Consider the following 227064-nt stretch of genomic DNA (forward strand, 5'->3'; position numbering starts at 1 on the left):
TGGTTGACCTTGTCGCCCGCGCCGAGGTCGGGCGCCTGCTGGGACGGCATGATCGCCAGCCCATAGACCACGCCCAGCGTCGTCCAGAAGATCTGCACGGCGAAACGGCGGTAGAGCTTCATCGCCCCGCACATCCCCGAAATGAAAATGGCCGGGATATACCCGGCCAAATCCATCGCATCGGCGTGAACGCCAAGCTTATTTCTTGCCGAGCGTGAGCCCGCCGAAACGCTTGTTGAAGCGTGCCACCTGGCCGCCCGCGTCAAGCATCGTGCCGCGGCCGCCGGTCCAGGCCGGGTGCACCGAGGGATCGATGTCGAGCTGGAGGGTGTCGCCCTCGGACCCATAGGTCGAGCGGGTCTTGTAGGTGGTGCCGTCGGTCAGCTGGACGGTGATCCAGTGATAGTCGGGATGGATATCGGCCTTCATAATCATCTAGCTCCAGAAAATGGCTGGTTCCGACCAGCCTGGGAAGCGAAGCGGCGCCTCTACAGCGTGGGGTGGCCCTTGGCAACCCCAAGGTGTTGCCGTGCCGAAGGCAATGGCTGCTCCGGCTTCCACCGGAGCAAGGGGATGCGATCAATCCTTGGGCGGATCGGCGATCATGGCGGTGAAATTGGCCTGAGCGGCGAGCTTCTCGCCGATATAGGCCTTGCCTTCGAACTTGCAGACGCTCGCCCGCTTCTGGACGAAGGATACGTCGAGGCGGAGCAGCACGCCCGGCTCCACCGGCGCACGGAACTTCGCTTCGTCGATCGCCATGAAATAGACCAGCTTGCCCGAGCCCGCGAGGCCGAGCGATTCGACCGCCAGCACGCCGGCGGCCTGCGCCAGCGCCTCGACGATCAGCACGCCGGGCATGATCGGCCTTCCCGGGAAATGCCCCTGGAAGAAACCCTCATTGATCGTCACGGCCTTGATCGCCGAGATGCGCTCATCGACGACCAGTTCCTCGACGCGATCGACGAGGAGCATGGGGTAGCGATGCGGGAGCGCCGCCATGACCCGCTTGATGTCCAGCGGGCCAAGGCTGGCGCCGGTTTCTCCGCTCATCGTGGCCGGATCAACGACCGGCGGGCTGGGCCTGGTCGGCCTGACCCGGCTGCCAGTTCGCCGGCGGTGTGATCGAGGCGCTCGGGATCAGCGCATTGAGCTGGGTGATCATGTCGGTGGTGAGATCGGCGGTCGGCTGGAAGGCAACGGTCGCCTCCGGGCGCAGCACGATCGCGATGCGCTTGGCGGTCATCGCTGCCTTCAGCGCCTGTTCGGCCTTGGCTTCGATCTGCTCGCGGACATAGGCCTGCGGGCGCGCGAACGGCAGCGCCAGGCGCTGAAGCTCGGCCTGGGCAGCCTGGGTCTTCTGCTGGAAGATCGCGACCTTGGCATCGAACTGGGCCTTCTGGGCCGGGTTCTTCTGAAGCGTCTCGAGCTCGGTACGCAGGGCGGCCAGCTCGCCCTGAAGCGCGGTCTGGCGGGTCTGGGCGGCGGTGATCTGCGCTTTGTAGGTGGTCTGGATCTGGGTCGCGGCCGACTGGGCGGCGGCCGAATTGCCGATCGCCGCGTCGAGATCGACCACCGCGATACCGGCGGGAGCGGCGGCGGTTGCCGCGGCGGCCTGGGCATGGGCAGCGGCGGGCAGCATCGCGACGCCGACCGCGATCGCGGCCGTCTTCAGGAAGGATTTCATCAGAACTGTGTCCCTACGTTGAAAGTGATGAGCTTGGTGTTGTCGCCCTTCTCCTTGAGAAGGGCCTTGGCTACGTCGATGCGGAACGGACCGAAAGGCGAGTTCCAGTTGACCCCGAAGCCGACCGACAGGCGCGGCTTGGCGCTGTCGCCGACAAAATCCTCGCGGAAGGCGGAGATGGTGTTCTGGGCCTTGTCGTTCTGGGAATCGCCCATGCACGGGTTATTGGAGGATTCCGAATAGCCGATCGCGCACAGTGTGCTGCGCCCAGCGAAATCGCCGGTCGTGACGAGATAAACCTGGCGGCCCTGGCTATCGAGGATCGGCCGCGAAACCGGCAGGTAATTGCCGTTCTCATCCCTCAGGAAGGGATAGCCCGCCGATTCGGGATTGATGAGGGCCGGTTTCCTGACCCCGAACACGGCACCGATATCCATGAAGATCGACGGACGGAGGCCGAGTTCGCGGGCGCCGTTGCCGAGCGGAATCTCCAGCTCCAGGCGGCCCTTGTAATAGGTATTGCCGCCGAGCGCGTCGTCGGTGGTGAGGTTGTTCTCGGTCGAGAACATCTTGTTCGCGGTATCGTAGAAGGAACGGATCACGCGCGGGCCAACGCCGCGAATGCCGAAACCGCGCATCTCGGGCTCGCCGAGATAGAAGCGATCGGTCAGGCGGATCTGCTGGCCGAGGCCCTTGATATAGCCGCCCTCGACACCCGCCGAGAAGATGAAGCCGCTGCCGATGCCCCAATATTTGGTCGCCTCGAACGCGGTCTTGATATAGCGGACCTTGCCGCCCAGCCCGGCGAAATCCTGGCTGAACACGGCCCGCTGGCCCCGCGACGGCCGGATGCGGTTGTTGAGGTTGTCGAACACCAGCGAATAACCGACCGACGAGGTCAGCCGCTTGCCGATCGCGTCGCACAGATAGCGGCCGGCGACCAGCGGATCGCAGGCGTCGCGGATGCCGTCGCCGTCGGTATCGGTGAAGAAGGTGAACTTGTTGAGCGAAACATCGTCGTAGCTCAGGCCGTAGCGCACGGCCATGGTGATGAACTCGGTCAGCGGGACGCCGGCACGGATCTGGAAGCCGGTCGTCGTCTGCTCATAGGTGGTGTTGCGATCGCTGCCGCCGGTGAAATTGAACGAATTATAGTCGCGGCGGAAGATGTCGAAGCCGACCGCGATGTTCTTGTCGAACACATAAGGCTCGGTGAAGCCCAGCTCGACCGACTTCGAATAGGTCGAATAGCTGACTCCGGCGCGAACTTCCTGGCCCTTGCCCATGAAGTTGCGCTCACGGATCGACAGGTCGACGATGAACTTCTCGAGGCTCGAATAGCCCGCCGAGACTTGAAGCTCGCCGGTCGACTTCTCCTCGACATTGGCCTCCAGCACCGTCCGGTCGGGGGCCGAGCCGGGCTTCTGCTCGACTTCGAACTTCTCCTGGAAGAAGCCCAGCGACTGGATGCGGTCGCGCGAGCGCTTGACCTTGAAGCTGTTGAAGGCGTCGCCCTCGGACAGACGGAACTCGCGGCGGACAACCTTGTCCTTCGTGTGGGTGTTGCCGTTGATGTCGATCCGCTCGACATAGACGCGCGGGCTCTGCATGATCTTGAAGACCACGCCCATCGTGCGATCGTCCTTGTCGCGATTGAAATCGGGGCGGACATCGGGGGTGAAGCCGAACAGGCCCACGGACTCGGTGATCGAATCCACCGTGTCTTCGACGAGCTTGGCGTTGTACCAGTCACCCTTCTTCATCGGCAGGATGCCCTTGAAGGCATCGGCCTTGATGTCGCGGATTTCGCTTTCGAGGTCGACGTCGCCGAATTTGTAGCGCTCGCCCTCCTCGACGACATAGGTGATGATGAAGTCCTTCTTGTCCGGCGTCAGCTCGGCGACGGCGGAGACCACGCGGAAATCGGCATAGCCGTTGGTAAGGTAGAACTGCCGCATCTTCTGCTGGTCGTAGGACATGCGGTCGGGATCATAGCTGGTGCCCGATGAGAAGATCTTGGTGAGGCCGGTCTGCTTGGTCGCCATCTCGCCGCGCAGGCGGCCGTCCGAGAATTTATCGTTCCCGATGATGTTGATCTTGCGGACCTTGGACTTGTCGCCCTCATGAATCTCGAAAATGATGTCGACGCGGTTCTGATCGAGCTGGACCATCTTGGGCTCGACGGTAGCGGCAAAGCGGCCCTGGCGGCGGTAAAGCTCGATGATCCGGTTGACGTCGGCGCGGACCTTCGACCGGGTGAAGATCTGGCGCGGCGCCAGCTTGATCTCCGGATTGATCTTGTCGGATTTCAGCCGCTTGTTGCCTTCCAGCACAATGCGGTTGATCACCGGGTTCTCGCGGATCTGCAGGGTGATATTGCCCTGTCCGTCGTCGCGCACCTGCACATCGGCGAACAATTCGGTCTCGTACAGGTCCTTCAGCGCCTGATCGAGCGCCTCGCGGGTATAGGACTCGCCCGGCGTCAGCTTCACATAGGAACGGACGGTGTCGGGTTCGAGCCGTTCGTTGCCGGTGACGTTGACCGACTTGACCACGCCGGGGACTTCCGGCGCGGGAAGCGCCGCCGGGGCCGGGGCCGGGGTTGGGGGGCGGCGGCTTGTGCCCAAAGGGGCTGGGCCATCCCCCCAAGCATCGTGCCGACGAGAAGCGCCGAGAATATCCGCGCCCGATGATTGTTCGCCGTCGTCGCCGTCACGCGTTCCCCGCCTTCATAGAATCCCTGCGTCCCATTCATGGGAGCGTGCGCATGCACTGCCCCAACAAGCTCAGCCGATCAACCCGGCAAGCCGTTCGAGCGCGCCCAGCGAGAGAATATCGTTCAGCGTAACGAAGATCATGAAGGACAGGAGCACCGCCAGACCCGATCGAAACGCCCATTCCATCGCCCTTTCCGGCACCGGCCGGCGCGCAACCCCCTCGAACAGGTAGAAGACCAGATGGCCGCCATCGAGCATGGGGATTGGCAAGAGGTTGATGAATCCGAGATTAATCGAAATGAGCGCCATCAGCATGACGAAGTTGAGCAGGCCCAGCGACGCCTGCTGGCCCGAGACCTGGGCGATCTTGATGGGGCCGCCCAGTTCCTTGACCGAACGGCGGCCGGTGATGATCTGGCCGAGCGTATCGACCATCATCCGCACGATGCCGATCGTCTGGCGTGTCGCCTCGACCGGAAGCAGGTGGAAAGGCACCGGCTCGATCACCTGCGGGCCCGACATCACGCCGATCGTGCCCTTGCGGAACTCATTGCCGAAGCGATCACGCTCCACATTGGCGGCGGGGACGACAAAGACGCTGCTCTCGGTCGATCCGCGCCGGATATCGATCTGCAGCCGCTCCTCGGGCCGGAAGCGGATCATGTCGGCCATCTCGTCGAAGGTGTCGACCGGCCGGCCGGCGATCGCGACGACCCGGTCGCCGGGCTGCAGACCTGCCCTTGCGGCGGGCGATCCAGCCATCACCGCCGAGAAGACAGCGGGCGTCTTCGGCGCGCCATAAGCCGCGAAGAACGCCATGAAGATGCCGATGGCGACGAGGAAATTGGTGAGCGGCCCGGCCAGGACGATCAGGAAGCGCTGCCAGACCGACTTGGCCTGGAAGGTTTTCGCGCGCTCCTCTGGCGGCAGCGCCAGCCATTCCGGGGTGGGCTGGCTGGCGGGGTTCATGTCTCCCGCGAATTTCACATAGCCGCCCATCGGCACCCAGCCGAGCTTCCAGCGGGTCCCGCGCGAATCGGTATAGCCGGCGATCTCGCGTCCGAAACCGATCGAGAAGACCTCGGCCTTCACCCCGCACCAGCGGCCGACCAGATAATGGCCCAGTTCGTGGACGAATATTAGCGGCCCGATGACAAGCAGAAAAGCGAGTATCGTGAACAGGATGCCGGGATGATCTGTCACGCTGTGATAATCTCCATCGCCGCGCGGGCCGTGCTGCGCGCCTCGGCATCGATCGCGAAAACATCATCGAGCGAGGCCGGAGCCGGCGGATCATAGCGATCCAGGGCTTTGCGCACGATTAACGCGATATCGAGAAAGCCGATACGGCCTTCCAGGAAGGCGGCGACGGCCACCTCGTTGGCGGCGTTGAGGATCGCCGCCCGCGCGCCACCTGCCGCCAGCACGTCGCGGGCCAGGGCTAGTGCGGGGAAACGCTCGGGATCGGGCGCCAGGAAATCGAGCCGGCCGACCGCCGCGAGATCGAGCGGCCGACAAGGCGTCGCCATCCGCGCAGGCCAAGCGAGGCTGTGGGCGATCGGGGTGCGCATATCGGGCGTACCGAGCTGCGCCAACACCGATCCGTCGACATAATCGACCAGCGCATGGACCACCGACTGGGGATGGATAATCGCGTCGAAGCCTTCCGCCGGCAGGGGAAAGAGATGGAAGGCTTCGATCAGTTCCAGCCCCTTGTTCATCAGGGTGGCGGAATCCACCGATATCTTGGCGCCCATCGACCAGTTCGGGTGCTTGACCGCCTGGGCCGGAGTGGCGGCGCGCATCGCCTCCACGCTCCAGCCGCGGAACGGGCCGCCGCTGGCCGTCAGGGTGATCTTGCGGATCGATCCCGGCGCGGCGTGGTCGAAACATTGAAAGACGGCGTTATGTTCGGAATCGACGGGCAACAGCGTGGCGCCATGGGCCTTGGCGGCCCCGGTCATCAGCGCCCCCGCGGAGACCAGCGACTCCTTGTTGGCCAGCGCGATGGTGCCGCCCGCCTCCAGCGCGGCCATGGTCGGCTTCAGTCCGGCAATGCCGACGATCGCCGCCATCGTCCAGTCGGTGCCCAGCGCGGCTGCCTCGATCAGCGCGCCCTCCCCGGCCGCAACTTCGGTGCCGCTGCCCGCGAGCGCCTCCTTGAGCGGGGCGTAGAGCGCGGGATCGCCGATCACGGCCAGTTCGGCGCGGGTCCGCCGGGCGGCATCGGCCAGCCCGGCGACGTCGCGCTGAGCCGAAAGCGCCTTGACCCGGAAGCGATCGGGTTCGCGCTCGATCAGATCGAGTGTCGATGTGCCGATCGAGCCCGTCGCTCCGAAAATGCTGACGCTGCGCGCGGTCATATAACTCCCATCGCCACACAGGCGGAAACCAGCACCGCGACCGGCACCACCCCGTCGAGCCGGTCGAGTACGCCGCCATGGCCGGGCAGCAGCGTCCCGCTATCCTTGACCCCAGACCGGCGCTTGAGCCAGCTTTCGAACAGGTCCCCCATCTGCGCGGCGACCGCAAGCGGCGCGCCTGCCATCCAGCAGAAGGCGGGCAGGCCGCCCTGCCACGCGATCAGCGCCCCGGCGATCGCGGCCGACGCCATGCCGCCGATCAACCCTGCCCAGGTTTTGTTCGGGCTGAGCTTCGGCGCGAGCCTGGGTCCGCCGATCGTCCGGCCGGCAAAATAGGCGCCGATATCGGTCGCCCAGACGATGACCAGGGTCCAGAGGGTGAGCAGCAGCCCCTGCCCCGGCTGCTCGCGCAGGAAGACCAGGGCGACCGCGGGTGGGATCGCATAGAGCAGCCCGGCGCCGAGCCGGGCCCGGAAGCTGATGACCGCCAGCAATATCGCACCCAGCCCGATCAGGTCGACCGACTGCGCAATAAGCCGGTCCTGGAAGGCGACAAGCTTCGCCGGGTCGACGAAGTCGATTGCGCTCAGCATCAGGCCGGCGGCGATCAACACGGCCAGTGCGACCTGCCAGCGGCTCGCCCGGGCCATCTGTGCCCATTCGATGGTCATCAGCACGGCCAGCAGCGCGCAGAGCCCCCAGAAGAAGACCCCGCCTGCCCAGACGGCAGCCAGCGCCACGGCGATCATCGCAATGCCCGAGATGATACGGATCTGAAGTTCGGAGGCCGCAGCCTTGGCCATATTATCGACCGCCGAAGCGGCGCTCCCGGGTGCCATAATCGGAGAGGGCATCGGCCAGCGCCTTGCGGTCGAAATCGGGCCAGAGCGTGTCGACGAACAGCAGTTCGGCATAGGCCGCCTGCCAGAGCAGGAAATTGGACAGCCGGCGCTCCCCCGAGGTCCGGATCAGCAGGTCGAGGGGCGGCAGGTCGCGCGTATCGAGCCGCGTCTCGATCGAGGCATGGTCAATATCGGCGGGAGACAGCGTGCCGGCCGCCACCTGGCTGGCGATGTCACGGACCGCGCGAAGCATCTCATCCTGCGCGCCGTAATTGAGGGCCAGGACGAAATTGAGCCCGGTATTGTTTTTGGTCGCTTCGACGCCTTCCTGGGCCAGGGCGACCAAATCCTTGCCCAGGCCGCTCAGGTCGCCGATCGTGCGAAGCCGGACATTCTCCGAGTTCAGTTCGCGGATCTCGCGGCGCAGATAGAGCTTCAGCAACCCCATCAGGTCCGAAACCTCTTCGGTCGAACGGCGCCAGTTCTCGGACGAGAAGGCGTAGAGCGTGAGCGCCTGGACACCCATGTCGCGCGCTGCCCGCACCACGGTGCGAACCGCCTCGGCGCCGGCGCGGTGGCCGGCGATGCGCGGCAGGAAGCGGCGCTTCGCCCAGCGGCCGTTGCCGTCCATGATGATCGCGACATGGCGCGGGACATTGCCCCCGCCGGTGACGGGGCTGGAGGCAGGGCTGGCCGAAAGGCCGCTCACTTGCCGAGGATTTCCTTTTCCTTGGCCGCGGCGGCCGCATCGATCTCCGCGATCGTGCTGTCGGTCAGCTTCTGCACCTCGGTCTCGCGGCGCTTGCGCTCGTCCTCGCCGATCTCGCCCTTCTTCTCGTCGGTCTTGAGGCTGTCCATGCCGTCACGGCGGACATTGCGCGCGGCGACGCGGGCCTTCTCGGCATATTGGCTGGCGAGCTTGGCGAGTTCCTTGCGGCGCTCCTCGGTCAGGTCGGGGATCGGGATGCGCAGCGTCTGGCCGTCTACGATCGGGTTGAGGCCCAGGCCGGCCGAACGGATCGCCTTGTCGACCGGGCCGACATTCGAGCGGTCCCAGACCTGCACCGACAGCATACGCGGCTCGGGCGCCGTCACGGTGGCGGCCTGATTGAGCGGCATATGGGCGCCATAGATCTCGACCGTCACCGGATCGAGCAGGTTGACCGACGCACGGCCGGTGCGCAGGCCGACCAGGTCGCTCTTCAGCGCCTCGACGGCACCATGCATGCGGCGTTCGAGGTCGGCCTTGTCATAAGCGGGCATATTTCTGTTCTCCCCTCAGTTCTGCACGACCGTGGCGGTACCGGATCCGGCAAGCACATGGGCAAGATTACCCTGCTCGCGGATGTTGAATACCACGATCGGAATGTCGTTGTCGCGGCACAGCGCGACGGCGCTCGCGTCCATCACCTTGAGGTTGTCGGCGAGGACGCGGTTGAAGGTGACCGTCTCGTAGCGGGTCGCGGTCGGGTCCTTCTTCGGATCGGCATTGTAGACGCCGTCGACCGAGGTCCCCTTGAACAGCGCGTCGCAACCCATTTCGGCGGCGCGCAGCGCGGCGGCGCTGTCGGTGGTGAAGTAGGGATTGCCGGTGCCGGCGGCGAAAATGACGATCCGGCCCTTCTGCAGGTGCCGTTCGGCACGCCTGCGGATGAAGGGCTCGCACACCGTGGACATCGGAATGGCCGACTGGACGCGGGTATCGACACCGATCTGTTCGAGCGCGTTCTGGACGGCGAGCGCGTTCATCACGGTCGCCAGCATTCCCATATAGTCGGCGCTGGTGCGATCGAAGCCCTTGGCCGCAGCGGCCAGGCCCCGGAAGATGTTGCCACCCCCGACAACGAGGCACAGTTCATATTGGGCGGCGACGTCCGCGATCTCGCGCGCGACGCGCGCCACCGTCTCGGGATCGATACCGAACTGGCCCTGCCCCATCAGCACCTCGCCCGACAGCTTCAGCAGGATTCGTTTGAAGCGCGGGCGTTCCATGGGTGTCTTAACTCTAAATCAGGCAGGCTGGGCGGGCACCTTAGGGGCAGGTTTCAAGCCTGCCAAGCGCCCAAAAGAAAAGGCCCGCCCCACCGGCACGGAAGCCGGAGGGGCGGGCCCATATCGATCTGGATCAGGCGCCAGCGGCGGCCGCGACCTCGGCCGCGAAGTCGCTGACTTCCTTCTCGATGCCTTCACCGAGCTGGAAGCGAACATAATCCTTCAGCGTGATCGACCCGCCGGCCGCCTTGGCGGCGTTGGCGACGACCTGCGCGATCGGGGTCTTGTTATCGATCACGAAGACCTGGCTGAGCAGCGCGTTTTCCTTGCGGAACTTTGCCACCGCGCCCTGGACCATCTTCTCGATGATCTCGGCCGGCTTGCCCGACTCAGCGGCCTTCTCGGCGGCGATCGCGCGCTCGCGCTCGACGACGACGGGGTCGAGGCCATCCTCGGTCAGCGCCTGCGGGAAAGCGGCCGCGATGTGCATCGCGATCTGCTTGCCGACGGCCTCCATCTCGGCGACCGGGGCGTCGCCCTCAAGCGCGACCAGCACGCCGATCTTGCCCAGACCCGGCGCGGCGGCGTTATGGACATAAGCGACGACGGTGCCCTTCGACACCTCGACCACCTTGGCCCGGCGCAGCGCCTGGTTCTCGCCGATGGTAGCGATGTTCGAGGTCAGCTTTTCGGCAACGGTGCCGCCGCCCGGATAGCCGGCCTCGGCCAGCTTGGCGACGTCGTCACCGGCGGTGAGCGCCAGCGTGGTGACCGAACGGACGAATTCCTGGAACTGCTCGTTCTTGGCGACGAAATCGGTCTCCGAGTTGACCTCGACCGCGGCGCCCCTGGTGCCCTGGACAGCGACACCGACCAGGCCCTCGGCCGCGGTGCGGCTCGACTTCTTTGCGGCGGTGGCGAGGCCCTTGGTGCGCAGCCAGTCGATCGCGGCTTCCATGTCGCCACCATTCTCGGTCAGCGCCTTCTTGCAGTCCATCATGCCGGCGCCCGACTTCTCGCGCAGTTCCTTCACGGCAGCAGCGGTGATCTCCGCCATATTCTCGTTCCTTCTTGCTTACGGGACGGGGGAAGGAGCGTCACCGCCCCTACCCCCGCTCGTGTCACATCATGATGACAGCAGACCGCATGGCGGCCTGCCATCGGATCAGTTGGCCAGGGCTTCCTCGACGGGAGCCTCGACGGCCGCGCCGAGATCCTCGCCGCGAGCCTGGCGGCCGCCCTGCTCGCCACGGGTGGCAGCGGCGGCGACGGACTCGCAGTAAAGGCGGATCGCGCGGGCGGCGTCGTCATTGGCGGGCACCGGGAAGGCGATGCCGTCGGGGCTGACGTTCGAATCGAGGATTGCGACGACCGGGATACCCAGCGTGTTGGCTTCCTTGATCGCCAGCTCTTCCTTGTTGGCGTCGATCACGAACATCACGTCCGGGATGCCGCCCATGTCGCGGATGCCGCCGAGCGAAAGCTCCAGCTTGTCGCGCTCGCGGGTGAGCTGGAGGACTTCCTTCTTGGTCAGGCCGTGGGTGTCGCCCGACAGCTGCTCTTCAAGCGCCTTGAAGCGCTTGATCGAGTTCGAGATGGTCTTCCAGTTGGTGAGCATGCCGCCCAGCCAGCGATGGTTGACGAAATGCTGGCCCGACATGCGCGCGGCCTCGGCGATCGGCTCCTGCGCCTGGCGCTTGGTGCCGACGAACAGGACCTTGCCGCCGTGCTGGACGGTCTGACTGATGAAGTCGAGCGCGCGCGCCATCAGCGGCACGGTCTGCGACAGATCGATGATGTGGATGCCGTTGCGATCCCCGAAGAGATACGGCTTCATCTTCGGATTCCAGCGGTGAGTCTGGTGGCCGAAATGCGCGCCGGCGTCGAGCAACGCCTGCATGGAGACGGTGGGAGCCGCCATAGGATTTTCTCCTTACCCGGTTGAACCTCTGTGGGGCGGGAACCGGGAAACCCGGCACCGGTATGGATGCCCCACATGTGGAATGGGCGCGCATTATGCGAGGGCCCGTGCAAAATCAAGGGTTGACAGCGCAGAACAAATAAGGAACATGCGGAACATAACCAGATTCAAGGCGCTTTTTAAATCATGCCATCGGCGCCCAAGACGGACGACAAGGGAAACAGACGATGCTCCAGCTTCTTTCCTTCGCGCTGTTCGCGACTGTCATGATGATCTCGATCGCGGCGATCGTCGCCACGGTCCGCGCTGAGATGCCTTATATATTGCGCGCGCTCGGCATCGTCCCGCAGCCCCTGCCCCCGCTTCACCCAGCCGGCGAGCGGCGGGTGCGGGTCATTCGCTCGCCGGAATTCCGTCCGTCGCCGCGTTGTCCGATGCGCGCCGCCGCGTGATCCGGTGATAGCTCGCCACGCTGAACGGGATCGTCGCCAGATAGGCGAGCATGGTGATACTCAGCGTATGCCAGGGCGCGCTGAGCAGAGCGGCGCCGAACATGGCGACGAGCAGCAGCGCAGGTAGCCGCCAGGCCCGCGAGATATGGACGGAGGACCAGCTATAGGTCGCCAGGTCCGAGATCATCAAGAAGCCGGTCATCGCGGCCCAGGCGCAGATGAACCAGGGATCGCGGACCGCCCAGAAATCACTCCATAGCCAGATCGCGACCGGCACCAGCATCAGCCCCGCGCCCAGCGGGGCGGGCACGCCGGTCAGGAAGCCTGCTGCCTTGCGGGGATGCTCGGCCGTATCGATCGAGGCATTGAAGCGCGCGAGCCGAAGCGCCGCGCAGACGGCATAGCCAAGCGCGAAGATCCACCCAAAGCGGGGTATCTCGTTCAGCGACCAGAGGAACATGATGATCGCCGGCGAGACGCCGAAGGCGATGACGTCGGACAGCGAATCGAGCTCGGCACCGAAACGGCTTTCGCCCTTGAGCAGCCGGGCTATCCGCCCGTCGAGCCCGTCGAGCACCCCGGCGATCGCGATGGCGATCAACGCCCTTTCCCAGTCCCCGGCGATGGCGAAGCGCACGCCGGTCAGCCCCGAACAGAGTGCCAGGGCGGTAACCGCATTGGGGGCCACGGCGCGCGCGGGGATGCCGCGCCGGATATTCTGGCGTCGCGGCCGGATCATGATCTGGTGCCGATGGTCACTGCGCCGCGCCGATCGTCCGGTCGTTTTCACCAAGCCTGGCGATCACCGTCTCGCCGGCGATGGTCCGCTGGCCGAGCGCCACGCGGTGGCCGGTGCCGGCGGGCAGATAGACATCGACCCGGCTGCCGAAGCGGATCAGCCCGATACGCTGGCCAAGGCCGACGATGTCCCCGGGCTTGATGAAGGGCACGATCCGGCGCGCGACAAGGCCCGCGATCTGGGTGAAACCGATGCGGGTGCCATCCACGCCTTCGACCAGGATATGCTGGCGCTCATTCTCCTCGCTCGCCTTGTCGAGATCGGCATTGAGGAAGCTGCCGGCGATATAGGCGACCCGCTTGATCGTGCCGGCGATCGGAGTGCGGTTGATGTGGACGTCGAACACCGACATGAAGATCGACACACGGGTCATCGGCGCGTCGCCAAGGCCATCCTCTCCAGCCATCTCGCGCGGCGGCGGCACGGTGGTGATCATGGTGACGAGGCCGTCGGCCGGTGCGATGACCAGCCCCTCCCCCGTCGGCGTGCTCCGTATCGGATCGCGGAAGAAGGCAGCCACCCAGATGGTGATGGCAGCCATCGGCCAGGCCAGCGTTTCCCAGGCGAGCAGCGCGAAGACGAGGCAGATGACCGCCGCGAGCAGGACGAATTTACGGCCTTCGGGATGGACGCTGGGCCAGCGCCATTTCACCGAAGTGGTTCCGATTTCAGGCTTATCGAGTGATGTCATCTGCACAGTGTAGGGCCCGGGTTCAGGGCTGACAATCGCCACCGTTCCGATCCGTTCCCCTTCCCGGCCAGAATCTCCTGCTGAAATGCCCAAAAATATCGGTCCCCGATGGTTGATCCCACCCATTTCGTGCCCTAGGGGACCTCCCGATATTCCCTCCCCGGAGAAGAGAAGCATGGCGAAGATCAAGGTGAAGACCCCGGTCGTCGAACTCGACGGCGACGAGATGACCCGGATCATCTGGCAATGGATCCGCGAACGCCTGATTCTTCCCTATCTCGACATCGGCCTCGAATATTACGACCTGTCCGTCGAGAAGCGCGACGAGACCAACGACCAGATCACCATCGACAGCGCCAAGGCGATCCAGAAATACGGCGTTGGCGTGAAGTGCGCCACGATCACGCCGGACGAAGCCCGCGTCGAGGAATTCAAGCTCAAGAAGATGTGGAAGTCGCCCAACGGCACGATCCGCAACATCCTCGGCGGCGTGGTGTTCCGCGAGCCGATCGTGATCAAGAACGTCCCCCGGCTTGTTCCCGGCTGGACCGATCCGATCGTCGTCGGCCGCCATGCCTTCGGCGACCAGTATCGCGCTACTGACACCAGGATCCCCGGCCCCGGCAAGCTGCGCCTCGTCTTCGACGGCGAGAATGGCGAGACGCTGGACCTCGAAGTGTTCGATTTCCCGTCGGCCGGCGTCGCCATGGGCATGTACAATCTCGACGATTCGATCCGCGACTTCGCCCGCGCCAGCATGAACTATGCGCTCGATCGCGGATGGCCGCTCTATCTCTCGACCAAGAACACCATCCTCAAGGCCTATGACGGCCGCTTCAAGGATCTGTTCCAGGAGGTGTTCGACGCCGAGTTCGCCCCGCAGTTCAAGGCGCGCAACATCGTCTATGAGCACCGCCTGATCGACGACATGGTCGCCTCGGCGCTCAAGTGGAGCGGCAAGTTCGTCTGGGCCTGCAAGAATTACGACGGCGACGTGCAGTCGGACACCGTCGCGCAGGGCTTCGGTTCGCTCGGCCTGATGACCTCGGTGCTGATGTCGCCGGACGGCAAGACGATCGAGGCCGAGGCGGCGCACGGTACCGTCACCCGCCACTACCGCATGCACCAGCAGGGCAAGCAGACCTCGACCAACCCGATCGCCTCGATCTTCGCCTGGACGCAGGGCCTGCAGTTCCGCGGCAAGTTTGACGGCACGCCGGACGTGGTCAAGTTCGCCGAGACGCTGGAGCGTGTCTGCATCGAGACCGTCGAGAAGGGCGGCATGACCAAGGATCTCGCGATCCTGATCGGGCCGGACCAGCCCTGGATGACCACCGAGCAGTTCTTCGAGCAGATTCGCGTCAACCTCGAAGCGAAGATGGCGGCCTGGGCATAACTTCAGGCGGCCATGGGCTGATCAGATCAGGGGCGCCGTTCTGCAAGGGACGGCGCCCTTTTTCTTTATCCGTCAGGATCATGGGGAGCCGCCGCTTCCCTGCCCCGCTCCTGCGTCTCACCGCTTCTTCAGCGCGTCGTCGATCATGGTACGGGCGATTTCGCGCTCCCCGATGATCGACAGATCGGCGCCCATCCTGGCAAAATGGTCCACCTCGGCCTCGTCCTGGGCGCGGGCGACGATCCTGATCGCCGGATTGGCCTTGCGCGCCTGCTCGATGATCCTGCCCGCCTCGAAGCCCTCCGGGATCGCCACGCAGATCAGCCGCGCCTCTTCCAGCCCGGCCTTTTCCAACTGCTCCGCCTCGCAGGCGTTGCCGACCAGGACGGTGGCGGATGGGTGAACGGGCAAGCCCGCGGCATCGCGTTCGGTTTCGATGATCGTTACCCGCTCCCCCGCTTCGAGCAGCTTCTCGCCGACCCGCGAGCCGACCCGTCCATAGCCTACCACCACCACATGGCCCTTGCGCTGGTCCAGAACATGCTCGGTAACCGCGTCGGCGGCGGGAAGATATTTCCGGCCGAGCCGGTGGATGATCGAAAAGAGCAGCGGGTTCAGCAGGATCGAGATGATCGCGCCGGCGAGGACGAGATCGCGCCCCATCGCCGGGAACAGCTTCAGCTCATATCCCATCGTCGCGAGGATGAACGAGAACTCGCCAATCTGCGCCAGGCTGGCGGCGATCGTAAGCGCCGTCTTCCCCGAATGGCGGAAGGCGATAACGATCGACCAGGCCGCAACCGATTTGCCCAGCACGATGATAGCGACCGTCGCCAGCACGGGAAGCGGAGCCTCGGTGACGACATGCGGGTTGAACAGCATGCCGACCGACACGAAGAACAGCACCGCGAAGGCGTCCCGCAGCGGCAGCGTCTCATGGGCGGCGCGCTGGCTGAGCGGCGATTCCGCCAGGATCATGCCGGCGAAGAAAGCCCCGAGCGCGAAGGACACGCCGAACAGCATCGCCGCGCCGAAGGCCACGCCCAGCGCGATCGCCAGAACCGACAGGCGGAACAGCTCCCGTGAGCCGGTGTGGACGACGACGTGGAGGAGCCAGGGGATAAACCGCCGCCCGACGATCAGCATGAAGGCGACGAAGGCGACGACCTTGCCTACGGTCAGCGCCAGAACCGTGCCGAGCGCCGGGCCGCCGCCCTCACCCTGCGCCAGGGCCGGCAACAGCACCAGCGCCAGCACCATCGCCAGATCTTCTACGATCAGCCACCCAACCGCGATCTTGCCGCGCTCGGTATCGAGGATCTTGCGCTCCTGCAGCGCCCGCAGCAGCACGACCGTACTGGCCACCGACAGGGCCAGGCCGAAGACGAAGCCGCCGGCCAGGCTCCAGCCCAGCAATGCCGCCAGCCCCATGCCCATCAGCACCGCGACCGCGATCTGGACGATCGCCCCGGGGATGGCGATCCGGCGTACCGCCATCAGATCGCGCACCGAGAAATGCAGGCCGACGCCGAACATCAACAGGATGACGCCCAGTTCCGCCAGCTGATCGGCGAGATGCTGGTCGGCGACATAGCCGGGGGTGAAAGGGCCGACAGCGACGCCGGCCATCAAATAGCCGACCAACGGCGGCAGCCGCAGCCGGTGTGCGAGGGCACCGAAAAGGAAAGCGAGCGTCAGGCCCGCGACGATGGTGGCAATAAGCGGTGTCGCGTGAGGCACGCGGCCTGTTCTCCCGATGCTGTTGCCGTAGATCGGCAGAGATGAGGGCAATCCTCCGGAGAGGAAAGGATTTTTCGTGAAGCGGGTGGTTTTCATGGTTCGCTTCCGCAATGATTGACGGATGGCGCTCCCCATTCATTCCGCGGCCTTTAGCGATTCGCTCGTCATTCTTGGGGCGGCCGGCCTCGTCATCCCGGCCTTCACGCGTTTCAGGATCACCCCCGTCATCGGTTTCATCCTGGTCGGCATGCTCGTCGGCCCGGCCGGGCTGGGCCGGCTGATCGATGACGTCCCCTGGTTATATTATATAACGATCAGCAACCCACATTCGATCGAACCCTTCGCCGAGTTCGGCATAGTGCTGCTGCTCTTCTCGATCGGGCTGGAACTGAGCTTCAGGCGGCTCTGGGGAATGCGGCGGACGGTGTTTGGGCTGGGCACGTCCAAGCTGCTCCTCGCCGCGCTGGCGATCGGCATCGGCCTCTGGCTGTTCGGGGAAACGCCCACCGGCTCGCTGGGCCTCGGCCTCGCACTGGCCCTTTCCTCCACCGCCCTCGTCCTGCCGATGGTGGGCACCAGCGGGGCGATCGGCAAGCGCGCCTTCGGCATCCTGCTGCTGGAGGATCTGGCGTTGGTGCCGATCGTCTTCATGCTGGGCGTGATGGCCCCCTATGGCGACAGCGACGGGTGGGATGGCCTGTTCCAGACGCTGGGCTTCGGCATAGCGATGATCGCGGTGATGATGATCGGCGGACGCTTCGTGCTGCCGCGCCTCTTCGCCCAGGCGGCGCGCGCGAAAAATCCGGAATTGTTCCTCTCCGCCAGTCTGCTCGTCGTCATACTGTCGAGCATCGCCACCACGGCGGTCGGCCTCTCGCCGATCGTCGGTGCGCTGGTCGCGGGCCTGTTGATCGCCGAAACCGATTATCACGCCGAAGTCGATCTTGTGATTGCGCCGTTCAAGGGCCTCGCGCTCGGCATCTTCCTGATCACCGTGGGAATGTCGGTCGATCCCCTGAAGATCCTGGATCATTGGGATGAAGTGGCGCTCGCGGTCGTCGCCGTGGTGCTGGCCAAGGCCCTGATCACCGCAGGGCTGATGCGTTTCTGGGGAGCCAAGCGCGCGGTGGCGGCCGAAACCGGGCTGCTGATGTCGTCGCCCTCGGAGACCACCCTGATCGTGCTGGCCACGGCCGCACAGGCTCGCTTGATCAATCCGGACACGGCGGCCTTCTGGCAGATGGTCACCGCGATCGGCCTCACGATCACGCCGATCCTCGCCAAGATCGGCCACGATATCGCCCGCAAGGTCGATGAGCGGGAAAGCGCATCCGACCCGAACCTGTCGGAAAATGTCAGCCATCGCGCCATCATCGCCGGCTTCGGCCGGGTCGGTCGCCTCGTCGCGCAGATGATGGACGCGCACGACCGGCCCTATATCGCGGTGGATGCCGATATCGATACCGTCCTCCACGCGCGGCGGCGGGGATATCAGATCATGTTCGGTGACATCGCCCGGCCCGGAATGATCGATCACCTCGACCTCAGCAGGGCGAGCGCACTGATCCTGACCATGGACGATCCGGTGCAGGTCGTCCGCATCACCCGCTATGCCCGCGATCGTTATCCCGAACTGACGATCGTCGCCCGCGCCCGCGATCCCAACCACGCCGCCGAGCTCTACCGCGCCGGCGCCACCGATGCGGTCCCCGAGACACTGGAGTCGTCGCTCCAGCTATCGGAAGCGGTGCTGGTCGATCTCGGCGTGGCGATGGGGCCGGTGATCGCCTCGATCCACGAGAAGCGCGCCGAGTTGCGCGCCAAGATCATGGAAATGGGTGAAATCGAGCGCGAGCCCGGATTCGGCCGGTGGCGGCTGCGGGACGCCCGCCCCGAGATTGCCGACGACTGATCCCCGCCGAGCCGCGTCGACCAGGAGGCGATGGGCCGTGCGTCGCCGGTTCCCCACCGCCCCGGCGCCTGCTATCCACCCGCCCCATGTCATCCAAGCATCTCTATCTGGTCGATGGTTCCGGCTATATCTTCCGCGCCTATCATCGCCTGCCGCCGCTCACCAATCGCCACGGAACCCCGGCCGGGGCCGTGTTCGGCTTCACCACCATGTTGTGGAAGCTGATAAACGAGCTGCACCAATCCGATGGACCGACTCACCTCGCGGTGATTCTCGATGCCTCGTCGAAGACGTTCCGCAACGAGATGTACGACCAGTACAAGGCTCACCGTCCGCCGCCGCCCGAGGACCTGGTTCCGCAGTTTCCGCTGATCCGCGACGCGGTCCGCGCCTTTTCCGTTCCCTGCATCGAGGAACTCGGGCTGGAAGCCGACGACATCATCGCCTGCTATTCGGAAGCCGCGCTGGCGGCGGGCTGGCAGGTCACGATCGTCTCGTCGGACAAGGACCTGATGCAGTTGATCCGCCCGGGCCTCGACCTGCTCGATACGATGAACAACCGCCGCCTCGGCCGTGAGCATGTCCTGGAGAAATTCGGGGTAGAACCCGAAGCGCTGGGCGATGTGCTCGCGCTCATGGGCGACAGCGTTGACAATGTGCCGGGCGTTCCCGGGGTCGGCCCCAAGACCGCGAGCGAGCTGATCCGGACCTATGGCAACCTGGAGACCGTGCTCGCCAGTACAGACCAGATCAAGAAGCCCAAGCTCAAGCAGTCGCTGATCGACCATGCCGACAATGCGCGGCTGTCGCGCGAGCTGGTCCGGCTCAAATGCGATTCGCCGCTGCCTGAGCCCCTGGACGGGCTGGAGCTGAAGGGCCTGCCGCCCGAGCCGTTGCGCGCCTTCCTTGAGGATATGGGCTTCAAGTCGCTGCTATCGAAAATCCAGGGCGACGGCCCGGCCACGCTGCCCGGCGGCGGGCCGACCATGCTCGCCCTGGCGCCCGGCGCCGAGGAGAAACCGGCTCCGGTCGTCGAGCAGGTGCCGTTCAACCACAAGGATTACGAGACCGTCGTCGACGAAGCCGCGCTCGACCGCTGGATCGCCGAGGGTTTCGCCTGCGGCCGGATCGCGGTCGACACCGAAACCGATTCGAAGGATCCGGTGCGCGCCCGGCTGGTCGGCGTCAGCCTTGCAACGGCGCCGGGCAAGGCCTGCTATATCCCGCTCGCGCATGTCGGTGACGGGCTGCTGTCGGAAACGCCGACGCAGATTCCGATGGCGGTGGCGATCGCCAAGCTCAAGCCCCTGCTTGAAGCGCCCGACATCCTCAAGATCGGCCAGAACATCAAATATGATATGGTCGTGTTCGAGCGGAACGGCGGCATCAGGGTTGCGCCCTATGACGACACGATGCTGCTCTCCTATGACCTCGATGCCGGCCTCGGCGGACATGGCATGGATGAGCTGGCCAAGCGCCACCTCGATCACGCCTGCATCGAGTTCAAGACGGTGTGCGGCACCGGCAAAAGCCAGATCAGCTTCGACAAGGTGACGCTCGACGTTGCGACCGAATATGCCGCCGAGGATGCCGACGTCACCCTGCGGCTGTGGCAGCGATTGAAGGGCCGGCTCGCCAGCGAAGCGGCGACGCGGGTCTATGAGCTGGTCGACCGGCCGCTGGTGCCAGTGCTGGCCGACATGGAAATGGCCGGAATCAAGGTCGACCGCGAGGAGCTTGCCCGGCTGTCGGCCGAATTCGCAGGCGAAGCGGCGCGCCTCGAAGCGCTGATCCATGCCGAGGCGGGCGGGCCCTTCACCGTCGGCAGCCCCAAGCAACTCGGTGATATCCTGTTCGACAAGATGGGCCTGAAGGGCGGCCGCAAAGGCAAGACAGGCGTCTATTCGACCGACGTGACCGAAATGGAACGACTCGCCGGCGAGGGCGTCGCCATTGCGCGGCTGGTGCTCGACTGGCGCCAGATCACCAAGCTGAAGTCGACCTATACCGACTCGCTTCAGGGCGAGATCAACCCCGCCACCGGCCGCGTCCACACCTGCTTCTCGATGGCGGTGGCGCAGACCGGACGGCTTTCGTCGACCGATCCGAACCTCCAGAATATTCCGATCCGCACCGAGCATGGCCGCCGCATCCGCGATGCCTTCGTCGCCGAGCCGGGCAAGGTGATCCTGTCGGCCGACTATTCGCAGATCGAGCTGCGCCTGGCCGCGCACATGGCCGATGTGCCCGCGCTGAAGGACGCTTTCGCGCGTGGCGACGACATCCACGCGCTGACCGCGCAGGAGGTGTTCGGCGAGGTGACCCGTGATACCCGCGCCCGCGCCAAGACGATCAACTTCTCGATCCTCTACGGCATCTCGGCCTTCGGCCTCTCGGGCCGCCTGGAAGTCTCGCGCGCCGAGGCGCAGGACATGATCAATCGCTATTTCGCGCGCTTTCCCGGCATCAACCACTATATCGCCGCCACCCTCGATCAGGTCCGCAGCACCGGCTTCACCACCACCCTGTTCGGCCGCAAGACCCACCTCCCGTGGATCAAGAGCGCCAAGCAGGGCGAGCGCCAGTCCGCCGAGCGCCAGGCGATCAATGCGCCGATCCAGGGCACCTCGGCCGACATCATCAAGCGCGCCATGGTGCGGATGAACCCGGCGCTGGCGGCCGCGGGCCTGGGCGACGTGCGGATGCTGCTGCAGGTCCATGACGAACTCGTGTTCGAGCTGGATCCCGGGCAGGTCGATGCGGCGTCCGAGGTGATCCGCAGCGTGATGGCCGGGGCCGCCGAGCCGATCGTCGAGCTGTCCGTGCCGCTGGGCGTGGAGATCGGCACCGGGCCTAGCTGGGGCGCGGCGCATTGACCCCAGTTCCCGAAAGCGCTCCTGCCGGCTCGCAGGCACTCAGGGAGGGCGACGACATCAAGGCGCTCGCCAAGGGCGGGCGGACGAGTTTTTTCGGCTTCGTGCTTCGCCTTGCTGCGCGCATTCCCTTCCTGTTCATCGCCGGCCGCATCTACGGGGCCGAGGCGCTGGGGCGCTTTGCCTATGCGGTGATCATCGTCGAGTTCGTGGCGACCCTTGCCACGCTGGGCCTCAAGCGCGGCCTTGCCGAACAGCTTTCGGGTACCGATCGCCCGCATGTTCATGTGGTATGGGATGCCCTTCTGGTAGGCGCGATCGCCTCGGCGGCGGCGGCTGTGATACTGGGCATGTTCCCACAGATCATGTTTCCGAACAGCGGCATCAACGGACTCGAATGGCTGCTGCCTCTGACCATTTTCGCGCTCGTCTGGTCGGATATCGCGCTCGCGGCGCTGGCCTATCGGCTCGATATCGGTGCCACGGTGCGGGCACGCTCGATCATCGAGCCCTGGACGATCAGCATCGCCGCCTTCGCGCTCTCCTTCTACTCGCTGCGTGACGGATTGATCATCTCCTACGTCATCTCGATGGGGGCGGCGCTGGTCGCCTCGGTCTGGCCGCTGATGAAGAGCTTCGGATGGCCGCGCGGCTGGCGGCCCCATCCTGCAGCCCTGTTTCACCTGACCCGGCGCAACGTGCCGCTAGCCGCCGCCGACGCGATCGAATGGGGTTCGCGTCGCCTCGACATCGCGATACTGGGCCTGTTCTTCTCGCCCGCGATCGTGGGCATCTATTATGTCGCCCAGCAGGTCGCGTCCCTGCCCCAGAAGCTGAAGACCAGCTTCGATCCGATTCTGGGCCCGGTCATCACCCGCAATCTCGAGGCGGGAAACCGCGTCGCCGTGGCCAGGCAGGTTCGTCAGGTCGGCTTCTGGATCATCGCCGCGCAGGCTGCGGTTGGCCTCGCTCTGGGCATTCCCGGCGAAGGGGTGATGGGCCTGGTCGGCCCCAATTTCGTCGCTGGCACCGCCGCCCTCGCCTTCCTGCTGGTGGCGGAGGTGGTGGCCGCCACCGCCGCCGTGTCGGAAGCCGCGCTGATCTATGTCGCCCGCCACCTCAACCTCTGGATATCGCTGGCCATGATCGGCATCCAGATCATCCTGAGCTTCACCTTCGTGCTGATCCTGCGCGACGAATTCGGCCTGCCGCCGATCTGGCAGGCGGCGGGTCCGGCGATCGCGCTGGCGACGGCGCTCGGCATCGCGTCGATCATGAAGGCGCGGCTGCTGTCCAGGCTGCTCGGAGCACCGGTGTCCGGCTGGCGCTGGCCGCTGATCTGGGCGGCGGCGGCGGCGGCGGCGATCGGCTATTTCGCGACCAAGCTGCCCGAATGGGCCGAGTTGTCGCTCGGTATCCCCGCAATATTACTGGTCTTCGGCCTGGTCGTGTGGCGCTTCGGCTTCACCAGCGAAGACCGGATGCTGTTCCGCTTCCGCGAAGGCTGATCGATCAGCCGCCCTGTTGCGGCAACGGCATGATGACGCCGCGATCGGGCACATCCTCGCGCCAGCGGACCGAGCCATAGGGCCGTTCGAGCTTGCGCCGCACAGAGATGGGCGCATCGCCGACATGGAAATCGATCGCCTTTTGCCAGGCCTCCAGATCGGCGACGGTCAGGCGGCTGCGCTGGCGCAGATAATCGTGCCAGGTCGGGGTATGATAGCGCTCGGTCCACAGTTCGGGGTCGCCGACATCGCGCGCCAGGGACCAGTTATAGCCCCCGGTCCGATGGCGAATCTGCTCCAGCGGGAGCATCGCGGTGTAGAAGGCACGCGCCTGATCGAGCGGCACGCGATACTCTATCGAAACGGCGATCGGCCCGCTGCGTCCGTTGAGATCGAGGTTGGTCTGCGGCTCGGTCAGCGGCTCGTCGCGATCGCGCTGTTCCTCGATGGCCGGCATCCGCCACCATATCCCCGCCGCGATCGTCAGGATGACGGCAACGCCCGAGGCGACCAGCGCGAAGCCGGTGCCCTGCACTGCGGCGACCTGACCCCATACCCAGCTGCCGATCGCCGTCCCGCCGCAGACGGAGGTCACGCAGGCCGCAAGCGCCCGGCCGGTCACCCAGCGTGGCGAGGACATCTGGATGTTGATGTTGCACAGCGCCATCGCGGTCATCCAGCCGGCCCCGGCGCCGACCAGTAGCAGGCAGGTCAGCAAGGTCGTATGGCTCAGCCCGATACCGACCGTGCATAGCCCGACCAGCACGCAGCTCAGGGCCACGGCCCGTTCGTCCGACGCGCGTTCCTTGATGGCGGACAGCGACAGCGCGCCGATCACCGCGCCACCCCCGAAGCAGCCGAGCAGCAGGCCGTAGAGCGAGGCGTTCCCCCCCAGCATGTCATGCGCCACCAGCGGCATCAGCGCGGACACCGCTACGCCGGCCAGGGCGATCGTGGTGGTCCGTACGAGCACCGCGCGGATCGGCGGCGAATGGATGACGTAGCGCGTGCCGGAGATGATCGCCCGGCCCAGGGCCTCTGGAGGAAGTCGCGAAGTTTCCGGCCGCCGGCGCCAGAAGATCATCACGACGATCAGCGGCACATAGGCGAGCGCGTTGAACATGAACGCGGCCAGCACCCCGGCCGCGGCGACCAGCACGCCGCCGATGGCCGGGCCGAAACTGCGCGCGATATTGTAGCTGATCGAGTTGAGCGCGATGGCCTGCGGCAGTTCGCGTGCCGGCACCTGCTCACCCACCGAACTCTGCCAGGCCGGGCCGAACAGGGCCATGCCGGTTCCGACCACGAAGCAGGAGACCAGAATCCACGCGGGGGTGAGCCAGCCCATCAGCGTGATCAGGCTGATGGCGAGCGCGCCCAGGAAAGCGATCGACAATGCAACGAGCGCGATCTTGCGGCGGTCATAGCTGTCGGCCACCGCCCCCGCGAACAGCGAGAAGAGCATGAGCGGCGCGAAGGTTGCGGTCTGCACCAGCGCCACCATGTCGGCACGTCCGGTAAGCTGGGTCATCGCCCAGGCAGCGCCGACGCCCTGGATCAGCTGCCCGAAATTGGAAAAGAGGCTGGCCGTCCAGATGCGACGGAACAGGCCATTGCGCAGCGGCGTGAATGGCCCGATCCGTTCTTCCACTTCGCCGCCCCCATCGGCCATGTCAGCCTGGTCTCCCATCAAAAACTAGTCGATCAACGCGCGAGAACGCCTGGCGATCAATGCCGGAAATGGCGCATGTTCGTGAAGACCATGGCCAGCCCCGCCTCGTCGGCCGCCGCGATTACCTCTGCGTCGCGGATCGAGCCGCCGGGCTGGATCACCGCGGTCGCGCCCGCCTCGACAGCCGCCAGCAGGCCATCCGCAAAGGGGAAGAAGGCATCCGAAGCGACCGCCGAACCGATGGTACGCGGCTCGGCCCAGCCTGCCTTCCCGGCGGCATCCTTCGCCTTCCAGGCCGCGATCCTGGCGGATTCGAGCCGGTTCATCTGGCCAGCGCCGACACCTGCGGTCGCGCCGCCCTTCGCATAGACGATCGCGTTGGATTTGACATGCTTGGCCACCGTCCAGGCGAACAGGCAGTCCTTCAGCTCCTGATCGGTGGGTGCCCGCTTCGTCACGACCTTGAGGTCGGCCTCCCCGATCCGGCCATTATCGCGCGACTGGACCAACATCCCCCCGGCAATCGTCTTCATCATCAGCCCGCCACGCGCCGGATCCGGCAGTTCGCCGGTCAGCAGCAGGCGGAGATTCTTCTTCCTGGCGAAAACCGCCTTGGCATCGTCATCGGCATCGGGCGCGGCGACGACCTCAGTGAAGATGCCGCTGATCGCTTCCGCGGTCTTCCCGTCCAGCGGTCGGTTGACCGCGATGATCCCGCCGAAGGCCGAAACGCTGTCGCAGGCGAGCGCGGCTTCATAGGCCTCTATCAAGGTGTCGGCGGTCGCGACGCCGCAGGGATTGGCATGCTTGACGATGACAACGGTGGGCGGGCCGTCGCGGAATTCGCTGACCAGTTCCAGCGCCGCATCGGCGTCGTTATAATTGTTGTAGCTCAGCTCCTTACCCTGGATCTGGGTGGCCTGGGCAATGCCGCGCGCCGCCGGCCCGGCCGGCACATAGAGCGCCGCCTGCTGGTGCGGGTTCTCGCCGTAGCGCAGCCCCTCGGCCTTGCGCAGCGGCACCGACAGCGCCTCGGGGAATAATTGCTGCTGATCGCCGAACGCAAACCAGGAGGAGATCATCGCATCATAAGTGGCTGTGGCGGCGAATGCCTTCGCGGCGAAGCGCTTGCGCGTTTCGAGAGAAGTGCTGCCGCCGCTGGCGATGATCTCGGCATAGTCGGCCGGATCGGTTGCGATCGTCACATAGCCATGGTTCTTCGCCGCCGAACGGACCATCGACGGGCCGCCGATATCGATATTCTCGATGATCTCGTCGCGGCCGGCGCCCTTGGCGACCGTCTGGGCGAACGGATAGAGATTGACGACGACGAGGTCGATCGCGCCGATGCCGTGATCAGTCATCGCCTTCGCATGCTCGGGATCGTCGCGCACGCTGAGGAGGCCGCCATGGACCATCGGGTGAAGCGTCTTGACGCGACCGTCCATCATTTCCGGAAAGCCGGTGATGTCGGAAACGTCCTTCACCTCGAGGCCTGCCTCGCGAAGAGCCTTGGCGGTTCCGCCGGTCGACACCAGTTCGACGCCCCAGCCTGCCAGTGCCTGCCCCAGTTCCACCAGCCCGCTCTTGTCGGAGACCGATAGCAGCGCGCGCTTGATCGTCACCTTGTCCGGAGCGGGAGTGGTCGGCGTCTTCATGGGGCTGTCCTGTAGCGGGAGGCGGGAGTCGCCGCCCGGTTAGGCGAAGCCGTCGTGAATTGCCAGCCCATCAGGCTGACAGGACGGGCCTCAGGCGGCGTCCTGACGAAGGGCCGGCGCCCGCAGAGGCAGCGATATCTCGAATGCAGCGCCGGTGAAGTAAGTCTCGTCGAGGTCCAGCTTGCCGCCTAGCTGTTCGACGATGGATCTGGAGATGGCAAGGCCGAGTCCGGTGCCGGGCATGTTGCTCAGTCCCTCGGTGTGGGGAGACTGGCTGAACCGATCGAACAGTCGAGGTCGGAACTCCGCAGGAATCCCGGGCCCCTCATCCACCACGCGGATACGCGCACCCGCGCTGGCGGGAAGAAGTATGACCTGCACCGTCGACCCCGCGGGCGAGAATTTGGCGGCGTTGGAGATCAAATTGGCGACGACCTGAAACAGCCGGTCGCCATCAGTCATCGCCAGTACCGGGCGGCGCGGGGCATCGAGGGTAAGGCGCACGCCGGCCTCCGCCGCAAAAGGAGATGTCTGTTCCACGACATCGAGCAGCAGCGCGCAGAGGTCTGTTTCCTCTATGACATATTTTAGCTTCCCGCCGTCGATCCGGTCGAGATCCAGCAGGTCGTCGACGAGCCGTTTGAGCCTCTTCGCGTTGCGCGCAGCGATTTCGATCAGCGGCGCCGCCGTTTCGGGTAGCTCGACCGCACCGCTGGTCAGGAGCGTCAGTGCGCCCGAGATGGAGGTCAGCGGGGTCCGCAGCTCATGGTTGACCGATGAGACGAACTGCTCCTTGAGCTGGACGATCTTGCGCAGTTCAGCGCTCGCCTTCTGGGCATCGGCTTCGGCGATGCTGCTGAAGCCCACCGCTATCGGGCCGACCAGGAGGTGCGCAACCAGCATGTCCTCATCGGTGAATGCGGCGATCTGCGGCGCGTGATATTTGAGCACGCCCACCGTCTGCCCCTGATGCGGGATCGGCACGACGATCATCGAACGCAGGCCGACCCGGCGGCAGGCGGCACGATTGACGCGCGAGTCGGTTTCCGAATCGTCGCATTGCAAGGGCTGGCCGGTGAGGATGCTCATCCCCGACAGGCTGGCATTGAGCGGCAGCCGCAGCCCGACCATCGGCGCCGAGGAGCCGCTGGCGGCGGCATAATAGAGCTGATCGGCATCGCGCAGCTCGATGACGACCCCATTGGCCTGCGGCATCACCGAGGTTTCGTCGACGATCGCCTGCAACACGTCTTGCAGGGCACCGCTGCCGGCCGCGATCCGCTGCTGAATCGCGATGAGGCCGCGAAATCTGTTCACATCCATCGCGAAACGCTCGCCTCAACCCTCTCCCATGGAGAGATGATGAGGCAAGCTATCCGAACAGAGGTTAAAAAGCAGCCACTTATCGGTTCGCGGGGCGAATTTTCAGCGGAGCGCCTTGATCGCAGCACGGCCGGCATAGGTGGCGACCGGGCCCAGCTCCTCCTCGATGCGGATGAGCTGGTTGTACTTAGCGAGCCGGTCCGATCGGGCCAGGCTGCCGGTCTTGATCTGTCCGCAATTGGTGGCGACGGCGAGGTCCGCGATCGTCGAATCCTCGGTCTCGCCAGAGCGGTGCGACATGACGGCGGTGTAGCCGGCGCGCTGCGCCATGTTCACCGCTTCCAGCGTTTCGGACAGGGTGCCGATCTGGTTGACCTTGACCAGCAGCGAATTGGCCAGGCCATCCTTGATGCCCTGGGCCAGGCGCTTCGGGTTGGTCACGAATAGATCGTCGCCGACGAGCTGGCACGTGCCGCCGATCTTGTCGGTCAGTATCTTCCAGCCCTCGAAATCATCCTCGCCCATGCCGTCTTCGATCGAGACGATCGGATAGCGGGCGCAGAGATCGGCGAGATAATCGGCCATTTCGGCGGGCGAGCGCTTCACGCCCTCGCCATGGAAATCATAGACGCCGTCCTTGAAGAACTCGGTCGCGGCGCAATCGAGTGCGAGCACCACGTCGTCGCCGGGCCTGTAGCCGGCCTTCTCGATCGAGGACATGATGAAGTCGAGCGCGTCGGGCGCGCTAGCGAGGTTGGGCGCGAAGCCGCCCTCGTCGCCGACCGCCGTCGCCAGCCCCTTGTCGTGCAGCGCCTTCTTCAGCGTGTGGAAGATTTCCGAACCGCAGCGGACCGCGTCGAACAGCGTATCCGCGCCGACCGGCATGATCATGAATTCCTGGAAGTCGATCGGATTGTCGGCATGGGCGCCGCCATTGATGATGTTCATCATCGGCACCGGCAGCACCTGCGCCGAAACACCACCGACATAGCGATAGAGCGGCAGTGCGCGGGCATCCGCCGCCGCGCGCGCGACCGCGAGGCTGGCACCGAGGATCGCGTTGGCGCCCAGGCGGCCCTTGTTCGGTGTTCCGTCGAGTTCGATCATGCGCGCGTCGATCTCGCCCTGGTCCTCGGCCTCCATGCCGATAATCGCCTCGGCGATCTCGCCATTGGCGGCGTCGACCGCGTCCTGCACGCCCTTGCCCAGCCAGGCCTTGCCGCCATCCCGCTTCTCGACCGCCTCATAGGCGCCGGTCGAGGCGCCCGAAGGCACCGCCGCGCGGCCGAAGCTGCCGTCCTCCAGCGTGATGTCGACTTCGACCGTGGGGTTGCCGCGGCTGTCGATGATCTGGCGGGCATGGACGTCGACGATGGCGGTCATTGGGCTATGGTTCCCTGCTGGTGGACGCGATGATCCGCGCGCTCTATCCGCCGAGGCGAAGATAGGCAAATATGAAGTCGTTTCGGGTCTGGTAAAGGAACGCTATCCTTCCCACTTGGTTGATTGAACGGCATCTTTCTGGGAGACCATCGACATGGCGACCGACAATCTCAACAATGGCGAGAACGGGTTCGAAAGCGCCCGGAAGGCGTTCGGGGACACCGCCGCAGGTTTCACCAAGCAGGCCGGCGCCAGGGCCCGCGACTATGCGGCACAGGGCAAGGACCGCGCGGTGGAGGCGCTCGACGGCGTCGCCAGCCTGGTGGCGGACGCGGCCACTCAGGTCAGCGAGAAGCTCGGCGATCAATATGGCGGTTATATCCAGCAGGCAGCCGATGCGGTCAGCGGCCTTGCCACCACCCTGCGCGACAAGGACACCGACGAACTGATCGACGATGCCCGCAATGTCGTGCGTAGTTCGCCCGCAATCGCGATCGCGGTGGCGGCGGCGGTCGGCTTTCTGGTCGCGCGGGTCGTCAAATCGGGGCTGACGCCAAAAGCTGTCAACGACGAGCCAGCTGCTACCCCGTCCCCCGCCGCGAAACCGCGAGCCGCGCGAAAGCCCGCCACCCGCAAGGCCGCACCGAAGAAGGCAGCGCCCAAGGCGCCGCTGGCCGACACACCGATCGCGGACGCCCCGGCGCCGGACGCGCCCGCAGCCTGATCCTTGCAAACGGGGCAACCAGAGGAACAGGAGCCGATCGGCGCGCTGCTGGCGCGGCTGGTCGAAGACGGCCGCGCGCTTGCCAAGGCCGAGCTGGCGCTGTTCCGTACCGACTTCTATCGCCGCATCGGCCGGGCCCGGACCGGCGCGCTGTTCCTGCTGATCGGCGCGATGATGGGCCAGGCGGCGGCGGTGACTTTTCTCGTCACCCTCTCCTTCCTGCTGACGCCATGGCTCGGCCGGCTCGGCGCTGCCTCCCTTTCGGTGCTGCTCGGCCTCGGCCTGGCGGCGTTGTTGATCCGGATCGGCGTGCGCAAGCTGCTACTGGTGGTTGAGGACCCCGAAGAAGACGAGGATGGCGACGGCCTGCCGGATTATCCGAGCCCGGTCGACGAGTTGTTCGAGCGGGTAAGGCTGCGTTCCCAGGCAGCCCGCAACCAGCTGGTGGAAACGGTGGGCGAGACCCAGGCACGGCTCCATCCGCAGGCGCTGATAGCCGATCTGGCCGATATGATGGTCGATCAGGCCCAGGCCATGAGCCATCGCGCGGTCGATGCGATCCGGCGGCGGCCGGTTCGCGCTACGGCGGCGGTGATCGCACTGCTGCTGGTTCTGATACGTCCGCCGCTTTATGGGATGATGACGGGTCTGGCGCGTGCAACCCGGCGCCGCACGGCGAGTTTCACCGACAAGCGGGCCGGAAATCCGGCCCAGGATGAGGAGATCAGCGCATGACGACCCAGAAGAACGAGGGCCAGGGCGGCCAGGGTGAAGGCCGCTCCGGCATCAAGCAGCGTGCGGCCCAGGCGAAGGATTATGCGGGCGAGAAGCTCAGGAGCGGCGGCGACGCTGCCCGGGCCGCCGGCCGCAAGGTTGCCGGCGAGGTCGACGCATTTCCCGTGGCCGCGCTGGTTGGCGGTCTCGCCGTCGGGGCGGTGCTGGGAGCGCTGCTGCCACGCACCCGCCAGGAGGAGCAATTGCTCGGATCGATCGGCGGCGCGATCAACGAGCGGGCGAAGGACGCCATGCTCGCCGCGCGCGATGCCGGCCAGGCCAAGCTCGACGAACTCGGCATCAGCAGCGACGCCGCCGGCAAGCAGGTCGGCAGGCTGATTGATTCGCTGGGCCAGGTCGCGGAAAGCGCCGGGAGCGCCGCTATCGACGCCGTGCGGCACTGATCGTTTCGGTTCAAACCGGGTTCATCGCCGGCGGCCTATCCCCTCGGCAAATCGGCGCGCTGTCCGGCGCGCGCATGGAGAAGACACATATAATGAAGAAGATCATCCACCTTGCCGGCGCGGCGATGCTGATGGGCAGCATGCTCGCCGCCCCGATCGCCCCGGCGCAGGCCGCGGTCGTCGCCAACCAGGATGCCGGCGCGTTCATCAACTCGCTGGGCGCCGAGAGCTTCGCAGTGCTCAAGACCGGCAACAAGGCGGCGGTCCGCACCAAATTCCGCGAATTGCTGTCCCAGCATTTCGCGATCGACGCGATCGGGGAGCGGCTGATCCGCCGCTGGCAGAACCAGATCACCCCGGCGCAGAAGGCGGCCTATAAGGCGGCCATCCCCAATTTCATCATCGGCACCTATTCGGACAATCTGTACGATTATGCCAATGCGACGATGAAGGTGATCCGCACTGCTCCGGCCGGCAGCGGTTTCAATGTCGTGACCCAGGTGCAGAAGCCGGGCGCGCAGCCGATCAGCGCCGTGTGGTCCGTGGCCAAGGTCAGCGGCGCTTTCAAGGTGACGAACCTGACCGTGGCGAACATCAACCTTGCCGTAACCCAGGGCCAGGATTTCGATGCGATCATCCAGCGCAAGGGAATCGACGGCCTCATTGCCATGATGAAGGCGCGCGGCTAAACGGACCCGCAACGGTCGCCCCGTTTTTCGCGGGGCGGCCGCAAAACATAAGAGCGATTCCACCCTCCCCAGGATCGCGCGCAGTCAGCAGGAGGCGGAGCCAGTCATCGTCCCATGATCGGGCGATCAACGGAGCATTCGCATGAGCAAGATCCATCTGGTGTTCGGTGGCCGCGTCAAGGATCCGCGCGGTCTCGATTTCGAAGACCTCAACCAGATCGACGTGGTCGGTTTCTTCGAGGATTATAAATCCGCCGAGAAAGCATGGCGCGGCGCGGCCCAGCGCACGGTCGACGATGCCGAAATGAAATATGTGGTGGTCCATCTCCACAAGCTGCTCGAGCCCGAGCTGGAATAGGCTCCGGCGATTTCGTCCCGGCCTCCGCCGGGTGACGTCAGCGGGCAGCCCGCCCCCATCGCAGCAGGGGCCGCGTCAGCAGCAAGCCCGCCAGGAAGCCGCCGACATGCGCGGCGGTAGCGATCGCCATGCCCATGTCGGCGAAGGCCAGGCCCATCAGGAACTGGACGCCGATCCAGGCCGCCGCGAGCCAGAGGGTGTTGACGGCCGCCCCCAATACCGGATGGCTAGCGAACCCGCGCGGCCGGCCGAACAGCAACGCATAGGCCGCGAACACCGCCGAGATCGCGCCGCTGGCGCCGATCATCGGCGTGCCGTCCGCCGGATTGGCGAGGAACTGCGCGCCCGCCGCCGCATAAGCGCCGACCAGATAGAGCAGGCCAAGCCCCAACGGCCCGATCACGGCCTCAACCATCCGGCCGCAGAAGACCAGCATCAGCATGTTGAACATCAGGTGGATAACGCCGCCGTGCAGCAGGGTCGCCGTGACGGGGGTGACCCACATCGGGAGCGCGCCGTCCAGCGTGGCGCCGCTCAGCCGCGCGGGAATGAAGCCACCCGCCAGATCGGCGACCTCGGTCCAGCCCAGCAAGGCGAGCAGCCCGTAGACCGCCACCGTGACGATGGCGATCGCGCTGGTGGCCCGGGCTGGCGGCGGCCGCATCGGCGCGGTGGGCGGGTTCAGATGAACTCGATCTTGGAGACGAGGTAGAAGCGGTCACCCGAGGGCACCGTCACCTCGACCTCGTCGTCGACCTTCTTGCCGATCAACGCACGGCCCAGCGGCGAATTATAGCTGATCCTGCCCGCCTTGGCGTCGGCCTCGGTCTGGCCGACGATCTGGTAGCGCACCGGCTTCTCGTCATCGTCCAGCAGCGTAACCGTGGCGCCGAACACGATCTTGTCGCCCGACAGGTCACGCGGGTCGATGACCTGGGCGCGGCTCAGCCGGTCCTCGATATCTGCGATCGACGCCTCGATCTGGCCTTGGCGCTCCTTGGCGGCGTGATATTCGGCATTTTCCGAAAGATCGCCATGCGCGCGCGCTTCCTCGATCGCATCTACGATCAGCGGCCGTTCGGCTTTGAGACGGGCGAGCTCCTCGGTGAGCATCCTCTGCCCCTCCGCCAGCATCGGCATCTTCTCAACGCTCGCCATCGTGCCCTTTACCTTCCGTCAAAACTGCTGATCCCCGGACGACCCGCGTCGGGCCGCCCGCACCGACTCCTGCGATGTGGGGATCAGGCGTGCGAACCAGAATAATAGGATTGAAGCGCGCGCACTTCAAGCTTGCGCTCCCGGAGCGCCCCGATCGCCTGTGCCGCGGCCACACTCGCCGCCGCCGTGGTGAAATATGGGACACGCCCATAAAGCGCGGACGTCCGGATCGCCTTCGAATCGAGCAGCGACTGCCAGCCTTCGGTGGTATTGAAGATCAGGTCGACATTGCCATCGACGATCCGGTCGACGATGTTGGGCCGCCCCTCGCGCTTCTTGAGCACGCTTTCGACCTCGACCCCCTGTTCGCGCAGATATTGCGCGGTGCCGCTGGTCGCGAGGATGGTGAAACCGAGTTCGACCAGCTTCTTCACAGCCGGCAGGATATGCCCCTTGTCGCTGTCCTTGACCGAGACGAAGGCCGTCCCGCCGAGCGGCAGCTTGTTGCCGGCTCCCGCCTGCGCTTTGGCAAAGGCCGTGGCAAAATCAGTATCAATTCCCATGACTTCGCCAGTTGATTTCATTTCTGGTGAAAGCACCGGATCGACACCCGGGAAGCGTGCGAACGGGAAGACGGCTTCCTTGACGGCGATATAATCGATGTCCAGCTTGATCGGCGGAAGCTGCTTCAGTCGCTCGCCCGCCATAACCCGCGCCGCGATCTTGGCAATTGGCTGGCCGATCGCCTTGGCCACGAACGGCACAGTGCGGCTGGCGCGCGGATTGACCTCGATAAGGTACACCGTGCCATCTTTCACGGCGTACTGCACGTTCATAAGTCCGCGCACCTGGAGCGCGCGCGCCAGCGCGTCGGTCTGGCGCTCGATCTCGCGGATGATCTCCTTCGGCAGGCTGTAGGGCGGCAGGGTGCAGGCACTGTCGCCCGAATGGACGCCCGCTTCCTCGATATGCTGGAGCACGCCCGCAACTACGACATCCTCGCCATCGCATAGCGCGTCGACATCGACCTCGATCGCATCACGCAGATACTGATCGATCAAAACTGGCGAATCACCAGATACTTGGACGGCAGTAGTAATATATTGTTCGAGCTGCGCGGGATCCTCGACGATCTCCATCGCGCGCCCGCCAAGCACGTAGCTTGGCCGCATCAGCACCGGATAGCCGACCCGCTCGGCAACCGCGAGCGCCTCCTCGCGGCTGCGGGCGATGCCGTTGCGCGGCTGGTGCAGGCCCAGGCTCGAAACGAGAGCGGCGAAGCGCTCGCGATCTTCCGCAAGGTCGATCGCGTCGGGCGAGGTTCCGAGGATCGGAATGCCCGCGTCCTCCAGTTCCTGGGCCAGTTTGAGCGGCGTCTGTCCACCGAACTGGACGATCACACCCTTCAGCTTTCCGCGCGATTGCTCGACGTGCAGTATCTCCAGCACGTCCTCCGCCGTCAGCGGCTCGAAATAAAGCCGGTCCGACGTGTCGTAATCCGTGGAGACGGTCTCCGGGTTGCAATTGATCATGATCGTTTCGTAGCCGGCGTCCGCGAGCGCGAAACAGGCATGGCAGCAGCAATAATCGAACTCGATCCCCTGCCCTATCCGGTTCGGGCCACCGCCGAGGATGACGATCTTCTCGCGGTCGGTGGGCTGGCTCTCGCACTCGGGCTCGCCGAAGCTCGGCGCCTCGTAGGTCGAGTACATATATGGCGTCTTCGCCTCGAACTCGGCCGCGCAGGTGTCGATCCGCTTGTAAACCGGACGGACGCCCAGTTTGTGGCGGTGCGCGCGCACCTCCTTCTCGGTGATGCCGCCCGTCATCGCCCTGGCCGCATCATGGACGATGCCCGACCCTCTGGCCTGCTCGCGTTCCATACCCGCCAGATTGGCCGAGCGCAGAGCCAGCCAGGCGAGCCGCTTGTCGGAAAAGCCCATTGCCTTGAGTTTGCGCATTTCGGCGGCGTCACGAGGCAGGCCCTCGCGGCAGACCTTCTCCTCCGCCGCGACGATCTCGGCGAGCCGTTCGAGGAACCAGGGCTCATATTTGGCGATGCGGTGGATATCCTCGACGCTGAAGCCCTCGCGCAGCGCCTGCACCGCGACAAGCAGGCGATCCGGTGTCGGTCGCGCCAGTTCCTCCTCGATCCGCGCGCGCGGCGCACCCTTGAGTTCGTCGACGACGTTGAACCCGGCGAGGCCGGTTTCCAGGCCGCGCAGCGCCTTCTGCATCGATTCCTGGATGTTGCGGCCGATCGCCATCGTCTCGCCCACCGACTTCATCGCGGTCGACAGCAGCGGTTCGGCGCCCTTGAACTTCTCGAAGGCAAAGCGCGGGATCTTGGTGACGACATAGTCGATCGTCGGCTCGAACGAGGCCGGGGTAGCGCCGGTGATGTCGTTGGTGATTTCGTCGAGCGTGTAGCCGACCGCAAGCTTCGCGGCGACCTTGGCGATCGGGAAGCCGGTGGCCTTCGACGCGAGCGCCGAGGAGCGCGACACGCGCGGATTCATCTCGATCACGACCAGGCGGCCGTCGGCCGGATTGACCGCGAACTGCACGTTCGATCCGCCGGTCTCCACCCCGATCTCGCGGAGAACCGCGATCGAGGCGTTGCGCATGATCTGATATTCCTTGTCGGTCAGCGTCAGCGCCGGCGCGACGGTGATGGAATCGCCGGTGTGGACGCCCATCGGATCGACATTCTCGATCGAGCAGATGATGATGCAGTTGTCGTTGCGATCCCGCACGACTTCCATCTCATATTCCTTCCAGCCGAGCACCGATTCCTCGATCAGCACCTCGGTGGTCGGCGACGCGTCCAGGCCGCCGGTGACGATCTTGACGAACTCGTCCTTGTTATAGGCGATGCCGCCGCCGGTGCCGCCCATGGTGAAGCTGGGCCGGATGATCGCGGGCAGGCCGACATAATCAAGCGCGCGCAGCGCTTCGTCGAGGGTGTGGGCGACGTCCGAACGGGGGCTTTCCAGGCCGATCTTGTCCATCGCCCGGCGGAATTTCATCCGGTCCTCGGCCTTGTCGATCGCCTCGGCGTCGGCACCGATCATCTGGCAGCCATATTTCTCCAGCGTGCCGTCGTTGAACAGCGCCAGCGCGGTATTGAGGGCGGTCTGGCCGCCCATCGTCGGCAGAACGGCGTCGGGCCGCTCCTTCTCGATGATCTTGGCGACGATCTCGGGCGTGATCGGCTCGACATAGGTCGCATCGGCCATGTCGGGATCGGTCATGATCGTCGCGGGGTTCGAATTGACGAGGATGATGCGATAGCCCTCCTCGCGCAGCGCCTTGCACGCCTGCGTCCCCGAATAATCGAACTCGCACGCCTGGCCGATGACGATCGGGCCGGCGCCGATGATCAGGATGGATTTAATGTCGGTGCGCTTTGGCATTATTCGGTTTTTCCATCCTGTAGCTCACAACCCCAACCGTCATATTCGACGCCGAATATCTGCTCGATCCGAAGGCAGGTCGTGGTCAGTTCTTTTATTGAAGCGGCATCGGCCGCCTGGTCACGGGTGAGGAACAGGCAGGGCTCGCCCTCCTCATCCTCTTCGATCTCGATGAACTCGAAGCCGAATTCCTCGGCCCGGTCGGTCAGTTGCACCAGCGCCTCGGTGGTGCCACGAAAGCTCACATCGACCGGGCGGACGAGCTCGGGCCGGTCGCCATTCTCCTTGAGATTGGCGAGAACTTCCGCATCGGCGAGGCATTCCTCCTCGAGGCGAGCTGGATCGATCGCGGGAAGCGTCACGCCGGTTTCCTCAGCTGGTCCACGAACTGCTCGAACAGATAATGGCTGTCCTGCGGGCCGGGGCTGGCTTCGGGGTGGTACTGGACGCTGAACGCCGGCTTGTCGGTCAGCCGCAGGCCGGCCAGCGATCCGTCGAACAGCGAGACGTGGGTCGGCTCGGCATTGGCGGGCAGGCTGTCGGCATCGACCGCGAAGCCATGGTTCATGCTGGTGATCTCGACGCAGCCGTCCGAGGCGCGCTTGACCGGATGGTTGGCGCCGCGATGGCCCTGGTGCATCTTGTAGGTCCTGGCGCCCACCGCGAGGCCGAGCATCTGGTGGCCCAGGCAGATGCCGAACAGCGGCTTGCCAATCTCCAGCAGCTTCCGGATGACGGGCACGGCATATTCGCCGGTCGCGGCCGGATCGCCCGGGCCGTTCGACAGGAACACGCCGTCGGGGTTGTGCGCCATCACCTCCTCGAAAGTGGCGGTGGCGGGAACCACCGTCACCCGCGCGCCGGCAGCGACGAGGTTGCGCAGGATGTTGCGCTTGAGGCCATAGTCGATCGCGACGACATGCGGCGCGTCGGCCGCGGCGGCGTCGACGTCATAGCCTTCGCCCAGCGTCCACAGCCCGTCGCCCCATTTGTAGGTCTGGGTGGCGCTCACCTGCTTGGCGAGGTCCATCCCTTCCAGCCCGGGCCATGCGCGCGCCTTCTGGCGCAGCGCCTCGACGTCGAACTCTCCCTTGGCATTATGGGCGATGACGCCGTTGGGAGCGCCGTTGATCCGGATCGCGCGGGTCAGCGCGCGGGTGTCGACCCCCGACAGGCCGATCCGGCCATTCTGCTTCAGCCAGGCGTCGAGATGCTGGGTGGCGCGGAAATTGGCCTGCTCGGTCACATCCTCGCGCACCACCATCCCCAGCGCATGCGGGTTGGATGCCTCGACATCCTCGGGGTTGGTGCCGACATTTCCGATATGCGGGAAGGTGAAATTGATGATCTGCCCGGCATAGGAGGGATCGGTCATCACCTCCTGATAGCCGGTCATCGCGGTGTTGAAGCAGACCTCGCCCACCGCCTCACCCTCGGCGCCGAAGCCGCGGCCCCATATCAGCGTCCCGTCGCCCAGCACCAATACGCCCGTCGCGCCCGCAGGAGGATTATGACGCGCGTGTTCGGTTTCGGCCACTAGGGGCTCCTCGGGCTTGGGTCGGCGGGCAAACGGCGGCGTAACTAGGCAGCACTCCCGGCAGGGTCAATTCTATTAAAAGAAGAATCTCTGTGCTAGGGCTCCGCCTTTCCCGATCCAGCTCTGGCAGGCATCCCATGATTCGAGACGATATCAAGACGGCGCTGGTCGCCGCTATGAAGGCGCGCGACACGACGACAACCGCGGCAATCCGCCTGATCCAGTCGTCGATCAAGAACCGCGACATCGAACTGCGCACCGCTTCCGCGCAGCCCGACGACGATCTGCTGGTCACCGAGGTGATGCAGAAGATGATCAAGCAGCGCCGCGAATCGATCGAGATGTACCAGAAGGGCAACCGCCCCGAACTGGCCGAGGCGGAGGCGGCCGAAGTGGCGGTGATCGAGCGGTTCCTGCCGAAGCAGATGGACGAGGCCGAGGCCAAGGCCGCGATCGACGCGCTGGCGACCGAACTGGGCGCTGCATCGGTCAAAGACATGGGCCGGGTGATGGCGGCGCTGAAGGAGCGTTATGCCGGGCAGATGGACATGGCCAAGGCGAGCGGGCTGGTGAAGGCGCGGTTGGGGTAAGTGGCCGAAGAGGAGGACGTTCTTTCTCCCCTCCCGCTTGCGGGAGGTTTCCTCCTTCCGTTCGTCCCGAGCGAAGTCGAGGGACGCTGCGCTCGACAGTAGGGATGCGCTATAGCAAGTTCGCGCCATGGCGTTCTGGGTCTATATCCTTCAATGCGCGGATGGCCGTTACTACACAGGCCAGACCGACGATCTGGAACGGCGCGTGGCTGAGCATCAGACGGGTGAATTTTGCGACTTCACCGCCAGGCGCCGGCCCTTGTGCTTGGCCTGGACCGAAAGCTTTCAGACTCGAATCGAGGCGTTGGAGGCTGAACACCGGATCAAGTCCTGGTCCCGCGCCAAGAAGCAGGCTTTGATCCGAGGCGACTGGGCCAGTCTTTCCTACTTCGCGCGTCCTCCTAGTGAACGTCCCTCGACTTCGCTCGGGACGAACGGAGAAAAGGAGATTGGTACGGGGAAGTCTCGAAAATGAGCCTCTCCCCCCAATTCCTCGACGAACTGCGCGCGCGCGTCACCTTGTCGACGCTGATCGGCAAATCGGTGAAGCTCACCAAGGCCGGGCGCGAGTACAAGGCCTGCTGCCCGTTCCATAACGAGAAGTCGCCCAGTTTCTACGTCAACGACGACAAGGCCTTCTACCATTGTTTCGGCTGCGGCGCGCATGGCGATGCCATCCGTTTCCTCACCGAAGCGAAGGGCCTGTCCTTCATTGATGCGGTCAAGGAGCTGGCCGACGGCGCCGGCATGGAGGTCCCCGCCCCTGATCCCCGCGCGGCGCAGCGCAATGAACAGCAGGCGGGGCTCCATGACGTCATGACCGCGGCGGCCGCCTGGTTCGAGGAGCAGCTCGCCGGCATCGACGGTACCCAGGCGCGGGCCTATCTGGAGCGGCGCGGCATATCGGCCCAGCTCGCCAAGGCGTTCGGCATCGGCTTCGCCCCTGATTCGCGCGGGCGGCTGAAGGCGGCTCTGAAGAGCTATGGCGAGGGCAAGCTGATCGAGACGGGCCTTCTCATCCTCGTCGAGGACAAGGAGCCCTATGACCGGTTCCGCGGCCGGGTAATGATTCCGATCCGCGACCAGCGCGGGCGGACGATCGCGTTCGGCGGCCGCATCCTCGACAGCGGCGAGCCCAAATATCTGAACTCGCCCGAGACACCGCTATTCGACAAGGGCCGCACCCTGTTCAACATCGACCGCGCCGGCCCTGCCGCGCGCAAGGCGAACCGGGTGATCGCGGTCGAGGGGTATATGGACGTGATCGCGCTCACCAAGGCGGGCATCGACGAGGCGGTCGCCCCGCTCGGCACTGCCTTGACCGAACAGCAGCTGGAACGGCTGTGGTGGATGGCCGAGGTGCCGATCCTCTGCTTCGATGGCGACAAGGCCGGCCAGAAAGCCGCGGTCCGCGCCGCACAGCGCGCGCTACCGATGATCGCACCTGGCCGCACGTTGCGCTTCGCCCTGCTTCCCGGCGGCCAGGACCCCGACGACCTCGTCAAGTCGGGCGGGAGTTCCGCGGTCGAGAAGGTGCTGGGCGAGGCGATCAGCCTCGACGAATTGCTCTGGCGCGCCGAGCATGAGGCTCAGCCGCTCGGCACGCCCGAGGCGCGCGCCGGCTTGCGCAAGCGATTGGGCGATCTCGCCGCGACGATCCAGGATGGCGACGTCCGCTATCAGTACCAGATGGAGTTCCGCCGCCGCTTCGACGAGCAGTTCGGCCAGGCGCGGCGCCAGCCCTATGAGCGCCGGCCCTTCCAGCCCCGCCAGCAGCGCCGCCCCGGCCAGCCCTGGAAACCCGAGCCCGAACCGCCGCTGCGCGCCACCCATGCGGTCAACCAGTCGGGCATCGAGCCGCGGATGATGCGTGCTGCGATGGCCGGGCTGCTGCGCTACCCTGCCCTGCTCGCCGAAAAGAATGAGCTTATCGGCAGCCTCAGGATCGATGACGAGGCCCTTGTCAGCCTGCGCACCATAGCGTTCGACGCCAGCTTTTCCGGTGTCCCGCTTGAAAAGGAAAGCCTCGAAACCATATTGCGGGAGGCGGGGCTTGGATCGCTGGTCGAGGAGCTCAAGGCTACGAACACTCTTGCCTTTTCGTTTTTACGCGGCAATGCCGAGTATAATCGTGCTGTGCATGACCTGTCGGCAACGATCGACGCTTTGGCAGCCATCCCTTCGCTGGATGCGGCGCTGCGCGAAGCCACCGACAGGCTGGGCATGGAAACGAGCGAGGCACAGTGGTCGGAGCAGCAAAGGCTGCGCGAGGCACTCGCCGACGCTAGACGCGCGCTCACCGATCTCGCCCAGGGCGGGGACGGCGGGGGCGTTTGAACTGTTTCGGCCGGTTGGTCCCGGCTGCATGTGATTGAGGGCTGGTCGTACATGGCGAAAACGAACGGGAGCGAGAGTGGCGAGCGCATTGATGGCGACGCCCCGCTCATCGATCTCAATGAAGGATCGCTCAAGAAGCTGATCGCCCGTGCCAAGCGCAAGGGCTACATCACCTATGAGCAGCTCAACGAGGCGCTGCCGCAGGACCAGATGACCTCCGACCAGCTCGAGGACGTGATGTCCGCGCTCAACGAGATGGGCGTGAACATCGTCGAGAACGAGGATGCCGGCGAGGACGAGCAGCCCGAGGAGGAGAATCTCGACGAGGCCGCCTCCGCCGATGAGGGCGATTCCGGCCCGACGCTGACGACCACCGCCAAGAAGGAAACCGTCGATCGCACCGACGATCCGGTGCGCATGTACCTGCGCGAGATGGGCGCGGTCGAACTGCTCAGCCGCGAGGGTGAGATCGCGATCGCCAAGCGCATCGAGGCGGGCCGCGACACGATGATCCTGGGCCTCTGCGAGAGCCCGATCACCTTCAACGCGATCATCGACTGGTCGAACGCCCTCAACGAAGGCACGATGCAGCTGCGCGAGATACTCGATCTCGACGCCATGCTGTCCAAGGGACCGACCGCCGAGCAGGTGGAGAATGAGGACGGCGACGGCGAGATTTCCGCCGAAACCGCGGGGCCGACCTTCAAGGAGGAGGAAGAGCCCGAGGAAGAGGAAGCCCAGTCGGACGACGACGAGGAGTCGATGACCGAGCGGCGCGCGCCGCGCCCGCAAGAGGAGGAGGACGAGGACAACACCCTTAGTCTCGCCCAGATGGAGGAGCAGCTCAAGCCGATGGCGCTGGAGCGGTTCGCGGCGATCACCGATCTCTACAAGACCTTCTCGCAGGTCCAGAGCGCGCGCGTCGCCGCACTGGGCGTCGGCGACGACTTCCCGGCCGCCGAGGAGGAGCGCTACCAGGGCCTGCGCGAGCAGCTCACCGCCGAGGTGGAGAGCGTCCAGTTCCACGGCGCGAAGATCGAATATCTCGTCGACCAGCTCTATTCGTTCAACCGGCGCCTGACCACGCTGGGCAGACAGATGCTGCGCTTGGCCGAACGCCACAAGGTGCCGCGCAAGGATTTCCTGGAAGCCTATATCAACCGCGAAATGGAAGATGGCTGGCTCGAACGGGTCGGCAAGCTCGACAAGAAATGGGCAAATTTCGCGGCGAACGAGGCCGATGCCGTCGATCGCATCCGCAACGAGATCGGTGAGATCGCCCAGGCGACCGGCATGGCGCTCGGCGAATTCCGCCGCATCGTCAACATGGTGCAGAAGGGCGAGCGCGAGGCGCGCATCGCCAAGAAGGAGATGGTCGAGGCCAATCTGCGCCTCGTCATCTCGATCGCCAAGAAATACACCAATCGCGGCCTGCAGTTCCTGGACCTGATCCAGGAGGGCAATATCGGCCTGATGAAGGCGGTCGATAAGTTCGAATATCGCCGCGGCTATAAGTTCAGCACCTATGCGACCTGGTGGATCCGGCAGGCGATCACCCGCTCGATTGCAGATCAGGCGCGGACCATCCGTATCCCGGTCCACATGATCGAGACGATCAACAAGCTGGTCCGCACGAGCCGCCAGATCCTCCACGAGATTGGCCGTGAACCGACCCCCGAGGAACTGGCCGAACGCCTGTCGATGCCGCTCGAGAAGGTTCGCAAGGTGATGAAGATCGCCAAGGAGCCGATCAGCCTCGAAACGCCGATCGGCGACGAGGAGGACAGCCATCTTGGCGACTTCATCGAGGACAAGAACGCGATCATCCCGGTCGACGCCGCGATCCAGGCGAACCTGAAGGAAACGGTAACCCGCGTCCTCGCCAGCCTGACCCCGCGCGAGGAACGCGTGCTGCGCATGCGCTTCGGCATCGGCATGAACACCGATCACACGCTGGAGGAAGTCGGCCAGCAATTCTCCGTGACCCGCGAGCGCATCCGCCAGATCGAGGCGAAGGCGCTGCGCAAGCTCAAGCATCCGAGCCGCAGCCGCAAGATGCGGAGCTTCCTGGACCAATAGGGTCCTCGACTGTCACAGGGTATGCCGCCCCGGCCTCCCAGGAGGTTCGGGGCGGTTTTGTTTCGCCGGTCTCTTCAGCCATATTTTTCAGAACTGAAATTATTGCGAGTAGTTCGCATTAGCTATTGCCGCGTCCAGCCCTTCACGCTACGCGACGGACTGTGAACCAGTCGCCCAACCCTTCCAGTTTCGCCGCCAGGCGCAAGCCGGCGTCAAAGCCCTGGTATCGCTCGCGGGGCTGGTGGCTTAAGCAGCTCCATGGGTGGCACTGGATGAGCGCCGCGCTGTCCCTGATCGGGATGCTGCTGTTCGCGGCGACGGGTATCACCCTGAACCATGCCTCGACGATCGCCGCTTCACCGACCACCCAGGCCTTGTCGGCGCAGCTCCCTGCGCCGCTGCTCGCGCAGCTTGCCAAGCCCCAATCCGAAGCCGCCCCCCTGCCCGCCCCGATCGTGCGGGAACTGGAGGGCAAGCTGGGCCTCGACGCGTCGGGGAAACCCGGCGAATGGTCTGATGACGAAGTCTATGTCGCGCTGCCCCGCCCTGGCGGCGACGCGTGGATCAGCATCGACAGGGCCAGCGGCGCGGTCAGCGCGGAGATCACCGACCGGGGCTGGATCAGCTTCGCAAACGATCTTCACAAGGGCCGCAACAGCGGCATGGCGTGGAGCTGGTTCATCGACATCTTCGCCGGCGCCTGCATCCTCTTCACGCTGACCGGCCTCTTCCTGCTCTACATGCATGCGAAGCCGCGCCCGCTCACCTGGCCGCTGGTCGGACTTGGCCTGGTCATCCCGCTGCTGCTCGTCCTTTTCTTCCTCCATTGAGAGTATCGTCCATGCGTAACAGCACGCCCTTTTTGCTCGCCGGCGGCCTGATCGCGGCGCCGGCCGCCGCGGCCGGCACGATCAACGTCACCATCCCGCAGCTCAAGGTCGCCGAATATCACCGGCCCTATGTCGCAGTGTGGCTGGAGCCGGCCGGCGGCGGCGCGATCCGGACGCTAGCGACCTGGTATGAGGTGAAGAAGGGCGGCAACGAACCGGGTACGAAATGGCTGTCCGACCTGCGCGCCTGGTGGCGCAAGGGCGGCAAGAGCATGAAGATGCCTGCCGACGGGATCAGCGGTGCGACCCGCGCGCCCGGCACACACGCCATCCCGCTCCCCGCCGACCTGAAGCCCGGCAATTATGTCCTCAACGTCGAGGCCGCACGCGAGACCGGCGGCCGCGAACTCGTCACCGTGCCGATCAGCGTTCCTGCCAAGGCCGCCAAGGCGGCCGGCAAGACCGAGCTTGGCGCGATCACCCTCTCCGCCCGCTGAAAGGACCGCCCATGACGCGCCTGCCCCTCCGCCTGCTTGCCGCCACCGCGCTGCTCTCCCTGCCCGTTGCGGCCTCCGCCCATCGCCAGTGGCTGGTTCCCAGCGCCACCGTCTTTTCCGGCACCGACAGCTATGTGACGGTCGACGCCGCCAGCTCGAACGACCTGTTCTTTGCCGACCATCGCCCGTCGTCGCTCAATGCGATCAAGGTCTGGGCGCCCGACGGCAGCGAGGGGAAGATCGAGAATGGCGCGTCCGGCGCCGTCCGCTCCACCTTCGACGTCAAGCTCGACAAGCCCGGCACCTGGAAGATCGGCACCCTCAACTCCATGGTCACCGGCAGCTTCAAGCTGAACGGAGAGGAGCGCCGGGTCGGCGGCCGGATGGGCGGTGGCGCTGGCGGTCCCGGCGGCGGCACCCGCACGCCGCCGGTCGCGGTGGCGGATATTCCGGCCGAGGCGACCGACATCAAGCTGACCGAGATCATCAGCCGCAACGAGATCTACATCACCGCCGACGCATCGAGCGCCACCGTGTTCAAGCCGAGCGGCAAGGGGCTGGAGTTCGAGCCCGTCACCCATCCCGACGCGCTGGTCGCGGGGGAGACGGCCAGCTTCCGCTTCCTGATCGACGGCAAGCCCGCCAGCGGCCTGAAGGTCACCGTCGTCCCTGGCGGCAAGCGCTACCGCAATGACGATGGCGCCCGAGATTTCACCACCGGCGCCGACGGCATCGCCAGGATCGACTGGCCCGCCGCCGGGCTCTACTGGATCAATGCGACCGCCACCGACAACAAGCCGTCCGAGCCCAAGGCCAGCCAGCGCCGGATGGGCTACACCACCACGGTAGAGGTGCTGCTGCCCTGATCGAAGTCCGCATCGCCCTGCCCCGCGACATCGCGGCCCCGGCCTTCGGTGATCCGGGCCGGCCGATCGTGGATCTGGGCGGGGAGACGATGGGCACCGGCTGGTCGATGCGGTTCGCTGCGCCGGTGGGCTGCGACATGGCGGCGATCGAGGCGGCCATCCTCGCCCGGCTGGACGTGATCATCACCGAGATGAGCCACTGGCGGGCGGATTCGCTGATCTCCGCCTATAACCGCGCCGCGCCGGGGAGCTGGCACGCGCTGCCCGCCGACTTCGCCCGCGTCATGCAGGCGGCGATCGGGATCGCGCACCGCAGCGGCGGCGCCTTCGATCCCACAATAGGCCATCTCGTTGACCTCGCCGGTTTCGGCCCCGATCCCGCGCGACTTGACGAAGACCCCGGCCGGATCGAAGCCGCGCGGACCGCCGCGGGCTGGCAGCGGCTGCGCTATCATGAGGGGCGGCTGCTCCAGCCGGGCGGCGTGGCGCTCGATCTCTCGGGCATCGCCAAGGGCCACGCCGTCGATGCCGTCGCAAACCTCCTCAATGAGCAGGGCATTTCCGACGTGCTGGTCGAAATCGGCGGGGAACTGGCGGGGCGCGGCATTCGGCCCGATGGGGATCCCTGGTGGGTCGATCTGGAGGATCCACCCGGTATCTCCCTGCCCCGCCTGCGTATCGCTCTGCACCGGCTCGCGGTCGCCACCTCGGGCGATTACCGTCGCGGTGGCCACACCCTCGATCCGCGAAGCGGGAGGTCGATCGCCAACGGGTTGCACTCGGTCAGCGTGATCCATCCCAGCGCCATGCTGGCCGACGCCTGGGCCACCGCGCTGACCGTGCTGGGGCCGGAGGACGGTTTGGCGACGGCAAAGCGGGAAGGCCTGGCGGCACGCCTGGTGGCGGATCGCGAACTGCTCAGCCCCGCGCTTCTCGCGATGCTCGAATATTGACGGTTTTTTGTCGTCGCGATTTCTGGGCCGTCAGATGTCCCATCTGACCTGAAATCGCTCAGGCCCCTTGCCCCATCGTCCCTTCGTCGCCATAGGGGCGGCACATTCCCAGCTATGAGGCCGCGATGAAGACCCGCGTCTATGTCACCCTGAAGGGCGGCGTTCTCGATCCCCAAGGCAAGGCGATCCACCACGCGCTCGGCTCGCTCGGCTTCACCGGCGTCAACGACGTCCGCGCCGGCAAGCTGATCGAACTCGATCATGAGGACGACGTCAGCGATGCCGACCTAGAGGCGATGTGCAAGAAGCTGCTCGCCAACACGGTGATCGAGAATTTCCGGATCGAACGCGGCAACTGAAGGACCTTCCGTCATGAAGAGCGCGGTCATCGTCTTCCCCGGATCAAACTGCGACCGCGATCTCGCCGTCGCGATCCGCGACGTCACCGGCCAGGCGCCGGCGATGCTGTGGCACCAGGAAACCGAACTGCCCGACGGCATCGGCCTTATCGCGGTGCCGGGCGGCTTCTCCTATGGCGATTATCTGCGGTCCGGCGCGATGGCGGCCCGGTCGCCGATCATGCGCGCGATCGTCGAGGCGGCCGGGCGCGGCATTCCGGTGCTCGGCATCTGCAACGGCTTCCAGATTCTTACCGAGGCAGGGCTGCTGCCGGGCGCGCTGATGCGCAACGCGGGCCTCAACTTCGTCTGCCGCGACGTCGCGCTGACCGTGGAGAACAGCCAGTCGACCTTCACCGCGCGCTACGACAAGGGCGAGACCGTGCATTTTCCGGTCGCGCACCATGACGGAAACTTTTCCGCCGATGCCGAGACGCTCGACCGGATCGAGGGCGAGGGCCGCGTCGCCTTCCGCTATGCGGAGGCGGTCAACGGCTCGGCGCGCAACATCGCCGGTATCCTCAACGACGCCGGCAATGTCCTGGGCATGATGCCGCATCCCGAGCGCGTGATCGAGGCCGCGCATGGCAATAGCGACGGCCGTCGCCTGTTCGAGGGTCTGCTCGAGGCGGTGGCCTGACGTGCATGGTGCCGGCTGCCTGTGCGGTGCCGTGCGCTTCACGATCGATGCCGATCCGCTCGCGGCTCGCACCTGCTGGTGCCGGCTCTGCCAGTATCTGGGCGGCGGCACGGCGACGGCGAACATCTGCTTCCCCAGTGACAAGGTCAGCTGGACCGGCGAGATCGCCTATCATGAGAATGTAGCAGACAGCGGTAACGCGATGCGCCGCGGCTTCTGTCCGGCCTGCGGAACCCCGCTGACCAGCGAGGCGCTGAGCCGCCCGCACCTGATCTTCCTGCGGATCGGCGCGCTCGACGATCCGAACCTGATGGGCCCGCAAGCGACGATCTGGACCAGCCAGGCCCCCGACTGGGCCTGCATCTCGACCGAGATACCGAGCATCGATACCCAGCCTCCGCCTGTCGCCTGATGCCGGGTAGCGGGCTCGCCCTCTTCGTCGCCGCGGCGCTGTGCGAGATCGCTGGCTGCTTCGCCTTCTGGGCCTGGCTCAAACTGGGCAAGTCGCCCCTCTGGGCAGTGGGCGGAACGATCCTGCTGGTGCTGTTCGCCTGGACGCTGACCCGCGTGGACAGCGCCGCCGCCGGGCGGGCCTTCGCCGCCTATGGCGGCATCTACATCGCGGCATCGCTTTGCTGGATGTGGGCGGTCGAAGGCGCCCGGCCCGATCGCTGGGATTATGCCGGGGCTTTCCTGTGCATATTGGGGAGCGCCGTCATCCTGCTCGTCCCGCGTTCCGCCTGACTGTTTTGCCCTCGGCTCTATCGGCATAGGATGCGCCATAGTTCGAACGCCTTGGGTCCCGAACAAGTTTTCGAGCTTTGCGCACTGGAGATTCCCGATCAGACGCGCGTCCTGAAAGGCGTGAAGTCGGTACCGCTGTCGAACACGTCGACGCCTTCCCTGCCCTTCAGGAAATCGACGACGAAGTAGGTGACGGGCGTCAGCAGCACCTCCCAGCTCACCTTGAGCGCCCATTGGGTGATGAGCACCTGGAGCACCAAGGCGTGGGTCCAGCCTTCCGCGCCCCAGAAGGCGAGCGGGTAGAAGATCAGGCTGTCGACCGCCTGCCCCGCCACGGTCGAGCCGATGGTCCGGCTCCAGAGATGCCGGCCCTTGGTCATCAGCTTCATCTTCGCAAGGACATAGCTGTTGACGAATTCGCCTGCCCAGAAGGCGGTGATCGAGGCGAAGACGATGCGCGGCACCTGTCCGAACACCTGCTCATAGGCCTGCTGGCCGGTCCAGTCGGGCGCGGGCGGCAATGCCACCACGACCCAGCTCATGAACGCCATGAACAGCAGCGCCACCGTTCCCGCCCAGATGCAGCGGCGGGCGCGGCCATAGCCGTAGACCTCTGTCAATATGTCGCCGATGACATAGCCGATGGGGAAGAACAGGATACCGGCGCCGAACGGCCAGTACCCGACCCCCGGCAATTCGATCTCGGCCACCTTTCCGGCACCGAGCACGTTCGACAGCAGCAGGATCACGACGAACGCCGCCATCACGAAATCGAAATAGCGAAAATGGCGGCCACGTATGGCGGCTCCATCGGATGCGACGGGCGCGCTGGTCGTTTCGCTCATGCCCCCACACTAACCGCGTTCCATCCGAGTGCAATCCACGCTATCTGCACCCCCGCCGCGCGCCCGTAGCTCAGTTGGATAGAGCACGAGCCTTCTAAGCTTGGGGTCGCAGGTTCGAATCCTGCCGGGCGCGCCATCTTTTCCCAAGCCGCGAATCCAGCTCTACGCTCAACGCCAGACAGTGCATTGTCGAGCGCTCAATAGGAAACTAGTAGCTGGAACCGACCGGCAGCCAGCGCCGCAGCTGCCGTTGCTGCGGGGGCATCGTGCAATATCGGAACGAAATCGACGGGTTGCGCGCGGTCGCGGTGCTTCCGGTCATCCTCTTCCATGCCGGCTTCAGCATGTTCAGCGGCGGCTATGTCGGCGTGGACGTGTTCTTCGTCATCTCCGGCTACCTGATAACCAACATCCTTATCGCCGATCTCGAAGCAGGGCGTTTCTCCCTCTGGCGCTTCTACGAGCGGCGCGCACGACGCATCCTGCCGGCGCTATTTCTGGTTACGCTGTGCTGCATTCCCTTCGCCTGGCTGTGGATGCTGCCGTCTCAGCTTGTCGATTTTTCTCAATCGCTGGTTGCCGTCAACACCTTCACGTCGAACATCCTCTTCTGGCGGGAGAGCGGATATTTCGATGCCGCAACCGAGCTGAAGCCGCTGCTCCATACCTGGAGCCTCGCGGTTGAGGAGCAATTCTACATATTCTTCCCGCCGCTGCTTGCAGTCCTGTGGCGATATGGAAGAAACGCGACGCTTGGCATCCTGATCGCCGTCGCCGCCATCAGTCTGGCCCTTGCCCAATGGGGATCGACCGCCGCACCCAGCGCGACCTTCTATCTGATCCACACGCGCATATGGGAACTGGGGACCGGGTCGGCCTGCGCGCTCCTCCTGAAAGGAAGAGCGCCTTATCGGAGCGACCTTCTGGCGGGATCAGGCATCGCCCTGATCCTGTGTGCGGTGTTCCTTTTCGATGAAGCCACGCCTTTCCCCTCGGCTTGGGCGCTCGCTCCTGTATGGGGTACGGCCTTGATCATATTGTTCGGGGACAGAGCTACGGCGACGGCCCGGCTGCTGTCGCGAGGCGCGTTCGTCCAGATCGGGCTCATAAGCTACAGCGCATATTTGTGGCATCAGCCATTGTTCGCATTCGCCCGGATCCACAGCCTGCAAACGCCCGGCAAATGGATGATGGCGCTTCTTGCCCTTGCCTCGCTCATCCTTGCCTATCTCAGCTGGCGGTTCGTGGAGAGGCCGTTCCGGCGCCCCGACGGCGTGTTCAAATCCCGCCGGGCGCTGTTCGGGACGAGCGCGGCAATTGCCGCCTCTATGTGCGCGGCGGGCATCATCGGCCATGCCTCGCTTGGCTTTCCGAACCGGCTTTCTTCCGAAGCGAGAGCCGTACTCGCCACAAACATGGATTCGTTCGAACGCGGCGTGGCTCCCTGCTGGGACCTTGCCGGCCGCCACGATGCCGGGCGGCCCTGCATGATAGGCGATGTCCGCCGCCGCCCTTCATTCGCACTTGTCGGGGATAGCCATGCCGGTGCCCTGCTCACCACCCTGAATGCAGCGGCAGCGCATCGGCATATCGCCGGACGCGGATACACGTTCCGCAGCTGCCCGCCGCTTCAGGAACTGGTCTCCGCGACGGCCGAGGATGGACTGCGCGCCTGCGAAAATCTTCGGAGACGGTTCTTCAACGACATCAGCCATGATCCGCAGATGCCCGGCACCATCATAGTCAATGCCCGCTGGACATTGCTCATGAAGCGGCGCGGTTTCGACAATGGCGAGGGCGGTGTTGAATCGGTCAAGGAGTGGATCTGGAAGCTCGACCTTGCCGACCAGACCTATGAGCAGCGCATGGCGCAGGCATTTGCCCGCTCAATTCTCGCGATGGTGCGATCGGGAAAGACCGTCATACTGATCTATCCGGTTCCCGAGATGGGGTGGAATGTTCCGCAACAATTGGCCAGGGAAATCAGCCGATCAGGCAAAATCGGTCCCGCTTCGGCCTCGATCAGCCATCAGGCCTTCCTGGAACGCTCCGCCACGGCGATCCGCGCCCTTGATGCGATTGGGGAATATCCCAACCTGATCCGGATCAGGCCAAGCAGCCTTCTCTGTCACCGGGTGGAAGGCCGATGCGTCGCCCATATGGACGGGCGCCCTCTTTATCTGGACAGCAATCATCTGTCGGATGCAGGCGCTGCCTTGATCCTCGGTCAGATCATGGGAAATCTGACTCGGCGTGACCACCCGCATCGCTCGACAAACCACCATCAACCTTGATGATCTGGCGCGATCCTCGCTGGTCAATATAGCAGCAGTCCCGCGCCCGAGGCGGCCAATGCGGCGATCAGCGGCCAGGCGGCACGCCATCCTCCATGGCCCCAGGCGATGACGATCGCCATGCCGGCCTTGATCGCCGTGTTGGCCAGCACCGGCACCGCCAGCACCAGACCCGCGGTCCAGGCGTCCAGAGCCTCGGGCGGAAGGCCGGCCAGGGTCATCACCGCGGCGTCGACGTCGCTCATGCCGGTCAATCCCAGCACCAGCGCCAACCCCTTGTCGCCGAACTGTTCGAGCGACCATCGCGCGACGAGCGACAGGATCGCCACCAGCCCGGCGAGCAGCAGCGCCGGGCCGAAGGCCAGCGGATTGGCGACCGATACCGCGCCGTCGCGCGCGCCCTGCCCCCGCCAGGCGACAAGAGCGCAGAGGCCCGCGACGATCGTGGCGGGGGCCATCGCCAGCGCCAGTGCCGGAAGCGCGCGCGGCGCCAGCGCCAGGGTAAGCAGCTGGACGCGGAGGAACATCACCATCGAGGCGACCGCGATCCCCGCGATGAGCGCCCCCCGCGCCTCGGGCTGGGACCGCATCCGGCGCGCGAAATCGGCGGTGACGGCGGTCGACGAGACCAGCGCGCCGGTCAAGGCGACGATCAGCAGCCCCCGGTCGGATCCCAACCGGCGCACCGCCGCATAGCCGACGAAGGACAGGCCGGTGACGAACACCACCACCATCCAGATATTGCGGGGGTTCCAGGCATCGTAAGGGCCCATAGCCCTGTCGGGCAGCAGCGGCAGGATCACCAGCGCCACCAGGACGAAGCGGGCAATCCCCTCGATCTCCGATTCGTCCACTCCCTTGAGCAGCGCGTGAAGCGACTGCCGCGCGCTCAGCATGACGAACATCGCCGCCGCCACGCTCAGGCCGACGGTCGGTGAGTCACGCACCGCCAGGAACCCCGCCGTAAAGGTCAGCAGCCCCGCGATGCTGTTGGTGGCGGACACATGACTGGCATCGGCCTCCCGCAGAAACCCGATGGCGAGCATGACGACGACGCCCAGCAGCAGCGCCGCCGCGATGATATCGGGGGCCAGGCCGGCCACGCCCCCGCCCAGCCCGAACAGGCCGAACGTCCGGAAACCGGCTACTCGCCTTCCCTCGCCGAGCCCGCGCTGCGACCAGCCTCTTTCAAGACCGACGAGCAGACCAGCAGCGAGCGCCGCGAGCAGATTCGGGAGGGGCGGAATGACAGAATCCATGACGTTCGCGCAATAACCTGCGATGAGGCCGAGGAAAATCCCGGTGTGTCGCGTCGGTGACTGCCGGGGCCCAGACAACAGACCACAGGAGAGCCTTGGCGTGTCCTCATCACCCGGTGAACTGACGATCCGATTCCATGGTGCGGCCGGCACGGTCACCGGCTCCTGCATGGAACTCGCGCTGGGTGGGCGGACGATCCTGGTGGATTGTGGCATGTTCCAGGGCTCGCGCAGCCTGGAAACGCTCAACCATGGCGCCTTCGCCTTCGATCCGCATCGGATCGATGCGGTGATCCTCACCCACGCGCACATCGACCATTGCGGCCTGCTGCCCAAGCTGGCGGCACAGGGCTATGACCGGGCGATCTGGTGTACCGGCGGTACGGCCGACCTGCTCGAATATATGCTCGCCGATGCAGGGCGCATCCAGGAAGGCGACGCGATGCGGCGCAACCGCCGCCGCGACCGCGCCGGGGAAGGCGAATTCCTGCCGCTCTACACCGAACAGGACGGATTGCGGGCCTGGCGCCTCGCCCGGCCCGTCGCGCTCGGCGAATGGTTCGAGCCCGCGCCCGGCTTCCGCGCGCGGCTGTGGAATGCCGGGCATATATTGGGCTCGGCATCGGTAGAAATCGAAGCCGGCGGCACGACGCTGCTGCTGTCGGGCGATCTCGGCCCCGACAACAAGGCCTTCCACCCCGATCCTCATGCGCCCAAGGGCATGGATCACGTCATCTGCGAATCGACCTATGGCAATCGGGCGCGCGAGCGTCAGACGATCGATCAGCGCCGCGATGCGCTGGAAGCCGAGGTGAAGGCGGCGCTGTCCCGCGGCGGCAATCTGATCGTCCCGACCTTCGCGCTGGAGCGCACCCAGGAACTTCTCCTCGATCTCGCGCGGCTGGCCGACGCCAATCGCATCCCCAATGTCCCGATCTTCGTCGATTCACCGCTCGCCAACCGGGCGACCAAGGTGTTCGCGGCGCATGGCGACGAACTGGAGGATATCGACGGCAGCGACCTGTTCCGTCACCCCTCGATCCATTATGTCGAGGAAACCGCGAGTTCGATGCGGCTCAACACCATGTCCGGGGCGATCATCCTGGCCGCATCCGGGATGTGCGAGGCCGGCCGCATCCGCCACCATCTCAAGCATAATCTGTTCCGCCGGGAGTCGACGATCCTGTTCGTCGGTTTCCAGGCCCGCGGCACGCTGGGTCGGGTGATCCTCGATGGCGCGAAGCGGGTCCGCATTTCCGGCGAGGACGTCAACGTCCGCGCCCAGATCCGCCGGATCGACAGCTATTCGGCCCATGCCGACCGTGACGAACTGCACCGCTGGATCGCCGACCGCCGCCCGATCGGCGGCAGCCTGTTCCTCAGCCATGGCGAAGGCGATGCGGTGGAGGGGCTGCGCGCGCTCGTCGCCTCGGACGATCCCGGGGGATCGATCGTCATGCCTCGCATCGGCGAGCGCTACGCGCTCCCGCCCGGTGCACCGGCACGCCGATTGGAGACCGGACGGGTCGACCTGGCCGACCTCACCGGCGAGGACTGGCAGAACGACTATGCGGACTTCATCACCAATCTGAAGCACAATATCGCGAAGATCGGCAACGAACGGGCGCGGCGCGATGCGCTGGCCGAGATGCGCCGGGTGCTGGACGCCTATGAAGCGGCGCGCGACGATCGCAAGCGGCGAAACGGAGCCGATCGTTCCTGATCAGCCCGGCATTATAAGCCAGCGAAGCAACATCGCGACCAGACCCAGCAGGGCGACGCTGGCCACCCATATCCCGACGAACCAGGCAAGCCTCAGCCAGAGCGGGCGGCGCGGCTCAATGATATCCGGCTTCATCGACCTTGCCGCGGAACACCCAATAGGCCCAGATGGTGTAGCCCAGGATCACCGGGACCAGCACCGCCGCGCCGACCAGCATGAATATCTGGCTGCGCTCGGGCGCCGCCGCTTCCCAGATCGACACCCGGCCCGGTATCACATCGGGATAGATCGAGATGGCGAGCCCCATCATCGACAGGCCGAACAACGCCAGCGTCAGCCAGAAGGGCCGGTGATCGCGCGGATCGTCGATCGAACGCCAGAGCAGCAGGCCGGTCGCGGCGACCAGCAGCGGGACGGGCGCGGTGAGCACGAGGCCGGGCCATTCGATCCAGCGCTGATAATATTTGTTCTCGAGGAACGGCGTATAGGCGCTGACCAGACCGATCGCGACGATCAGCGCGATCAACAGCGGCCGGGCGAAACGGCGTGCGTCCGTCTGGATCGCGCCGTGCGTCTTCCAGATCAGCCAGCCGGCACCCAGCAGCGCATAGCCGATCATCAGGCTGACGCCGGTCAGCAGCGAAAAAGGCGTCAGCCAGTCCCACCATCCGCCGGCATAGGCGCGGCCGCTGACCTCGATCCCCTGTAGCAGTGCGCCCAGCGTGATACCCTGCGCGAAGGTGGCGAGCGCCGATCCGCCACAGAAGGCCGCGTCCCAGAAGGCGCGATGGCCCGGATCGCGCCAGCGGAACTCGAAGGCGACGCCCCTGAAAACAAGCCCCAGCAGCATCGCCGTCAGCGGCGCGTAGAGCGCCGGCAGCACGATCGCATAGGCCAGCGGAAAGGCCGCGAGCAGCCCGCCGCCGCCTAGAACCAGCCAGGTCTCGTTGCCGTCCCACACCGGCGCGATGCTGTTCATCGCCATGTCGCGCTCGCCACCGACCCTGAAGGCCGGGAAGAGGATGCCGATGCCCAGGTCGAACCCGTCCATCACGACATAGGCGCCGACCGCGAAGGCGATGATGCCCGCCCAGATCAAGGTGAGATCGATCATGGCCGTTCTCCTTCGCCCCTGTCGGCCTCGACGGCGGGAGCCGGCGTGATGCCAGCGCTGCGGATCGGCCCATGGTCGACGGCCTGCGGGCTCTCGCCGCGCTGCGGCGTCTTCCCCATCAGTTTCAATATGTACCAGACGCCGACGCCGAACACCGCGAAATAGACGATGATGAAGGCGATCAGCGACCCTGCGACCGCCGGCGCGGCCAGCGGTGAGGCCGATTCGGATGTGCGCAGCAGCCGATAGATCGTGTAGGGCTGGCGGCCGACCTCGGTCGTCACCCATCCGGCGATCACCGTGACGAAACCCGACGGCCCCAGCACGATGGCAAGGCGGTGAAGGAGTGGCCAATCGTACATTTTGCGACAAGCGCGCGCGACAAGGCTGAACAGCCCTAACCCGAAGATCGCGAAACCTAGCCCCACCATGATCCGGAAAGACCAGAAGACGATGCCGACGGGAGGCTCCTCGTCGTCCGGGATGGTGTCGAGCCCTGCGAGCGGCGCGTTGGGATCGTGTTTCAGGATTAGCGACGACAGTTTCGGAACCTCCACCGCATAATCCACGCGTTTCTCCGCGCTGTTGGGGATGCCGAACAGGATCAGCGGCGCGCCGTCCGGATGGCTCTGATAATGCCCCTCCATCGCCATCACCTTGGCCGGCTGATGTTCCAGCGTGTTCAGGCCATGGGCGTCGCCGACGAGGATCTGGACCGGGGCGACCAGAGCCGCCATCCACATCGCCATCGAGAACATGGTCCGGGCGCCACGGTTGTTGCGGTCGCGCAGCAGATGCCAGGCGCCGACCGCGCCGACCACCAGCGACGTCGTCAGATAGGCCGCGATCACCGTGTGCAGCAGGCGATAGGGAAAGCTCGGATTGAAGATGATCGCCAGCCAGCTGGGGCCGGGCACGAACTGTCCGTTCGCGGCGATCTCATAGCCGACCGGGGTCTGCATCCAGCTGTTCACGGACAATATCCAGAAGGCTGAGATGAAGGTGCCAACCGCCACTGCGCAGGTCGCGGCGAAGTGGAGCCCGCGCCCGACCTTGTTGATCCCGAACAGCATCACGCCCAGGAATCCGGCTTCCAGGAAGAAGGCGGTCAGCACCTCATAGGCCATCAGCGGGCCGATGATCGGCCCGGCCCTGTCGGAGAAGACCGACCAGTTGGTGCCGAACTGGTAGGACATCACGATCCCCGAGACGACGCCCATCGCGAAGGCGATGGCGAAAATCTTCAGCCAATAGCGATAGAGGTTCTCGTAGACTGATCGTCCCGTCTTGAGGAACAGCGCCTCCAGCACCATCAGATAGCTGGCCAGCCCGATGGAAAAGGAAGGGAAGATGAAGTGAAAGCTGACGGTGAAGGCGAACTGTATCCTGGCCAGGGTCACAGCGTCGAAGGCGTCCAGCATCGCGGCATCCTCCTTGCGAAGGTGCGGCGGACGGGGCTGCCCGCGCTCCCCCAAAGGCGGCGCTACCGTAACGATCGGGCGCCGCGCGCTGTCTAGCACCTTTCCCAGTCGCCGCCGACCCGAGATTTTCCTTAAATGGCATCGAGGGAGCATTGGTCAATATTGAACGACTGTACAACTTGCGCTCCATGTGCCATCCTTTTACGAAGCCTTTGGGAGAGACATCGTTGCGCGAAACACTTCTGACCGCTCCGGCTGACGAGCTCATGGTCCAGGCGGCGCGGCTGCGCGACGCGGGACATGGCCGTGTCCAGAGCTGGTCGCCCAAGGTGTTCATCCCGCTCACCCAGCTGTGCCGGAACCTGTGTCATTACTGCACCTTCTCGCAGCCGCCGAAGAAGGGTGAGGCAGCCTATCTGACGCGCGGGCAGGTGCTGGACATCGCCCGCGCCGGCCGGGCTGCGGGCTGCACCGAGGCGCTGTTCACCCTGGGCGACAAGCCTGAGCTGCGCTTCTCGGCCGCGCGCGAGGAACTGGCCCGGCTCGGCCATGCGAGCACCATCTCCTATCTTGTCGAGATGGCGACGGCGGTTCGCGACGAGACCGGCCTGCTGCCGCACGTCAACGCCGGGGTGATGACGCGCGATGAGATGATCACGCTGCGCCCCGTCTCCGCCAGCATGGGGCTGATGCTCGAATCACTCTCGGACCGGCTATGCGAGAAGGGCGGCGCCCATTACCGCTCGCCCGACAAGCGGCCCTCGGTGCGGCTGGAGATGCTGCGCATCGCGGGCGAACTGGCTATCCCCTTCACCACGGGGATATTGATCGGGATCGGCGAGACCCGCGTGGAACGGATCGACGCACTGATCGCCATCCGCGACCTGCACGCCCGCTACGGCCATATCCAGGAAATCATCGTCCAGAATTTCCGAGCCAAGCCGCGCACCGTGATGGCGAATGCGCCGGAGCCCGATATGGACGAACTGCTCTGGACCATCGCCGCCGCGCGCATGATCATGGGGCGGGAGATGAACATCCAGGCGCCGCCCAACCTGTCGGCGGAGGATTTTCCTCGCCTGCTCGATGCCGGGATCAACGACTGGGGCGGCGTCTCCCCAGTCACCCCCGACCATGTGAACCCGGAAGCTCCCTGGCCCGAAGTGGCGCGACTGCGGGCCGCAACCGGCAACAGGGGCCGCATCCTGGTCGCCCGCCTGCCCGCCTATCCCGCCTGGGGCGCCCATGGGCTGGACCGCTGGCAGGACAAGGCGATGCACCGCCATATCCTCGCCGCCGCCGACACGTCCGGCTTCGGCCGCGCCGATCGCTGGTCACCCGGCCTCGCGCTGCCGGAGCGCACGCCCGAACCGATCAGCGTCGCCAGCATCGATCCGATGATCGAAGCGGTGGTTGGCAAGGCAATGGCCGGCGAAGCGCTGGACGAGGACGAGATCGTCGCGCTGTTCGACGCCCGCGATGCCGATCTGGAGCATGTCTGCCGCTCGGCCGACGAACTGCGCCAAACCGTCAATGGCGACACCGTCACCTACGTCGTCAACCGCAACATCAACTATACCAATATCTGCAGCTACAAGTGCAGCTTCTGCGCCTTCTCCAAGGGAAGCACCGCCGAGGACCTGCGCGGAAAGCCCTATGATCTCGACATCGCCGAGGTCGTGCGGCGCGCCGGGGAAGCCTGGGCACGCGGCGGCACCGAGGTCTGCCTGCAGGGCGGCATCCATCCGCATTATACGGGCGACACCTATCTGGGTCTCGCCCGTGCCGTGCGCGCGGCCGTGCCCGCAATGCACATCCACGCCTTCTCTCCGCTGGAGGTGGCGCAGGGGGCGGCGACGCTGGGCCTGCCGCTCGAGGATTATCTGCGCCGCCTGAAGGCCGCCGGGCTGGACACCCTGCCCGGCACCGCCGCCGAGATACTGGATGACGAGGTGCGGACGGTCATCTGCCCCGACAAGCTCGACACCGCCCAGTGGCTGGAGGTGATCGAGACCGCACACAGGATCGGCTTTCGCACCACCGCGACGATCATGTTCGGCCATGTCGAGACGAGCCGGCACTGGGCCCGCCACCTGATCCGCATCCGCGACCTCCAGGCGCGCACCGGCGGCTTCACCGAGTTCGTCCCCCTGCCCTTCGTCCATATGGAGGCACCGATGGGCGTGCGCGGACAGTCGCGCCACGGCCCCACCTTCCGCGAGGTGCGCCTGATGCATGCCGTCGCCCGGCTCGCGCTCCATCCGCTGATCACCAACATCCAGACGAGCTGGGTCAAGCTCGGCCCGGTCGGCGTCGCGGCCTGCCTGAACGGCGGCGCCAACGATTTGGGCGGCACGCTCATGAACGAGAGCATCTCGCGCGCCGCCGGCACCCAGCACGGCCAGGAAATGCCGCCTTCCGCCATGGAGGCCCTGATCCGTTCGATCGGCCGCAATCCCCGCCAGCGCTCCACCCTCTACGGGCGCATCGACCAGGAAACCCATCTGCGCGGCCTCAACGCCGCCGAACTCACCCCCATGGTCCTCACCCCGCCCCGCAAACTGCGCGCCCGCTGATTGCACGCCCCGACAAGCCCGGCTAAGCGCCAGCCCATGACCGATCAGCCCGCCGCCCTGACCCTGCTTGCCCTGAGCGGCGTGCCCATGATCGAACAGGGCTCCGATCTCGCCTCGGTAATACTTGATGCGGTCGTCGGCTCGGGCCAGATGCTCGCCGATGGCGACGTGGTCGTGCTCGCGCAGAAGATCGTTTCCAAGGCCGAGGGGCGGTTGATCGATCTCGCCACCGTCGCGGCGTCGGCCCAGGCCGCTGACATAGCCAAGAAGGTCGACAAGGATCCGCGCCTCGTGGAACTGATCCTGTCCGAAGCCAAGGAGGTGATGCGGGTACGCCCCGGTGTGCTGATCGTGCGCCATCGCCTGGGCCTCGTCCTGGCCAATGCCGGTATCGACCAGTCCAATATCGAGCATGACGGGCGCACCATGGCGCTGATGCTGCCGATCGATCCGGATGCCAGTGCGCAGGCCATCCGGGCCGCGCTGAAGGAGCGGACCGGCGCCGACGTGGCCGTGCTGATCATTGACAGCCTGGGCCGCGCCTGGCGCACCGGCACCACCGGCACCGCGATCGGCGTCGCGGGCATGCCCGGCCTGCTCGACCTGCGCGGGCGCGAAGATCTGCACGGCCGCCGGCTGGAGACCAGCGAGTTGGGGCTAGCCGACGAAGTCGCCGCTGCCGCCTCGCTGGTGATGGGCCAGGCAGACGAGGGGCGCCCGATCGTCCTTGTCCGGGGCATCGGCTATGCGCGCCGCGACGGCAGCGCCGCTGAACTGATCCGGCCGCGTCACATGGACCTGTTCGCGTGATCCTGGCATTGGCCGGCGGGGTCGGCGGCGCCCGGCTTGCGCGCGGGCTGGCGGCGGTGCTGCCGCCTGAAAAGCTCAGCATCATCGTCAATACCGGAGACGATTTCGAACATCTCGGCTTCCTGGTCTGCCCCGATCTAGACACGGTCTGCTACACGCTGGCGGGCGTGAACAATCTCGCCCAGGGCTGGGGCCTCGCGGGCGAGAGCTGGGCGTTTATGGACGCGATCGGCAAGCTCGGCGGGGAGACCTGGTTCAACCTGGGGGACCGCGATCTCGCCACCCATGCCACCCGCCGCGCGATGCTGGGCAGCAACAGCCTGTCCGCAATCACCGCCCATATCGCCGGAAAACTGGGCATAGCCCATCCGATCGCGCCGATGAGCGACGATCCCGTGCGCTCGATCGTCGATACCGACGAGGGCGAGCTGGCGTTCCAGCATTATTTCGTCCGTCGCCGCGCGGAGCCGCGCTTCCGGTCGATCCGCTTCGACGGGGCCGAGGCCGCCCGCCCTTCGCCCGCGCTGCTCGCCTCGCTCGAAGATCCCGCGCTGGAGGCGGTTATCCTCTGCCCGTCCAACCCGGTGCTCAGCATCGCCCCGATCCTGGCGCTGCCGGAGGTGCGAGCGCGGCTGGAGGCGCTGGGCGCACCGATCGTCGCGGTCTCGCCGTTCATCGGCGGCCAGGCGATCAAGGGGCCGGCGGCCAAGATCATGGCCGAGATCGGTATCGCCACCACCCCGGCAGGCCTTGCCGGCTATTATGGCGGGCTGCTCGATGGCATCGTCATCGATCGAGCGGATGCCGGAAGCGAAGCGGGATCGGCCGCGCTCCACGCCACCGACACGCTGATGCGCAACTCCGACGATCAGAAGCGGCTCGCCAGCGAGACGCTCGCCTTCGCGCGCAGCTTGCGCTGATGGCATGCCATCTGGTCCTGGCCGTCCGACCCTTCGATCAAGGCAAGAGCCGGTTGGCCGAAGTACTCAGCAAGAAGGAAAGAATAGCCCTTAATTTCAAATTCTTGTACCGGACATTTCTGGTTGGAATACAGGTTTTCCCGCCCCATCTGATCACCGTCGTCAGCCGTTCCGACGCCCAGCTAAAGGCCGCGCGCATCGCCGGCGCACATGCCTTGCCGGAACGGGGCGAAAGCCTGAATGACGCACTGCTCCAGGGCGCGCAGGATGCCGTGGCGCGGGGTGCGACCGCCATATTATCGCTGAGCAGCGACCTGCCCTATCTGGAAGCCGCTGACCTGCGCGCCATGCTGGAAGCCCCAGCCGACGTAGCCATCGCCACCGACGAGGCGGGCCTTGGGACCAATGCGCTGCTGCTTCGTCCCGCCCTCGCCATTCCCTATCGCTATGGCGCAGGCAGTCTCGCCGCCCATCGCGCGGCGGCCGAGGCGGCTGGCCTCAGAGTCGCAGTGGTCGAACGTCCCGGGCTGGCCCGGGACGTCGACATACCGGCCGATCTTGATCTGCTGCGGATCGAGCGGCCGGAATTCTTCTAGCTATTTCTTCTCGACATATTGCTCGACGAAGCGGTCGAGCAGGCGGACGCCGTAGCCGGTCGCCCCCTTGTCCCAGGTGGCTCCGGGCTTCGACGCCCAGACCATGCCGGCGATATCGAGATGCGCCCAGCGCACCCCATCGTCGATATAGCGCTTGAGGAACTGCGCGGCGGTGATCGAGCCACCTTCGCGCGGACCGACATTCTTCATGTCCGCGATCGGCGAGTCGATCAGCTTGTCATAGGGATCGCCGAGCGGCATCCGCCACAGCTTGTCGCCAACATCGCTCCCCGCGCTGCTCAGTTGCTGCGCCAGTTCGTCGTCATTGGCGAACATGCCGCCATATTCGAAGCCGAGCGAGATGATCATCGCGCCGGTCAGGGTGGCGAGATCGACGATCGTCCTGGGCGAGTGGGTCTTCTGCACCCAGGTCAGGGCATCGCAGAGGACGAGCCGCCCCTCGGCATCGGTATTGATCACCTCGATCGTCTGGCCCGACATCGAGGTGACGACGTCGCCCGGCCGCTGGGCATTGCCGTCGGGCATGTTCTCGACCAGGCCGCAGACGCCGATGACATGCGCCTTGGCCTTGCGCAGCGCGAGCGCCTTCATCGTGCCCGCCACGGCACCGGCGCCGCCCATGTCCCACTTCATGTCCTCCATGCCCGCCGGGGGCTTGAGCGAGATGCCGCCGGTGTCGAAGGTGACTCCCTTGCCGACGAAGGCGATGGGAGGTTCCGAACCGCCGGTGCCATCCCAGCTCATCACCAGCAGGCGCGGCTCGCGCACCGACCCCTGGGCCACACCGAGCAGCGCACCCATGCCGAGCCTGGTCATCGCCTCCTTGTCGAGCACCTCGATCTTCACGCCGAGGTCGGCGAGTGGCCGGCAGCGCTCCACGAAGCTTTCGGGATAAAGGATGTTCGCCGGCTCCGCGATCAGCGTGCGGGTGAACATCACCCCTTCCGCCACCGCCTCGCGGTCGGCCCACAGGCGCAGAGCGTCCGCGCCGCCGCCGACGATCACTATCTGCTCCAGCGACGGGCGCTGCTTGGCTTCCAATTTGGTGCGATAGACGTCATGGCGCCAGCTGCGCAGCACCGCGCCAAAGGCGAGATGCGCCGCCGCCTCGGCCGGCTTGTCGCCCGCCACCGCGCTGATGTCGACGACGACGCAGCTTTCGCCGGAGGTGAGCAGCTTCGCGGCAAGCGCGGCGCCCGCGCGTTCGAAATCCTGTTTGGCACCGATGCCGACAAGCAGCAGCCGGCGGTTGGCCGCGTCGGTCTCTCCGAAGAACTCGACCACCGCGCCTTTATCGCCATCGAAGCGGTTGGCCTGTGCGGCGGCGCGGGCCAGCGCCTGCGCCGGCTCGGGCAGCGCGGCAAGGCCGGCACCACTCAGCGTCGCGGGTGCGACGACGATGGCGAGGGCGTGGTTATGGGCCGGCCGACTGTCGGCGAAGCTGATCCGCATGAAAGAGAAATCCTTGTTCTGTCCTGTCTCCCATCTAGGCATGCCGGCTTGCCGCCGCAACGTTCCAGACGCTGTCGCATCGCCAGAGGATTGCAGCGGGACGCCGGGTGCGATAGGCGGCGAGACCGCCGTAAAGTGCCAGCCGGGGTGATGTGAAGAAACCGATCCATTTCCTGCTGGCGGCGACGCTTCCCTGGCTGTGTGCCGGGCCGCTGCTCGCCCAGAGCCTGATGACCCCTCCGGCCGGCCCGCCGCTCCAGGGTGACGCCCCCACGCCCTCGGACGAGGAAGAGGTGACTTTCGCCGCCGACACGCTCGCCTATGACAATGATGCGGAGATCGTCACAGCGACAGGCAATGTCCGGATGATGCGAAGAGGCGACCGACTCCGCGCCGACAAGGTCGAATGGAATCAGAAGAGCGGGGTCGTCCGCGCCCAGGGCAACGTCGCCGTGGTGAACTCGGCGAACGACACGCTCTATGGCGACTCGGTCGAACTGACCGACACGCTGAAGGACGGGGTGATCGAGAATCTCCTGCTCGTCCTCAACGACGGCGGCCGTCTCGCCGCGGTCCATGGGGTTCGCCGCAACGAGGTGTCGACGCTCGACAAGGCAGTCTACACGCCCTGCGCGGTGGTCGACAGCAAGGGCTGCCCAAAGGAGCCGATCTGGAAGATCAGCGCCGTCCGCGTCGTCCACGATCCGAACAAGCACCGGATCAGCTATGACGGCGCCAGGATCAGCTTTCTCGGCGCGCCTATCCTGTGGCTGCCCGGCCTGTCGCATCCCGACGGCAGCGGCGGGGGCGGATCGGGCCTGTTATTGCCCAATATCCAGTATAGCCGCACCAACGGCGCCGAAATCGCGCTGCCCTATTATTTCCAGCTGGCGCCCAACCGCGACCTGACGATCACGCCGCACCTCTACACCAAGGTGCTGCCGGCGATCGAAGCCGAATATCGCGCGCTCACCGATCACGGCGCCTGGCAGGCGACGGGCATGCTGACCTACAGTTCGCGCTTCTCCGCCACGGCGGGGCCGCTTCCGGCGAATGCCAACCGCGACATACGCGGCTACCTCGACGCGAATGGCCAGTTCCAGTACGGGCCATACTGGACCTTGTCCGGTTCGTTGCGCGCGACGACCGACCGCACCTTCATGCGCCGCTACGACATTTCCCGTGATGATCGGCTGCGTAACCAGATCCAGGCCGAACGGATCACCGACAACAGCTATCTGTCGATCAAGGGCTGGGCGGTGCAGACGCTGCGCACCAATGATCGCCAGGGCCAGCAACCGATCGCGCTGCCGCTGGTCGACTATCGGCTGCGGCTCACCGATCCGCTGGTCGGCGGCACCGTGACCGTCCAGGCCAACACGCTGGCGCTGACCCGGACCAGCGGCCAGGACACCCAGCGCGCCTTTGCGGGCCTGCAATGGGATCTGCGCCGCTACACGCCGCTGGGCCAGGAGGTCACTTTCACCGCCTATGGCCGCGGCGATGTCTACCATAGCGATCAGGTCGGCAGCACCGCGACGGTCATCTATCGCGGCAACAAGGGCTGGACGGGGCGCGGCATCGCGGCCTTCGCGGCCGACGTCAAATGGCCCTTCGTCGGGACCTTCTTCACCGGCTCGCAACGCATCACGCCCCGCCTGCAGATCGTCGCCAGCCCCAAGATCCGCAATCTCGACATACCCAATGAAGATGCCCGGTCGATCGACCTGGAGGACTCGAACCTGTTCGCGCTCAACCGCTTCTCCGGCTACGATCGCTGGGAAGATGGCAGCCGCGTCACCTATGGCGCCGAATGGGCGGTCGACCTGCCCGGCATCTCCTTCAACACGGTGATCGGCCAGAGCTATCGCCTGTCGAACAAGCCCAGCCTGCTGCCGGTCGGCACCGGCCTTTCGGACCGGCTGTCGGATATCGTAGGGCGCACCACCTTCAAATATGGCCGCTTCCTGGAGGTCACGCACCGCTTCCGGCTCGACAAGGACAATTTCGCCATCCGCCGCAACGAGATCGATGCGACGATCGGCACACGCAAGACCTACGCGCTGCTCGGCTATCTGAAGCTCAACCGCGATATCGCGCCGACGATCGAAGATCTGCGAGACCGTGAAGAGGTTCGCGTCGGCGGCCGCATCCAGATCGCGCGCTACTGGTCGGTATTCGGATCGACCGTGATCGACCTGACGAGCCGCAGGGAGGATCCGCTTACCCTGTCGGACGGCTATCAGCCGATTCGACACCGGCTCGGCATCCTCTATGACGATGATTGTATCGAGCTTGGCGTGACGTGGCGGCGCGAATATGACGCTATCGGGGACGCCCGCCGGGGCAACACCTTCCTGTTACGGCTGGCGCTCAAGAATTTGGGCCGCTAAGCGTTCATTCAGGGGACGCCTGACAAGGGATGCGCTCCTTAGCCAACAAGGATGTGACTAGGTGCGTGTGAAGAAGGCGAGCCGCAAAGGTATCTGGATGACGGCCATGGCCACCGCGATCACGATCGCGGCGCCGCTGGCTTCCCAGACGGTGGGGGACCAGGAGGAGGATGTCGCCGGCAGCCTCAACATCCCCAAGGACATCACCGTCTTCGGCAATCGCGATCCGAACATCCGGACCGCCACCGCGATCGTCAACGGCACGATCATCACCCAGACCGACATCGACCAGCGCCTGGCACTTGTCGTAGCCGCCAATGGCGGTCGCGTTCCTGAGGAGGAGCTTGAGCGGCTGCGCCTGCAGGTTCTCCGCAACCTCATCGACGAAACGCTCCAGATTCAGGAAGCGGCGGCCCAGAAGGTCGAGGTGACGAGGGAAGAGGTCCAGCAGACCTATGACCGGGTCGCGTCCAACTTCCGCAAGTCACCGAAGGACTTCGCCCAGTTCCTGCGCGAGAAGGGATCGTCCGAGGCGTCGATCAAGCGGCAGATCGAGGGCGAGGCCGCATGGCGCCGGGTGCTCAGCCGCCGGGTCGAGCCGTTCGTCGCGGTCAGCGACGAAGAGGTCAACGCGATCATCGCCCGGCTCCAGGCGTCCAAGGGCGCCAACGAATATCATGTCGGCGAGATATTCCTCTCCGCGACGCCGGAGACGATGGCCTCGGCCAATGAGAATGCCAACCGGATCATTGACCAGATTCGCAAGGGTGCCTCCTTCGCCGCCTATGCGCGCCAGTTCTCCGAAGCCTCGACCGCGGCGGTCGGCGGCGATCTGGGCTGGGTCCGCGCCGAGCAGCTGCCCGAGCAGCTTTCCGCCGTCATCACCACCCTCTCGTCCGGCCAGATCAGCGCGCCGATCGCGGTGCCGGGCGGCTTTTCGATCGTCGCCCTGATCGACAAGCGCCAGGTGCTCGGTGTCGATCCCCGCGACGCGACGCTGCTGCTGAAGCAGCTTACCATCAGCTTCGCGCCGGGCACGACCCAGGCGCAGGCGACGCCCAAGGTGCAGGTGTTCGCCAATGCGCTCAAGGAGTTGCGCGGCTGCGGAAACGCAAATGAAGTGGCAGCGAAGATCGGCGCCGATGTCGTCAACAACGATCAGATGCGGATTCGCGATCTGCCCCCGCAGCTTCAGGACGTGATGATCAACATGCAGGTCGGCGAGTCGACCCCGCCCTTCGGCTCGCTGCGCGACGGCGTCCGCGCCCTGGTGCTGTGCGGCCGCGACGATCCGGCGCCCGCCGCCGGCCCGTCCTTCGACCAGATCCAGTCGCAGATCGAGCAGGAGCGCGTGAACCGGCGCGCGCAGCGCTACCTGCGCGACCTTCGCCGCGACGCGGTGATCGAATATCGATGATGCGATGACGGTCGGTCCGCTCGCCGTGGCGCTCGGCGATCCCGCCGGGATCGGTCCGGAGATCGTCGCCAAGGCGTGGGATGCGCGCCGGCAACATGACCTGGCTCCCTTCTTCGCGGTCGGCGACCAGCGCTCGATCGAGGCGGTGTGGGGCGGCCCGATCCGCCAGATCGCCAGCCCGGATGACACCCTGGCCTGCTTCGATGATGCGCTGCCGCTGATCCAGATCACCGACACCGGACCGATCGTGCCCGGAGAGCCCGATCTTGCCGGCGCGCGCTGCGCCCTCGATTCGCTGGAGCTGGCGGCGGGGCTCGCGCGGTCCCCGATGGTGGGCGGCCTCGTCACCGCACCCGTGGCCAAGGCCCAGCTCTACGCGATCGGCTTCGCCCATCCTGGCCAGACCGAGTTCGTTGCCGAACGCTGCGGCATCGCCAAGGCGAACACGGTGATGATGCTGGCCGGCCCGACGTTGCGCGCGGTTCCGATCACCACCCACATCCCGCTCCGTTCGGTGGTCGACCATCTCTCGGTCGAGCTGATCGTCGCCAAGGCCCGCGCCACCGACCGTGGGCTGACCCGCAATTTCGGTATCGAGCGCCCCCGCCTGGCCATTGCCGGCTTCAATCCGCATGCCGGAGAACAGGGAGCCATCGGCCGCGAGGAGATCGAGCTGATCCTCCCCGCGATCGAGATACTGCGCGCCGAGGGGATCGACATCACCGGCCCACTCGCCGCCGACACCATGTTCCACGCCCGCGCCCGTGCGCTCTATGATTGCGCGCTGTGCCTCTATCACGATCAGGCGCTGATCCCGCTGAAGACGCTCCATTTCGACGAGGGCGTGAACATGACGCTCGGCCTGCCGATCGTCCGTACCGCGCCTGATCATGGCACCGCCTTCTCGATCGCCGGGCAGGACATGGCCAATCCCGGCGCGATGATAGCCGCCATCGCGATGGCGGGAGAGGCCGCCCGGAACCGCCTCGTCCACGCATGACGCGTCATTTGCCGGACCTGCCGCCGCTGCGCGACGTGATCGCGCGTCACGGCCTCAGCGCAAACAAGGCGCTGGGCCAGAATTTCCTGCTCGATGGCCAACTGCTCGACCGGATCGCCCGCATTCCCGGCGATCTTGCCGGTGCCACGGTCTATGAGGTGGGGCCCGGTCCCGGCGGCCTGACCCGCGCGCTGCTCGGCGCCGGCGCCTCGGTGGTCGCGGTCGAACGCGACGACCGCTGCCTGGCGGCGCTCGATGAGCTGAACCAGGCCTCCGGAGGCCGGCTGCGCGTGATATCCGCCGATGCAATGCGGATCGACGAGCGTGCGGAAGCGGGTGACGGCGCGCATATCGCGTCCAACCTGCCCTATAATGTCGGCACGGCATTGTTCGTCCGCTGGATGACACTCGATACCTGGCCGCCCTGGTGGCGGTCGCTGACGCTGATGTTCCAGAAGGAGGTCGCCGAACGTATCGTCGCGAAGCCCGGCGGGTCGGCTTATGGGCGTCTCGCCGTGCTCGCCCAGTGGCGAGCCAGGCCGGCGATCGCGATGAACGTCCACCGCTCGGCCTTCGTGCCGCCGCCCAAGGTGATGTCGGCGGTGGTCCATGTCGTGCCGGCCGAACAGCCCGAGGGGGTATCGGTCGGCACGATCGAGATGCTCACCGCCGCCGCCTTCGGCCAGCGGCGGAAGATGCTGCGACAGAGCCTCAAGGGCGTGAAGGGCGCGATCGAGGCCTTGGCGGAGGTCGGGATCGACTCCGAGCGCCGCGCCGAGACGGTGACGGTGGAGGAATATGTGGCTTTGGGGAGGGCGCTGGAGGCTGGGCGCTCCTAGACCTTGATTGGAACTACTTCTGCCCGGCCGTGCTCTGTTCCTGGCCCTTGGGGGGCACCTTGTCGCTGCTCTGCGCGGCGACTACCGCCGGTGGCGGACCCTTGGCGATCGCGGCCGCAAGCTGCTGGGCCGGGGCGCATTCGCTTTTGCACAGCGAACGGACGCGGGCGAGGTTGGCACGGGCGCGCTCGATGGCGCCCTTCTGCACCATCGCCTCGCCCTGCGCCGACAAGGCGTTGAGGTCGTTGGGCTCCAGCGAGAGCGCCTCGAAATACATGCGGATCGCCTTGCCCGGCAACTGCTGCGCCTGCGCCACGCGGCCGAGCGCGACAAAGGCCGAACGGTTGCGCGGATCGATCGCCAGAGCGGTTTCGAGCGCGTCATTCGCCGCCTCGAGATTACCCGCACGCAACGCCGCCTGCCCTTCGGCGAGCAGCGCTATCGACTTGGGATTGATCTGATCATCGGCCTTCTGGCCATTCACCCCGCTCGAAACCGCCAACAGAGTCAGCGACAAGCCAATCGCAACAGGTGAAAAACGCATCAACATCTCCAACCACGCAGATTGGCGTCTTTCTATCATGCGCGGACCAGCCTGGCGACGAAAAAGCCGTCCGTACCGTCATACTTAGGGCTCAAAAGCCGCCCCGCTCCGCGCGCCCGGCCGGCGCGGAAGGGCAGATCGGCGGCGTGAAAGCGGTCGTTACGGCCCAGCAGGGCGGCCAGCTGATCGGCCCCCTCCTCGTCCAGCAGCGAGCAGACGGCATAGACCAGTGCGCCGCCCGGCTTCACCAGCGGCGCCGCGATGTCGAGCAGGTGCGCCTGCAACCCGGTCAGCTGGGCGAGCCGCGCCGGGGTAAGCCGCCAGCGCGCCTCGGGATTGCGCCGCCAGGTGCCGGTGCCCGAACAGGGCGCGTCGATCAACACCACGTCGCAGCCCTCGCGCAGGTCGGCGAGCGCCTCGGCCTCGCGGCCCGGATCGAGCAACCGCGTCTCGATCGCACCGAAGCCCGAACGTTCGGCACGCGGTGATAGGCGCGACAGACGGGCACGATTGCTGTCGCTGGCGATCAAGCGCCCCTGCCCGCCCATGTCGTCGGCCAGCGCAAGGGTCTTGCCGCCAGCCCCGGCGCACAGGTCGAGCACCGTCATTTCCGGCCTCGCCTGGGCGGCGAGCGCGATCAACTGGCTGCCCTGGTCTTGTATCTCGATCAGCCCCTGCGTCCAGGCGTCGCCCGCCTCGACCGGCGTGCCCTCGGGCAGGCGCAGGCCCTGCGGCGCGAAGCGCGTCGGCACCGCATCGGCCAGCATCGCCGCCACGGCGTCGCGATCGGCGCGGCTGCGGTTGACCCGGACATCGAGCGATGCCCGTTCGAGCAGGGCGGCATGCTCGGCCGGATCGATCCGTTCCGCCAGCCAGCCCGGCAGTACCCCCGGCGGCGTTCCGGGCTCATCGGGCACGATCGGCGCGGGAGTATGGGGCGATCCGTCGAAGGCGGCGGCGAGCGCGTCATCCTCGCGGGCGAGCCCGACCAGCGCCGCGCGGCCATCGGCGGGCGGATCCCCCGCCCGGCGGATCGCACGATAGACGAGGTCGCGGATCGCACGGCGATCCTTCGAGCCGGCATAGCGCCGCGTCTTGAAATAACGGGCGATCAGCGTGTCCGCCGCCGCTCCGCCGGCGCGCGCTGCGGCGATGATCTCATCGAGCAGCTCGATCGCCGCCTGGGCGCGGGCGCCGGGCGTCATCCCTCAGCGCGTCGGATAGTTCGGCGCCTCACGGGTGATCGCCACATCATGGACATGGCTTTCCTGGAGGCCGGCATTGGTGATGCGGACGAAACGTGCTCGCTGCTTGAGCTCGGCGATCGTGCGCGATCCCGTATAGCCCATCGCCGCCTTTACGCCGCCGACCAGCTGGTGGATGACATCGCGAGCGGGCCCCTTGTACGGCACCTGGCCCTCGATCCCCTCGGGCACCAGCTTCATCTGGTCCTTGATATCCTGCTGGAAATAGCGGTCGGCCGAGCCGCGCGCCATCGCGCCGACCGAGCCCATGCCACGATAGGCCTTATAGGCACGGCCCTGGTAGAGGAAGGTCTCGCCCGGCGCTTCGGCGGTGCCCGCGAGCAGCGAGCCGACCATCACCGATCCGGCGCCTGCCGCCAGCGCCTTGGCGATATCGCCAGAGGTACGCAGGCCGCCATCGGCGATCACGGGCACGCCTGATTTCGCGGCTTCCTCGGCGGCCTCCATCACCGCGGTCAGCTGTGGCACGCCGACGCCCGCGACGACACGCGTCGTGCAGATCGAGCCGGGGCCGATGCCGACCTTGATCCCGTCGGCGCCGGCATCGATCAAGGCGCGGGTCGCTTCGGCGGTGGCAACGTTGCCGGCGATCACCTGGGTCGAGTTGGACAGCCGCTTCACCCGTTCGACGGCACGGGCGACGTCGCGATTGTGGCCGTGCGCAGTGTCGATGACGATCAGATCGCATTCGGCGGCGATCAGCGCCTCGGTCCGCTCAAACCCCTTGTCGCCCACCGTGGTCGCCGCCGCGACACGCAGCCGCCCGTCCGCATCCTTGGTGGCGTCGGGATATGTGACCGCCTTTTCGATATCCTTGACCGTGATCAGGCCGACGCAGCGATAATTGTCATCGACGACCAGCAGCTTCTCGATGCGGCGCTGGTGGAGCGTGCGGCGGGCCTCCTCCTGGCTCACGCCGGCCTTCACCACCGCCAGATTCTGCCTGGTCATCAGTTCGGAGACGGGCTGGTTCGGGTTTTCGGCGAAGCGGACGTCGCGGTTGGTGAGGATGCCCACGAGCTTGCCGTCGGCCTCGACGACCGGAATGCCCGAAATTCGGTTGCGCGCCATCAGTTCGAGCGCATCGGCGAGGGTCTGTTCCGGACGCATCGTGATCGGATTGACCACCATGCCCGATTCGAAACGCTTGACCGCGCGGACGGCGGCGGCCTGCTCCTCGACGGTGAGGTTGCGGTGCAGCACGCCGAGGCCGCCCAGCTGCGCCATCACGATCGCCATGTCGGCCTCGGTGACGGTGTCCATCGCGGAGGAGAGGATCGGGATATTGAGCCCGATCGCCTTGGTCACCTGCGTCGCGGTGATCGCCTGGCTCGGCAGTACATCCGACTCTCCGGGCCTGAGAAGCACGTCGTCGAAAGTAAGGCCGAGGCTGATATCCATGAGGTCGAATCCCCGCGAGGTGGTGAAGGATTCGAGGCCATATATGTCGGTGGTGTGCGGAGTGCTAGCCCGGTCGTCATAATAACGTCGCCCTGGCGAAGGCCGGGGACGCAGCAGTCTCCTGCCGTCCACCTCGCCTCTCGGACTCTGACCGCCCCGGCCTCGGCCAGGACAACGGTTCAGTCCTCGCCGTGGATCAGCACCCGGTTTCGGCCACCATTCTTGGCGGCATAGAGCGCCTCGTCGGCACGCTTCAGCATCTCGCCTTCCTCCTCGCCATCCGACAGCTGGGCGATGCCCGCCGAGAAGGTGACGGTACCGAGCGGTTCGCCGGTCGTCTTGGAGACAAGATGCCGGCCCGACAGTTCGTCGCGCACCTCGTCCACGCGCATTGCGGCACGGCGCGCCATGATGCCGTCGAACAGCACCAGGAACTCCTCGCCTCCGAAACGGCCGACATAGGCATCCTCGCCCAGCCCCTCGACCAGCGCTTCGGCGACCATCTTGAGGATCCGGTCGCCAGTGTCATGGCCGTGGTTGTCATTGATCTTCTTGAAGAAATCGATGTCGCAGAAAGCCACGGACAGCGGCGTGCCTTCCTTCAGCGCCTGCGCCATGGCGCGGGCGAGACGCGACTGGAAAGCGCGGCGGTTGGCAAGTCCGGTCAACGGATCGGTCTCCGCCACCGCCTGCGCTTCGGCAAGCTCCCCCTGCAGCGTCTCCATCCTGCCGCCCATCTCGCTCAGGCGGCGCTCGGCATCCTGAGTCTTGCCGATCATCGTGCGGGTCAACTCGACCATCAGTTCGAGCGCGCGGCCCGCCGGCTCGCCACCGGCCTGGAGCGCGGCCTGGCCCTTGTCGAGGGCGCTGCCATAGGCGTTGGCATCGGTGCGCGACTGGCCGACCAGCGCTGCGGCCAGGGACACGCTCTGGTGGGCCTGATCGATCAGCTTCTCCAACAGCTCGGACGAAACCTTGTTCATCGCCGCTTCGGCCAGGCCTTCGGCAATCTCGGGCCGCAATATGCCATCGCGGGCGATCGCTTCCTCCACCGAGGCGATCAGCGCCGGATCATGGCCACCCAGATAATGATAGGCGAGATCATAGTTGGTCGGGCTCGGATCGAGCCGGTGGGCGCGCAGGAAACCGCCGATCCGCATGAACAGGTCGGTCGCCGGCGGCTCGACGCTGTAAGACTGGCCCGACACGGCCGGCGCGGGCACCGGGGCGCCCTCCTCCGCGGAACGGCCGAAGATGGCGTCGAAGCTCCAGCCCTTGCGGCCGGCGGAGGATGGCGGCTTTCCTTCGTACATGGCACCTACCCGAAAAATGACGGGACCGGCATATCGGCCCCGCCTTAATATTCGGTATCGGCGCGCGGAAAGGGTTTTAGGTCTGGTTCGATCCTGGTCCGCCGGGCCTCGACCGAGAAGAGGCGCTCCCGGCTGTAAAAGTCGAGCGGCCAGTCGCGTCGCCCCTCGGGGGCGAGCAGCAGGCCGTTGACCCGATCGACCAAGCTGGTCGCCCGGCATCGCGCCAGCCAGTTGCGAACCCCAGCGATGAAGCAGTGGGTGATGCTGTCATGATAGCCGCCATGATCGTCATTCACCCCGCCGACGGCCAGGTTATAGCCGCTGATGATCGCGCGCATCTCGCGCCCGGGATCGATCTCCGGCCGCTCGGTGACGATCCACAGACAGGCGGCGAGATGGGCCTCATGGGTCCATTGCTCCTTAGGCAGGCTGCGGTCGAGCAGCCCGCGCCCGACATGGCGGATCGCCTCGTCATCCGCGAACAGGCGCGGCCCGTCTTCTATCGACATGTCCCTTTCCCGAAAAGAAGAAGGGCGCCCTGACCGAAGCCGGGGCGCCCTCCTGAAGGCCTTGCCGGCCGTTCCAGAGATCCGATCAGGCGGCCTTCGGAGCCGCCTGACGGACGCCTTCGTCTACATGATCCTCGAATTGCGCGAAATTCTCGATGAACTGGCCGACCAGCTTCTGGGCGGTCACGTCATAGGCGGCCGCGTCCGGCCAGGTCTCGCGCGGGTTGAGGATCTGGCTCTCGACACCGGAAACCGACACCGGCACCTTGAAGCCGAAATTGGGATCGACCCGGAACTCGGCATTGTTCAGGCTGCCGTCGAGCGCGGCGTTGAGTAGCGCGCGAGTCACCTTGATCGGCATGCGGTGGCCGACACCATATTGGCCGCCGGTCCAGCCGGTGTTGACCAACCAGCAATCGACGCCGCCCTTGGCGATCCGCTCCTTGAGCAGATTCCCGTAGACCGACGGATGGCGCGGCATGAACGGCGCGCCGAAGCAGGTCGAAAAGGTTGCCGACGGCTCGGTGACGCCAATCTCGGTGCCGGCGACGCGTGCGGTGTAGCCGGAGAGGAAATGGTACATCGCCTGGTCGGGGGTCAGCTTCGCGATCGGCGGCAACACGCCATAGGCGTCTGCGGTCAGGAAGATGATGTTCTTCGGGACTGGGCCCAGATTCTCGGCAGACGCGTTCGGGATGAAATCGATCGGATAGGAGCCGCGGCTGTTCTCGGCGAGGCTGCCGTCATCGAGGTCGATCTCGCGAGTGTCGGGATCGATCACGACATTCTCCAGCACCGTGCCGAAGCGCTTGGTGGTGGCGTAGATTTCGGGCTCGGCCTCGGCCGAGAGGTTGATCATCTTGGCATAGCAGCCGCCCTCGAAGTTGAAGACCGCCTCATCCGACCAGCCATGCTCGTCGTCGCCGATCAGGGTGCGCGAGGCGTCGGCCGACAAGGTCGTCTTGCCGGTGCCCGACAGGCCGAAGAAGATCGCGGTATCGCCCCTGGGGCCGATGTTCGCCGAGCAGTGCATCGGCATCACGCCGGCGACGGGCAGCTTGTAGTTGAGGATGCCGAACACCGATTTCTTCATCTCGCCGGCATAGCGGGTGCCGCCGATCAGAATCAGCTTCTCGGTGAAGTTGACGGCGATCACCGTCTCGCTGCGGCAACCGTGGCGAGCGGGATCGGCGACGAAGCTCGGCAGGTCGATGATCGTGAACTCAGGCACGAACGCCGCCAGCTCGGCCACCTCGGGGCGCACCAGCAGGGTCCGGATGAACAGGCTGTGCCAGGCGAATTCGGTGACGACGCGGACATTGACCCGGTGCGCCGGCTGCGATCCACCGAACAGGTCCTGGACGAACAGCGTCTCGCGGGTCTTCAGATGCGCGAGGAAATCGGCCTTCAGCGCGGCGAAATGCTCGGGCGCCATGCCCTTGTTGGTCTTGCCCCACCACACCGTATTCTCGGTCTCGGCATCGCGGACGATGAACTTGTCGTTGGCCGACCGGCCGGTGTGCGTCCCGGTCTTGACCACGAAGGGGCCGTCCTTGGCGAGCATGCCCTCGCCCCGCTGGACCGCCAGCTCGACGAGCGGCGCGGTTCCAAGGTTCCAGTGGATTCCGGCGTCGACATCGATTCCCTGTTTGTCGAGACCGAAAGCGGGGGTGAACTGAGGCACTTTATTCTCCTATACGGGGTGAGGCCACCGGGCGAGGGTTGCCACTCCTAACGTCTAGACGCGAGATGGTGCCCCGAATCTGGTCGGGCATCCTCCGCGCCTTTATATCTTGCCACCGCGCATAGTTTCAAAGCCCCGGATCGGCAAGGGTGCGCAGCATGGTTGAACGCGCATCGGCGCTGCGCTAGTCAGAGCGCGCTGTTTCCGGGCCAGGGCGTGTCGGCCGCATATCAACCCCAAGGGAGGCCAACAGGTCCCATGTCGCCCACGATCGCGCTGGTCGATGACGATCGCAACATCCTCACGTCGGTGTCGATCGCCTTGCAGTCCGAAGGCTTCACCGTCCGGGTCTATTCGGATGGTGAGACGGCGCTGAAGGCGCTGCTCGACAATCCCCCCGACCTCGCCGTGCTCGACATCAAGATGCCGCGCATGGACGGCATGGAACTGCTTCGCCGGCTGCGCGAGAAGAGCAGCATCCCGACGATCTTCCTGACGTCCAAGGACGATGAGCTGGACGAGGCGCTCGGCCTTGCCATGGGTGCCGACGACTATATCACCAAGCCCTTCTCGCAACGGCTTCTTATCGCCCGTATCCGCGCGATACTGCGCCGGACAGAGGCGCGCGCCATGCCCGAGGACCAGCCCGACACGCCCGCGGCCGAGAAGATCGTGCGCGGCCGCCTGGAGATGGACCCGGCCCGCCACCGCGTGCAGTGGAACGGCCAGGACGTTACGCTGACCGTCACCGAATTCCTGATCCTGGAGGCGCTCGCGCAGCGGCCGGGCTTCGTCAAGTCACGCGACCAGTTGATGGACACCGCCTATCAGGACGACGTGTATGTCGACGACCGCACGATCGACAGCCATATCAAGCGGCTGCGGCGCAAGTTCCGCCAGGTCGATAGCGAGTTCAAGGCGATCGAGACCCTCTATGGCGTAGGCTATCGCTTTGCCGAAGAATGACAGCGCCCTCGGCACGCCCGAAGCCGCCGCGCGGACCTCGCTCACCACTCGCATACTGGCGGTCAACATCTTCGCCCTGGCGATGCTGGCGGGCGGCTTCTTCTATCTGGACAGCTACCGCTCGCAGCTTATCGACGCACGGCTCGACGAGACCGCGACCCAGGTTCGCCTGATCGCGGAGGCCTATGCGGTCACCCCGGCCGAGGACCGGCCCAAGCTCCTCGCCAAATTCGGCCAGGTCACCGAGACGCGCCTGCGCATCTATCATTATCCGGTCCCCTCGGTAGCGCCTGCCTCGATACCGGTCCAGTTCGACAGCTGGAGCATATCGCCCCCGACCTACCAGCTGCGCGATCCGACGCAGGAGGAATGGCAGAAGCGCGTCGCTCGCTTCCTCGATCGGACGATCGACGTGATCGTCGGTGCCGACCGTCCCGGCCAATATGCCGATCCGGATCGGGACACGCTGGTAGCCTGGCCGCTCGCCCAGCAGGCGATGAAGGTCCATGGCCTCGTCACCGACGTGGAGCGCGCGCCCGATCGGACACCGATGATCCTGGCCGCGATCGACATCCGCAACCCGCGCGGCGGCGGGGACATATTGCTCTCCACCGAAAACCAGCGGGACATCATCCGCATTGTCCGCGCGGAGCGGCTTCGGCTCACTGTCGTGTTGCTGATCGTGGTGCTGGTATCGGTCAGCCTGTCGCTGTTCCTGGCGCGCACCATCGTCCGCCCGCTGCGCCGGCTCGCGCTCGCCGCCCACCGCGTCCGCCTCGGCCGCGCGCGGGAGGTGCAGGTGCCGCGCCTGCCGGAGCGACGCGACGAAATCGGCACGCTCGCCCGCGCACTTTCCGACATGAGCATGGCGATCCGCCAACGGATCGACGCGACCGAGGCATTCGCCGCCGACGTCACCCATGAGCTGAAGAACCCCCTCGCCTCGCTGCGGTCGGCCGTCGACAGCCTGGGCCTGGTGAAGGACCCGGAACTCCAGAAGCAGCTGATCGACGTGATCCGCGACGATGTCGGCCGCCTGGACCGGCTGATCACCGACATCGCAGAGGCGTCCCGCGTCGATGCGGAACTGGCCCGCGCGCGCTTCGAGTCGGTCGATCTCGGCATCATGATCGAAGGATTGCTCACCGCGCGCGAGGAGCGCGGGCGCAACCGCGATGTCCGCGTCGCATTCGCCCGGCCGCATCGCGGCACCGCCGTGGTGTTCGGCGACGGTTCGCGCCTGACCCGCGTTATCGAGAATCTCGTCGAGAACGCGGTTTCTTTTTCGCCGCCCCAGGGCCTCGTTCAGGTTGCAGCCACCCGCGATGGCGATGATGTGGTGATCCGGGTAGAGGACGAAGGGCCGGGCGTCCCGCCGGAAGCGCGCGAGGCCATCTTCAACCGCTTCCACAGCGACCGGCCGGAGGGCGAGCAGTTCGGGCGCCACAGCGGCCTCGGCCTCGCCATCGCGAAGGCGATTGTCGAAGGGCATAATGGAACGATCATGGCTACCGACCGGGACAATGCCCCCACTGGCGCCAGGTTCGTCATCCGCCTGCCTGCCTGGAGCCGATAGATGAGGGTGGCGGGCAACCCCATCCATGCCAGCAGCGTGCTGATCGGCGGGCGGGTGCTGCTGATCGCAGGCCGCGCGGGGAGCGGCAAGTCGGATCTCACCTTGCGGCTGATCGATCGCGGCGCGCTGCTCGTCGCCGACGATTATACCAGGCTCGAACGGCGCGGCATGACGCTGATCGCCAGCCCCCCCGCCGAAATCGCCGGCAGGATCGAGGTTCGCGGCGTCGGCATCATCGATACCGCCTTCGCCTCCGAAGGGCCGGTGGCGTTGCTGCTCGATCTCGACGCCCCCGCCGACCGACTCCCAGAGGAGCCGCTGCCGACCACCGAGCTGGAAGGAATCGCCATCCCCACCCTGCCCTTCGTCGCACTGGAGGCCTCGGCACCGATCAAGGCCGAGCGGGCGCTGCGCCAGCTTGGCGTGGGGGGCCCGTCATGAACATGGCGGGGCAACCGCGCCGGCTTCTGTTCGTCACCGGCATGTCCGGCTCGGGCAAGAAGACCGCGCTGAAGGCGCTGGAGGACATGGGCTGGGAGACGGTCGACAATCTGCCGCTTTCGCTGCTCGACCGGCTGCTCGCCGCAAGCCCGCCCGAAGGCAGCGTCGATGATGAGCGTCCGCTGGCGCTCGGCATCGACAGCCGCACCCGCGATTTCGACAGCGCGGGCGTGGTTCGACGCGCCCGGTTGCTGCGCGCGCAGGGCCGCGATGCGGCGATATTGTTCCTCGACTGTTCGGGCGCCGAGCTGGCGCGCCGTTATTCGGAAACGCGCAGCCGGCATCCGCTTGCCCAGGATCGGCAGGTGGAGGACGGGATAGCCGAGGAACGCCACCTGCTGAGCCCGCTGCGCGACGCCGCTGACGAGCTGATCGACACCACCGACCGATCGACCAACGATCTCCAGGCCTATCTGCGGCGGGTATTTTCCGACTCGGTGGCGGGCGGCATCACGCTGACGGTCATGTCGTTCGGTTTCTCGCGCGGGGTGCCGCGCGACGCGGATCTGATGTTCGACATGCGCTTCCTGCGCAATCCGCACTGGGTGCCCGAGCTCAAGCCCCGTACCGGGCTCGACCCGGAAGTCGCCGCTTATGTGCAGGCGGATCCCACCTATGCCGAGGCCCGCGCACGGATCGAGGCGCTTATCCTCCTGCTGCTTCCGCGCTATGAAGCCGAGGGCAAAAGCTATGTGACCATCGCCATCGGTTGCACGGGAGGGAAGCACAGATCGGTACATTTCGCCGAGGCCCTCGCAATCGGGTTGCGCGAGGCCGGATTTTCGCCCACGGTCCGGCACCGCGAACTGACTCATCAGAAGTCGGACGACCAGGAGAGCACCGTGCCAGGCATTGGATCATGACGGGTGGATTTGTAGTCGGATGATCGGATTGGTGCTCGTTACCCATGGCCGTCTAGCGGCCGAGTTCGTGACCGCGATGGAGCATGTCGTCGGTCCGCAGACGGCGATCGAGGCGATCTGCATCGGTCCCGACGACGATATGGAAAGCCGCCGGGCGGACATCGCCCGCGCGGTGAAGGCCGTCGATGACGGTTCGGGCGTGATCCTGCTCACCGATCTGTTCGGCGGCACTCCGTCCAACCTCGCCATCTCGCTGATGGAGCCTGGCCGGGTCGAGGTTATCGCGGGCATCAACCTGCCGATGCTGATCCGTCTGGAAGGCGCGCGCAAGATGATGAAGATCAAGGCCGCCGTCGCCGCGGCGCGCGACGCCGGACGCAAATATATCTCGGTCGCATCCGAAGTGCTTGGGGAAGCCGCTGCATGACCGTCCTGAGCCGTGAGGTCCAGATCACCAACATCCGGGGCCTTCACGCCCGCGCCAGCGCCAAGTTCGTCACCCTCGCCAGCACCCATAGTGCCGAGGTGGAGGTGGAGAAGGACGGCTCGAAGGTCGCCGGCACGTCGATCATGGGGCTGATGATGCTGGGCGCCGCCAAGGGCGACAGCGTGATCATCTCCGCGACGGGCGATGGCGCGGAAAGGGCGCTCGCCGCGCTGGTCGAACTGGTCGAGGGCAAATTCGGCGAGGAATGACGCCGATTTCATAGCGGCTGCCATATATCGGTGTCATGCTGAACTCGTTTCAGCATCCACCCATCCGCACTGTCCCCTCTTGTGGCGCGGTGGATACTGAAACAAGTTCAGGATGACGAAGAGAGGATCATCCCCCTGCCCCGCCAGATCACCGCCTTCTCCAACCCGCTGATAAAACGCGTCCGGTCGCTGCGCGAGAAGCGGCATCGGCGCGAAGAAAGGCTGTTCCTGGCCGAGGGACTGCGCATCCTGACCGAGGCCAGCGAAGCGGGAGTGCTGCCGGAATTCGTCTTCTTCGCGAAGGATGGCGCCCAGCATCCGCTGGCCAGGGCGTTGATCGATGCAGTCGAGGCCCGGGGCGGCGAAGCGATCGAAACCGATCGCGACATCCTGGCCAAGCTGTCGGGCAAGGATAACCCGCAGACCGTCATCGGGGTCTATCGGGAGTTCGAAACCGGCCTCGCCCGCATCGATCGCGCGGCTGCCGACATCTGGATCGTCGCCCAGTCGCTGCGCGATCCCGGGAATCTCGGCACCATATTGCGCACTGGCGACGCCGTCGGCGCCGGCGGGCTGATCCTGGTCGACGACTGTGTCGATCCCTTTTCGGTCGAGGCGGTACGCGCGACGATGGGCGCGCTGTTCACCCAGCGGATCGCCACCGCGCGCTGGCCGGAGTTCCTCACCTGGCTGCGCGCCGGCCCCGGCCAGCTGGTCGGTACCAGCCTGAACGCCACGCAGGACTATCAGGCTCCGCGCTACGAGGCTCCGACCTTCATCCTCGTCGGCAATGAGGCGCAGGGCCTTCCCGCCGATTATGAAGCCCGATGCGATCTGCTGGTGAAGATGCCAATGCTTGGCAAGGCGGACAGCCTCAACGTCGCCGTCGCGACGGCGGTGATGGCCTATGAAGTGCTCAACCAGCGGCGGCCCCGCTGAGGCGGCCGATGAGCGAGCAGAAGCCCAATTACATAACGCCTGCCGGCTTCGCCGCGATGCGCGCCCGATATGATCAGCTGTTCGGCACCGAACGGCCGGCGCTGGTCGAGGTGATCAGCTGGGCGGCAGGCAATGGCGACCGCTCGGAGAATGGCGACTATATCTATGGCCGCAAGAAGCTGCGCGAGATCGATCGCGAGCTGGCGCATCTGTCGCGGCGCATGAAGGCCGCCAAAGTTGTAGATCCCGCGCGGCAGGAGGACCGCAGCAAGGTCTTCTTCGGCGCCACCGTCACGATCGTCGACGAAGATGATGTCGAGCGCATCGTGACACTGGTGGGAATCGATGAATCCGATGCGAGCGCCGGCAGGATCAGCTGGATTTCCCCCCTGGCTCATGCGCTGAAGGGCGCCTCGGTGGGCGATCTGCGCCGGGTCAACCTGCCCGGCGGCGTCCGCGAGCATGAGATTCTCGCGATTCGCTATCCCGATCCCTGAACGTTCGCTGAAATGTCAGGAAAACCTCCTGTTCCGTAGCGGTTGTCCCGTTACGGATCAGGCACTTAGTCGAATCATCTCAAGTTTCGCATCGACTTGAAGCGTCGATGCGGTATTTTTCCGCCATGGGCTACGAGGGCATTTCGAAACTTACCGCACGGCAGCGCGACTGCCTGCGCCTCGTGCTGCACCATAAACAGTCCAAGGAAATCGGTCGCGAGCTCGGCATCTCGCCGATGACGGTCGACAACCATTTCCGTAGCGCGATCCAGACTCTCGGCGTTTCCAACCGCCTCGAAGCGGCGCTTCTGCTCGATTCCTTTGAGCGTGGCGAGACTAGTCAGCAATTGACTAGTCAACCGGAAACCGTTGTTTCCCGGCCCCAGAGGCCCATCATGTCCTCACCGGCCGATGTCGGAGACGGGCAGAGAGAAATGTACAGCGCACTTCGCGAGGACCAGGTCCCCTACCGGACCTACCGAGAGATAGGCATCGTCGATTTCCCCTTGCCCGTGCCTACCAGGGGGAAGCCACGCAATGACCTGACGATCGCCCAACGCCTGTTCTGGATCGCCATATTGGTTTTCGGAATGGGGCTGGGTGCCGGCGCGTTACTGTCAGGCTTCGCCGCACTGTCGAACATCGTCCTGGCGCTCAAGCGCTAGGCCATTTCCTTCAACTGATCGGTGCGCCCGTCCCGGCGCAAGGGGAGAGTTATGTCCAACAATCGTGATGAAGCAACGCTGCGTGTCTATGCCGCGCTGGAGGAATATGAGCGGGCCCTGGATATCGCCGCCAACCGTGGCGCCAAGCTTGCCGCCGAACTGCCGCAGGCACGCCTGGACGGCAATTTCGCCATGGAGGTGGCGCATGATGCGTTCGCCAACTTTTTCGGCTCGCTCTCGACCATCATCGCGGCCCGGGGCCAGGTCGTAGAGGGCCATCGCCAGCTCGCGGTCGTGCAGCGCAAGTTCAAGCTGCCGGTGGTCTCGACCGGCGACAAGGGCGATCCGATCCAGCCGATCTATCGCGAGGAAATTCCGCGCCGGGTCGCCTGACACACTAGTTCACCTCTTGACCCCGGCCCTTCCCAGGTGGATGGGCCGGATGGTGAGCAGGCAGATCATATATGGTGCCCTCATGTGGGGCGTCTTCTTCTATTCCCTCCGGCGCGGGACCTGGGAGGAGAGATTGGCGGCTGGCGGACTTCTCGCGGCCTCCTATCTAACTGTTCTCGTGCTCAGCCCCTATGTCGTGCGGTACCATGAGGTGGAAATCCCGGTCGTCCTCGTAGACACCATATTGATGTTCGTCCTTCTGTATATATCTCTGAAGTCAGATCAGTTCTGGCCTCTTTGGCTCACGGCCATGCAGGGCCTGACGATATTGTCCCATTTTGCCATTTACGTTCCTCACATCATTCCATGGGCGTATTGGAACGCGGCAGTCATCTGGGCATATCCGATGCTGATTGTTCTGGGCATCGCCATCTATCGCCGTAGTCATAAGCGAGGGGTCAAGCTCAAACGCTCCGGTGGCAGGCCGTTCTCCCCGAACCTGTGAACGCACCAGAATAGGCGCAATGAACCTTTCATATCACTGGTGGGACCACATTTGGACCTTCAGGCCCTTGGCCTACGGAATCCTAATGTGGACAGTTTCGGTCTACGCCTTCCGGCGAGGCGGGTGGGAGGAGCGTCTTACCGCCGTTGGCTTCTTGGCCAATTCATATCTGACCCTCATGGTCATAGTGCCGGACGGCAACCAATATCACCGCGTCGAAGCGCTGGTGTTGAGCATCGATATCATTTTCCTTGTCCAGTTGATATTGACGGCGCTGCGATCGAGACGCTTCTGGCCGATGTGGCTTGCTGCCATGCAGGGCATGACCATATTGGCGCATCTCCTGCCACTCATGCCCCATGCCTTACCCATCATATATCGCGACGCCACCGCGCTCTGGAGCTACCCGATGTGGTTCGTGCTGGCATTGGCGGTCGGTAACCGTCCCGCTCAGCAAGCGAGGTACGGTGATTCCGAATAGCTCTTCGCTTATTTCTCCAGCTACCACCATTTCCACCATTGCTGTACCAGCCACCCGACGCGTCACAAGCCGTTCGGGGAGTCCATGGACAGTCTGTACGATCGGCTCCCAGGCCTGCTGACATTCCGCCCGCTGCTCTACGGAATCCTGATGTGGTTCGTGTGCATCTACGCTTTCCTCCGCGGTGGATGGGAGGAGCGGATCGCAATTTTAGTCCTTATTATATCCGCCTACCTGACGTTTGTGCTCAGCGCACTGTTTCGATCCCGATACACAGATCTTGAATGGCCCATATTTCTCGGAGATGTGGTCACTTTCATTGTTCTTCAGCTGCTCGCGATGCAATCCAAAAAGTTCTCGCCTCTATGGCTCGCCGCCTTCAGCGGTGTGGTGCTCCTCTCGCATCTCGCTCCCCTAATGCCCGGAATGCTACCTGCGACATATCATGATGCGATAGCGATTTGGGGCTATCCCAGTCTGATAGTGTTGGCGCTCGGCATCGCGAACCACCATCGGACAAAGATGCAGATCCTGGCGCGACCAACATAACCAGCAAGCCTTGGCTGGCCTGGCGCTGCTGTACATCGGTACCTCGACACCGGGCCGACGAGCGGCCTCAGCGCATTGCGGATATTGGCCCAGATCGCATTTTCCCCTACGGTCAACGATGGTCTCTGGGGGCGACGCCGCTGATGTCGATGGACGATCTGGCTGAGTATCTCCCCACATTGCTGACCTTCAGGCCCCTGCTCTACGGAATCCTGCTGTGGAGCATATTCGTCTACGCTTTTCGGCGCGGCGGATGGGAGGAGAGGACGGTGATCCTGGCCTCCGTTCTGAGCACCTATCTCACCGTCATTTTCACGGTTTCGTTTCGCATCCGATATACGAAGATCGAGCTACCAATAGTCTTGATCGATCTGGGGGTATTCCTGCTGCTTCAAGGGATTGCCCTGAAGTCGGCGAAATTCTGGCCGCTATGGCTTGCCGCCTTCGAAGGCGTGGTTCTGCTGTCGCACATGGCTCCGCTGATGCCGGGAGTGGTGCCGCGAACCTATTATGACGCCACGGCGCTCTGGAGCTACCCCAAGCTCATCGTACTGGCTTTCGGCATCGCAAATCATCACAGGGCAGCCGTACAGGCTGCATCCGCCAAAACGGAAAAAGGGGGTCAGGCGGCCGGCGCCAAGGCCCCTCTTTACAGTCGGCTCCCTATCCTCAGTGCCTTACCGCGACCTCGCCGCCATCGGGGCTGGTCGCGCCCTTCAAGGTGAGCGCCAGTTCGTCGGCCTCAGTCCAGTCGATCGCGGTGAGGTGATCGGCCAGCGCCAGTGCCAGCACCTCGTCGACATGGGCCACGGGGATGATCTTCAGCCCCTCGCGGATGTTGGCCGGGATCTCGACGAGGTCCTTCTCATTGTCCTTGGGGATCAGCACCGTGGTGATGCCGCCGCGCAGCGCCGCCAGCAGCTTTTCCTTGAGCCCGCCGATCGGCAGCACGCGGCCGCGTAGCGTCACCTCACCGGTCATCGCCACTTCCTTGCGGACGGGCACGCCGGTCAGGGTCGAGACGATCGCGGTGGTGATGCCGATACCGGCCGAGGGGCCGTCCTTGGGCACCGCGCCCTCGGGCAGGTGGATGTGGATGTCCTTGCGGGCGATCAGGCTGGGCTTGATGCCATAGGCCGGCGCGCGCGCCTTGACGAAGCTGAAAGCCGCCTGGACGCTCTCCTTCATCACGTCGCCCAGCTTGCCGGTCGTGTTGATCCCGCCCTTGCCGGGCACCGTCACCGCCTCGATCGTCAGCAACTCGCCGCCGACCTCGGTCCAGGCGAGACCCGTGACCGCACCGACCTGGTCCTCCTCCTCGCCGATGCCGAAACGATATTTCCGGACGCCCGCGAAATCGGCCAGGTTCTCGGGGGTGATGACGATCTTCTCGCCCTTGCCCTCCAGGATACGCCGCAGGCTCTTGCGCGCGAGCTTGGCGATCTCGCGCTCCAGCGTGCGGACACCGGCCTCGCGGGTATAATAGCGGATCAGGTCGCGCAGCCCTTCGTCGGTCAGTTCGAACTCGCCGGGCTTCAGGCCATGCGCCTCGATCTGCTTGTCGCGCAGATGCTCCTTAGCGATCTCGACCTTCTCGTCCTCGGTATAGCCCTCCAGACGGATGATCTCCATGCGGTCGAGCAGCGGCTGGGGCAGGTTCAGGCTGTTCGCGGTGCACACGAACATCACGTCCGAGAGATCGACGTCGATCTCCAGATAATGATCCTGGAACTTGTTGTTCTGCTCCGGATCGAGCACCTCCAGCAACGCCGAGGCAGGGTCCCCTCGGAAATCCTGGCCGAGCTTGTCGATCTCGTCGAGCAGGAACAACGGGTTGGAAGTGCCCGCCTTCTTCAGGTTGGTAACGATCTTACCGGGCAGCGATCCGATATAGGTACGCCGATGGCCACGAATCTCGGCCTCGTCGCGCACGCCACCCAGCGACTGGCGCACGAACTCGCGCCCCGTCGCCTTGGCGATCGAGCGGCCAAGCGAGGTCTTGCCGACGCCCGGAGGGCCGACGAGGCACAGGATCGGCCCCTTCAGCTTGTTGGTACGCGCCTGCACCGCCAGATATTCGACGATCCGGTCCTTGACCTTCTCCAAACCATGATGATCGGCATCCAGCACCGCCTGGGCCGCCGCGATATCCTTCTTGAGCTTGGACTTCTTGCCCCAGGGCAGGCCCAGCAGCACGTCCAGATAATTGCGGACGACGGTCGCCTCGGCGGACATGGGCGCCATGGTGCGCAGCTTCTTTAGTTCGGCATTGGCCTTGCCGCGCGCTTCCTTGGACAGCTTCAGCTTGGCGATCTTCGCGGCGAGTTCGGCCAGCTCGTCGCCGCCTTCCTCGCCCTCGCCATTGCCCAGCTCGCGCTGGATCGCCTTGAGCTGCTCGTTGAGATAATATTCGCGCTGCGTCTTCTCCATCTGCCGCTTGACCCGGCTCCGGATCTTCTTCTCGACCTGGAGCACGCCCAGCTCGCCTTCCATCAGCGCGAAGGCCATTTCCAGCCGCTTGGCGGGATCGAGTTCGATCAGCAGCGCCTGCTTGTCGGCGACCTTGATCGAGATGTTGGCGGCGACCGCATCGGCAAGTTTCGAAGCCTCCTCGATCTGGCCCAGCTGGACCGACGTTTCGGCGGGCAGCTTCTTGTTCAGCCGAGCATAATTCTCGAACTGGTCGACCACCGACCGCATCAGCGCGGAAACCTCGGTTCCCTCCGCCTCGACATCCTCGATCGTCTCGACCGTCGCGGTCAGGTGCGCCTCGTCCTGGTCGAGCGTCTCGAGCCTGGCGCGCTGCTTGCCCTCGACCAGCACGCGCACCGTCCCGTCGGGCAGCTTGAGCAGCTGCAGCACCGTCGCGATCACGCCCAGATCATAGAGCGCATCGCGATCGGGATCGTCCTCCGCCGGATCGAGCTGTGCCACCAGGAAGATCGACTTGTCAGCAGCCATCGCACTCTCGAGCGCCGCCACGGACTTCTCGCGGCCGACGAACAAGGGTACGATCATGTGCGGGAAAACGACGATATCGCGCAGCGGCAATACGGGCAGTGTCTCGGTCATCTAGTCTCCGTTCGGAACGCCGCGTGGACGCCCCTCGGCGACCTATATGGGCGCCTCGCCCTTCACGATCAATGAACAGAGATATCTTATCTCTCCCAAGTTGTAATTTTCCGCGACCGCGGTAAGGCCGCCTCCGTGACCTCCACGGAACCGAGCCATAGCCGGCGCCCGCATGGCCGGGATGCGAGCATCGACATCCTGCGCGGCCTGGCGCTGATCACGATCACGATCAACCACATCACCGGCTTCACCGACCGGATGCACATGGCCGGCATGCAGTTCCCGACCCTGACTCTCTGGGGCTTTTCCAGCGCGGCCGAGATATTCTTCCTCCTGTCCGGCTATCTGGTCGGGGCGGTCTATTTCAGTGCCGCCAAGGATCCGTCGATCGGGCAGTTCGCGGGCAAGGTCTGGCCGCGAACGGGCAAGCTCTATGTCTACAACCTGCTGCTGTTCCTGGCGCTACTGCCGCTCTGCCTCAATTCGCCCGATCTGGCGCGGCTCAGCTTCTACAGCTGGTTCATCCAGAAAGGCCCGGCCTCGCTGGTCGATTTCCTGATCCTCTACGTGCAGCCCTACTGCCTGGAGATTCTGGTCACCTACATGGCGCTGTTGGGCACGGCGCCGCTATTCGCGCTGCTGCTGCGCTGGCAGCCGCTGGTCGCGCTGGCGGGATCGGCGGCGCTCTACTGGTTCGCGCATGAGCATGCGTGGTTCAACATCATCGGCGGCTCGCCGGTCGGCGACTGGCGCTGGAACTTCAACCCGGCGTCCTGGCAGCTGATCTTCTTCGGTGCGCTGGCCGCAGGGCGCTACCGGCTGCTGGCGAAGATGGAGAAGCGCGCCGAGGGTAACTGGCACTGGCTGGTTCCCCCGGTGCTGCTGTTCGCGGGCCTCACCATCCTGTTCCTCGCACAGGGCTGGTATTCGTTCGAGGTGCTGTACCAGAGCAAGATACGGATCGGCCCGGTCCGCGTTGCCCATGCGCTGTCGGTGTGCTGGCTGATCATGTCGATCCTGTGGATGTGGCCGCGCCTCCAGCGCACGTGGCCGATGCGGCAATGCGCCGTGATCGGCTCGAATTCACTGCAGACCTTCGTCGTCAGCGTCGCACTCAGCTATGCGGCCGGTTTCGTCTGGATCGAACATTGGCCCACCCATCATGCCTATATGGCGCTGTGCATCGGCAGCGTCCTGGCGCTGGGCCTGTTCGCGAACCTGTATATGCGGTGGAAGAACCGGTAGACGCCGCCCGGTCCACCGGGCGGTCGACAGCCCAAACGCCAGCTTGCCTGCCCCATAGCCACCCTGCCCTTGCCTTTCGCGCCCCCCGCGCGCATGGGAGGCGCCCGAATAATTTGTGGGATTACACATGGCGACGAACTGGACGCCCTCGAGCTGGCGTCAACACCAGGCGGTGCAGATGCCCGACTATCCGGACCAGGCGGCTCTTGAGGCTGCCGAGAAGGAATTGTCGAGCTATCCGCCGCTGGTCTTCGCGGGCGAGGCACGCGAGTTGAAGGCATCGCTGGCCGAAGTCGCGGCCGGCCGGGCCTTCCTGCTCCAGGGCGGCGACTGCGCAGAGAGCTTCGCCGAGTTCCACCCGAACAACATCCGCGACACCTTCCGCGTGCTGCTGCAGATGGCGGTGGTGCTCACCTATGCGTCGAAGATGCCGATCGTGAAGGTCGGTCGCATGGCGGGCCAGTTCGCCAAGCCGCGCTCCGCGCCCAACGAGGAGCAGAATGGCGTCTCGCTGCCCAGCTATCGCGGCGACATCATCAACGATATCGCCTTCGAGGAAGCTGGCCGCGCGCCCGATCCGCAGCGGATGATCAAGGCCTACAGCCAGTCGGCGGCGACGCTCAACCTGCTGCGCGCATTCGCCTCGGGCGGCTATGCCAATCTCCATCAGGTCCATGCCTGGACGCTCGACTTCATGGGCCGGAGCCCCTGGGCCGCCCAATATGGCGAAGTGGCGAGCCGGATCGGCGATGCACTGGACTTCATGGCGGCCTGCGGGATCAACTGGGAAACCGTGCCCCAGCTTAAGGGTACGTCCTTCTACACCAGCCATGAGGCGCTGCTGCTGCCCTATGAGCAGGCGATGACCCGCGAGGACAGCCTCAACGCCGGCGACTGGTTCGACACGTCCGCCCATATGCTGTGGATCGGCGACCGCACCCGCTTCGAGGGGTCGGCGCATGTCGAGTATCTGCGCGGCGTCAGCAACCCGATCGGCCTCAAGTGCGGCCCGAGCCTGGAGCCGGACGCCCTGCTGCGCATGCTTGATACGCTCGATCCCCGGCGCGAGCCGGGCCGGATCACGCTGATCACCCGCTACGGCCACGACAAGATCGAGAAGCACCTGCCCGCCCTGGTCCGCGCCGTGAAGCGCGAGGGCCGCCCGGTCGTCTGGTCATGCGATCCGATGCACGGGAACGTCGTCAAGGCGCCGAACGGCTACAAGACCCGGCCGTTCGACCGCATCCTGGCCGAGGTGCGCGGCTTCTTCGCGGTCCACCGTGCCGAGGGCACCCATGGCGGCGGCATTCATGCCGAGATGACCGGCCAGAACGTCACCGAATGCACCGGCGGCGCGATGGCGGTGACCGACGAGAATCTTGCCGATCGCTACCACACCCATTGCGATCCGCGGCTCAATGCCGGGCAGAGCATCGAACTGGCCTTCCTGCTCGCCGAAATGCTGAATCAGGAGATGAAGGAGCGCGATCGGGCCGCCGCCTGATCGCGTTCCACGCCTGCCGCTGGCCAGGCGGCGGCAACTTCTTGGTCCAGAATGAACCAAGCTGCTACGGGCCATATCGGCCTGCGGCGGCGACCCACCCTTTTCCGCCACTCCTGCCGCGCATCGTCCGGTCGCTTTCGGGGGCGGGATCGCTTGCGAACGGTGGCATCCCGCCTCGACTCCGGCTAAACCGCTGACATCATGGGGGTAGATCGGATCAACAGCCTGACGGACAGCCAGCGCAGCTATCTGCGCCTGGTTCTCCAGCACAAGTCCTCGAAAGAGATCGCGCAGCAACTGGGCATTTCCGCGCACACGGTCGACAAACGCATCAAGGAAGCGATGCGCATCCTCGACGTCGGGACCCGGGTGGAGGCTGCGAAAATCCTCGCAATGGCCGAATCCGGGGCCGTTTCTCCATTGGGCCCCCAATCGCCGGACCTAGCAATTCCGCAGATTTCCGTCACTTCAGGTGCAACGGGGACGCAAGGGAATGAAGCAGGTGCCGCATCGTCGGGGGTCATGGTCGGGGAAGAGCAACTTGCCTTCGGTTCGCATCCGGTGCCGCGCCCCTTCCCTCTCCCATTCCCCACGGGCGATCGCCCGCACAACAATCTCTCCTTCCTGCAGCGCCTAGGATGGACGATAGGTCTGATCATCGGGCTGGCGCTGGCCACCGGCATCCTTCTGTCGGGTCTGACCGCCCTGGGGACGCTGCTCGTTGCCCTGCGGAACTAGACCGCGCGCCGGGCGGTAGCAGGCTCACCACGTCTTCGATCCTCGCGCGGATCCGTGCGATCATGGATCGACCGTGCCGCCGCACCGCAGGATATCCTTTCAGCCGCGGCGACACCGGCAAACGCGCCCTCCATCTGGGCGAGTCCTATCGCCCGCTGAAGTCGGCGGACGCCACCCAGCGTCATCGCGATTCCGCTGCTGCCAGCGCGCGGGGCGGCGAACAGCGGCTGGCCGACCTGATCGCCCCGCTGTGCGGCCATGGCTCGACCGTCGTCGCGGCGGACCTGGTCAGCCGCTTCGGGTCCCTGTCGGCGCTGTTCCGGGCGAACCGCGCCGCACTCGAAAGCCGCCTGCCCGGGCGACGCGACCTGATCGACATGCTCCTCGCCGTACAGCCGCTGGTCCGCGAACTGCTGAAGGCGGAGATGCTCGATGCGCCGGTGCTGCCCGACAACCGCGCCGCGATCCGCTATCTTCATGCCAGCATGGCGCATGAGCCCGCCGAACAGGTGCGGGTCCTCTATCTCGACGCCAAGAACCGGATCCTGCGCGACGACGTCGCCGCGCGCGGCAGCGTGACCAAGACCGATATCTTCCCGCGAGAGATCGTGCGGCGGGCACTCGACCTGGGCGCCACCGGACTGATCATGGCGCACAACCATCCTTCGGGCGATCCCGAGCCGAGCCGGCACGATCTGACGGCGACCCGCGCCGTCGCCGAAGCCGCGCGGCTGTTCGACATCGTCCTTCACGATCATATCGTGATCGGGCGCGGCGGCTATCGCAGCCTGCGCGAGGAAGGCTATCTCTAGGGCTGGAAACGGCGCCGGTCCACCGGGGTTGCCCGCGCGAAGCCGCAGGAGCGCTCAGGCTACCATCAGCTGGAGCGCGGGTTCGGCAACCCACCCCGACGTGCGCGGCGACACCGGCCGGCTGGCGATGCGCCACGGTTCCTGGAGGCGAATTTCGACATGCTGAAGAAGGCGATCGAGCCGGCCCACGGCGCTATCATCGCTGAGCCGGACGGCCTCCGCGATTCGATCGAGCAGTGCCCCGACCGCACCCGCGCCGAACTGCGCGATCAGATAGTCGGCCTTCTCGGCCCAAGCCACATCCTCCTGCATGGACCGATCCTAGCGCCATCGCCCGGAGAGGCCATTGCGTAGTTTCCCGATGAATTGACGCACCGCCCCGGCCGCGCGCCTTTGCGCCTTGACTTGGCCACCGGTGCCCCATAAGGACGCCGCTCCGCACCGGACGGCCCCTTCGTCTAGCGGTCTAGGACGTCGCCCTCTCACGGCGAAAACACGGGTTCGAGTCCCGTAGGGGTCACCAGCGATTTCGCTGTTCAGCCATATCCGTCAATCCCGCTTGGGCTGCGAGGCCGGTCGGCTGCTGGCCGACAGCGATCCATTCTGGTCAGTTCCGGGCTTCCACCTCTCCGGTCCGCAGCCCGGTATCGCGATGGCTGGCTCAGATATCTGCGTCCGTATCGAGCCCGGAAAAGCACGAAATTGTCGCATAGGACGCTATGGCTGAAAGATTAGGTTGTAGCGCCGCGTCATTTTAGAGGCTTCACTCAGAAGGCTACGCATGTATAGGCCCGGCGCTGAATAGCCCGGCTGGGACGGGCGTGGGAGCAAGGGCGCCGGATGAGCTATCCGCAGAATCAGGGTTTGTACGATTCCAGCAATGAGCATGATGCCTGCGGCGTCGGCTTCATTACCCATATCCGCGGCGAGAAATCGAACAGCGTCGTCCAGCGTGGCCTGCAGATACTGCTCAACATCGATCATCGCGGCGCGGTCGGCGCCGACCCGCTGCTCGGCGACGGCGCCGGCATCCTGATCCAGATTCCCGACGCCCTGCTGCGCGACTGGGCGGCGGGCGCCGGCCTCATCCTGCCCCAGCCCGGCGACTATGCCGTAGCGATGTGCTTCCTGCCGCGCGACGAAGCCGCGCGCGATTTCGCCGTCACCACCTTCGAGAAATTCATCGCCAAGGAAGGCCAGACCGTGATCGGCTGGCGCGACGTTCCGGTCAACACCGCCGGCCTGGGCCAGGCGGTGCTCGACGAGATGCCGGTGATCCGCCAGGCGATCGTCGGCCGGGGCGAGGACTGCGCGGACCAGGATGCATTCGAACGCAAGCTGCTCGTCATCCGCAAGCAGACCCAGAACCCGCTCGCGGCGCTCGCCGAGAAGAACGAGCTTCCGGGCCTCACCGACCTCTACATGCCGAGCTTTTCGAGCCGCACCGTGGTCTACAAGGGCCTGCTGCTCGCCGGCCAGGTCGGCAGCTTCTACCAGGACCTCGGCAACCCGCTGACCACCTCGGCGATCGCGCTGGTCCACCAGCGCTTCTCGACCAACACCTTCCCCAGCTGGAAGCTGGCCCATCCGTACCGCTTCATCGCCCATAATGGCGAAATCAACACGGTGCGCGGCAACGTCAACTGGATGAACGCGCGCCGGCGCACGATGGAATCGGAGCTGCTCGGCGCCGATCTCGACAAGATCTGGCCGATCATCCCACACGGCCAGTCCGACACCGCCTGTCTCGACAACGCGCTCGAACTGCTGGTGGCCGGCGGCTATTCGCTCGCCCATGCGGTGATGATGCTGATCCCCGAAGCCTGGGCCGGCAACCCGCTGATGGATCCCGCGCGCAAGGCCTTCTACGAATATCATGCCGCGCTGATGGAGCCATGGGACGGCCCCGCCGCCGTCGCTTTCACCGATGGCCGCCAGATCGGTGCGACACTGGACCGCAACGGCCTGCGCCCTGCCCGCTTCCTCGTCACCGACGACGATCATGTCATCATGGCCTCGGAATCGGGCGTGCTGCCCATCGCCGAGGAGAACATCGTCCGCAAATGGCGCCTCCAGCCCGGCAAGATGCTGCTCATCGACATGGAGCAGGGCCGGATCATCGAGGATGAGGAGATCAAGGCCAGCCTCGCCGAGGCGAAGCCCTACGCCAAGTGGCTGGAATCGACCCAGTACAAGCTGAAGGATCTCGACGCGGTCCGCACGCCCGAGACCGAGACGCCCGAACTGCCGAACGATCCGCACGCGCTGCTCGATCGCCAGCAGGCCTTCGGCTACACCCAGGAGGATATCGCCAAATTCCTGGAGCCGATGGCACGCGCCGGTGACGATCCGATCGGATCGATGGGCACCGATACGCCGATCGCGGTGCTCTCCGCCCGGCCCCGGCTGCTTTACGATTATTTCAAGCAGAATTTCGCCCAGGTCACCAATCCGCCGATCGATCCGATCCGCGAGGAACTGGTGATGTCGCTTGTGTCGATGATCGGCCCGCGCCCGAACCTGCTGGGCCGCCAGGCCGGCACCCACAAGCGCCTGGAGGTCGATCAGCCGATCCTCACCAATGGCGACGTCGCCCGCATCCGTTCGGCCGAGGCGCAGCTCGACGGCGCCTTCCGTACCGAGACGATCGACATCACCTGGGACGCCACGGCCGGCGCCGACGGCATGGCCAACGCCATCAAGGAGATGTGCTGGGCCGCGACCGAGGCGGTGCTCGCCGACAAGAACATCCTGATCCTGTCGGACCGCACCCAGGGCCCGGACCGGATCGCGATCCCGTCGCTGCTGGCAACCGCCGCCGTCCACCACCATCTCGTCAAGCAGGGCCTGCGCATGCAGACCGGGCTGGTCGTCGAGACCGGCGAGGCGCGCGAGGTCCATCATTTCTGCGTGCTGGCCGGCTACGGCGCCGAGGCGGTGAACCCCTATCTCGCCTTCGACACGCTCGAAGAGATCCGGGTCCGCCAGAATCTGCCGCTGAGCAAGCCCGAGGTCCGCAAGAACTATATCAAGGCGGTCGGCAAGGGCATGCTCAAGGTCATGTCCAAGATGGGCATCTCGACCTATCAGAGCTATTGCGGCGCGCAGATCTTCGACGCGATCGGCCTCGCCTCCGCCTTCATCGACAAATATTTCACGGGCACCGCGACGACGATCGAGGGCATCGGTCTCGCCGAGGTGGCCGAGGAAACCGTCCGCCGTCACGCCGCCGCCTATGGCGACAATCCCATCTACAAGAACATGCTCGATGTCGGCGGTGTCTATGGCTACCGGATCCGGGGCGAGGAACATGCCTGGACCCCGGAGAGCGTCTCCGCGCTCCAGCATGCCGTGCGCGGCAACAGCAAGGAGCGCTACGAAGCCTTTGCTGCGCAGATCAACGAACAGAATGCGCGCCTGCTCCAGATCCGCGGCCTGATGGACCTGAAGCCTGCCGAAACCCCGCTGTCGATCGACGAGGTCGAGCCGGCGTCGGAGATCGTCAAGCGCTTCGCCACCGGCGCGATGAGCTTCGGCTCGATCAGCCGCGAGGCGCACACGACGCTCGCCGTGGCGATGAACCGCATCGGCGCCCGTTCGAACACCGGCGAGGGCGGCGAGGAAGCCGATCGCTTCAAGCCGATGGCCAATGGCGCTTCCATGCGCTCGGCGATCAAGCAGGTCGCCTCGGGCCGGTTCGGCGTCACCGCCGAATATCTGGTCAACGCCGACGACATCCAGATCAAGATGGCCCAGGGCGCCAAGCCCGGCGAAGGCGGCCAGCTGCCGGGCGACAAGGTCGACAAGAACATTGCCCGCGTCCGCCATTCGACCCCGGGCGTCGGCCTGATCTCGCCGCCGCCGCACCATGACATCTATTCGATCGAGGATCTGGCCCAGCTGATCCACGACCTGAAGAACGTCAACACCCGTGCGCGCATCTCGGTGAAGCTCGTCTCCGAAGTCGGCGTCGGCACCGTCGCCGCCGGCGTCTCCAAGGCGCGCGCCGACCATGTGACCATCTCCGGCTATGACGGCGGCACCGGCGCATCGCCGCTGACCTCGCTCACCCATGCAGGCAGCCCGTGGGAAATCGGCCTCGCCGAAACCCAGCAGACACTGCTGCTCAACGGCCTGCGCAGCCGCATCGCGGTGCAGGTCGACGGCGGCATCCGCACCGGCCGCGACGTCGCGATCGGCGCCCTGCTCGGCGCCGACGAGTTCGGCTTCGCCACCGCCCCGCTGATCGCCGCCGGCTGCATCATGATGCGCAAATGCCATCTCAACACCTGCCCGGTCGGCGTTGCCACCCAGGACCCGGTGCTGCGCGCGCGCTTCACCGGCCAGCCTGAGCATGTCATCAACTATTTCTTCTTCGTCGCTGAGGAACTCCGCCAGATCATGGCGGAAATGGGCTTCCGAACCGTCGAGGAGATGGTCGGCCGCGTCGACCGGATCGACATGCGCAAGGCGCTCGACCACTGGAAGGCCCATGGCGTCGATCTCGGCCGCCTGCTCCACCAGGCGAAGCCGGCGATGGGGAACACGCTGTTCTGGTCGGGCACCCAGGATCATGGCCTGGAGAATGCGCTCGACAATGATCTGATCGCCGCCGCCGCCCCCGCGCTCGAAAAGGGCGAGGCCGTGGTGATCGAGCGGCCGGTGGTCAACGTCAACCGCACCGTCGGCGCGATGCTGTCGGGTGAGGTGGCGCGGCGCTTCGGCCATGCCGGCCTGCCCGAGAACAGCATCACGATCCGGCTGACCGGCGTCGCCGGACAGAGCTTCGGGGCGTTTCTCGCTCATGGCGTCACGCTGGAACTGACCGGCGACGGCAACGACTATGTCGGCAAGGGCCTGTCGGGCGGTCGCGTGATCGTGCGCCAGCCCGCGCATGTCAGGCGCAACCCGCTGGAGAACATCATCGTCGGCAACACCGTGCTCTACGGCGCAATCGCGGGCGAGGCCTATTTCCAGGGCGTCGCGGGCGAGCGCTTCGCGGTTCGCAACTCGGGCGCGATCGCGGTGGTCGAGGGTACCGGCGACCATGGCTGCGAATATATGACCGGCGGCGTCGTCGCCGTGCTGGGCAGGACCGGCCGCAACTTCGCGGCGGGCATGTCGGGCGGCGTCGCCTATGTCTATGATGAGGACGGCCTGTTCCGCGAGCGCTGCAACCACGCGATGGTGGAGGTCTCGCCGATCTCGGGCGCTCCCGACGCCGAGGAAGGCACCGGCCGGCCGCAGCAGCGCGCCGCCAGCGTCAACGACTATGGCATGGGCGATATGCTCCGCCATGACGCGGAACGGCTGCGCATCCTGCTCGAACGGCACCATCTCCACACCGGGAGTGCGCAGGCTCGCGCGCTGCTCGACGACTGGCAGTCCACCCTCAAGCGTTTCGTGAAGGTGATGCCGCGTGATTATGCCCGCGCGCTGCGGCAGCTGGAGACCGAGCGCCTCGCCGCTGCCAATGTCGCGGCCGAATAAGGAAGATAGCTATGGGCAAGGCTACCGGATTTCTCGAAATCGAGCGCAACGACCGCGGCTATCTGAAGCCGGCCGAGCGCCTGAAGAACTGGAACGAGTTCGTCGTTCCGCTGGAAGACAAGGCGCTGAAGGACCAAGCGTCGCGCTGCATGAACTGCGGCATCCCGTTCTGCCACAATGGCTGTCCGGTGAACAACATCATCCCCGACTGGAACCATCTGGTATTCGAGGATGATTGGAAGAACGCACTGGAAGTTCTTCATTCGACGAATAATTTTCCCGAGTTCACCGGCCGCGTCTGCCCTGCCCCATGCGAGGCCGCCTGCACGCTGAACATCCAGGACACCCCCGTCACCATCAAGTCGATCGAATGCGCGATCGTCGATCGCGGATGGGATGAAGGCTGGATCGTGCCGCAGGTTCCGGCGCGCCGCACCGGCAAGTCGGTCGCGGTGGTCGGCTCGGGCCCGGCCGGCATGGCCTGCGCCCAGCAGCTCGCCCGCGCCGGCCACAGCGTCACCCTGTTCGAGAAGAACGACCGGATGGGCGGCCTGCTCCGCTATGGCATTCCGGACTTCAAGATGGAGAAGCATCTCATCAACCGCCGGCTGGTGCAGATGGAGGCCGAAGGCGTCACCCTGCGCACGTCCACCGAGGTCGGCGTCCAGGTGTCGCTCGACTCGCTCAAGGAGAATTTCGACGCGGTCGTCCTGTCGGGCGGCGCCGAGAAGCCCCGCCCGCTGGAAATCCCCGGCTTCGAGCTTCAGGGCGTCCGCTATGCGATGGAATTCCTGACCCAGCAGAACAAGCGCGTCGCCGGCGACGACGAGATGCGCGCCGCGCCGCGCGGCTCGCTGACCGCAACCGGCAAGCATGTCGTCGTGATCGGCGGCGGCGACACCGGATCGGACTGCGTCGGCACCTCGAACCGCCAGGGCGCCGCATCGGTCACCCAGCTCGAGATCATGCCCAAGCCGCCTGAGAAGGAGGCCAAGGCCCTGAGCTGGCCGAACTGGCCGCTCAAGCTGCGCACCTCCTCCAGCCATGAGGAAGGCTGCGAGCGCGATTGGTCGGTCGTCACCAAGCGAGCGATCGGCAGCAACGGCCAGCTCACCGCGCTCGAATGCGTGCGAGTCGAGTGGGTCGACGGCCGGATGCAGGAAATCGCCGGCAGCGAATTCACCCTGAAGGCCGACCTCGTCTTCCTGGCGATGGGCTTCCTGGGCCCGAACACGTCGGGCATGATCGAGCAGGCGGGCGTCGAGTTGGATCCGCGCGGCAACGTCAAGGCGAACATGGACGATTACGCCACCAGCCAGGACGGCATCTTCGCCTGCGGCGACATGCGCCGCGGCCAGAGCCTGATCGTCTGGGCGATACGCGAGGGCCGCCAGTGCGCCCGTGCGGTCGACCTTCACCTGATGGGCGCGACCGACCTGCCGAGATAACCCCTTCGCCGTCATGTCATGTCTGTGGCCTTCTCGGAGGTCTTCTGGCTGATGAGACATGGAGCCCAGCCTCCGCTGGGTGACGGTAACAGGTCATCGCGTTACGCTTGCCCCCTTGCCCTCCCTCCGGCCTTCCCTATCTAGGCCCTGCGGGACCGGGCCCCTCTGGCGATCTCCACCGATCGTGATGTCGGACCGCATCGAGCAAGCTCGGTGTCACGGGGTCCATCTTCCTCCGGCGCCGGCCCATGAGGGAGAATGAAGCCATGTCCATGAACTGCCCCGTTTGCGCGGTGCCGCTGACGATGAGCACCCGCCAGAATGTCGAGATCGACTATTGCCCGCAATGCCGGGGCGTCTGGCTCGATCGCGGCGAACTCGACAAGATCATCGAGCGCTCGGCCGCCGAACTGGCGCCTGCTCCACCGCCGCAGGCCGCCCCACCCCCGCAATCCCGCCAGCCTGAATACCGGCAGCCGCATTACGGGTATGACGACCGCTACAAATACAAGCGGAAGAAGAGCTTTCTGGAGGAGCTGTTCGACTGAAGCTCCCTGTTATCTCGTCATGCCAGCCCTTCGACCGCCTGCAAGGCAGGCGCTCAGGATAAACTTCAGCCTGAAAGGCTGAACGCTGGCATCCATGTCTGCGTCTTCCCGAAATGCCATCTGATTGGTAAGAGACATGGACTCCAGCCTGCGCTGGAGTGACGACAAAAAAAGGCGCCGGATCGCTCCGGCGCCTTCTCCTTACTCGTGTCGCTCGCCCTACGCCGCCGCCTTCGCCCGGCTGGCGCGCTTGCGCTCATGCGGATCGAGGTGGACCTTGCGGAGCCGGATCGACTTGGGCGTGACTTCGACCATCTCGTCATCGTCGATATAGGCGATCGCCTGTTCCAGCGTCATTTTCTTCGGCGGGGTCAGCCGGATCGCGTCATCCTTGCCGCCAGAGGCGCGGAAGTTGGTGAGCTGCTTGGCCTTCATCGGGTTGACTTCGAGGTCTTCGGTCTTGGCGTTCTCGCCGATGATCATGCCCTCGTACAGCGCCTCGCCATGGCCCACGAACAGGATGCCGCGCTCTTCCAGCGGGCCGAGCGCATAGCTGTTCGCCTCGCCCGCGCCGTTGGAGATCAGCACGCCGTTCTTGCGGCCCTCGATATTGCCCTTGTGGGGTCCATATTTCTCGAACAGCCGGTTCATGATGCCGGTGCCGCGCGTGTCCGACAGGAACTCGCCATGATAGCCGATCAGGCCACGCGAGGGTGCCGAGAAGGTGATGCGGGTCTTGCCGCCGCCCGACGGGCGCATGTCGGTCAGTTCGGCTTTCCGGATCGCCATCTTCTCGACGACGGTGCCCGAATGCTCCTCGTCCACGTCGATGACGACGGTCTCATAGGGCTCGGTCCTGCCGCCCTTCTCGTCTTCGCCGAAGATCACGCGCGGGCGCGAGATGCCGAGTTCGAAGCCCTCGCGGCGCATCGTCTCGATCAGCACGCCGAGCTGCAGCTCGCCGCGGCCGGCGACGTCGAAGCTGTCCTTGCCGGCGCTCTCGGTCACCTTGATAGCGACGTTCGATTCTGCCTCGCGGAACAGCCGGTCGCGGATCATGCGGCTCGTCACCTTGCTGCCCTCGCGGCCCGCCATCGGACTGTCGTTGACGGCAAAGGTCATCGACAGCGTCGGCGGATCGATCGGCTGCGCCTGCAGCGGCTCGGTGACGGTCGGGTCGGCAATGGTGTTGGCGACGGTCGCGACGGTGAGGCCGGCCAGCGAGATGATGTCGCCCGCCTTGGCTTCGTCGACCGGAATCCGCTCCAGCCCCCGGAACGCCATGATCTTCGAGGCGCGGCCGGTCTCGACCACATTGCCTTCGGGATCGAGCGCGTGGATCGGCTGGTTGACCTTGACCGTGCCGCTCTGGACCAGGCCGGTCAGGATGCGGCCCACGAAATTGTCGCGATCGAGCAGCGTGACGAGGAACTTGAAGGGGCCGTCGGGGTCCGCCTTCGGCGCCGGAACATGTTCGACGATCTTGTTGAACAGCGGCGCCAGCGTGCCCGAGCGGGCGGAGGCGTCCTCATTGGCATAGCCATTGCGGCCCGAGGCGAACAGCACCGGAAAATCGAGTTGGTCGTCATTGGCTTCGAGGCTGACGAACAGGTCGAATACCTCGTCCAGCACCTCCTGGGTCCGCTCATCCGGGCGATCGATCTTGTTGACGACGACGATCGGGCGCAGGCCCAGCGCCAGCGCCTTGCCCGTGACGAACTTGGTCTGCGGCATCGCGCCTTCAGACGAATCGACCAGCAGGATCACGCCGTCGACCATCGACAGGATACGCTCCACCTCGCCGCCGAAATCGGCGTGACCGGGCGTATCGACGATGTTGATCCGGTTGCCCTCCCATTCGACCGAGGTGCACTTGGCCAGAATGGTGATGCCTCGTTCCTTTTCCAGGTCGTTCGAGTCCATTGCGCGTTCTTCGACGCGCTGGTTGTCCCGGAAGGTGCCCGATTGGCGGAACAGCTGATCGACGAGCGTGGTCTTGCCATGATCGACGTGCGCGATGATGGCCACGTTGCGAAGGCTCATGGGTGTCGGATGTCCTGAATATGAGGAATTTGGCGGGCCCATAGCGGAATTGGCGCAATGCAACAAGGCCATGGCTGGCAATTGATGGGCCATCGTCTCCAACAGCGATCCGTTCGGAGGGCGTCGGGCAAAAAAACGGGCCGGTTCGTTGGAACCGGCCCGTAAGTCATTAGGAGAGGATGCCTGAAAGGCCTGCTCCCATTGCGACGACGCAGCGGGTTTGGCAAATGCCGATGCAGCAAGAACAATTGCATTTTTTGCAATCGTCGCACTTTCCGAATGCATCGAAGGGGAGACGCTCGGGTCTCCGACCGTATCGCTTGAATAATGCACCCCATACGGCCATCTTCGCCTGAGCAGGCATGAGGGAGAAGCGGGGCGATGGCCACGACGACGACGACCGAGGAACCGGCGCTGGTGTTGCAGGCACCGGAGCCGGTGAAGACCCTCAAGCCCGAAAAGGCCGCGGGCCTCGTGCCGCTTCAGGACGAACAGCGTTCCAAGCTCGACGAGAAGGTCGACAGCTTCATCGAGGAACTTGTCGCGCAGGACGTAAACAGTCCCGAATTCGGCAAGCGGGTCGATTCGATCAGCAATATGGGCCGCAAGGAAATCGCCGAGGCGGCCGGCCAGTCGAACCGTTTCCTCGATCGGCCGGTGCGCGCGATCGATGCCGATAACGGCGTCGGCACCAACCTGGCCGAGCTGCGCCGCACCGTCGAGGATCTCGATCCCGGCAAGCGCGACAATCTGTTCACCAAGAAGAAGCTGTTCGGGATCATCCCTTGGGGCAGCCGGATGCGGGACTATTTCGACAGCTACCGCTCCGCGCAGAGTCATATCGCCTCGATTCTCAACAGCCTCGCCTCGGGCAAGGACGAGCTGATCAAGGACAATGCCGCGATCGATGTCGAGCGGCAGAATCTTTGGGCGGCGATGGGCCGGCTCGAACAGATGATCCATCTGTCCAAGGCGCTCGACGAGAAGCTTGAGGCCAAGGCGCTCGAGCTGGACAGCAGCGATCCGGAAAAGGCCAAGGCGATCCGCGAAACCGCGCTCTTCTATGTCCGCCAGCGCAGCCAGGACCTGCTGACCCAGATGGCGGTGACGGTGCAGGGCTATCTTGCGCTCGATCTGGTCAAGAAGAACAATATCGAGCTGGTGAAGGGCGTCGACCGGGCCTCGACCACCACAGTCGCGGCGCTGCGCACGGCCGTCACCGTCGCGCAGGCGCTGACCAGCCAGAAGCTGGTGCTGGACCAGATCACCGCGCTGAACACCACCACCGCCAACATGATCGATTCGACCGGCGAGATGCTGAAGAACCAGACCGGCGAGATCCACAAGCAGGCCGCCTCTTCGACCATCCCGGTCGAGACGCTCCAGCGGGCCTTCCAGAATATCTACGACACGATGGACACGATCGACCGCTTCAAGGTCGAGGCGCTCAGCTCGATGAAGCAGACCGTCAACGTGCTGACCAGCGAGGTCGAGAAGTCGAAGGGCTATATCGCCCGGGCAGAGGGCGCCGCACAGAGCCAGGCCGAACCGTTCAAGGCGCTGGAGTAGAAACGCCTCATGGTCGACAGCCGCGCCACGATGGACCGCGCCGAGGAGGTGCTGGAGCGGATCCGGTCGCGCACCAGCCCGCGCGAGATACAGAAGCATCGCCGCCGCGTCGCCGGCTTCTTCCGCCGGCTCAAATATGCCGTCTATGCGGTGCTCGCGATCGCGCTGGCGGGTGGCTTGATCGGCACCTTCCTGACCCCGCTCGGCATCATGGGCGCCTTCCTGATGATGGTGGTGATGGCGGTCGCCTTCTTCGGGATCATGGGCTGGCCGCAGGCGCCCGAGCCCACCCCGCAGCAGATGGCGAAAAGCGAGCTGCCCATGCTCCCGGCGCAGACCGAACGCTGGCTGGAAGCGCAGCGCCCCGCGCTCCCCGCCCCCGCCCAGCGGCTCGCCGACGAGATCGGCATCAAGCTGGAGGCGCTGGGGCCGCAATTCGCCCAGCTCGATCCCAAGGCGCCCGCGGCATTCGAATTCCGCAAGCTGGTGGCGGAGGAGCTGCCCGAACTGGTGGAAGGCTATAAGCGGGTGCCGGAGGGCATGCGCCGCGCCGAGCGCAATGGCAGTTCGCCCGACCGCCAGCTGCTCGAAGGATTGAAGGTCGTCGACGACGAACTGCGCCGGATGGGCGAGCAGGTCGTCAGCGGCGACCTCGACAAGCTGGCGACCCAGGGACGCTATCTGGAACTGAAATATAAGGGCGCCGACGACGAAGGGCGGTGACCCTGTTGTGGTCACCCCAGCGAAGGCTGGGGTCCATGTCTCTCACCAACCATGGTGTCACCTGAGAAGAATGCAGACATGGATGCCAGCCTCCGCTGGCATGACGTTACTTTGCCATTCCATCCGCCTGCCTGATCCCGCGCACCATCGCCGCCATCGCATCGGGATAGGAAGGTCCACCACAGGTCGTCAGCGCCTCGCCGATATCGATATGCCGGGCGGGCGGGATCACGCGGCGAAGCAGCGGATGCTGGAGCATCTCGGTGCCCTTGTCGCGTACGGTTCGGCCATTCTCGACGAACAGGATATCGGGCCGGGCCACCGCCATCTGCTCCACCGAAAGATAGGACAGCATCGGCCGGTTCAAACGGGTCGCGAGGTTCACCAAGCCGGCGCGGCGCATCATCTCGTCGATCAGCGTGCCCTGCCCGGTCAGATAGCCGCGCCGCTGATAATAGGCCGCCACCCGCCCGCGCCCCGGCGGTGGCCCCAGCGCCTTCAGCCGCGCGCGCATCGTGGCGACCAGCGCCTCGCCGCGTTCGGGATGGCCGATCTCGGCGGCGACGAGGCGCGCCGTTCGCTCGATGCTCTCGAAACTGTCGTCCCAGGGCAGCTGCACCAGCTTCACATGCCGGCTCTTCAGCACCGCCAGCGCCGCCGGGGTGCCGAAGCCCGAGCTGAACACCAGATCGGGCTTGAGGGTCAGCATCTCCTCCGCGCTGCCCCGGATGCCCGGATAGCGCATCGCCTTGCGCCAGCCCCAGGAGATGCGCGGATCGCGCGCGAAGCGGTTGAGCGCGACGATCTGGCCCGGATCGGCCAGTTCGAGCAGATATTGGTCGGCGCAGGGGCTGAGCGAGACGATGCGCTTGGGCGCGGCCTGTGCCGGCCCGCCCAGCGCGATGGCTGCCAGGAAGAATGGGAGGGCGCGGCGGAGCATCGGCTTCTCAATCCGGGATCGCCCCGCTAGGGTCAAGCCGGCCCCGACATGACCTTCCGTTCCCCCCGCCTCCTGCTGATCGCCCTGCTCGCGCTCGCCGCGCTGCTGCTGGGCGTGGGATCGCTGCTGACCGGGCCGACCCGCTTCGGCAGCGGCGAGATCGCGCATATCCTGGCGGGCGGCGGCGATCCGGTGCTGCGCGCGGTATTGCTGGAGCTGCGCCTGCCGCGCGCACTGCTCGGCCTGCTCGTCGGGGCGATGCTGGGGCTGGGAGGCGCGGTGCTCCAGGGCTATCTGCGCAACCCGCTCGCCGAACCCTCGGTGCTCGGCACCTCGAATGCCGCCGCGCTGGGCGCGGTCGTGGCGCTCTATTATGGCCTGTCGCAGGCGCATCCGCTCGCCTTGCCCCTGCTCGCTATAACCGGCGCCCTGCTCGGCCTCGCCCCGCTGCTATTGCTCGCCGGCCGTGCCGAAAGCCCGCTGTCGCTGATCCTCGCCGGGATCGCGGTCGGCACGCTGGCCGGCGCAGGGATCAGCCTCGCGCTCAACCTAGCGCCCAATCCCTTTGCGGCGATGGAGATCATGAGCTGGCTGATGGGATCGCTCGAGGATCGCAGCTTCGATCATATCCTGCTCGCGCTGCCCTGCATCGCGGTCGGCGCGGCCCTGCTGCTGTGGAACGCCCGCGCGCTCGACGCGCTCACCCTCGGCGAGGAGGCCGCGCAGACGCTCGGCGTGAATCTCGGCCATCTCCGCCTGCGCCTGCTGGTCGCCACCGCGATCGGGGTCGGCGGCGCGGTCGCGGTGTCGGGCGCGGTCGGCTTCGTCGGGCTGATCGTCCCGCACCTGCTCCGCCCGCTGACCGATCGCTCGCCCTCGGCGCTGCTGATCCCCTCGGCGCTGGGCGGCGCGGCGCTGCTGTCGGCGGCGGACATCGCCGTCCGCCTAATCCCGACCGAGATCGAGTTGCGTCTCGGCGTGCTGACCGCGCTGCTCGGCGTGCCCGTATTCCTCTACCATCTGGTGCGCGAGCGGCGGCTATGGTGAGCCTTTCGATCGAGGCGCTGCGCGTCACCCTGGGCTCGGCGGAGGTGCTGCACGGCATCGACGCGGCAATCGCGCCGGGCGCACTGGTCGGCGTGATCGGCCCCAATGGCGCGGGCAAATCAACCCTCGCCCGTGCCATCACCGGCCTGGTCGTCCCGGCCGCCGGCCGCGTCCTCATCGACGGTGCGGACGTCCGCACCCTCGCGCGCGCCGCGCTCGCGCGCCGCATCGCCTATCTGCCGCAGGGTCAGACGGTCCACTGGCCGCTGACTGTCGAGCGGCTGGTCGCACTGGGCCGCCTGCCGCATCTAGCACCCTTTTCGGCGGTATCCGCCGAGGACCGGATGGCCATCGGCCGGGCGATGGAGCGCGCCGATATCGGCGATCTCGCCGGCCGCATCGTCACCGAACTGTCGGGTGGCGAACGCGCCCGCGCGTTGATCGCACGCGCGCTGGCGGTCGAGGCGACCGCACTGATTGTCGACGAGCCGCTCGCCGCGCTCGATCCCGGCCATCAGTTGCAGCTGATGGATCTGCTCAAGGCCGAAGCGGCGGCTGGCAGCCTTGTGATCGCGGTGCTCCACGACCTCGCCATGGCGGCGCGCTTCTGTGACCGGCTGCTGCTGATCCACGAGGGCCGGCTGGTCGCCGATGGCACCCCCTCAGCCGTGCTGACCGCCGAAAATCTGGAGCGCTGCTACCATATCCGCGCCTGGACCGGCACGATCGAGGATCAGGCGGTGGTCTTGCCGCTTTCCCGGTCCTGATCGCCGGGCGCGGCAAAGCTCAGATAGGCGAGCCGCCGCACCTCGCGCCGCCCGCGCACCACCGTGGCCAGGATCAGCCCGCAGAACCAGTTGAGCACCGCCAGGATGACGAGCCCGGTCGACAGCAGCGCGGTAGGCAGGCGCGGCACCAGGCCCGTCTGAGCGTAGGTGATGGCGAGCGGGATGGCCAGGACGATGGCGAGCAGCGCCAGCGCGGCCCCGATCGATCCGAAGAACAGCACGGGCTTTTCAAGCCGGAACAGGCTGGCGATCGTCCTCAGGATGCGCCAGCCATCGCGATAGGTCGACAGCTTGGAGACCGACCCTTCGGGCCGCGCGCCATATTGGGTGACGACCTCTCCGACCGGCATCTGCAGTTCCAGGGCATGGATGCTGATCTCGGTCTCGATCTCGAACCCCGCCGACAGCACCGGGAAACTTTTCACAAAGCGTCGTGAAAAAACCCTATAACCCGATAGAATATCGGAAAAAGTTCGGCCGAACAGACGAGCCAATATTCCCGTCAGCAGCTTGTTGCCAAAGCGATGTCCGCGCCGATAAGCCTCCTCCACCTCGGACTTGCGCGCGCCCACGACCATGTCGAGCCGCTCGTCGAGCATCATCTGGATCAGCGCGGGTGCGGCAGCCGCATCATAGGTCGCATCGCCATCGGCCATCACATAGATGTCGGCCTCGACGTCGGAGAACATGCGACGCACGACATGGCCCTTGCCCTGCATCCGCTCGGTCCGGACGATCGCGCCGGCGGCCCGCGCGACCTCGACGGTGCGGTCGCTGCTATTGTTGTCGAACACATAAATGCGCGCACTAGGCAGCGCGGCGCGGAAATCCGCAATCGTCGCGCCGATCGCCGCCTCCTCGTTGTAACAGGGCAGGATCACGGCGATATCGGGCTGCATGGCGACGGTGATAGCCCCGGTCGTTTCGCTTGTCATCCATCCACCTCCGCCACGCTGTGCCGGCGCCGCCACACCAACCCGGCGACAATCGCCACCAGTGGCAACAGCCAGATGATCCGCGCCTGATAGCGCGGCTGCGGCTCCGAAACCCCGCCGCCGAGCAGGGCGTTGGCCGCCATCGCGGCCAGCAGCAGCGCGCACCACAGACCGATATCGCGCGCCGCCCGGTCGCGGCGGCCCGCGAGGCAGGAGACGACGGCGATGAGGGCCAGTCCAACCACGCCATAATGAAGCCCGGCCAGGCCCCGCTGCGGCCACAGCCCCCGCCCGGCGGGGCTCGCGGCCAGCGTCGCCCGCTCGCGGGGGGGCAGCGACGTCCAGCAATGCGGCGGCGTCGCGCAATGGCTGTTGGCCAGATCGACCTCGAAGCGGAGCATCTGCCGCAGGCCGTTGCGCAGGATACGTCCGCCCTGCTCGATCGGATACTCGGCAAGCACGGCCAGCGCGAACGCCTTGTCCTCGGCCGAGAGCGCACGGCGCGTCGCGGTGTCCGCGAACATGTAACCGCCAACCTTCGGATCATGCGACCAGAGGAATTCGCCGGCGCCCATATGGTCCTGCCCGGCCCAGGCACAGGCCGCGAACCCGGCTTCGGGGCAATGGCTTCGGAGATAGTCGAGCCCCGGCCCATCGGCGATGAAACGCGCGGTGAGCAGCGGCACCAGCAGCGGCTTGCGCCCGAACACATGCTCGACCATGGCGCTGGTCAGCATCACCGACAGCAGCCCGATCAGCACGATCGTCGCGCCACTGCCGGCCAGCGGCAGGAAACGCCGCCTCGGCCATCGCGCCACCAGTCCCCAGACGAGCAGCACCGCCACCATCGCGGCGATGACGAGGATATGGGTCAGGTGCGCCACGGCGGAGGCCGCCATCAGTGCGTAGAGACTCCATCGCTCGGCGGGCGCAAGCCGGCCACGCTCGATTGCGAGCAACAGGAAGGCCAGAATGCCGAAACCCGCGAGCAGATCGGGCATCAGCAGGCCGGTGAAGAACGGCAGGCTGGTCAGCAGGGCCAGCGCGGCGACCGTCCCCGCGACGACCAAGGGCCGCGCCAGCCCGAACAGCCTGAGGGTGAGCCGGATCAGCGCATAGGCGATCGCCGCCTGCCCCAGGACGAACAGCCAGAAGCGCCCCAGCATGTAGGACAGCCATAGCAGCGCGCCGAAATAGGGCGATCGCCCCGCCATGATGCTCTCGGTGCCCAGATCGTTGCCGCGCGGGCTGACATGGCGATCGGCGTCGCGCACCTTGCCGCCGGGCTCCAGCGATCGGGCATAATGCGCGGTCCATTCGCTGCGGATGCGATGGCCCGAGAAGATATAGGCCGCGCTGTCGGCGGCGCGGACATAGGCGGTGCTGTCGGGGAAATAAAAGGGTTGGCCGTTGAGGAAGGCCGGCCAGGCCAGCGCCACCACACAGGCCAGGTGGAACAGCATCCGCCGGATCACGCGCCCCCGCCCCTCATCCGCAACCAACGCTGCCCCTCATCCGGGATTAGGGGTGGCTTTGCAACCGGCCTTGGGGCAGCAGGAAGCGATGCAGGAGGATTATGCGCTCTATGTCGCCATCGTCGAGGCCGGCAGCCTGTCGGCGGCGGGGCGGCGGCTGCGCATCTCGCCGGCGATGGTGTCGAAACGACTGGCGCGGCTGGAATCCCGGCTGGGCGCAACGCTGGTCCACCGCACCACGCGGCGGCTCGTCCTTACCGATGTCGGCCAGGCCTTCTACGAGGATATCCGCCGCATCCTCGAAGCGACCCGCGCGGCCGAGGCGCGGGTGGCCGGGCGGGTCGGCCAGCCCGGCGGGCCGTTGCGGGTCTCCGCCCCTACCTCCTTCGGGCGGCTCCACATCGTTCCCCATCTCAAACCCTTGCTCGAACGCTACCCGCGCCTCGAACTGAGCCTCGATCTCGACGATGGCTTCATCGATCTGCTGGGCGAGCGGATCGACGTTGCGATCCGGATCGCAGCCCAGCCGGCCGGGTCGCTGGTCGCGCACAGGCTTGCGGAAAATCACCGCATCCTCTGCGCCGCCCCCGCCTATCTGGCCGAACATGGCACCCCACAAAGCCTCGGCGATCTGGGGGGCCACCGCCTGCTCGCCGCCGTCCACCAGCTTCCCTGGCGGCTGGAAGGCCCGGACGGCCCGGTGACGGTCGAGGGCCACAGCGTCGTCAGGACCAATTCGAGCGAGGTGGCGCGTGACCTCAGCCTTGCCGGGCTGGGCATCGCGCTGCGATCGACCTGGGATGTCGGGCCGGCGCTGCGCGACGGCGATCTCGTGCGCATCCTGCCCGGCTATCGCGGCGCAACCGACGTGGCCATCTATGCGGTGCAGCCGCGCGGTGCCGAGGACGCCCCCAATGCCCGCGCCTTCGTCGAGCATTTTCGTACGCTTTTCTCGCCCTTGGCACCCTGGGACAAATAGCTGGCATGATTGAAGAACTTCGCGACATCATGGCCCGCCTGCGCGATCCTGAGACGGGCTGCCCCTGGGATATCGAACAGGATTTCGCGACCATCGCGCCTTATACGATCGAGGAAGCCTATGAGGTGGCCGACGCGATCGAGCGCGGCGACATGGATGGGCTGCGCGACGAGCTGGGCGACCTCCAGCTCCAGGTCGTGTTCCACGCCCGGATGGCGGAGGAGGCGGGCGCCTTCGACCTGAAGGACGTGCTCGATTCGATCAGTGCCAAGATGATCCGCCGCCACCCGCATGTGTTCGGCAACGGCGCCAGCCCCGGCTGGGAGGAGATCAAGGCCGCCGAGCGCGCGGGGAAGTCGGAGGACGACAGCGCGCTGGCCGGCGTGGCGGGTGCCCTCCCCGCCCTGCTCCGCGCCGAGAAGCTCCAGAAGCGTGCCGCGCGCACAGGTTTCGACTGGCCCGATGACGAGGGCGCGCGCGAGAAGGTGGCGGAGGAGATCGACGAGGTACGCGAGGCGCGCTCCAACGATCACCGCTTCGAGGAGATGGGCGACCTGCTGTTCGCCGTGGTCAACTGGGCGAGGAAGCTCGGCATCGACCCGGAAGCGGCGCTGCGCGCGGCCAATGCCAAGTTCGAGAGGCGCTTCCGGGCGATGGAGGAGATGGCCGGCGACGCCTTCGCCGGGCTGAGCCTGGATGAGAAGGAAGCGCTGTGGGTGGAAGCGAAAAGGAAGAAAGCCGCTTGACCGTCGCCCCGGCGGAGGACGGGGCCGCAAGCGTGTGCCATCCGGTCGTCGCAGGAGCCTCTTGCGGCCGCGGCCTCCGCCGGGGCGACGCCCGATCCCTTACCGCGCTTCGAAGCGCGCCAGATCCTTGTCCGACAGCCGGACCTCGACGATCATCATGTCGCCCTCCACTTCCTGCCCGATCACCTCGCCATTGGCGTGGAGCCAGGCCAGCGCCGCGCCGTCGCCGACCGGCACCGACAGGGTTCGCACCCGATTGCCCGTCGACAGGCGATCGGAAACGAAGCGGCGAAGGTCCTCGACACCGTCCCCGGTCAGCGCTGACAGGGTGACGACATCCTCGCGCCGCTCGGCTTCCGCCAAGGTCGCCGCGCGGCTGTCCTCGTCGAGCATGTCGATCTTGTTCCACACCTCGATGATCGGCGCGCCCTCGCCGGCCTCCGCGTCCGGCGCCTTCGGGCCGACGCCGATTTCGCCCAGCACCGCCAGCACATCGCCCGCCTGCGCGTCGCTGTCAGGATGGGCGATGTCGCGGACGTGGAGAATGATGTCCGCGCCGGTCACCTCTTCCAGGGTCGCGCGGAAGGCCGCGACCAGCTGGGTCGGCAGGTCGGAGACGAAACCCACCGTGTCGGACAGGATTGCCTTGTCGAGCCCCGGCAGGCTGATCTGCCGCATCGTCGGATCGAGCGTGGCGAACAGCAGGTCCTCGGCCATCACCTTCGCCCCCGTCATCCGGTTGAACAGGGTCGACTTGCCGGCGTTGGTATAGCCGACCAGCGCGATCACCGGCCAGGGCGCGCGCTGGCGCCGGGCGCGGTGCAGACCCCGGGTGCGGCGCACCTGCTCCAGCTCGCGGCGCAGCTTCGCCATGCGATCACGGATCAGCCGGCGGTCGGCCTCGATCTGGGTTTCGCCCGGGCCACCCAGGAAGCCGAAGCCGCCGCGCTGCCGCTCGAGGTGGGTCCAGCTCCGCACGAGCCGGCCCGCCTGATAGTCGAGATGGGCAAGCTCAACCTGCAACCGGCCCTCGGCGGTCGCCGCGCGCTCGCCGAAGATTTCCAGGATCAGGCCGGTTCGGTCGATCACCTTCGCCTCGGTGGCTTTCTCCAGATTGCGCTGCTGGATCGGCGTCAGCGCCGCATCGACGATGATCAGCTCGGCCTCGCCCATCCGCGCGGCGAGCGCGATCTGGTCGACCTGGCCCGAACCGAACAGCGTGGCCGGCTTGGGATCGCGCAGGCGAAAGGCCAGCTTCTCGACCACATCGACGCCGATCGCGGCGGCCAGCCCGGCCGCCTCGTCGAGGCGCGCCTCGGCGCTGCGCGGGTTGTCGCCCGCGCGTTCGGGAAGAGCCACGAGCGCCCGTGCGCCGCGGCTCAACCCGTCATCGTCCTCGCGGTTGAAAACGCTCATGAGCGGTTAGAACGCTCAATCCTCGTCATCGTTGTCGATCTCGGCGAGATTGATCGGATGAGCCGGCTGCACGGTCGAAATAGCGTGCTTGTAGACGAGCTGGCTCAGGCCGTCGCGACGCAGCAGCATGCAGAACAGGTCATAGGCCGCGATCTCGCCCTGGAGCATCACGCCATTGACGAGGAACATCGTCACCGGCTCGCGCGCCTTGCGCACCGCCGAGAGGAACACCTCCTGCAGCAGGTGGGATTTCTTCTCCTCGAAACCCTTGTCGATCTCGGCCATGTCGATCGGATGCGCAGGCATCACTGTCGAGATGGCGTGCTTGTAGATCAGCTGCGACTGGCCGTCGCGGCGCAGGAGGACCGAGAAATTGTCGAACCAGGTAATGATACCCTGGAGTTTGACGCCCTTGACGAGGAACATTGTCACCGGCGTCTTGGTCTTACGGACCGAGTTGAGGAAGATATCCTGAAGATTATTGACCTTGTCGGCCATATGCCGGTCTCCGGTCTTGGCGGGCTCATGACCCGCTGATTGCGCCGTTGCATGGCGTCGTGCTGCCCACACCCTATGCGGGGCTGTCGCCATGATACCCTAGCGAATCGGCCGCGTCCACTTCGCAGTTGCAGCAAATTTGGAACTCATTCCTCCTCGCCCTCGCGCGGATCGACCAGCCCCAGCGTCTTCAGCTTCCGGTGCAATGCCGACCGCTCCATGCCGATGAAGGAGGCTGTCTTCGATATATTCCCCGAGAAGCGGCGGATCTGGACGCGCAGATATTCGCGCTCGAAGGTCTCGCGCGCTTCCCTCAGCGGCGTGCCCATGATCGATCGCGCCGCCTCGCCGGGGGCAAGCCGGGCCTGGTCGCTCAATATCTCCGCCGGCAGCATGTCGAGTTCGATCCGGCCGATCCGGTCGCCCGGCGCCAGGATCATCGTCCGTTCGACGATGTTGCGCAGCTGGCGGACATTGCCCGGCCAGTCATAGGTCTGCAGCGCGCCCACGGCGTCCTCGGTCACCGCCGGGGTCGGCACGCGCCGCTCGGAGGCGTAGCGGGCCAGGAAATGCTCGACCAGCGCCGGAATATCCTCGCGCCGCTCGGCCAGCGCCGGGATCGTCACGGGCACGACGTTGAGCCGGTAATAGAGATCCTCGCGGAAGCGGCCCCCGGCAATCTCGTCCGAAAGGTTCCGCGCGGTCGCGGAGACGACGCGGACGTCGACCTTGACAATCCGCTGGCCGCCGACCCGGTTGAACGCCTGCTCGGTCAGCACCCGCAATATCTTCGCCTGGGTGGTAAGCGGCATATCGGCGATCTCGTCGAGGAACAGGGTGCCGCCATGCGCCTGTTCGAGCAGGCCGGGGCGGATCAGTTCGCCATTCTCCTCGACGCCGAACAGTTCCTCCTCGACCCGCTCGGGCTCCATCCGCGCCGCGCTGACGACGATGAAGGGCGCGGTGGCGCGGTTGCTCCACAGGTGAAGCAGCCGTGCCGCCACCTCCTTGCCGACCCCGGCGGGGCCGCTGATCAGCACCCGGCTGCCGGTCGCGGCGACCCGTTTCAGCGTCGCGCGAATGCCGTTGATCGCGCCCGAGCTGCCGGTCAGCTCCTCCTCTTGGCCGATCTGGGCCTTAAGCGTCGCATTCTCGCGGCGCAGCCGGTCGGTCTCGGTGGCACGGCCGACGAGCAGCAGCAGATGCTCGGCTTCGAACGGCTTCTCGATGAAGTCGGTCGCGCCCCGCCGGATCGCGGCGACCGCCGTGTCGAGATTGCCATGGCCCGAGATCATCAGCACCGGCAGGCTGGGGTCGCGCCGCTTTATCTCGTCGAGCAGGTCGAGCCCGTCGAGCCGAGACCCCTGCAGCCACACGTCGAGCAGCACCAGCGACGGCCGCCGCTCGTCGATCGCGGCCAGCGCCGCGTCGCTGTCGGCGGCGGTGCGGGCGGCATAGCCCTCATCCTCCAGCACTCCCGCCACGAGATCGCGGATATCGGCTTCATCATCGACAATCAGGATTTCCAGCGCCATGCCTCAGCCTGTTCCACTTCGCTTCAGTTCGGGAAATTTCGCTTCCTCGGCGTCGCCCGTGCCCGCCTCGCTGGCATCGATAGTGGCCAACGCCTCCAGGTCGAAATCGAGTTCGACGATCGTCCCACCACCGGGCCGGTCGCGCAGCGCCAGGGTGCCAAGGTGGTCCTCGACGATCTTGCGCACGATGGCGAGGCCGAGACCGGTGCCACGCTTGCGGGTCGTCATATAGGGCTCGGTGAGCCGCTCGCGTTCGGCGGGAAGGCCGGGGCCATTGTCAGCCAGCACCAGGCGAAGCCGGCTGGATTCGACCCTGATCGTCATCGCGATCACGCCAGGCGCATGCTGATCCTTATTTTCTTCAATGGCTTCGACGGCATTCTTGACAAGATTCGTGAGGGCCTGGCCGAGCTGGCGGCGATCACAGACCATCGTCGGCGCCAGTCCCTCGCTGTCGAGGCTGAAGCTGATCGCCGGATGCGCCACCTCCTGCAGGAACATCGCCTGCCGGGCGATGTCGACGATCGCCTCGGCCCGGAAGGCGGGCTTCGGCATGCGCGCGAAGGAGGAGAATTCGTCGACGATGCGGCGCATGTCGCCGACCTGGCGGATGATCGTCGCGGTCAGCCGTTCGAACACCCCGGGGTCGGACTCTATCTCCTTGCCATAGCGCCGCTGCAACCGCTCGGCCGCAAGCTGGATGGGGGTGAGCGGGTTCTTGATCTCATGTGCGATGCGGCGGGCGACGTCTGCCCAGGCGGCGCGGCGCTGGTCGGCGAGACGCTGGGTGATGTCGTCGAAGGTCAGCACCTTGGCGCCCTCGGCGGTAACCGACCGCACCGACAGGGTTCGCGGCTCGCCGGCGATGACGGTCTGGACCACAACCTCGCGGTCCGCGCTATCGAGCACCTTGTCGAGATCGGCCGAAACCTCGGCGAGCATCCTCCCCTCGACCGGCTCTTCGAGGGCCAGCATCGCGCGGGCCGAGGCGTTGACCAGGGTGATCCGCCGCTCGCCGTCGACGGAGACGATGCCCGCTGTCACGCCGGCCAGCACCGCCTCGATGAAGGCGCTGCGGCTTTCGAGCTGCTCGTTGGCCGAAACCAGCGCGCCGGTCTGCTCGCCCAGCTTGCGGGTCATGCGGTTGAAGGCGCTGCCCAGCGTGCCGATCTCGTCGGGCGTAGGAACGATGTCCACGCGTGCGGTCAGGTCGCCCGCCGCCACCTTTCGCGCGGCCGCCACCAGCTCGTTGACCGGCCGGACCAGTCGGTCCGCCACCGTCATCGCCACCCAGATGGCGATGCCGAGGATGGCGAGCGCGACGATCATCAGCAGGATGTTGAACCGGATCTGGAGCGCGCGCGCGCGGTCGACCGTCGCCACATAGTCGCCCAGCGCAGAGCGTGCCCGCGCCGCCTGGGCCAGCACGTCGCGATCCGACTGGCGCGAGATATAGAGATAGGTGCGGCTTGCCGCGTCGAGCAGGATCGTGCCCTCGATCCTGTCGCCGGCCTCGGCGGTGATGCGCGGCTGACCGCCCTGCAGGAACGGCAGGGTCGCCGGCGGCAGGCGCTTGTCGAGCGCCCTTTTGTCGAGGTTGGCCAGGGCGATCAGCTGCGCCTGCCCCGCCCGATCGATATTGATGATCGCCGCTTCGCTGATGCCGCGATAGGCGACCTGCCGGGCGAAGAAGGGCGCGAAGCGGGGATCGTCGATCGTGGTCGCGGTCAGCACGTTGCGCACGTCGCCCGACATCGCGATGATGTCGCCCAGCAGCCGCTCCTTGCTCTCGGTCACATAGGCCTGCGCCACGCTCTCCGAACTGCGCAGGACGACCCGCGCCTTGTCCGAGAACCAGAATTCGGTGCCGAGCTGGAACAGCAGCGAGGCGAACACCACGACGAGCAGGGTCGGCGCCGTCGCGATCAGTGAGAAGAAGGCGACAAGGCGCACGTGAAGCCGCGCCCTGCCGCCCAGTTCCGACCGCGCGGCCCGTTGCAGCGCCACCCGGCGGGCGGCGAGCACCATCAGGCCCATGAAAGCGAGAAGGTTGGCCCCCAGCAGCAGCGCCACGACCGTCGGCGAGAGCGTCACCTCCAGCGTGCCGCTCGCCGTGATGATATGATAGCTGACGACGACGATCAGCAGGGTGAGGATCGGCGCGGCGATCTCGATCAGCGGCATCAGCCGCCGCGGGCGCCACATCGCCGCAGCGCGCTTGCGCCATCGCCGAAATGCGAGAGTATACGCCACCATCGTGGCTGGATTACCACAAGGCCGTGTCCTGCGGAACACAGTTAACGTGCATTTGGTCGAAGCGGGGCGTCGCTACGGCGATTAGGCAGGATGGGCGATGTGGCGCGCGGACCACATCAACGGAATGCGACGATGCGGCGATGCTAATCCGAGCGCTTGGCAGCGCCTGCGTCGATCTGCAAGTCGGTCAGCTTCTTGCGCAGCGTGTTCCGGTTGATCCCGAGCAGGCGCGCGGCGCGCAGCTGGTTGCCCTTCGCCGCAGCCATGCTCAGTTCGAGCAACGGCCGTTCAACCTCGGCGAGAATTCGATCGTAGAGACCGTCGGGCGGCAGATCGCGGCCGAAGGTAGCAAAATAGCGGGCGAGATGCTGCTCGACCGCATCGGCGAGCCCGCCGCTGCCGGTAGCCGTGAGGGGCAGCGCCTCGACCGACACCGGATGCTGGAGCTGCTGCTCGACCATCGTCGCGCTGATGACGTCCTCACGACTCAGCACCGCCAGGCGCCGCATCAGATTCTCCAGCTCGCGGACATTGCCGGGCCAGCCATGCTGGGCGAGCCGCGCCACCGCGCCGGGATCCAGCATCTTGCGCGGCAGGCCGTCGGCGGCGGCGCGATCGAGGAAGAAGCGCGCCAGCTCGCCGATATCGTCGCCGCGCTGGCGCAGCGACGGCAAGCGGATCGGCACGACGTTGAGCCTGTAATAAAGGTCTTCGCGGAAGCCACCGTCGGCGATCAGCCGGGGAAGGTCCTTGTGGGTCGCGGCGATGATGCGGACGTCGGCGCGGATCGAACGGGTGCCGCCCACCGTGGTGAACTCGCCGGCCTGGAGCACGCGCAGCAGCCGGGTCTGCGCCTCCATCGGCATATCGCCGATCTCGTCGAGGAACAGCGTGCCGCCCTGCGCCTGCTCGAAGCGGCCGGCCGAACGCGCCTGCGCGCCGGTAAAGGCGCCGCGCTCATGGCCGAACAGCTCGGATTCGATCAGTTCGCGCGGGATCGCCGCCATGTTGATCGCGACGAACGGTGCCGAGGAACGCGGCCCGAAATCGTGGATCGCCCGCGCCACCAGTTCCTTGCCGGTGCCCGACTCCCCCAGCACCAGCACGGTGAGGTCGTTGGCGACGACGCGGGCGATCGTGCGATAGACCTCCTGCATCGGCGGCGAGCGACCGATCAGCGGCAGGTCCTCGGCATCCTCGCCATCGGGAAGCGTGGCGCCCGAAGCCGCACGGGCGGCAAGCGCATCGGAAACCGCACGGGTCAGCTCGCCGAGATCGAACGGCTTGGGAAGATAGTCGAACGCGCCCTGCTCGGTTGCGCGCAGCGCGGTGGTGAAGGTGTTCTGCGCCGACAGGACGATCACCGGCAGGCCGGGATTCTTCTCGAGCATCTCGGGAATGATATCGAGACCGTTGCCGTCCGGCAGCATCACGTCGGTGACCAGCACCTGCGGATCGAAGCTGGCGAACAGGCGGCGCTGCTCAGCGACCGAGGCGGCCGTCTCGACGATATGGCCCGCGCGGCGCAGCGCCTCGCGCACCACCGTGCGGATCGCGCCGTCATCGTCGACGACCAGAACCCTGCCCGCGCCGCCGGTCATGCCGTCACCCGCGCACGCGGGAGCAACAGGCGGAACACCGTCTTCGCCGGGCTTCCCTCGCGTGCATATTCGATGATCCCCCCCTGGTCCGAGACCAGCTTCTCGACCAGGGCCAAGCCCAGGCCCGATCCGGTACGCTTGGTGGTGACGAACGGATCGAACAAATGGCCCTCGATTTCTGGAGAGGCGCCCGGTCCCTCGTCGATCACGCACAGCTCGATCGGCAAGGGCTGACGGGCATTGCCGTCGGCGCGGCGCATCGAGACGCCATGGCGATAGGCGGTCGTCAACGTGATGGCCCCAGGAGCATCGCCCATCGCCTCGGCGGCATTCTTGAGCAGGTTGATCAGGATCTGGATCAGCGAATCGCGATGGCCCAGCACCGCCGGCAGCGACGGATCATAGATCTCCCGGATCGTGCGGCCTCGCGCGAAGCCCTTCAGCGCCACTTCCCGCGCATGACCCAATATGGCGTGGATGTTCTGCGGGGTCATCTCGATCGGGCGCGTATCGGTGAAGCCCTGCATCCGGTCGATCAGCGCGGCGACACGATCGACCTCCTCGCGGATCAGCCGGGTCAGGTCCCGCGATTCCGCGTCGCAGGTCGTCTCCAGCAGCTGCGCCGCGCCGCGCACCGCCGAAAGCGGGTTCTTCACCTCGTGCGCCAGCATCGCCGCCGCGGCGACGGCGGTACGTGTGCCGCCCTCGCGATCCACCGAGCGGGCGCCGATCGCGCTGCGGGCATGGCCGTGGATCGAAACCGCGCGCCAGCCCAGCCGGTCCGGCAGCGGCGCCACCATCAGGTCGACCCGCATGCGGCGATGCCCCGGCAGGACGATGTCGATGTCATAGGCGGCGAAGGGCGCGTCGCTGGGCATCGTATCGAGCGGATGACCGATGGCATCGAGCACGCCCCTTCCGACGATCTGGGCACGGCTGAGGTTGAACAGCGACTCGCAGGCGGCGTTGATCTCCACCACTTGGCCGTCGGGATCGATCACCAGCACGGCGGTCGCCATCGCCGCCATGATCTCCGCCGGAGACGGGGCTTCGAGCGCCCGGTCGGGCGCCGCGCCGCGCCGGGCGAAGCGGATCAGGCTGCCGCCCGGGAGAGCCATGGTGCGTAGAATTCGCCGAGCATCGCGATCACCGTCGCGGCATCGGGCTCCTGGTTCACCTTGTTGCGGAACTCGGCCGAACCGGGCAGGCCCTTGGTGTACCAGCCGATATGCTTGCGCGCCATGTTGACGCCGACCTCTTTCCCGTAAAGTTCGAGCATCGCATGGTAATGCGCCAGGATCAGATGATATTGTTCCTCATTGCTCGGATCGGGCCGGCGCTCGCCGGTCGCGAAATAATGCATCACCTGGCTGAGCAGCCACGGCCGCCCATAGGCGCCGCGCCCGATCATCACGCCATCCGCGCCCGACTGGTCCAGCGCGGTCACCGCGTCATCGATCGAGCAGATGTCGCCATTGACGATCACCGGGATCGTCACGGCTTCCTTCACCCTGCGCACGAACGCCCAGTCGGCCGAGCCCTTGTACATCTGGCAGCGGGTGCGGCCGTGAACGGTGATCATCTTCACGCCGACATCCTCGGCGATCCGCGCCAGTTCGGGCGCGTTCAGGCTGTCATGGTCCCAGCCCATCCGCATCTTCAGCGTGACGGGCACCTCGACCGCCGCGACCGTCGCCTTGACGATCTCGACCGCCAGATCGGGCTGCCGCATCAGCGCCGACCCCGCATCGCCGTTGACGACCTTGCGGACCGGGCAGCCCATGTTGATGTCGATGATCGCGGCGCCCTTGTCCTGGCTCAGTTTCGCCGCCTCGCCCATCTCCTTGGGGGTGCAGCCGACCAGTTGCATCGACACCGGCTCCTCGGCCGGGTCCCAAAGCGCCTTCTGGAGCGACTGGCGGGTCTCGCGAATCGCGGCCTGGCTGGCGATCATCTCGGTGACGTTGAGCCCCGATCCGAAACCGCGCACCGCCTTGCGGAACGGCAGATCGCTCACGCCGGTCATCGGCGCGAGAATCACGGGGCTGTCGATCCGCACGGGACCGATGTGGATGGGACGCAGCGTCGGTGTCATGAGAGCCATATTGCCTAAAAAAGCGGCATCGCTCTAGCTGCAATGCGGCGAAGGGGCAAGGAAACGTTGATCGAATCTGTCCAACGCCGTCGCTCCGGCGGACGCCGGGGCCGTAAGAGATATATCGGCCGGGCGTCGCAAGGGTTCACCGCCGGCCCTGGCTTCCGCCGGGGCGACGCTTGTTTATGGCGCGGAGCACGCCTAAAGCGCGCGCCGATGACGGGGACGCCGAAGATTGCCGCGCTGATCGTCGCCGCCGGACAGGGTGCGCGCAGCGGCGAGGGCGTGCCCAAGCAATATCGCCCGGTCGGCGGCAAGGCCGTCATCGCCCATACCGTCGACGCGCTGGCGGCCTTTCCGGCGATCGATGTGGTGCAGGTGGTGATCGGCGAAGGCCAGGACGCCCTCTACGCCAAAGCGATCGATGGCCGCGCCCTGCCCCCGCCCGTCAGGGGCGGTGCGACCCGCCGGGACTCGGTCATCGCCGGGCTGGAGGCGATCGAGGCCGACATCGTGCTGATCCACGACGCCGCCCGCCCCTTCCTGTCGGCGGCGGTCATCGGCCGCCTGCTCGCCGCGCTCGACGGCAGCGATGGCGCCGTCCCCGCGCTGGCCGTCGCCGATACGCTGGCGCGCGGCGATGGGCTGCTCGGGGATACCGTGTCGCGGGACGGCCTCCATCGCATCCAGACCCCACAGGTCTTCAGGCGCGACGCGATCCTCGGCGCACACCGCATCTGGAACGAGGGGCGTGAGGCAACCGACGACGCCCAGGTGGCGCGCGCCGCCGGCCTGTCGGTTGCGATCGTGGAGGGGGACAGCGCGCTCGACAAGCTCACCTTTCCCGTCGATTTCGAGGCGGCAGAGGACCGCATGCTGATCAGCCGCACCGCGCAGGGGTTCGACGTCCACGGCTTCACCAGCGGCGATGCCGTGCAGCTCGGCGGGGTCCGCATCGCGCATGATCGCGCCCTGGCGGGCCACAGCGACGCCGATGTCGCGCTGCACGCGCTGACCGATGCACTGCTCGGCACGATCGCCGCCGGCGACATCGGTAGCCATTTCCCGCCGAGCGACGCCCGCTGGAAAGGGGCCGATTCGGAAATCTTCCTGGCCCATGCCCGCGATCTGGTGCGCGCAGCCGGCGGGGTCATCGATCATGTCGATGTGACGATCATCTGCGAGGCGCCCAAGATCGGCCCGCATCGCGACGCGATCCGCGACCGGATCGCCGCGCTGCTGGGGATCCGGGCCGGGCAGGTCAGCGTCAAGGCCACCACCACCGAACGGCTCGGCTTTACCGGCCGGCGTGAGGGAATCGCCGCCCAGGCGATTGCCACCGTGCGCGCCCCTCTTATCCAGCAGTGCAGGACATCAGCGTGACCGAGCATAAAGACACCCTCCTGCCCGCCGAACTGGTCGAGGCCGCCCGCCGGGTAATCGACGCGAACCGCGCCGCCGGCCGCAAGATCGCGGTCGCCGAGAGCTGCACCGCCGGCCTCGTCTCCGCCGCGCTCACGGAAATCCCGGGATCGTCGGACGTGTTCGGGCAGGGTTTCGTCACCTATTCGAACGAGGCCAAGGTCTCGATGATCGGTGTTTCGGTGGAGATGATCGAAACCTTCGGCGCGGTGTCGATCGCGGTCGCCTGGTCGATGGCACGGGGCGCGCTGGACAAGAGCGGCGCCGATGTCGCGGTGTCGATCACCGGAGTCGCGGGGCCCGGCGGCGGCAGCGAGAAGAAGCCGGTGGGAACCGTTGTGTTCGGCCGCGCCGAAAAGGGCGCCGATCCCGAGGATATCGTCGCCGACAAGCGCCATTTCGGCGATCTCGGCCGAGGCGGCGTCCGCCTTCAGGCGGCGCTGTGCGCGCTCGAACTGCTGATGCCGGGCGCGACGCTGGCCGAGGAACCGTAAAGCTTCGCCGCGCGCTCCTCGAAAGCGCCGATCATCATCCTGAGCGCCCGGTCGAACACCTGGCCCGCGATCATCTCGAAGATGCGCGACTTGAACTCGAACTCGATCGCGAAGTCGACCAGCGTGCCGCCCTTGCCGTCGGGCGCGAATTTCCAGTCGTTACGGAGATATTTGAGCGGCCCGTCGAGATAATCGACATGGATGCTGGCCGGCCGCTGCTTGGTCACCTTGGAGGTGAACTTCTCGCGCAGCGCCTTGAAGCCCACCATCAGGTCCGCGACCATCTCGGTCGGCCCGTCCGAACGGATCCGCACCGCCGACACCCACGGCAGGAACTCGCCATAGCGCGCGACATCGGCGACCAGATCGTACATCTGCTCGGGGCTGTAGGGCAGCGTCCGGACCTCGTGATGCCGGGGCATTATCTCAGGCTCCGGTAATCGCCGCCTTGCGCGCCAGCTCGGCGTTCCGCGCATCGCGCAGCTTCACGAAATCGTCGCCGGCATGGTAGCTCGAGCGGGTCAGCGGGGTCGCCGCGACCAGCAGGAAGCCCTTGGCCCGGGCGATCGCGGCATAGGCCTCGAAGGTCTTGGGTGCGACGAAATCCATCACCTTGGCGTGCTTCGGCGTCGGCTGGAGATATTGGCCCATCGTCAGGAAATCGATGTCGGCCGAGCGCATGTCGTCCATCACCTGGTGGACCTCCATCCGCTCCTCGCCCAGACCGACCATGAGGCCGGACTTGGTGAAGATCGTCGGATCAAGCCGCTTGACCGTCTCCAGCAGGCGCAGGGACGCATAATAGCGCGCGCCGGGCCGGATCGTCGGATAGAGGCGCGGCACCGTCTCGAGATTATGGTTGTAGACGTCCGGGCGGGCCGCGACGATCATCTCGATCGCGGCATCGGCCTTGTTGCGGAAATCCGGGGTGAGTATCTCGATCGTGGTCTTGGGCGTCGTCCGGCGTAGCGCCTCGATCACCTTGACGAACTGCTTCGCCCCCCCATCGGGCAGGTCGTCGCGATCGACCGAGGTGATGACGATATGCTCCAGACCCAGCTCGGCGGCCGCATCGGCGGTGTGCTGCGGCTCCATCGGATCGACCGCGCGCGGCATGCCGGTCTTGACGTTGCAGAAGGCGCAGGCCCGGGTGCAGGTGTCGCCCAGGATCATCACCGTCGCGTGCTTCTTCGTCCAGCACTCGCCGATATTCGGGCAAGCCGCTTCCTCGCACACCGTGGCGAGGTTGAGGCGGCGCATCAGCGCCTTGGTGTCCGAAAAGGCCTGCCCCATCGGCGCCTTGACCCGGATCCAGTCCGGCTTGCGCTGCTTGGGGGCGGCGGGAGTGGGCAATGCTTCGCTCATGCCTGGCCAGATAGGCGATAAGGCCCCCACTTGCCAGCCCCTACCGCCGGGATTAGGGGCTCATCCCATGACTGATTTCTCAGGACTCGTAGACGGCTATCGGCGCTTCAAGGCCAATGGCTGGACCCAGCAGCGCGAACGCTGGAGCAAATTGGCCACCGGCCAGAACCCGCAGCTGATGGTGATCGCCTGTTCGGACAGCCGCGTCGATCCCACCATCATCTTCGATACCTCGCCGGGCGAGATCTTCATGGTGCGCAACGTCGCCAACATGGTGCCGCCGTTCGAGACATCGCCCGGCCACCATGGCGTGTCGGCCGCGCTGGAGTTCGCGGTCACCCAGCTTGAGGTTCCCGAGATCGTCGTGCTCGGCCACCAGAGCTGCGGCGGCTGCGCGGCGGCGCTCACCCGCCGCTTCGAAGGCGCGCCGGTCGGCCAGGGCGGCTTCATCGACGACTGGATGTCGCTGCTCGACGACGCCCGCGACCGGGTGATCGAGGAGCATGGCCAGGGCGAGGCGGCGGTCCGCGCGCTGGAATGGGAGGCGGTCAAGGTCTCGATCGCGAACCTGCGGACCTTCCCCTGCGTGCCGGTGCGGGAAAAGGCCGGCAAGCTGCGCATCCACGGCGCCTATTTCGCCGTCGCCGACGGAATCCTGCACCTGCTGGACGAGGCAACCGGCCAGTTCGCGCCGGCGTGACCCGCGAGCGCGGGAACCGCACTTCCTAACATTCGTTAAGGCTCCCAGGTTTTTGTTGAGGAGCTTTCCGATGTTCGCCCGTTCGATCCTCGCCATCACCGCACTGATTGCCGTCGCCCCGCTGGCGGCCCAGAGCGGCACCAAGAACGACCCTGCCCACCAAGCGGCCGACGCGCGGGAGGTCCCGCAGACGCAGTCGCTGAACAATCAGGTCAGCAGCGCGGTCACCCAGGCGCAGACCGCCAATGCCGTGGCCGAGGCGCAGAACGACCTGAACCAGCAGCAATATGAGGCCGACAAGGCCGCCTATGAGCAGGCGCTGCGCGACCACCATCGCGATGTGCTGTCGACCGACGCGACCTTCATCCGCCAGCAGAATGCCTATGCGATGGCGATGCGCGATTGGCGGGCGCAGGTCGCGATGTGCAAGAAGGGCTATCAGAGCGCGTGCAACCTGCCGACGCCCGACCCGATGAAATATATGTGAGTTTCCGGACGGGAGCCCCACCCTCCCGCCCTTTTCGCCCGGCGATGGCCGGAACCGTCACCAGTGGGCCGCGTAGCGTCCAGGGCCCGTGACGGTTCCGGCCTTAGCCGTCGTCAGCGCGTCAGCTTCTTGTAGGCACCGGCCCCCGGACGGTCGGCCGCGTCGCCGAGGCGGCGGCGCTTGTCTTCCTCATAGCTCTCGAAATTGCCTTCGAACCACTCGACATGGCCGTCTCCCTCGAAAGCGAGGATGTGGGTGGCGAGGCGATCGAGGAAGAAGCGGTCGTGGCTGATCACCACGGCGCAACCCGCGAAATTCTCGAGAGCATCCTCAAGCGCCCGCAGCGTCTCGACGTCGAGGTCGTTGGTCGGCTCGTCGAGCAGCAGGACGTTGCCGCCCTTGCGGAGCATCTTCGCCATGTGGACGCGGTTGCGTTCGCCGCCCGAGAGCTGGCCGACCTTCTTCTGCTGGTCGGCGCCCTTGAAGTTGAACGCGCCGACATAGGCGCGGGTCGACATCTCGAATTTGCCGACGGTCATGATGTCATGACCCTCGGACACCTCCTCCCAGACATTCTTGTTGGGATCGAGCGCGTCACGGCTCTGGTCGACGAAGCCCAGCTTGACGGTCGGGCCGATGTCGATCGAGCCGGCGTCGGGGGTCTCCTGGCCGGTGATGAGCCGGAACAGCGTGGTCTTGCCCGCGCCGTTGGGGCCGATCACGCCGACGATGCCGCCGGGGGGCAGCGTGAAATCAAGCCCTTCGAACAGCTTCTTTTCGCCATAGGACTTGGTCAGCCCCTGCGCCTGGATCACCTTGCCGCCGAGACGCTCGGGGGTCTGGATGACGATCTGGGCCTTGCCCGGCGCGCGGTTGTTCTGCTTCTCGACCAGTTCGTCGAACGCGCGGATACGCGCCTTCGACTTGGTCTGGCGGGCCTTGGGGCTCTGCCGGATCCACTCCAGCTCTTCCTTGATCGCCTTCTGGCGGCCCGCGTCCTCGCGTTCCTCCTGCTCCATCCGCTTGCCCTTGGCTTCGAGCCAGGCGGAATAGTTGCCCTCGAACGGGATGCCGCGGCCGCGATCGAGCTCCAGCACCCAGCCGACGACATTGTCGAGGAAGTAGCGATCGTGGGTGACGAGGATGACGTTGCCCGGATAATCGATCAGATGCTGCTCCAGCCAGGCAACGCTTTCGGCATCGAGGTGGTTGGTCGGCTCGTCGAGCAGCAGGATGTCGGGCTTCTCGAGGAGCAGGCGGCACAGCGCGACGCGGCGCTTCTCACCGCCCGAAAGGCCGTCCACGGACCAGTCGCCGGGCGGGCAGCGCAGCGCCTCCATCGCGATTTCGAGCTGGTTGTCGAGCGTCCAGCCGTCGGCCGCGTCGATCTTCTCCTGGAGGACGCCCATCTCCTCCATCAGCGCGTCGAAGTCGGTATCGTCCTTGGGATCGCCCATCTCCGCCGAAATCGCGTTGAAGCGATCGATCATGTCGGCCACCTCGCGGACGCCGTCCATGACGTTTTCCTTGACGGTCTTCTTCGGGTTGAGCTGGGGCTCCTGCGGCAGATAGCCCACCGACACGCCTTCGGCGGCCCAGGCCTCACCGGAATATTCGGTGTCCATGCCGGCCATGACCTTCATCAGGGTCGACTTGCCGGCACCGTTGACGCCGATGATCGCAATCTTCGTGCCCGGCAGGAACTGCAGGTGGATATTGTTGAACAGCGGCTTGTTGGCGCCGGGGAAGGTCTTGGTGAGACCCTTCATCACAAAGCTGTATTGCACGGCCATCGGTCGCGAACCTCGTTGGGTAGATCAGGCTGGAAATCGCCGCCGCCACTAACCGACGACAGGGCAATTGGCAAATAGGGAGCGGGTGGCTAGCCTCCAACCCCATGAAGAAATTTCTGACGCTGGCCTTCGCCGCCACCACCGCCCTTTCCTCCCCCCTCCTCGCCCAGGCCGCTCCGCCAGAAAGCGCCCGGCTTCGCGACGCCGCGCTGACCGACGACCTCGCCTGGGAGATCACCGAAGGCCTGACCACCGAGATCGGCCCCCGCAAGGCCGGCAGCGACGCCGAGGCGCGCGCCCGCGACTGGGCGGTGGCGAAGCTCAAGGCGCTCGGCTTCGCCAATGTCCGGGTCGAGACGTTCGAGGTGCCCTATTGGGAGCGCGGCGACGCCTCCGCCGAGATCGTCGCCCCCTTCCCCCAGCCGCTCACCCTCGCCGCGCTCGGCAACAGCGGCGGCACCGGCCCCAAGGGCCTGAAGGCCGAACTGGTCGGTTTCGACAGCCTGGCCGCGCTGGAGGCCGCCGATCCGGCGAGCATCAAGGGCAAGATCGTCTTCGTGACCCACCGCATGGCGGCGGCGCAGGACGGATCGCATTACGGCCCGGTCGGCCAGATCCGGCGCATCGGCCCCTCGATCGCCTCCCAGAAAGGCGCGGCGGCGATCCTGATCCGCTCGATCGGCACCGACGAGCATCGCAATCCGCACACCGGCAGCCAGGACTGGAAGGACGGCGCCGCGCCGATCCCGGCGCTGGCGCTGGCCAATCCCGATGCCGACCAGCTGGAACGTGTCCTGAAGCGCGGCCAGCCGGTGACGATCGCGCTCCGCGTGACCGCGAAGATGGCCGGCAAGCGGACCTCGGGCAACGTGATCGCCGAGGTGCCGGGCCGTGACCCGTCGTTGCCGATCGTGCTGGTCGGGGGGCATCTCGACAGCTGGGACCAGGGGACGGGCGCGATCGACGATGCCGCCGGCGTCGCGATCACCACCGCCGCCGCAAAACGGATCATGGACGCCGGCCAGCCGCTGCGCACGATCCGCGTCGTCTGGTTCGGATCGGAGGAGATCGGCCTGTTCGGCGGGGTCGACTATCGCGAGAAGCACAAGGAGGAGAAGCACCATTTCCTGGCCGAATCCGACTTCGGCGCGGACCGTATCTGGCGCTTCCAGACCTCGGTGGCGGACGCCGCCCTGCCGGCGATGAAGCCGATCGCGGCTGCGCTGGCCCCGCTGGGCATCGTCCAGGGCGGCAAGAATGGCGACGCCAGCGGATCGGACATCTCGGAAATCCAGAAGCTGGGCATCCCGGTGCTGGCGCTCAGCCAGGACGGGACCCGCTATTTCGATCTTCACCACACGCCTGACGACACCCTCGACAAGGTCGATCCGGCACAGCTTCGCCAGAATGTCGCCGCGTGGACGGCGATGCTGGCGGTCGCGGCGAACGACTCGACCGATTACGGGCCGGTGCCGCCGAGGAAATAGCCGCCGCAAGGCGGCCTGGCTGCGAACGACTCTTAACAACCCCGGGTGCATGGGGTTGATCGTCCGTTTTTTTTGTTTTTTGTTCGGAGGGGCCTGTGGGGAGGCGTGCCGCCGGCCGCGGCGGGGCATTGCCCATTTTCACCTGTCATGAGAAGGAGCCCCGGCGGATCGGCCGGCGACGGCGATCATCCCAGCAAGCCGGAACCCACAAGTAAAGAACAAAAAGGGAATATAGACAGATTCGCTGCGTGCGTTCCCCGCAAAACGCGCGCCGATACGACCGTCGCCCCGGTGGAGGCCGGGGCCGTGAGCGGCTCCTGCGGCGATCTCATCGCGAGCAGCGTGGCGGCCCCGGCCTCCGCCGGGGCGACGACGCTGATGGGCTCATCCCCGCGCCGGCATTTCCAGCCTTCGCCGAAGCGGACGCAGGGTGGCGCAGGCCGGCGTGCCATCCGCGCCAGTGCCATGGACGACCGTTTGGATGACGGCGCCATCGCCCCGCGCAGCACGGTCGAGCATGTCCTGCGGGATATCGTGGATGTCGATCTTCATCCGGCGCGACCAGGGCGAGGCGGGATCGCCGGCCAGTTGCCCGATACGGATATAGACGAAGCGCCGCTCTGGCCCCTCACGCCGCACCTGATCGCCGAAGAATTTGGGGCCGGGCGCGACGCGGATTGGAAAGTCGAAGGACAGGGCCTCACCATCGGCGGAAGCCTTCGGGTCGAGCACGCCGTCATTTCCGGCCTGCAGGCTGTGAACGACGCCCGCGACAGGTTGTTCGATCACGATCCGCATGCGGATTTCGGTCTGGTCTGCCCTGGCCATGACCGCAGCATAGCGCCCTCGGCCCCCGCCTGGGAATCTCCAGCCCGCGCCGTATCGCCGGGCGGGCCAACCTGCTGTCGAGCCAGCCCGGCAAATCCTTCAGCGCATCGAATAGCTATCCGACCAATATGCCGCCTTGTAAATTCACGCTTCGCACGCCACCTACAACTCGCCGGCCGCTGCTCGTGGTTGCCGGATCGCACATCGGCAGCGCTGGCTCCCCATATGTGAAAGCGGCAGATCCTGTCGTCGCCCAGCGACGAGGAAAGCTGTCGCCCATGTATCCATCCGTGACATTGTGCCGGGCTCAGGAAGCCATCCAGCTGGATCGCGCGCGCGATTCGACGCTTGAGAACGTCCGCGCGATAGCGGCGAAGGCCGCCAAAAGCTGGGGCATCGAAGCCGTCGCCGCGGAAGCCCGCGAGGCCCGAGGCGAACGGGTCCGCCTTCACCGGCTCGCGCATTTCGTCCTGCCGTGCCCGATCGATTCCCTTTTGAGCGAGAATCCGGATCGTGGCCTGGCGAACGCCTGACATGCGCTGCGACACGCGACTGCTCGATCGCCTGCGGCAGGCAGCCCTGCTGCGCGCCCAGTTCGCCCGTGAACCGGGGCTGCGACGACGATATGCCGAACTGGCGCAGCGCCATGCCGACAGCGCCAATCATCTTCGCATCCCGGGAAGCGCCGCCCATTGGCCATCGATCGCCGCCTGGACCTGCTGGCAGCCCGCCTATCTGGCCGTGACGAACGACCGCTAGCGGTATCCCCCTCCCGTCCTACCCGACATCTGAAAGGACCGACCATGGCGAAGGGCCAGCGCAAAAGCAGCAAGGAAATCCGAAAGCCGAAGAAGGAAGCGCCGCCCAAGCCGAACGCCTCCGCCCCTTCGCTGAAGGGTGGTTTCGAACATCTGCTGAAAAAATGAACATGACACGGCACCGCGCAGCAGTGTCCTGTCATGAATTCCACCCGCCCGTTCGATCTCAAGACATCGACGGGCGGCATCCCCAGGCAGCCACGCCGTGGGAACCGAGGAGGATGTCAGCCAAATCCTCCATCGGACGCGTCGCCGTGTACTTCGCTACCGTGCCGATGATCGGCATGACATGGGCGCTAACGATCGAGCAGCGATCCGCCAGACGGAGCGCTATCACTCCCAATGGGGCACGTCCCACCGCCTGACCTTATGGTCGCCCGCCGCCGCCGCATCGCCGGGCCACACCCGCGCAGGACGGACACGGACACCGGAAACCGCCGGGGCCGGTATCGGTGCCGCCGGGACCTCCTCGACAGGCACTGCAACCGGAGATGGTTGGGAAGGCGCATCTACAGCGTCCGTCGGCGGAGCCGCCAATAGCGGGGCCATCATCCATGCCGGCGGTCGTCGACGCCCGATATGATCGGCCGGGATATCATCCATTGATCGAAACCCGCACTCCGGGGGCGCCGAAGCCGATCAGCACCTTGGCTCTCAGCTTACGCGCGAGCGCGTCGACGATGGCCGTACCGAGCCCAGTGGGAACCAGCGGCCGGTCGGCGCGCATGCCGATGCCGTTGTCGGCCACCTGCAGCGTCCATTCGATGGCGTTCGATTCATAGCTCAAGGTGATCTTGCCGGGCCGGCCATCGGGAAAGGCATATTTCAAGGCATTGGTGATCAGTTCGGTGGCGATCATGCCAAGGCTCATCGCATCGTCGGCATTGCTGACGCTGTCGTCCACCACCACCTCCAACGAAACCCGAGCGGGATCATGGATCATCGAGGCCGCGATGCTCCGGCACAGGGTGGTGAGGTAGAGCCGCAGCCTGACCTCACCCGTTCGCGCCATCGCCAGATGGTTCTGCACCGCCGCGACCGACAGGATGCGGTGATGCGCGGCCTCGAGATGGCCACGCGTCTCGTCCGATGCCGTGCGGCGGGCGCCCTGCATCAGGAGACTGGAGATAATCTGCAAACCGTTGGCTGTGCGGTGCTGGAGTTCCTGGAGAAGCACCTCCTGGTCCTCGATCCTGTCCTGTTCGCCCCTTGTTGGGGCGCCGACGCCGGCGATGCCATTGATGGCGGCGATGGCCACCAGCAGCGAGCGCCCGCCGCTCGCCATCTCCTCGATGACCTCGGCGTCAAGGCTGAAGCGAAGGTTTGGCCGACCTTTGGGTCTGAGCACTATCACGTCGCCTGCGATCGGCACGCCGTCCGCGAGGACCGCCGCCAGCCGGCGTTGCAAACGATCGCCGCCCCATTCGCCCGAGCCGAGTGCGGCAACCGGGCTGCCGGTGATCCGATCGGCGTCGAACCCGAAGGCCGCAAGGAAAGATCGGCTGGACGCGATCACCGCCAGTTGGCCATCGAGCAGCAGTAGCGGAACTTTGGAGGCGGCGATCACCGCCATACCCAGGCTATCGGCCTGCGCAACGATGTGGGTGGCGGCAGTGGACATGATAGTCCCCTTCAGGGACCGGAGGCTCGCACAGCGAAAGCCATATTCGGCAGACAGCGGACCGGCTTCCGGTTGCCATCATGGAGACCGGACGATCGATGCCCTGCTTATAGCACGGTCCGACGGAAAGCCGGCACGCTCATATCGAGGGACTGGCATATCGAAGGACCGGCATATCGAAGGGCCGGCGCCCCGCTAGCCTCGCTTTGGAATCTCCAGTCCGCGCTGCACCGCCGGCCGTGCCAGGCCACGTTCCAGCCATGCTGGCACATTGCCGAGGCTGTCGAACGCCACGAGTTCCCGCGCCTCGTAGAAGGTGATGAGGTTGCGAACCCAGCCCAGGGTCGAGATGTCGGCGATGCTGTAATCGGCGCCCATGATCCAGTCCCGCCCGTCGAGCCGGCTGTCCAGCACGCCGAGCAGGCGCTTCGACTCGTCGACATAGCGCTGGAGCGGTCGCTTGTCCTCGATCTCCCTGCCGGCGAATTTGCTGAAATAGCCGACCTGCCCGAACATCGGCCCGATACCGGCATTCTGGAAGAACACCCACTGGATCGTCTGGTAGCGCTCCGCCGGATCGCCGGAGATGAACCGTCCCGACTTGTCGGCGAGATAGATCAGGATCGCCCCGGATTCGGAAAGCGCCAGCGGCTTGCCACCCGGCCCGTCGGGATCGAGGATCGCCGGAATCTTGCCGTTCGGATTGAGCGAAAGGAATTCGGGCGTGTGGCTCTGGTTGTGGGAGATATCGACCAGATGCGGCTCATAGGGGAGCCCGGTCTCCTCCAGCATGATCGAAATCTTCACGCCGTTCGGTGTATTGAGCGAATAGAGCTGGATGCGGTCCGGATGCCGGGGCGGCCAGCGCTTCGTGATCGGGAAATCGGACAGATCGGGCACGGGATGCTCCTCTTTTCGACCGGCATGCCACATGGCCGGGCGACATGGGCAGGTGGGCCATGGGTCGCGCGACGGCAAGCCCTTCGTCCAGCCATTTGTCGTACGCCAGAAAAAGTCCAGCAACATCATAACCATAGCGATTTCCCTTGCGAACAGCCGGAAAAAGGCGACGCACGCAGGAGACAGACATGATCATGAGCTTGCTTGGGCTGCTGACGGCCACCACCGTCGCAGCCGGCGACATCGGACACCATCATCGCACCACCCTCGACCATCGCGGCGCGGCCCTGAATGTCGACTACCGCGCCACCGTCTCGCTGAGCACGCGACAGATGGGCATGGCGCCCCCGACGCGCATGGGCGTGATCCGCTGCGACTGGGTGGCGCGCGTCGCGGTCCACCGCACCCTGGAACGCGGGGACGCCGGCGAGGCCCTGAGCCGGCTGGTCGACGACGATCTGGAACTGCGCGGCAACCGTTCGGGCACCTGCTCCTCGGCCCGCAAGGCGATCGACGGCGAACTGGCCAAGCGCCAGGACGAGGTTCGCGTGCATCTCGCCTCGGTGGTCGAGCGCGACCGTGCGCAGCTGCTGGCGGAACTGGAAACCGCCGCCGGCGGCACCCATAGCGCGCATTAGATGTGGAGCCTCAACAGGTTATTCATTGGCTGACGTAGTCGGCTGATGGGCGGTTGTGATTGTAAGCTGCCGTGGGGGCGGTGCCAGTTATAATTATGGAGCCATGGACTGAGGGCGCGTTTGCGGTGCTCGGAGGTTGGATAGGCGCGAGCATATGCCCATTCGCGTAAGCTGGTCTGGATGAAGCGTTCGGCCTTGCCGTTAGTCTTGGGCGTGTAGGGTTTGGTGCGGATGTGCTTGAGGCCGAGTGCTTTGCAGGCGTCGCGGAAGGCGAAGCTTTTGTAGCAGGCGCCGTTGTCGGTCATGACGCGCGAGACAGTGATGCCGAGGCTTTGATAATAGGCGATGGCGGCGAAGAGGAAGGCGGTTGCGCTTTCCTTCTTTTCGTCGGGGAGGATCTGGCTGAAGGCGATGCGCGAGGCATCGTCGATGCAGACGTGGACGAACTCCCAGCCCGCGCCGTAGCGCTCGCCAGCACGGCTGCCGCGAGTGCTGCTCTGCTTTGTCCGATTGCCGGTGATGCGATGGCCGACGCGTTCGAAGCGGCCGAGCTTCTTGATGTCGATGTGGATCAGCTCGCCGGGGTGCGCGCGCTCATAGCGACGGATGGGCTCGGGAGGATCGAGATCGCGCATTCGGCTCAAGCGTGCGTTGCGCAGTATCCGGCTGACAGTGGCTGGCGAGAGCTTCAGCGTGGCGGCGATCTGCTTGCCGCAGAGGCGCTGACGGCGCAGGGCGATGACCTGCTCGATGCGGTCGGCGGGCGTGGCGCGGGGCATGGCGTGTGGGCGCGAGCTGCGGTCGACGAGACCGGCTTCGCCTTCGATCCGATAACGTGCCAGCCACTTGGCTACGGTTCGCTCCGAGACGCCCAGGGCGGTCGCGACCGCCCTGGGCGTCTCGCGCAGAACCATCACGCGCCGGACGATCTCGGCTCGACTGAAGGGCGTGGTTCGGGCATTCTTGTGGATGTTCATCCGGTCGTTCCTCCAGACCTGACGTGTCGCAACATCAGTCTGATCCGGTCACGCCGGATGAACAACCTCCTGAAAGCTCACAATTAGAGCCTTACACGATCCGATTGCATCGGCTCGTCGGCTCTACCTTGTTGTTTTACCGCGATTTCCGAGTCGGCAGATGTTTCCATCTGCCTAGAAATCGCTCCAGAGCCCGATCGGGAAAGGTGAAGCGCCCGTCATGTCGGCGACACCCGGCATGACGTCGCCCGTCGGCTCAGTTCGGCAACTCCTTCGTCCTCCGAACCCCGCCATGTAGAAAAAAGGGCGGCTAATAGCCGCCCTCAGACTGCTGACAAACCCCTGGCGAGAGCCGGGGGTTTGTGATTCTATGGGTGATGCTGAGAGAGCGTGGACCTGAGCAGACGGCGCTTGAGATAGTGACGCTCGAGGAGCTGGTTCCTGCGGATCACCTGCTGCGCAAGATCGACGCGGTGATCGACTTTTCGTTCATTCATGAGCTGACGGCGCCGCTATATTGTCCCGACAACGGGCGGCCTGCGCTGGACCCGACGCTGATGTTCAAGGCGTTGTTCCTTGGCTATCTGTTCGGGGTTCGCTCGGAGCGGCAACTGGTCCGCGAGATCCAGGTCAATGTGGCCTATCGCTGGTTCCTGCGGCTGCGGCTGACCGATCCGGTGTTCGATGCCTCGACGCTCTCGCAGAATCGGCGGCGGCGCTATGGCGACACGACGGTGGCGCAGGAGATATTCGACCGGATCGTCGAGCAGGCGATCGGGCATGGGCTGGTGGATGGAACGGTGCTCTATACCGACAGCACGCATCTCAAGGCCAACGCGAACAAGAACAAATATGACCAGGCGGTGGTGGCCAAGTCGCGCTCGGACTATTGGGAGGCGCTCGACGCGGCGATTGCCGAAGAACGCAGCGAGCGCGGGCTCAAGCCGCTCAAGCCCAAGGAGCGGATGGCCGTAGAGACCGAGACCAAGCTGTCGCGCACCGACCCGCAGAGCGGCTATATGGTCCGTGACGGCAAGCCCAAGGGCTTTTTCTATCTCGATCATCGCACGGTGGATGGGGGGCTCGGCATCATCACCGATACTTTCGCGACGCCTGCCAACGTGCATGACTCGATCGTCTATCTCGGCCGTCTCGACCGGCAGCGCGAGCGCTTTGGCTTTCCCGTCGCGGCGGTGGGACTGGATGCCGGATACGCCACTACCGGCATCGCCCAGGGACTGGAGGAGCGCGGCATTCTCGGCGTCACCGGCTATCGCAACCCGACGCCGCCCAAGCCGGGCATGATGCGCCGGAGTCGCTTCCGATGGGAACAGGAGCAGGATGGTTATCGCTGCCCGCAAGGCCAGTTGCTGCCTTATGCCACGACCGACCGCCATGGCTATCGGCACTACAAGTCCGATCCCGCCATCTGCCGGCAATGTCCGCTGCTTGCTTCCTGCACCAGCGCGGCCAAGCCCCAGCGCGTCATCACCCGCCATGTCTGGCAGGATGCCCGCGACCGTTGCGACGGTCATCGCCTCACTCCGTGGGGTAAGGCCATTTACAAGCGGCGCAAGGAAACCGTCGAACGCTCCTTCGCCGATGCCAAGCAGCTACACGGCCATCGCTACGCCCGCTTCCGAGGTCGAATAAGGGTGGCCTGCCAGTGCCTTCTCGCCGCAGCCGCCCAGAATATGAAGAAAATCGCCCTCGCCCTGACCCGCCATATCAACCCGCTTCCGGCCTGAACTCAGCGCCGATATCATTCCGGCAAAACCGCACCGGCTCCGCCAGCACTCCAACCAAAACAAAACCCCGCCGCAAAAACGACCTGCAATCGGGAACCAAAGAATCTGCGAAGCTTGCCTTGCCGTCTTCGAACTCGCTCAAATTACCATCATTCAAGGACTCATGGTCCACCCCTTCCTGATCCGAAGATCCCTAATTTCGTGGGACGGAGCATGATCCTACGCCTTACGCAACGACTAGCAACTGAAAAACGGGTCAGCGCTCTTGCCCTTTTTGGTCGGCAAGCAGCTCAATCACTGGCTCGCTGGCACGGGTTTCCACCGAGGGAAGCTCCTCAATTTCCTTGTCGCCCGTCTCGACATTCAGTTCGCGGAATTTCCGGCCCGTCACCAGCACGCGGCCCTCGAAGCTCGCGACGAACCTGTTGTAATGCTCGACCGCGCTGTTCAGCCCACCGCCGACCCGCTTGAGATGGGTGGCAGCAACCGAAAGGCGTTCGTACATCTCCTTGCCGAGCCGGCCGATCGCCCTCGCCTCCTCGGCCATCTTCTCCTGCCGCCAGACGCTGGCGACAGTGCGGGCGAGCGCGACGAGGTTGATCGGGGTCGCGATCAGCACGCGGCGCTGGTGGGCCCAGTCCCACAGCTCGGCATCCTGCTCCATCGCCGCCGACAGGAAATGCTCGCCGGGGATGTACATCACCACATAATCGGCCGCCTCGCCGAAGCGGTCCCAATAGCTTTTCTGGCCGAGCTGGTTGGCGTGGTTGCGCAGCGCGGTCGCGTGCGCCTTGAGCAGGTTGGCACGGACCGCCTCGTCCACCTCCTCGCTGGCGTCGAGATAGGCGTTGAGCGAGCATTTGGCGTCGATGATCAAGCGGCGCCCGCCGGGCAGCGCGACGATCACGTCGGGGCGCAGCCGCCCATCCTCGGTATCGACCGAGACCTCGGTCGCGAAATCGGCATAGGGCGAGAGGCCGGCCTGTTCGAGCACATTGCGCAGGCTCTGCTCGCCCCAGCGGCCGCGCGCCTTGGGACTGGCGCGGAGCGCGTTGACCAGCTTGGCGGCCTCGTCGCGCACCTGCCCCTGGCCGACCCGAACCTGATCGACCGCCTCGCGCAGGCCGGCATAGCTGTCGACCCGTTCCTTCTCGACCCGCTGGAGCCCTTCCTCATAGCGCTTGAGGGTAGACTCGACCGGGGTCAGCAGCGCCTTGAGCTGCGCCTCGCTCTTTTCGCCGGCCTGGTGGAAGCGCTGGTCGGCGCGTTCGAGGAACTGGCGCTGGGCCTGATCGAGCAGCTTGCCGCCGACCTCCGCGAACTGGGCCGAGAGCTGCTCCTTCGCTTCCTGAAGCTGGCGGATCTGCGCCTCGAAGCTTTCGGTGCGGGCCTGCTTCTCGGCCAGCAGCGCCGAACGCTCGATCTCCGACCGGCCGAGCGCGACGCGGCTCTCGTCGAGCGCGCGCCGCAACTCGGTCGCCTCCCCCGCCCCGGTCGCCGCGATCCGGCCGCGCAGCCACCAGCCCAGCCCCAGGCCGATCAGCAGACAGAGGGGCAGAGCAAGGGCGAGGATCGGCGACATCGAGAAATCCTTAAGAACAGAGCGCGAACCTGCCCCGGCCTTAACCCGATTGCAAGCAAAGTCGGTGCTTCCCATCGCCGGTACAAAGGCTAATATGGCCATGGGGGAAGTACGGGGGGCTTGTCGAATGGCGGAGAACGGCGAAGGCGCGTCGCTGGGGGCGCGTATCCGGGGTTTCGGGCCGGTTGCCCGCAAGACGCTCAAGCAGATCGGCCCCGTCCGACTCGTCGTCACCGCGCTGTTCCTGGCGCTGGGCCTGCTGTTCGCCAAATATAGCTGGAACATCATGCTGGCCCGCGATGCCGAGCGGGCGCTGTACGACGTGCGCGCGCTGCTCGCATCGCCGCATGTCGAAACCGATCCACGCATCGTGATGGTCACCTTCAACGAGGAGACGCTGCGGCTGACCGGCCGCCGCTCCCCGCTCGACCGCGCGATGCTGGCGCGCGCGCTGACCCAGCTCGACCAGATGAAGCCCAAGGCGATCGGCATCGATATCCTGATCGACCAGCCGACACCCGAGGACCAGCAGCTGATCGACGCCTTCCGGGGCATGAAGACGCCGACCTATCTTGGCCTTGCCACCAACAAGACCAATTCGGCCTTCATGACCTATGAACAGGAGATGTTCCTCCGGGACTTCCAGAAGCAGACCAGGCCGGGCAACGTCCATTTCACCAGCATCCGCCTGGCCGCCGACCAGGACGGCGTGATGCGCAGCTGGCCCGACCAGCCGCGCGAGCTGCCGCCGCTGATGGCCAATTCGCTGACCCAGGGCTTCCCCGAATATCGCGATCACCAGGGATCGATCCGCTATCGCCTGCCGGTGAACTATGAGCGGCCGGTGTTCGACAAGCTGCCGGTCGAACTGATCGCCAATCCCGACCTGCTCGAGGCGTTCCGTGGCCAGATCGAGGGCAAATATATCCTGATCGGCGGCAACATTCCCGATGTCGACCAGTTCACCACCCCCGCCTCGCGCATGAAGGACCCGGCGACGGGCCGCGTCGGCGAGACCACGATCGGGCTGGAGATCCACGCGACGCTGCTGGCGCAGATGCTCGACCATTTCATGTTCAAGGCGATTCCGAACTGGGGGCTGTGGCTGATCGCGATCGGCGTGGTCCTGCTCGGCGCGCTGACGGCGGTCGGCAACATGAAGATATGGAAGCTGAGCCTGCTGCTGATCGTCCAGCTCGCCGCCGTCGCGGTGGTGCCGTTCGTCTGGCAGTTCAACGGCGTCGACACCCAGGGCCTGCCGGTGTTCGGCTGGCTGATCGGCTGGATCTTCGCCTATTCGGCGGTGGGCACGGCGGCGCGCGGCATCGGTTCGGAGCAGCGCAACTTCGCGGCGTCGGCGCTCGGCAAATATCTGCCGGGCGACATCGCCAAGGACATCATGAAGAATCCCGAGCGGCTCCAGCTTCATGGCGAGAAGCGCGACATCATCGCGGTGTTCAGCGACCTGGAGGGCTTCACCAAGCTCAGCCACCAGATCGAGCCGGAAATGGTGGCACTGCTGCTCAACCGCTATCTCGACCTGCTCTCGGAAACCGTGCTGGCGCATGGCGGCACGCTCGACAAGTTCGTCGGCGACGCGATCGTCGCCTTCTGGGGCGCGCCGATCAGCCGGCCCGACGACGCCGACCGCGCCGTGAAGTGCGCGATCGCGATGTATGAGGCGGGCGAGAAATTCCGTGCGGAGGCGCCCGAGGGCGTACCGCCGATCGGCGTCACCCGCGTCGGCTGCCATCGCGGCGAGGCGATCGTCGGCAATTTCGGCGGCGAGGGCCGCATCCAGTACACGGCGCTGGGCGATTCGATGAACACCGCCGCGCGGCTGGAAGGCGCCAACAAATATCTGAAGACCAAGACCCTGGTCAGCGACACCGTCGTCGAGAAGTCGACCCTGGGCTATTTCCGGCCGATGGGCCGGATCGCCGTGTCGGGCCGGTCGACACCCATGATCATCTACGAACCCGTCCCGGATTTTTCTTTGGAAGCTGTGCAACAGTTCACAGACACGCTCCGTAGATTCGACGATGGAGATATGACTGCATTGGCCGAGTTCGAACAAATGGCCGTAACGAATCCTGATGATAAGGCGCTCGCGAATCTGATAAAGCGTCTTCATGAGGTTGGACCTGGAGGTTATAGTGCTCTCGACAAATAAGCGCCTGCCGCAGGCTGCAATTGCGGCACTTGTTGGACTGATGATCGCCGGGACGGCCGCCGCGGCCCCGCTGGTGGTCCGTTCGGCCGGGCCGTCGGCCAAGGCCTATCCGGCCGGCAAGGCCCTGCCGGATAATGCAAAGATCGTGCTGAAGGCGGGGGACTCGATCGTCCTGCTCGACGGGCGCGGCACCCGCACCCTGAGCGGCCCGGGCACCTTCTCGGCGAGCGGAGCATCGACCGTGGCCTCGGCGAATGCCGGATCGACGCTCGGCGCGCTGGTTTCCGGCGGCGGCGAGCGGCGGGCCCGGATCGGGGCCGTGCGCAGCGCCAGCGGCATCGACAAGAACGCCGGCAAGAACCCGAACGTCTGGTATGTCGACGTGACGCGCAGCACCAACATGTGCATCGCCGATCCCTCGACCGTCACCGTGTGGCGTCCGGGCTCCGATGCCCCGGCGACGATCAAGGTGAGCAAGAGCGATGGCAGCAGCGCCGACATCGCCCTGGCCCCCGGCCAGGCCGCCGCGCTGTGGCCGTCCACCCTGCCCGTCACCGACGGCAGCTCGTTCAAGCTGAGCTGGGACGGCGCCAAGGCTCCGACCAACGTGAAGTTCGTCGTCGTCAAGCCGACCTCGCCGGGTCTTGAGGACATGGCGCAGTCGCTGATCAAGGCGGGCTGCAACGCGCAGCTGGACCTGCTGATCCAGACGACCTCGCTGCCGGGCGGCGGCAACGCCGGCTGAACGCGGACAGCGTCCGGAAGAACAGGGCCGGCGGGGCGACCTGCCGGCCCTTTCTTTTTGGGCTCCGCCGTCGCCACGGCAGAGGCCGGGGCCGTAATAGGCTCCTGCGGCCACGCTGCGGCAAACTCTTGCGGCCCCGGCCTCCGTCGGGGCGACGGAGAGTTACAAAAACATTGTGGCCCTTGCCCACCTTTCCCTATGGACCGGGCCATGACCGACACCGCATCCACCGGCGCCACCCTGACCCTGTTCGACAGCCTGACCCGCGCCGCCCGGCCGTTCGCGCCGATCGATCCCGCGATGGTGCGGCTCTACAGCTGCGGGCCGACGGTCTATAATTTCGCGCATCTCGGCAATCTGCGCGCCTATGTGTTCACCGACACGCTGCGCCGGACGCTCAACTGGAAGGGCTGGCCGGTCAACCATGTCATCAACATCACCGATGTCGGCCATCTGACCTCCGACGCCGACGAAGGCGACGACAAGATGGAGGCGGCGGCGAAGAAGGCCGCCAAGACGATCTGGGAGATCGCCGCCTTCTACACCGACGCGTTCAAGGCCGACCTGAAGGCGCTCAACATCATCTCGCCGACGATCTGGAGCGTGGCGACCGACCATATCCAGGACATGATCGCCTTCGCGCGATCGATCGAGGATGCGGGCGCCAGCTATGAACTCGACAGCGGGCTGTATTTCGACACGTCGAAAGTGCCCGATTACGGCCGGCTCGCCGGAGCGCGGGGGGATGAGACGGTCGCGCGCATCGCCGAGGTCGAGGGCAAGCGCAACGCCGCCGACTTCGCGCTGTGGCGTCGATCGGCCGAGGGCGAGCAGCGGCAGATGGAATGGCTGTCGCCCTGGGGCCCGGGCGCGCCGGGCTGGCACCTCGAATGCTCGGTGATGAGCATGAAATATCTGGGCGAGCAGTTCGACATCCACACCGGCGGGATCGACCATCGCGAGATCCACCATTGCAACGAGATCGCCCAGAACCAGGCCTTCACCCGATCGGGAGAATCCGGCGCCAACTTCTGGATGCACAATAATTTCCTGGTCGATCGCGGCGGCAAGATGTCCAAGTCCAAGGGCGGCTTCGCGACGCTGGCGGGGGTGATCGACAAGGGGGTCCACCCCCTCGCCTATCGCCTGCTCTGCCTGTCGGCGCATTACCGTTCGGAACTGGAATTCTCGCCCGAGGCACTGGCCGCCGCGCTGACCCGGCTGCAGCGGCTGGTGATCGCGGTCGAGGCGCTGCGAGACAAGGCGGGAACCCCCGACTGGCTGCGCGTCGTCGACGAGGCGGCGGCGAGCAAGGGGGCATCCTTCGCCTATCAGCGCGCGGTGATCGAGGATGGGCTGGGCGCGAAGGCGCTGGCGCTGGTGGCGCAGTTCGACGAAGCGCTGTCGAACGACCTGATGGTGCCGCAGGCGCTACCGCTGCTCGAAGCCGCGCTGGCCGACAAGGGCATCGATTCGCAGGAGAAATTGCGGCTTGTCGCGACGATGGACCTGGCGCTGGGACTCGATCTGCTCCGGATCGGACGGATCGACCTGCGCCGCCGTCCGGCGGATGCCCGGATCGAGGAATCGGAGATCGAAGCGCTCCTCGAGCAACGCCAGGCAGCACGCGCCGCGAAGGATTATGCGGAGTCGGATCGTATCCGCGACGCCCTTACGGAACGCGGCGTCGCCGTGATGGACGGGGCCGGTGCGATGCGCTGGGACTGGATTCTAGAGCTTTGATTTTTGCGGGGCCTCAGGCGCCGGCAGCCGTGTCCGCGGCTTTGGCTTTCCTCGCATAAGCTCGGGCGCGCGTTCGCGCTTGCGGAGCCCCGTTGGGTCTCCGAACGTCCTTACGGAACCCCGCCGCAACAGATTGTAAAAAATCCCTGTTCCCCGTCGCCGAAATGACATAGCAATCCCGCATCTTGCGTGGTCGCAACAGGGGCGCGACGCATCCAGGGGGAGCATATCATGGGCACGAAGGCATCCGATCTTTTCATCCAATGCCTGGAGGAAGAGGGCTGCGAATATATCTTCGGCGTTCCCGGCGAAGAAAATCTCGACATGCTGGACAGCCTGTCGCGCTCCAAGAAGATCAAGCTGATCCTCACCCGCCATGAACAGGGCGCCGGCTTCATGGCCGCGACCTATGGTCGCCACACCGGCAAGACCGGCGTCTGCATGGCGACGCTCGGGCCGGGCGCGACCAATTTCGTGACTGCGGCCGCCTATGCGCAGCTTGGCGGCATGCCGATCCTGATGGTCACCGGCCAGAAGCCGATCAAGAAATCCAAGCAGGGCCGCTTCCAGATTCTCGAGGTCGTCGAGATGATGAAGCCGATCACCAAATTCACCCACCAGCTCGCCTCGGCCGACAACATCCCGAGCCGCGTGCGCGAGGCCTATCGCCTCGCCGAGGAGGAGAAGCCCGGCGCGACCCATATCGAGTTCCCCGAGGACATCGCCGACGAGCATACCGACTCGACCCCGATCAAGCCGTCGCTGGCGCGCCGCCCGGAAGCCGAGGACAAGGCCGTCCGCGCCGCGGTGAAGATGATCGAGGACGCCAAGACGCCAATCCTGGTGATCGGCGCCGGCGGCAACCGCAAGCAGACCGGCCGGATGCTGCTCCAGTTCATCGAGAAGACCGGCATCCCGTTCGTCACCACCCAGCTCGGCAAGGGCGTGATCGACGAGACCCATCCCAAGTTCCTGGGCTGCGCCGCGCTGTCGTCCGGCGATTTCGTCCACCGCTCGATCGAGCATGCCGATCTGATCATCAACGTCGGCCATGACGTGATCGAGAAGCCCCCCTTCTTCATGAAGAATGGCGGCACCCCGGTGATCCACGTCAGCACCAAGACCGCCGAGGTCGATCCGGTCTATTTCCCGCAGGTCGAGGTGATCGGCGACATCGCCAACGCGATCTGGAAGATGCAGAAGGACATCGTCCCTTCGGGCCGCTGGAACTTCGACTTCATGATGAAGGCGCGCCAGGCCGAGGTCGATCACACCAAGTCGCTCGAGGACGACACCCGCTTCCCGATCTTCCCGCCGCACCTGGTGAAGGAAGTCCGCTCGGCGATGCCGGCCGACGGCATCATCTGCCTCGACAACGGCGTCTACAAGATCTGGTTCGCCCGCAACTATCCGGCGCGCCAGCAGAACACCGTGCTGCTCGACAACGCGCTCGCCACCATGGGCGCGGGCCTGCCTTCGGCGATGGCCTCGGCGATGGTCTATCCCGACAAGAAGGTGATGGCGATCTGCGGCGACGGCGGCTTCATGATGAACAGCCAGGAGATGGAGACCGCGGTCCGCCTCGGCCTCAACATCACCGTGCTGATCCTCAACGACAGCAGCTACGGCATGATCCGCTGGAAGCAGGCGAACATGGGTTTCCAGGACTGGGGCCTGACCTATGGCAACCCCGACTTCGTGAAATATGCCGAAGCCTATGGCGCCAAGGGCCATCGCGTCGAGAGCGCCGAGCATCTGACCAAGCTGCTGAAGGAATGTCTCGACACCCCGGGCGTCCACCTGATCGACTGCCCGGTCGACTATTCGGAGAATGATCAGATCCTCAACAAGGACATCAAGACGCTCAGCAAGCAGGTCTCGTAATCGCCTTGCGCCCCTGCCACGACCGGCGGGGGCCGCACGGCCCGGGATCGATGCGCCCGCTCACGAGCGGGCGCTGGCTCAAATGGACGGATCGCGATGAAGCTCCAGGACAAATACCCGCTCTACCTCGCCAACGAGGCCCAGCAGCCCAACACCGATCTGAAGGTGACGGACAAGTACACCGGCGAGGTCGCGACGCTGGTGGCGCTGGCCGATGCGAAGACCATCGACAAGGGCATCGAATGGGCGGTGAAGGCCGCCGAGCCGATGGCGAAGATGGCGAGCTATGAGCGGCAGGCGGTGCTGCAGCACTGCGTCGACCGCTTCACCGAGCGCAAGGACGAGCTGGCCTATGCGCTGTGCATCGAGGCCGGCAAGCCGATCAACGACTCGCGCGGCGAAGTCGGCCGGCTGATCGACACCTTCCGCATCGCCGCCGAGGAATCGGTGCGGATGACGGGCGAGGTGCAGCCGCTCGACATCAGCCCGCGCGCCAAAGGCTATCAGGGGATCTGGAAGCGGGTGCCGATCGGCCCCTGCTCGTTCATCTCGCCGTTCAACTTCCCGCTGAACCTCGCCGCGCACAAGATCGCGCCGGCGATCGCGGTCGGCTGCCCCTTCGTGATGAAGCCGGCGAGCCGCACCCCGCTGGGCGCGATCATCATGGGCGAGGTGCTGGCCGAGACCAACCTGCCCAAGGGCGCCTTCTCGATCCTGCCGGCCGCCCGCGACGGCGCCGACCTGTTCACCACCGACGACCGCCTCAAGCTGCTGTCGTTCACCGGCTCGCCCGATGTGGGCTGGGACCTGAAGGCCCGCTGCGGCAAGAAGAAGGTGGTGCTCGAACTGGGCGGCAACGCCGCGGTGGTCATCGATCATGACGCCGATCTCGACGACGCGGTCGAGCGCACCGTGTTCGGCGCCTTCTACCAGTCGGGCCAGTCGTGCATCGGCGTGCAGCGCATCCTGGTCCACGACCAGGTCTACGACGCGTTCAAGGCCAAGCTGGTCAAGCGCACCGCCGGCCTGATCGCGGGCAGCCCGCATGACGAGAAGACCTTCGTCGGCCCGATGATCGACGTGAAGGAGGCCCAGCGCCTCGACAACTGGATCCAAGAGGCGACCGCCAAGGGCGCGACGCTGCTGTGCGGCGGCAAGCGCGAGGGCGCGATGCTCGAGGCGACGCTGCTCGAGAATGTCGACCTCGAAACCAAGATCAACCGCGAGGAGGCCTTCGGCCCGGTCGCCTTCCTGATCCGCTTCAGCGACTGGCACGAGGCGCTGAGGATCGTGAACGATTCGAAGTTCGGCCTTCAGGCCGGCATCTTCACCCGCGACATCTTCAAAATCCTCGACGCCTGGGACGATCTCGACGTCGGCGGTGTCGTCGTCAACGATGTGCCGAGCTACCGGGTCGACAACATGCCCTATGGCGGCGTCAAGGATTCGGGCATCGGCCGCGAGGGCATCCGCTTCGCGATGGAGGACATGACCGAGATCCGCAATCTCGTCATTCGTCGGCGAAGCGTCTGAATTGGCTTTTGAATGATTGCTTTGGTCGGCCAAAGCGGGATAGATTGTTTCGATCGTGACGGCCAGGGGCATATGTGGCGTCACGGCAGGGCATCGGCAGGTAGGGAGCGCCGAATTGGGGGGTAAAGTCTCAGGCGGGCTGACCTTTGTCTACGGGCTTCTGGGCGCCGCCGTCTTCGCTATGGGTCTCCTCTTCCTTGCCGTCACCGGCAGCGCGGAGCGGGCCGACGCATCCTCCTCGTCCAGCTGGTCGGGCAATCCGCATGTGGGCGTCGCCTCCTGCGCGGGATCGACCTGCCATGGCCGCAGCGAACCCACCGGCGCCACCGTCCGCCAGGACGAGATCCTCCACTGGCAGAGTGCATCGAGCGAAACCGGCGCACACAGCCGCGCCTTCGCGGTGCTCGCCTCCGCGCGCGGCCAGGCGATCGCCGCCAAGATGGGCATCGGCCCGGCCACATCGGCCGGCGAATGCCTGGGCTGCCACGCCGATCCCGCCTATCCGGGCAAGGGCCCGCGCTGGCAGGTGGCCGATGGCGTGGGCTGCGAATCCTGCCATGGCGGCGCCGGCGGCAGCAACGGCTGGCTGACCACCCATTATGCGGTCGGCCAGAGCCATGCCGCCAATGTCGCCCGGGGCCTCTACCCGCTCGACCAGCCCCGCGCCCGCGCCGAAAAATGCCTCGACTGCCATTTCGGCAGCGACAAGCCGGGCCAGTTCGTATCGCACCGGATCATGGCCGCCGGCCATCCGCGCGTCGCGTTCGAACTCGACCTCTTCTCGGCGCTCCAGCAGCACCATGACGAGGATGCCGACTATGTCCGCCGCAAGCACCGGACCAACAATGTCCAGATGTGGGCGGTCGGCCAGGCCGTGGCGGTGAGCCGCCAGACCAATTTGTTCGCCAATCCCAAGCTCGGCACCGACGGCATCTTCCCGGAAATCTACTTCTTCGACTGCCACAGCTGCCATCGCCAGATCGTCGACGGGCCGAACGGCAAGGCCAACTGGGTTTCCAACCCCGGCCGGCCGATCCCGTCGGGCATGCCGCCGTTCAACGACGAGAACATGATCATGCTCTCGGCGGCGGCGAAGGTCGCGGCGCCGGGCGCCTCGGCCAGGTTCGATGCCGACTCGAAGGCCTTCCACGCGGCACTGGCCCGCGACCGGGGCAGCGCGGTCGCCGCCGCGCGCCGCCTGTCCGCCTCCGCCGAGGGACTTGCCGACAGCATGGCGCGGACCAGCTTCGGCCGCAGCGAAAGCTTCGCGATCATCGACAGCATCGCCAGCAACACCATCACCGCGCGCTTCACCGACTATGAAGGTTCGGCGCAGGCGGTGATGGCGATCGATACGCTGCTCAACGGCCTGGTTCGCCAGGGCCATGTCAGCGAGGATCGCGCCCGCAACGCGCGCGGCGCGATCGACCGGGCCTATAAGGCGGTGGGCAACAGCAACGCCTATCGTCCGGCCGAATTCCGGGCGGCGCTGGGTCAAGCAGCGGCGTCGATAAGGGCCCTCAAATGACCTTTGCCTCGCGTGCTGTAGCTGCTCTTACCAGTGCTGCCTTCGTGCTGGCCTCGTGCGGCGGAGGCGGCGGCGGTTCCTCGCCCACCCCGACCCCGACGCCCACGCCGTCGCAGACCCCGGTCTTCGCGGTGCCCGCGCAGGAGGCGCTGACCGCCGCCGACGTGCAGAAGGTCCTCGCCCAGACGATCGAGGAAGCCGCCGCGCGCGGCAAGCCGGCGGTCATCGCGATCACCGACCGGGTCGGCAACGTCCTGGCCGTCTACCAGATGAACGGTGCGCCGACGACGCTGGCCGTCCAGACGCGGCACCGTAGCGTCACCCCGACCGATCTTGAGGGGCTGGTGCTGCCGGGCACGGCCGCCGCCAATCCGCTGACCGCAGCCGCGATCGCCAAGGCGGTGACTGGCGCCTATCTGTCGTCCTCGGGCAACGCCTTCTCGACCCGCACCGCGAGCTTCATCGTCCAGGAGCATTTCCCGGCCGGCGCCAACCAGCTTCCCGGCGGTCCACTGTTCGGCGTGCAGTTCAGCCAGTTGCCCTGCTCGGACCTCAACCAGCGCTTCGTGCCCGGCGGCGGCACCGGCGCCTTCATCGGGCCGAAGCGTTCGCCCGTGGGCCTGGCCGCCGATCCGGGCGGCTTCCCGCTCTACAAGAACGGCGTCGTCGTCGGCGGCATCGGCGTGATGTCGGACGGCCTCTACGGCTATGACCCGAACATCGACGATGTCGACAGCGACGATGACGAGTTCATCGCGATCGCCGGAACGATCGGCTTCGAAGCGCCGGAGGCGATCCGCGCCAACAATATCCAGGCGGTCGTCCAGCTGCGCTACAGCGATGCGACCAGCGCCGGCCTGCGCACCAACCCCGCCAATGCGCGCGCCTTCTCTGCGCTCAACGTCGCCTCGGTCGGCTCGCTGGTCTCGGTCGGCGGCTATTATGCGGCTGCCAGCGGCGTGCTGGGCGGCAACGCCTATGGCAGCGAGGCATCGGGCTATCGCGCCGTCACCGCGGCCGAACGCAGTGCGGGCACCAGCATCGACAATGTCGACGCCTTCATCCTGACCGACGGATCGGGCGGCAACCGCTATCCGCTGCGCGCCGGCACCGATGGTGCCCGCGTCTCGGCGCCGCTGACCCAGGCCGAGGTCAAGGCGGTGCTGGAGGAAGCCTTCAAGATCATGAGCCGGGCGCGCGCGCAGATCCGCAAGCCGCTCGACAGCCCCGCGCAGGTCACCATCTCGGTCGTCGACACCGACGGCAGCGTGCTGGGCCTCGCCCGTTCGCCCGACGCGCCGATCTTCGGAACCGACGTGTCGCTGCAAAAGGCGCGCACCGCCGCCTTCTTCTCGGGCCCCAACGCCGCGAGCGACCTGCTCGGCGATCCGAGCGCCGACGTACGCAGCTTCGTGGCGGGCACCCGCGCCTTCTTCAACGACCAGACCGCGCTGACCGGCAAGACCGCCTTCGGCGCGCGCTCGATCGGCAACATCGCCCGGCCCTTCTTCCCGGATGGCGAGGTTGCCCGCTCGAACGGCCCGCTGTCACGCCCGTTCAGCGCGTGGAGTCCCTTCTCGACCGGCCTGCAGAGCGCGCTGATCCTGACCAACGTCGTCCAGAACGTCACCTTCGCGCTGGGCGCCTCGCAGACCGACACGCGCCAGCGCTGCACCTTCATCCCGGACGTGCCGGGCAAGGCGCAGAACCGGCTGCAGAACGGCATCCAGATCTTCCCCGGCGGCGTGCCGATCTATCGGGGCAGTACGCTGATCGGTGCAATCGGCATTTCGGGCGACGGCATCGACCAGGACGACATGATCTCGTTCCTGGGCCTGTTCAACGGCGGCGCGCGGGTCGGCACGGTCGGCCATGCGCCGATGAGCATCCGCGCCGACACGCTGGTGGTCAATGTGGGGGCCGGGGTGCGGCTGCGCTATGTAAACTGTCCGTTCGCGCCGTTCCTCGACACCTCCGAACAAGTCGTGTGCGACGGTAAGTAATGGCGGCCGCGCTCTCCTCCCTGCTGCTCCATGCGGTAGCGCTGGCTTCAGCCGCCCCCGGCGATGCGACGGCTGCGACGGGAGATCCCGCGCCGGTCGATGCTCCGGCGACGACCGCCCCGCCCGCCGCCGACCCGGCGATGCTGGCGACCCCGTCCGCCGCCCAGGTGTCCGCGCCGGCCGAACCCGGCGCCACCGTGGCCGACCCGATGATCGACGGCCGCCGCCGCCCCGGCTATGTCCAGGAACTGCCGGCGCCGGTCATCCAGAACAATCCCGGCGCGGTCCATGCGCCGCCGCCATCGGCCTTCCCGACCGACGAATTCCCGATTCCCGACCGCTGGCGGCTGGCCAAGGCGCTGTGCCCGGACAAGAATTATGTCGGTATCCAGAATGTCTGCCATTCGCAGTTCGACCCCTATCATCAGAACAGCCTGAAGGCCGACCGGCCGATTCAGCTCGACAAGAAGCCCTTCTTCCTGCCGATCACGGGCGACGACTGGTTCTTCGGCATCAACGCGATTTCCGACACCATCCTGGAGCCGCGTTCCTTCCCGACGCCGGTCGCGGACCAGACCAGCGACCGTCCGGGAGCGATCGGCCAGTTCGGCCGGCAGAACAGCCTCGTCGCGGTGCAGACCGCGCTGTTCGGCTTCGGCCTGAGCAAGGGATCGACCGCGTACAAGCCGCCGGACGTCGAATATCGCGCGCTGTTCGCCTATCAGGTCAATTATGTGAACGTCGAGGAACGCCGCGTCCTCAACGTGCGCTCGTCCAAGCCCTCGCACCGTACCGACGTGTTCTTCGCGGTGCAGGAACTGTTCGTCGACAAGCATCTGGGCAACCGTTCGGACCGCTACGACTTCGACTCGCTGCGCATCGGCATCCAGCCCTTCCAGTTCGATTTCCGCGGCTTCCTGTTCCAGGACAACCAGCTGGGCGTCCGCCTGTTCGGCAACCGGGACAACAACCGCTACCAGTTCAACTTCCAGGCGATCTGGCGGCTGGACAAGGACACCAACAGCGGCCTGAACGACGTGACCCGCAAACCGCGCGACGATTATATCCTGAGCGCCAACCTGTTCGCGCAGGATTTCCCGCTGCAGGGCCTGACATCGCTGGTCTCGGTGACCGCCAATTATAATCGCGAGAAGGGCCGCGAACTCGACCATAATGGTTTCCCGGTCCGCCCCGCGCTGCTGGGCGACCAGCGGCCGCGCGAATATGACGTCTATTATCTGGGCTACAGCCTCGACGGCCGGATCAAGCGGTTCAACCTGTCGTCGACCGTTTATGGCGCGTTCGGCGAGGACCGGAACAGCTTCTTCACGTCCAGGCCGGCGAAGATCCGCGCGCTCTTCGCGGCGGCGGAGCTGAGCTACGACATCGACTGGATCCGCGTGAAGCTGTCGGGCCTCTACACATCGGGCGACGGCAAGCCGAAGGACAACAAGGAAACCGGCTTCTCGGCGATCTTCGAAAATCCGATCTTCGCGGGCGCGGACACCAGCTACTGGATCCGCCAGACCGTCCCCTTCGCGGGCGGCGGCGTCAATGTCGCCATCTCGCCGCGCAATGGCATCATCAACGACCTGCGCACCTCCAAGGAGCAGGGCCAGTCCAACTTCAACAATCCCGGCACGATGCTGCTGGGCGTCGGCGCCGATTTCGACATATTGCCGCAGCTCCGCTTCTCGGCCAACCTCAACCATCTGTGGTTCGAGAACACCGCGACGCTGCGCGAGCTGCGCAATGAAGGCAGCATCCCGAAGACGATCGGCTGGGACCTGTCGGGTGCGCTGATCTGGCGCCCCTCGATGGTGCAGAATGCGGTCTTCCGACTGTCCGGTGCGATCCTCGACCCGGGCAAGGGCTTTTCCGATCTTTTCGCCAATTCGCGCGGGGACGACCGATATTATTCGGTTCTGTTCAACGCGATACTGAGTTTCTGAGGATATGATGCGGGCTTTGGCATCCAGGATGACGACGCGATGGGCGGCCCGGGGCGCGATGGCGCTGGCGGCGGCGATCACCATCCTCGTCTCGGCGCCCTCCCCCGCCCCGGCATCCGAGGGCGAGAAGCCGATCGCGCGCGTCTATCCAAAATTCGCCGATGCCCCGCGCACGCAGGACTGGGCGCAGGCCGACGAGAAGAGCGCCGGCTGCGTCTCCTGCCACACCGCGACCGACCGCAAGACCATGCACCAGACTGAGGCGGTGGTGCTGGGCTGCGTCGACTGCCATGGCGGCGACGCGACCGTCCATGTCGAGGCCGGGCTGGGTGCGAAGGACGCCGCCTATGTCCAGGCGCGCGACAAGGCGCACGTCCTGCCCAAATATCCGGGTGCGTGGCACTGGCCTTCCTCGGCCAATCCGAAGCGCAGCTACACCCTGCTGAACAAGGAAGCGCCCGAATATGTGCGCTTCGTCAATCCGTCCGACTATCGCGTCGCGCGCCAGGCCTGTGGCGCCTGTCACATGGAGATCATCACCGCGGCCGAGCGCTCGCTGATGTCGACCGGTGCGATGCTGTGGGGCGGCGGCGCCTATAATAACGGCATCGTCCCCTATAAGAACTATCTGTTCGGCGAGGCCTATACGGCGAAGGGCGAGGCCGCCCAGATCAAGTCGCCGGGATCGCCCCCCGGCACCGTCACCCCCGAGCAGAAGGCGCGCGGCGCCCTGCCGGTGATGTATCCGCTGCCGACCTGGCATATCCTGCCGCCCGGCGACATCTTCCGCGTGTTCGAGCGCGGCGGCCGCACCATCAACAGCACCTTCGCCGAGATCGGCCTGCCCAACTCGACCGGCAGCATCCAGCGCCTGGAGGAACCGGGCCGTCCGGACCTCAAGCAGTCCAACCGCGGCCCCGGCACCGGCCTGCGCGTCGCCATCCCCGTGCTGAACATCCACAAGACCCGCCTCAACGACCCGTTCATGTGGTTCATGGGCACCAACGACCAGCCCGGCGACTATCGCAATTCGGGCTGCGCCGGCTGCCACGTGGTCTACGCCAACAGCCGCGAGAATGTGCAGAGCCTGATCTACGCGAAATTTGGTCGCGACGGGCAGACCGCTACGATCGATCCGACGATCAAGGACAAGCTGGAGCCCAAGGACGACGGGCATGGCGGCCATGGCGGCGGGCATGCGACCGAGAACCACGGCCCGCCATCGCCCGAGCATGACCGGGCGACCGATCACGGGCCATCCAAGCTGGCCGGGCATCCGGTGGGCGGCATGAAGGAGAAGGGCCACCCGATCCAGCACGCCTTCACCAAGGCGATCCCGACCGCGCAGTGCATGAACTGCCACATGCACCAGCCCAACATCTTCCTGAACAGCTATCTCGGCTACACGATGTGGGACTATGAGTCCGACGCGCCGCTGATGTGGCCGGAGAAGCAGAAGAACCCGACCATGGCCGAGCGCCATGCCGTGCTGGACCGCAACCCCGAAGCGGCCGCCGCGATCGGCAAGTGGGCCGACCTGGATTTCCTGCGCAACGTCTATGACGACGTGAACCCGCAGGCCAAGGACACCCAGTTCGCCGACTATCACGGCCATGGCTGGAACTTCCGCGCGATCTACAAGCGCGACCGCGAGGGCAATCTGCTCGATGCGGCGGGCAACATCGTCTCGCCCGACGACCCCGAGAAATTCCGCAAGAACGGCATGCCCGAGTTCGCCCCGGTCGGCGAACAGAAGGGCAAGGCGGTCCATATGATGGACATCCACGCCGAGAAGGGCCTGCAATGCGCCGACTGCCACTTCGCGCAGGACAGCCATGGCAACGGCCTGATCTATGGCGAGGTCGCCAACGCCGTCGAGATCGGCTGCAAGGACTGCCACGGCACGCCCGACGCCTTCCCGACGCTGCGCACCTCCGGCCCCGCCGCGCCTCCGGGCGGCACCGACCTGTCGCTGCTGCGCAACCAGGACGGCAAGCGCCGCTTCGAATGGACCGTCGACGCCGCCGGCGAACGGGTGCTGATCCAGCGCTCGATCGTCGATCCGAAGATCGAGTGGAAGGTTTCGCTGGTCAAGGAATCGGTCGATCGCGGCTCCGCGCACTTCAACCCGCTCGCCGCCCGCGCCAAGCTGATGGGCAAGGACGGGGTCGAGACCGGCAAGTTTGCCTGGGGCCCGGGCGTCGCGCCCGACGACCGCGCGCACAACATGGACAAGATGGCCTGCTTCACCTGCCACCTGTCCTGGACGACGTCGTGCGGCGGCTGCCACCTGCCGATCGAGGCGAACTGGAAGACCAGCAGCCACAAATATGACGGCATCGAGACGCGCAACTTCGCGACCTACAACCCGCAGGTCGCGCGCGACGAGATGTTCCAGCTCGGCATCCACCAGACCACCAAGGGCAACATCATCGCCCCGATCCGGTCGACCTCCGCGCTGGTGCTATCCTCGACCAACATCAACCGCGAGCGGATCTACATCCAGCAGCCGCCAATCTCCGCCGCCGGCTATTCCAGCCAGGCCTTCGCGCCGCACTTCCCGCACACGGTCCGCAAGACCGAGACCAAGAAGTGCACCGACTGCCACCTGTCGGAGGAGGAGGACAACAACGCGATCATGGCGCAGCTCAACCTGCTGGGCACCAATTTCGTGAACTTCGTGGGCATGAACGCCTGGACGGGCCTGGAGAAGGGCATCGAGGCGATCCGCGTCACCGAGTGGAGCGAGCCGCAGGCGGTGATCGGTTCCTACCTGCACAAATATGCCTATCCCGACTGGTACAACCAGCATCTTGGCCATGGCCGCGAGCTGATCGAGTGGGTCCGCGGCACGCGCTTCGATAAGAATCTGTCGGGCGAGCCGGACTCGCTGGAGGAGTTCGCCAACACCACTCACTCGACCAGCGGTGCTGCCCGCTGCGTGCAGCTGCGCGGCGAATATTTCTTCGTCGCCGAGGGCAAGGGCGGGTTCGAGGTCTATGACGTCGCGTCGATCGCCAATAAGGGCACGTCGCAGCGCATCATCTCCGCGCCCTTCTCGCCGCTCGGCCACAATACCCGGGTGAAGTCGAAGAACGCGACCTGCATGGCGCTGCCGACCAGCCAGAACATCTCGACCGAGCGCAACGACCATATCGTCAAATATTATCCCGAGAACGAAGAGCAGAAGATGGGCGAGATCTATCGCTACGCCTTCGTGACCGACTCGGTGGAAGGGCTGATCGTCGTCAATGTCGAGACGCTGGCCGACGGCGAGCCGCGCAACAACTTCCTGAAGCGCACCGTCACCTGGAACGCGAACAATGTGCTCGCCGGCGCGCGGCACATCACGCTGGGCGGCAATTACGCCTATATCACCGCCAATATCGGCCTGGTCGTCGTCGACATCAGCGATCCCAAGGCGCCGAAGCTGGCGGCGACGGTGCCGCTGCGCGACGCGCGCGCCTCGGCGCTGCAGTTCCGCTATCTGTGGGTGACGACCGCCGACGGCCTGCAGCTGATCGACGTGACCCATCTCGACCGGCCGGTGCTGCGACCGGAGGCGACGCTGCCGATCGCCAATGCCCAGCGCATCTACCTCGCCCGCACCTATGCCTATGTCGCGGCGAAGCAGGACGGCCTGATGATCGTCGACATCACCCGGCCGCTGAAGCCGAAGCTGTACCAGACGGTGACCTTCGACGGGAAGATGAACGATGCCGAGGACGTGATCGTCGGCACGACCAACGCCTCGCTGTTCGCCTATGTCGCGGACGGCCGAAACGGCCTGAAGGTGATCCAGCTCACCTCGCCCGCGAGCCAGCCCAATTTCTACGGCTTCTCGCCCGCGCCCAAGCCCGAGCTGATCGCTTGGGCGAAGACGGCCTCCCCGGCCCTCTCGCTCTCCAAGGGCCTCGACCGCGACCGTGGCGTCGACGAGAGCGGCAACCAGATCGCGATCTTCGGCCGCATCGGCTCCCGCCCGTTCAAGCGCAGCGAGATGGAGAAGCTCTATCTCAACTCGAAGGGCCAGGTGTGGAAGGTCAGCGACACGCCGACCTTCGCGGACTGGGTGCCGGCGAAGCGCTAGGTGTGGAGCCTCAACAGGTTATTCATTGGCTGACGTAGTCGGCTGATGGGCGGTTGTGATTGTAAGCTGCCGTGGGGGCGGTGCCAGTTATAATTATGGAGCCATGGACTGAGGGCGCGTTTGCGGTGCTCGGAGGTTGGATAGGCGCGAGCATATGCCCATTCGCGTAAGCTGGTCTGGATGAAGCGTTCGGCCTTGCCGTTAGTCTTGGGCGTGTAGGGTTTGGTGCGGATGTGCTTGAGGCCGAGTGCTTTGCAGGCGTCGCGGAAGGCGAAGCTTTTGTAGCAGGCGCCGTTGTCGGTCATGACGCGCGAGACAGTGATGCCGAGGCTTTGATAATAGGCGATGGCGGCGAAGAGGAAGGCGGTTGCGCTTTCCTTCTTTTCGTCGGGGAGGATCTGGCTGAAGGCGATGCGCGAGGCATCGTCGATGCAGACGTGGACGAACTCCCAGCCCGCGCCGTAGCGCTCGCCAGCACGGCTGCCGCGAGTGCTGCTCTGCTTTGTCCGATTGCCGGTGATGCGATGGCCGACGCGTTCGAAGCGGCCGAGCTTCTTGATGTCGATGTGGATCAGCTCGCCGGGGTGCGCGCGCTCATAGCGACGGATGGGCTCGGGAGGATCGAGATCGCGCATTCGGCTCAAGCGTGCGTTGCGCAGTATCCGGCTGACAGTGGCTGGCGAGAGCTTCAGCGTGGCGGCGATCTGCTTGCCGCAGAGGCGCTGACGGCGCAGGGCGATGACCTGCTCGATGCGGTCGGCGGGCGTGGCGCGGGGCATGGCGTGTGGGCGCGAGCTGCGGTCGACGAGACCGGCTTCGCCTTCGATCCGATAACGTGCCAGCCACTTGGCTACGGTTCGCTCCGAGACGCCCAGGGCGGTCGCGACCGCCCTGGGCGTCTCGCGCAGAACCATCACGCGCCGGACGATCTCGGCTCGACTGAAGGGCGTGGTTCGGGCATTCTTGTGGATGTTCATCCGGTCGTTCCTCCAGACCTGACGTGTCGCAACATCAGTCTGATCCGGTCACGCCGGATGAACAACCTCCTGAAAGCTCACAGCTAGGCTCTTCGATCCTCCCTATGCACAGCATGGGGAGGGGGACCGTCTGCGAAGCGGATGGTGGAGGGGTCTGCGACACTTCCACGGGCGTTCATTGGGGAAATCGAAGATACCCCTCCACCATCCGCTTCGCGGACGGTCCCCCTCCCCGTCCTTCGGACAGGGAGGATTTTTCGGTCACGCCCGCGGATGGGCGTTGCGGTAGACGTCCATCAGGTGCGCGGCGTCGACGCCGGTATAGACCTGGGTCGACGACAGGCTGGCATGGCCCAGCAGTTCCTGGAGCGAGCGCAGGTCGGCGCCACGACCGAGCAGATGGGTGGCGAAGCTGTGGCGCAGGGCATGGGGGGTGGTGCGCTCCCCCAGGCCAAGGCGGACGCGGGCGGCGCGGACGGCGCGGCGGATCAGTTCGGGGGCGAGCGGGCCGCCGCGTGCGCCCCGGAATAATATCTCGCCCGGCGCCGCGCCATATGGCGACAGCGCGACATACTCCTCGATCGCCGCGCGCACCGGCGGCAGCATCGGCACGATCCGGGTCTTGTTGCGCTTGCCGGTGACCGCCAGCGTGTCGCCAAGCGGCAATATGTCGCCGGTCAGCGCCATCGCCTCGCCGATCCGCAGGCCGGCGCCGTAGAGCAGCAGCAGCACCGCGACATCGCGGGCCGCGATCCAGGGTTCGGCGGCGCTTTCGGCCGCGTCCTCGGCCATGGCGGCGATATCATCGGGCGCCACCGGGCGCGGCACGCCCTTCTTGATGCGCGGCCCCTTGAGCTTGACCGGCTTCGCCCCGCCCTGCTGTTCGGACACGAAATCGAGGAAGTTGCGCACGGCCGACAATTCGCGCGCCGTCGAGATATTGGCCAGCCCCTCGCCGCGCCGCTCGGCCAGATAGGCGCGCAGATCGCCGCGATCCACCGCCGCCAGCACGGCCCCGTCCACCAGCCCGCCGCGATGCCGCCCCAGGAAGGCGATCAGTCGGTAAGCCGTGGCCTGATAGGCGCGAACGGTGTGATCGGACCGGCGCCGGTCGCGGCGCAGATGATCGGCCCACGCCGTCGCGAGATCGCGGGCGGGATGGTCCTGAAGCGTTAGGGGAGCAGCCACCGCCCGATCATGCGCGAAAGCATCGCGCCGAGGAAGCCCAGCAGTTCGGATCCGGCGCGGGTATCGAAACCCGCCGCGCGCCGCTGGCCGAGCGCGAGGACGCCGCCGGGCAAGGGCGGCTCGTTCGTCAGGCGGATCAGCGCCTCGGCGCGAATCAGATCGGAAGCGGGCCCGAATAGCGGATGGCCGCGCTCGACGCCACGCATCACCACGCCGTTGATGTCCTGGATCGACCGCTCGATGATCCGCCGCTCGACGAATTGCATGCCCGACGCATCGGCGCGCAGCCCCTGTTCGCCGACGAACAGGGCGACCGAGACGGCATCGAGCCCGAGCAGATCGGGCCAGAGCTGGGTGACGATATGGACGAGATGATCGAGGCCGTCCGCCTCGACCGCCGCCAACACCGCCTGATGGATCGACGAGACCGCGCCCGAATGGCCGCGCGCGAAGGCGATGAGGTCCTGGTTGGCCTCCTCCACCTCGGCCATCCGCCGCTGGAGCCTGGCCATCGCGCCGCCTTCGAAGTCGATCACGGTTCCCATGCGAGGCAGTGTACGCCTCAATGGTTAACAGGCAATTGGTTTTAGCCCTCATACGCCGGGCGCCGTGCATCCGCACGGCTTGGCTATCCTCGCAATAAGCTCGGGCGGCCGTTCGGCCTTGCGGGACGCTCCGCGTCCCGACGCTTATCTCATTGCCGCAACCAGGAAGGCTCGAAGAGGCAAGCGCGTGCGGCGCATCCGAGCGATAGCGAGGGAAGTCAACTCCGCGGATGCCCACGCCGGCGTTTGAAGCCGAACAATCAATGCCCAGCCTTCTGCTGCTCCCAACCCCTGAATTTCTGGCGCAGGCAGCCGCTGGCGCCCCAGGGGCCGGAAGTGGAGCAACTGCCGATGCCGCCTTCCCCGCCCTCCAGCAGCCGGTGCCGCTCCCGCGAGACGCCGTCGACCTCCTCCTGATGGAAGTCGAATCCGCTGGGCCGCATCGCCTGCGGGATACGGTAGCGTTCGGATGCCCCGCTGCGCCGGCAGACGACAATCTCGCCGGCCCGGCCGCGCGGGCAGCCGCTCGCCGCCTCGATCGCCTTGCCGAGCGGCATCGCCGCCGCCTCGGCCATCAGCAGCAGGGCGATGGGGATCAGAGGATGCTTTGCCCGGTCTTGGCCCAGTCCGCCATGAAGCCCTGGATGCCCTTCTCGGTCAGCGGATGGTTGAACAGCGCGCGGATCACCGAAGGCGGCGCGGTCATCACGTCGGCGCCGATCTTGGCCGATTCGAGGATGTGGACCGGGTGGCGGACGCTGGCGACGAGGATCTCGGTGCCGAAGTCGTAATTGTCGTAGATCTGGCGGATGTCGGCGATCAGCGCCATGCCGTCGAAACCGATATCGTCATGCCGGCCGACGAAAGGCGAGATGAAGCTCGCGCCCGCCTTGCCGGCCAGCAGCGCCTGGTTCGCCGAGAAGCAGAGCGTGACGTTGACCATCGTGCCGTCGTCGGTCAGCGCCTTGCAAGTCTTGAGGCCGTCGATCGTCAGCGGCACCTTGATGCAGACATTGTCGGCGATCTTGCGGAGGATCTCGGCTTCCTTCATCATCGTCTCATGGTCGAGCGCGACCACCTCGGCCGAGACCGGGCCGGGCACGATCCTGCAGATCTCGGCGATCACCTCGAGGAACTGGCGGCCCGACTTGGCGATCAGCGACGGATTGGTGGTGACGCCGTCGAGCAGGCCGGTCGCGGCCATTTCGGCGATCTCGGCGGTATCGGCGGTGTCGACGAAGAATTTCATGGAAATGCGCCCCTCGGCTAAGGATATTTGATCCCGCCTATAACGGCGGTCATTGCTTCCGCCTAGCTGCGTTGGCGGTTCCGGCGCGCAGGCTTGGCTTGCCGCCGTCCGGTCCCTAAGCACGACCCGATGGCCCGTGCCCATGTCCTCCTGCTGAACCCCGCGCTGGGTCCGCTCGACTACCGCGCCGACCGCGAGCATGCGGTTGAACCGGGCAGCATCGTGCTGGCGCCGCTCGGCCCCCGCCAGATGGTCGGCGTGGTGTGGGAGGAGGAGACGCTTCCTTCGGCCGATCAGGTCGGCGACAATCGGCTGCGACCGCTGCTCGGCGTCTATGACGTGCCGCCGATCGCCGCTCCGCTGCGCCGGCTGATCGAATGGACCTCGGACTATTATCTGGCGCCGCCCGCCGCGGTGCTGCGCATGGCCCTGCCCTCGTCGAGCGCGCTGGACGGCGCCCGGACGATCATCGAATATCGCGCCACCGGCGAGCGGCCCGGCCGGATGACTCCACAGCGCGAACAGGCGCTCGATCGGATCGGCCAGCGCCAGGGGCTGATCCGCGAACTGGCGACGATCGCCGATGTCTCCGAGGGGGTGATCCGGGGACTCGTCAAATCAGGAGCGATCGAAGCGGTGACGGTGTCGATCGATACGCCCTGGACGCCGCCCGATCCCGATCATCATCACAATGAACTGTCCGACGAACAGACATTGGCCGCAGGCATACTGTCCGATGCGGTGGCGGCGCGAGATTTCCGGCCCTTCCTGCTCGACGGCGTCACCGGATCGGGCAAGACCGAAGTCTATTTCGAGGCGATCGCCGAAGCGCTGCGGCTGGGCCGCCAGACGCTGATCCTGCTGCCCGAGATCGCGCTGACCGAGCCTTTCCTGAAGCGGTTCGAAGCACGGTTCGGCCAGCTGCCGGTGGTATGGCACAGCGAGCTGCGCCAGTCGCAGCGGCGGCGGGCGTGGCGCGGCATCGTCCATGGCGAGGCGAAGGTGGTGGTGGGCGCGCGATCGGCGCTGTTCCTGCCCTATCGCGACCTGGGCCTGATCATCGTCGACGAGGCGCACGAGACCAGCTTCAAGCAGGAAGACGGCGTCCTCTACCATGCCCGCGACGTGGCGGTGATGCGCGCCAAGCTGGAAGAGATTCCGATCGTCCTCGCCTCGGCCACCCCGGCGATCGAGACGCGCCAGCAGGCTGCGATCGGGCGCTACACCGAACTCAAGCTGACATCGCGCCACGGCAGCGCCGAGATGCCGGAAATCGAGGCGATCGACCTGCTCGCCGATCCGCCGCCGCGCGGCCGCTGGATCGCGCCGCCGCTGGTGAAGGCGATCGAGGAGCGGCTGGAGAAGAAGGAGCAGAGCCTGCTGTTCCTCAACCGGCGGGGCTATGCGCCGCTGACCTTGTGCCGGACGTGCGGCCACCGCTTCCAATGCCCGAACTGCACCGCCTGGATGGTAGAGCATCGGCTGCTGAGCCGGCTGCAATGCCACCATTGCGGGCACAGCATGCCGCCGCCGGCCGAATGCCCCGAGTGCAAGGACGAGGACAGCCTGGTCGCCTGCGGCCCCGGCGTCGAGCGGATCGCCGACGAGGTGGCGGCGCTGTTCCCCGACGCGCGGGTGGCGATCGCGACATCCGACACGCTCTCCACGCCCGCCCGCGCGGCCGAGTTCGTCGAGCGGATGGAGGCGGGCGACATCGACGTGGTGGTCGGCACCCAGCTCGTCACCAAGGGCTATCATTTTCCCGAACTGACGCTGGTCGGCGTGATCGATGCCGATCTGGGCCTGTCTGGTGGCGACCTGCGCGCGGCCGAGCGCAGCTTCCAGCAGATCGCCCAGGTGGCCGGGCGCGCGGGGCGCGGCACCAAGCCTGGCCATGTCTATATCCAGACCCACAGCCCCAAGGCGCCGGTGATCCAGGCGCTGCTGTCGGGCGACACGCAGAGCTTCTACGCGGCGGAGACCGAGGCGCGGCGGATGGCCGAGGCGCCGCCCTTCGGCCGCTATGCCGCGATCATCATATCATCCGAGAAGCTGGAGGAGGCCGCGAGCACCGCCCGGCTGATCGGCCGCACCGCGCCGAATGTGGAGGGCATGCACGTCTATGGCCCCGCCCCGGCCCCGCTCGCCATGCTGCGCGGGCGGCACCGGCAGCGGCTGCTGGTCCATGCGCGCCGTTCGCTCGACGTGCAGCAGGTGATCCGGGAGTGGCTGGGGCCGCTGGAATGGCCGCGCGGAGTGCGCGTGGCGGTGGACGTCGATCCGTATAGCTTTCTTTGAACAAACCACGTCACCCCAGCGAAGGCTGGGGTCCATGTCTTTCTCCAATCCAGATGCCATCTGAGAAGGCAACAGACATGGATTCCTGCCTTCGCAGGAATGACGTGGATAAGGCAAGGAAGCCGCTTGAAGTTAACCCGGCCAGATGCTGAAACCCCGGTCATGAGGGCGCCGCACATCAGATCGATTCTGTCTTTCCTCGCGCTGGCCTTCATCGCCTTCGCCGTCGCGGACCCCGCCCTCGCCTCCACCGCCGGCCCGGCGCAGACCGCCGCGCTCGACCGGGCGATGAGCACCATATCGGGCGACGGCCGCCCGCTGTCGCTGTCGCTCCAGATCCTCGTCCTGATGAGCCTGTTGACGGTGCTGCCGTCGCTGGTGCTGATGATGACGAGCTTCACCCGGATCATCATCGTGCTGTCGCTGCTGCGGCAGGCGCTGGGGCTCCAGCAGACCCCGCCCAACCAGGTGCTGGTCGGCCTTGCGATGTTCCTGTCGCTGTTCGTGATGCGGCCCTCCATCGACCAGATCAACGCCACCGCCTTCAAGCCCTATGGCGCGGGCCAGATCACGATGGAGGAAGCTGTGACGCGCAGCGGGGCGGTGCTGCACCGCTTCATGGTGCTCCAGACCCGCCAGACCGACCTCAAGCTGTTCGCCGACCTTGCCAAGGCACCGAAATTCGCCCGCGCGCAGGACATCCCCTTCTCGATCCTGCTGCCCGCCTATGTGACGAGCGAGCTGAAGACCGCCTTCCAGATCGGCTTCCTGATCTTCCTGCCCTTCCTCGTCATAGACCTTGTGGTGGCCTCCACGCTGATGTCGCTGGGCATGATGATGCTGTCGCCAGCGATCATATCCATGCCGTTCAAGCTGTTGCTGTTCGTTCTTGTCGATGGATGGGCGCTGACCATGGGGTCGCTCGCGGCGAGCTTCGCGACATGAGGGCGCTCTCCGTCAGCGTCGCCTCGGCGGAGGCCGGGGCCGCAAGAGGGAAGCGGTCCGCTGGAACCCGGGGCGGCCCCGGCCTCCGCCGGAGCGACCGACTGGCAGCGGTCCATGGATAATTCCCCCGAATATTTCATCGGCGTGGCCCAGCAGGCGATGTGGATTTTGGCGCTCGCCTCCGCGCCGATCCTGATCCCGGCGCTGGTCGCGGGCATCATCTTGGGCATGATCCAGGCGGCGACGTCGATCAACGAACAGACGTTGAGCTTCGTCCCCAAGCTGATCATCGTCGGCATCGCGCTGGCGATCTTCGGCAGCGCGATCATGGCGCTGCTCGGCGATTTCACCCGCGATATCTTCCAGGTCTATATCCCGGAGATGCTGCGGTGATCCCGCAGGGCCTGGCGGGGCTGGAGACCCAGCTCTGGCTCTGGATGATCGCGATGATCCGGCCGGGCGCCGCCTTCATCGCCGCGCCGGTCTTCGGCGCGCCGCAGGTGCCGATGCAGCTGCGCGCGGTGGTGGCGCTGGCGATCGGCATACCCGCGCTGGCCAACACGCCCTTCGTGCTGCCGATCGGCGGGGTCGTCACCATCGAAGGCTTCCTGCTTGTCGCGGGCGAGGTGCTGGCCGGGCTGGCGCTGGGCTTCGCGGTGCAGATCGGCTTTTCCGCCGCGCTCGTCGCGGGCGAGGTGATCGGCAATGCGATGGGCCTCGGCTTCGCGGGGATGATGGACCCGGCGACCGGCGCGCCCTCCCCCGCCGTCAGCCAATATCTCTCGCTATTGGCGACCTTCCTGTTCCTGGCGACCGGCGGCCACCTGCAGCTCGCGGCGATCATCGTCGAGAGCTATCGCGCGCTGCCACCGGGCGAAGCGTGGATGGGGGCCAAGAGCATCCAGGGCCTCGCGCTGTTCGGCGGGGACCTGTTCGCGGCCGGGCTGGCGATCGCGCTGCCGGTGGGCTTCGCGATCATCCTGGTGCAGCTCGTCATGGCGATGCTGGCGCGATCGGCGCCGCAGATGAACATCTTCTCGGTTGGTCTGCCCGCCACCTTGATGGCCGGACTGGTCCTGCTGGCGATCGCGGCCCCGGTGATGGCCGACGGAATCATGGCCGCTATCCAGCGCGGGCTGGCCGAGGCGCGGCTGCTGGCAGCGGGGAGATAGGCCTTGGCCGAGGGTCCCGAGGACGACGAAAAGACCGAAGCCCCGACGGCCAAGCGCCGGCAGGATGCCGAGGAGAAGGGCGACGTCCTCCAGTCCAAGGAACTGGGCACCGCGCTGGTGATGCTGGTCGGCGCCGGCTGGATCGCGGTCGCCGGCCCCTGGGCGATGGCCGCGCTCAAGCAGATGCTGTCCAATGCGTTGTCCTTCGATTCCAGCGCGATCGAGCGCTTCGATCCGATGGCGGCGATCCTGTCGATGGTGGCGACGGTGGCGTTGCCGGTCGCGCTGCTGTTCCTGCTGACCTTCATCGCGGCGATCGCCGCGCCGGCGATGCTGGGATCGCTGGGCTTTCGCTGGTCGGCGGTCGGCTTCAAGCCGAACAAGCTGAACCCCGCCGCCGGCCTGAAGCGGATGTTCGGCATGCAGGGCCTGATCGAACTGGGCAAGGCACTGCTCAAGATCGTGGCGCTGGGCGCGATCGGCTACTGGCTGCTGATGGACCAGATCGGCTCGATCGTCACCCTGGGCCAGCAGGACCTGAAGAGCGCGCTCGACACCCTAGGCGGGACCTTCACCTTCGCGGTGCTGGTGATGACGCTGGCGCTGGCGCTGGTCGCGGGTGTCGACGTTCCCGCGCAGATGTTCCAGCGGACCAAGCGGCTGCGCATGTCGAAGCAGGAGATCAAGGAGGAGTCGAAGCAGACCGAAGGATCACCCGAGCTGAAGGGCGCGATCCGGCAGAAGCAGATGGAGGCTTCGAAGCGTTCGGTTCGCAAGGCGGTGGTCGATTCCACGGTGATCCTCACCAACCCGACCCATTTCGCGGTCGCGCTGCGCTATCGCCCCGGATATGACGTCGCGCCCGTGGTGCTCGCCCGTGGCCGGGGCGCCACCGCCGATGCGATCCGCGAGCTGGCCGGCGAGAATGCGGTGCCGATGCTGCAATATCCGCAGCTGGCCCGTGCGATCTACTACACCAGCAAATCCGGGCAGATGATCCGCGAGGACCTGTTCATCGCGGTCGCCGCCATCCTGGCCTTCGTCTTCAACCTCGACCGGGCGATGGCCGAAGGGATCGTGCAGCCCGACGTGACTGTGCCGACCGACGCGCGGTTCGACGAAGAAGGGCGGAAAAATCCCTGAAGATCCTCCCTATGCGAAGCATGGGGAGGGGGACCGCGGCCGAGGGCCGTGGTGGAGGGGTCTGCAACCTCTCGAACAGCGATCGGCTCAATCTCTCGAAAACCCCTCCACCATCCGCTTCGCGGACGGTCCCCCTCCCCGTCCTTCGGACAGGGAGGATCCGAAGCGGAAACATGGTTAGCGGCCGTTAGGAAATTAAAAGGACTTAAGCTGCTAAACACCCACCGGAATGCGCCGTTACCGGCAGCAGCGAGGTGTGCAGTTTACCATGGTTACGTCGGTCGGTTCTTCCATTCTCACCGCGCTCGGTGCCTCCAGCATCGACACCTCCTCGCTCGTCGACCAACTCGCCACCGCGAGCAGCGCCAGCAAGCAGAAGGCGCTCACCACCCGCGAGGAGAGCAACACCGCCAAGATCTCCGATCTCGGCAAGGCGGTGAGCTCGATCACCGCCTTTTCCAGCTCGCTGTCGTCGCTGATCTCGGGCGGGTCGCTCTATACGCAGCCGACCAGCTCGAACAGCGGGATCGCCAATGTCAGCGCACTGGCCGGTGCCCGGCTCAACGGCCTCGCCGCGACGATCAAGGTCAACAAGCTCGCCGCCGCCCAGACGATGACGGCCGCCCCGCTGAGCGGCCCCGCCGCGGCGGCAGGGATCGGCACGCTCAGCCTGACCGTCGGCAGCCAGAGCAAGACGATCACCATCACCTCCGCCAACAACACGCTGGCAGGCCTCGCCCAGGCGATCAAGGATTCGGGGCTTGGCGTCACCGCCAGCATCGTCACCGATTCGTCCGGCGCGCGGCTGGTGGTGAAGGGTGCCACCGGCGAAGCGAACGCCTTCTCGCTGGCGATGACCAGCGGCAATCCGGGCGAACTCGACCGCTTTACATATGATCCCAACAGCTATGATCCGCAGAACGTCACCGGCCTGACCCTGCAGCAGGAGGCCGAGGACGCCGAACTGCTGGTCGACGGCGTGACCGTGAAGAAGGCGACCAACAGCTTCAGCGACGTGATCGAGGGGGTGAAGATCGACCTCGTCTCCGCCGCGCCCGGCACAACCGTGACGATCGGATCAAGCCAGCCCGTCGATGCCATCAAGCAGGCGGTGAGCGATTTCGTCGCCGCCTTCAACGAGATGAAGAGCACGCTGACGGCGATGACGGGCACCACCGGATCGCTGCGCAGCGACTCCGGCATCCGCGCGCTGGCGCAGAGGCTGGGCGCGCTGACCTCCACCAAGCTGACCTTTGCCGCCGACGGCGCGCCGACCACGCTGGCCGAGATCGGCGTATCGACTAACCGTGACGGCACGCTGAGCCTCGACAGCGCCCGGCTGTCGACGGTGATGGCCAGCAACCCTAATGCGGTCGAGGCGATGTTCAACCCCGGCCAGAGCAGCGACAATCCGCTGATCAAGATCACTAATGCGATCGGCAAGGTGAAGGGCGGCACCTATACCGTCACCAACGCCGTGCCCGGCACCAGCGGGACCGCCGCCTCCGCGCAGCTCGACGGAGCCTATACGCTGCCCAATGGCGCGACCGGGGTGCAGGCCTCCTTCACCTCACCGGCGGCCGGCCTGTCCTTCGACATTCTCGGCCCCGTGGCGAGCGCGAAGATCACGATCGACCTCGGCCTTCAGGGCGCGCTCGACGCGATCAAGAGCGAACTCACCGCCTCGGCCGGCCAGCTTACCGCTTCACAGACGCGCCTCGACAACGAGAAGAAGTCGATCGCCGACGAGAAGGAGAAGCTCAACACCCGCGACACGGCCTATCGCGCCCAGCTGACCGCGCAGTTCACGCGGATGCAGGGCGCGCTCGCCGCCTACAGCTCGACCCAGAACTACCTCTCCCAACAGGTCAAGCTGTGGACCAACGACAGCGGCAACTGATTCCAATCCCCGCGAACAAGAGGGCTGATCCAAGATGTTCATGAGTAACGGTTATGGCAGCGCGCCGGGCGGCGCGAAATTCCGCTACCAGACGGTCGACGTCGCCGCGCGCGTCGAAGGGGCGACCCCGCACCGGCTGGTCGGCATCCTGTTCGAGGAGCTGATGAAGGCGCTGGAGATCATGGCCGCCGCGCAGCGCGCCAACAACAGCGTCAAGGCGATCGACAAGCAGGCGCGCGCATCGAACATCCTGCTCGCGCTCGAGACCAGCCTGGACTTCCGCAACGGCGGCGAGATCGCGCTCAACCTGTCCAGGGTCTATCGCGAATGCCGGCGCCTCGTCCTCAGCGGGGGACGCGACGGCAAGCCCGAGCTGGTCGACCAGGCGCGTTCTCATCTTGCAGGGATTGTCGAAGCCTGGGAAGCGATCGGCTGATCTTAGCGATCTGTTAACGCTGACGGTTGCATGATGCAGGCCGATCAGGAGACGACCATGGCCTTGTTCAAGCATAAGCCCGCCGCCGACGCCGCGCCGTTCAAGGAACGCCGCGTCCGGGGCAAGGTCGTCGCCTTCTCGCCCGAGATCGTCGCCGAGCATGTCCCCTCTCCCGCGCACGCGCTGCAGCAGCTGCTGGCCGATCGCGCCAGCACCGATGGCTTCATCGCCGATGCCGCCGAACGCCGCCGGGCGCTGTTCCGCTTCGTCGGCCTGACCCTGCTGCTGTGGGGCGGCAGCGCCGCCGCGCTCATTTCGGCGATGGTGCTGGCGGGGTAATTCTTCTTATTACCGTCATTCCTGCGAAGGCAGGAATCCATGTCTGTTGCCTTCTCAGATGGCACCTTTGTGGATAGAGACATGGACCCCAGCCTTCGCTGGGGTGACGATTTAAGGCTATTCTTCTAATTTGGCGCCATCGAGCAGCTTGGCTGCGCGATCCTTCTCGATCCGATCGCGATCCTTCTCCGCCTTGGTCCGGCCGAATTTCGCGCGGTTCGCCTGCGCCGTAGATTGCGCCTCGACCCGCGCCTTCGCCTTCCTGGCCTTGTTGAAATTGACCACGTCGCCCATCGCTCCACCCTGCCCCGCGCCCGAGGGTGACGCAATCCTTCCGATGGGCTAAGGCGCCGCGATGAACGACGACGCCCTTCGCGCCTGGATCGAGACGAAGCTCGGCCACACACCCCGCGATATCGCCCTGTTCCGGCGCGCGCTGACCCATGGCAGCTACGGCCCGGATCATTATGAGCGGCTCGAATTCCTGGGAGACCGGGTGCTCGGACTGGTGGCCGGCGCCTGGCTCTACGAGATTTTCCCGAGCGAGCCCGAGGGCAATCTGTCGCGCCGGCTCAACGCGATCGTCAGCCGCGAGACCTGTGGCGAGATCGGCCGCGAGATCGAAGTCGCGACCCATCTGCGCCTCGGCAAGCAGGCCCGCGACGACGGCGCGGTCAACAGCGACAATGTGCTGGGCGACGCGGTGGAGGCGCTGATCGGCGCGCTCTACCTGGAAGGCGGGGTCGAGGCGGCGCAGGCCTTCGTTCGCCGTGCCTGGGCCGATCGGGCCAGCAGCCAGGCGCAGGCGCCGAAGCATCCCAAGTCGAGCCTGCAGGAATGGGCCGCCGCCAATCGCTGCAAGCCGCCGGTCTATACCATGGGCAATCGCAGCGGGCCGCACCACGCGCCCCGCTTCACCGTCACGGTCGAGATACCGGGCCGCGCCGAGGCGAGCGCCGAGGGCAGCTCGAAGCAGGAAGCCGAAACCGCCGCCGCCAAGGCGCTGCTGGAGAAACTGGCATGAGCGAGCGTTGCGGTTTCGTTGCCGTCGTCGGCGCGCCCAATGCGGGCAAATCGACCCTCGTCAATGCGCTGGTCGGCCAGAAGGTGGCGATCGTCAGCCCCAAGGCGCAGACCACGCGCACCCGGCTGATCGGCGTGGCGATCGACGGCGAGCGGCAGATATTGCTGGTCGACACCCCCGGCATCTTCGCGCCCAAGCGCCGGCTCGACCGGGCGATGGTCGCCGCCGCGTGGAGCGGCGCGCAGGATGCCGACCTGATCGCGCTGGTGATCGACGCCAAGACCGGCGTCACCCACCGCATCGCCGAACTGCTCGACACGCTGGCGGCGCGGCGCGAGGCCAAGATCGTCATCCTCAACAAGGTCGACATCTGCTCGAAGGAGAGCCTGCTCGAACTGGCGGTGAAGCTGAACGAGAAGCTGAGCCCCGAGGCGATCTTCATGGTCTCCGCCGCGACCGGCGACGGGGTTTCCGACCTCCTGCACGCGCTGGGCGACCGGATGCCCGAAGGCCCCTGGCATTTCCCGGCGGAACAGGTGTCCGATGCGACCGACCGGATGCTCGCCGCCGAGGTGACGCGTGAGCAGCTGTTCCTCCAGCTCCATGCCGAGCTGCCCTATGACTCGGCGGTGGAGACCGAGAAATATGAGGAGCGCAAGGACGGATCGGTCGCGATCCACCAACAGATACTGGTCGCGCGCGACAGCCAGAAGGCGATCGTGCTGGGCAAGCGCGGCACGCGGCTCAAGGAAATCGGCTCGCGCTCACGCGAGGAGCTGGAGAAGCTGCTGGAGCGCAAGGTCCACCTGTTCCTGCACGTCAAGGTCGCGGAGAAATGGGGCGAGGATCGCGGGCTTTATCGCGAGATCGGGCTCGACTGGGTGGACTGAGGGGGCGGCATCATTTCGACGTCACCCTGAACTTGTTTCAGGGTCTACTCCGCCACCCGCACCGATGCTCCCGTGGATGGGTGGATGCTGAAACAAGTTCAGCATGACGATCCCGTATTCAGCCTATTTCAGCTTGTTGATCTGTTCCTGCATCGCGGCGAGCTGGGCCTTGAGCGCGTCGACCTCGTTGCGCGGCGCGGCTTCGGCTGTCTCTTCCTTCGCCGGGGCGGCGGCACCACCGCGCGGGGGCTTGAAGGCACTGGCCGCCGCTTCGAACATTTCCATGTTGCGCTTGGCGATCTCGGCGAAGGGACCGCCGGCGAAGGCGCCCTCCATGGCCTGACGGAACTGGGTCTGGTTGCGGCGGAACGCGTCCATCGACGCTTCCAGATATTGCGGCACCATCGACTGCATCGAATCGCCGTAAAGCGAGATGAGCTGGCGAAGGAAGCTCACCGGCAGCATCGTCTGCCCGCGATTCTCCTCCTCCATGATGATCTGGGTGAGGACATTATGGGTGATGTCCTCCTCCGTCTTGGCGTCGATCACCTTGAAGTCGCGGCCCTCGCGCGTCATCGCGGCGAGGTGGTCCAGGGTGATGTAGCTTGACGTTTCGGTATTATAGAGCCGGCGATTGGCGTATTTCTTGATGATGACCGTACCCGAGCCGTCCGATGATTTCGCCATGTCACCCCACCTACCCACGAGTAAGGACCGCAGCATAGCACCAAATCTTTCCGCGCCGCAACACAGACCGCGCCCGCTGCCCCTGTTCCTCGAAATGCTGCGCAACGAAACCGCGGGAGACCCCGCCCGGATGCGCGCGGCGCTGGCCGGCCTGAAGGCCTATCAGGGCGCGCCCCGGCCGCCACGGCGGGCCGAGATGCCGGTGCTGGCGCGGATCGGGCGGGTGACGCTGCGGCGCTACGGGGCGGGCGGCCGGCCGGTTCTGTTCGTGCCATCCCTGATCAACGGCTCGGAGATTCTCGACCTCTCGATCGAGAATTCGATGATGTGCGGGCTCGCCGCGCGGGGGCTGGATCCGGTGCTGCTGGACTGGGGCAGCCCGGCCCCGGAGGAGCGGGACACCGATGTCGGCGGGCATGTCGAGTCCTATATCCTTCCCGCGCTCGATGCGGTCGGCGGGGATGCGGTGCTGGCCGGCTATTGCCTGGGCGGGACGATGAGCATAGCCGCCGCGACGCTGCGCCCGCCCAAGGCGCTGATCCTTGTTGCGGCACCATGGGATTTCGCCGGCTTTTCTTCGCAGACGCGGAACGATCTGCTCGCCTTATGGCGCGCTGCGGAACCGCTGGCCGACCGGCTGGGCCTGCTGCCCGCCGAAGTGCTGCAGCAGATTTTCTGGCGGATCGATCCGGCCCGCACCATCGCGAAGTTCGAGCATTTCGCCGGAAAGGACCCAACCAGCACCGAGGGGCAGAATTACGTCGCGGTGGAAGACTGGGCCAATGACGGCCCGCCCATGCCCGTTGCCGCCGGCCGCGAGCTGATGGAGCATCTGATGGCGGGAAACCGCTCCGGCGCCCTGGACTGGAAGGTCGGCGGCAGGATCGTCGACCCGGGCGGCCTCTCCATCCCGACCCTCAACATCCTGTCCACGACGGACCGGATCACCCCCGCCGCGAGCGCCTGGGCCGGCGGCGAACGCATAGCCCTGGCCGAAGGGCATGTCGGCATGGTGGTCGGCCGCCGCGCGCCGGGCTCGCTCTGGAACCATATCTCCACATGGCTTTCGCAACTGCGAGACTCCTGATAGGCCAGCGCCGCAAAACACAGGCGAGTCGGCGATCGGCCCTCGGGGGTGATCGTTCGCAACCGCGAAAATCGAGGCAGGAGCGATCATGAGCGACATCGTTATCACCGGCGCCAAGCGTACCGCCGTAGGCAGCTTTCTCGGGTCCTTCGCGTCGACCCCGGCGCATGAACTGGGCCGCATCGCGATCGAGGCCGCGCTCGCCCAGGCCGGAGTGGATGCGGCCGAGGTGCAGGAAGCCGTGCTCGGCCAGGTGCTGACCGCCGGCCAGGGCCAGAACCCGGCCCGCCAGGCGGCGATGAACGCCGGCATCCCCAAGGAGGCGACCGCCTTCGGCATCAACCAGGTCTGCGGATCGGGCCTGCGCGCCGTCGCCCTCGCCGCCCAGTCGATCCGGTGCGGCGACGCACGGGTCGTCGTGGCGGGCGGCCAGGAGAATATGTCGATGTCCACCCACGCGCAGAATCTGCGCGGCGGCACCAAGATGGGCAACGCCACCCTGCTCGACACGATGATCGTCGATGGCCTGACCGATGTGTTCAACGGCTATCATATGGGCATCACCGCCGAGAACCTGGCCGAGAAATACCAGATCAGCCGCGCCGACCAGGACGGCTTCGCGGTCGCCAGCCAGAACAAGGCCGAAGCCGCGCAGAAGGCCGGCCGGTTCAAGGACGAGATCGCCGGCGTGACGCTGAAGACACGCAAGGGCGAGACGCTGGTCGATGCCGACGAATATATCCGCGCCGGCGCCACGATCGACGCGATGGCCGGCCTGAAGCCCGCCTTCAAGAAGGACGGCACCGTCACCGCCGCCAATGCCAGCGGGATCAACGACGGCGCGGCCGCGCTGGTGCTGATGTCGGCCGCCGACGCGGCGCAGCGCGGCGCCCCGGTGCTGGGCCGCATCGCCGGCTGGGCGACCTGCGGCGTCGATCCGTCGATCATGGGCATCGGCCCGGCCCCGGCGAGCAGGCTGGCGCTGGAGAAGGCAGGCTGGAAGATCGCGGACCTTGACCTGATCGAAGCGAACGAGGCGTTCGCCGCCCAGGCGCTGGCGGTGGGCAAGGAGCTCGGCTGGAACCCCGACATCGTCAACGTCAATGGCGGCGCGATCGCGATCGGCCATCCGATCGGCGCTTCGGGCGCCCGCGTGCTGACCACGCTGCTCTATGAGATGGGCCGCCGCGACGCGAAGAAGGGGCTGGTAACGCTGTGCATCGGTGGCGGCATGGGCATCGCCATGTGCATCGAGCGGTAGAGCCTTTCACGATCCGATTGCATCGGCTCGTGGACTCTACCTTGTCGTTTTACCGCGATTTCCGAGTCGGCAGGTGTTTCCATCTGCCTAGAAATCGCTCTAGGCGGATCGCCCTTTAACCCATCCTCAATCAATCGGCGGTCTAATAGGCCGATTGAGTCAATCGAGGGATGGTCATGAGCGACATCGCCGGGGAAGCCTCCGGACTGCCGGGCAAGCGTTCGCGCAAGCGCGACAGCCTGTTGCTCATGGGCACGATCAAGGCGGCGGGCGACTATGTCCGCGAAACCCAGCCGATCCGCATCCGCAACCTATCCTCCACCGGCCTGATGGCGGTTTCCAGTGCCGAATATGATCTCGGCGCGATCGTCGAGATCGGCATCAAGGGAATCGGCCTCGTCGCGGGTGAGGTCGTGTGGGTGCGCGACGGCAAGATGGGGATCACCTTCCAGGAGACAATCGATCCGCTGCGCGCGCGCCGACAGGTCGCGCCGGGCGATGACGAGCATCTCCGCAAGATCGTCGACATCGGACGAATCCGCAGGCCCGGATTGAAGATCGACTGAGATCTTTCAGGCGCGCAGCCCCGTTCCCTCCGGGCGGTGCCCTGAACGCAATCGGAGGTGCTGGGTCCAGGGAAAAGCCCGACAAACGTCATCGGCGGAAGCGCGTAGCGCTTCCACCTCAAACGATCAGGCTTTGGGGGACTTCAAAGGCGCGCGAGCGCTTCCTTGATCTTCAGCTTCTGCTTCTTCAATTGGCTGATCAGCATCATGTCAGGTGCTGGTCGGCGGTTCTCGACCTCGATCCGGGCTTCGATGCCGGCATGCTTGGCGAGCATTGCGGACGAATGGGTAGTCGACATTGAGTCTGTCTCCTTTCACTCCGACTGGGTCGACCAATAGATCATGATTCGCACCGCCTGTCTCGCTCAAAAACATGGTTGAGCGGAAGTTGGGCACGATTGGCCGTGACGCATTGGAAACAGGCGGGAAAGGCCTTTGACGGGCTTGAGCGCGGAGGGTCTCTGCCGCTAGCATCACCCCATCTGGACCGGATGCGGAGCGAGTCGTTGGACAGCGAGGTGATAGCGCGACGAATCGAACTTCTGCGTCAGGAACATGGCGATCTGGAAGCCGCGATCGAAGCACTCCAGAGCGCGCCTGCCATCGACCAGTTGCAGATCGCGCGGATCAAGAAGCGGAAGCTGCGCCTCAAGGACGAGATTTCGATGCTCGAAGACATGCTGATCCCCGACATCATCGCGTGATTTGTTTGCCCTCAAGCACCGGGCGGCCAGCATCCGCTGGCTATGGCTTTCGTCGCATAGCAACAAGGCACCCGTCACCCTGAACTTGTTTCAGGGTCCACTCCACGGCCCGCTCCCACACGCTCCCGTGGACGAGTGGATGCTGAAACAGGTTCAGCATGACGGCGAAAATTGACGCTTCTGGACCTTCCGGACGTCAACTGATGTCACGCCCGTGTCGCGAGGATCGGTACCCGGCTGCCGAGGCCCAAACAAAAACGCGAGGAACCTACTCCTCGCGACTCACCTTCTCGTTCCGCTCGTGGCGCTCCTGCGCCTCGAGGGTCATGGTGGCGATCGGGCGGGCTTCGAGGCGGCCCAGCGAGATCGGCTCGCCGGTCACTTCGCAATAGCCATATTCGCCTTCCTCGATCCGTCGCAGCGCCGCGTCGATCTTCGAGATAAGCTTGCGCTGGCGATCACGGGTGCGCAGTTCGATCGACCAATCGGTTTCGCTCGATGCGCGATCGGTGAGATCGGGTTCGCGGAGCGAGTCGATCTGGAGCTGCTGGAGGGTGCCAGCCGATTCCTTGAGGATCGCTTCCTTCCAGTCGAGCAGCTTGGCCCTGAAATAGGCAAGCTGCCTATCGTTCATGAAAGGTTCGTCAGGCGAGGGCCTGTATCCTTCGTCGAGATCCACTGCAGACACGTTACCGGCCCTCGACCATAAAAACGCCACTCAGCGACGATGCCATCCGACTCTCCGCCTTGCCCTCGAGCCCCTTCCGCCGGCCCATTGGCCTGGCCGGGGATCGGCCCGCGGCGGCCTATAGACAGCGAAGCGCCCGCGCACAAGCGGCGAGGCTGTGCGCGGGCGCAGAAACTTGGGGATTATTGGGGGTATAAACCCAAACGATCCAATTTATCCGGCCGGCGGAGAGCTCGCCTTGGCCGCGGCCTCCAATTGCGCCTGGGTCATACCGATCACGGCGCCGTTGGGCCCCTGGACGATCGCGCTCTTCGGAAGCTTGGCCTTGACGTTGGGCGTCGCCACGGTGACGAGATCACCCTCGATCGCCTCGATCGTTCCCACGGCACCGCCATTCTGATCGCTGATCGCGATCCCGGGCGCTAGCGAGGCAAGGAACTTCTCCTGCTGGGATGCCGAGGCGCCCTTGGCCGCGGCCTCAAGCTCCGCCTTGGTCATGCCGATCGCGAAGCCGTTGTCGGTCTTGGCGAAGGACTTGACCGGGATGCTGGCCTTGATCGACCCGGTATCCACCACGGCGACGTCGCCGTTGACCGAAGCGATCGTGCCGACCGCGCCGCCCTTCGCGTCGGTCACCGCCGCGCCCGCCGTCACGTTCACGGCAGCAGCCGGGGCGGCTGCGGGCGCGGTTTCCTGGGCTGGCGCGATGGCCGGCACCGCAGCGGCCGAAAGCAGGGCAGTGGCAAGAAAAGCAGCTCGTAAACTCACATCGATACTCCTTGGCTGACGGGTTTGACCAAAGGACGCCCGGAACCGCCACGCTGTTCCACTCTTTTTCGGCCAGTCGCGCCGATCGCGGGGCGAAACGACCATCGTTTCGGCGCCACCCGTGCAACCCCTGCCCGGCTCGATGGTTGGCGGGCGGTTGCGTGCGGAAGGCATCGAGGCCATAGGGCGGCGATGCACGATATCCGCCTGATCCGCGACGATCCGTCCGCCTTCGATGCCGCCCTTGCCCGCCGTGGCGGCGAGCCTGCGTCCGCGAACCTGCTGGCGCTGGATGAGCGGCGCCGCGCGATCGCGACCGAATTGCAGGCCGCGCAGGCCCGCCGCAACGAAGCCTCCAAGGCGATCGGCCAGGCCAAGGCGCAGAAGGATGAGGCGACCGCATCGGCGCTGATGGCCGAGGTCGCGGCGCTCAAGGAGAAGATGCCCGCGCTCGAAACCGAGGGCGGCGAGATCGATGCCGCGCTGGAGGCGGCGCTGGCGGCGATCCCCAACCTGCCCGGCGACGACGTGCCCGATGGCGCCGACGAGGACGGCAATGTCGAGCAGCATCGCTGGGGGACCCCGCCCGCCCTCGCCTTCGAGGCGCGCGAGCATGCCGATTTCGCGGGGCCGCTGGGCCTGGATTTCGAAAGCGCCGCCGCGATATCGGGCGCGCGCTTCGCGATCCTGAAGGGCGGCATTGCCCGGCTCCAGCGTGCGCTGGGCGCCTTCATGCTCGACCGCCAGACCGCGGCGGGGTTCACCGAGGTGGTGCCGCCGCTGCTGGTACGCGACGAAGCGGTGTTCGGCACCGGCCAGCTCCCGAAGTTCGCCGAGGACCTGTTCCGCACCACCGACGGCCGCTGGCTGATCCCGACGGCCGAGGTGAGCCTGACCAACATGGTCCGCGAGCAGATATTGGCCGAGGCCGAGCTGCCGATGAAGCTGACCGCGCTGACGCCCTGTTTCCGGTCCGAGGCCGGAGCCGCCGGCCGCGACACGCGCGGGCTCATCCGCCAGCACCAGTTCGACAAGGTCGAGCTGGTCGCGATCACCACGCCCGAGCAGTCGGCCGAGGTCCATGAGGCGATGACCAAGGCCGCGGAGGCGATATTGGAAGCGCTGAACCTGCCCTATCGCCGGGTCCTGCTCTGCACCGGCGATATGGGCTTCTCCGCCCGCAAGACCTACGACCTCGAAGTCTGGCTGCCCGGACAGGACCGCTATCGCGAGATCAGCAGCGTTTCCAACTGCGGCGATTTCCAGGCGCGGCGGATGAACGCGCGCTATCGCCCTGCCGGCGAGCAGAAGGGCACCCGCTTCGTCCACACCCTTAACGGTTCGGGCCTGGCGGTCGGCCGCACGCTGGTCGCGGTGCTGGAGAATTACCAGCAGGCGGACGGGTCGGTGCGCGTCCCCGAGGCGCTAATCCCCTATATGGGCGGTGTGACGGAACTGCGCCCGGCATGAGAATCCTGCTGACCAATGACGACGGCGTGAACGCGCCGGGGCTCGCCGTGCTGGAGCGGATCGCGCGCAAGCTGTCCGACGATGTGACCATCGTCGCGCCCTCCAGCGAGAAATCGGGCGCGGGCCGCTCGCTCACCCTCACCCAGCCCCTGCGGCTGCACCAGCGTGGCGAGAAACGCTACGCGGTCGCGGGCACGCCCACCGATTCGGTGATGATGGCCCTGTCGCTCGTCATGAAGGGCGGCCCGCCGGACCTGATCCTCTCAGGCGTCAACCGTGGCGCCAATCTGGGCGAGGACGTCAGCTATTCGGGGACCGTATCGGCGGCGATGGAAGGCGCGCTGGCCGGCATCCGCTCGATCGCGCTGAGCCAGATCTACGCCAAGTCCGGCGCCGGCCCCAATGTCAGCTTCGCCGCGGCCGAGGCGTGGGGTGAACGGGTGCTCCGCCCCCTGATCGAGGCACCCTGGCAGCCCCGCACCCTGTTCAACATCAACTTTCCAGCGCGCGACCCCGATCAGGTTCTGGGCATCCGCGTCGTGCCGCAGGGCCTGCGCGACTATGGCCAGACCGAGATCATCCAGCGCACCGATCCGCGCGGCTTCGACTATTACTGGCTGAAGCTGGCGGGCATGCCGCACACCCCCGCCCACAGTACCGATCTGGAAGCCGCCGCCGATGGCTGGGTGACGGTGACGCCGCTCCACTGCGACATGACCAACCATGGCGCGCTGGCGGCGGCGACGGAGCTGTACCGCTAGATCCAGCCGATATATCCGCCCGACATGTCCTCCTCGTCATTCCCGCGCAGGCGGGAATCCATAATCTCCGAACCGCAAGAGGTTCGGACTCAAGAGAATATGGATTCCCGCCTGCGCGGGAATGACGATCAAGGGAGCCACCGCAGATATCCGGCAAGGTAGCCACAGCGGGCTGGCATCGGCGGCGAAGACTGCTAACAGGTCGGCATGGCCCTGCCCGTTCGACGCTCGACCGCCGCGGCGCTGACCGCCGCCCTGATGCTCACTTCGGCCTGCATTCCTGCGGTCGATCGCGCCGAAACCCGGCGTCCCGCCCCCTCTGCGCCGGCCCGTGCCAAGAGCCCGCCCCGCATGCCCGAATCGGCACAAGCGGCGAGGCCCGCCCCGCCGCCGACAGCGGCCGAGATGCAGCCGGTGGTGCCCGGCCCGCCGCCACCGCCCGTATCCGAAGCCGCCCCCACTCCGCCGCCGCCGGCCTGGCAGGTGAAGGTGGTGGCGCCGGCGGCGGTCGAGGTGGTGCCGTCGACCTATGTGGTGAAGAAGGGCGACACCCTGCGCGGCATATCCGAGGCGACCGGCGCCGGATCCGAGACGATCGCGCGGGTCAACAACATCGCCGCCCCGTTCAAGATCATCGTCGGCCAGAAGCTCAAGATCCCGGGCGGCCGCTATCACAAGGTCGGCAAGGGCGAGACCGGCATCGCCATATCGCGCGCCTATGGCGTCGAATGGACGCGGATCGCCCAGCTCAACGAGCTGGAGGAGCCCTATGTCCTGCGCGAAGGCCAGCGGCTGATGCTGCCGAGCCAGAAGGAGGTCGCGGGGATGAGCGCCGACCAGCGCGCCGCCGCCTTCCGGCTGGACATCGAGGACCTGATCTCGGGCTCGGAACCCGCGCTCGCCACCCGCGAGAAGCCGGCGGCGCCGGTCTCCACGCCCAAGCCGGTGGCGCCGACGGTGCCGGTGGCCGAGCCGCAACGCTTCGCCGGGCGGTTCGACTGGCCGGTGCGCGGGCCGATCCTGCGCGGCTTCGGGTCGATCGGCAGCGGCCAGCGCAACGACGGCATCAATATCGGCGTGGCCCAAGGCAGCCCGGTCGCCGCTGCCGCGGACGGTGTGGTCGCCTATGTCGGGCAGGATATCCCCGCCTATGGCACGCTGATCCTGCTGCGCCATGGCGACGGCTGGATCAGCGCCTATGGCTATGCCGACAGCATTACCGTTTCGCGCGGCCAGAAGGTGGTGCGCGGCCAGACGATCGCGAAGAGCGGGGTCAGCCCCTATAGCGGCCAGCCACAGCTGCATTTCGAAATCAGGAACGGGCTGAAGCCGGTGAATCCGGCTAACTATCTGTCCTCGCGCAGCTAGATCGATCCGCCTCGAAGACGCTCTGACGGCGAGCGCTGTCGGGCGCCATCGCGTTCCGCATCGGCCTGCCCCTTGCGCGCCGATGCGACCGCCGCCTCGACGCTCTTTCTGAACCGGGCGAACGGCGGACGCACCCCATGCGCCAGCAGGACGCGCCGGACGGAGGACCGCGTCCCGGTCAGATAGAGGGTCGCGCCCTGCCGCCGCGCCTTGGCGGCAAGGCCGGCGATCGTCGCGGCCGCGGTCGAATCGAGCAGGGGGACGTCGGAGAAATCGACGATATAGGCGCCGGGCTGGTCGCCGATCCGATCGAGCGCCGCGCCCACCGTCGCTGCCGCACCGAAGAAGAAAGCCCCTGATATCCGGCACAGCACGATCCCGGGATCGCTCGCCAGGGCGGCGTCATAGCCCTCCTCCCCGCCGCCCTCCCGATCGGCACGGTCGGCGGGGGACAGCAGCGGCCCGCCATGCTCCACCGCGACCGCTTCCGCCATACGGTGGAGGAACAGCAGCGCGCCAAGCCCAAAGCCCGCCAATATGCCTTCGGTCAGATCGCGGAAGATGACGAGGAGAAAGGTGACCAGCAGCACCACCGCATCGCCGCGCGAGGCGCGCAGCAGCGTGGCGAATTCATGCTTTTCGGCCATGTTCCAGCAGACCATGGCGAGCACCGCCGCCAGCGCGGCGAGCGGGATGTAGCTGGCGAGCGGGGCGGCGATCAGCAGGAAGATCAGCAGGAACAGCGAATGGAGCATCCCCGCGACCGGCCCGTGCGCGCCGGCGCGGACATTGGTGGCGGTGCGGGCGATTGTGCCGGTCACGCAGAGGCCGCCGAACAGCGCCGAGGCGATGTTGGCGATCCCCTGCGCGACGAGTTCGGCATTCGAACGGTGCCGCCGCCCGGTCATGCTGTCGGCGACCACCGCCGAGAGCAGGCTTTCGATGCTGCCGAGCAGCGCGAAGGACAGCGCGGCGGGCAGCACCGCGACGATCCGGTCCAGGCTGAGATCGGGAAGGTGCGGCGCGGGCAGCGAGCGCGGAATGCCGCCGAAGCGCGTCCCGATCGTCGCAACGTCCAAACCGGCGGCGGCGGCGAGCAGCGCGGCCACGACGATGGCGACGAGGAAGGCCGGCCAGTGCGGCCGGAACCGGCGGACGATGATGATGATCGCGATCGTCAGCAGCGCGACCGCGCAGGCCCCCACGCTGACGCTGGGCAGCGCCGCGCCGAGCGCGTGGAGCTTGGGCAGGATCGCCCCCGGCTCGGGCCCCGTCAGCCGCAGCCCCAGCAATTCCTTCACTTGGCTGACGAAGATCACCACCGCGATCGCCGAGGTGAAGCCGACCGTCACCGGATAGGGGATATATTTGACGAAGGTCCCCAGCCTTAGCAGGCCGATCGCCATCAGCATCAGCCCCGAAAGGAAGGTGGCGAGCAGCAGGCCGTCCAGCCCGTGCTGCGCGACCGTCGCGGCGACCAGGACGATGAAGGCGCCGGCAGGGCCGCCGATCTGGAAGCGGCTGCCACCCAGCATCGAGACGATGAAACCGCCGACGATCGCCGCATATAGGCCGCGATCGGGGGTGACGCCTGACGCGATCGCAATCGCCATCGACAGCGGCAGCGCGACAATCGCGACGGTGAGGCCTGCCACCGCATCGGCGCGCAGATCGGCCGCGCCATAATGATCGCGCAGGATGGTGACGAGCTTCGGCGTGTAGAGCTCGCGGAAGCCGGGTCCGGAGACGCGGGCCATTATCTCGCCGGCTCCTTCAGCCGGCCCGGCCGCCCGCCGGGCCTGCGGCCTTGAAGCGCACCCCGCGCCCCTGCCCCGTGCTCGGCGCATTGTCGCCGATCAGCTCGATACCGGCGGCGTCGAACGCCTCGACAACCTTGGTGAGCGTATCGATCATGCCGCGCACCGTGCCTTCGCTCGCCTCCATCCGCTGGATGGTGGGCAGCGAAACGCCGGCCATCTCCGCCAGCTGACGCTGGTCGATCCCGAGCAGGGCGCGTGCGGCGCGCATCTGGCCAGCCGTGATCATGCAAATCTTCCGAATTCTACAATATTATATGGTATAATTGATGTTTTATACATCATGATCGATGGTTGATATAACATATATAGCGGAAAGTCGAGCCCGCTCTTTCCGCCGGCTCTCGCAATTTGGAGGGAAAGCGCCTATGTGGCGCGCCACCCATGGCAATTGAAATCCCCCCTGCGCCGAAGATCGGCATGGTCTCGCTCGGCTGTCCCAAGAATCTGGTCGACAGCGAGCGTATCCTCACCAAGCTCCGCTCGGACGGCTATGGCCTGTCGCCCGATTATGCGGGAGCGGACGTGGTGCTGGTCAACACCTGCGGCTTCCTCGACAGCGCCAAGGAGGAGAGCCTGGAGGCGATCGGCGAGGCGATCGCCGAGAATGGCCGCGTGATCGTCACGGGCTGCATGGGCGACGAGGCCGAGGTGATCCGCGCCCGCTTCCCCAATGTCCTCGCGATCAGTGGGGCGCATCAATATGAGGAAGTGGTCGGCGCGGTGCATGAGGCGGCGCCGGTGCCGCCATCGCCCTATGTCGATCTGGTGCCCGAGGCGGGGCTGAAGCTGACCCCGCGCCATTACAGCTATCTGAAGATATCCGAGGGCTGCAACCACCGGTGCAGCTTCTGTATCATCCCGTCGATCCGTGGCGATCTCGCCAGCCGCCGGCCCGATGCGATCCTGCGCGAGGCCGAGAAGCTGGTCGCCGCCGGCACCCGCGAGCTGCTGGTGATCAGCCAGGACACATCGGCCTATGGGCTGGACCTGAAGCACAAGAGCTTCCCGCTGAAGGGCCGCGGCGAGGTGCGCGCGCACATGACCGACCTGGCCCGCGAACTGGGCAGGCTCGGCGCCTGGGTGCGGCTCCACTATGTCTATCCCTATCCGCATGTCGATCATGTGATCCCGCTGATGGCGGAGGGGCTGGTGCTCCCCTATCTCGACATCCCGTTCCAGCATGCCGCCCCCAGCGTCCTCAAGGCGATGAAGCGGCCGGCCAACGACGCCAAGGTGCTCGAACGGCTGCGGGCGTGGCGGGCGATCTGTCCCGATATCGCGATCCGCTCGACCTTCGTGGTCGGCTTCCCCGGCGAGACCGAGGCGGACTTCCAATATCTGCTCGACTGGCTCGATGAGGCGCAGCTCGACCGGGTCGGCGCGTTCCGCTTCGAGCCGGTGGCGGGTGCGGCTGCCAACGACCTGCCCGGCGCGGTGCCCGAGGCGGTGAAGGAGGAGCGCTACGCCCGGATCATGGACAAGTGCGCGGCGATCTCGGCCGCCAAGCTGCAGGCGAAGGTCGGCCGCACGCTCGACGTGATCGTCGACGCCGTAGACAGTGCTGGGCCGGACGGCGAAGGCGGCGCGACCGGCCGCTCAAAGGCCGACGCACCCGAGATCGACGGCGAGGTCCATCTGCGCGACGCGGGCGAACTGCAGCCCGGGGACATCGTGCGCGTGCTGATCGAGGATGCCGACGAGCACGACCTGTTCGGGGTTGCGGTGAACTGAGTGTGTCGTCCCGGCGGAGGTCGGGGGGCGACGGTCAGGTGAGGGGCGGCAGCTTTTCGATCAGCTTGTCGACGGTGATCGGGAATTCGCGGATGCGCACGCCGGTCGCGTTGTAGATCGCGTTGGCCACCGCGGCGCCCGCGCCGCAGATGCCGAGTTCGCCGACGCCCTTGGCCTTCATCGGCGAGCTTTTGTCGTCGAGCTCGTCGAAGAAGACGACATCCTGATCGGGAATATCGGCGTGGACCGGCACATGATAGTCGGCCAGGTCGCGGGTGACGAAATAGCCGAAGCGGGTATCGACGACCAATTCCTCCATCAGCGCCGCACCCGCGCCCATCGTCATCGCGCCGATCACCTGGCTGCGCGCCGATTTGGGATTGAGGATGCGCCCCGCCGCGAACGCCCCGCCCTGGCGGCGGATGCGCACCTCGCCGGTCGCGGCGTCGACCCCGACCTCGCAGAAATGCGCGCCGAAGGTCGCCTGGGCGTAGCGCTCCTGGAGATCGCCATATTCCATGCGGTCCTCGACGACGACACCGTCCGGGCCCGCCGCGTCGGCCAGTTTTACCCGGCGGTTGCCGGCGATGACATGGCCATCGGCGAAATCGGCGTCGTCCGCGTTGAAGCCCGCCTTCTGCGCAAGCGCGCGGCGCAATGAGACGCAGGCCGCATAGACCCCCGCCGTCGAACTGTTGGCGCCCCATTGGCCGCCTGAGCCCGCCGACACGGGATAGAGGCTGTCGCCGAGCCGCACCTCGACCCGATCGAGCGGCACGCCCAGCATCTCGGCGGCGGTCTGGGCCATGATCGTGTAGCTGCCGGTGCCGATATCGGTCATGTCCGACTCGACCAGCACCCTGCCCCTGCCGTCCACCGACACGCGCGCGCCGGAAGCCCCGACCAGATTGTTGCGGAAGGCCGAGGCCATGCCCATGCCGACCAGCCAGCGACCGTCGCGGACCTGCCCCGGCGCGGGATTGCGGCGCGACCAGTGGAAGCGTTCGGCGCCCACACGCAGGCATTCGACCAGCTTGCGGCTGGAAAAGGGGCGGTTCGGCCCCTTCTCCGGATCATATTGGACATCGTTGCGGATACGCAGCTCGACAGGATCGAGCTTCAGCTTTTCGGCCAGCTCATCCATCGCCACTTCGAGCGCGAGCAGGCCGACGGCCTCGCCCGGCGCGCGCATCGCATTGCCCTCGGGCAAGTCCAGCTCGCTCAGGAAATGCTCGATCCGGCGGTGTTCGCCGCGATAGAGCAGCCGGGTCTGCGCGCCGGCCGTCTCCGGGCCACCGCCGGGCAGGTCGCCCGACCATGTCTCATGCGAGATCGCGTCGATCCGCCCATCCTTGCCGGCGCCGATACGGATGCGCTGGATCGTCGCGGGTCGGTGGGTGGTGTTGTTGGCGATCTGCGGCCGGGCCAGCGCAACCTTGACCGGCCGGCCGATCCGGCGCGCTGCGAGCGCGGCGAGCACCGCATCGGCGCGGATCCACAGCTTCGCGCCGAACCCGCCGCCGACGAAGGGCGAGACGATGCGGACGTTCTTCTTCGGGATGCCCAGGGTCACGGCCAGATCACGCACAGCCCAGGCGACCATCTGGTTCGAGGTCCACAGGGTGAGCTTCTCGCCCTCCCACGCCGCGGTCGTGGCGTGCGGCTCCAACATCATATGGCTCTGGTCGGGCGTGTTGTAGACAGCGTCGAGCGAAATCGGGGCGTTGGCAAAGGCACCGTCGAAATCGCCGACCGAGATGCTCGACGGCCCCGAGAAGGACGGCCCCGCCGCGCGGGCATGGGCGCGTTCGGTGGCAAGATCGAAGCGCCCCTTTTCGGCGGCATAATCGACCCGCACGAGACGGGCGGCATCGCGGGCCTGCTCGAAGCTTTCGGCGACGACCAGCGCGATCGCCTGATCATGGTGCTGGATCGTCGGCCCGCCCAGCAGAGCGGCGACGTGCGATTCCGATTTCTTGAGCGGCCCGGCATTGGCGGCGGTGACGATGCCGAGCACGCCGGGCGCGGCCTCCGCGTCGCGGCTGTCGATCGAGCGGACGCGCCCTCTGGCGATGGTGGCGCCGACGATCCAGCCATAGGCGGCGTCTGGCGCGACATCGTGCCGTTCATAGGCATAGGGCGCGGTGCCGCTGACCTTGCGGGGGCCGTCGATCCGGTCGTGGGGATGGCCGACGACGCGCTGCCGGTCGATCGGATTGGCACCGGCGGGCGTATCGAACTTCATGCTCATGCCCGGGCCTCCGCCAGCACCGCGCCCAGCGTCCGGCGCAGCAGCGTGAGCTTGAAGCGGTTCTGCTCGGTCGGCGTGGCGCCGAGCGTCGCCGAGGCCGCTATCGCATCGGCCCCGCTCAGTTTCTCGGCCGCCTCGACCCGCCAGGGCTTCGGCGCGACGCCGCCAAAGGCGAAGCGCTGCCCCTCCGGCCCGACCACCGCCGCGACCGATACCAGCGCGAAGGCATAGGAGGCGCGGTCACGCACCTTGCGATAGACATGCATGCCGCCGAGCGGCGCCGGCAGGGTGACGGCGGTGATCAGTTCGCCGAGCGCCAACGCGGTCTCGATATGCGGGGTGTTGCCGGGCAGTATGTGGAAATCGGCGATCGGGATGGCCCGGACGGTGCCATCGGGCCGCACCGTCTCCACCGTCGCATCGAGCAGCCGCATCGCCACCGCCATGTCCGACGGATGGGAGGCGATGCAGTCGTCGCTGACGCCGAGCAGCGCCAGGCCCCGGCTGAGCCCACCGATCGCCGCACAGCCCGAACCGGGCCTGCGCTTGTTGCACGGTTTGCTGGTGTCGTAGAAATAGGGGCAGCGGGTGCGCTGGAGCAGGTTGCCGGCGGTCGTCGCCTTGTTGCGGAGCTGGCCTGAAGCGCCTGCTACAAGAGCCCGCGAGAGCACCGCATAGTCCCTGCGTACCCTTTTGTCGGCGGCGAGATCGGTGTTGCGGACGAGCGCGCCGATCCGGAGGCCGCCATCCCCGGTCTTCTCGATCCTGTCGAGGCCGAGCCGGTTGATGTCGATCAGATGGGTCGGCGTCTCGACCTGAACCTTCATCAGGTCGAGCAGGTTGGTGCCGCCAGCGATGAACTTCGCGCCCGGATGCGCGGCGGCGAGCTTCGCCGCCTCGGCCGGGTCGGCGGCGCGGCTATAGCTGAACGGCTTCATGCCTTGCCGCCCTTCCCCGCCACGTCGCCGATCGCGGCGACGATGTTCGGATAGGCGGCGCAACGGCAGATGTTGCCGCTCATCCGCTCGCGCACTTCCTCGTCGGAAAAGGCGACCTCCATCAGGTCGGCTGTCGCGTGGCTCGGCACGCCGCGCTCGATCTCGTCGAGCATGGCGACCGCCGAGCAGATCTGGCCGGGCGTGCAATAGCCGCACTGATAGCCGTCATGCTCCACGAACGCCTGCTGCATGGGATGGAGATCGCCGGGCGAGCCCAGCCCCTCGATCGTCGTGACCTTTTCGCCTTCGTGCATCACCGCGAGGGTCAGGCAGCTGTTGATCCGGCGCCCTTCGACGATCACCGTGCAGGCGCCGCACTGGCCATGATCGCAGCCCTTCTTCGTCCCGGTCAGGTGGAGATGCTCGCGCAGCGCGTCGAGCAGGGTGGTGCGGGGATCGAGCGACAGGTCGCGATCCTTGCCGTTGACGGTGAACCGGACCGGAACCGAGGGTGGCGACGCGGCCTGCGCCTTCGCTCCGGCAGCGGCGGCGGGAGCGGACAGGGCCGCCGCCGTGACGGCGCCCGTGGCCAAGACGCTGCGCCGTGTCATTCCCTTGCCCTCACAGGAAAAATCGTCCGAAATCATGAGCGCCCCGCTGTGCCCGACCCTGGCACAACCGGCGAGGAACGGCTTCGTTCCGCCAGGACCAGAACGGACCCGAAATGGTCTTTATCACGACCGGGAAGACGGGCAAATGGTCAGCCCCAGAGAGCCGGGGGGGCGGGAAAGGCGGTTCCGCGATCGAAGCGCACAGGCGGATCGCGATCGGCGGCGAGCAGCAGCGGCCCGTCTATATCCACCCAGCGCGCGCCCTGCGCCGCCAGGATCGCCGGAGCGATGCCGAGCGATGTGGAGAGCATGCAGCCGACCATCAATTCGAGCCCCAGCGTCCGCGCCTCGGCGGCGAGCGCCAGCGCCTCGGTGAGGCCGCCGGCCTTGTCCAGCTTGATGTTGATCGCGGCGTAGCGGCCGGCGCAGCGGGCAAGATCGGCGCGATCCTGGCAGCTTTCGTCGGCGCAGAGCGGGATCGGCGAGACGACCCCGTCGAGCAGATGGTCCTCTCCGGCCTTGACCGGCTGCTCGATCAGCTCGACCCCATAGGGCAGCAGCGCCGCCGCCTCGGCGGCGACGTCACGGCCGGTCCAGCTTTCATTGGCGTCGACGATCAGCCGCGCATCGGGCGCACCCCGGCGGACGGCGGCGACCCGGTCGATATCGCCCTCCCCGGCCAGCTTGAGCTTGAGCAGGGGATAGACCGCCGCCGCCGCGCGGGCATCGGCCTCCATCCGGGCGGGCTCGCCCAGCGAGATGGTGAAGGCCGACTGAAGCGGGCCCGGTTCGGCAAGGCCGGCGAGCAGCCAGGCCGGGCGGGCAGTGAGCTTCGCCTCCAGATCCCACAGCGCGCTGTCGATCGCGTTGCGCGCCGCGCCGCGCGGCATCGCGGCCAGCAGCCGATCGCGGTCCAGCCCGGCGGCAATCGCACCGGCCATGGCCTGCGCCTGCGCGCGGACACTCTCCGCGCTTTCGCCATGATAATAGATGGCGGTCGCCTCGCCACGGCCGACATGACCGCCCTCGGCAATCTCGACCAGCACCGTATCGACATGGGTCTTGGCGCCGCGCGCGATGACGAAGCTGCCGGCGACCGGCCAGGTTTCGATCCGCGCGGCCAGCGACCGCCCGCCTGTTTCGGCCATCAGGTGAGCGAATCCCCGCCCCCGCGACGGCGCGGGATGTCGCGCGGCTCCGGGGTCTGCCAATAGGCGCGCGGCAGGATGCGGCCCCTGCGGTCGAACGCAGCCTTGATCTCCGGCCTCTTCAGGAAGGCGGCCCACAGGTCCCTGAGCCGCGACGGCGCCGCGGCGTGGAACGATCCGGTCGGTTGGAACTGGAGCAGCAATTCGCCGGCCGCATCCTCATCCTTGAAGGCCTCGAGGGTGAGCGCGGACGCCTCCGCGTCACGGCGCGCGCAGAGCAGCGCCTCGATCGCCGCGGCGTGGTTCTGCGCCGCCATCGGCTTGAGCCTGCCCATCGCGGCGCTGGCCTCGCCCGCGCGGCCCAGCGCGCTCAGCGTGCAGACCTCGGTCCGGTCGAGCCAGCGCAGCCCGAATTCATTGAGATAGGTGGCGGCACGGGTCCGTGCGCCGCGCGCCGCTTCCAGGCCCTGTGCCCAATGGCCGTTCTCGTCGAGCAGTTCGGCATAGCTGATCAGGGCGGTCGCCGCTTCGGGCGTGCGTTCGAGGTCGACGGTCATGAAGCCCTGCAGCTGACGTTCGGCCTCATCGCCGCGCCGGAGCGCCGCCAGCGCGCGCGATCGGAGCAGCGCTATCTGCACCGCATCCCGGCTCATCCCGTCCGCGACCGCGACGCCGCCGGTCATGTCCAGGGCGTCCTGATAACGGCCGAGCAGCAGCATCGCCGCAGCGGCATGGCGCAGCGCAGCCTCCGAATCGGGCGAGGTCGCGAAAGCCGACAGCCGGTCGCGTGCATAGCGGTCGACCGACGTCGCGCCGGCCGGGCCGACCTGGGCCTCGATCGCCGGCCACAGCGCCGCGAACTGGCGATCGACCAGCATCGCGGTCAGCAATTCAGGCTCATCGACCCGGTCGATCAGCCCCTCGGCCTCGGCGGCCTCATTGCGCCGGATCAGTGCGGCGATCGCAACGCCGGCGAACCACGAGCGCATTTCGGGAAGGTCGGCGGGCCACCAGTCGGCGCGCGTGAGCGCGATCAGCATCCCCTCGCGCGCGTCCCGCGCCTGGGGACCATCGGCGCGACTCAGCTGGTTCGATATCTCGCGGACCGCCGCCCCCGTCAGCATGTCGAGATTGTCGGGGGATGTCGCGGCCAGGGTGGCGAGTTGTTCGGCGGCATCGACGAAGCGGCTTTCCCCCGCCGCGATCAGCACGCCGAAGGCCCGCACGACGCCGTCGCGGGGCAACAACCCGGCCAGTTCGCGCTGGGTGCCGGCCAGATCCTCATAGCGCGACTCACGACCCAGGCAGAACAACCGCATCCGCTGGACCAGTGTCCGCTCATCGCCCTTTTCGAGGGTGGGGACGAAGGGGTCGAGCGCCCGGAGGACGGCGGCACAGTCCTCGCGTCCGGCCGCTTCCTGCGCGGCGGCCAATGCGGTGGGGAGATCGCCGGGCGGCGTCGTGGGCGCGGCGCCGGCGGGCCCGGCGGCGGCGAGGATCAGCGCGGCAGCAGACAGCAGGGCCCGGCGCCTGGGCAGATTTTTTGCATTTATCGCAATTTCCGGACGGACGGATGATCCCGCCAGCCTCGAAACCGCCCTAGCGCGCATGCGTGGCGATCCACGCATCGACCACGGGCGCGATCTCATCGCGCCAGCGGCGGCCGTTGAAGATGCCGTAATGGCCGACCTTCGGCGCCAGCAGGTAGCGCTTCTTCTCGTCCGGAAGCTTGGCCGCGATGGTCAGCGCCGCCCGGGTCTGCCCGATACCCGAGATATCGTCACGCTCGCCTTCGATCGCCAGCAGGGCGATGTCCTCGATCGCGGACGGGTCGACGCGGCGGCCGCGGTGCATGAACTCCCCCTTCGGCAGCAGATGCCGCTGGAAGACCTGGTCGATCGTCTGCAGATAGAAATCGGACGCCATATCGCAGACCGAGCGATATTCGTCATAAAAGGCCTTGGTCGAGTCCGCGCTCTCCTCATCGCCTTCGACGAGATGCTTGAACATGCTCCAGTGGCTGACGAGATGGTTGCCGAGGTTCATCGCCATGAAGCCGGTGAGCTGGAGGAAGCCCGGATAGACCTTCCGCCCAGCACCCGGATAATAGACCGGCACGGTGTGGATGACATTCTGCTCGAACCAGGCGAGCGGGCGCTGGGTGGCGACGGTGTTGACCGCCGTCGGCGCCTCGCGCGTGTCGACCGGGCCGCCCATCATCGTGAGCGTCAGCGGGCGGCAGGGATGCTTGTCGGCCGCCATCAGCGCCGCGGCGGCATAGGCCGGAACCGACGGCTGGCAGACGGCCAGCATATGGGCGTTGGGGCCGAGGCGTTCGAGGAATTCGATGATATAATCGATATAATCGTCGAGATCGAAGCTGCCCTCGCTGGTCGGTACCATCTTCGCATCGCGCCAGTCGGTGATGTAGACGTCATGGCTGGTCATCAGCCGCTCGACCGTGCCGCGCAGCAGGGTGGCATAGTGGCCCGACATCGGGGCGACGATCAGCAGCTTGGGCTGGTTGAGGATGCCATAGCGGCGGAAGCGCTTGAGCTGGCCGAACGGCTTGCGGAGCAAAATCTCCTCGGTGACCTTCACCTTCTTTCCATCCACCTCGATCTCGGAGAAACCGAAATCGGGCTTGCCGCGCGAGGCGGAGGCATGGGCGAACACATCCAGCCCCGATGCCATCATCGGCGCCATGTTGCTGTAGGACATCGGATTCATCGGGTTCTGCAGCCATTGGGCGCCGATATTGGCCCATGCACTGGCAGCCGACATCATCGTCCGCTGAAACTCATAGGCATCGTACAGCATCTATTTCTCCGGCCGCGCTAGTCCGCGGCTTTACGTCCTAATCCCAGTCTCGCGCAATGCGAAGGCTGCAATCACCGATGTAAGTATCGCACCGCAGCATTACGATAGGGTTGAAGCGAGTGGAGCACGGCGATTGAGCCGGCCTCGCCATCTTGCTAGGGCGCGCGCCATGGCACGACGCAGCGAACCCGGCGACACCACCCCCCGCAAGCTTGGCGAGCTGGCGATGATCTGGCGGTTCGCCCGCGCCTATCCGGGCCGGATCGCCGGCGCCGCCATTGCCCTGGCGGTCGCGGCCTCGGCGACGCTGGCCATTCCGGGCGGCTTCCGGCTGGTGATCGACAAGGGTTTCATCGCCTCGGGCGGCGATGTCGGCCCCTATTTCCGCTATCTGCTGCTGATCGTGCTGGTGCTGGCGCTCGCCACCGCGCTGCGTTTCTATTTCGTCTCCTGGCTGGGCGAGCGGGTGGTCGCCGATATCCGGGTGGCGGTGCAGGCCAATCTGCTGCGCCTGGCGCCCGCCTATTTCGAGGAGAACCGCCCTTCCGAGATCGCCTCGCGCCTGACCGCCGACACCGCCGTCATCGAACAGGTGGTCGGCACGACCGTCTCGGTGGCGCTGCGCAACCTGGTGCTGGCGGTGGGCGGCATCGCCTATCTGTTCGCGATCGCGCCGAAACTGGCGGCGATGCTGCTGCTGGGCATCCCGCTTGTCATGCTGCCCGTGATCGTGATGGGCCGGCGCCTGCGCAAGCTTTCGCGCAGCACCCAGGATCGGATCGCCGATGTCGGCGCGACCGTGTCGGAGACGCTGCGGGCGATGAAGATCGTCCAAAGCTTCGGCCAGGAGAAGCGGGAGGCCGAACGCTTTGGTAAAGTGGTGGGCGAGGGTTTCGCCACCGCCAGGACGCGCATCCGTACCCGGGCGGTGATGACGGCGATCGTCATCGGCCTGATCTTCGGATCCATCACCATGGTGATGTGGCAGGGCGCGATCGACGTCGCGAGCGGTCGGCTGTCGGGCGGATCGATCGCCGCCTTCATCCTGACCGGCGGCCTTGTCGCGGGTGCGTTCGGCGCGCTGGCGGAAGTCTATGGCGATATCGTCCGCGCGGCGGGTGCCGCCGCCCGGCTCTCCGAACTGCTCCAGGCGGAAAGCGAGATCCGGGCGCCGGCCAACCCGATCGCCCTGCCCCAGCCCGCGCGCGGGCGGCTGGAGCTCGATCATGTCGTCTTTCGTTATCCCACCCGGCCGGAAATCGCGGCGCTCGACGGTGTCAGCTTCACGGTGGAGCCGGGCGAGATGGTGGCGGTGGTCGGCCCGTCGGGCGCCGGCAAATCGACCATCCTGCAGCTCGCCCAGCGCTTCTACGATCCGGAGGGCGGCGCGATCCGGCTCGACGGGGTCGAGCTGCGCGATGCCGACCCGGCCGATGTCCGTGCCCGCCTCGCGGTGGTGCCGCAGGAAACGGTGATCTTCGGCGCGTCGGCGCGGGACAATCTGCGCTATGGCCGCTGGGACGCCGACGATGCGACAATCTGGGCCGCAGCCGAGGCGGCCAATGCCGCCAGCTTCCTGCGCGCCCTTCCCGACGGCCTCGACACCTTCCTGGGCGAGGCCGGAGCGCGCCTGTCTGGCGGGCAGCGCCAACGCCTCGCCATCGCCCGCGCGCTGCTGCGCGATGCGCCGCTGCTGCTGCTGGACGAGGCGACATCGGCGCTGGACGCCGAATCCGAGAAGCTGGTCCAGGACGCGCTCGACCGGCTGATGGAGGGCCGCACCACCATCGTCATCGCCCACCGCCTTGCCACGGTGCGCGCCGCAGACCGGATCATCGTGATGGACCAGGGCCGGATCGTCGAACAGGGGACGCATGCAACGCTGAGCGCGCAGGACGGGTTGTACGCGCGGCTGGCGCGGCTGCAGTTCAGCGACGCCTGACAGGCGTCACGCCCGGCGGAGGCCGGGGCGACAGGTTATTGCGGCCTGTAGCTGCCGTCCAATAGCTTGATGATCGCCGAGAAATCCTTCCCCTCCCCGCCGAGATTGGCGAAGGCCTGGTAGAGATGCTCGGCCGCGCCGCCCATCGGCACGCTGGCGCCGACGCCCTGGGCCGCCTCGACCGCGAGCTTGAGATCCTTGAGCATCAGGCCGGCCGCGAAGCCGCCGTCATAATTATTGTCGGCGGGGCTTTGCGGGCCGACGCCGGGCAGCGGGCAATAGCTGGTCATCGACCAGCTCTGGCCGCTCGCCTTCGACGAGATATCGAAGAAGGTCTGCGGATCGAGGCCCAGCTTCTGGGCGAGCGCGAAGGCCTCGCATGTGGCGACCATGGTCGCGCCGAGGATCATGTTGTTGACGATCTTCGCGGCCTGGCCCGAACCGGCGCCGCCGGCATGGATCACCGCCTTGCCCATCAGCGCCAGCACCGGCTCCGCCCGGGCGAAATGCTCGGCGCTGCCGCCGACCATGAAGGTGAGCGTGCCGGCATTGGCGGCGGCGATGCCGCCCGAGACCGGCGCATCGACCATCGCGATGCCCTTGGCGGCGGCGGCGGCGTTCACCGCGCGCGCGCTCGCCACGTCGATCGTCGAGCAGTCCATCAGCAGCGCCGAGGCCGGCACCGATCCGAACACCTCATTCTCGTAGACCGAGCGGACATGCTGGCCGGCCGGCAGCATCGTCACCACGAACTCCGCATCGGTCACCGCCTCGGCGGCCGAGGCCGCCGCCTTGCAGCCGGCCGCGACGGCGCGATCGAGCGCCTCCTTCGATAGGTCGAAGGCGCGGACGTCATGCCCCTTGGCGGCCAGGTTGGCGGCCATGCCGCCGCCCATGTTGCCGAGGCCGATGAAACCGATGCGAGCCATATTTATCTGCCTTTCCAGTTGCCGGGGCGCTTCTCGACGAACGCGGTCATCCCCTCGGACTTGTCCTCGGTGGCGCAGACGCCGTTGAACAGGCGCCGTTCGAACAGCAGGCCCATGGCGAGCCCGGTCTCGAACGTCGCATTGACCGCTTCCTTGTTGGCGATGGCAGCCAGGGGGGGCATGCCGGCGATCGCCTGCGCCATCTTCAGTGCCTCATCGAGCAACTCGGCCGCGGGGACGACCTTACTGACCAGCCCGCCGCGCTCGGCCTCGGCCGCGTCCATCATCCGGCCGGTGAGGCACATGTCCATCGCCTTCGACTTGCCGACCGCGCGGGTGAGGCGCTGGGAACCGCCCATACCCGGCAGCACGCCCAGCTTGATCTCGGGCTGGCCGAACCTGGCGCTGTCGGCGGCGATCATGATATCGGCCATCATCGCCAGTTCGCAGCCGCCGCCGAGCGCGAAGCCCGAGACCGCCGCGATCCACGGCTTGCGGGTCGCGGTGACCTTCTCGAAACCCTGGAAGAAATTCTCGCCATACATTTCGGAGAAGCCCTTGGCCTGCATCTCCTTGATGTCGGCGCCGGCGGCGAACGCCTTCTCGCTGCCGGTCAGGATCGCGCAGCGCTGTTCGGGATCGGCGTCATATGTGGCAAAGGCATCGATCAGATCGCGCATGACCTGGCTGTTGAGCGCGTTGAGCGCCTGCGGCCGGTTCAGCCGGATGATCGTCACCGGACCCTGGGTTTCGACGAGTATGGTTTCGTAGGACATGCGGGGCACCCCTTTCAGGCGTTGGGCAAAGGCGTCCAGGCCTCTGCCGACGGAAGCGGAGCGAAGATGGCATCGATATCCGATTCTTCGACGGCCGCCGCCGTAGCAGGATTCCAGCGCGGCGCTCCATCCTTGTCGACGATCAGCGCGCGAACACCCTCGACGAAGTCGGGGCGCGCGATGACACGAGCCGCGACCGCATATTCCATCGCCATTTCAATGGCGAAGTCGTCGATCCTCGCAGCTTCAGCGAGGAGCCTGAGCACCACCTTGCAAGTCTGGGGCGACTTGGTCTCCAACGTCTTCAGCGTGGCAAGCGCCCATTCGCCGCCATCGGCCGCCAGCGCGGCGAGGATGTCCTCATAGCGATCCGAAGCGAACAGGCGGTCGATATCGGCCTTGCGATCGAGGATCGGCGCGGGCGGCACGGCGGTGACCGCACTGCGCAGCGCGGCGTCGATCGCCCTGGGGTTGCCGAGGATCGCCGTCTTGAGCGCCTCGACATCGTCGGCCGCGACGTAATGGGTGCCAAGCGCCGTAGCGAGGCATTCGGCGCCGTTGAGCCGCGCGCCGGTCAGCCCCACATAATGGCCCGTCCGCCCCGGCATGCGCGACAGATACCAGCCGCCCCCGACATCGGTGAACAGGCCGATCCCGGTCTCCGGCATCGCATAGACGGTACGATCGGTGACGATGCGGATCGCGCAGGGCTGCGAAATGCCGACGCCGCCGCCCATGGTGATCCCGTCCATGAAGGCGATGGTTGGCTTGGCATAGGTGAACAGCAGATGGTTGAGGCGATATTCCTCGTGGAAGAAAGCGCGCGCCGCCGCGCCGTCCGCCGCCGCGCTCTCGGCGAGCATGCGGATGTCGCCGCCCGCGCAGAAACCCCTGCCCTCGGCATGATCGATCATCACCAGATCGATGGACTCGTCAGTCGCCCAGCCGGTGAGCGCCGCGATCATCGCGGAGCACATGTCGTGCGTCAGCGCATGGATCGCCTTGGGGCGATTGAGCCGGATCCGGCCGGTGCGGCCTTCGACGGAGATGAGGACGTCTTCGGTCCCCGAGGCGGATGCCGATTCCTGGGTCATTGGCGGAGCAGCTCCCGGCTGGTGATCACACGCATGATCTCGTTGGTACCTTCGAGAATGCGATGAACGCGCAGATCGCGCCAGAAGCGCTCGATCGGGTAATCCTGCAAATAGCCGTAGCCGCCGTGAAGCTGGAGCGCGCGATCGACCACCGATGATCCGGTGTCGGTGGCGAAGCGCTTGGCCATCGCGGCGAAGCGGGTCTTGTCCGGGGCACCGGACGTCACCTTCGCGGCGGCGACATAGAGCAGCATCCGCGCCGCCTGAAGCTCGGTCTCCATGTCGGCCAGGGTGAACTGGATCGACTGGAAATCGGCGATCGGCTGGCCGAACTGCTTGCGCTCCTTCGTATAGTTCACCGCCTCGTCGAGACAGCGCTGGGCGCCGCCCAGCGAGCAGGCGCCGATATTCAGCCGACCGCCGTCGAGCCCCATCATCGCGATGCGGAAGCCCTCCCCCTCAGCGCCGACCCGGTTGGCGACGGGCACGCGGACGCCGTCGAAATTGACCTGCGCGGTGGGCTGCGAATGCCAGCCGAGCTTCTTCTCCTGCGCGCCGAAGCTGACGCCGGGCATGTCCTTGTCGATGACCAGGCAGCTGATGCCCTTCGGCCCGTCCTCCCCGGTGCGGACCATCACGACATAGACCTCGTTGGCGCCGCCTCCGGAGATGAACGCCTTGGAGCCGGTGACGACATAATCGTCGCCGTCGCGCACCGCCCGCGTCTTGAGCGCCGCCGCGTCGGAGCCGGAGCCCGGCTCGGTCAGGCAATAGGAGCCGATCTTCTCGCAGGCGAGCATCGCCGGCAGATAGCGCGCCTTGAGGTCGGCCGAGCCGAAGCGGTCGATCATCCAGGCGGACATGTTGTGGATCGAGATGAAGGCCGAGGTGGAGGGACAGCCATAGGCCATCGCCTCCATGATCAGCGCCGCCTCGAGCCGGCCGAGACCGATGCCGCCGGCCTCCTCCGACACATAGATGCCGCCGAAGCCCAGCGCCGCAGCCGCCTCGATGGTCTCACGGGGGAAGATGTGCTTCTCGTCCCACTCGGCCGCATGCGGCGTGATCGCGTCGGCGGTGAACTTGCGCGCCATCTCCTGGATGGCGCGCTGGTCCTCGGTCAGGTCGAACTGGTCGGTCATATGCCCTTGATCCCGCTCCCAAACCCGTCATGCTGAACTTGATTCAGCATCCATTGCCGCAACGGCCGCCCATCGAACGACAACCCTGCGTCCATATCCTTGCCAGCGGACGACATGGCACGATCTACATCGGCGTCACCAGTGACCTGATGGGTCGTCTGCATCAGCATCGCACCAGGGCAACTCCCGGCTTCACGTCTCGCTACGATGTCTTCCGGCTGGATCCCCTCTGGGAGGATCGCGCACTCGATCTGGGCTTTCCAAGACAATCGTAGCGTCAATGGATGCTGACTTCCGTCAGCATGACCACCCCTGCTTCCTTACCCCATCGTCGGGATGACGAAGGCGCTGTCGCCATTGTCACCGCCGTCGGGCCAGCGCTGCGTGACGGTCTTCACCTTGGTGAAGAACTTGATCCCCTCCATGCCGTGCTGGTTGGTGTCGCCGAAGGCCGAACGCTTCCAGCCGCCGAAGGTGTGATAGGCGACCGGCACCGGGATCGGCACGTTGATGCCGACCATCCCGACATTGACCCGCGCCGCGAACTCGCGGGCGGCATGGCCGTTGCGGGTGAAGATCGCGACGCCGTTGCCGTACTGATGCTGGCTGGGCAGCGCGAGCGCCTCCTCGAAATTGGCGGCGCGGACGATCTGCAGGACCGGCCCGAAAATCTCCTCCTGGTAGCTCTGCATCGACGGCTTGACCTGGTCGAACAGGGTCGGGCCGACGAAGAAGCCCTTCTCATGACCCTGCAAGGTGAAGCCGCGGCCATCGACCACCAGCTCCGCGCCCTCGTCGACGCCCATCTGGATATAGCTTTCGATCTTCGCCTTGTGCGCGGCGGTGACGACCGGGCCGTAATGCGCCTCGGCATCGGTCGACACGCCGACGCGCAGCGCCTCGATCGCGGGGATCAGCTTGGCGCGAAGGCGATCGGCGGTGTCGTTGCCGACCGGCACGACCACCGGCAGCGCCATGCAGCGCTCGCCCGCCGAACCGAAAGCGGCACCGGCCAGATCGTTGACGACCTGATCGAGATCGGCGTCGGGCATGACGATGCCATGGTTCTTGGCGCCGCCCATCGCCTGGACGCGCTTACCGGCGGCGACGCCGCGCTGGTAGACATAATGGGCGATGTCCGACGAGCCGACGAAGCTGACCGCGCTGATCGCCTCATGATCGAGGATCGCGTCGACCATCACCTTGTCGCCCTGGACGACCTGGAGGATGCCGTCGGGCAGGCCCGCCTCCTTCATCAGCTCGGCGAGGCGCACCGGCACCGAGGGGTCGCGCTCGGACGGCTTGAGGATGAAGGCATTGCCGACCGCGATGGCGACGCCGAACATCCACATCGGGATCATCGCCGGGAAGTTGAACGGGGTGATGCCGGCGACGATGCCGAGCGGCTGGCGCATCGAATAGACGTCGATGCCAGGGCCGGCGCCGATCGTGAACTCGCCCTTCAGCACATGCGGGATGCCGCAGGCGAACTCGATCACCTCCAGGCCGCGCTGGATGTCGCCCTTGGCGTCCGCGATCACCTTGCCGTGCTCCGAGGAGAGCAGGTGGGCGAGCGAATCCATGTTCTTCTCGATCAGTTCCTTGAACTTGAACATGACGCGGGCGCGGCGCTGCGGGTTGGTCGCGGCCCAGGCCGGCTGCGCCGCCTGCGCCAGCGCGACCGCCTTGTCGAGATCGGCCGCGGTGCCGAGCCCGACCCGCGCCTGCACCGCACCGCTGTTGGGATCGAACACGTCGCTGAACCGGGTGGCCGGGCTCGAGGAGCCGTCGGCGAAGAAATGGGCGATGTCGCGCAGCTGGGTAGCCATGGAATCTGCTCTCCTGGAATGTGCGCCGTCCATCGCGCCGCTCGCCAGCGCTGGCAAGGCCTTGCCGTGCAGGCCATACCTGCATAAATGCAGGCCATGCGCTGGGATGACCTTCAATTTTTCCTGTCGCTGGCCCGCACCGGCCTGTTGGCCGCCGCCGCCCGGCAGCTGGAGGTCGATGCGACCACGGTGGGGCGGCGCATCCGCCGGCTGGAGCGCGAACTGGGTGGACAGACCTTGTTCGTGCAGGGCCGCGACGGCCATGTGCTGACCGAGGCCGGACGCCGGCTGCTCAGACGGGTTGAAACGATCGAGCGGGAAACCACCGCGATCCTGGGCGGAGACGAATCCAGCGGCGAGGCGATACGGGGACGGCTGCGGATCAGCGCGTCGGAAGGGTTCGGCACCTGGCTGATCGCATCGCATCTCGGCGATTTCGCCGCGGCGCATCGCCACCTCGCGATCGACCTGGCCGCCAATACCGGCTTTCTCGATCCGTCGCGGCGCGAGGCCGACGTCGCCATCCTGCTCGCCCGGCCCCAACGCGGACCGCTGATCACGAAGAAGCTGACCGACTATCGGCTGCGGCTCTATGCCGCTTCCGCCTATCTAGACGCGCGTGGGCCGATCGGCAGCAGCGCCGACCTGCCGGCCCATCCGATGGTCGGCTATATTCCGGATCTGCTCTATTCGCCGGAGCTCAACTATCTCGACGAGGTGCGGACCGGCATCGAGGCGCAGCTGCGTTGCTCGTCGATCAACACCCAATATCAGCTCATAGCGGCCGGCGCGGGGATCGGCGTGCTGCCCTGCTTCATCGGCGACCGCGACCCGAGCCTGGCGCGCGTGCTGCCCGAGATCGTCATCACCCGTTCCTTCTGGCTGGTCACGCACCAGGACAGCCGCCACCTTCCCCGCAACGCGCTGTTCGTCGCATGGCTGTCGGCGCTGGTCGCCCAGCAGCGCGGCCGGCTGCTGGGAGAAACCGGCGACCGCCCCCCGCCCGCCTGACCGCATCCGCCGGAACCCGATCGCCACCACCGCGTTCTGCGCGGCTACGGGGTTGGAGCGGTTTGCGTCATGGAACATATATTGGTGGTCGAAGACGAGATGATCGTCGCGCTCGACCTTGAGCATATCCTCCAGGCGGCGGGGCATCAGGTGGTGGGCATCGCGCCCGACATGGAAACGGCACTGGAACTGGCGCCCGCCTGCTCGATGGCACTGGTCGACGTCAACCTGCGCGACGGCCCCACCGGCCCCGGCGTCGGCGCCGAGATTTTCCGCCGCCACGGCGCGCGCATCATCTTCGTCACCGCCAATCCCGAACAGATCGGCAGCGCCGCCGGCATCGCGGTGGGCCGGGTCAGCAAGCCCTTCGACAGCCGCGCGATCCTGTCGGCGATCGCGATCGCGCAGGATGAGGATCTGCCGGACCGGCTGCCCGACCACGCCCCCGCCGCCAGCCTGTCTGGAAGGCTTTCCCGGTAACCCCCACGAAAATCTCGCATTTCGTTTCGCTTCCCGAAAAATTTCGGGTCCGGTACGCGGTTTCGTGAACAAGTACGGAGGTGCAACGTTTCATGCTTCGATCAGTGGAGTTGAGTATGATCGACCGTGAAACCGCCCTTCAGAACCGATTGCTCGCGGCGTTGAAGCCAGAGGATCTGGGCCTGCTGCTGCCCGCCTTCACGCTGCAGGAATGCGCGCCGGGCAAGATCCTTCAGGAAGCCGGCAGCGACGTCCGCTTCGCCTGGTTCCCGCTCGATGCGGCAGCGGCATCCTTCGTTGTTGCCGCCGATGCCAACCATCTCGTCGATGCCGCCCTGATCGGCTGCGAGGGCGCGGTGTGCGGGCTGGTGTCGAGCGGGCGCCTGCCCGCTTATGCGCGCGCCCATGTGCAGTTCGGCGGGCGTTTCCTGCGTATCCCCCTCTCGGCACTGGCGCAGGCCAAGGAACAGTCGCCCTCCATCTCCCGCTGGGTGGCGCGCTATGCCGATTGCCTGGTGGCGCAACTGTTCCAGTCGGCGGCCTGCAACGCATCGCACACCATCGCCCAGCGGCTGTCGCGCTGGCTGCTCGCGACCCGCGACCGCATCCACCAGGACGAGATCATCATAACCCAGGAACAGCTTGGCGAGATGCTCGGCGTCGGCCGCAGCTTCATCAACCGATCGCTTCGCCAACTCGGCATCAAGGGCATTTTGGGCGCGCGGCGGCGGCGCATCGTGATCCGCGATGTCGACCAGCTGCGCACCATCGCCTGCGACTGCAACGACCGGATCCGCGAACATTTCGATCATGTGCTGGCAGGCGTCTATCCCCATGAGGCGGACTCGGTGGCCGCCTAATCTGGATCAATATCGCCGATGACGCGTTGCAGCGCGGACGCGCCCGTTCCGGCCCGCGATCCCGAGGAGAATGACATGCGATCCACCGTTGCGGGCTGTTGCACCCTTGCCCTGGCCATGATCGCCCTGCCCGCTTCGGCCCAGATCGCCATCGGCACCGACAGCCGCGCCACGATCGGCACCGGGACCAGCATCGGTGGTTCGGCAGGGTTGTCGGCGCAAGTGCCCAGTACGGGCGCGGGGGCTGGGGCCGCCGTCGCGACGCAGGCCGCGACGGGAAAGCTGCCCGACGATGCCTCCGGCAACGTCAAGCGCTCCGAGCGCAAGACGCGTCCGGCGGAGAAGGCCGGCGTGGCGGCGAGCGGCAAGGCCAGCGTCCAATCCCATGGCGGAAGCCGCTCCCCGGGCGGCGGCAACTGATCGAGAGAGATGACCGGGGCGGCGGTTCGGCGCCGCCCCCCAGTGAAAGGTGCGTCGCGTGTCGCTTGGCGAGCAGCTAGCCCCCCATCTTCCCTTCCTGCGCCGCTATGCGCGGGCCCTGACCGGATCACAGCGCGAGGGCGATGCGTTCGTGCGCCGGACGCTGGAGATGATCGTCGCCGATCCCGACGGCTTTCCCCGCGATATCGATCCCCGGCTGGGGCTTTATGCGGCGTTGATCGACCAATGGGAGGCCGAACGCGAGCGCGAGGAGGCGGCCGGCCATGAAGACCGGCTGGGCCGCATCGCCCCCCGTTCGCGCCAGGCCCTGCTGCTGACCGCGATGGAGGGCTTCACCGCGGAGGATGCGGGCTGGCTGATGCACTGCGAGCGCGGCGAGGTCGAGGAGCTTGCCGCCGAGGCCTTCGCGGAGATCGAGCGGCTGGCCCGCACCGAGGTGCTGATCATAGAGGATGAACCTATGATCGCCATGGACCTGGAATCGCTGGTCCGCGATCTCGGCCATGACGTGACCGACATCGCCGTGACCCGCGACGAGGCGGTGGCCAGCGCCCGCACGCGGCGGCCCGGCCTCGTCCTGGCCGACATCCGGCTGGCCGACGACAGCTCGGGCTTGGACGCGGTGCAGGACATGTTGAGGGATTTCACCGTGCCGGTCATCTTCATCACCGCCTTTCCCGAGCGGCTGCTGACGGGGGAGCGGCCGGAGCCTGCTTTCCTGATCACCAAGCCGTTCCAGCGATCGACGGTGAAAGCAGCCATCGCCCAGGCGCTGTTCTTCGGGCAGGCGACCTTCGCGGCCTGAGCCACGCTCGTTTCAGAGGCGAATAGATTCAGTGCCTTATCGGAACATCCTGCGACAGGACCGCGTTCTTTACACAGGTTAACGAAGAAGGAGACCCATCATGGGTGAGATGCTCGACAAGGCCAAAGGCTATGCCAACGAGGCGGCCGGCAAGGCAAAGCGCGCGGTAGGCGATGCGACCAACCGTCCAGACATCCGCGCGCGCGGCGATGCCCAGGAAGCCAAGGGCGACCTGCAAAAGGCCAAGGGAGAGGTGAAGGGCGCGATCAACCGCGCCTGACACGCTCCAAGCTTTGCCAGTAAAAGGCCGGGCTCCCGCGAGCCCGTCCTTTCGCTTGTCTCAGGCTACCGCGCGCCATTGCTGCTCCGTGAACTCCAGGATCAGCGGCGCGAGCTGCGGCCAGTTGACGAACAGCCCAGGCGCAGCCCCGGTTTCTACCGCGCGAACGCGGTCATTCCATTCCCCGTCGCCCCAGGGGGGATCGGCCATGCGCGAATGCGGCATCAGCTCATGTACCCATTCGCTGGTCTGGCGGGTGTGCATCACATCGCTTCGGCCATTGTGGAAGATCAGCGTCGGCATCTTCAGCACCGCGAAATCGTCCGGGACCATGCCGGGAATGGGCGAGACGTCCGAAGGCCGATAGGCAAGCGCCCATTGCTGCATCCGGGCGATGAACTGATCCACATCCTGCGAAAGCAGCACATCCCTGGCGCGCGGGTTACGTGCGACCTGATCGGACCAGCCCGGCAAGGTGACAACCCCTTCCATGCCGAACAGGCTGGCGGCGGTCGCGGGCTCGCAGCAATGCTTGTGGGCCAGTTCCATCAGCCCGACCGGGCCACCGCCAAGCCACCACAGCACGAGATGCGACACCTGCGCGGGGGCTGCCGCCGCCGCGATCAGCGAGACGCGCGACCCCGCCGCCCCACCCGCCAATGCCACCGATCCGAGATCGAGTTCCTGGATCAGCTTCGCGAGGGTGCGGCCGTGCAGGCCGGACTCGCTTTCCGCCTGGAAGCAGATGTCGGACGCCCCGCAATTGGGCCGGTCCCACAGCAGCACCCGCCTGCCCCCGGCGACCAGCGCCTCGCCAAGCTCGCGCAGGCCGGGACTATCCTTGGAAAAGCGCCCGCCCGGCGTCAGCGCCACCGCGGGCGCGCCTTCGCGGCCGAGCAGCTCATATTCGATGCCGAGTCCGTTGATCAGGATACGCGCCATGGCGACAGCCTCCTCTCCTCGTTCCGGCGGTCATCGCAGCGCCCCGGTTCCTGCCGGAGTCGCGGCAATCCGTCTGGAGGGATTAAGCCATGAATCGCCTCTCGGCACCAGCATCATCGGACCCGGACGCCCGTGCCGCAGCCGTTCGTCGCGCCTCACCCCCGGCATTCGGGATGATGCTCAGCCCAGGATTCCCGGCAGGTCGAGGCCCTTTTCCACGGCACAGGCGCGGGCGATGTCGTAGCCCGCATCGGCGTGGCGCATCACGCCGGTACCGGGATCGTTCCACAGCACACGCTCCAGCCGCTTCGCCGCCTCCGGCGTACCATCGGCGACAATCACCATGCCGCTATGCTGCGAATAGCCCATGCCGACCCCGCCGCCATGGTGGAGCGACACCCAGGTCGCGCCGCTCGCCGTGTTGAGCAGGGCGTTGAGCAAGGGCCAGTCGCTGACCGCATCCGAACCGTCGCGCATCGCCTCGGTTTCCCGGTTCGGCGAGGCGACCGAGCCCGAGTCCAGATGATCGCGGCCGATCACGACGGGGGCTTTCAGCTCACCGCTCGCGACCATCTCGTTGAAGGCCAGGCCGAGCCGATGCCGATCGCCGAGACCGACCCAGCAGATGCGCGCGGGCAAGCCCTGGAACTGTATCCTCGCGCGCGCCATGTCGAGCCAGTTGTGGAGATGCGCGTTGTCCGGAAGCAGTTCCTTCACCTTCGCGTCGGTCCTGTAGATATCCTCCGGATCACCCGACAGCGCCACCCAGCGGAACGGACCGATGCCCCGGCAGAACAGCGGACGGACATAGGCGGGGACGAAGCCCGGAAAGTCGAAGGCATTCTCCACGCCTTCGTCCTTCGCCATCTGGCGGATATTGTTGCCGTAATCGGTCGTCGGCACGCCCGCCGCCTGCAGGTCCAGCATCGCCCGCACATGCACCGCCATCGACGCCTTCGCGGCCGTGGCAACCGCGGAGGGATCACTCTCGCGCTTCGAAAACCATTGGTCGAGGCTCCAGCCGGCCGGGAGGTAGCCATTGACCGGATCGTGTGCCGACGTCTGGTCGGTGAGAAGATCGGGGCGAATGCCGCGACGCACCACCTCCGGCAGCAGTTCGGCGGCGTTGCCGAGCAGGCCGACGGAGACCGGCTTGCCCTGGGCGTGGCTCGCTTCGATCATCGCGATCGCCTCGTCGAGGCTCGCCGCCTGCCGATCGAGGTAGCCGGTGCGCAGGCGCATCTCGATGCGGCTCGGCTGGCATTCGATCGCCAGGCAGCTCGCCCCCGCCATCACCGCCGCGAGCGGCTGCGCGCCGCCCATGCCGCCGAGCCCGGCGGTGAGCAGCCAGCGGCCCGACAGATCACCGCCATAATGCTGGCGGCCCATCTCCACGAATGTCTCGTAGGTGCCCTGGACGATGCCCTGGCTGCCGATATAGATCCAGCTGCCCGCGGTCATCTGCCCGTACATCATCAGGCCTTTGCGATCGAGCTCGTGGAAATGCTCCCAATTCGCCCATGCGGGAACGAGGTTGGAATTGGCGAGCAGCACGCGCGGAGCATTCTCGTGGGTACGAAACACGCCGACGGGCTTTCCCGACTGGATCAGCAGCGTTTCGTCGCCCTCCAGCCGCTTCAACGTCTCGACGATCCTGTCATAGCTTTCCCAGTCGCGCGCGGCGCGGCCGATGCCGCCATAGACGACCAGTTCATGTGGCGCCTCGGCGACGTCGGGGTGAAGGTTGTTCATCAGCATCCGCAGCGGCGCTTCGGTGAGCCAGCTCTTCGCGCTGATCGCGCTGCCGGTCGCGGGCCGGATCACGCGGCTGTTGTCGAGGCGGGTGGTCATGACTTTCCTTTCGCAAAATCGCGGGCGGCGGCGATGACCTGTCGAAGGGACGCCAGGACAGCAGGGTCGGAATCGAGCGGCGACGGCCAATTGGCCGGGGTGCGTGGCACGGGTTCGGCCATATAGCCGCGCTGGGCCAGTTCCATCTGGATCGCATGGATGCCCCGCCCCGGATCACCATAATGGCGCGTCGTCCAGCCACCCTTGAAACGGCCGTTGACGACATGGCCGTGGCCACTCGCCGCGCAGATGACGTCGACGGCGGCTTCGAGTTCGGGCGCGCAGGTCGCGCCGCCGTTGGTGCCGATGTTGAACTGCGGCAATTCGCCGTCGAACAGGCGCGGGACGCGGCTGCGGATCGAATGGGCGTCGTAGAGCACCACCGTGCCATGGGCCGCTTTCAGGCGGCGAAGCTCGCCCGCCAGGGCTTCATGATAGGGGCGATGGAACAGGCCGAGCCGGCGCTCGATTTCGGCCTGGTCCGGTCCATTGACCCGGTAGAGGGGGTCGCCGTCGAAGGTCGTCGTCGGGCAGAGGTCGGTCGTCGCCTGTCCGGGATATAGCGAGGCGCCCGACGGATCGCGGTTCATGTCGATCACGCTGCGCGAAATGCCGGTGGCGACCAGGGTCGCCCCGAGATCGGCGGCGAAGGCGTAGAGATCGGCGATCCACCAGTCGGTATCGATCCGCGCCTGCCAGGGGGAAACGAACTGTTCGTCGAGGCCGGCGAGGTCCGTCCCGCCATGGGGAAAGGCGATGACGAGCGGCGCATCGCCGCGATGCACGCGCAGCCAGTCCATCAGACGATGCCCGGCAGGCCGGCGGGGACCGAAGCGACGAGGCTGCCCGTGCGGACAAGCGCGGTTGCCGCGACCATGTCCGGATGGAAATGCCGATCGTCCTCCAGCGCCGGGACGGCGGCGCGCAGGTGCATGTGCGCGGCCTGCAGCGCATCGCTCGATTTCAGCGGGGCGTGAAAGTCGATCCCCTGGCAGGCGGCGAGCCATTCGATCGCGATCACCGCGCTGACATTATCGGCCATGTCGAGCAGGCGGCGCGCGCCATGGGCGGCCATCGACACATGATCCTCCTGATTGGCCGAGGTCGGGATCGAATCGACGCTCGCGGGATAGGCGCGCTGCTTGTTCTCACTGACAAGCGCGGCCGCGGTGACCTGAGGGATCATGAACCCCGAATTGAGGCCCGGGCGCGGCGTGAGGAAGGCGGGGAGACCGGACAGCGCCGGATCGACGAGCATGGCGATGCGGCGCTCGGATATCGAGCCGATCTCGCACAGCGCCAGCGCGATCATGTCGGCGGCGAAGGCGACGGGTTCGGCATGGAAATTGCCGCCGGACAAGGCCTCGTCACTGTCGGCGAAGATCAGCGGATTATCGGAAACGCCATTGGCCTCGATGCCGAGCGTCGCCCCCGCCTGCCGGAGAAGATCGAGCGCGGCGCCCATGACCTGTGGCTGGCAGCGCAGGCAGTAGGGGTCCTGAACGCGCGAATCTCCCGAGGCGTGCGAGGCACGGATCGCCGATCCGGCCATCAGGCGGCGCAGCGCATCGCCGACGTCCCGCTGCCCGGCATGGCCGCGCAGCGCATGGATGCGCGCGTCGAACGGCGCATCGGAGCCCTTTGCCGCCTCGGTCGACAGGGCGCCGGTGACGAGGGCTGAACGGAAGATGGTCTCGGCCCGGAACAGCCCCGCCAGCGCGTTGGCGGTGGAGAATTGCGTGCCGTTGAGCAGGGCGAGCCCCTCCTTGGGACCAAGGTCGAGGGGGGCGAGGCCGGCCTGCCGGAGCGCCTCGGCGGCGGGAACCCGCCGGCCCTCCAGCTCTATCTCACCCACGCCGATCATCGCGGCGGCCATATGCGCCAGCGGAGCGAGGTCACCGCTCGCACCGACCGAGCCCTGCGACGGCACGACCGGCACAAGGCCCCTCACCAGCATGGCTTCGAGCATCGCCACGGTCTCGCGGCGTACGCCCGAGGCGCCCATGCCGAAGCTTGCCAGCTTGAGCGCCATCATCAGGCGGACCACCGGCACGGGTGACGGGGCGCCGGTGCCCGCCGCGTGGCTGAGCACGATGTTGCGCTGGAGCGTCGACAGTTCATCATCGGCGATGCGCACGCTGGCGAGCTTTCCGAAGCCGGTGTTGATGCCATAGACCGGAGCGCCCCTGGCAACGATGCGCGCGACCGCCGCGGCGCTGGCGTCGATCGCGTCCCATGCGCCCGCGTCGAGCGCGACGTCCGCGCCTTCGTAGATCGCGTTCCAGTCGGCGAGCGTGGTGGCGCCGGGCTTGATGATCATCGTCCGTCCTTGATGCGTTGATGAAGCGGGTTGAAACCGAGGCGGTACACCAGCTCGGCGGGGTCCCCGACGTTCCAGATCGCGAGGTCGCAGGCCTTGCCGGCCTCGATCGTGCCGATCGCATCGGTAAGGCCGAGCGCCGCCGCCGCGTTGACGGTGACGCCGCGCAGCGCCTCCACCACCGTCAGCCCGAACAATGTCGCGCCCATGTTGAGCATCAGCAGCAGCGACGTCGTCGGCGAGGTGCCGGGATTGCTGTCGGTCGCGAGCGCGATGCGGGTTCGGTGGCGGCGCATCGCGTCGATCGGCGGCAACCTGGTCTCGCGCATGAAATAATAGGCGCCGGGGAGAAGCACCGCGACCGTGCCGGCCCGCGCCATCGCGCGGACATCCTCGTCGCCGGCATGTTCCAGATGATCGGCGGACAAGGCGCCATGGCGCGCGGCGACCGCGCTGCCGTGGAGCGCCGAGAGCTGCTCGGCGTGAAGCTTGACCGCAAGGCCATGCGCCCTCGCCGCTTCGAGCACGCGGGCACATTGCGCCGGCGAGAAGCCGATACCCTCGCAAAAGGCATCGACCGCGGTCGCCAGCGGCGCGGCGGCGGGGATCATCTCGTTGCAGACGAGATCGATATAGGCGTCGCTGTCGTCGCGATATTCGGGCGGCAGCGCATGTGCGCCGAGAAAGGTGGGCTCGACGCGGACCCGCCGCCGCTCGCCGAGCGCGCGGGCGGCCCGGAGCATCTTGAGCTCATCCCCGGTCGAGAGGCCATAGCCCGACTTGATCTCGATCGTCGTGACGCCCTCGGCGATCAGCGCATCGAGACGGGGAAGCGCGGTGCCGATCAGGTCGGCCTCGCTCGCCGCGCGGGTCGCGCGCATCGTCGAGACGATGCCGCCGCCGGCGCGGGCGATATCCTCATAGCTCGCGCCTTCGAGCCGCATCGCCCATTCGTTCGCGCGGTTGCCGCCGTGGACGAGGTGGGTGTGGCAGTCGATCAGCCCCGGGGTGACGAGGCGGCCCTCGCAGGAGAAGGTCTCGACCGCGTCAGCCGGAGGCGCCGCGTCGCGCGGGCCTGCGTAAAGAATGACGCCGTCGCGCTGGGCGACGAGGCCGTCCTCGACGATGCCCAGCCCCTCCCCCGTCATCGTCGCCAGGCGCGCATCCTTCCAGATCGCATCGCACTTCATCGATTTGCCCTTCGCCATCGCCTTATCATGATTGCATCAATGTCATTTAATGTATAGACAAAAAAATGAACGAGGAGGAGCTGCTGGGGATGATGCGATCGACTCCTGTTTCATCGCTGTTTTTCGATCATCTGCTCCTCCCCGGGGGATGGGCGCGCGATGTCCGGGTGACAGTGAGCGACGGCGCCATCGCCACGATCGAGGCGGACTCGCGGCCCGCCGCGCAGGATCAGCGCCACGGATGCGGCCTGCCGGGCATGCCCAACCTGCACAGCCACGCCTTCCAGCGCGGCATCGCCGGCCTGACCGAAAAACCGGGGGCCGGAGAGGATAATTTCTGGTCCTGGCGCGAACATATGTATCGCTTCGTCGACCGCATGACCCCGGCCGACATGCAGGCGATTGCCGCCCTCGCTTATATGGAGATGCTGGAGGGGGGCTTCACCCGTGTCGGCGAGTTCCACTATCTCCACCATGATCGGGATGGTGGCCATTACGGGGACACGGCGGAAATGAGCGCAGCGCTCGTCGCGGCGGCGGAGGAGAGCGGCATCGGCCTGACGCTCCTGCCGGTGCTCTATCGCCATTCCGGCTTCGGCGCCCAGCCTCCCCAGGATCGGCAAGCCCGTTTCGTTACCTCGCTCGACGACTATGCCCGGCTGATCGAGGGCGCCGATCGGCATGTCGCCCGCCTGCCCGACGGGATCGTCGGCATCGCCCCGCACAGCCTGCGCGCCGTTTCGGCCCGCGATCTCGACGGCCTGGCGCCGCTGATGGCCGGCCGCCCGGTCCATATCCATATCGCCGAGCAGATGAAGGAAGTCGAAGACTGCATCGCGTGGAGCGGCCGGCGCCCGGTGGAATGGCTCCTCGACCATGCCGATGTCGACAACAGCTGGTGCCTCGTCCATGCGACCCACATGAGCGAGACCGAAACCATGGCGATGGCGCGCAGCGGCGCGATCGCCGGCCTCTGCCCGATCACGGAGGCCAATCTTGGCGACGGCTTCTTCCCGGCAAGGGCGTTCATCGCGGCGGGAGGCCGCTATGGTATCGGCAGCGATTCCAACGTGTCGATCGACTGCGCCGAGGAGCTGCGGCTGCTGGAATATGGGCAGCGGCTGGTCCATCGCGGCCGCAATATCATGGCGCATGAGACCGGCTGGTCGACCGGGGCCGCGCTCTATTGCGCGGCGCTCGACGGCGGCACGGCGGCGCTGGGCGTCGGCAGCGGGCTTTCCGCCGGCGCACCGGCCGACATCGTCAGCCTCGACCTCGACCATCCCACCCTCGCCTGCCGGAGCGGCGACGCGCTGATTGACAGCTTCCTGTTCGCCGCCGGGCGATCGGCCGTCGACTGCGTATGGCGCCGTGGCGAAAAACTCGTGTCCGGCGGCAGGCACCGTGCGCGGGAACGGGTGACGAAACGATATCGTGCGGCGCTGGAGAGACTAATCCCGTGAGGATGCCGCTGCACGAACGGATAAGGTCCGATTTCGAAGGACGTATCCTGGACGGGTCGCTCGCGCCAGGCGCCCGCCTGCCGACCGAGGCGGCGCTGATGCAGGCCTATGATTGCTCGCGCATGACCGTGAACAAGGCCTTGTCGAGCCTGGCCGATGCCGGCCTGATCGACCGGCGCAAGAAGGCCGGTACTTTCGTCGCGCGGCCCAGGGTGCATTCGATGGTTCTCGACGTCCCCGATATCTGCGCGGAGGTGCGGCAGAGGGGGCAGGCCTATATCTATCGCTCGCTGGCCCGCGTGCTGCGGATGCCGCAGGCGGACGATGCCGACGAAGTCTCGCTGGCGGGGGGCGGCAATCTCCTGCAGATCGACGGCCTCCACATTGCCGACAACGTGCCGCTCAGCCTTGAACATCGCCTGGTGAGCGTCGCGGCGGTCCCGCACATGGCCGATGCCGAGATACGCGACATGTCGCCAGGCGGATGGCTGCTGCAGCATGTTCCCTGGACCGAAGCCGAGACCCGCATTTCCGCGGTGGCGGCCGATCCCGCAGAAGCGGGCCTGCTGGAGGTTGCCGCCGGATCGCCATGCCTGAGCGTCGAGCGCCGGACCTGGCGAGGGAGCGATCGAATAACCTATGTGCGCCAGCTATTTCCGGGCGCGGCCTATGACATGATCGCGCGTTTCGGTCCGGCGGTTTCGCTGCGCGGGTCGGGCGGCTGACGATAGCATGAAGGGTGTGGTCGTTTGCTTTAAGAAGGAGACATCGGGGTAGATCCCGCCGAATCTTCATTATAAGATAAGCCGAGCCTAGTTTCGATACTAAGCCCGCTTCGCGATACTTATTTTTCTTGCGTGATATCAGCACGAGGCTGGTTTCGTCTTCCTCGGATTAGCTACATGAACGATCGTCACTGCGGCTTATTGTATGAAGGATTGGCGACGATGCCTTAATTCGTGCCAGTCCGTCCTAGATGGATATGACCGAGAAACAGTGAGCAGCCTTCTGAGACCCAAGCTACTCAGCCTATCCAGTAGAACTAGATGTGGTGCGGGCAGGTGCAGCCTAGTCAACGTTCGCCTTTTCGAGCATAGAACCATCCTGTGGAAGACCTCTGATCCAAGGAGCAACATGATGCGGATGGTACTGGCTATTACAGCTCTTATCGCTCATGCAGCAGTAGAAGCTCAGCCACCTTCTGATAAACAATGCCTTGATCATCGTATAGATAGATCGCTGAACTCCACAAAAATTACAGCTACAAATCATTGCACCCGTCCCCTACTGGCGAATATTTGCGCTCGAGTAGAAGGCAGGATCGGGGAAGAAAAGCAAGGGCACCGGATCGAACCGGGTCGCAGCCATAGCTTCGACCTGTTCAATCCGAAACAAGCGCAAGTGAGCTACAATATTGCGCACTGTGAGCCGGGAACCAGTCTCCGATTAGATTTATGTGTGCCGAGTTGCCCTCCAGATCTTGGAACATCGGAAACGACGAAGGGCATTGCTGGTAGTCAGCACCGCAGGAGCACCGAATCGCAGAATGGGCCACAAGACACGAGCATGAATGCCGACCATAGGGTGAAGCAGGCCGAAGCCGAACTGGCGGCGGCGCGAGATCGCTATTCAGACAAGCATCCCGAGGTCATCTTCGCGCGCCAGAAGCTGATCGAGGCGCGTGCCGCGCGAAATCGCCCCGACTGAACAGTTCCACGCCGCCGTGTTTAATAGTCGTACGTTTCACACTAGGCTCACAAGATAGGTTGACAGGCAAAATGAGCCAGGGTTATGAGCCGAGCAATTGTCACCCTAACTTGTGAGCCAAGACCATGTCACACCGCGTCGCCTACTACCGCGTCAGCTCATCCGACCAATCCATCGAAGCCCAGCGGATCGCCATGGGTGGCCCCTTCGATCAGGAGTATTCCGACGAAGGGGTGCGCGGTGGGGTGATGGCGGCCGAGCGCCCCGGCTTCGCTGCCATGGTCGCAAGCCTCCGCAGCGGTGACACCGTCCATGTTTACGCGGTGGACCGACTAGGCCGCGATGCCATCGACGTGCAGGCGACGGTGCGCGGACTAATCGACGCCGGGGTGATGGTGGACGTTCACGGCATCGGTCCCATAGGGCGCGGGGTTGGAGAACTGATCCTAGCCGTTCTGGCCCAAGTCGCGGAGATGGAGCGCCGCCGCATCGCGGAGCGTACCGAGGCAGGCCGTGAGGCCGCCCGCAGGGCACTCGCGGAGACCGGCAAGACCCACCGGGGGAAGGACAGCCTTGGTCGCCCCTTCGCTGCTGACAAGGACACCGTGAACGCATGGAGGAGCGCCAACAAGGCATCCATCGCGGAGACAGCCGATCATTTCGGCATCAGCATCGCCACCGTGAAGCGGTACCGACCCATCATGTTCGGCAAAGACCTCCTGTAGGCCCCGCGTCTCCGACGCCCTGCTTTTTCCCCTCGCGGGTTAGGGGACGGCGAAGCCGGTGGGACTGGACAACAGCCACTGGCGACCTCGCTGCTCTAATGATCCACTCACTCGGATGGGTCGGCCAGTAGCGTGCGCTTCCACCGCCAGCAGATAAGCCTCCGGGTCCAGAGAAAGGCGCACGGTGATGTCGCCGAGAGATTCGCTCGACCACAGAACGGCGATTTCTCGTTCGCCCATAACGTCGAGTAGGTCCGAGGGGTCTGCCTGTGTAGCGAGCTTCACCACACGGCCGAACACTGTCTCATCACGCGGCGCGGCTCGAGTTCGCAATGCCTTGGCAGCGGCCCGGCTGATCTCCACATGGCGCGGGCCAACGACGAACGGAGTTTGATCTTCAGGGGGGAGTTCGGTGACCCATTCCGGACTAAGGGAGAACTCGAAGGTCAGGGCGGTGTAGGAAGTCTCCTCAATCATCGCCGCCAACAGCTCGCAGGCGTTCGCTCCGAATCCGGCCTTGGCTGACTCAACGATCCATGCGGGATCATCCTTGGTCGCAGCCTGACAAACGGCAGCTATACCTTTGGCGAAACGCTCTACGACCCGTCGCTCGAATGGACCACGCTGGATACCATCGAACGTCGGCTCAAGATTGGGCTCAAGAGGAGATTCGATGGTGAAACCGAAGCTGCCTTTGAAGGTATGCCCGAACCTGCACCGGTCAGCGTATTCGGAAGCCTCCTTCCTCACTCGCAGGAAGAAAGGTTCGGGATGCAGTTCGGTTGTCGCGGTCGCGGCAAGCAGCTGCCTGATCCCCAAAACATAGTTACGAGCAACCTCTAGGCGAATGGTGTCATCCAGCACGGCGCCATCTGGAATCCGAGAACGGATCACGTCAAAGCCAATCGCCCGGATCGACGCTGCGACCTCGGCGGGGGTTCGCTCTTCGACTTCTGCCAAAATGCGGACCGCGCGTTCGATCTCCAGCTGATATCCGGGGGCCGACGCATCGTTCGGAACGACCAACTCCACGCCATCGAGCGTGTCGGCAGGTTGTAGGTAGACATCGAAATTTCGGCGCGGCGTCGAGCGACCACCGAGCAGGGCGCGGGCGGCTGCAGTCTCGGCTGTGGACTGAGCGGCGAACGATTGCTGAGCGACATTCCAATGGCGTGCAACGAGGTAGCGCCGGAGCATCTCTAACGGAATGCCGCCGACATCCTGACGTCGAAAGTCGGGTGCTATCGCCATGACTGCATCCGCCTCAACTTTTCCGCCTCCATCAGTTCGAGGAGGCTCTGGGGGGTCAGGACTTGACCTTCAGGTATCCTAATACGTTTCGTCGTATCGCCGCCGCAGGGCTCGCCGCGAAGAACATGCCAATAGCAACAGTTCTTCAAGACCGTCGAGTGTGAAGCGGTAGCGTGCCAATCCCCCTGCTCCTTCGGAAGGCAGAGCAACACGAGGAGGAGTGTACATTCATCATCGGTGCGGGTGACCATATCGTCGAAGGTCTTTGCCTCCAGATCGTAGACCACATGACCTTCGTCCATCGACCATCTCGTCGTGGCCTTCGCCTGGAACTGCAACGGGAAGCCCGAGGTAATCCTGCGCCTGCCCCTGATGACAACCGGATCGAACTGACCATCGACCCCGTAATCGTGGCAGTGGCCAAGCGCGAGGTTGACTCCGGCCACGCCAGCGAGGGCTTGGATGTGAGCTGAACACAGGCATTCCTGCGTATGCTGTATAGTTATCGACACTACCTGAAGCGCCCCCGCCCCTCCCCGCCCCAGCGGTTGAGGATCGGTAGCAGCCCCTTGGGATGCTGTTCAATCCCTCGCTGACCATCCGGCTATCAGGACTACTCCCTAGGTGGGCAGGCGACAGTCGGCGCTTGAGGAACTTCGCAGCCGCTTCGTCGGAGCGGGAGATTCGCAGATTTCCCCCGCGTGTCGTCCAAATCTCATCCACCGCCCGACACACGGGTACTGCGATGGGGTACACCGACCACACCCATTTCCGCCTAAGTGTATTGAAATAATGGAGTTTTTCGGCCGGTCAGACGGCTGGCGGAGACGGAGGGATTCGAACCCTCGGTAGGAGTAATCCCCCTACGGCGGTTTAGCAAACCGCTGGTTTCAGCCACTCACCCACGTCTCCGGGCCGGCAGGAGGCGGGCTATAGCGGGGACCTGCGACGCGATCAACCGCCTCACGCGGCAAATCTGCCAGCAATATTCATGATCGCGTTCATTGCAGCGACAGCCAAAAGCGGCTTTACCTAGCGCGCGGCAAAGCTGGCAGTGGAGTATGTGATGATCAAGGGGACGTTGCTGGGTCTTTCGGCTGCGGTCGCGCTGGCCTTTGCGGGTGCGGCGCAGGCACAGATCCAGACGGTCGACCCGAACCAGGCGAACGACCTCGCCCCGGTCCCGGCCAGCGAGGCGGGCTATGGCACCAGGGTGACGGCGCCCACCGCCGCGGCCGACGAGGCAGCGGCAGCCGCGCCCACCAGCACCGAGGCGGCGGCCGATGCGGTCTCGGTCGAGGGGGGTGCGATGCCGGTGGCGACGCAGGGCGCCCAGACCGCCGACACGGCGGGTGGCACCACCTATGCGCAGGACGACGTGCTGAGCGCCGCCGAGGGGGTATTCGGCAAGGGCGCCGAAGGCCTCGCCAAGCTGATCGAGAAGGTGTTCGCCGAACAGGGCCGCCCCAATGCCTATATCGCCGGCCGCGAGGCGGGCGGCGCGATCATCGTCGGGGTGCGCTACGGATCGGGCACGCTGTTCCACAAGGTGGAGGGCCAGCTGCCGATCTACTGGACCGGCCCGTCACTGGGCTTCGATCTGGGCGCCAACGGCGCCAAGAGCTTCGTTCTGGTCTATAATCTGTTCGACAGCGCCGACATCTTCAAGCGCTACCCCGCCGTGGAGGGCACCGCCTATATCGTCGGCGGCTTCACCGCGACCTATCTGCGGCGCGGCGACGTGGTGCTGATCCCGATCCGCCTGGGCGTCGGCTGGCGGCTGGGCGTCAATGTCGGCTATATGAACTTCACGCGGAAATCGAAGTCGATCCCCTTCTGATCCCCGGCGCCCCGGCAGAGGCCGGGGCCGTCTCACCGGCTCCGGCGCCGCGCGCGTCGCTTACGGCCTCCGCCGCGGCGACGCGCGGGACAGCCGGGTTACTTGGGGTCACAGCACATATTTCGACAGGTCGGTGTTGCGCGCCACCGCGCTGAGCTGCGCGTCGACATAGGCCGCATCGACCCGGACGGTGCTGCCCTGGCGATCCTCGGCATCGAAGCTCACCTCCTCCAGAAGCTTCTCCATCACGGTCGAGAGCCTGCGGGCGCCGATATTCTCGATCTGGCCGTTTACCTCGGCCGCGATCTTCGCGATCGCGGCGATACCGTCGTCGGTGAACTCCACGGAGACCCCTTCGGTCGCGATCAGCGCGCGATACTGTTCGGTCAGACTTGCGCGGGTGTCGGAGAGGATGCGGACGAAATCCTCCTCGGTCAGCGCCTTCAACTCGACGCGGATCGGCAGGCGGCCCTGCAGTTCGGGCAGAAGGTCCGACGGCTTGGCGACATGGAAGGCTCCGCTCGCGATGAACAATATATGGTCGGTCTTGAGCGGCCCATATTTGGTCGAGACGGTGGTGCCTTCGATCAGCGGCAGCAGATCGCGTTGCACGCCCTCACGGCTCACCGATCCCCCGCGCACGTCGCTGACCGCGATCTTGTCGATCTCGTCGAGGAAGACGATGCCGTTCTGCTCGGCATCCTGGAGCGCGACCCGGCTGACCTCGTCCTGGTCGAGCCGCTTGTCGGCTTCTTCGTCGACCAGCTTGGACCAGGCGGCGCGCACCGTCATCTTGCGGCGCTTGGTGCGGCCCTGGCCCAACGCCTTGCCCATCATGTCGCTGAGGTTGATCATGCCGACCTGGCCGTTCATGCCGGGCATCTCGAACGGCATGCCGCCCGACTCCTCGACCTCGATCTCGATCTCCTTGTCGTCGAGCTGATGCTCCTCGAAACGCTGGCGGAAGGCGAGCCGGGTCGCCTCGCTGGCGTCCTTGCCGACCAGCGCATCGAGCAGGCGCGCCATTGCGGCTTCCTCAGCCTTGTCCTTCACCGCCGCGCGGCGGCGCTCCTTCTCCAGCCGCACCGCTTCCTCGACCAGATCGCGGGCAATCTGCTCGACGTCGCGGCCGACATACCCGACCTCGGTGAACTTGGTCGCCTCGACCTTGACGAAGGGGGCGTCGGCAAGCTTCGCCAGCCGGCGGCTGATCTCGGTCTTGCCGCAGCCGGTGGGCCCGATCATCAGGATGTTCTTGGGCGTAACCTCGTCGCGCAGATTTTCCGGCAGGCGCTGGCGGCGCCACCTGTTGCGCAACGCCACTGCGACGGCGCGCTTCGCATCGGCCTGACCGACGATGTGCGCGTCGAGCGCGGCGACAATGGCTTTGGGAGTCAGTTGATCGTTCATCTCTGTCGGGGCTTTCAGTCTTTGTCGCCAGGCCGGCGCGCAAGCGCCGTGGCGATGGCCTTGTCCTGCGTGGCGGCCAGGAAATTATTGGGGTAGATCGGCACTGGCGCGGTCAGCGCGTCCAGTTCGGCGATCTCGGCGGGATCCAGGGCAACATTCACCGCCCCCAGATTGTCGGCGAGCTGGCTCGGCTTGGCGGCGCCGAGGATCACGCTGCTCACCTCGTCCTTCGCCAGCAGCCAGGCGAGCGCGACCTGGGCGACGGAGGCGCCCTTCGCCTCGGCGATCGGGCGAAGCCTGTCCACCACCGCGAAACCCCGCTCGAAATCGAAGCGGTGCCAGATCGAGGCGGACAGGCGGTTGGCCGGGTCCGATATATTGTCGGGCGTATATTTGCCGCTCAGGAAACCGCTCGACAGCGGGCTCCACACCGTCAGGCCGATACCGAAATGGCGCATCATCGGCACGACGTCATGCTCGATGTCGCGATCGAGCAGCGAATAGCTCATCTGGCCGTGGGTGAAGGGCGCCCAGCCATTGGCCCGCTGCATCTCCAGCGCCGCAGACACCATCCAGGCCGGCCAGTTGGAAAAGCCCAGATAGCGCGCCTTGCCGCTGCGCACGATCTGGTCGAGCGTGGACAGCGTCTCCTCCAGCGGCGTCAGCGGATCGGCGCGGTGGCAGATATAGACGTCGACATAGTCGGTCCCGAGCCGGTCGAGGCTCTTGTCGATCGCGTTCAGCAGATGCGTACGACTGAGCCCCCGGCCATTATGGTCCTCCCCCGTCCGCGTGCCCGCCTTGGTGGCGATCACCACCCTGTCGCGATACGGCGCGAGGGCGCGGCCCAGCAGCATCTCGGACTCGCCATAGGCATAGATGTCGGCGGTATCGAAGAAGTTGATCCCGGCGTCGAGCGCCTGGCCGACGATCGCGTCGACGCCATCGGCCCGGATCCGATCGAGGTTCGGCATGCGGACCGCGCCGTCGCTGAAGGTCATCGCCCCGAAGGACAGGCGCGAGACGATGAGGCCCGTGCGGCCCAATTTGGAATAGAGCATCGAATCTCCCCGTTCAGGCGGCGCTGTCGAGCGTCTCGATCGTCAGGCTGTCATTGGTGAAGACGCAGAGTTCGGCGGCGATCGCCATCGCCTTGCGGCAGATCGTCTCGGCATCGGCTTCGTAATCGACCAGCGCGCGCGCCGCCGACAGGGCGAAATTGCCGCCCGACCCGATCGCCGCGACCCCGCCGACCGGCTCCAGCACGTCGCCATTGCCGGTCAGGATCAGCGTCACCTGCTTGTCGGCGACGATCATCATCGCCTCCAGGTTGCGGAGATATTTGTCGGTCCGCCAGTCCTTGGCCAGCTCGACCGCGGCACGCAGCAGCTGGCCGCCGAACTGCTCCAGCTTGCGCTCCAGCCGGTCGAACAAAGTGAAGGCATCGGCGGTGGCACCGGCGAAGCCGCCGATCACCGATCCGTCACCCAGCTTGCGTACCTTGCGGGCATTGGGCTTCATCACCGTATTGCCCATCGAGACCTGGCCATCGCCGATCACGACCACCTTGCCGCCCTTGCGCACCGACAGGATCGTGGTGCCATGCCATTTGGGGAGTTCGCTCATATGCTTCCTGAATGCTTTGCGGGGGCGATATGGGGTGCCCGCTCCGCGAGTGCAATCGCGTCAGTTACGGCCAAGGAACATGAAGCAGGCGGCGCCGACCATGCAGGCGAAGGCGCCGACATGCCGCCAGCCGAGCTGCTCGCCGAGCACCAGCACGGCGAAGCCGGCGAACACCAATAGCGTGATGATCTCCTGCGCGATCTTGAGCTGGCCCGCGCTCCAGCCGTGGAGATAGCCGATCCGGTTGGCCGGCACGGCGAAGCAATATTCGATCAGCGCGATCCCCCAAGAGGCGAGGATCACGATCCAGAGGCGCGTGTCGGTGAACTTCAGATGGCCGTACCAGGCGATCGTCATGAACAGATTGGAGGCGACGAGGAGGGCGAGCGGAGTCAGCGTCATGCCCGCAGGCATAACGCGAACGCCGTTCAAGGAAAGGGGGTCAGGCCGCCTGGGGGTAGAGGGCGACGCTGTCGCGGCGGCGCATGATGCCACCGACCAGCCCGAAGCCAACGAGCAGCATCAGCCAGGTGCCGGGCTCGGGCGCGGTGATCGGCGTGCCGCCGCCCCCGCCACTGACCAGCGCGCCGACGCCGATGCCCGACGAACTGCCGTTCACGGTCGGGTTGATCGACTGGAAGCGGGTGACGAAATCCTCGAGCGTGACCTGGTTCATCACCTGCGAGAAGGTCAGCGCGAAGGTGCCGTTGCCGGTCTGGTTCTGGATCAGGCCGCCCGACCCGCCGGTGCAATTGCCGTTGCTGTCCGCTTCGAAGCAGACGTCGACCTTGCCGAAGCCCTCGGGGAAATTATTGTTGAAATTGGTGCTCGAGAAAAATCCCGTCGAACCGGCGCCGGTCGCATCGGGGCTCACATCGAAGCCGAACGAGGTCAGGCGCGACGAGACGCTCGAGTCGTTCGTGATCGCGTAGCTGAAATTATAGGTCAGCCCGCTGTTGGTGACCCCGTTGAAGATGAAATTGCCAAGACCGCCAACCAGGTTCGTGGTCGACCCACCAACCTGACCCGTATAGTCGATCGTGAAATTATAGCCCACATTGGACGCATTCACGATGACGGCTGAAGAGGCCGGTGCGCCCATGGCTGCAGCCAGCATAGCGGCCGCAATGGCCAGTTTCACACGACGCATCATACGCATACCCCAGTGACCGGACGAGCCCCACTGTCGCCAGCCCACCGGGCTTGTAGCACGGAATCGTTACGGACGCCACCTGGGGCCCATCGAAAGTCGAAGCCGTTCACCATCTTTTACCTTTCGCGCCCGCCCGTCCCGTGACGATGCCATAGCGTCGGCGCCTTAAGGCGGAGCTAAAATCCGCACGCTTCCCCACTTTCCCGTGAACAAGCGCGCGGCCGCGGCGTTGAGCATCGCGGCAGCGGGCATGACAGGGATCCGAGCGATGACGAAACGAAGCCATATGGCCCTGGTGGCCTTGCTCGCCTTCACCCTGCCGGCGCCGGCACAGGCCGAACGCAGCCTGGCATCGACCATCGCCGCGATCGACCAGAGCTTCATATGCCCGCAGTTCCTGCGCGACGACGCCGCGCGTGCTGCCGAGCAACTCGCCTTTTCGCGCGCGCTGCTGTCGGCCGGCCCGCGCCGCATCAGTTTCCGGGAAGCCAATTACATCCGTGCCCGCCTGCTCGAACGCCATGGCTGCGGTACGGCCGGCACAGCGGCCCCGGCCACTGTGCCACCCCCCGCCCCCGCCCCTGTCACCGCGCTGGCAGCAGCGACGACCGCTTCCGCCGCCGCCTCGAACTGATCGGATCATCGTCGATAGGCTAAAGTCTAATGCCGGCAGCACATGCACATGGCCGGCCTTAAGGCTTGGACAAAAGGCCGGCCCGCTAGAGAGGCGGTAACGCGATCCAGTGCGCGTCGTATCGTAGCTTTGCGTATCCGATCGGCCCCGCCGATCCTGTGTAGCGATTACCTGCAGGAGCAGGAACGCCGACCGCGCCGCCGATCGGGGGAAGGACGGCGCCCGTCACATGTCAGCGGTCGATGCGCGTTGCCTCGCGCTCGTACATCTGCGCCAGCTTCTGGTGAATCCGCCTGGCTTCCACGGTTTGCGCCGCAGCGGCAAGGAGCCGCTCGCGCTGGCTGCAGTGGGTAAGGAACCGCAGCCGGGATTCGAATACCTCAATCATAAGCCGTCCCCGATACTGATACGCCGATCTCTCCCGTTCGTTTCTTGTCAGGAAAAGATATTTACCATGATCCAGGAGCGAACGGAAGGGGCCGCCAAGGAAATATTGCACCGCAGCAAAGGATTGGTGCCGTAGGGAAGGGCGGAAATGCGCGGCTTTTCGACCAAGACCGCACCGCATGGACGCGTCAGCGCGGCGGAATGTGCCGCCCGAGGAATGCAATCATTCCGGCACTGAAAGGATCGTTGCGGTCGCCGGCGACCATGTGGCCGGCACCCGCGACATCGAATATCTCGGTGTGGGGAACGAGGCGCAGCATCTCCGCCACCCCCGCATCGTCAACGACGTCGCTCTTTCCGCCACGGACGAGCAGCGTCGGCAGGGTGACGCAAGGGGCGACCCTGATCAGTTCATCCGAGAAATGCGGTGGCTCGGCCTGCTGGGTCATTTCGAGGATGCGCGGATCCCAATGCCAGTAGTAACGACCGTCGCGCAGCCGCAGATTCTTGCGCAGCCCGCTGACATCCTTGGGCCGCGGCCGTTCCGGATAATAGGCCGAGACCGCGTCGGCCGCCTCCTCCACCGAAGCGAAGCCATCGGGGTTGGCGTTCATGAAGGCATGGATGCGGCGCGCACCGCCCTCGGCCGGGCGCGGCACGATATCGACCAGAACCAGGGCGTCGGCGATCGGCTCGGCATGGCTGCCGACCGCGTAAAAGGAGGTCGCTCCCCCCATGGACGCACCGACCAGGGCCACGGGCCGGCCGACCTTCGCCAATATCGCCATCAGGTCGCCCGCCTGGGTGGTGAAGCGATATTCGCCGTCCGGCGCCCAATCGCTGTCGCCATGGCCCCGCGCGTCGACATTGATGACGCGATAACCCTGATCGACAAGCTGCCCCATCGTCCCCGCCCAGCTGTGCCGGGTCTGGCCGCCGCCGTGCAGCAGGACAACCGAAGGCGCGCCTTCAGGCCCCCCGACATCGGCCACCAAGGTCAATCCGTCCGGGGTTTCGAAACGCTCGACGCGAAAGCTGGTCATGCATCGCGCCTTCCACGGCGGAGGAAGGAAATCAACCTTATTGATCGCCGGCCGCCCCTTGAAAGCGGCTCGGCCACGCCCTAGCTCAACCGTGCGGGCCGGGCCCCTCTGGCGCGGCGCTGACGGCACAGGCCGTGGCGCCACGCGATGTCGGACCGCATCGGTAGATCCGATGCGAAGACGGCGGCCACCAGTCTATCCGCCAAAAGCCATCGGATTTCCCGATCAGACCCTGGTTTGATCAAGAGGAGACCATGATGACCTGGCGGCTCTATCGCCTTACCGAACTCCACCAACGGATCGACAGCGCGCTCCGCGACGAGCGGCGGCGCCCGTTTCCCGACAGCCTGCAGTTGATGCGGCTCAAGCGGCTGAAGCTGTCGATCAAGGACCGGCTGGAGCGCCTGATGCGACGACGCTGACCCAGCGGGCGGGCCGGGATCAGAAACCCAGCCTGCCCGCCGCCTCCGGCTTGGCGGCCACCCTCACCAGTAGGGCAGCGGACCATAGGGGCCGTAATAATCGAAGATCTGCCTGTCGTAGCTGTGGGGCGTGGCGCCGCCGAGCGAGGCGAGTTCGGTCCGGTCGTAGTAGGGCGCGCCTTCCAGGGCCGAGGTATCGAGCGGCACGACGAAGCCGGCGCGTTCGGGGTCGTAGGTCAGCATCGACCACGGCACGGGGTGGAATTTCTCACCGATGCCCAGAAAGCCGCCGAACGACATGATCCCATAGATCACCCGGCCGCTCTCCTTCTCGATCGACAGATCGTCGACATGGCCCATCCTGTCGCCGGCCTTGTTGAACACCGGCGTGTCGTTGACTCGGCTGGCCAGGATCAGCCGATGTTCGCTGGTCCCGTCGGTCGGGGGGGCGGCTTCCGAAAATGGTGCGGTCATCCTTCCTCTCCTGCTGGGCGAACCGAGGCGGCCGAATTGGCCGACGGTTCGCGGATCACGGCAACGCAACGCCATCGAGCGGGCGGGTGACGGACGACCACCCGGCGATCCGCTTCAGCCCCGCGTCGGACGAGCAGCATCCGACGGGGCGGTTTCCGATCATAACATGAATTGGCAGGCGATTGTTCCTATTAGCGAGGCGATCCTCGACATGATGATGCCGGGCTCGACGGACCTTCAACATCACCAAGGCGGTCGTCGAGGGGCATGGCGGCGAGCTGAACTTCGACAGCCGCTCCGGAGATACCGACTTCTGGCTCACGCTGCCGCTCGCAAACGGGCCGACGCCAGACGCCGGCCGGAGCACCCAGCCAGCACAGGCCTGATCAGCACGAGAGACGTCGGGAACATCCCGGAGCGATCCGCAGTTGATCGGCCGTGTCCACCAGTCCCCAGATCGCCACCACCGCCCGTGACGCCTGTGCCGTTTCGCCGTCCTCCGACACCCTGCTGACCGATACGCTGGAGGTGCTGGCATCGGGCTGCGCAGGGGATTGCATCTCGATCGACGACGTGACCTCCGCGCTGGGGAGCAAATGCTTCGCGGGATTGCTGTTCCTGCTGGCCGCGCCCAACATCTTCCCGACCCCGCCCTTCGTCGACATCGCACTGTCGATCCCGCTGATGATCCTGTCGGCGCAGCTGGCCTTCGGCGTGCGCCGCCCCTGGCTGCCCGCCTGGCTGCTCCGCCGCGAAGTGGCGACCGAGAGGTTCGCCGCCATCGCCGGCCGCCTCTCCCCGGTCAGCCGCCGGGTGGAGACCGTGCTGAAGCGGCGGATCGCCCCGCTGACCGGCATATTGGGGCACCGGCTGATCGGCCTGGCCTGCCTCGCCCTGGCGATCATGCTCGCTTTGCCAATCCCGTTCGGCAACGCCCTGCCCGGCGCGGCCATCGCGCTGTTCGCGCTGGGCCTGCTGAACCGGGACGGGATTGCGGTTCTGGCCGGTGTCGCGGCCACGCTGGCCAGCGGCGGCGTGGCGGCGGGGCTGGGCTATGGCGCCTTCCGCATAGGCGAATGGATCGCTGAGGCCCTCTCCTTCCCGATATGACTGCCAGCCACGCCGGCAAGGGCACCGACGGTCGGGAAATGGAGAGGGCCTGCCGGTCTGACCGGCCTCTCCGCGGAGCGATCAGACCGCGACCACGGGGTGACGGATCATGCCGATGCGATCGATCCCGGCTTCGACCACGTCGCCGGGCCACAGCCATTGCTGCGGGTCCCGCCCGGCGCCGACCCCGTCGGGCGTACCGGTGGCGATGATGTCGCCGGGCTCGAGCGTGATGCCGCGGCTGATGTCGGCGATCAGCTCGTCCACCTTGAACAGCATATAGCTGGTGTTCGAACGCTGCTTCTCGACGCCATTCACGGCCAGATGAAGGTCGAGCGTCTGGGGATCGGGTATCTCGTCGCGGGTGACGATGCACGGCCCCATCGGCGCGTAGCCATCCTGCCCCTGCCCATAAAAATGGTGCGCCACCCAGTGGGGTGAGTACCGGTCTCACGAAAAGCTCGGCTCTTGCGGTTTCGAATTTCGGTAAATTCTCGTTTTATGTGAAATTCACGGAACGGCTGGAAGCCGATTTTGAAAGCGCCAGCAAATGCGGGTCTATTGAGCACGCTTTTGCCTGAATTCTCGTTTTCCTGAAACGAGAATTGACTGTCATCCAAACGAGAAATTGAACGTCGGAACCTGCAATATCAAGCCGGTTCAGAGCGGGGCAATCGCGGAAGAAATTTTCGACGGGACCCTTGACCCGCCCTTCCAACTTCTGAGATTAAGGAGACAGGTTCCGGGCAACCGGCGCCTACCTACCTTGGGTGACTGCACGCCTGACCGTGGAGAGCTATGCCTCGTTGAGGTTACGGATAGCTCAGGTTTCAGCACGCCAGACTGATGAGGTAGCGGCTCTGTAATTTACTCGGTCGGGCACATTGTCCGCGCGTAGGATCGACAGCGCCGCACCCGCGATATTCCAGCTCGAACCCGTGTGGGTTCGCGCTGTCGATGTCGCGCTCATGATCATGAGTTATCAGCCGGGGGGCGAGCATGGGTACGTCACGTCGAGATGAATCTACTGAGGATCGGAAGCGGCAGCGCAAGGAGCGTGCGGCGCAAGCTGATTATGAGAACGGTTACTGCAAGACCAATAAGAATAATTGGTTCAAGCACGGTAACCAGGCGGCTCGGAAAACGCCGAAGCCGCCTGCCGATCATGATTGGTCGGCGCCTGACGTAGTCGATCCAAAGAAACGCCCACGCTCATTTAAGGTTACAGACCCTGCGGATGTCGGCGCAGACATGCTCGAAGAGCCCGTGCCGTATACGATCAACGGTAAGCGTACGAAAGTCCCGTTCATCTACGCTGCTCTCGATCAGCTTAGAAAGGACATTCTCACTGGGTCTCGTCGAGATCGTACAGAGAGCATGCGTATGTACATCACAGCTGGCGCCTTTGAGAGGCTAGGTCAGCGTCAGTACCTTCGCGCTCGGGATTTCGAAATGACAAATCGGGCGTGGTGGGAAAGGCGGATGCAAGGCCTCAAGAAGCAAGTGCTTCATGCGGCCTCTAAGGGGAAGCTGACCGACGACAAAGCGTGGGACGAAATCCTGGATTTCTGCCTCTTCGAGGGAGAAGAGGATCGTTTGGCGGCAGAGTTCGCGAAGGACGCAGCCGAGTTCGATGAAGATCCGAGTGGCGCATCGGTTGAAGATGATATGCCGATCGCCGCCGATTTCGCGGACGATTGCGCCGCCGACGACATAGAAAGTACCGATTGCGAAACGACGGAATCATTGGGATCTGAGGTGGGTGGCTCGACTGATGATGCTGCCGATCACTCGATGAAGGGAAAGGAAGAACCGTCGCTCGAGCCGGCCACCGAGATAGATTTTGGTACTGATCTAGACATCGAATCCGCCTCGCCGGCCGTCGACGATCAGCCAGCACACTCTACTCCGTCGCCCGATGCCGGGAGTGGTCCCAAGGGTGCCCTTTGGACTGATTATGTTGTTAGCGGCTCCAACCCAGCCTCGTCTCAAGCATCGTCCGAGCCGCCGGACAGCGCTGAAGTTGAGCAAGAGCCCGACCCACCTACTGGCCACCCGTCGGACATGACCAGTTTCGCCAAGCAAGGTGAGATTATCTTCTGGGCCAAGCAAGGCAACGGATATCAGCAAATCCGTAACAAGGCCGGGTGGAACCACGGCCCCCGAACCAAACACTGAAATCGTCCTTCGCGAGCCCGACAACGATAAGCGGGCTCCTTATCGATCAATTTTGGAGATAGAAGATGGGAGTTCAGGTTCGAGAGCTGCCGCCAGGGCTGAAGCAACAGGTCCAGGAGCGCGAACGCGCACGCCGCAAGGGTCGTGCAGATGAGGTCACTCTTCAGTCCGTCGCATACACCGCCCGCAACGATCTGGCACCCCTCCTGAAGCTCGAGGAGCGGCGTCTGGCAGACCTGAAGGCTGCCGGGCGGCGGGTGCGTAAGAGTGAAGCCGACCAGGTCGAGCGCGTGATGAACGCCATGAAGGTGCTCGGCTATATCGTGCCGATCATCATCAACGCCAGCTGTCAACGCCGGGATAAAAACGGGCCAGGCACCGGTTTAAAATGGGGCCAGTTGGTTTGAACAAAAAGCCCCAAGGTTGAGGCTGGGCAGCATCGGCAGCGGGGAAGCGGCTGGAGCGGAGCGGAAGCCGATTTCCCGCTGCCGATGGCCGCCCGTTCTTAGGTCATTTATCCTCCCCCTTGTCCTTCTGGCGCTTGCGGCTGCTGGCGAGACGGAAGCTGTCACCATTCATCTCGAGAATGTGGACGTGGTGTGTCAGCCGGTCGAGCAGGGCGCCGGTCAGGCGTTCGGAGCCGAACACCGATGTCCATTCATCGAAGGGCAGATTGCTGGTGATCAGCGTGCTGCCGCGTTCATAGCGCTGGCTGAGTACCTCGAACAGCAACTCGCCGCCCACGGCGGTGAATGGTACATATCCCAACTCGTCGAGGATCAGCAGCTTTACAGATGCCAGATGCTTTTGCAGGCTGCGCAAGCGACGCTCGTCGCGAGCCTCCATCAGGTCATGGACCAACGCCGCGGCCGTTGTGAAGGCCACGCTGTGCCCTTTCTGGCACGCAGCCAGTCCTAGCGCGAGGGCGGTGTGGGTCTTACCGGTGCCGCTGGGGCCCAGCGCAATGACATTACGCCGCCGCTCGATCCATTCACCGCGCGCCAGTTCCAGAACCAAGGCCTTGTTCAGTGATGGCTGGGCTGCAAAGTCGAAGGTGTCAAAGCTCTTGGTGTGCGGGAAGCGAGCCATGCGGATACGGCGCTCCACCATCCGGCGCTCGCGATCAATCCGTTCAAGTTCGCACAGGCGCAGCAGATAGCGGGGGTAATCGGCCCGATCCTGCGCGGCCTCGAAGGCGACCTTCTCATACTCGCGCACAAAGGTGGGCAGCTTGAGCGCTTTGAGATGGTTGGCCAGTAGTACAGCGGGCGGCACGCTGGTGGGTTCGGCCTCGATGGCTGGCAGCGGCATCATGGGATCACTCATGCTGCCACTCCCGTCGCTGGAGTGCCTGCCTGCGAGAGCAGGCCCATGTAGGTGCGCGGATCGGTACGCCCGACATTCGCGCGCGGCAAATGCGGGTAAAATTGCAGATCGAGGCGCGGCACACGCTGTTCGAGGCGGGCCAGCGCGATCATCTTGATCGCATCGAAGCTGATTGCCCCCATCTCCAGCGCGCGGGCCACTGCCCATTCCACCAGGGACTGCTCGAAGCGTTCGCATAGCCGCAGCACCTGGATGAACTCGCGCCGTCCCTCTTTGCCGCTGCGCGCCTCCATCAGTCGTCGGATGCGATGCATCGGTTCAGCCAGCACCCAGCCATCGAGCGGCGCTGCCTGATCAAGCGCGCGGGGTTTCTGTTCTAACAGCGCCAGATAGTGCAGCGGGTTGGCAATGAAGTCCTCCCGCTCATAGCTGCGCGGATGCACTGCGATCAGCTCCCCGCCACAGATGATCGCAACCCGATCGACATAGCCTTTGATTACGACCTCCTGGTGGGCATAGGCCGTCGGCACCGAATAATCATTGGTACGATAGCGCACCAGCGACATCGACGAGGCCCGCCCCGTCACCATATGGCAGGGATCGAACGGCACCGCCGGTAGCGGCATAAAGGCCGCCAGATCAGCCACCAGCCTGTCACCGATGCTGCGCTCATGCCCGCGCAAGATGGCCTGTCGTCGCTCCATGCATTGTTCGACAAAGCGCGCGTTCAGCGCATCAAAGCTGGGCGCCTCTGGCCTCGGCACCATGAAGTGGCGCCGGGAATAACCGACCAGCCCCTCGACCTTGCCCTTGTCGTTACCCTTGCCGGGGCGCCCGAATTTGTCTTCGAACAGGTAATGGCTCTGGAGGGTCGAGAACATCCGGCTGCGCTCGCGCTTCCCGTCGCCCAGGATCTGCGCCACTGCCAGCTTGGTGTTGTCATACAGGATCGACTGCGGGATGCCGCCGAAGAAGGCAAAGGCCGCCACGTGCCCTTCGCAAAATGCCTCAGCCACCTCGGCAGGATAGGCTTTAACGAACGGCGCATCGCTGTGCGGCAGGTCCATGCAGAAATAGTGGAACCGCACCAACTTGCCGTCGATGATCCCGTCCGCCTCACCAAAATCCACCTGCGCATGCCCCGGCTTGTGGCTCAATGGTATGAACACCTCGCGGCTGCGCAACTTGGCGCCCGCCACATAGTCGCGAACAATGGTGATGCCGCCGGTGAAGCCATGTTCATCGCGCAGACGCTCGAAAATACGCGCGGCAGTGTGTCGCTGTTTGATGTGAACCTTGCGGTCATCCACCAGGATTTGGTCAATGATGTCGGTAAATCCGGACAGCTTGCGGCTGTAGGTTTGCCCGCTCCGGCCGTGCGCTGCTGGCTCTGGAAAGCACAGCATCTTGTCGACGGTCTTGCGATTGATCCCAAAATACCGGGCGGCAGCGCGACGGCTCATCCCGTCAATCAGCACGGCGCGGCGGACCTTCTGATAAAGCTCCACTCTCTTCATCCTCCACCTCCGCCCAAAAACGGAGGTCTAGCAGGACTGGCCCCTTTTTAATCCGGTGAGACTGGCCGATCCGTGGCCCCTTTTATTCCCGGTGTTCTCAGATTATTTCTAGAAAGCTGATACAGAATTTGTGAAGTGTACGCTCTGGATCGTCAAG

Annotated in this window: 214 protein-coding genes, 3 tRNA genes and 1 pseudogene (2 of these 218 running past the window's edge); 116 read left to right on the top strand and 102 right to left on the bottom strand. The window is 66.0% G+C overall.

Features of this window, described 5'->3' with window-relative positions; genetic code table 11:
* The 13 genes and pseudogenes from CMV14_RS13395 to rpsB all read right to left on the bottom strand — a co-directional run.
* Positions 1 to 122, bottom strand: partial view of a VanZ family protein gene (locus tag CMV14_RS13395; RefSeq protein ID WP_083215852.1) — the 5' end (the start) only. 241 nt of this gene lie to the left of the window's left edge; only the first 122 of its 363 coding nucleotides appear in the window; the start codon lies at positions 120 to 122; its stop codon lies off the left edge, out of view.
* A 76-nt stretch (positions 123 to 198) separates the two neighbouring features.
* Positions 199 to 429 (bottom strand): 50S ribosomal protein L31, encoded by a 231-nt coding sequence (gene rpmE, locus CMV14_RS13400; protein ID WP_066963493.1) that lies wholly within the window; start codon positions 427 to 429, stop codon positions 199 to 201.
* Between the two features lie 150 nt (positions 430 to 579).
* Positions 580 to 1053 (bottom strand): 3-hydroxyacyl-ACP dehydratase FabZ, encoded by a 474-nt coding sequence (fabZ, locus tag CMV14_RS13405; protein ID WP_066963490.1) that lies wholly within the window; start codon positions 1051 to 1053, stop codon positions 580 to 582.
* 10 nt (positions 1054 to 1063) lie between these two features.
* Positions 1064 to 1687 carry an OmpH family outer membrane protein gene (locus CMV14_RS13410; protein ID WP_066963489.1) on the bottom strand — a complete coding sequence of 208 codons (624 nt, stop codon included), beginning with the start codon at positions 1685 to 1687 and terminating at the stop codon, positions 1064 to 1066.
* Positions 1687 to 4442 (bottom strand): annotated as a pseudogene (gene bamA / locus CMV14_RS13415) (outer membrane protein assembly factor BamA). The gene CMV14_RS13410 and the pseudogene bamA overlap by 1 nt, the downstream one beginning before the upstream one ends.
* A 31-nt stretch (positions 4443 to 4473) precedes the next feature.
* Complete coding sequence (gene rseP / locus CMV14_RS13420; RefSeq protein WP_066963484.1) at positions 4474 to 5607, bottom strand: RIP metalloprotease RseP; 1134 nt, start codon at positions 5605 to 5607, stop codon at positions 4474 to 4476.
* Entirely contained in the window at positions 5604 to 6767 is a 1164-nt protein-coding gene (locus CMV14_RS13425) for a 1-deoxy-D-xylulose-5-phosphate reductoisomerase (protein ID WP_066963481.1), read from the bottom strand. Before CMV14_RS13425 ends, rseP begins: the two co-directional genes overlap by 4 nt.
* On the bottom strand, positions 6764 to 7621 hold the full coding sequence (locus CMV14_RS13430; protein WP_408014329.1) for a phosphatidate cytidylyltransferase: 858 nt from the start codon (positions 7619 to 7621) through the stop codon (positions 6764 to 6766). Before CMV14_RS13430 ends, CMV14_RS13425 begins: the two co-directional genes overlap by 4 nt.
* Complete coding sequence (locus CMV14_RS13435; protein WP_066963476.1) at positions 7572 to 8318, bottom strand: isoprenyl transferase; 747 nt, start codon at positions 8316 to 8318, stop codon at positions 7572 to 7574. Before CMV14_RS13435 ends, CMV14_RS13430 begins: the two co-directional genes overlap by 50 nt.
* The gene (gene frr / locus CMV14_RS13440) at positions 8315 to 8872 is read right to left on the bottom strand and encodes a ribosome recycling factor (protein WP_066963474.1); all 558 of its coding nucleotides are present in this window, start codon (positions 8870 to 8872) and stop codon (positions 8315 to 8317) included. Before frr ends, CMV14_RS13435 begins: the two co-directional genes overlap by 4 nt.
* A 15-nt stretch (positions 8873 to 8887) precedes the next feature.
* Positions 8888 to 9601 (bottom strand): UMP kinase, encoded by a 714-nt coding sequence (gene pyrH / locus CMV14_RS13445; protein ID WP_066963471.1) that lies wholly within the window; start codon positions 9599 to 9601, stop codon positions 8888 to 8890.
* A gap of 133 nt (positions 9602 to 9734) precedes the next feature.
* Positions 9735 to 10658: a translation elongation factor Ts gene (gene tsf, locus CMV14_RS13450; protein ID WP_066963466.1), complete on the bottom strand. Its 924-nt coding sequence runs from the start codon at positions 10656 to 10658 to the stop codon at positions 9735 to 9737.
* 108 nt (positions 10659 to 10766) lie between these two features.
* Entirely contained in the window at positions 10767 to 11522 is a 756-nt protein-coding gene (gene rpsB, locus CMV14_RS13455; protein WP_066963463.1) for a 30S ribosomal protein S2, read from the bottom strand.
* A 227-nt stretch (positions 11523 to 11749) separates the two neighbouring features.
* Between rpsB and CMV14_RS13460 the strand changes: the two genes are divergently transcribed.
* Positions 11750 to 11974: a hypothetical protein gene (locus tag CMV14_RS13460; protein ID WP_096367747.1), complete on the top strand. Its 225-nt coding sequence runs from the start codon at positions 11750 to 11752 to the stop codon at positions 11972 to 11974.
* Here the strand turns inward: CMV14_RS13460 and CMV14_RS13465 are convergent.
* Together CMV14_RS13465 and CMV14_RS13470 are read right to left on the bottom strand one after the other, a co-directional pair.
* Positions 11916 to 12710 carry a CDP-alcohol phosphatidyltransferase family protein gene (locus CMV14_RS13465; protein ID WP_066963555.1) on the bottom strand — a complete coding sequence of 265 codons (795 nt, stop codon included), beginning with the start codon at positions 12708 to 12710 and terminating at the stop codon, positions 11916 to 11918. The genes CMV14_RS13460 and CMV14_RS13465 overlap by 59 nt on opposite strands.
* 19 nt (positions 12711 to 12729) lie before the next feature.
* Positions 12730 to 13464, bottom strand: coding sequence for a phosphatidylserine decarboxylase (locus CMV14_RS13470; RefSeq protein ID WP_066963457.1), 735 nt, complete (start codon positions 13462 to 13464; stop codon positions 12730 to 12732).
* 175 nt (positions 13465 to 13639) lie between these two features.
* On the opposite strand from CMV14_RS13470, the gene CMV14_RS13475 reads away from it, so the two are divergent.
* The gene (locus CMV14_RS13475) at positions 13640 to 14860 is read left to right on the top strand and encodes an NADP-dependent isocitrate dehydrogenase (protein ID WP_066963453.1); all 1221 of its coding nucleotides are present in this window, start codon (positions 13640 to 13642) and stop codon (positions 14858 to 14860) included.
* Between the two features lie 117 nt (positions 14861 to 14977).
* On the opposite strand, the gene ybaL is transcribed toward CMV14_RS13475, so the two are convergent.
* Positions 14978 to 16600, bottom strand: a complete 1623-nt coding sequence (gene ybaL, locus CMV14_RS13480) for a YbaL family putative K(+) efflux transporter (protein ID WP_066963444.1) — start codon at positions 16598 to 16600, stop codon at positions 14978 to 14980.
* Positions 16601 to 16721: 121 nt separating this feature from the next.
* Between ybaL and CMV14_RS13485 the strand changes: the two genes are divergently transcribed.
* The 3 genes from CMV14_RS13485 (at position 16722) to CMV14_RS13495 (ending at position 22893) form a co-directional block, all read left to right on the top strand.
* Positions 16722 to 18512 carry a cation:proton antiporter domain-containing protein gene (locus tag CMV14_RS13485; protein ID WP_066963436.1) on the top strand — a complete coding sequence of 597 codons (1791 nt, stop codon included), beginning with the start codon at positions 16722 to 16724 and terminating at the stop codon, positions 18510 to 18512.
* An 86-nt stretch (positions 18513 to 18598) separates the two neighbouring features.
* Positions 18599 to 21388, top strand: coding sequence for a DNA polymerase I (polA, locus tag CMV14_RS13490; protein WP_066963432.1), 2790 nt, complete (start codon positions 18599 to 18601; stop codon positions 21386 to 21388).
* On the top strand, positions 21385 to 22893 hold the full coding sequence (locus CMV14_RS13495) for a lipopolysaccharide biosynthesis protein (RefSeq protein ID WP_066963429.1): 1509 nt from the start codon (positions 21385 to 21387) through the stop codon (positions 22891 to 22893). The genes polA and CMV14_RS13495 overlap by 4 nt, the downstream gene beginning before the upstream one ends.
* A gap of 4 nt (positions 22894 to 22897) precedes the next feature.
* Here CMV14_RS13495 and CMV14_RS13500 read toward each other — a convergent pair whose 3' ends face one another.
* The 4 genes from CMV14_RS13500 to eno form a co-directional block, all read right to left on the bottom strand.
* On the bottom strand, positions 22898 to 24565 hold the full coding sequence (locus CMV14_RS13500) for an MFS transporter (RefSeq protein ID WP_066963425.1): 1668 nt from the start codon (positions 24563 to 24565) through the stop codon (positions 22898 to 22900).
* 56 nt (positions 24566 to 24621) lie between these two features.
* On the bottom strand, positions 24622 to 26223 hold the full coding sequence (gene purH, locus CMV14_RS13505; RefSeq protein WP_066963420.1) for a bifunctional phosphoribosylaminoimidazolecarboxamide formyltransferase/IMP cyclohydrolase: 1602 nt from the start codon (positions 26221 to 26223) through the stop codon (positions 24622 to 24624).
* Positions 26224 to 26313: 90 nt separating this feature from the next.
* A complete protein-coding gene (locus CMV14_RS13510; RefSeq protein ID WP_176489021.1) occupies positions 26314 to 27540 on the bottom strand; it encodes a sensor histidine kinase in 1227 nt (408 codons plus the stop codon).
* A 108-nt stretch (positions 27541 to 27648) separates the two neighbouring features.
* Positions 27649 to 28929, bottom strand: coding sequence for a phosphopyruvate hydratase (gene eno, locus CMV14_RS13515; protein ID WP_066963403.1), 1281 nt, complete (start codon positions 28927 to 28929; stop codon positions 27649 to 27651).
* Positions 28930 to 29083: 154 nt separating this feature from the next.
* Here eno and CMV14_RS13520 point away from each other — a divergent pair, with 154 nt between their 5' ends.
* From CMV14_RS13520 to CMV14_RS13540, 5 genes are all read left to right on the top strand, one after another.
* On the top strand, positions 29084 to 29653 hold the full coding sequence (locus CMV14_RS13520) for a hypothetical protein (RefSeq protein ID WP_066963395.1): 570 nt from the start codon (positions 29084 to 29086) through the stop codon (positions 29651 to 29653).
* A 3-nt stretch (positions 29654 to 29656) separates the two neighbouring features.
* Positions 29657 to 30388: a phage holin family protein gene (locus CMV14_RS13525; RefSeq protein WP_066963392.1), complete on the top strand. Its 732-nt coding sequence runs from the start codon at positions 29657 to 29659 to the stop codon at positions 30386 to 30388.
* Positions 30385 to 30831: a hypothetical protein gene (locus tag CMV14_RS13530; protein WP_066963389.1), complete on the top strand. Its 447-nt coding sequence runs from the start codon at positions 30385 to 30387 to the stop codon at positions 30829 to 30831. Before CMV14_RS13525 ends, CMV14_RS13530 begins: the two co-directional genes overlap by 4 nt.
* Before the next feature lie 92 nt (positions 30832 to 30923).
* Positions 30924 to 31520 (top strand): MlaC/ttg2D family ABC transporter substrate-binding protein, encoded by a 597-nt coding sequence (locus tag CMV14_RS13535; protein ID WP_066963552.1) that lies wholly within the window; start codon positions 30924 to 30926, stop codon positions 31518 to 31520.
* 142 nt (positions 31521 to 31662) lie between these two features.
* Positions 31663 to 31878: a DUF4170 domain-containing protein gene (locus CMV14_RS13540; protein WP_066963386.1), complete on the top strand. Its 216-nt coding sequence runs from the start codon at positions 31663 to 31665 to the stop codon at positions 31876 to 31878.
* Positions 31879 to 31915: 37 nt separating this feature from the next.
* Here the strand turns inward: CMV14_RS13540 and CMV14_RS13545 are convergent, their stop codons facing one another.
* From CMV14_RS13545 to carA, 5 genes are all read right to left on the bottom strand, one after another.
* Entirely contained in the window at positions 31916 to 32542 is a 627-nt protein-coding gene (locus tag CMV14_RS13545) for a rhomboid family intramembrane serine protease (RefSeq protein ID WP_066963383.1), read from the bottom strand.
* Between the two features lie 17 nt (positions 32543 to 32559).
* Positions 32560 to 33036 (bottom strand): transcription elongation factor GreA, encoded by a 477-nt coding sequence (gene greA / locus CMV14_RS13550; RefSeq protein ID WP_066963381.1) that lies wholly within the window; start codon positions 33034 to 33036, stop codon positions 32560 to 32562.
* An 83-nt stretch (positions 33037 to 33119) separates the two neighbouring features.
* Positions 33120 to 36452: a carbamoyl-phosphate synthase large subunit gene (gene carB / locus CMV14_RS13555; protein WP_066963378.1), complete on the bottom strand. Its 3333-nt coding sequence runs from the start codon at positions 36450 to 36452 to the stop codon at positions 33120 to 33122.
* Positions 36452 to 36814 (bottom strand): ribonuclease E inhibitor RraB, encoded by a 363-nt coding sequence (locus CMV14_RS13560; RefSeq protein ID WP_066963375.1) that lies wholly within the window; start codon positions 36812 to 36814, stop codon positions 36452 to 36454. Before CMV14_RS13560 ends, carB begins: the two co-directional genes overlap by 1 nt.
* Complete coding sequence (gene carA, locus CMV14_RS13565; RefSeq protein WP_066963373.1) at positions 36811 to 37989, bottom strand: glutamine-hydrolyzing carbamoyl-phosphate synthase small subunit; 1179 nt, start codon at positions 37987 to 37989, stop codon at positions 36811 to 36813. The genes CMV14_RS13560 and carA overlap by 4 nt, the downstream gene beginning before the upstream one ends.
* Positions 37990 to 38126: 137 nt before the next feature.
* Between carA and CMV14_RS13570 the strand changes: the two genes are divergently transcribed.
* The 12 genes from CMV14_RS13570 (at position 38127) to CMV14_RS13625 (ending at position 47923) form a co-directional block, all read left to right on the top strand.
* A complete protein-coding gene (locus CMV14_RS13570) occupies positions 38127 to 38579 on the top strand; it encodes a GatB/YqeY domain-containing protein (RefSeq protein WP_066963370.1) in 453 nt (150 codons plus the stop codon).
* 127 nt (positions 38580 to 38706) lie between these two features.
* Positions 38707 to 39054, top strand: coding sequence for a GIY-YIG nuclease family protein (locus tag CMV14_RS13575; RefSeq protein ID WP_066963369.1), 348 nt, complete (start codon positions 38707 to 38709; stop codon positions 39052 to 39054).
* A complete protein-coding gene (gene dnaG, locus CMV14_RS13580; RefSeq protein ID WP_066963366.1) occupies positions 39051 to 40916 on the top strand; it encodes a DNA primase in 1866 nt (621 codons plus the stop codon). The genes CMV14_RS13575 and dnaG overlap by 4 nt, the downstream gene beginning before the upstream one ends.
* A 51-nt stretch (positions 40917 to 40967) precedes the next feature.
* Positions 40968 to 42995 (top strand): RNA polymerase sigma factor RpoD, encoded by a 2028-nt coding sequence (rpoD, locus tag CMV14_RS13585; protein ID WP_066963364.1) that lies wholly within the window; start codon positions 40968 to 40970, stop codon positions 42993 to 42995.
* A gap of 161 nt (positions 42996 to 43156) precedes the next feature.
* The gene (locus CMV14_RS13590; protein ID WP_066963362.1) at positions 43157 to 43825 is read left to right on the top strand and encodes a PepSY-associated TM helix domain-containing protein; all 669 of its coding nucleotides are present in this window, start codon (positions 43157 to 43159) and stop codon (positions 43823 to 43825) included.
* 11 nt (positions 43826 to 43836) lie between these two features.
* On the top strand, positions 43837 to 44322 hold the full coding sequence (locus tag CMV14_RS13595) for a DUF2271 domain-containing protein (protein WP_066963359.1): 486 nt from the start codon (positions 43837 to 43839) through the stop codon (positions 44320 to 44322).
* A gap of 11 nt (positions 44323 to 44333) precedes the next feature.
* A complete protein-coding gene (locus CMV14_RS13600; RefSeq protein ID WP_066963356.1) occupies positions 44334 to 45188 on the top strand; it encodes a DUF4198 domain-containing protein in 855 nt (284 codons plus the stop codon).
* A gap of 89 nt (positions 45189 to 45277) precedes the next feature.
* Entirely contained in the window at positions 45278 to 46141 is an 864-nt protein-coding gene (locus CMV14_RS13605) for an FAD:protein FMN transferase (protein ID WP_066963550.1), read from the top strand.
* A 125-nt stretch (positions 46142 to 46266) separates the two neighbouring features.
* Positions 46267 to 46500, top strand: a complete 234-nt coding sequence (purS, locus tag CMV14_RS13610) for a phosphoribosylformylglycinamidine synthase subunit PurS (RefSeq protein WP_066963354.1) — start codon at positions 46267 to 46269, stop codon at positions 46498 to 46500.
* A gap of 13 nt (positions 46501 to 46513) precedes the next feature.
* Positions 46514 to 47179 (top strand): phosphoribosylformylglycinamidine synthase subunit PurQ, encoded by a 666-nt coding sequence (gene purQ, locus CMV14_RS13615; RefSeq protein ID WP_066963352.1) that lies wholly within the window; start codon positions 46514 to 46516, stop codon positions 47177 to 47179.
* Position 47180: 1 nt separating this feature from the next.
* Positions 47181 to 47591 (top strand): GFA family protein, encoded by a 411-nt coding sequence (locus CMV14_RS13620; RefSeq protein ID WP_238147033.1) that lies wholly within the window; start codon positions 47181 to 47183, stop codon positions 47589 to 47591.
* Complete coding sequence (locus CMV14_RS13625; RefSeq protein WP_066963351.1) at positions 47591 to 47923, top strand: YnfA family protein; 333 nt, start codon at positions 47591 to 47593, stop codon at positions 47921 to 47923. Before CMV14_RS13620 ends, CMV14_RS13625 begins: the two co-directional genes overlap by 1 nt.
* Before the next feature lie 98 nt (positions 47924 to 48021).
* On the opposite strand, the gene CMV14_RS13630 is transcribed toward CMV14_RS13625, so the two are convergent.
* Positions 48022 to 48768 (bottom strand): queuosine precursor transporter, encoded by a 747-nt coding sequence (locus tag CMV14_RS13630; RefSeq protein ID WP_066963347.1) that lies wholly within the window; start codon positions 48766 to 48768, stop codon positions 48022 to 48024.
* A gap of 59 nt (positions 48769 to 48827) precedes the next feature.
* On the opposite strand from CMV14_RS13630, the gene CMV14_RS13635 reads away from it, so the two are divergent.
* Both CMV14_RS13635 and CMV14_RS13640 read left to right on the top strand, forming a co-directional pair.
* Positions 48828 to 48904: transfer RNA gene (locus CMV14_RS13635), tRNA-Arg, on the top strand.
* 130 nt (positions 48905 to 49034) lie between these two features.
* A complete protein-coding gene (locus tag CMV14_RS13640) occupies positions 49035 to 51062 on the top strand; it encodes an acyltransferase family protein (RefSeq protein WP_066963346.1) in 2028 nt (675 codons plus the stop codon).
* A gap of 23 nt (positions 51063 to 51085) precedes the next feature.
* On the opposite strand, the gene CMV14_RS13645 is transcribed toward CMV14_RS13640, so the two are convergent.
* Positions 51086 to 52321 carry an MgtC/SapB family protein gene (locus CMV14_RS13645; protein ID WP_066963343.1) on the bottom strand — a complete coding sequence of 412 codons (1236 nt, stop codon included), beginning with the start codon at positions 52319 to 52321 and terminating at the stop codon, positions 51086 to 51088.
* 169 nt (positions 52322 to 52490) lie between these two features.
* On the opposite strand from CMV14_RS13645, the gene CMV14_RS13650 reads away from it, so the two are divergent.
* On the top strand, positions 52491 to 54044 hold the full coding sequence (locus CMV14_RS13650; RefSeq protein ID WP_066963341.1) for an MBL fold metallo-hydrolase: 1554 nt from the start codon (positions 52491 to 52493) through the stop codon (positions 54042 to 54044).
* Here the strand turns inward: CMV14_RS13650 and CMV14_RS13655 are convergent, their stop codons facing one another.
* The 3 genes from CMV14_RS13655 to CMV14_RS13665 are packed head-to-tail and all read right to left on the bottom strand — an operon-like array spanning position 54045 to position 56579.
* Entirely contained in the window at positions 54045 to 54179 is a 135-nt protein-coding gene (locus tag CMV14_RS13655; protein WP_083215846.1) for a DUF2474 domain-containing protein, read from the bottom strand.
* Complete coding sequence (gene cydB / locus CMV14_RS13660) at positions 54160 to 55158, bottom strand: cytochrome d ubiquinol oxidase subunit II (RefSeq protein ID WP_066963339.1); 999 nt, start codon at positions 55156 to 55158, stop codon at positions 54160 to 54162. The genes CMV14_RS13655 and cydB overlap by 20 nt, the downstream gene beginning before the upstream one ends.
* A complete protein-coding gene (locus CMV14_RS13665; RefSeq protein WP_066963337.1) occupies positions 55155 to 56579 on the bottom strand; it encodes a cytochrome ubiquinol oxidase subunit I in 1425 nt (474 codons plus the stop codon). Before CMV14_RS13665 ends, cydB begins: the two co-directional genes overlap by 4 nt.
* Positions 56580 to 56845: 266 nt before the next feature.
* On the opposite strand from CMV14_RS13665, the gene cofH reads away from it, so the two are divergent.
* The 4 genes from cofH to cofC are packed head-to-tail and all read left to right on the top strand — an operon-like array spanning position 56846 to position 61481.
* Positions 56846 to 59155 carry a 5-amino-6-(D-ribitylamino)uracil--L-tyrosine 4-hydroxyphenyl transferase CofH gene (gene cofH, locus CMV14_RS13670; protein WP_238147298.1) on the top strand — a complete coding sequence of 770 codons (2310 nt, stop codon included), beginning with the start codon at positions 56846 to 56848 and terminating at the stop codon, positions 59153 to 59155.
* 36 nt (positions 59156 to 59191) lie between these two features.
* Positions 59192 to 59965: a coenzyme F420-0:L-glutamate ligase gene (gene cofE / locus CMV14_RS13675; RefSeq protein WP_066963333.1), complete on the top strand. Its 774-nt coding sequence runs from the start codon at positions 59192 to 59194 to the stop codon at positions 59963 to 59965.
* A complete protein-coding gene (cofD, locus tag CMV14_RS13680) occupies positions 59962 to 60885 on the top strand; it encodes a 2-phospho-L-lactate transferase (RefSeq protein WP_066963330.1) in 924 nt (307 codons plus the stop codon). The genes cofE and cofD overlap by 4 nt, the downstream gene beginning before the upstream one ends.
* 53 nt (positions 60886 to 60938) lie before the next feature.
* Positions 60939 to 61481 carry a 2-phospho-L-lactate guanylyltransferase gene (gene cofC, locus CMV14_RS13685; RefSeq protein ID WP_238147034.1) on the top strand — a complete coding sequence of 181 codons (543 nt, stop codon included), beginning with the start codon at positions 60939 to 60941 and terminating at the stop codon, positions 61479 to 61481.
* On the opposite strand, the gene CMV14_RS13690 is transcribed toward cofC, so the two are convergent.
* The gene (locus tag CMV14_RS13690) at positions 61482 to 62954 is read right to left on the bottom strand and encodes a leucyl aminopeptidase (protein ID WP_066963325.1); all 1473 of its coding nucleotides are present in this window, start codon (positions 62952 to 62954) and stop codon (positions 61482 to 61484) included. It lies immediately after the preceding gene.
* Positions 62955 to 63106: 152 nt separating this feature from the next.
* On the opposite strand from CMV14_RS13690, the gene lptD reads away from it, so the two are divergent.
* The 4 genes from lptD to rsmA all read left to right on the top strand — a co-directional run bounded on the left by lptD (position 63107) and on the right by rsmA (position 68603).
* On the top strand, positions 63107 to 65347 hold the full coding sequence (gene lptD, locus CMV14_RS13695; protein WP_066963322.1) for an LPS-assembly protein LptD: 2241 nt from the start codon (positions 63107 to 63109) through the stop codon (positions 65345 to 65347).
* A gap of 97 nt (positions 65348 to 65444) precedes the next feature.
* Entirely contained in the window at positions 65445 to 66764 is a 1320-nt protein-coding gene (locus CMV14_RS13700; protein ID WP_066963546.1) for a peptidylprolyl isomerase, read from the top strand.
* Positions 66765 to 66768: 4 nt separating this feature from the next.
* Positions 66769 to 67764, top strand: coding sequence for a 4-hydroxythreonine-4-phosphate dehydrogenase PdxA (pdxA, locus tag CMV14_RS13705; protein ID WP_066963320.1), 996 nt, complete (start codon positions 66769 to 66771; stop codon positions 67762 to 67764).
* Positions 67761 to 68603: a 16S rRNA (adenine(1518)-N(6)/adenine(1519)-N(6))-dimethyltransferase RsmA gene (rsmA, locus tag CMV14_RS13710; RefSeq protein WP_066963317.1), complete on the top strand. Its 843-nt coding sequence runs from the start codon at positions 67761 to 67763 to the stop codon at positions 68601 to 68603. Before pdxA ends, rsmA begins: the two co-directional genes overlap by 4 nt.
* 13 nt (positions 68604 to 68616) lie before the next feature.
* Here the strand turns inward: rsmA and CMV14_RS13715 are convergent, their stop codons facing one another.
* The 6 genes from CMV14_RS13715 to CMV14_RS13740 all read right to left on the bottom strand — a co-directional run bounded on the left by CMV14_RS13715 (position 68617) and on the right by CMV14_RS13740 (position 75319).
* Positions 68617 to 69147, bottom strand: a complete 531-nt coding sequence (locus tag CMV14_RS13715; protein ID WP_066963544.1) for a hypothetical protein — start codon at positions 69145 to 69147, stop codon at positions 68617 to 68619.
* 35 nt (positions 69148 to 69182) lie between these two features.
* Positions 69183 to 70352 carry an RsmB/NOP family class I SAM-dependent RNA methyltransferase gene (locus CMV14_RS13720; RefSeq protein WP_066963314.1) on the bottom strand — a complete coding sequence of 390 codons (1170 nt, stop codon included), beginning with the start codon at positions 70350 to 70352 and terminating at the stop codon, positions 69183 to 69185.
* Between the two features lie 3 nt (positions 70353 to 70355).
* Complete coding sequence (gene guaB / locus CMV14_RS13725; RefSeq protein ID WP_066963311.1) at positions 70356 to 71813, bottom strand: IMP dehydrogenase; 1458 nt, start codon at positions 71811 to 71813, stop codon at positions 70356 to 70358.
* A gap of 179 nt (positions 71814 to 71992) precedes the next feature.
* Positions 71993 to 73126, bottom strand: a complete 1134-nt coding sequence (locus CMV14_RS13730; RefSeq protein ID WP_066963308.1) for a GGDEF domain-containing protein — start codon at positions 73124 to 73126, stop codon at positions 71993 to 71995.
* A gap of 44 nt (positions 73127 to 73170) precedes the next feature.
* Complete coding sequence (locus CMV14_RS13735) at positions 73171 to 73635, bottom strand: hypothetical protein (RefSeq protein WP_066963306.1); 465 nt, start codon at positions 73633 to 73635, stop codon at positions 73171 to 73173.
* Positions 73636 to 73720: 85 nt separating this feature from the next.
* Positions 73721 to 75319 (bottom strand): phosphoenolpyruvate carboxykinase, encoded by a 1599-nt coding sequence (locus CMV14_RS13740; RefSeq protein ID WP_066963303.1) that lies wholly within the window; start codon positions 75317 to 75319, stop codon positions 73721 to 73723.
* A gap of 258 nt (positions 75320 to 75577) precedes the next feature.
* Here CMV14_RS13740 and CMV14_RS13745 point away from each other — a divergent pair, with 258 nt between their 5' ends.
* The 14 genes from CMV14_RS13745 (at position 75578) to CMV14_RS13810 (ending at position 84675) form a co-directional block, all read left to right on the top strand.
* A complete protein-coding gene (locus CMV14_RS13745) occupies positions 75578 to 76285 on the top strand; it encodes a response regulator transcription factor (RefSeq protein ID WP_066963300.1) in 708 nt (235 codons plus the stop codon).
* Positions 76272 to 77861 carry a sensor histidine kinase gene (locus CMV14_RS13750; protein ID WP_066963297.1) on the top strand — a complete coding sequence of 530 codons (1590 nt, stop codon included), beginning with the start codon at positions 76272 to 76274 and terminating at the stop codon, positions 77859 to 77861. The genes CMV14_RS13745 and CMV14_RS13750 overlap by 14 nt, the downstream gene beginning before the upstream one ends.
* Positions 77862 to 78302, top strand: coding sequence for an HPr kinase/phosphorylase (locus CMV14_RS13755; RefSeq protein WP_066963294.1), 441 nt, complete (start codon positions 77862 to 77864; stop codon positions 78300 to 78302). It abuts the gene before it with no gap.
* A 2-nt stretch (positions 78303 to 78304) separates the two neighbouring features.
* Entirely contained in the window at positions 78305 to 79225 is a 921-nt protein-coding gene (gene rapZ, locus CMV14_RS13760) for an RNase adapter RapZ (protein WP_083215851.1), read from the top strand.
* 19 nt (positions 79226 to 79244) lie between these two features.
* Positions 79245 to 79652 carry a PTS sugar transporter subunit IIA gene (locus CMV14_RS13765; protein ID WP_011951246.1) on the top strand — a complete coding sequence of 136 codons (408 nt, stop codon included), beginning with the start codon at positions 79245 to 79247 and terminating at the stop codon, positions 79650 to 79652.
* Complete coding sequence (locus CMV14_RS13770; RefSeq protein ID WP_066963288.1) at positions 79649 to 79921, top strand: HPr family phosphocarrier protein; 273 nt, start codon at positions 79649 to 79651, stop codon at positions 79919 to 79921. The genes CMV14_RS13765 and CMV14_RS13770 overlap by 4 nt, the downstream gene beginning before the upstream one ends.
* Before the next feature lie 135 nt (positions 79922 to 80056).
* Positions 80057 to 80860 carry a TrmH family RNA methyltransferase gene (locus tag CMV14_RS13775; RefSeq protein WP_066963540.1) on the top strand — a complete coding sequence of 268 codons (804 nt, stop codon included), beginning with the start codon at positions 80057 to 80059 and terminating at the stop codon, positions 80858 to 80860.
* Positions 80861 to 80868: 8 nt separating this feature from the next.
* Positions 80869 to 81357, top strand: a complete 489-nt coding sequence (gene greB / locus CMV14_RS13780) for a transcription elongation factor GreB (RefSeq protein ID WP_066963285.1) — start codon at positions 80869 to 80871, stop codon at positions 81355 to 81357.
* A 107-nt stretch (positions 81358 to 81464) separates the two neighbouring features.
* Positions 81465 to 82022: a helix-turn-helix domain-containing protein gene (locus tag CMV14_RS13785; RefSeq protein ID WP_066963282.1), complete on the top strand. Its 558-nt coding sequence runs from the start codon at positions 81465 to 81467 to the stop codon at positions 82020 to 82022.
* Between the two features lie 51 nt (positions 82023 to 82073).
* Positions 82074 to 82415 carry a hypothetical protein gene (locus CMV14_RS13790; RefSeq protein WP_066963279.1) on the top strand — a complete coding sequence of 114 codons (342 nt, stop codon included), beginning with the start codon at positions 82074 to 82076 and terminating at the stop codon, positions 82413 to 82415.
* 49 nt (positions 82416 to 82464) lie between these two features.
* Positions 82465 to 82920 carry a hypothetical protein gene (locus CMV14_RS13795; RefSeq protein WP_238147035.1) on the top strand — a complete coding sequence of 152 codons (456 nt, stop codon included), beginning with the start codon at positions 82465 to 82467 and terminating at the stop codon, positions 82918 to 82920.
* Positions 82921 to 83005: 85 nt separating this feature from the next.
* The gene (locus CMV14_RS13800) at positions 83006 to 83401 is read left to right on the top strand and encodes a hypothetical protein (protein ID WP_238147036.1); all 396 of its coding nucleotides are present in this window, start codon (positions 83006 to 83008) and stop codon (positions 83399 to 83401) included.
* An 84-nt stretch (positions 83402 to 83485) separates the two neighbouring features.
* On the top strand, positions 83486 to 83950 hold the full coding sequence (locus tag CMV14_RS13805; RefSeq protein ID WP_066963273.1) for a hypothetical protein: 465 nt from the start codon (positions 83486 to 83488) through the stop codon (positions 83948 to 83950).
* Between the two features lie 143 nt (positions 83951 to 84093).
* Positions 84094 to 84675 (top strand): hypothetical protein, encoded by a 582-nt coding sequence (locus CMV14_RS13810; protein WP_066963270.1) that lies wholly within the window; start codon positions 84094 to 84096, stop codon positions 84673 to 84675.
* On the opposite strand, the gene lon is transcribed toward CMV14_RS13810, so the two are convergent.
* A complete protein-coding gene (lon, locus tag CMV14_RS13815) occupies positions 84620 to 87022 on the bottom strand; it encodes an endopeptidase La (protein ID WP_066963267.1) in 2403 nt (800 codons plus the stop codon). The two genes, CMV14_RS13810 and lon, sit on opposite strands and share 56 nt — an antisense overlap.
* Before the next feature lie 135 nt (positions 87023 to 87157).
* Here lon and opgC point away from each other — a divergent pair, with 135 nt between their 5' ends.
* From opgC to CMV14_RS13835, 4 genes are all read left to right on the top strand, one after another.
* Positions 87158 to 88267, top strand: coding sequence for an OpgC domain-containing protein (opgC, locus tag CMV14_RS13820; RefSeq protein WP_083215845.1), 1110 nt, complete (start codon positions 87158 to 87160; stop codon positions 88265 to 88267).
* 127 nt (positions 88268 to 88394) lie between these two features.
* A complete protein-coding gene (locus CMV14_RS13825; RefSeq protein WP_066963264.1) occupies positions 88395 to 89771 on the top strand; it encodes a class II 3-deoxy-7-phosphoheptulonate synthase in 1377 nt (458 codons plus the stop codon).
* Between the two features lie 201 nt (positions 89772 to 89972).
* Complete coding sequence (locus tag CMV14_RS13830; protein ID WP_066963261.1) at positions 89973 to 90509, top strand: helix-turn-helix domain-containing protein; 537 nt, start codon at positions 89973 to 89975, stop codon at positions 90507 to 90509.
* A gap of 62 nt (positions 90510 to 90571) precedes the next feature.
* Positions 90572 to 91321, top strand: a complete 750-nt coding sequence (locus tag CMV14_RS13835; protein WP_066963257.1) for a JAB domain-containing protein — start codon at positions 90572 to 90574, stop codon at positions 91319 to 91321.
* A gap of 54 nt (positions 91322 to 91375) precedes the next feature.
* Here CMV14_RS13835 and CMV14_RS13840 read toward each other — a convergent pair whose 3' ends face one another.
* Positions 91376 to 91633 carry a hypothetical protein gene (locus CMV14_RS13840; protein WP_066963254.1) on the bottom strand — a complete coding sequence of 86 codons (258 nt, stop codon included), beginning with the start codon at positions 91631 to 91633 and terminating at the stop codon, positions 91376 to 91378.
* Positions 91634 to 91768: 135 nt separating this feature from the next.
* On the opposite strand from CMV14_RS13840, the gene CMV14_RS13845 reads away from it, so the two are divergent.
* The 4 genes from CMV14_RS13845 (at position 91769) to CMV14_RS13860 (ending at position 98807) form a co-directional block, all read left to right on the top strand.
* Positions 91769 to 91844: transfer RNA gene (locus CMV14_RS13845), tRNA-Glu, on the top strand.
* Positions 91845 to 92161: 317 nt separating this feature from the next.
* Positions 92162 to 96811, top strand: coding sequence for a glutamate synthase large subunit (gene gltB, locus CMV14_RS13850; protein WP_066963250.1), 4650 nt, complete (start codon positions 92162 to 92164; stop codon positions 96809 to 96811).
* A gap of 11 nt (positions 96812 to 96822) precedes the next feature.
* Positions 96823 to 98259 (top strand): glutamate synthase subunit beta, encoded by a 1437-nt coding sequence (gltD, locus tag CMV14_RS13855; RefSeq protein ID WP_066963248.1) that lies wholly within the window; start codon positions 96823 to 96825, stop codon positions 98257 to 98259.
* Between the two features lie 248 nt (positions 98260 to 98507).
* Positions 98508 to 98807, top strand: a complete 300-nt coding sequence (locus tag CMV14_RS13860) for a TFIIB-type zinc ribbon-containing protein (protein WP_202820852.1) — start codon at positions 98508 to 98510, stop codon at positions 98805 to 98807.
* Between the two features lie 219 nt (positions 98808 to 99026).
* On the opposite strand, the gene typA is transcribed toward CMV14_RS13860, so the two are convergent.
* Entirely contained in the window at positions 99027 to 100850 is a 1824-nt protein-coding gene (gene typA / locus CMV14_RS13865; protein WP_066963245.1) for a translational GTPase TypA, read from the bottom strand.
* A gap of 381 nt (positions 100851 to 101231) precedes the next feature.
* Between typA and CMV14_RS13870 the strand changes: the two genes are divergently transcribed.
* Complete coding sequence (locus tag CMV14_RS13870) at positions 101232 to 102419, top strand: toxic anion resistance protein (protein ID WP_066963242.1); 1188 nt, start codon at positions 101232 to 101234, stop codon at positions 102417 to 102419.
* Between the two features lie 9 nt (positions 102420 to 102428).
* Entirely contained in the window at positions 102429 to 103142 is a 714-nt protein-coding gene (locus tag CMV14_RS13875; protein ID WP_066963239.1) for a hypothetical protein, read from the top strand.
* 106 nt (positions 103143 to 103248) lie between these two features.
* Here CMV14_RS13875 and CMV14_RS13880 read toward each other — a convergent pair whose 3' ends face one another.
* The gene (locus CMV14_RS13880; protein WP_066963235.1) at positions 103249 to 104082 is read right to left on the bottom strand and encodes an ABC transporter substrate-binding protein; all 834 of its coding nucleotides are present in this window, start codon (positions 104080 to 104082) and stop codon (positions 103249 to 103251) included.
* A gap of 48 nt (positions 104083 to 104130) precedes the next feature.
* On the opposite strand from CMV14_RS13880, the gene CMV14_RS13885 reads away from it, so the two are divergent.
* Positions 104131 to 105129 (top strand): FecCD family ABC transporter permease, encoded by a 999-nt coding sequence (locus CMV14_RS13885; protein WP_066963232.1) that lies wholly within the window; start codon positions 104131 to 104133, stop codon positions 105127 to 105129.
* Positions 105123 to 105896, top strand: a complete 774-nt coding sequence (locus CMV14_RS13890) for an ABC transporter ATP-binding protein (RefSeq protein WP_066963229.1) — start codon at positions 105123 to 105125, stop codon at positions 105894 to 105896. Before CMV14_RS13885 ends, CMV14_RS13890 begins: the two co-directional genes overlap by 7 nt.
* Here CMV14_RS13890 and CMV14_RS13895 read toward each other — a convergent pair.
* Together CMV14_RS13895 and CMV14_RS13900 are read right to left on the bottom strand one after the other, a co-directional pair.
* Positions 105863 to 106852, bottom strand: a complete 990-nt coding sequence (locus tag CMV14_RS13895; protein WP_238147037.1) for a glycosyltransferase family 2 protein — start codon at positions 106850 to 106852, stop codon at positions 105863 to 105865. The two genes, CMV14_RS13890 and CMV14_RS13895, sit on opposite strands and share 34 nt — an antisense overlap.
* Positions 106849 to 108327 carry a hypothetical protein gene (locus CMV14_RS13900; protein WP_066963528.1) on the bottom strand — a complete coding sequence of 493 codons (1479 nt, stop codon included), beginning with the start codon at positions 108325 to 108327 and terminating at the stop codon, positions 106849 to 106851. The genes CMV14_RS13895 and CMV14_RS13900 overlap by 4 nt, the downstream gene beginning before the upstream one ends.
* A gap of 88 nt (positions 108328 to 108415) precedes the next feature.
* On the opposite strand from CMV14_RS13900, the gene CMV14_RS13905 reads away from it, so the two are divergent.
* Positions 108416 to 109306 carry a LysR family transcriptional regulator gene (locus tag CMV14_RS13905; RefSeq protein ID WP_066963227.1) on the top strand — a complete coding sequence of 297 codons (891 nt, stop codon included), beginning with the start codon at positions 108416 to 108418 and terminating at the stop codon, positions 109304 to 109306.
* 5 nt (positions 109307 to 109311) lie between these two features.
* On the top strand, positions 109312 to 110052 hold the full coding sequence (gene mazG / locus CMV14_RS13910; RefSeq protein WP_066963224.1) for a nucleoside triphosphate pyrophosphohydrolase: 741 nt from the start codon (positions 109312 to 109314) through the stop codon (positions 110050 to 110052).
* Positions 110053 to 110151: 99 nt separating this feature from the next.
* Here the strand turns inward: mazG and hflX are convergent, their stop codons facing one another.
* From hflX to dusB, 7 genes are all read right to left on the bottom strand, one after another.
* On the bottom strand, positions 110152 to 111468 hold the full coding sequence (hflX, locus tag CMV14_RS13915) for a GTPase HflX (RefSeq protein WP_066963222.1): 1317 nt from the start codon (positions 111466 to 111468) through the stop codon (positions 110152 to 110154).
* 15 nt (positions 111469 to 111483) lie between these two features.
* A complete protein-coding gene (hfq, locus tag CMV14_RS13920) occupies positions 111484 to 111966 on the bottom strand; it encodes an RNA chaperone Hfq (protein ID WP_066963219.1) in 483 nt (160 codons plus the stop codon).
* Positions 111967 to 112112: 146 nt separating this feature from the next.
* Entirely contained in the window at positions 112113 to 113501 is a 1389-nt protein-coding gene (gene ntrX, locus CMV14_RS13925) for a nitrogen assimilation response regulator NtrX (protein ID WP_066963216.1), read from the bottom strand.
* A gap of 3 nt (positions 113502 to 113504) precedes the next feature.
* Positions 113505 to 115706 (bottom strand): sensor histidine kinase, encoded by a 2202-nt coding sequence (locus CMV14_RS13930; protein WP_238147038.1) that lies wholly within the window; start codon positions 115704 to 115706, stop codon positions 113505 to 113507.
* Positions 115707 to 115900: 194 nt separating this feature from the next.
* Positions 115901 to 117358, bottom strand: a complete 1458-nt coding sequence (gene ntrC, locus CMV14_RS13935) for a nitrogen regulation protein NR(I) (RefSeq protein ID WP_066963208.1) — start codon at positions 117356 to 117358, stop codon at positions 115901 to 115903.
* Positions 117355 to 118476: a two-component system sensor histidine kinase NtrB gene (locus tag CMV14_RS13940; protein WP_066963205.1), complete on the bottom strand. Its 1122-nt coding sequence runs from the start codon at positions 118474 to 118476 to the stop codon at positions 117355 to 117357. Before CMV14_RS13940 ends, ntrC begins: the two co-directional genes overlap by 4 nt.
* The gene (gene dusB, locus CMV14_RS13945; protein WP_066963527.1) at positions 118452 to 119453 is read right to left on the bottom strand and encodes a tRNA dihydrouridine synthase DusB; all 1002 of its coding nucleotides are present in this window, start codon (positions 119451 to 119453) and stop codon (positions 118452 to 118454) included. Before dusB ends, CMV14_RS13940 begins: the two co-directional genes overlap by 25 nt.
* 216 nt (positions 119454 to 119669) lie before the next feature.
* On the opposite strand from dusB, the gene CMV14_RS13950 reads away from it, so the two are divergent.
* Positions 119670 to 120836, top strand: a complete 1167-nt coding sequence (locus CMV14_RS13950) for a bifunctional 2-C-methyl-D-erythritol 4-phosphate cytidylyltransferase/2-C-methyl-D-erythritol 2,4-cyclodiphosphate synthase (protein ID WP_066963203.1) — start codon at positions 119670 to 119672, stop codon at positions 120834 to 120836.
* Positions 120833 to 121369 (top strand): CinA family protein, encoded by a 537-nt coding sequence (locus CMV14_RS13955; protein ID WP_066963525.1) that lies wholly within the window; start codon positions 120833 to 120835, stop codon positions 121367 to 121369. Before CMV14_RS13950 ends, CMV14_RS13955 begins: the two co-directional genes overlap by 4 nt.
* On the opposite strand, the gene CMV14_RS13960 is transcribed toward CMV14_RS13955, so the two are convergent.
* Both CMV14_RS13960 and lipA read right to left on the bottom strand, forming a co-directional pair.
* A complete protein-coding gene (locus CMV14_RS13960; protein WP_066963200.1) occupies positions 121306 to 121791 on the bottom strand; it encodes a type II toxin-antitoxin system RatA family toxin in 486 nt (161 codons plus the stop codon). The genes CMV14_RS13955 and CMV14_RS13960 overlap by 64 nt on opposite strands.
* Before the next feature lie 4 nt (positions 121792 to 121795).
* Positions 121796 to 122734 (bottom strand): lipoyl synthase, encoded by a 939-nt coding sequence (lipA, locus tag CMV14_RS13965; RefSeq protein WP_066963197.1) that lies wholly within the window; start codon positions 122732 to 122734, stop codon positions 121796 to 121798.
* Between the two features lie 67 nt (positions 122735 to 122801).
* On the opposite strand from lipA, the gene CMV14_RS13970 reads away from it, so the two are divergent.
* A complete protein-coding gene (locus CMV14_RS13970; protein WP_066963194.1) occupies positions 122802 to 123434 on the top strand; it encodes a carbonic anhydrase in 633 nt (210 codons plus the stop codon).
* A 70-nt stretch (positions 123435 to 123504) separates the two neighbouring features.
* Complete coding sequence (locus CMV14_RS13975) at positions 123505 to 123921, top strand: hypothetical protein (RefSeq protein WP_066963190.1); 417 nt, start codon at positions 123505 to 123507, stop codon at positions 123919 to 123921.
* Positions 123922 to 124034: 113 nt separating this feature from the next.
* Here the strand turns inward: CMV14_RS13975 and ettA are convergent, their stop codons facing one another.
* The gene (ettA, locus tag CMV14_RS13980; RefSeq protein ID WP_066963187.1) at positions 124035 to 125714 is read right to left on the bottom strand and encodes an energy-dependent translational throttle protein EttA; all 1680 of its coding nucleotides are present in this window, start codon (positions 125712 to 125714) and stop codon (positions 124035 to 124037) included.
* Between the two features lie 104 nt (positions 125715 to 125818).
* On the opposite strand from ettA, the gene CMV14_RS13985 reads away from it, so the two are divergent.
* Positions 125819 to 127201: a M28 family peptidase gene (locus CMV14_RS13985; RefSeq protein ID WP_066963184.1), complete on the top strand. Its 1383-nt coding sequence runs from the start codon at positions 125819 to 125821 to the stop codon at positions 127199 to 127201.
* Between the two features lie 384 nt (positions 127202 to 127585).
* On the opposite strand, the gene CMV14_RS13990 is transcribed toward CMV14_RS13985, so the two are convergent.
* The gene (locus CMV14_RS13990; RefSeq protein WP_066963181.1) at positions 127586 to 128029 is read right to left on the bottom strand and encodes a DUF5990 family protein; all 444 of its coding nucleotides are present in this window, start codon (positions 128027 to 128029) and stop codon (positions 127586 to 127588) included.
* A 185-nt stretch (positions 128030 to 128214) separates the two neighbouring features.
* Here CMV14_RS13990 and CMV14_RS13995 point away from each other — a divergent pair, with 185 nt between their 5' ends.
* The 3 genes from CMV14_RS13995 to CMV14_RS27405 are packed head-to-tail and all read left to right on the top strand — an operon-like array spanning position 128215 to position 128955.
* Positions 128215 to 128562, top strand: coding sequence for a hypothetical protein (locus tag CMV14_RS13995; RefSeq protein WP_139114708.1), 348 nt, complete (start codon positions 128215 to 128217; stop codon positions 128560 to 128562).
* 1 nt (position 128563) lies between these two features.
* On the top strand, positions 128564 to 128788 hold the full coding sequence (locus CMV14_RS14000; protein WP_066963175.1) for a hypothetical protein: 225 nt from the start codon (positions 128564 to 128566) through the stop codon (positions 128786 to 128788).
* Positions 128789 to 128832: 44 nt separating this feature from the next.
* The gene (locus CMV14_RS27405) at positions 128833 to 128955 is read left to right on the top strand and encodes a hypothetical protein (protein ID WP_255250165.1); all 123 of its coding nucleotides are present in this window, start codon (positions 128833 to 128835) and stop codon (positions 128953 to 128955) included.
* Positions 128956 to 129442: 487 nt separating this feature from the next.
* Here the strand turns inward: CMV14_RS27405 and CMV14_RS14005 are convergent, their stop codons facing one another.
* Both CMV14_RS14005 and CMV14_RS14010 read right to left on the bottom strand, forming a co-directional pair.
* Positions 129443 to 130468 (bottom strand): sensor histidine kinase, encoded by a 1026-nt coding sequence (locus CMV14_RS14005; RefSeq protein WP_066963172.1) that lies wholly within the window; start codon positions 130466 to 130468, stop codon positions 129443 to 129445.
* 195 nt (positions 130469 to 130663) lie between these two features.
* Positions 130664 to 131368, bottom strand: a complete 705-nt coding sequence (locus CMV14_RS14010) for a glutathione S-transferase family protein (protein ID WP_066963523.1) — start codon at positions 131366 to 131368, stop codon at positions 130664 to 130666.
* 188 nt (positions 131369 to 131556) lie between these two features.
* Between CMV14_RS14010 and CMV14_RS14015 the strand changes: the two genes are divergently transcribed.
* The gene (locus CMV14_RS14015; RefSeq protein ID WP_238147039.1) at positions 131557 to 132006 is read left to right on the top strand and encodes a hypothetical protein; all 450 of its coding nucleotides are present in this window, start codon (positions 131557 to 131559) and stop codon (positions 132004 to 132006) included.
* On the opposite strand, the gene CMV14_RS14020 is transcribed toward CMV14_RS14015, so the two are convergent.
* Positions 132003 to 132983, bottom strand: a complete 981-nt coding sequence (locus CMV14_RS14020) for an IS481 family transposase (RefSeq protein WP_066970399.1) — start codon at positions 132981 to 132983, stop codon at positions 132003 to 132005. The genes CMV14_RS14015 and CMV14_RS14020 overlap by 4 nt on opposite strands.
* Before the next feature lie 377 nt (positions 132984 to 133360).
* Between CMV14_RS14020 and CMV14_RS14025 the strand changes: the two genes are divergently transcribed.
* Entirely contained in the window at positions 133361 to 134731 is a 1371-nt protein-coding gene (locus CMV14_RS14025) for an IS1182 family transposase (protein WP_066969895.1), read from the top strand.
* A gap of 256 nt (positions 134732 to 134987) precedes the next feature.
* On the opposite strand, the gene CMV14_RS14030 is transcribed toward CMV14_RS14025, so the two are convergent.
* On the bottom strand, positions 134988 to 136313 hold the full coding sequence (locus CMV14_RS14030) for a DNA recombination protein RmuC (RefSeq protein ID WP_066969893.1): 1326 nt from the start codon (positions 136311 to 136313) through the stop codon (positions 134988 to 134990).
* Between the two features lie 127 nt (positions 136314 to 136440).
* On the opposite strand from CMV14_RS14030, the gene CMV14_RS14035 reads away from it, so the two are divergent.
* From CMV14_RS14035 to CMV14_RS14075, 9 genes are all read left to right on the top strand, one after another.
* Positions 136441 to 138486 carry an adenylate/guanylate cyclase domain-containing protein gene (locus CMV14_RS14035; RefSeq protein WP_066969892.1) on the top strand — a complete coding sequence of 682 codons (2046 nt, stop codon included), beginning with the start codon at positions 136441 to 136443 and terminating at the stop codon, positions 138484 to 138486.
* Positions 138470 to 139231 carry a hypothetical protein gene (locus CMV14_RS14040; protein WP_066969890.1) on the top strand — a complete coding sequence of 254 codons (762 nt, stop codon included), beginning with the start codon at positions 138470 to 138472 and terminating at the stop codon, positions 139229 to 139231. The genes CMV14_RS14035 and CMV14_RS14040 overlap by 17 nt, the downstream gene beginning before the upstream one ends.
* 210 nt (positions 139232 to 139441) lie before the next feature.
* Positions 139442 to 140974: a cysteine--tRNA ligase gene (gene cysS / locus CMV14_RS14045; RefSeq protein WP_066969899.1), complete on the top strand. Its 1533-nt coding sequence runs from the start codon at positions 139442 to 139444 to the stop codon at positions 140972 to 140974.
* A gap of 231 nt (positions 140975 to 141205) precedes the next feature.
* Complete coding sequence (locus CMV14_RS14050; protein WP_066969888.1) at positions 141206 to 142858, top strand: acetolactate synthase large subunit; 1653 nt, start codon at positions 141206 to 141208, stop codon at positions 142856 to 142858.
* A 96-nt stretch (positions 142859 to 142954) separates the two neighbouring features.
* Positions 142955 to 144391: an aldehyde dehydrogenase family protein gene (locus CMV14_RS14055; protein ID WP_066969886.1), complete on the top strand. Its 1437-nt coding sequence runs from the start codon at positions 142955 to 142957 to the stop codon at positions 144389 to 144391.
* Between the two features lie 115 nt (positions 144392 to 144506).
* Entirely contained in the window at positions 144507 to 145919 is a 1413-nt protein-coding gene (locus CMV14_RS14060) for a multiheme c-type cytochrome (protein ID WP_083216172.1), read from the top strand.
* Positions 145916 to 147922: a heme-binding protein gene (locus tag CMV14_RS14065; RefSeq protein ID WP_066969883.1), complete on the top strand. Its 2007-nt coding sequence runs from the start codon at positions 145916 to 145918 to the stop codon at positions 147920 to 147922. Before CMV14_RS14060 ends, CMV14_RS14065 begins: the two co-directional genes overlap by 4 nt.
* A complete protein-coding gene (locus CMV14_RS14070) occupies positions 147922 to 149874 on the top strand; it encodes a hypothetical protein (RefSeq protein ID WP_066969881.1) in 1953 nt (650 codons plus the stop codon). Before CMV14_RS14065 ends, CMV14_RS14070 begins: the two co-directional genes overlap by 1 nt.
* Positions 149875 to 149932: 58 nt before the next feature.
* Complete coding sequence (locus tag CMV14_RS14075; RefSeq protein ID WP_066969897.1) at positions 149933 to 153964, top strand: LVIVD repeat-containing protein; 4032 nt, start codon at positions 149933 to 149935, stop codon at positions 153962 to 153964.
* On the opposite strand, the gene CMV14_RS14080 is transcribed toward CMV14_RS14075, so the two are convergent.
* From CMV14_RS14080 to fsa, 5 genes are all read right to left on the bottom strand, one after another.
* Positions 153961 to 154941, bottom strand: a complete 981-nt coding sequence (locus CMV14_RS14080; protein ID WP_096367656.1) for an IS481 family transposase — start codon at positions 154939 to 154941, stop codon at positions 153961 to 153963. The two genes, CMV14_RS14075 and CMV14_RS14080, sit on opposite strands and share 4 nt — an antisense overlap.
* A gap of 261 nt (positions 154942 to 155202) precedes the next feature.
* Entirely contained in the window at positions 155203 to 156129 is a 927-nt protein-coding gene (locus CMV14_RS14085; protein ID WP_066967188.1) for a tyrosine recombinase XerC, read from the bottom strand.
* Positions 156114 to 156674: a DUF484 family protein gene (locus CMV14_RS14090; RefSeq protein WP_066967191.1), complete on the bottom strand. Its 561-nt coding sequence runs from the start codon at positions 156672 to 156674 to the stop codon at positions 156114 to 156116. The genes CMV14_RS14085 and CMV14_RS14090 overlap by 16 nt, the downstream gene beginning before the upstream one ends.
* A gap of 260 nt (positions 156675 to 156934) precedes the next feature.
* Complete coding sequence (locus CMV14_RS14095) at positions 156935 to 157231, bottom strand: hypothetical protein (protein WP_066967365.1); 297 nt, start codon at positions 157229 to 157231, stop codon at positions 156935 to 156937.
* A 38-nt stretch (positions 157232 to 157269) separates the two neighbouring features.
* Positions 157270 to 157923 (bottom strand): fructose-6-phosphate aldolase, encoded by a 654-nt coding sequence (gene fsa / locus CMV14_RS14100; RefSeq protein WP_066967194.1) that lies wholly within the window; start codon positions 157921 to 157923, stop codon positions 157270 to 157272.
* Positions 157924 to 158052: 129 nt separating this feature from the next.
* On the opposite strand from fsa, the gene CMV14_RS14105 reads away from it, so the two are divergent.
* From CMV14_RS14105 to CMV14_RS14140, 8 genes are all read left to right on the top strand, one after another.
* Positions 158053 to 160221, top strand: coding sequence for a primosomal protein N' (locus tag CMV14_RS14105; RefSeq protein ID WP_066967196.1), 2169 nt, complete (start codon positions 158053 to 158055; stop codon positions 160219 to 160221).
* Positions 160222 to 160320: 99 nt separating this feature from the next.
* Positions 160321 to 161166, top strand: a complete 846-nt coding sequence (fliP, locus tag CMV14_RS14110) for a flagellar type III secretion system pore protein FliP (RefSeq protein WP_066967200.1) — start codon at positions 160321 to 160323, stop codon at positions 161164 to 161166.
* Positions 161167 to 161280: 114 nt separating this feature from the next.
* Positions 161281 to 161559, top strand: coding sequence for a flagellar biosynthetic protein FliQ (locus CMV14_RS14115; protein WP_066967203.1), 279 nt, complete (start codon positions 161281 to 161283; stop codon positions 161557 to 161559).
* On the top strand, positions 161556 to 162338 hold the full coding sequence (gene fliR / locus CMV14_RS14120) for a flagellar biosynthetic protein FliR (protein ID WP_066967205.1): 783 nt from the start codon (positions 161556 to 161558) through the stop codon (positions 162336 to 162338). Before CMV14_RS14115 ends, fliR begins: the two co-directional genes overlap by 4 nt.
* 3 nt (positions 162339 to 162341) lie before the next feature.
* Positions 162342 to 163481 carry a flagellar type III secretion system protein FlhB gene (locus CMV14_RS14125; protein WP_066967208.1) on the top strand — a complete coding sequence of 380 codons (1140 nt, stop codon included), beginning with the start codon at positions 162342 to 162344 and terminating at the stop codon, positions 163479 to 163481.
* Between the two features lie 268 nt (positions 163482 to 163749).
* On the top strand, positions 163750 to 165381 hold the full coding sequence (gene fliD, locus CMV14_RS14130; RefSeq protein ID WP_066967211.1) for a flagellar filament capping protein FliD: 1632 nt from the start codon (positions 163750 to 163752) through the stop codon (positions 165379 to 165381).
* A gap of 40 nt (positions 165382 to 165421) precedes the next feature.
* Complete coding sequence (locus CMV14_RS14135; protein WP_238147041.1) at positions 165422 to 165817, top strand: flagellar export chaperone FliS; 396 nt, start codon at positions 165422 to 165424, stop codon at positions 165815 to 165817.
* Positions 165818 to 165874: 57 nt separating this feature from the next.
* Entirely contained in the window at positions 165875 to 166156 is a 282-nt protein-coding gene (locus CMV14_RS14140; RefSeq protein WP_066967371.1) for a hypothetical protein, read from the top strand.
* A gap of 117 nt (positions 166157 to 166273) precedes the next feature.
* Here the strand turns inward: CMV14_RS14140 and CMV14_RS14145 are convergent, their stop codons facing one another.
* Positions 166274 to 166450 (bottom strand): DUF4169 family protein, encoded by a 177-nt coding sequence (locus CMV14_RS14145; RefSeq protein WP_066967217.1) that lies wholly within the window; start codon positions 166448 to 166450, stop codon positions 166274 to 166276.
* Positions 166451 to 166511: 61 nt separating this feature from the next.
* Between CMV14_RS14145 and rnc the strand changes: the two genes are divergently transcribed.
* Positions 166512 to 167180, top strand: a complete 669-nt coding sequence (gene rnc, locus CMV14_RS14150; RefSeq protein ID WP_066967220.1) for a ribonuclease III — start codon at positions 166512 to 166514, stop codon at positions 167178 to 167180.
* Positions 167177 to 168070, top strand: coding sequence for a GTPase Era (gene era / locus CMV14_RS14155; protein ID WP_066967223.1), 894 nt, complete (start codon positions 167177 to 167179; stop codon positions 168068 to 168070). Before rnc ends, era begins: the two co-directional genes overlap by 4 nt.
* 123 nt (positions 168071 to 168193) lie before the next feature.
* Here era and phaR read toward each other — a convergent pair whose 3' ends face one another.
* A complete protein-coding gene (gene phaR / locus CMV14_RS14160) occupies positions 168194 to 168757 on the bottom strand; it encodes a polyhydroxyalkanoate synthesis repressor PhaR (RefSeq protein WP_066967226.1) in 564 nt (187 codons plus the stop codon).
* A 94-nt stretch (positions 168758 to 168851) separates the two neighbouring features.
* Between phaR and CMV14_RS14165 the strand changes: the two genes are divergently transcribed.
* The 3 genes from CMV14_RS14165 to CMV14_RS14175 all read left to right on the top strand — a co-directional run bounded on the left by CMV14_RS14165 (position 168852) and on the right by CMV14_RS14175 (position 171671).
* On the top strand, positions 168852 to 169844 hold the full coding sequence (locus CMV14_RS14165) for a polyhydroxyalkanoate synthase family protein (RefSeq protein WP_238147042.1): 993 nt from the start codon (positions 168852 to 168854) through the stop codon (positions 169842 to 169844).
* A gap of 88 nt (positions 169845 to 169932) precedes the next feature.
* Entirely contained in the window at positions 169933 to 171105 is a 1173-nt protein-coding gene (locus tag CMV14_RS14170; protein ID WP_066967229.1) for an acetyl-CoA C-acetyltransferase, read from the top strand.
* A gap of 176 nt (positions 171106 to 171281) precedes the next feature.
* Positions 171282 to 171671: a PilZ domain-containing protein gene (locus tag CMV14_RS14175; RefSeq protein WP_066967378.1), complete on the top strand. Its 390-nt coding sequence runs from the start codon at positions 171282 to 171284 to the stop codon at positions 171669 to 171671.
* Positions 171672 to 171814: 143 nt separating this feature from the next.
* On the opposite strand, the gene CMV14_RS14180 is transcribed toward CMV14_RS14175, so the two are convergent.
* Positions 171815 to 171970 carry a DUF465 domain-containing protein gene (locus CMV14_RS14180; protein WP_083216019.1) on the bottom strand — a complete coding sequence of 52 codons (156 nt, stop codon included), beginning with the start codon at positions 171968 to 171970 and terminating at the stop codon, positions 171815 to 171817.
* A gap of 207 nt (positions 171971 to 172177) precedes the next feature.
* Between CMV14_RS14180 and CMV14_RS14185 the strand changes: the two genes are divergently transcribed.
* Positions 172178 to 172375 (top strand): YdcH family protein, encoded by a 198-nt coding sequence (locus tag CMV14_RS14185; protein WP_066967380.1) that lies wholly within the window; start codon positions 172178 to 172180, stop codon positions 172373 to 172375.
* 268 nt (positions 172376 to 172643) lie between these two features.
* Here CMV14_RS14185 and dksA read toward each other — a convergent pair whose 3' ends face one another.
* Both dksA and CMV14_RS14195 read right to left on the bottom strand, forming a co-directional pair.
* Positions 172644 to 173009, bottom strand: coding sequence for an RNA polymerase-binding protein DksA (gene dksA, locus CMV14_RS14190; RefSeq protein ID WP_238147043.1), 366 nt, complete (start codon positions 173007 to 173009; stop codon positions 172644 to 172646).
* Positions 173010 to 173276: 267 nt separating this feature from the next.
* Positions 173277 to 173831, bottom strand: a complete 555-nt coding sequence (locus CMV14_RS14195; protein WP_066967235.1) for a preprotein translocase subunit YajC — start codon at positions 173829 to 173831, stop codon at positions 173277 to 173279.
* A 192-nt stretch (positions 173832 to 174023) separates the two neighbouring features.
* On the opposite strand from CMV14_RS14195, the gene serS reads away from it, so the two are divergent.
* The 3 genes from serS to CMV14_RS14210 all read left to right on the top strand — a co-directional run bounded on the left by serS (position 174024) and on the right by CMV14_RS14210 (position 177430).
* Positions 174024 to 175301: a serine--tRNA ligase gene (gene serS, locus CMV14_RS14200; protein ID WP_066967237.1), complete on the top strand. Its 1278-nt coding sequence runs from the start codon at positions 174024 to 174026 to the stop codon at positions 175299 to 175301.
* Entirely contained in the window at positions 175298 to 176062 is a 765-nt protein-coding gene (gene surE / locus CMV14_RS14205; protein WP_066967241.1) for a 5'/3'-nucleotidase SurE, read from the top strand. Before serS ends, surE begins: the two co-directional genes overlap by 4 nt.
* 207 nt (positions 176063 to 176269) lie before the next feature.
* Positions 176270 to 177430, top strand: coding sequence for a M23 family metallopeptidase (locus CMV14_RS14210; protein WP_066967244.1), 1161 nt, complete (start codon positions 176270 to 176272; stop codon positions 177428 to 177430).
* Here the strand turns inward: CMV14_RS14210 and CMV14_RS14215 are convergent.
* A complete protein-coding gene (locus CMV14_RS14215) occupies positions 177427 to 179187 on the bottom strand; it encodes a SulP family inorganic anion transporter (RefSeq protein ID WP_066967248.1) in 1761 nt (586 codons plus the stop codon). The genes CMV14_RS14210 and CMV14_RS14215 overlap by 4 nt on opposite strands.
* A gap of 16 nt (positions 179188 to 179203) precedes the next feature.
* A complete protein-coding gene (relB, locus tag CMV14_RS14220) occupies positions 179204 to 179476 on the bottom strand; it encodes a type II toxin-antitoxin system RelB family anti-toxin (RefSeq protein WP_066967250.1) in 273 nt (90 codons plus the stop codon).
* A 155-nt stretch (positions 179477 to 179631) separates the two neighbouring features.
* Here relB and rimO point away from each other — a divergent pair, with 155 nt between their 5' ends.
* Entirely contained in the window at positions 179632 to 180981 is a 1350-nt protein-coding gene (gene rimO, locus CMV14_RS14225; RefSeq protein ID WP_066967253.1) for a 30S ribosomal protein S12 methylthiotransferase RimO, read from the top strand.
* 34 nt (positions 180982 to 181015) lie between these two features.
* Here rimO and paoC read toward each other — a convergent pair whose 3' ends face one another.
* The 6 genes from paoC to CMV14_RS14255 form a co-directional block, all read right to left on the bottom strand.
* Positions 181016 to 183226, bottom strand: a complete 2211-nt coding sequence (gene paoC, locus CMV14_RS14230) for an aldehyde oxidoreductase molybdenum-binding subunit PaoC (protein ID WP_066967256.1) — start codon at positions 183224 to 183226, stop codon at positions 181016 to 181018.
* A 2-nt stretch (positions 183227 to 183228) separates the two neighbouring features.
* A complete protein-coding gene (locus CMV14_RS14235; RefSeq protein ID WP_066967259.1) occupies positions 183229 to 184170 on the bottom strand; it encodes an FAD binding domain-containing protein in 942 nt (313 codons plus the stop codon).
* A complete protein-coding gene (paoA, locus tag CMV14_RS14240; protein ID WP_066967261.1) occupies positions 184167 to 184817 on the bottom strand; it encodes an aldehyde dehydrogenase iron-sulfur subunit PaoA in 651 nt (216 codons plus the stop codon). Before paoA ends, CMV14_RS14235 begins: the two co-directional genes overlap by 4 nt.
* A 113-nt stretch (positions 184818 to 184930) precedes the next feature.
* On the bottom strand, positions 184931 to 185929 hold the full coding sequence (dgcA, locus tag CMV14_RS14245) for an N-acetyl-D-Glu racemase DgcA (protein ID WP_066967264.1): 999 nt from the start codon (positions 185927 to 185929) through the stop codon (positions 184931 to 184933).
* Positions 185929 to 187539, bottom strand: a complete 1611-nt coding sequence (locus CMV14_RS14250; protein ID WP_066967267.1) for a hypothetical protein — start codon at positions 187537 to 187539, stop codon at positions 185929 to 185931. Before CMV14_RS14250 ends, dgcA begins: the two co-directional genes overlap by 1 nt.
* On the bottom strand, positions 187529 to 188749 hold the full coding sequence (locus tag CMV14_RS14255; protein WP_066967270.1) for a polyhydroxyalkanoate depolymerase: 1221 nt from the start codon (positions 188747 to 188749) through the stop codon (positions 187529 to 187531). Before CMV14_RS14255 ends, CMV14_RS14250 begins: the two co-directional genes overlap by 11 nt.
* 169 nt (positions 188750 to 188918) lie before the next feature.
* On the opposite strand from CMV14_RS14255, the gene CMV14_RS14260 reads away from it, so the two are divergent.
* The gene (locus tag CMV14_RS14260) at positions 188919 to 190691 is read left to right on the top strand and encodes an ABC transporter transmembrane domain-containing protein (RefSeq protein WP_066967274.1); all 1773 of its coding nucleotides are present in this window, start codon (positions 188919 to 188921) and stop codon (positions 190689 to 190691) included.
* A gap of 35 nt (positions 190692 to 190726) precedes the next feature.
* On the opposite strand, the gene mmsB is transcribed toward CMV14_RS14260, so the two are convergent.
* Genes mmsB through CMV14_RS26785 form a run of 5 tightly spaced genes read right to left on the bottom strand, consistent with a single transcriptional unit; the run spans position 190727 to position 194802 of the window.
* Entirely contained in the window at positions 190727 to 191620 is an 894-nt protein-coding gene (mmsB, locus tag CMV14_RS14265; RefSeq protein ID WP_066967277.1) for a 3-hydroxyisobutyrate dehydrogenase, read from the bottom strand.
* A gap of 2 nt (positions 191621 to 191622) precedes the next feature.
* Positions 191623 to 192396 (bottom strand): enoyl-CoA hydratase-related protein, encoded by a 774-nt coding sequence (locus CMV14_RS14270; RefSeq protein WP_066967280.1) that lies wholly within the window; start codon positions 192394 to 192396, stop codon positions 191623 to 191625.
* A gap of 14 nt (positions 192397 to 192410) precedes the next feature.
* Positions 192411 to 193490, bottom strand: a complete 1080-nt coding sequence (locus tag CMV14_RS14275; protein WP_066967282.1) for an enoyl-CoA hydratase/isomerase family protein — start codon at positions 193488 to 193490, stop codon at positions 192411 to 192413.
* Entirely contained in the window at positions 193487 to 194632 is a 1146-nt protein-coding gene (locus CMV14_RS14280) for an acyl-CoA dehydrogenase family protein (protein ID WP_066967285.1), read from the bottom strand. The genes CMV14_RS14275 and CMV14_RS14280 overlap by 4 nt, the downstream gene beginning before the upstream one ends.
* Positions 194629 to 194802 carry a hypothetical protein gene (locus CMV14_RS26785; RefSeq protein WP_176489105.1) on the bottom strand — a complete coding sequence of 58 codons (174 nt, stop codon included), beginning with the start codon at positions 194800 to 194802 and terminating at the stop codon, positions 194629 to 194631. Before CMV14_RS26785 ends, CMV14_RS14280 begins: the two co-directional genes overlap by 4 nt.
* On the opposite strand from CMV14_RS26785, the gene CMV14_RS27505 reads away from it, so the two are divergent.
* Positions 194779 to 194907: a GIY-YIG nuclease family protein gene (locus CMV14_RS27505; protein ID WP_331251144.1), complete on the top strand. Its 129-nt coding sequence runs from the start codon at positions 194779 to 194781 to the stop codon at positions 194905 to 194907. The genes CMV14_RS26785 and CMV14_RS27505 overlap by 24 nt on opposite strands.
* A 45-nt stretch (positions 194908 to 194952) precedes the next feature.
* Here the strand turns inward: CMV14_RS27505 and CMV14_RS14290 are convergent, their stop codons facing one another.
* The gene (locus CMV14_RS14290) at positions 194953 to 196461 is read right to left on the bottom strand and encodes a CoA-acylating methylmalonate-semialdehyde dehydrogenase (RefSeq protein ID WP_238147044.1); all 1509 of its coding nucleotides are present in this window, start codon (positions 196459 to 196461) and stop codon (positions 194953 to 194955) included.
* A gap of 96 nt (positions 196462 to 196557) precedes the next feature.
* Between CMV14_RS14290 and CMV14_RS14295 the strand changes: the two genes are divergently transcribed.
* The 6 genes from CMV14_RS14295 (at position 196558) to CMV14_RS14320 (ending at position 200338) form a co-directional block, all read left to right on the top strand.
* The gene (locus tag CMV14_RS14295; RefSeq protein WP_408014330.1) at positions 196558 to 197472 is read left to right on the top strand and encodes a LysR family transcriptional regulator; all 915 of its coding nucleotides are present in this window, start codon (positions 196558 to 196560) and stop codon (positions 197470 to 197472) included.
* Positions 197473 to 197541: 69 nt separating this feature from the next.
* Positions 197542 to 197952, top strand: a complete 411-nt coding sequence (locus CMV14_RS14300) for a response regulator (protein WP_066967293.1) — start codon at positions 197542 to 197544, stop codon at positions 197950 to 197952.
* Between the two features lie 116 nt (positions 197953 to 198068).
* The gene (locus tag CMV14_RS14305; RefSeq protein ID WP_066967296.1) at positions 198069 to 198812 is read left to right on the top strand and encodes a Crp/Fnr family transcriptional regulator; all 744 of its coding nucleotides are present in this window, start codon (positions 198069 to 198071) and stop codon (positions 198810 to 198812) included.
* A gap of 75 nt (positions 198813 to 198887) precedes the next feature.
* Positions 198888 to 199232 carry a hypothetical protein gene (locus tag CMV14_RS14310; RefSeq protein WP_139114759.1) on the top strand — a complete coding sequence of 115 codons (345 nt, stop codon included), beginning with the start codon at positions 198888 to 198890 and terminating at the stop codon, positions 199230 to 199232.
* Between the two features lie 58 nt (positions 199233 to 199290).
* The gene (locus CMV14_RS14315) at positions 199291 to 200058 is read left to right on the top strand and encodes a response regulator (RefSeq protein ID WP_066967302.1); all 768 of its coding nucleotides are present in this window, start codon (positions 199291 to 199293) and stop codon (positions 200056 to 200058) included.
* 100 nt (positions 200059 to 200158) lie between these two features.
* The gene (locus CMV14_RS14320) at positions 200159 to 200338 is read left to right on the top strand and encodes a CsbD family protein (protein WP_066967305.1); all 180 of its coding nucleotides are present in this window, start codon (positions 200159 to 200161) and stop codon (positions 200336 to 200338) included.
* Positions 200339 to 200398: 60 nt separating this feature from the next.
* Here CMV14_RS14320 and CMV14_RS14325 read toward each other — a convergent pair whose 3' ends face one another.
* The 5 genes from CMV14_RS14325 to hutI all read right to left on the bottom strand — a co-directional run bounded on the left by CMV14_RS14325 (position 200399) and on the right by hutI (position 206641).
* Positions 200399 to 201280 carry an alpha/beta fold hydrolase gene (locus CMV14_RS14325; RefSeq protein WP_066967308.1) on the bottom strand — a complete coding sequence of 294 codons (882 nt, stop codon included), beginning with the start codon at positions 201278 to 201280 and terminating at the stop codon, positions 200399 to 200401.
* 180 nt (positions 201281 to 201460) lie between these two features.
* On the bottom strand, positions 201461 to 203131 hold the full coding sequence (gene hutU, locus CMV14_RS14330) for a urocanate hydratase (RefSeq protein ID WP_066967311.1): 1671 nt from the start codon (positions 203129 to 203131) through the stop codon (positions 201461 to 201463).
* Complete coding sequence (gene hutG, locus CMV14_RS14335; protein WP_066967314.1) at positions 203128 to 203931, bottom strand: N-formylglutamate deformylase; 804 nt, start codon at positions 203929 to 203931, stop codon at positions 203128 to 203130. Before hutG ends, hutU begins: the two co-directional genes overlap by 4 nt.
* Positions 203931 to 205451 carry a histidine ammonia-lyase gene (gene hutH, locus CMV14_RS14340; protein ID WP_066967318.1) on the bottom strand — a complete coding sequence of 507 codons (1521 nt, stop codon included), beginning with the start codon at positions 205449 to 205451 and terminating at the stop codon, positions 203931 to 203933. The genes hutG and hutH overlap by 1 nt, the downstream gene beginning before the upstream one ends.
* Complete coding sequence (gene hutI, locus CMV14_RS14345) at positions 205448 to 206641, bottom strand: imidazolonepropionase (RefSeq protein ID WP_066967385.1); 1194 nt, start codon at positions 206639 to 206641, stop codon at positions 205448 to 205450. Before hutI ends, hutH begins: the two co-directional genes overlap by 4 nt.
* A gap of 65 nt (positions 206642 to 206706) precedes the next feature.
* On the opposite strand from hutI, the gene CMV14_RS14350 reads away from it, so the two are divergent.
* The 4 genes from CMV14_RS14350 to CMV14_RS14360 all read left to right on the top strand — a co-directional run bounded on the left by CMV14_RS14350 (position 206707) and on the right by CMV14_RS14360 (position 210536).
* Positions 206707 to 208104 carry a formimidoylglutamate deiminase gene (locus CMV14_RS14350; protein WP_408014331.1) on the top strand — a complete coding sequence of 466 codons (1398 nt, stop codon included), beginning with the start codon at positions 206707 to 206709 and terminating at the stop codon, positions 208102 to 208104.
* On the top strand, positions 208101 to 208829 hold the full coding sequence (gene hutC / locus CMV14_RS14355; RefSeq protein WP_066967321.1) for a histidine utilization transcriptional repressor HutC: 729 nt from the start codon (positions 208101 to 208103) through the stop codon (positions 208827 to 208829). The genes CMV14_RS14350 and hutC overlap by 4 nt, the downstream gene beginning before the upstream one ends.
* Before the next feature lie 412 nt (positions 208830 to 209241).
* Positions 209242 to 209811, top strand: a complete 570-nt coding sequence (locus CMV14_RS26480) for a hypothetical protein (RefSeq protein ID WP_139114760.1) — start codon at positions 209242 to 209244, stop codon at positions 209809 to 209811.
* A 125-nt stretch (positions 209812 to 209936) separates the two neighbouring features.
* Entirely contained in the window at positions 209937 to 210536 is a 600-nt protein-coding gene (locus CMV14_RS14360; RefSeq protein WP_066967325.1) for a recombinase family protein, read from the top strand.
* 39 nt (positions 210537 to 210575) lie between these two features.
* On the opposite strand, the gene CMV14_RS14365 is transcribed toward CMV14_RS14360, so the two are convergent.
* From CMV14_RS14365 to CMV14_RS14375, 3 genes are all read right to left on the bottom strand, one after another.
* The gene (locus CMV14_RS14365; protein WP_066967328.1) at positions 210576 to 211787 is read right to left on the bottom strand and encodes a hypothetical protein; all 1212 of its coding nucleotides are present in this window, start codon (positions 211785 to 211787) and stop codon (positions 210576 to 210578) included.
* The gene (locus CMV14_RS14370) at positions 211778 to 212233 is read right to left on the bottom strand and encodes a DUF4365 domain-containing protein (protein WP_176489104.1); all 456 of its coding nucleotides are present in this window, start codon (positions 212231 to 212233) and stop codon (positions 211778 to 211780) included. Before CMV14_RS14370 ends, CMV14_RS14365 begins: the two co-directional genes overlap by 10 nt.
* Before the next feature lie 373 nt (positions 212234 to 212606).
* A tRNA-Ser gene (locus CMV14_RS14375) sits at positions 212607 to 212699 on the bottom strand.
* A 154-nt stretch (positions 212700 to 212853) separates the two neighbouring features.
* On the opposite strand from CMV14_RS14375, the gene CMV14_RS14380 reads away from it, so the two are divergent.
* The gene (locus CMV14_RS14380; RefSeq protein ID WP_066967335.1) at positions 212854 to 213627 is read left to right on the top strand and encodes a DUF1134 domain-containing protein; all 774 of its coding nucleotides are present in this window, start codon (positions 212854 to 212856) and stop codon (positions 213625 to 213627) included.
* Positions 213628 to 213735: 108 nt separating this feature from the next.
* On the opposite strand, the gene hslU is transcribed toward CMV14_RS14380, so the two are convergent.
* Genes hslU through CMV14_RS14405 form a run of 5 tightly spaced genes read right to left on the bottom strand, consistent with a single transcriptional unit; the run spans position 213736 to position 217813 of the window.
* Complete coding sequence (hslU, locus tag CMV14_RS14385; RefSeq protein ID WP_066967338.1) at positions 213736 to 215037, bottom strand: ATP-dependent protease ATPase subunit HslU; 1302 nt, start codon at positions 215035 to 215037, stop codon at positions 213736 to 213738.
* Positions 215038 to 215051: 14 nt separating this feature from the next.
* On the bottom strand, positions 215052 to 216098 hold the full coding sequence (locus CMV14_RS14390; RefSeq protein ID WP_066967341.1) for an aldo/keto reductase: 1047 nt from the start codon (positions 216096 to 216098) through the stop codon (positions 215052 to 215054).
* 13 nt (positions 216099 to 216111) lie between these two features.
* Positions 216112 to 216663 carry an ATP-dependent protease subunit HslV gene (gene hslV / locus CMV14_RS14395; protein ID WP_066967344.1) on the bottom strand — a complete coding sequence of 184 codons (552 nt, stop codon included), beginning with the start codon at positions 216661 to 216663 and terminating at the stop codon, positions 216112 to 216114.
* 60 nt (positions 216664 to 216723) lie between these two features.
* Positions 216724 to 217077, bottom strand: a complete 354-nt coding sequence (locus CMV14_RS14400; RefSeq protein WP_066967348.1) for a DMT family protein — start codon at positions 217075 to 217077, stop codon at positions 216724 to 216726.
* Between the two features lie 28 nt (positions 217078 to 217105).
* Positions 217106 to 217813, bottom strand: a complete 708-nt coding sequence (locus tag CMV14_RS14405; RefSeq protein WP_238147302.1) for a cistern family PEP-CTERM protein — start codon at positions 217811 to 217813, stop codon at positions 217106 to 217108.
* A gap of 271 nt (positions 217814 to 218084) precedes the next feature.
* Between CMV14_RS14405 and CMV14_RS14410 the strand changes: the two genes are divergently transcribed.
* Entirely contained in the window at positions 218085 to 218450 is a 366-nt protein-coding gene (locus CMV14_RS14410; protein WP_139114761.1) for a hypothetical protein, read from the top strand.
* A 232-nt stretch (positions 218451 to 218682) separates the two neighbouring features.
* On the opposite strand, the gene CMV14_RS26790 is transcribed toward CMV14_RS14410, so the two are convergent.
* Both CMV14_RS26790 and CMV14_RS14415 read right to left on the bottom strand, forming a co-directional pair.
* Positions 218683 to 218838, bottom strand: a complete 156-nt coding sequence (locus CMV14_RS26790) for a hypothetical protein (RefSeq protein WP_192876291.1) — start codon at positions 218836 to 218838, stop codon at positions 218683 to 218685.
* Positions 218839 to 219025: 187 nt separating this feature from the next.
* Positions 219026 to 219880, bottom strand: a complete 855-nt coding sequence (locus tag CMV14_RS14415; protein ID WP_066967357.1) for an alpha/beta fold hydrolase — start codon at positions 219878 to 219880, stop codon at positions 219026 to 219028.
* A gap of 254 nt (positions 219881 to 220134) precedes the next feature.
* On the opposite strand from CMV14_RS14415, the gene CMV14_RS14420 reads away from it, so the two are divergent.
* On the top strand, positions 220135 to 220302 hold the full coding sequence (locus CMV14_RS14420) for a YdcH family protein (RefSeq protein ID WP_238147045.1): 168 nt from the start codon (positions 220135 to 220137) through the stop codon (positions 220300 to 220302).
* Between the two features lie 63 nt (positions 220303 to 220365).
* Here the strand turns inward: CMV14_RS14420 and CMV14_RS14425 are convergent, their stop codons facing one another.
* Complete coding sequence (locus CMV14_RS14425; protein WP_066967360.1) at positions 220366 to 220776, bottom strand: PRC-barrel domain-containing protein; 411 nt, start codon at positions 220774 to 220776, stop codon at positions 220366 to 220368.
* A gap of 438 nt (positions 220777 to 221214) precedes the next feature.
* On the opposite strand from CMV14_RS14425, the gene CMV14_RS14430 reads away from it, so the two are divergent.
* Positions 221215 to 221886 (top strand): exopolysaccharide biosynthesis protein, encoded by a 672-nt coding sequence (locus CMV14_RS14430; protein ID WP_083216025.1) that lies wholly within the window; start codon positions 221215 to 221217, stop codon positions 221884 to 221886.
* A gap of 81 nt (positions 221887 to 221967) precedes the next feature.
* Here CMV14_RS14430 and CMV14_RS14435 read toward each other — a convergent pair whose 3' ends face one another.
* Entirely contained in the window at positions 221968 to 222315 is a 348-nt protein-coding gene (locus tag CMV14_RS14435) for a fumarylacetoacetate hydrolase family protein (protein ID WP_238147046.1), read from the bottom strand.
* A 570-nt stretch (positions 222316 to 222885) separates the two neighbouring features.
* Between CMV14_RS14435 and CMV14_RS14440 the strand changes: the two genes are divergently transcribed.
* Both CMV14_RS14440 and CMV14_RS14445 read left to right on the top strand, forming a co-directional pair.
* Positions 222886 to 224064 (top strand): hypothetical protein, encoded by a 1179-nt coding sequence (locus tag CMV14_RS14440; protein ID WP_139114762.1) that lies wholly within the window; start codon positions 222886 to 222888, stop codon positions 224062 to 224064.
* A 65-nt stretch (positions 224065 to 224129) separates the two neighbouring features.
* On the top strand, positions 224130 to 224471 hold the full coding sequence (locus CMV14_RS14445; protein WP_096367748.1) for a ParB N-terminal domain-containing protein: 342 nt from the start codon (positions 224130 to 224132) through the stop codon (positions 224469 to 224471).
* 103 nt (positions 224472 to 224574) lie between these two features.
* Here the strand turns inward: CMV14_RS14445 and istB are convergent, their stop codons facing one another.
* The 3 genes from istB to CMV14_RS27590 form a co-directional block, all read right to left on the bottom strand.
* The gene (gene istB / locus CMV14_RS14450; RefSeq protein WP_066970386.1) at positions 224575 to 225375 is read right to left on the bottom strand and encodes an IS21-like element helper ATPase IstB; all 801 of its coding nucleotides are present in this window, start codon (positions 225373 to 225375) and stop codon (positions 224575 to 224577) included.
* An 11-nt stretch (positions 225376 to 225386) separates the two neighbouring features.
* Complete coding sequence (gene istA / locus CMV14_RS14455; protein ID WP_096367681.1) at positions 225387 to 226907, bottom strand: IS21 family transposase; 1521 nt, start codon at positions 226905 to 226907, stop codon at positions 225387 to 225389.
* Positions 226908 to 227004: 97 nt separating this feature from the next.
* Positions 227005 to 227064: the 3' end of a TetR/AcrR family transcriptional regulator gene (locus CMV14_RS27590; RefSeq protein WP_139114842.1), read on the bottom strand. The gene runs 198 nt beyond the window's last position; 60 of the gene's 258 nt are visible here — the last part of the coding sequence; its start codon lies beyond the right edge, outside the window; its stop codon occupies positions 227005 to 227007.

It is taken from the genome of Rhizorhabdus dicambivorans (assembly GCF_002355275.1).
Classification (GTDB): domain Bacteria; phylum Pseudomonadota; class Alphaproteobacteria; order Sphingomonadales; family Sphingomonadaceae; genus Rhizorhabdus; species Rhizorhabdus dicambivorans.

Excerpts from the sequence above, each read along its gene's own strand:
- rpmE (WP_066963493.1), bottom strand. The coding sequence starts at position 429 with ATGAAGGCCGATATCCATCCCGACTATCACTGGATCACCGTCCAGCTG.
- fabZ (WP_066963490.1), bottom strand. The coding sequence starts at position 1,053 with ATGAGCGGAGAAACCGGCGCCAGCCTTGGCCCGCTGGACATCAAGCGG.
- CMV14_RS13410 (WP_066963489.1), bottom strand. The coding sequence starts at position 1,687 with ATGAAATCCTTCCTGAAGACGGCCGCGATCGCGGTCGGCGTCGCGATG.
- CMV14_RS13425 (WP_066963481.1), bottom strand. The coding sequence starts at position 6,767 with ATGACCGCGCGCAGCGTCAGCATTTTCGGAGCGACGGGCTCGATCGGC.
- CMV14_RS13430 (WP_408014329.1), bottom strand. The coding sequence starts at position 7,621 with ATGCCCTCTCCGATTATGGCACCCGGGAGCGCCGCTTCGGCGGTCGAT.
- frr (WP_066963474.1), bottom strand. The coding sequence starts at position 8,872 with ATGCCCGCTTATGACAAGGCCGACCTCGAACGCCGCATGCATGGTGCC.
- pyrH (WP_066963471.1), bottom strand. The coding sequence starts at position 9,601 with ATGGAACGCCCGCGCTTCAAACGAATCCTGCTGAAGCTGTCGGGCGAG.
- tsf (WP_066963466.1), bottom strand. The coding sequence starts at position 10,658 with ATGGCGGAGATCACCGCTGCTGCCGTGAAGGAACTGCGCGAGAAGTCG.
- rpsB (WP_066963463.1), bottom strand. The coding sequence starts at position 11,522 with ATGGCGGCTCCCACCGTCTCCATGCAGGCGTTGCTCGACGCCGGCGCG.
- CMV14_RS13460 (WP_096367747.1), top strand. The coding sequence starts at position 11,750 with ATGCTCCAGCTTCTTTCCTTCGCGCTGTTCGCGACTGTCATGATGATC.
- CMV14_RS13470 (WP_066963457.1), bottom strand. The coding sequence starts at position 13,464 with ATGACATCACTCGATAAGCCTGAAATCGGAACCACTTCGGTGAAATGG.
- CMV14_RS13475 (WP_066963453.1), top strand. The coding sequence starts at position 13,640 with ATGGCGAAGATCAAGGTGAAGACCCCGGTCGTCGAACTCGACGGCGAC.
- CMV14_RS13485 (WP_066963436.1), top strand. The coding sequence starts at position 16,722 with ATGGCGCTCCCCATTCATTCCGCGGCCTTTAGCGATTCGCTCGTCATT.
- polA (WP_066963432.1), top strand. The coding sequence starts at position 18,599 with ATGTCATCCAAGCATCTCTATCTGGTCGATGGTTCCGGCTATATCTTC.
- CMV14_RS13500 (WP_066963425.1), bottom strand. The coding sequence starts at position 24,565 with ATGGCCGATGGGGGCGGCGAAGTGGAAGAACGGATCGGGCCATTCACG.
- purH (WP_066963420.1), bottom strand. The coding sequence starts at position 26,223 with ATGAAGACGCCGACCACTCCCGCTCCGGACAAGGTGACGATCAAGCGC.
- eno (WP_066963403.1), bottom strand. The coding sequence starts at position 28,929 with ATGACCGCCATCGTCGACGTCCATGCCCGCCAGATCATCGACAGCCGC.
- CMV14_RS13520 (WP_066963395.1), top strand. The coding sequence starts at position 29,084 with ATGGCGACCGACAATCTCAACAATGGCGAGAACGGGTTCGAAAGCGCC.
- CMV14_RS13530 (WP_066963389.1), top strand. The coding sequence starts at position 30,385 with ATGACGACCCAGAAGAACGAGGGCCAGGGCGGCCAGGGTGAAGGCCGC.
- CMV14_RS13535 (WP_066963552.1), top strand. The coding sequence starts at position 30,924 with ATGAAGAAGATCATCCACCTTGCCGGCGCGGCGATGCTGATGGGCAGC.
- CMV14_RS13540 (WP_066963386.1), top strand. The coding sequence starts at position 31,663 with ATGAGCAAGATCCATCTGGTGTTCGGTGGCCGCGTCAAGGATCCGCGC.
- CMV14_RS13545 (WP_066963383.1), bottom strand. The coding sequence starts at position 32,542 with ATGCGGCCGCCGCCAGCCCGGGCCACCAGCGCGATCGCCATCGTCACG.
- greA (WP_066963381.1), bottom strand. The coding sequence starts at position 33,036 with ATGGCGAGCGTTGAGAAGATGCCGATGCTGGCGGAGGGGCAGAGGATG.
- carB (WP_066963378.1), bottom strand. The coding sequence starts at position 36,452 with ATGCCAAAGCGCACCGACATTAAATCCATCCTGATCATCGGCGCCGGC.
- CMV14_RS13570 (WP_066963370.1), top strand. The coding sequence starts at position 38,127 with ATGATTCGAGACGATATCAAGACGGCGCTGGTCGCCGCTATGAAGGCG.
- CMV14_RS13575 (WP_066963369.1), top strand. The coding sequence starts at position 38,707 with ATGGCGTTCTGGGTCTATATCCTTCAATGCGCGGATGGCCGTTACTAC.
- dnaG (WP_066963366.1), top strand. The coding sequence starts at position 39,051 with ATGAGCCTCTCCCCCCAATTCCTCGACGAACTGCGCGCGCGCGTCACC.
- rpoD (WP_066963364.1), top strand. The coding sequence starts at position 40,968 with ATGGCGAAAACGAACGGGAGCGAGAGTGGCGAGCGCATTGATGGCGAC.
- CMV14_RS13595 (WP_066963359.1), top strand. The coding sequence starts at position 43,837 with ATGCGTAACAGCACGCCCTTTTTGCTCGCCGGCGGCCTGATCGCGGCG.
- CMV14_RS13600 (WP_066963356.1), top strand. The coding sequence starts at position 44,334 with ATGACGCGCCTGCCCCTCCGCCTGCTTGCCGCCACCGCGCTGCTCTCC.
- CMV14_RS13605 (WP_066963550.1), top strand. The coding sequence starts at position 45,278 with ATGGGCACCGGCTGGTCGATGCGGTTCGCTGCGCCGGTGGGCTGCGAC.
- purS (WP_066963354.1), top strand. The coding sequence starts at position 46,267 with ATGAAGACCCGCGTCTATGTCACCCTGAAGGGCGGCGTTCTCGATCCC.
- purQ (WP_066963352.1), top strand. The coding sequence starts at position 46,514 with ATGAAGAGCGCGGTCATCGTCTTCCCCGGATCAAACTGCGACCGCGAT.
- CMV14_RS13625 (WP_066963351.1), top strand. The coding sequence starts at position 47,591 with ATGCCGGGTAGCGGGCTCGCCCTCTTCGTCGCCGCGGCGCTGTGCGAG.
- CMV14_RS13630 (WP_066963347.1), bottom strand. The coding sequence starts at position 48,768 with ATGAGCGAAACGACCAGCGCGCCCGTCGCATCCGATGGAGCCGCCATA.
- CMV14_RS13645 (WP_066963343.1), bottom strand. The coding sequence starts at position 52,321 with ATGGATTCTGTCATTCCGCCCCTCCCGAATCTGCTCGCGGCGCTCGCT.
- CMV14_RS13650 (WP_066963341.1), top strand. The coding sequence starts at position 52,491 with ATGGAACTCGCGCTGGGTGGGCGGACGATCCTGGTGGATTGTGGCATG.
- CMV14_RS13655 (WP_083215846.1), bottom strand. The coding sequence starts at position 54,179 with ATGAAGCCGGATATCATTGAGCCGCGCCGCCCGCTCTGGCTGAGGCTT.
- cydB (WP_066963339.1), bottom strand. The coding sequence starts at position 55,158 with ATGATCGATCTCACCTTGATCTGGGCGGGCATCATCGCCTTCGCGGTC.
- CMV14_RS13665 (WP_066963337.1), bottom strand. The coding sequence starts at position 56,579 with ATGCTGGACGCCTTCGACGCTGTGACCCTGGCCAGGATACAGTTCGCC.
- cofH (WP_238147298.1), top strand. The coding sequence starts at position 56,846 with ATGGTCCAGGCGGCGCGGCTGCGCGACGCGGGACATGGCCGTGTCCAG.
- cofE (WP_066963333.1), top strand. The coding sequence starts at position 59,192 with ATGACCGATCAGCCCGCCGCCCTGACCCTGCTTGCCCTGAGCGGCGTG.
- CMV14_RS13690 (WP_066963325.1), bottom strand. The coding sequence starts at position 62,954 with ATGCGGATCAGCTTCGCCGACAGTCGGCCGGCCCATAACCACGCCCTC.
- CMV14_RS13700 (WP_066963546.1), top strand. The coding sequence starts at position 65,445 with ATGACGGCCATGGCCACCGCGATCACGATCGCGGCGCCGCTGGCTTCC.
- pdxA (WP_066963320.1), top strand. The coding sequence starts at position 66,769 with ATGACGGTCGGTCCGCTCGCCGTGGCGCTCGGCGATCCCGCCGGGATC.
- rsmA (WP_066963317.1), top strand. The coding sequence starts at position 67,761 with ATGACGCGTCATTTGCCGGACCTGCCGCCGCTGCGCGACGTGATCGCG.
- CMV14_RS13715 (WP_066963544.1), bottom strand. The coding sequence starts at position 69,147 with ATGCGTTTTTCACCTGTTGCGATTGGCTTGTCGCTGACTCTGTTGGCG.
- CMV14_RS13720 (WP_066963314.1), bottom strand. The coding sequence starts at position 70,352 with ATGACGCCCGGCGCCCGCGCCCAGGCGGCGATCGAGCTGCTCGATGAG.
- guaB (WP_066963311.1), bottom strand. The coding sequence starts at position 71,813 with ATGGATATCAGCCTCGGCCTTACTTTCGACGACGTGCTTCTCAGGCCC.
- CMV14_RS13730 (WP_066963308.1), bottom strand. The coding sequence starts at position 73,126 with ATGTACGAAGGAAAGCCGCCATCCTCCGCCGGCCGCAAGGGCTGGAGC.
- CMV14_RS13735 (WP_066963306.1), bottom strand. The coding sequence starts at position 73,635 with ATGTCGATAGAAGACGGGCCGCGCCTGTTCGCGGATGACGAGGCGATC.
- CMV14_RS13745 (WP_066963300.1), top strand. The coding sequence starts at position 75,578 with ATGTCGCCCACGATCGCGCTGGTCGATGACGATCGCAACATCCTCACG.
- CMV14_RS13755 (WP_066963294.1), top strand. The coding sequence starts at position 77,862 with ATGAGGGTGGCGGGCAACCCCATCCATGCCAGCAGCGTGCTGATCGGC.
- rapZ (WP_083215851.1), top strand. The coding sequence starts at position 78,305 with ATGGCGGGGCAACCGCGCCGGCTTCTGTTCGTCACCGGCATGTCCGGC.
- CMV14_RS13765 (WP_011951246.1), top strand. The coding sequence starts at position 79,245 with ATGATCGGATTGGTGCTCGTTACCCATGGCCGTCTAGCGGCCGAGTTC.
- CMV14_RS13770 (WP_066963288.1), top strand. The coding sequence starts at position 79,649 with ATGACCGTCCTGAGCCGTGAGGTCCAGATCACCAACATCCGGGGCCTT.
- greB (WP_066963285.1), top strand. The coding sequence starts at position 80,869 with ATGAGCGAGCAGAAGCCCAATTACATAACGCCTGCCGGCTTCGCCGCG.
- CMV14_RS13785 (WP_066963282.1), top strand. The coding sequence starts at position 81,465 with ATGCGGTATTTTTCCGCCATGGGCTACGAGGGCATTTCGAAACTTACC.
- CMV14_RS13790 (WP_066963279.1), top strand. The coding sequence starts at position 82,074 with ATGTCCAACAATCGTGATGAAGCAACGCTGCGTGTCTATGCCGCGCTG.
- CMV14_RS13795 (WP_238147035.1), top strand. The coding sequence starts at position 82,465 with ATGGTGAGCAGGCAGATCATATATGGTGCCCTCATGTGGGGCGTCTTC.
- CMV14_RS13800 (WP_238147036.1), top strand. The coding sequence starts at position 83,006 with ATGTGGACAGTTTCGGTCTACGCCTTCCGGCGAGGCGGGTGGGAGGAG.
- CMV14_RS13805 (WP_066963273.1), top strand. The coding sequence starts at position 83,486 with ATGGACAGTCTGTACGATCGGCTCCCAGGCCTGCTGACATTCCGCCCG.
- CMV14_RS13810 (WP_066963270.1), top strand. The coding sequence starts at position 84,094 with ATGTCGATGGACGATCTGGCTGAGTATCTCCCCACATTGCTGACCTTC.
- lon (WP_066963267.1), bottom strand. The coding sequence starts at position 87,022 with ATGACCGAGACACTGCCCGTATTGCCGCTGCGCGATATCGTCGTTTTC.
- CMV14_RS13825 (WP_066963264.1), top strand. The coding sequence starts at position 88,395 with ATGGCGACGAACTGGACGCCCTCGAGCTGGCGTCAACACCAGGCGGTG.
- CMV14_RS13830 (WP_066963261.1), top strand. The coding sequence starts at position 89,973 with ATGGGGGTAGATCGGATCAACAGCCTGACGGACAGCCAGCGCAGCTAT.
- CMV14_RS13835 (WP_066963257.1), top strand. The coding sequence starts at position 90,572 with ATGGATCGACCGTGCCGCCGCACCGCAGGATATCCTTTCAGCCGCGGC.
- CMV14_RS13840 (WP_066963254.1), bottom strand. The coding sequence starts at position 91,633 with ATGCAGGAGGATGTGGCTTGGGCCGAGAAGGCCGACTATCTGATCGCG.
- gltB (WP_066963250.1), top strand. The coding sequence starts at position 92,162 with ATGAGCTATCCGCAGAATCAGGGTTTGTACGATTCCAGCAATGAGCAT.
- gltD (WP_066963248.1), top strand. The coding sequence starts at position 96,823 with ATGGGCAAGGCTACCGGATTTCTCGAAATCGAGCGCAACGACCGCGGC.
- CMV14_RS13860 (WP_202820852.1), top strand. The coding sequence starts at position 98,508 with ATGAGGGAGAATGAAGCCATGTCCATGAACTGCCCCGTTTGCGCGGTG.
- typA (WP_066963245.1), bottom strand. The coding sequence starts at position 100,850 with ATGAGCCTTCGCAACGTGGCCATCATCGCGCACGTCGATCATGGCAAG.
- CMV14_RS13870 (WP_066963242.1), top strand. The coding sequence starts at position 101,232 with ATGGCCACGACGACGACGACCGAGGAACCGGCGCTGGTGTTGCAGGCA.
- CMV14_RS13875 (WP_066963239.1), top strand. The coding sequence starts at position 102,429 with ATGGTCGACAGCCGCGCCACGATGGACCGCGCCGAGGAGGTGCTGGAG.
- CMV14_RS13880 (WP_066963235.1), bottom strand. The coding sequence starts at position 104,082 with ATGCTCCGCCGCGCCCTCCCATTCTTCCTGGCAGCCATCGCGCTGGGC.
- CMV14_RS13885 (WP_066963232.1), top strand. The coding sequence starts at position 104,131 with ATGACCTTCCGTTCCCCCCGCCTCCTGCTGATCGCCCTGCTCGCGCTC.
- CMV14_RS13890 (WP_066963229.1), top strand. The coding sequence starts at position 105,123 with ATGGTGAGCCTTTCGATCGAGGCGCTGCGCGTCACCCTGGGCTCGGCG.
- CMV14_RS13895 (WP_238147037.1), bottom strand. The coding sequence starts at position 106,852 with ATGACAAGCGAAACGACCGGGGCTATCACCGTCGCCATGCAGCCCGAT.
- CMV14_RS13905 (WP_066963227.1), top strand. The coding sequence starts at position 108,416 with ATGCAGGAGGATTATGCGCTCTATGTCGCCATCGTCGAGGCCGGCAGC.
- mazG (WP_066963224.1), top strand. The coding sequence starts at position 109,312 with ATGATTGAAGAACTTCGCGACATCATGGCCCGCCTGCGCGATCCTGAG.
- hflX (WP_066963222.1), bottom strand. The coding sequence starts at position 111,468 with ATGAGCGTTTTCAACCGCGAGGACGATGACGGGTTGAGCCGCGGCGCA.
- hfq (WP_066963219.1), bottom strand. The coding sequence starts at position 111,966 with ATGGCCGACAAGGTCAATAATCTTCAGGATATCTTCCTCAACTCGGTC.
- ntrX (WP_066963216.1), bottom strand. The coding sequence starts at position 113,501 with ATGGCGCTGGAAATCCTGATTGTCGATGATGAAGCCGATATCCGCGAT.
- CMV14_RS13930 (WP_238147038.1), bottom strand. The coding sequence starts at position 115,706 with ATGTGGCGCCCGCGGCGGCTGATGCCGCTGATCGAGATCGCCGCGCCG.
- ntrC (WP_066963208.1), bottom strand. The coding sequence starts at position 117,358 with ATGACCGGCGGCGCGGGCAGGGTTCTGGTCGTCGACGATGACGGCGCG.
- CMV14_RS13940 (WP_066963205.1), bottom strand. The coding sequence starts at position 118,476 with ATGGCTCTCCCGGGCGGCAGCCTGATCCGCTTCGCCCGGCGCGGCGCG.
- dusB (WP_066963527.1), bottom strand. The coding sequence starts at position 119,453 with ATGACACCGACGCTGCGTCCCATCCACATCGGTCCCGTGCGGATCGAC.
- CMV14_RS13950 (WP_066963203.1), top strand. The coding sequence starts at position 119,670 with ATGACGGGGACGCCGAAGATTGCCGCGCTGATCGTCGCCGCCGGACAG.
- CMV14_RS13960 (WP_066963200.1), bottom strand. The coding sequence starts at position 121,791 with ATGCCCCGGCATCACGAGGTCCGGACGCTGCCCTACAGCCCCGAGCAG.
- lipA (WP_066963197.1), bottom strand. The coding sequence starts at position 122,734 with ATGAGCGAAGCATTGCCCACTCCCGCCGCCCCCAAGCAGCGCAAGCCG.
- CMV14_RS13970 (WP_066963194.1), top strand. The coding sequence starts at position 122,802 with ATGACTGATTTCTCAGGACTCGTAGACGGCTATCGGCGCTTCAAGGCC.
- CMV14_RS13975 (WP_066963190.1), top strand. The coding sequence starts at position 123,505 with ATGTTCGCCCGTTCGATCCTCGCCATCACCGCACTGATTGCCGTCGCC.
- ettA (WP_066963187.1), bottom strand. The coding sequence starts at position 125,714 with ATGGCCGTGCAATACAGCTTTGTGATGAAGGGTCTCACCAAGACCTTC.
- CMV14_RS13985 (WP_066963184.1), top strand. The coding sequence starts at position 125,819 with ATGAAGAAATTTCTGACGCTGGCCTTCGCCGCCACCACCGCCCTTTCC.
- CMV14_RS13990 (WP_066963181.1), bottom strand. The coding sequence starts at position 128,029 with ATGGCCAGGGCAGACCAGACCGAAATCCGCATGCGGATCGTGATCGAA.
- CMV14_RS14000 (WP_066963175.1), top strand. The coding sequence starts at position 128,564 with ATGCGCTGCGACACGCGACTGCTCGATCGCCTGCGGCAGGCAGCCCTG.
- CMV14_RS27405 (WP_255250165.1), top strand. The coding sequence starts at position 128,833 with ATGGCGAAGGGCCAGCGCAAAAGCAGCAAGGAAATCCGAAAGCCGAAG.
- CMV14_RS14005 (WP_066963172.1), bottom strand. The coding sequence starts at position 130,468 with ATGTCCACTGCCGCCACCCACATCGTTGCGCAGGCCGATAGCCTGGGT.
- CMV14_RS14015 (WP_238147039.1), top strand. The coding sequence starts at position 131,557 with ATGATCATGAGCTTGCTTGGGCTGCTGACGGCCACCACCGTCGCAGCC.
- CMV14_RS14020 (WP_066970399.1), bottom strand. The coding sequence starts at position 132,983 with ATGAACATCCACAAGAATGCCCGAACCACGCCCTTCAGTCGAGCCGAG.
- CMV14_RS14025 (WP_066969895.1), top strand. The coding sequence starts at position 133,361 with ATGCTGAGAGAGCGTGGACCTGAGCAGACGGCGCTTGAGATAGTGACG.
- CMV14_RS14030 (WP_066969893.1), bottom strand. The coding sequence starts at position 136,313 with ATGTCGCCGATCCTCGCCCTTGCTCTGCCCCTCTGTCTGCTGATCGGC.
- CMV14_RS14035 (WP_066969892.1), top strand. The coding sequence starts at position 136,441 with ATGGCGGAGAACGGCGAAGGCGCGTCGCTGGGGGCGCGTATCCGGGGT.
- cysS (WP_066969899.1), top strand. The coding sequence starts at position 139,442 with ATGACCGACACCGCATCCACCGGCGCCACCCTGACCCTGTTCGACAGC.
- CMV14_RS14050 (WP_066969888.1), top strand. The coding sequence starts at position 141,206 with ATGGGCACGAAGGCATCCGATCTTTTCATCCAATGCCTGGAGGAAGAG.
- CMV14_RS14055 (WP_066969886.1), top strand. The coding sequence starts at position 142,955 with ATGAAGCTCCAGGACAAATACCCGCTCTACCTCGCCAACGAGGCCCAG.
- CMV14_RS14065 (WP_066969883.1), top strand. The coding sequence starts at position 145,916 with ATGACCTTTGCCTCGCGTGCTGTAGCTGCTCTTACCAGTGCTGCCTTC.
- CMV14_RS14070 (WP_066969881.1), top strand. The coding sequence starts at position 147,922 with ATGGCGGCCGCGCTCTCCTCCCTGCTGCTCCATGCGGTAGCGCTGGCT.
- CMV14_RS14075 (WP_066969897.1), top strand. The coding sequence starts at position 149,933 with ATGGCGCTGGCGGCGGCGATCACCATCCTCGTCTCGGCGCCCTCCCCC.
- CMV14_RS14080 (WP_096367656.1), bottom strand. The coding sequence starts at position 154,941 with ATGAACATCCACAAGAATGCCCGAACCACGCCCTTCAGTCGAGCCGAG.
- CMV14_RS14090 (WP_066967191.1), bottom strand. The coding sequence starts at position 156,674 with ATGGGAACCGTGATCGACTTCGAAGGCGGCGCGATGGCCAGGCTCCAG.
- CMV14_RS14095 (WP_066967365.1), bottom strand. The coding sequence starts at position 157,231 with ATGCCGCTCGGCAAGGCGATCGAGGCGGCGAGCGGCTGCCCGCGCGGC.
- fsa (WP_066967194.1), bottom strand. The coding sequence starts at position 157,923 with ATGAAATTCTTCGTCGACACCGCCGATACCGCCGAGATCGCCGAAATG.
- CMV14_RS14105 (WP_066967196.1), top strand. The coding sequence starts at position 158,053 with ATGGCCCGTGCCCATGTCCTCCTGCTGAACCCCGCGCTGGGTCCGCTC.
- fliP (WP_066967200.1), top strand. The coding sequence starts at position 160,321 with ATGACGTGGATAAGGCAAGGAAGCCGCTTGAAGTTAACCCGGCCAGAT.
- CMV14_RS14115 (WP_066967203.1), top strand. The coding sequence starts at position 161,281 with ATGGATAATTCCCCCGAATATTTCATCGGCGTGGCCCAGCAGGCGATG.
- fliD (WP_066967211.1), top strand. The coding sequence starts at position 163,750 with ATGGTTACGTCGGTCGGTTCTTCCATTCTCACCGCGCTCGGTGCCTCC.
- CMV14_RS14135 (WP_238147041.1), top strand. The coding sequence starts at position 165,422 with ATGAGTAACGGTTATGGCAGCGCGCCGGGCGGCGCGAAATTCCGCTAC.
- CMV14_RS14140 (WP_066967371.1), top strand. The coding sequence starts at position 165,875 with ATGGCCTTGTTCAAGCATAAGCCCGCCGCCGACGCCGCGCCGTTCAAG.
- CMV14_RS14145 (WP_066967217.1), bottom strand. The coding sequence starts at position 166,450 with ATGGGCGACGTGGTCAATTTCAACAAGGCCAGGAAGGCGAAGGCGCGG.
- rnc (WP_066967220.1), top strand. The coding sequence starts at position 166,512 with ATGAACGACGACGCCCTTCGCGCCTGGATCGAGACGAAGCTCGGCCAC.
- era (WP_066967223.1), top strand. The coding sequence starts at position 167,177 with ATGAGCGAGCGTTGCGGTTTCGTTGCCGTCGTCGGCGCGCCCAATGCG.
- phaR (WP_066967226.1), bottom strand. The coding sequence starts at position 168,757 with ATGGCGAAATCATCGGACGGCTCGGGTACGGTCATCATCAAGAAATAC.
- CMV14_RS14165 (WP_238147042.1), top strand. The coding sequence starts at position 168,852 with ATGCTGCGCAACGAAACCGCGGGAGACCCCGCCCGGATGCGCGCGGCG.
- CMV14_RS14170 (WP_066967229.1), top strand. The coding sequence starts at position 169,933 with ATGAGCGACATCGTTATCACCGGCGCCAAGCGTACCGCCGTAGGCAGC.
- CMV14_RS14175 (WP_066967378.1), top strand. The coding sequence starts at position 171,282 with ATGAGCGACATCGCCGGGGAAGCCTCCGGACTGCCGGGCAAGCGTTCG.
- CMV14_RS14180 (WP_083216019.1), bottom strand. The coding sequence starts at position 171,970 with ATGTCGACTACCCATTCGTCCGCAATGCTCGCCAAGCATGCCGGCATC.
- dksA (WP_238147043.1), bottom strand. The coding sequence starts at position 173,009 with ATGAACGATAGGCAGCTTGCCTATTTCAGGGCCAAGCTGCTCGACTGG.
- serS (WP_066967237.1), top strand. The coding sequence starts at position 174,024 with ATGCACGATATCCGCCTGATCCGCGACGATCCGTCCGCCTTCGATGCC.
- surE (WP_066967241.1), top strand. The coding sequence starts at position 175,298 with ATGAGAATCCTGCTGACCAATGACGACGGCGTGAACGCGCCGGGGCTC.
- CMV14_RS14210 (WP_066967244.1), top strand. The coding sequence starts at position 176,270 with ATGGCCCTGCCCGTTCGACGCTCGACCGCCGCGGCGCTGACCGCCGCC.
- CMV14_RS14215 (WP_066967248.1), bottom strand. The coding sequence starts at position 179,187 with ATGGCCCGCGTCTCCGGACCCGGCTTCCGCGAGCTCTACACGCCGAAG.
- relB (WP_066967250.1), bottom strand. The coding sequence starts at position 179,476 with ATGATCACGGCTGGCCAGATGCGCGCCGCACGCGCCCTGCTCGGGATC.
- rimO (WP_066967253.1), top strand. The coding sequence starts at position 179,632 with ATGGCAATTGAAATCCCCCCTGCGCCGAAGATCGGCATGGTCTCGCTC.
- paoC (WP_066967256.1), bottom strand. The coding sequence starts at position 183,226 with ATGAAGTTCGATACGCCCGCCGGTGCCAATCCGATCGACCGGCAGCGC.
- CMV14_RS14235 (WP_066967259.1), bottom strand. The coding sequence starts at position 184,170 with ATGAAGCCGTTCAGCTATAGCCGCGCCGCCGACCCGGCCGAGGCGGCG.
- paoA (WP_066967261.1), bottom strand. The coding sequence starts at position 184,817 with ATGATTTCGGACGATTTTTCCTGTGAGGGCAAGGGAATGACACGGCGC.
- dgcA (WP_066967264.1), bottom strand. The coding sequence starts at position 185,929 with ATGGCCGAAACAGGCGGGCGGTCGCTGGCCGCGCGGATCGAAACCTGG.
- CMV14_RS14250 (WP_066967267.1), bottom strand. The coding sequence starts at position 187,539 with ATGCGCGCTAGGGCGGTTTCGAGGCTGGCGGGATCATCCGTCCGTCCG.
- CMV14_RS14255 (WP_066967270.1), bottom strand. The coding sequence starts at position 188,749 with ATGCTGTACGATGCCTATGAGTTTCAGCGGACGATGATGTCGGCTGCC.
- CMV14_RS14260 (WP_066967274.1), top strand. The coding sequence starts at position 188,919 with ATGGCACGACGCAGCGAACCCGGCGACACCACCCCCCGCAAGCTTGGC.
- mmsB (WP_066967277.1), bottom strand. The coding sequence starts at position 191,620 with ATGGCTCGCATCGGTTTCATCGGCCTCGGCAACATGGGCGGCGGCATG.
- CMV14_RS14270 (WP_066967280.1), bottom strand. The coding sequence starts at position 192,396 with ATGTCCTACGAAACCATACTCGTCGAAACCCAGGGTCCGGTGACGATC.
- CMV14_RS14275 (WP_066967282.1), bottom strand. The coding sequence starts at position 193,490 with ATGACCCAGGAATCGGCATCCGCCTCGGGGACCGAAGACGTCCTCATC.
- CMV14_RS14280 (WP_066967285.1), bottom strand. The coding sequence starts at position 194,632 with ATGACCGACCAGTTCGACCTGACCGAGGACCAGCGCGCCATCCAGGAG.
- CMV14_RS26785 (WP_176489105.1), bottom strand. The coding sequence starts at position 194,802 with ATGCTGATGCAGACGACCCATCAGGTCACTGGTGACGCCGATGTAGAT.
- CMV14_RS14290 (WP_238147044.1), bottom strand. The coding sequence starts at position 196,461 with ATGGCTACCCAGCTGCGCGACATCGCCCATTTCTTCGCCGACGGCTCC.
- CMV14_RS14295 (WP_408014330.1), top strand. The coding sequence starts at position 196,558 with ATGCGCTGGGATGACCTTCAATTTTTCCTGTCGCTGGCCCGCACCGGC.
- CMV14_RS14300 (WP_066967293.1), top strand. The coding sequence starts at position 197,542 with ATGGAACATATATTGGTGGTCGAAGACGAGATGATCGTCGCGCTCGAC.
- CMV14_RS14305 (WP_066967296.1), top strand. The coding sequence starts at position 198,069 with ATGATCGACCGTGAAACCGCCCTTCAGAACCGATTGCTCGCGGCGTTG.
- CMV14_RS14310 (WP_139114759.1), top strand. The coding sequence starts at position 198,888 with ATGCGATCCACCGTTGCGGGCTGTTGCACCCTTGCCCTGGCCATGATC.
- CMV14_RS14320 (WP_066967305.1), top strand. The coding sequence starts at position 200,159 with ATGGGTGAGATGCTCGACAAGGCCAAAGGCTATGCCAACGAGGCGGCC.
- CMV14_RS14325 (WP_066967308.1), bottom strand. The coding sequence starts at position 201,280 with ATGGCGCGTATCCTGATCAACGGACTCGGCATCGAATATGAGCTGCTC.
- hutU (WP_066967311.1), bottom strand. The coding sequence starts at position 203,131 with ATGACCACCCGCCTCGACAACAGCCGCGTGATCCGGCCCGCGACCGGC.
- hutG (WP_066967314.1), bottom strand. The coding sequence starts at position 203,931 with ATGGACTGGCTGCGCGTGCATCGCGGCGATGCGCCGCTCGTCATCGCC.
- hutH (WP_066967318.1), bottom strand. The coding sequence starts at position 205,451 with ATGATCATCAAGCCCGGCGCCACCACGCTCGCCGACTGGAACGCGATC.
- hutI (WP_066967385.1), bottom strand. The coding sequence starts at position 206,641 with ATGAAGTGCGATGCGATCTGGAAGGATGCGCGCCTGGCGACGATGACG.
- CMV14_RS14350 (WP_408014331.1), top strand. The coding sequence starts at position 206,707 with ATGAACGAGGAGGAGCTGCTGGGGATGATGCGATCGACTCCTGTTTCA.
- CMV14_RS26480 (WP_139114760.1), top strand. The coding sequence starts at position 209,242 with ATGCGGATGGTACTGGCTATTACAGCTCTTATCGCTCATGCAGCAGTA.
- CMV14_RS14360 (WP_066967325.1), top strand. The coding sequence starts at position 209,937 with ATGTCACACCGCGTCGCCTACTACCGCGTCAGCTCATCCGACCAATCC.
- CMV14_RS14365 (WP_066967328.1), bottom strand. The coding sequence starts at position 211,787 with ATGGCGATAGCACCCGACTTTCGACGTCAGGATGTCGGCGGCATTCCG.
- CMV14_RS14380 (WP_066967335.1), top strand. The coding sequence starts at position 212,854 with ATGATCAAGGGGACGTTGCTGGGTCTTTCGGCTGCGGTCGCGCTGGCC.
- hslU (WP_066967338.1), bottom strand. The coding sequence starts at position 215,037 with ATGAACGATCAACTGACTCCCAAAGCCATTGTCGCCGCGCTCGACGCG.
- CMV14_RS14390 (WP_066967341.1), bottom strand. The coding sequence starts at position 216,098 with ATGCTCTATTCCAAATTGGGCCGCACGGGCCTCATCGTCTCGCGCCTG.
- hslV (WP_066967344.1), bottom strand. The coding sequence starts at position 216,663 with ATGAGCGAACTCCCCAAATGGCATGGCACCACGATCCTGTCGGTGCGC.
- CMV14_RS14400 (WP_066967348.1), bottom strand. The coding sequence starts at position 217,077 with ATGCCTGCGGGCATGACGCTGACTCCGCTCGCCCTCCTCGTCGCCTCC.
- CMV14_RS14405 (WP_238147302.1), bottom strand. The coding sequence starts at position 217,813 with ATGCGTCGTGTGAAACTGGCCATTGCGGCCGCTATGCTGGCTGCAGCC.
- CMV14_RS14410 (WP_139114761.1), top strand. The coding sequence starts at position 218,085 with ATGACGAAACGAAGCCATATGGCCCTGGTGGCCTTGCTCGCCTTCACC.
- CMV14_RS26790 (WP_192876291.1), bottom strand. The coding sequence starts at position 218,838 with ATGATTGAGGTATTCGAATCCCGGCTGCGGTTCCTTACCCACTGCAGC.
- CMV14_RS14415 (WP_066967357.1), bottom strand. The coding sequence starts at position 219,880 with ATGACCAGCTTTCGCGTCGAGCGTTTCGAAACCCCGGACGGATTGACC.
- CMV14_RS14420 (WP_238147045.1), top strand. The coding sequence starts at position 220,135 with ATGATGACCTGGCGGCTCTATCGCCTTACCGAACTCCACCAACGGATC.
- CMV14_RS14425 (WP_066967360.1), bottom strand. The coding sequence starts at position 220,776 with ATGACCGCACCATTTTCGGAAGCCGCCCCCCCGACCGACGGGACCAGC.
- CMV14_RS14440 (WP_139114762.1), top strand. The coding sequence starts at position 222,886 with ATGGGTACGTCACGTCGAGATGAATCTACTGAGGATCGGAAGCGGCAG.
- CMV14_RS14445 (WP_096367748.1), top strand. The coding sequence starts at position 224,130 with ATGGGAGTTCAGGTTCGAGAGCTGCCGCCAGGGCTGAAGCAACAGGTC.
- istB (WP_066970386.1), bottom strand. The coding sequence starts at position 225,375 with ATGCCGCTGCCAGCCATCGAGGCCGAACCCACCAGCGTGCCGCCCGCT.
- istA (WP_096367681.1), bottom strand. The coding sequence starts at position 226,907 with ATGAAGAGAGTGGAGCTTTATCAGAAGGTCCGCCGCGCCGTGCTGATT.